The sequence below is a fragment of the Lysobacter sp. GQ73 genome, from assembly GCF_059758755.1.
The window spans coordinates 342,575-568,457 of record NZ_JCAXEE010000003.1; the positions used below are offsets into that span (position 1 = coordinate 342,575).

At 68.2% G+C, this 225,883-nt stretch carries 199 protein-coding genes, 2 pseudogenes and 1 riboswitch (2 of these 202 cut by a window edge); of the genes and pseudogenes, 117 read left to right on the plus strand and 84 right to left on the minus strand.

Translation table 11 applies throughout. The features are described from left to right. The 3 genes in view from AC6CH2_RS11405 to AC6CH2_RS11415 are tightly spaced (at most 46 nt apart) and all read right to left on the minus strand, a layout consistent with a single transcriptional unit that may run on beyond the window. Positions 1-747, minus strand: partial view of a zinc-binding alcohol dehydrogenase family protein gene (locus AC6CH2_RS11405; protein WP_498269316.1) — the 5' portion only. Its footprint begins 270 nt before the window's first position; only the first 747 of its 1,017 coding nucleotides appear in the window; its start codon is at positions 745-747; its stop codon lies beyond the left edge, outside the window. 46 nt (positions 748-793) lie between these two features. After that, positions 794-1,825 carry an aldo/keto reductase gene (locus tag AC6CH2_RS11410; RefSeq protein WP_435394731.1) on the minus strand — a complete coding sequence of 344 codons (1,032 nt, stop codon included), beginning with the start codon at positions 1,823-1,825 and terminating at the stop codon, positions 794-796. Positions 1,826-1,866: 41 nt separating this feature from the next. Further along, entirely contained in the window at positions 1,867-3,117 is a 1,251-nt protein-coding gene (locus tag AC6CH2_RS11415; RefSeq protein ID WP_498269317.1) for an SGNH/GDSL hydrolase family protein, read from the minus strand. 133 nt (positions 3,118-3,250) lie between these two features. Here AC6CH2_RS11415 and AC6CH2_RS11420 point away from each other — a divergent pair, with 133 nt between their 5' ends. After that, positions 3,251-4,156 (plus strand): LysR family transcriptional regulator, encoded by a 906-nt coding sequence (locus tag AC6CH2_RS11420; RefSeq protein WP_498269318.1) that lies wholly within the window; start codon positions 3,251-3,253, stop codon positions 4,154-4,156. Between the two features lie 107 nt (positions 4,157-4,263). Here the strand turns inward: AC6CH2_RS11420 and AC6CH2_RS11425 are convergent, their stop codons facing one another. Beyond that, positions 4,264-5,511 carry an MFS transporter gene (locus tag AC6CH2_RS11425; RefSeq protein WP_498269319.1) on the minus strand — a complete coding sequence of 416 codons (1,248 nt, stop codon included), beginning with the start codon at positions 5,509-5,511 and terminating at the stop codon, positions 4,264-4,266. 101 nt (positions 5,512-5,612) lie between these two features. Between AC6CH2_RS11425 and AC6CH2_RS11430 the strand changes: the two genes are divergently transcribed. After that, positions 5,613-6,527 (plus strand): LysR family transcriptional regulator, encoded by a 915-nt coding sequence (locus tag AC6CH2_RS11430; RefSeq protein WP_498269320.1) that lies wholly within the window; start codon positions 5,613-5,615, stop codon positions 6,525-6,527. 1,271 nt (positions 6,528-7,798) lie between these two features. Here AC6CH2_RS11430 and AC6CH2_RS11435 read toward each other — a convergent pair. Next, on the minus strand, positions 7,799-8,590 hold the full coding sequence (locus tag AC6CH2_RS11435; RefSeq protein ID WP_498269321.1) for a DODA-type extradiol aromatic ring-opening family dioxygenase: 792 nt from the start codon (positions 8,588-8,590) through the stop codon (positions 7,799-7,801). A 225-nt stretch (positions 8,591-8,815) separates the two neighbouring features. Here AC6CH2_RS11435 and AC6CH2_RS11440 point away from each other — a divergent pair, with 225 nt between their 5' ends. From AC6CH2_RS11440 to AC6CH2_RS11460, 5 genes are all read left to right on the plus strand, one after another. Beyond that, positions 8,816-10,273 (plus strand): bifunctional 2-methylcitrate dehydratase/aconitate hydratase, encoded by a 1,458-nt coding sequence (locus AC6CH2_RS11440; RefSeq protein WP_498269322.1) that lies wholly within the window; start codon positions 8,816-8,818, stop codon positions 10,271-10,273. A 243-nt stretch (positions 10,274-10,516) separates the two neighbouring features. Next, on the plus strand, positions 10,517-11,605 hold the full coding sequence (locus tag AC6CH2_RS11445) for an OmpA family protein (protein WP_498269323.1): 1,089 nt from the start codon (positions 10,517-10,519) through the stop codon (positions 11,603-11,605). 404 nt (positions 11,606-12,009) lie between these two features. Next, entirely contained in the window at positions 12,010-13,098 is a 1,089-nt protein-coding gene (locus AC6CH2_RS11450; RefSeq protein WP_498269324.1) for an OmpA family protein, read from the plus strand. A gap of 327 nt (positions 13,099-13,425) precedes the next feature. Beyond that, a complete protein-coding gene (locus AC6CH2_RS11455; RefSeq protein ID WP_498269325.1) occupies positions 13,426-13,947 on the plus strand; it encodes a hypothetical protein in 522 nt (173 codons plus the stop codon). Between the two features lie 71 nt (positions 13,948-14,018). Next, positions 14,019-14,855, plus strand: a complete 837-nt coding sequence (locus tag AC6CH2_RS11460) for a pseudouridine synthase (protein WP_498269326.1) — start codon at positions 14,019-14,021, stop codon at positions 14,853-14,855. On the opposite strand, the gene AC6CH2_RS11465 is transcribed toward AC6CH2_RS11460, so the two are convergent. From AC6CH2_RS11465 to tdh, 3 genes are all read right to left on the minus strand, one after another. Next, positions 14,852-15,256, minus strand: coding sequence for an HNH endonuclease (locus AC6CH2_RS11465; RefSeq protein WP_498269327.1), 405 nt, complete (start codon positions 15,254-15,256; stop codon positions 14,852-14,854). The two genes, AC6CH2_RS11460 and AC6CH2_RS11465, sit on opposite strands and share 4 nt — an antisense overlap. 13 nt (positions 15,257-15,269) lie before the next feature. Beyond that, positions 15,270-16,475, minus strand: a complete 1,206-nt coding sequence (gene kbl, locus AC6CH2_RS11470) for a glycine C-acetyltransferase (RefSeq protein ID WP_498269328.1) — start codon at positions 16,473-16,475, stop codon at positions 15,270-15,272. A gap of 1,326 nt (positions 16,476-17,801) precedes the next feature. Continuing rightward, positions 17,802-18,836 carry an L-threonine 3-dehydrogenase gene (tdh, locus tag AC6CH2_RS11475; protein ID WP_498269329.1) on the minus strand — a complete coding sequence of 345 codons (1,035 nt, stop codon included), beginning with the start codon at positions 18,834-18,836 and terminating at the stop codon, positions 17,802-17,804. Between the two features lie 147 nt (positions 18,837-18,983). On the opposite strand from tdh, the gene AC6CH2_RS11480 reads away from it, so the two are divergent. From AC6CH2_RS11480 to AC6CH2_RS11490, 3 genes are all read left to right on the plus strand, one after another. Continuing rightward, on the plus strand, positions 18,984-21,137 hold the full coding sequence (locus tag AC6CH2_RS11480; protein WP_498269330.1) for a S46 family peptidase: 2,154 nt from the start codon (positions 18,984-18,986) through the stop codon (positions 21,135-21,137). 187 nt (positions 21,138-21,324) lie between these two features. Next, the gene (locus tag AC6CH2_RS11485) at positions 21,325-23,499 is read left to right on the plus strand and encodes a S46 family peptidase (protein WP_498269331.1); all 2,175 of its coding nucleotides are present in this window, start codon (positions 21,325-21,327) and stop codon (positions 23,497-23,499) included. A gap of 347 nt (positions 23,500-23,846) precedes the next feature. Then, on the plus strand, positions 23,847-26,024 hold the full coding sequence (locus AC6CH2_RS11490) for a S46 family peptidase (RefSeq protein ID WP_498269332.1): 2,178 nt from the start codon (positions 23,847-23,849) through the stop codon (positions 26,022-26,024). A 976-nt stretch (positions 26,025-27,000) separates the two neighbouring features. Here AC6CH2_RS11490 and AC6CH2_RS11495 read toward each other — a convergent pair. After that, positions 27,001-27,228: a DUF6289 family protein gene (locus AC6CH2_RS11495; protein WP_435394723.1), complete on the minus strand. Its 228-nt coding sequence runs from the start codon at positions 27,226-27,228 to the stop codon at positions 27,001-27,003. 247 nt (positions 27,229-27,475) lie between these two features. Further along, complete coding sequence (locus tag AC6CH2_RS11500) at positions 27,476-27,703, minus strand: DUF6289 family protein (protein WP_435394724.1); 228 nt, start codon at positions 27,701-27,703, stop codon at positions 27,476-27,478. 413 nt (positions 27,704-28,116) lie between these two features. Here AC6CH2_RS11500 and serA point away from each other — a divergent pair, with 413 nt between their 5' ends. The 9 genes from serA to AC6CH2_RS11545 all read left to right on the plus strand — a co-directional run bounded on the left by serA (position 28,117) and on the right by AC6CH2_RS11545 (position 40,824). After that, positions 28,117-29,679 carry a phosphoglycerate dehydrogenase gene (serA, locus tag AC6CH2_RS11505; RefSeq protein WP_498269333.1) on the plus strand — a complete coding sequence of 521 codons (1,563 nt, stop codon included), beginning with the start codon at positions 28,117-28,119 and terminating at the stop codon, positions 29,677-29,679. 2 nt (positions 29,680-29,681) lie between these two features. Further along, on the plus strand, positions 29,682-30,326 hold the full coding sequence (locus AC6CH2_RS11510; RefSeq protein ID WP_498269334.1) for a histidine phosphatase family protein: 645 nt from the start codon (positions 29,682-29,684) through the stop codon (positions 30,324-30,326). A 378-nt stretch (positions 30,327-30,704) separates the two neighbouring features. Next, complete coding sequence (locus AC6CH2_RS11515; protein ID WP_498269335.1) at positions 30,705-30,899, plus strand: hypothetical protein; 195 nt, start codon at positions 30,705-30,707, stop codon at positions 30,897-30,899. 1,128 nt (positions 30,900-32,027) lie between these two features. Continuing rightward, on the plus strand, positions 32,028-33,332 hold the full coding sequence (gene folC / locus AC6CH2_RS11520) for a bifunctional tetrahydrofolate synthase/dihydrofolate synthase (RefSeq protein ID WP_498269336.1): 1,305 nt from the start codon (positions 32,028-32,030) through the stop codon (positions 33,330-33,332). Positions 33,333-33,532: 200 nt separating this feature from the next. After that, positions 33,533-34,600, plus strand: coding sequence for an SPOR domain-containing protein (locus AC6CH2_RS11525; protein WP_498269337.1), 1,068 nt, complete (start codon positions 33,533-33,535; stop codon positions 34,598-34,600). A 102-nt stretch (positions 34,601-34,702) separates the two neighbouring features. After that, a complete protein-coding gene (locus tag AC6CH2_RS11530; RefSeq protein ID WP_498269338.1) occupies positions 34,703-35,554 on the plus strand; it encodes a CvpA family protein in 852 nt (283 codons plus the stop codon). A gap of 33 nt (positions 35,555-35,587) precedes the next feature. Continuing rightward, positions 35,588-37,057, plus strand: a complete 1,470-nt coding sequence (gene purF / locus AC6CH2_RS11535; RefSeq protein WP_498269339.1) for an amidophosphoribosyltransferase — start codon at positions 35,588-35,590, stop codon at positions 37,055-37,057. Positions 37,058-37,064: 7 nt separating this feature from the next. Then, on the plus strand, positions 37,065-37,880 hold the full coding sequence (locus AC6CH2_RS11540; protein WP_498269340.1) for a ferritin-like domain-containing protein: 816 nt from the start codon (positions 37,065-37,067) through the stop codon (positions 37,878-37,880). A gap of 676 nt (positions 37,881-38,556) precedes the next feature. Beyond that, a complete protein-coding gene (locus AC6CH2_RS11545; protein ID WP_498269341.1) occupies positions 38,557-40,824 on the plus strand; it encodes a TonB-dependent receptor in 2,268 nt (755 codons plus the stop codon). Positions 40,825-40,986: 162 nt separating this feature from the next. Here the strand turns inward: AC6CH2_RS11545 and lpxH are convergent, their stop codons facing one another. After that, positions 40,987-41,721, minus strand: coding sequence for a UDP-2,3-diacylglucosamine diphosphatase (lpxH, locus tag AC6CH2_RS11550; RefSeq protein WP_498269342.1), 735 nt, complete (start codon positions 41,719-41,721; stop codon positions 40,987-40,989). A 230-nt stretch (positions 41,722-41,951) separates the two neighbouring features. Here lpxH and gltX point away from each other — a divergent pair, with 230 nt between their 5' ends. Together gltX and AC6CH2_RS11560 are read left to right on the plus strand one after the other, a co-directional pair. Next, positions 41,952-43,352 carry a glutamate--tRNA ligase gene (gene gltX, locus AC6CH2_RS11555; RefSeq protein WP_498269343.1) on the plus strand — a complete coding sequence of 467 codons (1,401 nt, stop codon included), beginning with the start codon at positions 41,952-41,954 and terminating at the stop codon, positions 43,350-43,352. Between the two features lie 31 nt (positions 43,353-43,383). Further along, positions 43,384-43,872: a transcriptional repressor gene (locus AC6CH2_RS11560; RefSeq protein WP_435396986.1), complete on the plus strand. Its 489-nt coding sequence runs from the start codon at positions 43,384-43,386 to the stop codon at positions 43,870-43,872. 301 nt (positions 43,873-44,173) lie between these two features. On the opposite strand, the gene AC6CH2_RS11565 is transcribed toward AC6CH2_RS11560, so the two are convergent. The 3 genes from AC6CH2_RS11565 to AC6CH2_RS11575 form a co-directional block, all read right to left on the minus strand. Next, a complete protein-coding gene (locus tag AC6CH2_RS11565; RefSeq protein ID WP_498269535.1) occupies positions 44,174-45,421 on the minus strand; it encodes an MFS transporter in 1,248 nt (415 codons plus the stop codon). A 409-nt stretch (positions 45,422-45,830) separates the two neighbouring features. Then, a complete protein-coding gene (locus tag AC6CH2_RS11570; RefSeq protein WP_498269344.1) occupies positions 45,831-46,292 on the minus strand; it encodes a MarR family winged helix-turn-helix transcriptional regulator in 462 nt (153 codons plus the stop codon). A gap of 145 nt (positions 46,293-46,437) precedes the next feature. Then, positions 46,438-48,465: a TonB-dependent receptor gene (locus AC6CH2_RS11575; protein WP_498269345.1), complete on the minus strand. Its 2,028-nt coding sequence runs from the start codon at positions 48,463-48,465 to the stop codon at positions 46,438-46,440. 91 nt (positions 48,466-48,556) lie between these two features. Between AC6CH2_RS11575 and AC6CH2_RS11580 the strand changes: the two genes are divergently transcribed. From AC6CH2_RS11580 to AC6CH2_RS11590, 3 genes are all read left to right on the plus strand, one after another. Continuing rightward, positions 48,557-48,964, plus strand: a complete 408-nt coding sequence (locus tag AC6CH2_RS11580) for a MerC domain-containing protein (protein ID WP_498269346.1) — start codon at positions 48,557-48,559, stop codon at positions 48,962-48,964. A 175-nt stretch (positions 48,965-49,139) separates the two neighbouring features. Further along, positions 49,140-49,328 (plus strand): 30S ribosomal protein THX, encoded by a 189-nt coding sequence (locus AC6CH2_RS11585; RefSeq protein ID WP_435394669.1) that lies wholly within the window; start codon positions 49,140-49,142, stop codon positions 49,326-49,328. Positions 49,329-49,576: 248 nt separating this feature from the next. Next, positions 49,577-50,209, plus strand: a complete 633-nt coding sequence (locus AC6CH2_RS11590; RefSeq protein ID WP_498269347.1) for an outer membrane beta-barrel protein — start codon at positions 49,577-49,579, stop codon at positions 50,207-50,209. Positions 50,210-50,317: 108 nt separating this feature from the next. Here the strand turns inward: AC6CH2_RS11590 and AC6CH2_RS11595 are convergent, their stop codons facing one another. Next, positions 50,318-51,520 (minus strand): dipeptidase, encoded by a 1,203-nt coding sequence (locus tag AC6CH2_RS11595; protein WP_498269348.1) that lies wholly within the window; start codon positions 51,518-51,520, stop codon positions 50,318-50,320. A gap of 230 nt (positions 51,521-51,750) precedes the next feature. Further along, positions 51,751-53,004, minus strand: coding sequence for an imidazolonepropionase (gene hutI, locus AC6CH2_RS11600; protein ID WP_498269349.1), 1,254 nt, complete (start codon positions 53,002-53,004; stop codon positions 51,751-51,753). A 187-nt stretch (positions 53,005-53,191) separates the two neighbouring features. On the opposite strand from hutI, the gene AC6CH2_RS11605 reads away from it, so the two are divergent. After that, positions 53,192-54,472, plus strand: coding sequence for a formimidoylglutamate deiminase (locus tag AC6CH2_RS11605; RefSeq protein ID WP_498269350.1), 1,281 nt, complete (start codon positions 53,192-53,194; stop codon positions 54,470-54,472). A 39-nt stretch (positions 54,473-54,511) separates the two neighbouring features. Here the strand turns inward: AC6CH2_RS11605 and AC6CH2_RS11610 are convergent, their stop codons facing one another. The 3 genes from AC6CH2_RS11610 to AC6CH2_RS11620 form a co-directional block, all read right to left on the minus strand. Beyond that, positions 54,512-55,024, minus strand: a complete 513-nt coding sequence (locus AC6CH2_RS11610) for a methylated-DNA--[protein]-cysteine S-methyltransferase (protein ID WP_498269536.1) — start codon at positions 55,022-55,024, stop codon at positions 54,512-54,514. Then, complete coding sequence (locus AC6CH2_RS11615) at positions 55,024-56,595, minus strand: DNA-3-methyladenine glycosylase 2 family protein (RefSeq protein ID WP_498269351.1); 1,572 nt, start codon at positions 56,593-56,595, stop codon at positions 55,024-55,026. The genes AC6CH2_RS11610 and AC6CH2_RS11615 overlap by 1 nt, the downstream gene beginning before the upstream one ends. A gap of 928 nt (positions 56,596-57,523) precedes the next feature. Beyond that, on the minus strand, positions 57,524-58,765 hold the full coding sequence (locus tag AC6CH2_RS11620) for an alkaline phosphatase family protein (protein WP_498269352.1): 1,242 nt from the start codon (positions 58,763-58,765) through the stop codon (positions 57,524-57,526). Positions 58,766-58,998: 233 nt separating this feature from the next. Between AC6CH2_RS11620 and AC6CH2_RS11625 the strand changes: the two genes are divergently transcribed. Beyond that, on the plus strand, positions 58,999-59,556 hold the full coding sequence (locus AC6CH2_RS11625) for a YybH family protein (RefSeq protein ID WP_498269353.1): 558 nt from the start codon (positions 58,999-59,001) through the stop codon (positions 59,554-59,556). A gap of 118 nt (positions 59,557-59,674) precedes the next feature. Beyond that, a complete protein-coding gene (locus AC6CH2_RS11630) occupies positions 59,675-60,046 on the plus strand; it encodes a hypothetical protein (protein ID WP_498269354.1) in 372 nt (123 codons plus the stop codon). Between the two features lie 111 nt (positions 60,047-60,157). On the opposite strand, the gene AC6CH2_RS11635 is transcribed toward AC6CH2_RS11630, so the two are convergent. Then, positions 60,158-60,739 (minus strand): TetR/AcrR family transcriptional regulator, encoded by a 582-nt coding sequence (locus tag AC6CH2_RS11635; protein WP_498269355.1) that lies wholly within the window; start codon positions 60,737-60,739, stop codon positions 60,158-60,160. 143 nt (positions 60,740-60,882) lie between these two features. Between AC6CH2_RS11635 and hutU the strand changes: the two genes are divergently transcribed. After that, positions 60,883-62,553 (plus strand): urocanate hydratase, encoded by a 1,671-nt coding sequence (hutU, locus tag AC6CH2_RS11640; protein WP_498269356.1) that lies wholly within the window; start codon positions 60,883-60,885, stop codon positions 62,551-62,553. A 68-nt stretch (positions 62,554-62,621) separates the two neighbouring features. Here hutU and AC6CH2_RS11645 read toward each other — a convergent pair whose 3' ends face one another. Next, positions 62,622-63,065: an SRPBCC family protein gene (locus tag AC6CH2_RS11645; protein ID WP_498269357.1), complete on the minus strand. Its 444-nt coding sequence runs from the start codon at positions 63,063-63,065 to the stop codon at positions 62,622-62,624. A gap of 228 nt (positions 63,066-63,293) precedes the next feature. Next, positions 63,294-63,428, minus strand: coding sequence for a twin-arginine translocation signal domain-containing protein (locus AC6CH2_RS11650; protein WP_498269358.1), 135 nt, complete (start codon positions 63,426-63,428; stop codon positions 63,294-63,296). A 67-nt stretch (positions 63,429-63,495) separates the two neighbouring features. Between AC6CH2_RS11650 and AC6CH2_RS11655 the strand changes: the two genes are divergently transcribed. After that, a complete protein-coding gene (locus AC6CH2_RS11655) occupies positions 63,496-64,779 on the plus strand; it encodes an MATE family efflux transporter (RefSeq protein ID WP_498269537.1) in 1,284 nt (427 codons plus the stop codon). A gap of 622 nt (positions 64,780-65,401) precedes the next feature. Here AC6CH2_RS11655 and AC6CH2_RS11660 read toward each other — a convergent pair. The 3 genes from AC6CH2_RS11660 to AC6CH2_RS11670 form a co-directional block, all read right to left on the minus strand. Beyond that, positions 65,402-65,752: a VOC family protein gene (locus AC6CH2_RS11660; RefSeq protein WP_498269359.1), complete on the minus strand. Its 351-nt coding sequence runs from the start codon at positions 65,750-65,752 to the stop codon at positions 65,402-65,404. A gap of 30 nt (positions 65,753-65,782) precedes the next feature. Continuing rightward, on the minus strand, positions 65,783-66,661 hold the full coding sequence (locus AC6CH2_RS11665; RefSeq protein ID WP_498269360.1) for an alpha/beta hydrolase: 879 nt from the start codon (positions 66,659-66,661) through the stop codon (positions 65,783-65,785). Between the two features lie 190 nt (positions 66,662-66,851). Then, positions 66,852-67,817: a CsgG/HfaB family protein gene (locus AC6CH2_RS11670; protein WP_498269361.1), complete on the minus strand. Its 966-nt coding sequence runs from the start codon at positions 67,815-67,817 to the stop codon at positions 66,852-66,854. Between the two features lie 340 nt (positions 67,818-68,157). Here AC6CH2_RS11670 and AC6CH2_RS11675 point away from each other — a divergent pair, with 340 nt between their 5' ends. Beyond that, positions 68,158-69,318, plus strand: coding sequence for an AAA family ATPase (locus tag AC6CH2_RS11675; RefSeq protein WP_498269362.1), 1,161 nt, complete (start codon positions 68,158-68,160; stop codon positions 69,316-69,318). A gap of 267 nt (positions 69,319-69,585) precedes the next feature. On the opposite strand, the gene AC6CH2_RS11680 is transcribed toward AC6CH2_RS11675, so the two are convergent. Next, positions 69,586-70,527 (minus strand): LysR substrate-binding domain-containing protein, encoded by a 942-nt coding sequence (locus AC6CH2_RS11680; RefSeq protein WP_498269363.1) that lies wholly within the window; start codon positions 70,525-70,527, stop codon positions 69,586-69,588. Positions 70,528-70,671: 144 nt separating this feature from the next. On the opposite strand from AC6CH2_RS11680, the gene AC6CH2_RS11685 reads away from it, so the two are divergent. The 3 genes from AC6CH2_RS11685 to AC6CH2_RS11695 all read left to right on the plus strand — a co-directional run bounded on the left by AC6CH2_RS11685 (position 70,672) and on the right by AC6CH2_RS11695 (position 72,965). Next, positions 70,672-71,688: a zinc-dependent alcohol dehydrogenase family protein gene (locus tag AC6CH2_RS11685; protein WP_498269364.1), complete on the plus strand. Its 1,017-nt coding sequence runs from the start codon at positions 70,672-70,674 to the stop codon at positions 71,686-71,688. Between the two features lie 151 nt (positions 71,689-71,839). After that, positions 71,840-72,403, plus strand: a complete 564-nt coding sequence (locus AC6CH2_RS11690) for a GNAT family N-acetyltransferase (protein ID WP_498269365.1) — start codon at positions 71,840-71,842, stop codon at positions 72,401-72,403. 16 nt (positions 72,404-72,419) lie between these two features. Next, positions 72,420-72,965, plus strand: coding sequence for a GNAT family N-acetyltransferase (locus AC6CH2_RS11695; protein ID WP_498269538.1), 546 nt, complete (start codon positions 72,420-72,422; stop codon positions 72,963-72,965). 41 nt (positions 72,966-73,006) lie between these two features. On the opposite strand, the gene AC6CH2_RS11700 is transcribed toward AC6CH2_RS11695, so the two are convergent. From AC6CH2_RS11700 to AC6CH2_RS11715, 4 genes are all read right to left on the minus strand, one after another. Then, positions 73,007-74,065, minus strand: coding sequence for a DNA methyltransferase (locus AC6CH2_RS11700; RefSeq protein ID WP_498269366.1), 1,059 nt, complete (start codon positions 74,063-74,065; stop codon positions 73,007-73,009). Beyond that, positions 74,052-75,185, minus strand: coding sequence for a hypothetical protein (locus tag AC6CH2_RS11705; protein WP_498269367.1), 1,134 nt, complete (start codon positions 75,183-75,185; stop codon positions 74,052-74,054). The genes AC6CH2_RS11700 and AC6CH2_RS11705 overlap by 14 nt, the downstream gene beginning before the upstream one ends. 263 nt (positions 75,186-75,448) lie before the next feature. Then, positions 75,449-76,873, minus strand: coding sequence for a nicotinate phosphoribosyltransferase (locus AC6CH2_RS11710; RefSeq protein WP_498269368.1), 1,425 nt, complete (start codon positions 76,871-76,873; stop codon positions 75,449-75,451). 72 nt (positions 76,874-76,945) lie between these two features. Beyond that, the gene (locus tag AC6CH2_RS11715; RefSeq protein WP_498269369.1) at positions 76,946-78,001 is read right to left on the minus strand and encodes a bifunctional nicotinamide-nucleotide adenylyltransferase/Nudix hydroxylase; all 1,056 of its coding nucleotides are present in this window, start codon (positions 77,999-78,001) and stop codon (positions 76,946-76,948) included. 140 nt (positions 78,002-78,141) lie between these two features. Here AC6CH2_RS11715 and AC6CH2_RS11720 point away from each other — a divergent pair, with 140 nt between their 5' ends. Continuing rightward, positions 78,142-79,134 (plus strand): hypothetical protein, encoded by a 993-nt coding sequence (locus AC6CH2_RS11720; protein WP_498269370.1) that lies wholly within the window; start codon positions 78,142-78,144, stop codon positions 79,132-79,134. 108 nt (positions 79,135-79,242) lie between these two features. On the opposite strand, the gene AC6CH2_RS11725 is transcribed toward AC6CH2_RS11720, so the two are convergent. Next, the gene (locus tag AC6CH2_RS11725; protein WP_435394646.1) at positions 79,243-79,470 is read right to left on the minus strand and encodes an RNA-binding S4 domain-containing protein; all 228 of its coding nucleotides are present in this window, start codon (positions 79,468-79,470) and stop codon (positions 79,243-79,245) included. A 169-nt stretch (positions 79,471-79,639) separates the two neighbouring features. Between AC6CH2_RS11725 and AC6CH2_RS11730 the strand changes: the two genes are divergently transcribed. Both AC6CH2_RS11730 and AC6CH2_RS11735 read left to right on the plus strand, forming a co-directional pair. Continuing rightward, the gene (locus AC6CH2_RS11730) at positions 79,640-80,632 is read left to right on the plus strand and encodes a zinc-dependent alcohol dehydrogenase family protein (protein WP_498269371.1); all 993 of its coding nucleotides are present in this window, start codon (positions 79,640-79,642) and stop codon (positions 80,630-80,632) included. Between the two features lie 10 nt (positions 80,633-80,642). After that, positions 80,643-81,032 (plus strand): MAPEG family protein, encoded by a 390-nt coding sequence (locus AC6CH2_RS11735; RefSeq protein WP_498269372.1) that lies wholly within the window; start codon positions 80,643-80,645, stop codon positions 81,030-81,032. On the opposite strand, the gene AC6CH2_RS11740 is transcribed toward AC6CH2_RS11735, so the two are convergent. After that, positions 81,033-81,317, minus strand: coding sequence for a GIY-YIG nuclease family protein (locus AC6CH2_RS11740; RefSeq protein ID WP_498269373.1), 285 nt, complete (start codon positions 81,315-81,317; stop codon positions 81,033-81,035). 150 nt (positions 81,318-81,467) lie between these two features. Between AC6CH2_RS11740 and AC6CH2_RS11745 the strand changes: the two genes are divergently transcribed. After that, positions 81,468-82,502 (plus strand): fatty acid desaturase, encoded by a 1,035-nt coding sequence (locus AC6CH2_RS11745; RefSeq protein ID WP_435394642.1) that lies wholly within the window; start codon positions 81,468-81,470, stop codon positions 82,500-82,502. A gap of 259 nt (positions 82,503-82,761) precedes the next feature. Then, the gene (locus AC6CH2_RS11750) at positions 82,762-83,094 is read left to right on the plus strand and encodes a metalloregulator ArsR/SmtB family transcription factor (RefSeq protein WP_498269374.1); all 333 of its coding nucleotides are present in this window, start codon (positions 82,762-82,764) and stop codon (positions 83,092-83,094) included. Positions 83,095-83,172: 78 nt separating this feature from the next. Here the strand turns inward: AC6CH2_RS11750 and AC6CH2_RS11755 are convergent, their stop codons facing one another. From AC6CH2_RS11755 to AC6CH2_RS11770, 4 genes are all read right to left on the minus strand, one after another. Continuing rightward, on the minus strand, positions 83,173-84,237 hold the full coding sequence (locus tag AC6CH2_RS11755; protein WP_498269375.1) for an SRPBCC family protein: 1,065 nt from the start codon (positions 84,235-84,237) through the stop codon (positions 83,173-83,175). After that, entirely contained in the window at positions 84,234-85,220 is a 987-nt protein-coding gene (locus tag AC6CH2_RS11760; RefSeq protein WP_498269376.1) for an acyl-CoA desaturase, read from the minus strand. The genes AC6CH2_RS11755 and AC6CH2_RS11760 overlap by 4 nt, the downstream gene beginning before the upstream one ends. 441 nt (positions 85,221-85,661) lie before the next feature. Beyond that, a complete protein-coding gene (locus tag AC6CH2_RS11765; RefSeq protein ID WP_498269377.1) occupies positions 85,662-86,168 on the minus strand; it encodes a GreA/GreB family elongation factor in 507 nt (168 codons plus the stop codon). A gap of 78 nt (positions 86,169-86,246) precedes the next feature. Further along, positions 86,247-86,816 (minus strand): hypothetical protein, encoded by a 570-nt coding sequence (locus tag AC6CH2_RS11770; RefSeq protein ID WP_435394637.1) that lies wholly within the window; start codon positions 86,814-86,816, stop codon positions 86,247-86,249. Between the two features lie 169 nt (positions 86,817-86,985). Between AC6CH2_RS11770 and dbpA the strand changes: the two genes are divergently transcribed. Further along, a complete protein-coding gene (dbpA, locus tag AC6CH2_RS11775) occupies positions 86,986-88,392 on the plus strand; it encodes an ATP-dependent RNA helicase DbpA (protein WP_498269539.1) in 1,407 nt (468 codons plus the stop codon). Between the two features lie 89 nt (positions 88,393-88,481). On the opposite strand, the gene AC6CH2_RS11780 is transcribed toward dbpA, so the two are convergent. Then, positions 88,482-88,877, minus strand: a complete 396-nt coding sequence (locus AC6CH2_RS11780) for a DoxX family protein (RefSeq protein WP_498269378.1) — start codon at positions 88,875-88,877, stop codon at positions 88,482-88,484. A 191-nt stretch (positions 88,878-89,068) separates the two neighbouring features. After that, on the minus strand, positions 89,069-90,268 hold the full coding sequence (locus AC6CH2_RS11785; RefSeq protein WP_498269379.1) for a glycoside hydrolase family 64 protein: 1,200 nt from the start codon (positions 90,266-90,268) through the stop codon (positions 89,069-89,071). A 342-nt stretch (positions 90,269-90,610) separates the two neighbouring features. Between AC6CH2_RS11785 and AC6CH2_RS11790 the strand changes: the two genes are divergently transcribed. The 3 genes from AC6CH2_RS11790 to AC6CH2_RS11800 all read left to right on the plus strand — a co-directional run bounded on the left by AC6CH2_RS11790 (position 90,611) and on the right by AC6CH2_RS11800 (position 95,476). After that, positions 90,611-92,035 carry a M1 family metallopeptidase gene (locus AC6CH2_RS11790; RefSeq protein ID WP_498269380.1) on the plus strand — a complete coding sequence of 475 codons (1,425 nt, stop codon included), beginning with the start codon at positions 90,611-90,613 and terminating at the stop codon, positions 92,033-92,035. Between the two features lie 515 nt (positions 92,036-92,550). After that, positions 92,551-94,995 carry a TonB-dependent receptor plug domain-containing protein gene (locus AC6CH2_RS11795; RefSeq protein WP_498269381.1) on the plus strand — a complete coding sequence of 815 codons (2,445 nt, stop codon included), beginning with the start codon at positions 92,551-92,553 and terminating at the stop codon, positions 94,993-94,995. A gap of 31 nt (positions 94,996-95,026) precedes the next feature. Further along, the gene (locus tag AC6CH2_RS11800) at positions 95,027-95,476 is read left to right on the plus strand and encodes a TfoX/Sxy family protein (protein ID WP_498269382.1); all 450 of its coding nucleotides are present in this window, start codon (positions 95,027-95,029) and stop codon (positions 95,474-95,476) included. A gap of 346 nt (positions 95,477-95,822) precedes the next feature. Here the strand turns inward: AC6CH2_RS11800 and AC6CH2_RS11805 are convergent, their stop codons facing one another. After that, the gene (locus AC6CH2_RS11805) at positions 95,823-96,707 is read right to left on the minus strand and encodes a LysR substrate-binding domain-containing protein (RefSeq protein WP_498269383.1); all 885 of its coding nucleotides are present in this window, start codon (positions 96,705-96,707) and stop codon (positions 95,823-95,825) included. A 137-nt stretch (positions 96,708-96,844) separates the two neighbouring features. Here AC6CH2_RS11805 and AC6CH2_RS11810 point away from each other — a divergent pair, with 137 nt between their 5' ends. From AC6CH2_RS11810 to AC6CH2_RS11820, 3 genes are all read left to right on the plus strand, one after another. Next, complete coding sequence (locus AC6CH2_RS11810; RefSeq protein ID WP_498269384.1) at positions 96,845-97,141, plus strand: cupin domain-containing protein; 297 nt, start codon at positions 96,845-96,847, stop codon at positions 97,139-97,141. A 255-nt stretch (positions 97,142-97,396) separates the two neighbouring features. Continuing rightward, positions 97,397-98,338 (plus strand): DMT family transporter, encoded by a 942-nt coding sequence (locus AC6CH2_RS11815; RefSeq protein WP_498269385.1) that lies wholly within the window; start codon positions 97,397-97,399, stop codon positions 98,336-98,338. Between the two features lie 195 nt (positions 98,339-98,533). Then, positions 98,534-99,430, plus strand: coding sequence for a cyclase family protein (locus AC6CH2_RS11820; RefSeq protein ID WP_498269386.1), 897 nt, complete (start codon positions 98,534-98,536; stop codon positions 99,428-99,430). A gap of 85 nt (positions 99,431-99,515) precedes the next feature. Here AC6CH2_RS11820 and AC6CH2_RS11825 read toward each other — a convergent pair whose 3' ends face one another. Continuing rightward, entirely contained in the window at positions 99,516-100,406 is an 891-nt protein-coding gene (locus AC6CH2_RS11825) for a LysR family transcriptional regulator (protein WP_498269387.1), read from the minus strand. A 102-nt stretch (positions 100,407-100,508) separates the two neighbouring features. On the opposite strand from AC6CH2_RS11825, the gene AC6CH2_RS11830 reads away from it, so the two are divergent. Next, complete coding sequence (locus tag AC6CH2_RS11830; protein WP_498269388.1) at positions 100,509-101,165, plus strand: NAD(P)-dependent oxidoreductase; 657 nt, start codon at positions 100,509-100,511, stop codon at positions 101,163-101,165. A gap of 155 nt (positions 101,166-101,320) precedes the next feature. On the opposite strand, the gene AC6CH2_RS11835 is transcribed toward AC6CH2_RS11830, so the two are convergent. The 3 genes from AC6CH2_RS11835 to AC6CH2_RS11845 all read right to left on the minus strand — a co-directional run bounded on the left by AC6CH2_RS11835 (position 101,321) and on the right by AC6CH2_RS11845 (position 103,839). After that, on the minus strand, positions 101,321-102,277 hold the full coding sequence (locus tag AC6CH2_RS11835; RefSeq protein ID WP_498269389.1) for an aldo/keto reductase: 957 nt from the start codon (positions 102,275-102,277) through the stop codon (positions 101,321-101,323). A gap of 252 nt (positions 102,278-102,529) precedes the next feature. After that, on the minus strand, positions 102,530-103,423 hold the full coding sequence (locus AC6CH2_RS11840; RefSeq protein ID WP_498269390.1) for a DUF72 domain-containing protein: 894 nt from the start codon (positions 103,421-103,423) through the stop codon (positions 102,530-102,532). Further along, positions 103,420-103,839, minus strand: coding sequence for a VOC family protein (locus tag AC6CH2_RS11845; protein WP_435394623.1), 420 nt, complete (start codon positions 103,837-103,839; stop codon positions 103,420-103,422). Before AC6CH2_RS11845 ends, AC6CH2_RS11840 begins: the two co-directional genes overlap by 4 nt. Positions 103,840-103,968: 129 nt before the next feature. Here AC6CH2_RS11845 and AC6CH2_RS11850 point away from each other — a divergent pair, with 129 nt between their 5' ends. Further along, positions 103,969-104,319 carry a GFA family protein gene (locus AC6CH2_RS11850; RefSeq protein WP_498269391.1) on the plus strand — a complete coding sequence of 117 codons (351 nt, stop codon included), beginning with the start codon at positions 103,969-103,971 and terminating at the stop codon, positions 104,317-104,319. Positions 104,320-104,429: 110 nt separating this feature from the next. On the opposite strand, the gene AC6CH2_RS11855 is transcribed toward AC6CH2_RS11850, so the two are convergent. From AC6CH2_RS11855 to AC6CH2_RS11870, 4 genes are all read right to left on the minus strand, one after another. Next, on the minus strand, positions 104,430-104,660 hold the full coding sequence (locus AC6CH2_RS11855; RefSeq protein ID WP_498269540.1) for a hypothetical protein: 231 nt from the start codon (positions 104,658-104,660) through the stop codon (positions 104,430-104,432). 13 nt (positions 104,661-104,673) lie between these two features. Next, positions 104,674-107,022: an FdhF/YdeP family oxidoreductase gene (locus AC6CH2_RS11860; RefSeq protein ID WP_498269392.1), complete on the minus strand. Its 2,349-nt coding sequence runs from the start codon at positions 107,020-107,022 to the stop codon at positions 104,674-104,676. Next, entirely contained in the window at positions 107,019-107,885 is an 867-nt protein-coding gene (gene fdhD / locus AC6CH2_RS11865) for a formate dehydrogenase accessory sulfurtransferase FdhD (protein WP_498269541.1), read from the minus strand. The genes AC6CH2_RS11860 and fdhD overlap by 4 nt, the downstream gene beginning before the upstream one ends. A 123-nt stretch (positions 107,886-108,008) precedes the next feature. Next, positions 108,009-109,718 carry an OFA family MFS transporter gene (locus AC6CH2_RS11870; RefSeq protein WP_498269393.1) on the minus strand — a complete coding sequence of 570 codons (1,710 nt, stop codon included), beginning with the start codon at positions 109,716-109,718 and terminating at the stop codon, positions 108,009-108,011. A 270-nt stretch (positions 109,719-109,988) separates the two neighbouring features. Between AC6CH2_RS11870 and AC6CH2_RS11875 the strand changes: the two genes are divergently transcribed. Then, the gene (locus tag AC6CH2_RS11875; protein ID WP_498269394.1) at positions 109,989-111,074 is read left to right on the plus strand and encodes a substrate-binding domain-containing protein; all 1,086 of its coding nucleotides are present in this window, start codon (positions 109,989-109,991) and stop codon (positions 111,072-111,074) included. A gap of 119 nt (positions 111,075-111,193) precedes the next feature. Here the strand turns inward: AC6CH2_RS11875 and AC6CH2_RS11880 are convergent, their stop codons facing one another. Then, entirely contained in the window at positions 111,194-113,035 is a 1,842-nt protein-coding gene (locus tag AC6CH2_RS11880) for a DUF885 domain-containing protein (protein ID WP_498269395.1), read from the minus strand. Positions 113,036-113,984: 949 nt separating this feature from the next. Here AC6CH2_RS11880 and AC6CH2_RS11885 point away from each other — a divergent pair. Beyond that, positions 113,985-116,633 carry a TonB-dependent receptor gene (locus tag AC6CH2_RS11885; RefSeq protein WP_498269396.1) on the plus strand — a complete coding sequence of 883 codons (2,649 nt, stop codon included), beginning with the start codon at positions 113,985-113,987 and terminating at the stop codon, positions 116,631-116,633. A gap of 284 nt (positions 116,634-116,917) precedes the next feature. Continuing rightward, entirely contained in the window at positions 116,918-117,772 is an 855-nt protein-coding gene (locus tag AC6CH2_RS11890) for a DUF4349 domain-containing protein (protein ID WP_498269397.1), read from the plus strand. A 21-nt stretch (positions 117,773-117,793) separates the two neighbouring features. Here the strand turns inward: AC6CH2_RS11890 and AC6CH2_RS11895 are convergent, their stop codons facing one another. Continuing rightward, entirely contained in the window at positions 117,794-118,090 is a 297-nt protein-coding gene (locus tag AC6CH2_RS11895; RefSeq protein ID WP_435394615.1) for a hypothetical protein, read from the minus strand. Between the two features lie 148 nt (positions 118,091-118,238). Between AC6CH2_RS11895 and speG the strand changes: the two genes are divergently transcribed. Next, positions 118,239-118,823, plus strand: a complete 585-nt coding sequence (gene speG, locus AC6CH2_RS11900; protein WP_498269398.1) for a spermidine N1-acetyltransferase — start codon at positions 118,239-118,241, stop codon at positions 118,821-118,823. A gap of 56 nt (positions 118,824-118,879) precedes the next feature. Here speG and AC6CH2_RS11905 read toward each other — a convergent pair whose 3' ends face one another. After that, positions 118,880-119,839, minus strand: coding sequence for a peptidylprolyl isomerase (locus AC6CH2_RS11905; protein WP_498269399.1), 960 nt, complete (start codon positions 119,837-119,839; stop codon positions 118,880-118,882). Positions 119,840-119,853: 14 nt separating this feature from the next. Continuing rightward, positions 119,854-120,309 carry a hypothetical protein gene (locus tag AC6CH2_RS11910; protein WP_498269400.1) on the minus strand — a complete coding sequence of 152 codons (456 nt, stop codon included), beginning with the start codon at positions 120,307-120,309 and terminating at the stop codon, positions 119,854-119,856. Between the two features lie 175 nt (positions 120,310-120,484). Here AC6CH2_RS11910 and AC6CH2_RS11915 point away from each other — a divergent pair, with 175 nt between their 5' ends. Continuing rightward, positions 120,485-120,850: a PadR family transcriptional regulator gene (locus AC6CH2_RS11915; RefSeq protein WP_435394611.1), complete on the plus strand. Its 366-nt coding sequence runs from the start codon at positions 120,485-120,487 to the stop codon at positions 120,848-120,850. Then, entirely contained in the window at positions 120,847-121,779 is a 933-nt protein-coding gene (locus AC6CH2_RS11920) for a sensor domain-containing protein (protein WP_498269401.1), read from the plus strand. Before AC6CH2_RS11915 ends, AC6CH2_RS11920 begins: the two co-directional genes overlap by 4 nt. Before the next feature lie 378 nt (positions 121,780-122,157). Here AC6CH2_RS11920 and AC6CH2_RS11925 read toward each other — a convergent pair whose 3' ends face one another. From AC6CH2_RS11925 to AC6CH2_RS11935, 3 genes are all read right to left on the minus strand, one after another. Beyond that, entirely contained in the window at positions 122,158-122,550 is a 393-nt protein-coding gene (locus AC6CH2_RS11925) for a hypothetical protein (RefSeq protein ID WP_498269402.1), read from the minus strand. Positions 122,551-123,068: 518 nt separating this feature from the next. Continuing rightward, positions 123,069-124,313, minus strand: coding sequence for a polyhydroxyalkanoate depolymerase (locus AC6CH2_RS11930; RefSeq protein ID WP_435394673.1), 1,245 nt, complete (start codon positions 124,311-124,313; stop codon positions 123,069-123,071). A 196-nt stretch (positions 124,314-124,509) separates the two neighbouring features. Beyond that, on the minus strand, positions 124,510-125,118 hold the full coding sequence (locus AC6CH2_RS11935) for a class I SAM-dependent DNA methyltransferase (protein ID WP_498269403.1): 609 nt from the start codon (positions 125,116-125,118) through the stop codon (positions 124,510-124,512). 140 nt (positions 125,119-125,258) lie between these two features. Between AC6CH2_RS11935 and AC6CH2_RS11940 the strand changes: the two genes are divergently transcribed. Next, positions 125,259-125,681, plus strand: a complete 423-nt coding sequence (locus AC6CH2_RS11940) for a CopD family protein (protein ID WP_498269404.1) — start codon at positions 125,259-125,261, stop codon at positions 125,679-125,681. Positions 125,682-125,869: 188 nt separating this feature from the next. On the opposite strand, the gene AC6CH2_RS11945 is transcribed toward AC6CH2_RS11940, so the two are convergent. Together AC6CH2_RS11945 and AC6CH2_RS11950 are read right to left on the minus strand one after the other, a co-directional pair. Continuing rightward, positions 125,870-127,579 carry an alkaline phosphatase gene (locus AC6CH2_RS11945; RefSeq protein ID WP_498269405.1) on the minus strand — a complete coding sequence of 570 codons (1,710 nt, stop codon included), beginning with the start codon at positions 127,577-127,579 and terminating at the stop codon, positions 125,870-125,872. Positions 127,580-127,805: 226 nt separating this feature from the next. After that, a complete protein-coding gene (locus AC6CH2_RS11950; protein WP_498269406.1) occupies positions 127,806-128,978 on the minus strand; it encodes an MFS transporter in 1,173 nt (390 codons plus the stop codon). Positions 128,979-129,188: 210 nt separating this feature from the next. On the opposite strand from AC6CH2_RS11950, the gene AC6CH2_RS11955 reads away from it, so the two are divergent. From AC6CH2_RS11955 to AC6CH2_RS11970, 4 genes are all read left to right on the plus strand, one after another. Next, positions 129,189-129,581, plus strand: a complete 393-nt coding sequence (locus AC6CH2_RS11955; protein ID WP_498269407.1) for an ArsR/SmtB family transcription factor — start codon at positions 129,189-129,191, stop codon at positions 129,579-129,581. A 176-nt stretch (positions 129,582-129,757) separates the two neighbouring features. Further along, a complete protein-coding gene (locus AC6CH2_RS11960; RefSeq protein WP_498269408.1) occupies positions 129,758-131,083 on the plus strand; it encodes a dicarboxylate/amino acid:cation symporter in 1,326 nt (441 codons plus the stop codon). A gap of 90 nt (positions 131,084-131,173) precedes the next feature. Continuing rightward, positions 131,174-131,719, plus strand: coding sequence for an energy transducer TonB (locus tag AC6CH2_RS11965; RefSeq protein ID WP_498269409.1), 546 nt, complete (start codon positions 131,174-131,176; stop codon positions 131,717-131,719). Between the two features lie 161 nt (positions 131,720-131,880). Next, entirely contained in the window at positions 131,881-132,582 is a 702-nt protein-coding gene (locus AC6CH2_RS11970; protein ID WP_498269410.1) for a hypothetical protein, read from the plus strand. A gap of 104 nt (positions 132,583-132,686) precedes the next feature. On the opposite strand, the gene AC6CH2_RS11975 is transcribed toward AC6CH2_RS11970, so the two are convergent. Then, on the minus strand, positions 132,687-133,175 hold the full coding sequence (locus AC6CH2_RS11975; protein WP_498269411.1) for an NUDIX hydrolase: 489 nt from the start codon (positions 133,173-133,175) through the stop codon (positions 132,687-132,689). Positions 133,176-133,381: 206 nt separating this feature from the next. On the opposite strand from AC6CH2_RS11975, the gene AC6CH2_RS11980 reads away from it, so the two are divergent. Both AC6CH2_RS11980 and AC6CH2_RS11985 read left to right on the plus strand, forming a co-directional pair. Continuing rightward, positions 133,382-134,794, plus strand: coding sequence for a M16 family metallopeptidase (locus AC6CH2_RS11980; RefSeq protein ID WP_498269412.1), 1,413 nt, complete (start codon positions 133,382-133,384; stop codon positions 134,792-134,794). Between the two features lie 12 nt (positions 134,795-134,806). Next, on the plus strand, positions 134,807-136,231 hold the full coding sequence (locus tag AC6CH2_RS11985; protein WP_498269413.1) for a M16 family metallopeptidase: 1,425 nt from the start codon (positions 134,807-134,809) through the stop codon (positions 136,229-136,231). A 97-nt stretch (positions 136,232-136,328) separates the two neighbouring features. Here AC6CH2_RS11985 and AC6CH2_RS11990 read toward each other — a convergent pair whose 3' ends face one another. Beyond that, positions 136,329-136,772, minus strand: coding sequence for a hypothetical protein (locus tag AC6CH2_RS11990; protein ID WP_498269414.1), 444 nt, complete (start codon positions 136,770-136,772; stop codon positions 136,329-136,331). A 213-nt stretch (positions 136,773-136,985) separates the two neighbouring features. Between AC6CH2_RS11990 and AC6CH2_RS11995 the strand changes: the two genes are divergently transcribed. Both AC6CH2_RS11995 and AC6CH2_RS12000 read left to right on the plus strand, forming a co-directional pair. Then, on the plus strand, positions 136,986-137,594 hold the full coding sequence (locus AC6CH2_RS11995) for an NADPH-dependent FMN reductase (RefSeq protein WP_498269415.1): 609 nt from the start codon (positions 136,986-136,988) through the stop codon (positions 137,592-137,594). After that, on the plus strand, positions 137,591-138,088 hold the full coding sequence (locus tag AC6CH2_RS12000; protein WP_435396770.1) for an acyl-CoA thioesterase: 498 nt from the start codon (positions 137,591-137,593) through the stop codon (positions 138,086-138,088). Before AC6CH2_RS11995 ends, AC6CH2_RS12000 begins: the two co-directional genes overlap by 4 nt. Positions 138,089-139,197: 1,109 nt before the next feature. Here AC6CH2_RS12000 and AC6CH2_RS12005 read toward each other — a convergent pair. Together AC6CH2_RS12005 and AC6CH2_RS12010 are read right to left on the minus strand one after the other, a co-directional pair. After that, positions 139,198-139,842, minus strand: a complete 645-nt coding sequence (locus tag AC6CH2_RS12005) for a C40 family peptidase (protein ID WP_498269542.1) — start codon at positions 139,840-139,842, stop codon at positions 139,198-139,200. 251 nt (positions 139,843-140,093) lie between these two features. Then, the gene (locus AC6CH2_RS12010; protein ID WP_498269416.1) at positions 140,094-140,669 is read right to left on the minus strand and encodes a C40 family peptidase; all 576 of its coding nucleotides are present in this window, start codon (positions 140,667-140,669) and stop codon (positions 140,094-140,096) included. 131 nt (positions 140,670-140,800) lie between these two features. On the opposite strand from AC6CH2_RS12010, the gene AC6CH2_RS12015 reads away from it, so the two are divergent. Together AC6CH2_RS12015 and AC6CH2_RS12020 are read left to right on the plus strand one after the other, a co-directional pair. Next, on the plus strand, positions 140,801-141,280 hold the full coding sequence (locus tag AC6CH2_RS12015) for an FKBP-type peptidyl-prolyl cis-trans isomerase (protein ID WP_031374224.1): 480 nt from the start codon (positions 140,801-140,803) through the stop codon (positions 141,278-141,280). 157 nt (positions 141,281-141,437) lie between these two features. Beyond that, complete coding sequence (locus AC6CH2_RS12020) at positions 141,438-142,670, plus strand: DUF418 domain-containing protein (protein ID WP_498269417.1); 1,233 nt, start codon at positions 141,438-141,440, stop codon at positions 142,668-142,670. Positions 142,671-143,653: 983 nt separating this feature from the next. On the opposite strand, the gene AC6CH2_RS12025 is transcribed toward AC6CH2_RS12020, so the two are convergent. Continuing rightward, on the minus strand, positions 143,654-145,444 hold the full coding sequence (locus AC6CH2_RS12025; RefSeq protein WP_498269418.1) for a M4 family metallopeptidase: 1,791 nt from the start codon (positions 145,442-145,444) through the stop codon (positions 143,654-143,656). Positions 145,445-146,087: 643 nt separating this feature from the next. Here AC6CH2_RS12025 and AC6CH2_RS12030 point away from each other — a divergent pair. The 5 genes from AC6CH2_RS12030 to AC6CH2_RS12050 are packed head-to-tail and all read left to right on the plus strand — an operon-like array spanning position 146,088 to position 153,044. Beyond that, positions 146,088-147,362 carry an NAD(P)/FAD-dependent oxidoreductase gene (locus tag AC6CH2_RS12030; protein WP_498269419.1) on the plus strand — a complete coding sequence of 425 codons (1,275 nt, stop codon included), beginning with the start codon at positions 146,088-146,090 and terminating at the stop codon, positions 147,360-147,362. Then, on the plus strand, positions 147,359-148,759 hold the full coding sequence (gene gorA, locus AC6CH2_RS12035; RefSeq protein WP_498269420.1) for a glutathione-disulfide reductase: 1,401 nt from the start codon (positions 147,359-147,361) through the stop codon (positions 148,757-148,759). The genes AC6CH2_RS12030 and gorA overlap by 4 nt, the downstream gene beginning before the upstream one ends. A gap of 60 nt (positions 148,760-148,819) precedes the next feature. Beyond that, a complete protein-coding gene (locus tag AC6CH2_RS12040; RefSeq protein WP_498269421.1) occupies positions 148,820-150,970 on the plus strand; it encodes a S9 family peptidase in 2,151 nt (716 codons plus the stop codon). Between the two features lie 8 nt (positions 150,971-150,978). Next, the gene (gene hutG, locus AC6CH2_RS12045; RefSeq protein WP_498269422.1) at positions 150,979-151,785 is read left to right on the plus strand and encodes an N-formylglutamate deformylase; all 807 of its coding nucleotides are present in this window, start codon (positions 150,979-150,981) and stop codon (positions 151,783-151,785) included. Beyond that, the gene (locus tag AC6CH2_RS12050; RefSeq protein ID WP_498269423.1) at positions 151,782-153,044 is read left to right on the plus strand and encodes a winged helix-turn-helix domain-containing protein; all 1,263 of its coding nucleotides are present in this window, start codon (positions 151,782-151,784) and stop codon (positions 153,042-153,044) included. The genes hutG and AC6CH2_RS12050 overlap by 4 nt, the downstream gene beginning before the upstream one ends. 57 nt (positions 153,045-153,101) lie before the next feature. Here AC6CH2_RS12050 and AC6CH2_RS12055 read toward each other — a convergent pair whose 3' ends face one another. Then, positions 153,102-153,494, minus strand: a complete 393-nt coding sequence (locus AC6CH2_RS12055; RefSeq protein WP_498269424.1) for a hypothetical protein — start codon at positions 153,492-153,494, stop codon at positions 153,102-153,104. Positions 153,495-153,942: 448 nt separating this feature from the next. Then, positions 153,943-155,862, minus strand: coding sequence for a DNA topoisomerase IV subunit B (parE, locus tag AC6CH2_RS12060; RefSeq protein ID WP_498269425.1), 1,920 nt, complete (start codon positions 155,860-155,862; stop codon positions 153,943-153,945). 323 nt (positions 155,863-156,185) lie between these two features. On the opposite strand from parE, the gene AC6CH2_RS12065 reads away from it, so the two are divergent. The 12 genes and pseudogenes from AC6CH2_RS12065 to AC6CH2_RS12120 all read left to right on the plus strand — a co-directional run bounded on the left by AC6CH2_RS12065 (position 156,186) and on the right by AC6CH2_RS12120 (position 165,728). Continuing rightward, positions 156,186-156,413: a hypothetical protein gene (locus tag AC6CH2_RS12065; protein WP_498269426.1), complete on the plus strand. Its 228-nt coding sequence runs from the start codon at positions 156,186-156,188 to the stop codon at positions 156,411-156,413. 267 nt (positions 156,414-156,680) lie between these two features. Beyond that, positions 156,681-157,091, plus strand: coding sequence for a hypothetical protein (locus AC6CH2_RS12070; protein ID WP_498269427.1), 411 nt, complete (start codon positions 156,681-156,683; stop codon positions 157,089-157,091). Positions 157,092-157,115: 24 nt separating this feature from the next. Then, entirely contained in the window at positions 157,116-157,502 is a 387-nt protein-coding gene (locus tag AC6CH2_RS12075) for a DUF488 domain-containing protein (protein WP_498269428.1), read from the plus strand. 325 nt (positions 157,503-157,827) lie between these two features. After that, positions 157,828-159,486, plus strand: coding sequence for a CTP synthase (pyrG, locus tag AC6CH2_RS12080; protein ID WP_498269429.1), 1,659 nt, complete (start codon positions 157,828-157,830; stop codon positions 159,484-159,486). After that, positions 159,483-159,767, plus strand: coding sequence for a hypothetical protein (locus AC6CH2_RS12085; protein WP_498269430.1), 285 nt, complete (start codon positions 159,483-159,485; stop codon positions 159,765-159,767). The genes pyrG and AC6CH2_RS12085 overlap by 4 nt, the downstream gene beginning before the upstream one ends. Next, positions 159,764-160,597 carry a 3-deoxy-8-phosphooctulonate synthase gene (kdsA, locus tag AC6CH2_RS12090; RefSeq protein ID WP_435396256.1) on the plus strand — a complete coding sequence of 278 codons (834 nt, stop codon included), beginning with the start codon at positions 159,764-159,766 and terminating at the stop codon, positions 160,595-160,597. The genes AC6CH2_RS12085 and kdsA overlap by 4 nt, the downstream gene beginning before the upstream one ends. Positions 160,598-160,886: 289 nt before the next feature. After that, the gene (gene eno, locus AC6CH2_RS12095) at positions 160,887-162,173 is read left to right on the plus strand and encodes a phosphopyruvate hydratase (RefSeq protein ID WP_435396257.1); all 1,287 of its coding nucleotides are present in this window, start codon (positions 160,887-160,889) and stop codon (positions 162,171-162,173) included. Positions 162,174-162,189: 16 nt separating this feature from the next. Beyond that, positions 162,190-162,540 (plus strand): annotated as a pseudogene (gene ftsB / locus AC6CH2_RS12100) (cell division protein FtsB); the annotation flags it as partial. A gap of 207 nt (positions 162,541-162,747) precedes the next feature. Next, on the plus strand, positions 162,748-163,449 hold the full coding sequence (ispD, locus tag AC6CH2_RS12105) for a 2-C-methyl-D-erythritol 4-phosphate cytidylyltransferase (protein ID WP_498269543.1): 702 nt from the start codon (positions 162,748-162,750) through the stop codon (positions 163,447-163,449). 202 nt (positions 163,450-163,651) lie between these two features. Beyond that, the gene (gene ispF, locus AC6CH2_RS12110; protein ID WP_498269431.1) at positions 163,652-164,131 is read left to right on the plus strand and encodes a 2-C-methyl-D-erythritol 2,4-cyclodiphosphate synthase; all 480 of its coding nucleotides are present in this window, start codon (positions 163,652-163,654) and stop codon (positions 164,129-164,131) included. Next, positions 164,128-165,234, plus strand: coding sequence for a tRNA pseudouridine(13) synthase TruD (gene truD / locus AC6CH2_RS12115; RefSeq protein WP_498269432.1), 1,107 nt, complete (start codon positions 164,128-164,130; stop codon positions 165,232-165,234). Before ispF ends, truD begins: the two co-directional genes overlap by 4 nt. A gap of 251 nt (positions 165,235-165,485) precedes the next feature. After that, positions 165,486-165,728: a hypothetical protein gene (locus tag AC6CH2_RS12120; RefSeq protein ID WP_498269433.1), complete on the plus strand. Its 243-nt coding sequence runs from the start codon at positions 165,486-165,488 to the stop codon at positions 165,726-165,728. 39 nt (positions 165,729-165,767) lie between these two features. On the opposite strand, the gene AC6CH2_RS12125 is transcribed toward AC6CH2_RS12120, so the two are convergent. Beyond that, positions 165,768-166,346, minus strand: coding sequence for a Smr/MutS family protein (locus AC6CH2_RS12125; RefSeq protein ID WP_498269434.1), 579 nt, complete (start codon positions 166,344-166,346; stop codon positions 165,768-165,770). Between the two features lie 307 nt (positions 166,347-166,653). After that, complete coding sequence (locus AC6CH2_RS12130) at positions 166,654-167,421, minus strand: helix-turn-helix transcriptional regulator (protein ID WP_498269435.1); 768 nt, start codon at positions 167,419-167,421, stop codon at positions 166,654-166,656. Between the two features lie 105 nt (positions 167,422-167,526). Between AC6CH2_RS12130 and surE the strand changes: the two genes are divergently transcribed. The 4 genes from surE (at position 167,527) to AC6CH2_RS12150 (ending at position 170,499) form a co-directional block, all read left to right on the plus strand. Then, positions 167,527-168,330: a 5'/3'-nucleotidase SurE gene (gene surE, locus AC6CH2_RS12135; protein ID WP_435396262.1), complete on the plus strand. Its 804-nt coding sequence runs from the start codon at positions 167,527-167,529 to the stop codon at positions 168,328-168,330. Then, positions 168,327-169,007, plus strand: a complete 681-nt coding sequence (locus AC6CH2_RS12140; protein ID WP_498269436.1) for a protein-L-isoaspartate(D-aspartate) O-methyltransferase — start codon at positions 168,327-168,329, stop codon at positions 169,005-169,007. Before surE ends, AC6CH2_RS12140 begins: the two co-directional genes overlap by 4 nt. 25 nt (positions 169,008-169,032) lie before the next feature. Then, positions 169,033-169,647 (plus strand): YqaA family protein, encoded by a 615-nt coding sequence (locus tag AC6CH2_RS12145; RefSeq protein WP_498269437.1) that lies wholly within the window; start codon positions 169,033-169,035, stop codon positions 169,645-169,647. A gap of 69 nt (positions 169,648-169,716) precedes the next feature. After that, a complete protein-coding gene (locus AC6CH2_RS12150) occupies positions 169,717-170,499 on the plus strand; it encodes a peptidoglycan DD-metalloendopeptidase family protein (RefSeq protein ID WP_498269438.1) in 783 nt (260 codons plus the stop codon). A 25-nt stretch (positions 170,500-170,524) separates the two neighbouring features. Here AC6CH2_RS12150 and AC6CH2_RS12155 read toward each other — a convergent pair whose 3' ends face one another. From AC6CH2_RS12155 to yhbY, 3 genes are all read right to left on the minus strand, one after another. Beyond that, complete coding sequence (locus AC6CH2_RS12155) at positions 170,525-171,160, minus strand: D-Ala-D-Ala carboxypeptidase family metallohydrolase (protein WP_498269439.1); 636 nt, start codon at positions 171,158-171,160, stop codon at positions 170,525-170,527. Then, positions 171,157-171,531 carry an Mth938-like domain-containing protein gene (locus AC6CH2_RS12160; protein ID WP_498269440.1) on the minus strand — a complete coding sequence of 125 codons (375 nt, stop codon included), beginning with the start codon at positions 171,529-171,531 and terminating at the stop codon, positions 171,157-171,159. The genes AC6CH2_RS12155 and AC6CH2_RS12160 overlap by 4 nt, the downstream gene beginning before the upstream one ends. A 110-nt stretch (positions 171,532-171,641) precedes the next feature. Next, positions 171,642-171,947, minus strand: a complete 306-nt coding sequence (gene yhbY / locus AC6CH2_RS12165; RefSeq protein WP_408950589.1) for a ribosome assembly RNA-binding protein YhbY — start codon at positions 171,945-171,947, stop codon at positions 171,642-171,644. A 78-nt stretch (positions 171,948-172,025) separates the two neighbouring features. Between yhbY and rlmE the strand changes: the two genes are divergently transcribed. The 9 genes from rlmE to AC6CH2_RS12210 all read left to right on the plus strand — a co-directional run bounded on the left by rlmE (position 172,026) and on the right by AC6CH2_RS12210 (position 182,628). Beyond that, positions 172,026-172,673 carry a 23S rRNA (uridine(2552)-2'-O)-methyltransferase RlmE gene (gene rlmE, locus AC6CH2_RS12170; protein WP_498269441.1) on the plus strand — a complete coding sequence of 216 codons (648 nt, stop codon included), beginning with the start codon at positions 172,026-172,028 and terminating at the stop codon, positions 172,671-172,673. 205 nt (positions 172,674-172,878) lie between these two features. Continuing rightward, positions 172,879-174,732 carry an ATP-dependent zinc metalloprotease FtsH gene (gene ftsH / locus AC6CH2_RS12175; protein ID WP_498269544.1) on the plus strand — a complete coding sequence of 618 codons (1,854 nt, stop codon included), beginning with the start codon at positions 172,879-172,881 and terminating at the stop codon, positions 174,730-174,732. 412 nt (positions 174,733-175,144) lie between these two features. Then, positions 175,145-176,047 (plus strand): dihydropteroate synthase, encoded by a 903-nt coding sequence (gene folP, locus AC6CH2_RS12180; RefSeq protein ID WP_498269442.1) that lies wholly within the window; start codon positions 175,145-175,147, stop codon positions 176,045-176,047. 1,490 nt (positions 176,048-177,537) lie between these two features. Next, positions 177,538-178,509 (plus strand): tRNA (adenosine(37)-N6)-dimethylallyltransferase MiaA, encoded by a 972-nt coding sequence (miaA, locus tag AC6CH2_RS12185; RefSeq protein WP_498269443.1) that lies wholly within the window; start codon positions 177,538-177,540, stop codon positions 178,507-178,509. Positions 178,510-178,690: 181 nt separating this feature from the next. Next, positions 178,691-178,972 carry an RNA chaperone Hfq gene (gene hfq / locus AC6CH2_RS12190; protein WP_498269444.1) on the plus strand — a complete coding sequence of 94 codons (282 nt, stop codon included), beginning with the start codon at positions 178,691-178,693 and terminating at the stop codon, positions 178,970-178,972. A gap of 41 nt (positions 178,973-179,013) precedes the next feature. Beyond that, a complete protein-coding gene (gene hflX / locus AC6CH2_RS12195; RefSeq protein WP_435395105.1) occupies positions 179,014-180,312 on the plus strand; it encodes a ribosome rescue GTPase HflX in 1,299 nt (432 codons plus the stop codon). 142 nt (positions 180,313-180,454) lie between these two features. After that, on the plus strand, positions 180,455-181,570 hold the full coding sequence (gene hflK, locus AC6CH2_RS12200; protein WP_498269445.1) for an FtsH protease activity modulator HflK: 1,116 nt from the start codon (positions 180,455-180,457) through the stop codon (positions 181,568-181,570). Beyond that, positions 181,567-182,430 carry a protease modulator HflC gene (hflC, locus tag AC6CH2_RS12205; RefSeq protein WP_498269446.1) on the plus strand — a complete coding sequence of 288 codons (864 nt, stop codon included), beginning with the start codon at positions 181,567-181,569 and terminating at the stop codon, positions 182,428-182,430. The genes hflK and hflC overlap by 4 nt, the downstream gene beginning before the upstream one ends. A 6-nt stretch (positions 182,431-182,436) precedes the next feature. Beyond that, the gene (locus tag AC6CH2_RS12210; RefSeq protein ID WP_498269447.1) at positions 182,437-182,628 is read left to right on the plus strand and encodes a DUF2065 domain-containing protein; all 192 of its coding nucleotides are present in this window, start codon (positions 182,437-182,439) and stop codon (positions 182,626-182,628) included. 213 nt (positions 182,629-182,841) lie between these two features. Here the strand turns inward: AC6CH2_RS12210 and AC6CH2_RS12215 are convergent, their stop codons facing one another. Both AC6CH2_RS12215 and AC6CH2_RS12220 read right to left on the minus strand, forming a co-directional pair. Next, on the minus strand, positions 182,842-183,768 hold the full coding sequence (locus tag AC6CH2_RS12215; protein WP_498269448.1) for a hypothetical protein: 927 nt from the start codon (positions 183,766-183,768) through the stop codon (positions 182,842-182,844). A gap of 39 nt (positions 183,769-183,807) precedes the next feature. Then, positions 183,808-184,377, minus strand: coding sequence for a hypothetical protein (locus AC6CH2_RS12220; RefSeq protein WP_498269449.1), 570 nt, complete (start codon positions 184,375-184,377; stop codon positions 183,808-183,810). A gap of 322 nt (positions 184,378-184,699) precedes the next feature. Here AC6CH2_RS12220 and AC6CH2_RS12225 point away from each other — a divergent pair, with 322 nt between their 5' ends. After that, on the plus strand, positions 184,700-185,047 hold the full coding sequence (locus tag AC6CH2_RS12225; protein WP_498269450.1) for a hypothetical protein: 348 nt from the start codon (positions 184,700-184,702) through the stop codon (positions 185,045-185,047). A 36-nt stretch (positions 185,048-185,083) separates the two neighbouring features. Here the strand turns inward: AC6CH2_RS12225 and AC6CH2_RS12230 are convergent, their stop codons facing one another. From AC6CH2_RS12230 to AC6CH2_RS12240, 3 genes are all read right to left on the minus strand, one after another. After that, on the minus strand, positions 185,084-185,554 hold the full coding sequence (locus tag AC6CH2_RS12230; RefSeq protein WP_498269451.1) for a group II truncated hemoglobin: 471 nt from the start codon (positions 185,552-185,554) through the stop codon (positions 185,084-185,086). Between the two features lie 181 nt (positions 185,555-185,735). Further along, positions 185,736-186,146 carry a DUF6228 family protein gene (locus tag AC6CH2_RS12235; protein WP_498269452.1) on the minus strand — a complete coding sequence of 137 codons (411 nt, stop codon included), beginning with the start codon at positions 186,144-186,146 and terminating at the stop codon, positions 185,736-185,738. A 107-nt stretch (positions 186,147-186,253) separates the two neighbouring features. Further along, positions 186,254-187,234, minus strand: coding sequence for an MBL fold metallo-hydrolase (locus AC6CH2_RS12240; protein WP_498269453.1), 981 nt, complete (start codon positions 187,232-187,234; stop codon positions 186,254-186,256). Between the two features lie 545 nt (positions 187,235-187,779). Here AC6CH2_RS12240 and AC6CH2_RS12245 point away from each other — a divergent pair. The 5 genes from AC6CH2_RS12245 to AC6CH2_RS12265 all read left to right on the plus strand — a co-directional run bounded on the left by AC6CH2_RS12245 (position 187,780) and on the right by AC6CH2_RS12265 (position 194,601). Continuing rightward, positions 187,780-189,522, plus strand: coding sequence for a hypothetical protein (locus AC6CH2_RS12245; protein ID WP_498269454.1), 1,743 nt, complete (start codon positions 187,780-187,782; stop codon positions 189,520-189,522). 377 nt (positions 189,523-189,899) lie between these two features. Next, complete coding sequence (locus tag AC6CH2_RS12250) at positions 189,900-191,192, plus strand: adenylosuccinate synthase (protein ID WP_031374330.1); 1,293 nt, start codon at positions 189,900-189,902, stop codon at positions 191,190-191,192. Between the two features lie 215 nt (positions 191,193-191,407). Next, positions 191,408-192,262, plus strand: coding sequence for an NAD(P)H-dependent oxidoreductase (locus tag AC6CH2_RS12255; RefSeq protein ID WP_498269455.1), 855 nt, complete (start codon positions 191,408-191,410; stop codon positions 192,260-192,262). A 360-nt stretch (positions 192,263-192,622) separates the two neighbouring features. Next, positions 192,623-193,285 carry an ankyrin repeat domain-containing protein gene (locus tag AC6CH2_RS12260; protein ID WP_498269456.1) on the plus strand — a complete coding sequence of 221 codons (663 nt, stop codon included), beginning with the start codon at positions 192,623-192,625 and terminating at the stop codon, positions 193,283-193,285. Between the two features lie 104 nt (positions 193,286-193,389). Next, a complete protein-coding gene (locus AC6CH2_RS12265) occupies positions 193,390-194,601 on the plus strand; it encodes a Tle-like phospholipase domain-containing protein (protein WP_498269457.1) in 1,212 nt (403 codons plus the stop codon). Positions 194,602-195,564: 963 nt separating this feature from the next. Here AC6CH2_RS12265 and AC6CH2_RS12270 read toward each other — a convergent pair. The 4 genes from AC6CH2_RS12270 to AC6CH2_RS12285 form a co-directional block, all read right to left on the minus strand. Beyond that, complete coding sequence (locus tag AC6CH2_RS12270) at positions 195,565-196,077, minus strand: hypothetical protein (RefSeq protein WP_498269458.1); 513 nt, start codon at positions 196,075-196,077, stop codon at positions 195,565-195,567. A gap of 158 nt (positions 196,078-196,235) precedes the next feature. After that, on the minus strand, positions 196,236-196,712 hold the full coding sequence (locus tag AC6CH2_RS12275; RefSeq protein WP_498269459.1) for a YciI family protein: 477 nt from the start codon (positions 196,710-196,712) through the stop codon (positions 196,236-196,238). Between the two features lie 50 nt (positions 196,713-196,762). Further along, positions 196,763-197,554, minus strand: a complete 792-nt coding sequence (locus AC6CH2_RS12280; RefSeq protein WP_498269460.1) for an AraC family transcriptional regulator — start codon at positions 197,552-197,554, stop codon at positions 196,763-196,765. A 141-nt stretch (positions 197,555-197,695) separates the two neighbouring features. Beyond that, on the minus strand, positions 197,696-198,295 hold the full coding sequence (locus AC6CH2_RS12285) for a hypothetical protein (RefSeq protein WP_498269461.1): 600 nt from the start codon (positions 198,293-198,295) through the stop codon (positions 197,696-197,698). Between the two features lie 237 nt (positions 198,296-198,532). Here AC6CH2_RS12285 and AC6CH2_RS12290 point away from each other — a divergent pair, with 237 nt between their 5' ends. The 4 genes from AC6CH2_RS12290 (at position 198,533) to AC6CH2_RS12305 (ending at position 202,158) form a co-directional block, all read left to right on the plus strand. Next, positions 198,533-199,210 carry a hypothetical protein gene (locus AC6CH2_RS12290; RefSeq protein ID WP_498269462.1) on the plus strand — a complete coding sequence of 226 codons (678 nt, stop codon included), beginning with the start codon at positions 198,533-198,535 and terminating at the stop codon, positions 199,208-199,210. 110 nt (positions 199,211-199,320) lie between these two features. Next, positions 199,321-199,950 (plus strand): hypothetical protein, encoded by a 630-nt coding sequence (locus AC6CH2_RS12295; protein ID WP_498269463.1) that lies wholly within the window; start codon positions 199,321-199,323, stop codon positions 199,948-199,950. A gap of 10 nt (positions 199,951-199,960) precedes the next feature. Further along, entirely contained in the window at positions 199,961-201,475 is a 1,515-nt protein-coding gene (gene pdxR / locus AC6CH2_RS12300) for a MocR-like pyridoxine biosynthesis transcription factor PdxR (RefSeq protein ID WP_498269464.1), read from the plus strand. Positions 201,476-201,708: 233 nt separating this feature from the next. Further along, positions 201,709-202,158, plus strand: a complete 450-nt coding sequence (locus tag AC6CH2_RS12305) for a hypothetical protein (protein ID WP_498269465.1) — start codon at positions 201,709-201,711, stop codon at positions 202,156-202,158. Between the two features lie 105 nt (positions 202,159-202,263). Here AC6CH2_RS12305 and AC6CH2_RS12310 read toward each other — a convergent pair whose 3' ends face one another. After that, complete coding sequence (locus AC6CH2_RS12310; RefSeq protein ID WP_498269466.1) at positions 202,264-203,973, minus strand: LysM peptidoglycan-binding domain-containing protein; 1,710 nt, start codon at positions 203,971-203,973, stop codon at positions 202,264-202,266. An 855-nt stretch (positions 203,974-204,828) separates the two neighbouring features. Between AC6CH2_RS12310 and AC6CH2_RS12315 the strand changes: the two genes are divergently transcribed. Continuing rightward, positions 204,829-205,260, plus strand: coding sequence for a GFA family protein (locus AC6CH2_RS12315; RefSeq protein WP_498269467.1), 432 nt, complete (start codon positions 204,829-204,831; stop codon positions 205,258-205,260). A gap of 83 nt (positions 205,261-205,343) precedes the next feature. Here the strand turns inward: AC6CH2_RS12315 and AC6CH2_RS12320 are convergent, their stop codons facing one another. The 3 genes from AC6CH2_RS12320 to AC6CH2_RS12330 are packed head-to-tail and all read right to left on the minus strand — an operon-like array spanning position 205,344 to position 207,801. Further along, positions 205,344-205,739 (minus strand): hypothetical protein, encoded by a 396-nt coding sequence (locus AC6CH2_RS12320; protein WP_498269468.1) that lies wholly within the window; start codon positions 205,737-205,739, stop codon positions 205,344-205,346. 27 nt (positions 205,740-205,766) lie between these two features. Continuing rightward, positions 205,767-206,549, minus strand: coding sequence for a LytR/AlgR family response regulator transcription factor (locus AC6CH2_RS12325; protein WP_498269469.1), 783 nt, complete (start codon positions 206,547-206,549; stop codon positions 205,767-205,769). Then, positions 206,542-207,801: a histidine kinase gene (locus AC6CH2_RS12330; RefSeq protein WP_498269470.1), complete on the minus strand. Its 1,260-nt coding sequence runs from the start codon at positions 207,799-207,801 to the stop codon at positions 206,542-206,544. The genes AC6CH2_RS12325 and AC6CH2_RS12330 overlap by 8 nt, the downstream gene beginning before the upstream one ends. 540 nt (positions 207,802-208,341) lie before the next feature. Between AC6CH2_RS12330 and AC6CH2_RS12335 the strand changes: the two genes are divergently transcribed. Both AC6CH2_RS12335 and AC6CH2_RS12340 read left to right on the plus strand, forming a co-directional pair. Further along, positions 208,342-209,064, plus strand: a complete 723-nt coding sequence (locus tag AC6CH2_RS12335; protein WP_498269471.1) for a hypothetical protein — start codon at positions 208,342-208,344, stop codon at positions 209,062-209,064. After that, on the plus strand, positions 209,061-209,663 hold the full coding sequence (locus AC6CH2_RS12340; RefSeq protein ID WP_498269472.1) for a DUF2846 domain-containing protein: 603 nt from the start codon (positions 209,061-209,063) through the stop codon (positions 209,661-209,663). The genes AC6CH2_RS12335 and AC6CH2_RS12340 overlap by 4 nt, the downstream gene beginning before the upstream one ends. A 146-nt stretch (positions 209,664-209,809) precedes the next feature. Here the strand turns inward: AC6CH2_RS12340 and gcvP are convergent, their stop codons facing one another. Further along, the gene (gene gcvP / locus AC6CH2_RS12345; RefSeq protein WP_498269473.1) at positions 209,810-212,683 is read right to left on the minus strand and encodes an aminomethyl-transferring glycine dehydrogenase; all 2,874 of its coding nucleotides are present in this window, start codon (positions 212,681-212,683) and stop codon (positions 209,810-209,812) included. Between the two features lie 39 nt (positions 212,684-212,722). Beyond that, a riboswitch (glycine riboswitch) is annotated at positions 212,723-212,894 on the minus strand. A 244-nt stretch (positions 212,895-213,138) separates the two neighbouring features. Between gcvP and AC6CH2_RS12350 the strand changes: the two genes are divergently transcribed. The 7 genes from AC6CH2_RS12350 (at position 213,139) to AC6CH2_RS12380 (ending at position 221,101) form a co-directional block, all read left to right on the plus strand. Next, entirely contained in the window at positions 213,139-213,594 is a 456-nt protein-coding gene (locus AC6CH2_RS12350; protein ID WP_498269474.1) for a VOC family protein, read from the plus strand. Between the two features lie 48 nt (positions 213,595-213,642). After that, a complete protein-coding gene (locus AC6CH2_RS12355) occupies positions 213,643-214,920 on the plus strand; it encodes a multidrug effflux MFS transporter (protein WP_498269545.1) in 1,278 nt (425 codons plus the stop codon). A gap of 678 nt (positions 214,921-215,598) precedes the next feature. Beyond that, positions 215,599-216,390, plus strand: coding sequence for an autotransporter domain-containing protein (locus AC6CH2_RS12360; RefSeq protein ID WP_498269546.1), 792 nt, complete (start codon positions 215,599-215,601; stop codon positions 216,388-216,390). Between the two features lie 7 nt (positions 216,391-216,397). Next, positions 216,398-216,775 (plus strand): hypothetical protein, encoded by a 378-nt coding sequence (locus AC6CH2_RS12365; RefSeq protein ID WP_498269475.1) that lies wholly within the window; start codon positions 216,398-216,400, stop codon positions 216,773-216,775. A 72-nt stretch (positions 216,776-216,847) separates the two neighbouring features. Further along, positions 216,848-218,875, plus strand: a complete 2,028-nt coding sequence (locus AC6CH2_RS12370; RefSeq protein WP_498269476.1) for an autotransporter domain-containing protein — start codon at positions 216,848-216,850, stop codon at positions 218,873-218,875. A gap of 223 nt (positions 218,876-219,098) precedes the next feature. After that, positions 219,099-219,521, plus strand: coding sequence for a hypothetical protein (locus AC6CH2_RS12375; RefSeq protein WP_498269477.1), 423 nt, complete (start codon positions 219,099-219,101; stop codon positions 219,519-219,521). A 20-nt stretch (positions 219,522-219,541) separates the two neighbouring features. Then, on the plus strand, positions 219,542-221,101 hold the full coding sequence (locus tag AC6CH2_RS12380) for an autotransporter domain-containing protein (RefSeq protein ID WP_498269478.1): 1,560 nt from the start codon (positions 219,542-219,544) through the stop codon (positions 221,099-221,101). 88 nt (positions 221,102-221,189) lie between these two features. Here AC6CH2_RS12380 and AC6CH2_RS12385 read toward each other — a convergent pair whose 3' ends face one another. Then, on the minus strand, positions 221,190-221,975 hold the full coding sequence (locus AC6CH2_RS12385) for a phospholipase domain-containing protein (protein ID WP_498269547.1): 786 nt from the start codon (positions 221,973-221,975) through the stop codon (positions 221,190-221,192). A 57-nt stretch (positions 221,976-222,032) separates the two neighbouring features. Continuing rightward, positions 222,033-223,269 (minus strand): annotated as a pseudogene (locus AC6CH2_RS12390) (phosphocholine-specific phospholipase C); the annotation flags it as partial. A gap of 307 nt (positions 223,270-223,576) precedes the next feature. Here AC6CH2_RS12390 and AC6CH2_RS12395 point away from each other — a divergent pair. The 3 genes in view from AC6CH2_RS12395 to AC6CH2_RS12405 are tightly spaced (at most 17 nt apart) and all read left to right on the plus strand, a layout consistent with a single transcriptional unit that may run on beyond the window. Continuing rightward, complete coding sequence (locus AC6CH2_RS12395; protein WP_435397227.1) at positions 223,577-224,260, plus strand: vWA domain-containing protein; 684 nt, start codon at positions 223,577-223,579, stop codon at positions 224,258-224,260. 17 nt (positions 224,261-224,277) lie between these two features. After that, entirely contained in the window at positions 224,278-225,039 is a 762-nt protein-coding gene (locus AC6CH2_RS12400; protein WP_498269479.1) for a PP2C family serine/threonine-protein phosphatase, read from the plus strand. Between the two features lie 10 nt (positions 225,040-225,049). Continuing rightward, positions 225,050-225,883, plus strand: the 5' portion of a protein-coding gene (locus tag AC6CH2_RS12405; RefSeq protein WP_498269480.1) for a protein kinase domain-containing protein. Its footprint extends 660 nt past the window's final position; only the first 834 of its 1,494 coding nucleotides appear in the window; the start codon lies at positions 225,050-225,052; its stop codon lies beyond the right edge, outside the window.

Here is a 225,883-nt window from a genome sequence, read left to right on the forward strand (position 1 = left end):
CGGTTCCACGATCAGGCCTACATGGCCTTGCGGGGCGAGCAGTTCGCCGAGCACCTCCCAGTAGCGGTCGGTGTCGGCCAGATTGAGCGCGGCATCGACCTGTTCGACGCCGAGCGCCCGCAACTGCGGCGCCAGCGGTTGACGATGGTCGACCACCTCGTCGGCGCCCATGCGCCGGCACCATTCGACGGTTTCCGCACGCGATGCGGTGGCGACGACGCGGAAGCCGGCGCGCTTGGCGATCTGGATCGCGATCGAGCCGACGCCGCCGGCACCGGCGATGATCAGCAAGGTCTTGCCGCGGCCGCCTTGTTCGCTGTCGTAGGGCATGCGCTGGAACAACAACTCCCAGGCGGTGATCGCGGTCAGCGGCAGCGCCGCGGCTTCGGCCGCGCTAAGCGACTTCGGCGCAGCGCCGACGATGCGTTCGTCGACCAGTTGCAGCTCGCTATTGCTGCCGGAGCGGGTGATGTCGCCGGCGTAGTAGACGCGGTCGCCGACCTTGAAGCGCGTGACCGCGTCGCCCACGGCCTCGACCACGCCGGCAGCGTCGTAGCCGAGCACGCGCGGCTGCGTCTCGACCTGCGGTTTCGGCGAGCGCACCTTGGTGTCGACCGGGTTGACCGAGACGGCTTCGACCCGCACCAGCAGGTCGTGGCCGCTCGCGCTCGGTGCGGGCAGCTCGACGTCGAGCAGCGACTGCGGATCGTCGATGGGCAGGTAACGGGTCAGGGCAACGGCTTTCATGAGGACTCCAGGACAGGACGAGGCGAGGGGATGAGGGATGAGGGGATCAGACCGGCGCCGGATTGCGTTCGGCGAACTGTCCGTTCCAGTACGGGTAATAAGGGTAGGGCGGCGTGACGGCGCTGGCTGCGTCGAGTTTCGCTATTTGCGCCGGGTCGAGGTTCCAGCCGATCGCGCCGAGGTTCTGCCGCAATTGCTCCTCGTTGCGCGCGCCGATCAGCACGGTCGATACGGTCGGCCGTTGCAGCAGCCAGTTCAGGGCGATCTGCGGCACGCTCTTGCCGGTCTCGGCGGCGACCTCGTCGAGCGCATCGATCACCCGGTACAGGCGCTCGGGGTCGACCGGCGGGGCGAAGCCGGCGGTGTCGTGCAGGCGGCTGCCTTCGGGCAGCGGCTGGCCGCGGCGGATCTTGCCGGTCAGGCGGCCCCAGCCGAGCGGGCTCCACACCACCGCGCCGACGCCCTGGTCCTGACCGAGCGGCATCAGCTCCCACTCGTAGTCGCGGCCGATCAACGAGTAGTAGGTCTGGTTGGCGACGAAGCGCGAATAGCCGTAACGGTCCGCGGCGGCCTGCGATTTCATCAGCTGCCAGCCTGAAAAATTCGACGCGCCGATGTAGCGCACCTTGCCGGCGCGGACCAGGTCGTCGAGCGTCGACATCACTTCCTCGACCGGCGTCATCGCATCGAAGTGATGCAGTTGCAGCAGGTCGATGTAATCGGTGTCGAGGCGCTTGAGCGCCTTGTCGGTGGCGCGCAGCAGATGGTGGCGCGAGGCGCCGACCTCGTTCGGGCCGTCGCCGGCGCGCAGGGTCAGCTTGGTCGACAACACGACCTCGTCGCGGCGGCCCTTGATCGCCGCGCCGAGAATCGTTTCGGACGCGCCGTCGGAGTAAACATCGGCGGTGTCGAAAAAGTTGACCCCGGCCTCCAGGCTGAGGTCGATCAGGCGGCGCGCCTGTTCGATGTCGGTATTGCCCCAGGCGCTGAACAGCGGGCCCTTGCCGCCGAAGGTGCCGGCGCCGAAGCCGAGTGCGGAAACCTTGAAGCCGGAGCGGCCGAGCGTGCGGTAATCCATGGTGGTGTCCTCGTAGGAAAGTGATATGAGCAAGCGTGGAATCAGCGACCGAACAGCAGGGCTTCGTCGACGGCCGCGGCCATCGCGCGGTAGCCGGCGTCGCCAGGGTGCAGGTGATCGCCGGAGTCGTAGGCCGGCAGGAAACGCGTCGGGTGTCGCGGGTCGCGCACGACCGCATCGAAATCGACCACCGCATCGAACTCGCCGCTGCTGCGGATCCATTCGTTGACCGCCTGGCGGACGCGGTCCTTGTCGCGGTGGTAATAACCGTGGATCGGCGAGCCTTCGAGCGCGCCCTCGAACGGGGTCAGGGTGGCGCCGACGATGCGCAGCGACTGGGTGCGGGCGCGGGCGATCAGTTGCCGGTAGCCGGCGATCAGGCGCTCGGCGCTCATCGCTTCGCGCCGGGGTTCGAAACTGCTGCCGGGCCAGGCGATGTCGTTGATGCCGAGCAGGACGATCGCGGCATCGGCCTTGCGGCCGAGCACGTCGCGCTCGAAGCGGGCGAGAGCGCTGACGCCCATGCCGTCGTTGAGCAACTGGCCGCCGGAGATGCCGGCGTTGAGCACGGCGACATCGCGCGGCGCCAGGCGCGCGGCGAGCAGGTCGGGCCAACGCTGGTTGCGGTTCGCAGTCGAGCCGGCGCCGTCGGTGATCGAATCGCCGAGCGCGATCACGCTGCGGGTCGGGCGCGGCGCGTCGACGATGATCCCGCTGAGGAAGGGGCGGGTCTGCAGCACTTGGCCCTGGGCCAGGTTCGCGTCGGCGACGCGGTTGCCCTCGACGAGATAGGCGTCCTGGCGGCCTTCCCAGTGGAAACTGTCGAGCGGCGTCGCCTGCGGCAGGTACAGGCTCACCGCGACTTCGCCCAGCGCGGCGACCTCGAGTTCGACCGGATCGCTGAGCGCCGGCGCGCCGGGCAGGATCGTCACCGAGGCTTGCCCCCCGAAGCTCAGGGCGCGGTCGCTGCCGCTCTCGATGCCGGCGCCGCCGGCGCTGCGGGCGATATGCGCCGCGCCGATGGTGATGGGGCGGTCGCCGTAGGCGTTCGACAATTCGATGCGGACCCGCGAGCCGCCGACGCTGACCCGGGCGACCTGGCGCAGGGTCTGTTCGCGCAGCTCGGCCGGGGCGCCGCTGGGCAGGATGAAACCCGGCGCCCAGGTCGGCTGCGGGCTGGCCGACCAAGTGCCGACCCAACGGCCGCGGTCGGCGGCGTGTGCGGCGGGGGCGATAAGCACGACGGCCAGCAGGGCGGCGGTCAGGGGTTTGCGCAGAAAGGAGAGCGTCATGGCGTGGGTTCGGAGAGCGTCGCGGATTCGACGGGGTTCAAATTAGGTTCTTCCGAATCAAGCTGGTAGAAGGCAAAATCGCATATAGCTCATTCCGTATTGGAATGAGTCTCGAGGACGAACCGGACCCGCCATGGACACCCTCCGCTCGATGCAAACCTTCGTGCGCGCGGTCGAGCTCGGCAGCCTGTCGGCGGTCGCGCGCGAGCAACACACCACCCAGCCGACGGTCAGCAAGATCGTCGCCGCGCTCGAACAGGACCTGGGCGTCCGCCTGCTGCAACGGAGCACCACCCACCTCGCGCCGACCGAACAGGGGCGCCGCTTTTACGAACGCGCGCGGCGGGTGCTGGAGGAATACGGCGAGGCCGTCGCCGACGCGCGCGGCTCCACCGAAACCCCGGCCGGCCTGTTGCGGGTCAGCGCGCCGGTCAGCGTCGGCGTGTTGCGCATGAATCGCCTGGTGCAGGAGTTCCTCGCGCTGTACCCGCAGATCGAGATCGAGTTGATCCTCAACGACCGTTTCGTCGATCTGGTCGAAGAGGGCATGGACGTCGCCCTGCGCCTCGGCGGGACCTTGCCGCCGAACGTGGTCGCGCGCCGCATCGCGCTGTCGCCGCGCGGCCTGGTCGCCTCGCACGGTTACCTTCGCAGTCACGCCGCGATCCAGCGGCCGCAGGACCTGCCGGCGCATAACTACCTGCGCTTCGCCTGGGCCAGCGAGCACTACGAACTGCACGGTCCCGATGGCGAGACGGTCAAGCTCAGCGCCAACGGCCGCTACCGCATCAACAACTCGCTGGGCATCCGCGAAAGTTTCCTGATGGGCGCCGGCCTGGGCCTGGCCCCGGCGTGGCTGGTGCAGGACTTGATCGATACGGGCGAGCTGGCCTGGGTGTTGCCGCAGTGGAAGGCGTCGGCGCACGAGGCTTGGCTGCTGTACCCGTCGCGGCGTTATCAGCCGTTGCGTACTCGGGTGTTCCTGCAGTTCCTCGGCGAGCGGCTGACCCAGTTGCCGGGGTTTCTAGCGGTGGAGTGAGGAGTCGGGATTCGTGCTCGTTTCACCGTCATCCCCGCCTGCTCGGGGAGGACCGCCACCGCAACAGCACGCATGCGTATGACTCCAACTCGCACGACGGGCAACACTCAACCCGCCGCGCAGGCAGCCACGGCTTCGTCGCTTTCCTGGGGCGCGGCCGCCTTCCCGGGCGCATCCAGGCGCGCCGCCCACACCGCCAGCGCCAGGCCCGACAACGTCACCAGGGCCGCGACCCAGGTCACCGCGCCGAGGCCGGGGCCGTATTCGATCACCGCGCCGCCGAGCCAGGCGCCGAGCGCATTGCCCAGGTTGAACGCGCCGATGTTGAGGCTGGACGCCAGGTTCTGCCCGGCCGGGTCGGTCTTCTGCAGCACCCACAGCTGCAGCGGCGACACCGTCGCGAACGCGGCCACGCCGAGCAGGCCGACGAAGGCGATCGCGGCGATCTGGCTGTGCAAGGCGAAGGTCATCAGCCCGAGCACCACCGCCAGCGCGATCAGGGTCGAGATCAGGGCCGGGGCGAGACGCTTGTCGGCCAGGCGTCCGCCGAGAATGTTGCCGAGGATCATGCCGACGCCGAACACCAACAGGATCGGCGACACCGCCGCTTCGCCGAAGCCGCTGATGCGGGTCAGGATCGGCTGGATGAAGGTGTAGACGGTGAACACGCCGGCGAAGCCGAGCACCGTCATCGCCAGGCCGAGCAGCACCTGCGGATGCACCACCGCTTTGACTTCCTTGCGCAGCGCGACCGGGGCCGGCGGGTTCCGGTCCTTCGGCACCAGGGTCGCGATGACGATGGTGGCGATCACGCCGATCACGGCCACCGCCCAGAAGGTCGAACGCCAGCCGTGGTGCAGGCCGAGCCAGGCGCCGGCCGGCACGCCGAGCAGGGTGGCGACGGTCAGGCCGGTGAACATGATCGAGATCGCCGAGGCCTTCTTGTCGGCCGGCACCAGGCCGGTCGCGACCACCGCGCCGACGCCGAAGAAGGTGCCGTGGGCGAGCGAGGTGATCACCCGCGCGATCATCAGCACGGTGTAGTTCGGCGCGATCGCGCAGACGATGTTGCCGATGGTGAAGATCACCATCAGCGCGACCAGCACCGCCTTGCGCGGCATGCGCCCGGTGGCGATGGTCAGCACCGGCGCGCCGACGAACACGCCGAGCGCATAGCCGGAGATCAGCAGCCCGGCCGCGGCGAGGCCGACCTGCAGGTCGGCGGCGACCTGCAGCAGCAGGCCCATGATCACGAATTCGGTGGTGCCGATGCCGAAGGCGCCGACGGTCAGCGCGTACAGCGCGACCGGCAGGCCGCGGCGGGTGGCGGGCGTGGCAGGGGAAGAAGCGTGCATGACGGCGTGTCCGCGGAAACGATGCGGCAGCCTAGGTCCTTGCATCTTGTGGAAAAACCGCCAGGATGGCGAATCAGTATCAACGATTCGTTGAGAATGCCATGGACCGTGTCGCCGACTTCAGCCTGTTCCTGCGCGTGCTCGACCTCGGCTCGATCAGCGCCGCCGCCCGCAGCCTCGACCTGTCGGTTGCGGTCGCCAGTCAACGCCTGAAGCGGCTCGAACGCGACCTGGGCGTGCGCCTGCTGCACCGGACCACCCGGCAATTGCACGCCACCGCCGAGGGCGCCGCCCTGGCCGAACGCGGCCGTGCGGTGATCGAAGAGCTCGAAGCGTTGACCGCCGACCTGCGCCAGGCCGGCAGCGAGCCGAGCGGCATCCTGCGCGTGACCACCTCGGCCTCGTTCGGGCGCATGTACATCTCGCCCCTGCTGCCGGAGTTCCAGCGCCGCTATCCGGCAGTGCGGCTCAGCGTCAACCTCAACGACGAGCGCCTGGACCTGATCGGTTCCGGCATGGACCTGGCGATCCGGATCGGCCCGCTCGACGACTCCAGCCTGGTCGCGCGCAAGCTCGCCGACAACCGCCGGGTGCTGGCCTGTTCGCCGGACTATCTGCGCCGCCGCGTCGCCCCGCGCACGCCGCAGGACCTGGCCGACCACGAATGCCTGCTGCTGGTCGGCGCGCAGGGGCGCATGGAGTACTGGAGCCTGCTCGACCGCGACGGCCATGCTTCCAGCGTGCGCGTCAACGGCCATCTCGAAAGCAACTTCGGCGAAGTCCTGCGCGATGCCGCGATCGCCGGCCTGGGCATCGCCCACTTCTCCGCCTGGCACGTGCACGAAGACCTGCGCAGCGGCCGCCTGGTGCGGGTATTGCCCGATTACGCCTTGCCCGACACTGCGATCAGCGCCGTGATGCCGCAACGGCGTTTCGTACCGACGCGAGTACGCGTATTCGTGGATTTTCTCGCCGAGTGGTTCGGCGAGGTGCCGCCGTGGGAGCGGGGTGGGTGAGGGGGATCGATCGACGGATTCGTCGTCGCGGTGCATCGATGGCTGCTGGACCCCTTCTCAAGTTCGTTTTTTCTATTGCGGTAAAGGCCTGAGCCTCCACCGATCTCGTCGCGAACCTGCAATGCGTGGTCGCGGCTTGCGCCGCTCCTACAGAGATGGCGGCGCCGCGCCTGGATTTCCTGCGCCGATTTAGGCTTGGGCCTTGGCTGTTGCTTTGCGTCGCCGAGCACTAGCGAAGGCCATAGCAGACCCGGAGGGCGGCCCGCAGGGATGCGGGCCGTTTTTCATCGGGACAGGGATGTCCCGTATGAAAAATCCCGGCGTCGGCATCGATCGTGCTGGCTGGTGATTCAAAGAAAAGCAACTTCTTTGGTTACCTTTCTTTTGTTGCTTTAGACAAAAGAAAGTAGCCCGCCGCTTTAGTGGCGGAAGCTTTGGGTTTGATCTTGATCCTGATCTTTGATCTTTGATCTTTGATCTTGATCCCCGATGAGAGGTACGCCGCAAGACCGCCGCAACGATGTCGCGGCTTGCGCCGCTCCTGCCCTGGCGAAAGCGCACCGCTTCGACGGATGACGACGGCCTCGTCATCTCTGCGTGTTCCGCGGTCGCGACTTACGTCGCTCCTACAAAGGCCCGGCCCTGCACGCAATGCTGCGTAGCGATCCCTGTAGGAGCGGCGTAAGCCGCGACCGCGAGGCCTCGATCTTGCACCGATGCCGACGGCAGCCCGTTAGGGTAGGAGCGACGCAAGTCGCGACCGCGCCGTCTCCGGTTGCGACGCTTCCTTACCGTAGTGCTTTGAGCCACATCAACAGCAAAGCTTCCGCCCCCTAAAGGGTGCGGGTAACTTTCTTTTGTCCAAAGCAACAAAAGAAAGTCACCAAAGAAAAGTGCTTCTTCTTGCAAGGGCACAAGCCCGCACGATCGATGCCGACGCAGGGATGCTCCAGACAGGTCATCCATGGCCTGCTTGCGCACGGCCCGCATCCCTGCGGGCCGCCCTCCGGGTCTTCATTTGACCGGCAAAGCGGTGAAGCAGCAAAGCAGCAAAGCAAATAAAAATCTCGGCAACGGCAACGGCAACGGCAACGGCAACGGCCGTCGCTGCTCCTGGGTAGGAGCGGCGCGAGCCGCGACCGCGACGCCTCAATCTTGCGCCGACGCTGACGGTAGCCTGTCAGGGTAGGAACGGCGCCCACAGGAATTTTCTACGGTCGCAAGCAGCGACCACGAAACCGCACGCGCCCAGCCAAACCGTCAACCGATCTTCAATCGAACGCGAACGCATCCAACGCCAGCGACCCCATCTCGTGCGAACGATGGATCGTGCGTGTCCTCGGTTCGTCGCCGGCGGCGCCCATCGCCACGAACAGCGGCATCAGGTGTTCGACGGTCGGGTGGGCGTGGCGTGCGTGCGGGGCGCGGTCGTGCCAGTCGAGCAGGGCGATATGGTCGCCGGCGGCGAGTCTGCCGTGCATCCAGGCGCTGAACTCGGCCGCCCACGGCGGCATCGGCGCGTCGCGCTGGCTCCAATCCAGGTCGCCGAGGTTGTGCACGAAGCCGCCCGAGCCGATCACCAGCACGCCTTCGTCGCGCAGTTGGGACAGGGCGCGGCCGACCGCGTAGTGCTCGGCGGCGGTGCCGTGCGGCATCACCGACAACGGCACCACCGGGATGTCGGCCTGCGGGTACATGCGCCGCAACGGCACCCATACGCCGTGGTCGAGGCCGTGGCGGTCGCGCAGCTTGGCCGGCAGGCCGGCGTCGACCAGGCGGTCGAACACCTCTTCGGCCAGGTCGGGCGAGCCGGCGGCGGGGTAGTCGATCCGGTACAGCGCTTCGGGGAAGCCGCCGAAGTCGTGCACGGTGTGCGGGCGGACGTGGCCGCCGACCATCGGCCGGTCGGTCATGAAGTGCGCCGAGGCGATCACGATCGCGCGCGGCCACGGCAACTGCTGGCCGAGATCGTCGAGAAAACGCCCGGCGGGCGTGTCCTCGACCGCCAGCATCGGCGAACCGTGGGAGAGAAACAGCGTCGGCAGGCGGGTCGGAATGTCCATGACCCAAGGGTGATCCCGGTCGCGGGGTTTTCCAAGTTGAGCCGACGTGCCGCATCGTTCTGTCGCTGTGCGCAATGCCGCTAATCAGGCCGCATTGTTGAGTGAGCTTCGCTGCGTAAGCGCCTCCGCCACAGAGCCGCGCGCGGGGCCGGCGGACGGCCGACCCCGCCGCGTCGTCCGGGTCTGGCAAAATAGCCGGCTCACTCACCCGCAGGCCCCTTGCACATGAGCCACTTCGATATCCGTTCCACCGTCCGTCCCGACCCCGACAAGCCGATGGTGGACATCGCCGACTACGTCGCCGATTACAAGATCGATTCGAAAGAGGCTTACGACACCGCCCGCTACATGCTGCTGGATTCGCTGGCCTGCGCGGCGCTGGCGATGGACCACAAGGAATGCCTCAAGCACCTCGGCCCGCTGGTGCCGGGCGCGGAAATGAAGGGCGGCGCGCGCGTCCCCTACACCGGTCATGAGCTCGACCCGGTCCAGGCCGCCTACAACATCGGCGTGCAGATCCGCTGGCTCGACTTCAACGACACCTGGCTCGCCGCCGAATGGGGCCATCCGTCCGACAACCTCGGCGCCATCCTCGGCGTCGCCGACTATCTGGGCCGCAAGGCCGAGGCCGAAGGCGGCCAGGCCATGACCGTGCGCGACGTGCTCGGCCACGCGATCAAGGCCCACGAGATCCAGGGCGGCTACGCGCTCAAGAATTCGTTCAACCGCGTCGGCCTGGACCACGTGATCCTGGTGCGCCTGGCTTCGACTGCGGTCGCCACCCAGATGCTCGGCGGCGACAAGGACGCGATCGTCACCGCGGTCTCGCACTCGTGGATCGACAACGGCGTGCTGCGCACCTACCGCCACGCTCCGAACACCGGCCCGCGCAAGAGCTGGGCCGCCGGCGATGCCTGCCGCCGCGCCGTGACCCACGCCCTCAACGCCGTCAAGGGCGTGGTCGGCTACCCGAGCGCGCTGTCGGTCAAGACCTGGGGCTTCTACGACATCGCCTTCAAGGGCAAGCAGTTCGAGTTCGAGCGTCCGTTCGGCAGCTACGTGATGGAGAACGTGCTGTTCAAGATCAGCTTCCCGGCCGAGTTCCACGCCCAGACCGCGGTCGAGTGCGCGATGAAGCTGCACGAGCAGGTCAAGGACAAGCTGGACCAGATCGAGCGCATCGAGCTGGAAACCCAGGAAGCCGGCGTGCGCATCATCGACAAGACCGGCCCGCTGGCTAACTACGCCGACCGCGACCACTGCCTGCAGTACATGGTCGCCGTGCCGCTGATCTTCGGCCGCCTGACCGCCGACGATTACGTCGACGCGATCGCCGCCGACCCGCGCATCGACGCGCTGCGCGACAAGATGACGGTCAAGGAGAACGAACAGTTCACCAAGGACTACTTCGACCCCGACAAGCGCTACATCGGCAACTCGGTGCAGGTGTTCTTCAAGGACGGCAGCTCGACCGACAAGGTCTCGATCGACTACCCGATCGGCCACCGCAAGCGCCGCGCCGAAGGCATCCCGGTGCTGATGGCCAAGTTCGAGGCCGCCGTCCGCGCCAAGCTGCCGGCGGCCCAGGCCGACCGCCTGCTGGCCCTGGCGAACACCCCGGCCGAGCTGGAGGCGTTGCCGATTACCGAGTTCATGGCGTTGTTCGCCCAGACGGCCCGCTGATCGACCCGGTCGTAATCACCACCCCGATGTGCACAACCGGCGTTCGGATTCGGCACGCCGAAACTGAATGGATTGCGACCCGGTTCCATAATTCATGGAACTTGGTCGAATGTTAGACGGTTGTTAACACCGCTTTCACGTTGGCAAACCTACTCTGCGCGGGATGGCGTCATCAGGCGGCCGTCCTGAACGGTAGAAACCTCGCAGACGCGGTTTCCATTTTTTGAACCAAGGAGCTACAAGATGAATAAGAAACTCCTCTGCGCCGCCCTGCTGGGTGGCCTGAGCCTTGCCCAGGTCGCTAGCGCGCAGGACTTCGACGACCGTTGGTACCTGACCGGCGCTGCCGGCATGAACATCCAGGACAACGATCGCGGCACCCGTAACGCTCCGTTCGGCGCGATCGGCCTCGGCAAGTTCCTCAACAAGAACTGGTCGCTCGACGGTGAGCTGAACTACCAGAACCCGAAGTTCGACGCTAACCAGGACGCCAACTGGAGCCAGTACGGCATCTCGCTGGACCTGCGCCGCCACTTCGTCACCGACGGCCGCAACTGGAACCCCTACCTGCTGATGGGCCTGGGCTACCAGCGTTCGGAAGAGGAATATTTCATCCCGTCGCCGCTGTCGCCGGCTGACCGCAAGGACGGCAACTTCGCCGCCAAGGTCGGCGTCGGTATCCAGGGCGACCTGGGCCGCGTCGGCATCCGCACCGAGCTGGCGTACCGCGCCGACTTCGACGACAGCAGCGTCAACGCTCCGTCGGAAGACTGGTTCGGCGACGTGCTGGCTTCGGTCGGCATCGTGGTGCCGCTGGGTCCGGAACCCGTCGCTCCGGTCGGTCCGGCTCCGGTGGTCGAGCCGGGCTGCGCCGACAAGGACGACGACGGCGACGGCGTGAACAACTGCGACGACAAGTGCCCGGGTTCGCAGGCTGGCCAGACCATCGGTCCGGACGGCTGCCCGGTGCCGGTGACGATCGACCTGAAGGGCGTCAACTTCGACTTCGACAAGGCCACGCTGCGTCCTGACGCGGTGTCGATCCTGAACGAAGCCGCTGAGATCCTGAAGCGTTACCCCGACCTGAAGGTCGAGGTCGCCGGTCACACCGACTCGAAGGGCACCGATGCGTACAACCAGAAGCTGTCGGAGCGTCGCGCGAAGGCTGCGTACGACTACCTGACCAGCAATGGCGTGGACGCGTCCCGTCTGATGGGTCCGGTGGGTTACGGCGAGAGCCGTCCGATCGCTCCGAACACCAACGAAGACGGTTCGGACAATCCGGAAGGCCGTGCGAAGAACCGTCGCACCGAGCTGAACGTGCAGAACTAAGCGACACCCGCGGGTTCTCCGGAACCCGCATTGCAGCATCCGAAGCCCGGCCTCGCGCCGGGCTTCGTTTTATTCGGCGGCCAGTCGCTTCCATGCCCGCGCTGAAAATCCGACCGACGGCTCAGTTCGTTTCTAAATACCGACCGTTCGTCGGGGCATTCGCTCGCAGGCGGGAAACCCGCGGCCGAAAACGTTAATTAACGAATCTGGTTTCACAGGGCTGAACTACGTTAAGTGGTATTAACAAACGCGTTGACAGTGTATGATCGCCCCCGCCAGTGACCGCGGCGCCGGCCTAGCCAGTGCTGAGCGTGTCTCTGTCACAGGAGTCAGCGCCGCATAAGACTGTCCCGATCAAACAGTCCCGATCACCCCCCGTTCCGATCGATCTGAAGGAGTTAGATATGAAGATCCGTATGTTGAGCACCGCACTACTGGCGGGCTTGGCCTTTTCGCAAGCGGCCAGTGCGCAAGATTTCGACGACCGTTGGTACCTGACCGGCGCCGCCGGCATGAACATCCAGGACAACGATCGCGGCACCCGCAACGCTCCGTTCGGCGCGATCGGCCTGGGCAAGTTCCTGAGCAAGAACTGGTCGCTCGACGGTGAGCTGAACTACCAGAACCCGAAGTTCGACGCCAACCAGGACGCCAACTGGAGCCAGTACGGCATCTCGCTGGACCTGCGCCGCCACTTCGTCACCGACGGCCGCAACTGGAACCCCTACCTGCTGATGGGCCTGGGCTACCAGCGTTCGGAAGAGGAATATTTCATCCCGTCGCCGCTGTCGCCGGCTGACCGCAAGGACGGCAACTTCGCCGCCAAGGTCGGCGTCGGTATCCAGGGCGACCTGGGCCGCGTCGGCATCCGCACCGAGCTGGCGTACCGCGCCGACTTCGACGACAGCAGCGTCAACGCTCCGTCGGAAGACTGGTTCGGCGACGTGCTGGCTTCGGTCGGCATCGTGGTGCCGCTGGGTCCGGAACCCGTCGCTCCGGTCGGTCCGGCTCCGGTGGTCGAGCCGGGCTGCGCCGACAAGGACGACGACGGCGACGGCGTGAACAACTGCGACGACAAGTGCCCGGGTTCGCAGGCTGGCCAGACCATCGGTCCGGACGGCTGCCCGGTGCCGGTGACGATCGACCTGAAGGGCGTCAACTTCGACTTCGACAAGGCCACGCTGCGTCCTGACGCGGTGTCGATCCTGAACGAAGCCGCTGAGATCCTGAAGCGTTACCCCGACCTGAAGGTCGAGGTCGCCGGTCACACCGACTCGAAGGGCACCGATGCGTACAACCAGAAGCTGTCGGAGCGTCGCGCGAAGGCTGCGTACGACTACCTGACCAGCAATGGCGTGGACGCGTCCCGTCTGATGGGTCCGGTGGGTTACGGCGAGAGCCGTCCGATCGCTCCGAACACCAACGAAGACGGTTCGGACAATCCGGAAGGCCGTGCGAAGAACCGTCGCACCGAGCTGAACGTGCAGAACTAAGCGACACCCGCGGGTTCTTCGGAACCCGCATTGCAGCATCCGAAGCCTGGCCTTGCGCCGGGCTTCGTTTTTTTGGGGCTCCGGCGGCCGGCCATCGCAAGCAGGCCAGACCGCTGCGACGACCTAGCCGGCAACCGCCGCGCCGGCGTCGAGGCAAACGGCGGGCGCCGCTCTACGGAACTCGTAGAGCATCGCGCCGACCGCACGACCGGTCCGCCGTGGACCGCATCCGCGCTGGTTGTTCGATCCGCTACCCGCGCCTACACTGGCGCATAGTCTTTGCACGCCGTCCGGGCATTCGAGCCCGGGCAGAATTTGGAGAGAGTCATGCGCCACGCCATCGCCGGATTGACCTTGTTCCTCATCGCTGGAGCGGCGCAGGCGCAAGGCGCCAGCAACTGCGCGGCGCTGACCGCCGCCCGCGTGCAGCCGGTGCAGCCGACCCTGATCGCGCCGATCTCGCCGGAACTGGTCGCGCCCTCGCATCAGCTCGGCGCGCCGACCGGCGTGCTCTCGCAGGCGCTCGACGAAGCGTTGTCGGTCGACCAGGTGCTGCTGCGCATCCGCCTCGACGGTTGCAACGTCGCCAAAGCCACGCCGGCTTCGACCGGCATGCCTTCGGCCAACGACCCGGCCGCCTACAAGCCCAAGACCCAGTTCGACAACACGCCGTGGCGCTTCGACATGAGCCAGGGCGGCAAGCGCATGACCGCCGACGAGTTCAGCGCCTGGATGAAGGCCAAGGGCGTGCGCGTGGCCAAGGGCAACGGCACCGCGGCGCCCGCCGCTCCGGCCGCGGCCCCGGTGGTCGAGCCGGCCCCGGTCGAAGAGACGAAGAAAAAGAAATAAGCCTCGCCGCCGCGACGCGCTGCTTACGGCCGCGGGCCTCGCTCGCGGCCGTTTCGCTTTTGCGGTCCGCGATGGCCGCGTGCGCTGCGGCGAGAGCCGATGGCGCGGCGGCCCGCACCCGCGTCGCGTTCGCTGCCCGCTTCCGCCTTCGATGCCGCCTTGATCACGACCTTGCCTTGAACAAGCTCCCGCCCCGACACGGTCTGGCCCGCGTGCTGTCCAAGCAAGGCCTGTGCTCGCGCAGCGAAGCGGCGAAGTGGATCGCCGCCGGCCGGGTCGCGGTCGACGGCCGCATCGTCCTCGATCCCGAGTTTCCGATCGTGCAGGGCCGCCATCGTATCGCCGTCGACGGCAACGCCATCGATGCCGCGCCGCGGCTATATCTGATGCTCAACAAGCCGCGCGGCCTGGTCACCACCGCCCAGGACGAGCGCGGCCGCGACACCGTCTACCGTTGCTTCGACGGCGCCGGCCTGCCGTGGCTGGCGCCGGTCGGACGCCTGGACAAGGCCAGCGAAGGCCTGCTGCTGTTCTGCAACGACCCGCAATGGGCGGCGCGCATCACCGATCCCGACTTCGGCCCGGACAAGACCTATCACGTCCAGATCGACACGCGTCCCGAGCCGGCCCTGCTGGCGGCGCTGCGCGAGGGCGTGGTCGAGGAGGGCGAACGCCTGCGCGCCAAGTCGGCGACCTTGCTGCGGGCCGGCGAGAAGAACGCCTGGCTCGAGATCGTGCTCGACGAGGGGCGCAACCGGCAGATCCGGCGCCTGCTCGCCGCCTTCGACATCGAAGTGTTGCGCCTGGTCCGCGTGGCGATCGGCCCGCTCGCGCTCGGCGAACTCGGCAAGCGCGAATGGCGCGTGCTCAGCGCGGCCGAGGCCGCGTCGCTGGTTTCGCCGGACTAAGAACCCGACTCATACGGCGCGCCCTCGTCCTCGCGCCAGCGCGCGAGGCGGGCGTCCAGCAAGTTCGCCACCACCTCGTAAGCGCGAGCGTCGCCGGGGCCGCGCGCGTCGTGGCTGGCGCCCTTGCCGTGGTTGCAGCGAGTGCAGGCGAGGGCGAGGTTGCGCGGGTCGTCGGCGTCCCCGCCGACTCTCGCGGTCAGGGCCGCCGCGGCGCGGCGGCCGAACCAGGCGCTCGGCACGACGTGCTCGAGCGAGGTCGAACCGATCGGCGCGCCGTCCTCTCCGAGGGCGAGCGCGCGCCGGCAATGCAGGCAACGCGTTCGCCACACGCCGTCGTCGAAGCGCGCCAGCGCGTCGGTGCGCACGGCCTGCAACAGGCGGCGACGCAGGACGACGCGCACGCGCCCGGACCGATCAGGCCTTGATCACGCCGAGCTCGCGGCCGATCTTGATGAAGGCGTCGATGGCGCGGTCGAGGTGCGCGCGGGTATGCGCGGCCGACATCTGGGTGCGGATGCGCGCCTGGCCCTGCGGCACCACCGGAAAGAAGAAGCCGATCGCATAGATGCCTTCCTCGAGCAGCCGGGCCGCGAACTTCTGCGCCAGCGGCGCGTCGTACAGCATCACCGGGCTGATCGGGTGCACGCCGGGCTTCACGTCGAAGCCGGCCGCGGTCATGCGCTCGCGGAAATAAGCGGTGTTCTGCGCGAGTTGTTCTCGCAGCTCGCCGGCGGCCGAGAGCATCTCGAACGCCTTGATGCCGGCGGCGACCACGTGCGGCGGCAGCGAGTTCGAGAACAGATAGGGGCGCGAGCGCTGGCGCAGCAGCTCGACCACTTCCTTCCTGGCGGTGGTGAAACCGCCGAGCGCGCCGCCCATGGCCTTGCCGAGGGTGCCGGTGAAGATGTCGATCTTGTCCATGACGCCCTTGACCTCGGCCGAGCCGCGGCCGCTGGCGCCGAGGAAGCCGGTCGCATGGCATTCGTCGATATGCACCAGCGCGCCGTACTTTTTCGCCAGCGCGGTGATTTCGTCGAGCGGGGCGATGAAGCCGTCCATCGAGAACACGCCGTCGCTGGTGATCAGCTTGGTCTTGCAACCGGCGGCATCGGCGGCCTGCAGCTGCTTTTCCAGGTCGGCCATGTCGCAGTTGGCGTAACGGAAGCGCTTGGCCTTGCACAGGCGCACGCCGTCGATGATCGAGGCGTGGTTGAGCGCGTCGGAGATGATCGCGTCGTTCTCGCCGAGCAACGGCTCGAACAGGCCGCCGTTGGCGTCGAAGCAGGCGGCGTAGAGGATCGTATCCTGCGTGCCGAAGAAGTCGGCGATGGTCTTCTCGAGCTGCTTGTGCAGGTCCTGAGTGCCGCAGATGAAGCGCACCGAGGCCATGCCGAAGCCGTGCGTGTCGAGCGCGTCCTTCGCCGCCTGGATCACCTCGGGGTGATCGGCCAGGCCGAGATAATTATTGGCGCAGAAGTTCAGTACCGTGCGGCCGTCTTCGAGAGTGATCTCGGCCGACTGCGGGCTGGTGATGATGCGTTCGGCCTTGAACAGACCCTGGGCGCGGATCTCGTCGAGGGTGTCGGCGTAGTGCTGCGTGAGGCTCGATGCGTCGGACACGGGCGGCTTCCGATGGGGAGGAAAGCCGCCATTCTATTCCAGACCCTTTGCCCAGGCCCGTCGGCTGCGTTCATGCCGTTGGCCTGGCCCTTGCGTGCCCAAGCGGCCCATTGCCTCTGCAGCGCCGGCGGGTGGACGGCCAATCCGTACTTGCCAGGATGTTGCGCCGGCCGGTTCTTGAAATCGCCGCCGGCGGCCAGGGATTACGCTAGCCAGTCGAACGCGTCGGGGGGGGGGCGGTGTCGCAGCTGGGCTGTAGCCGTGATCGTAGCTGTAGCTGCAGTTGCAGTTGCAGTTGTAGCTGTAGCTGTAGCTGTACCTGTTGCTATTGCTATTGCTATTGCTATTGCTGTTGCTGTTGCTGTTGCTGTTGTTGTTGTTGTGGGGATTTTGCTGTTGCTGTGCGCCGATTCGCACTTGCGAAGGCAGTGGAAGACCCGGAGGGCGGCCCGCATGGATGCGGGCCGTTTTTCATCGGGACAGGGATGTCCCGTATGAAAAAGCCCTGCGTCGGCAACGATCGTGCGGGCCTGTGATTCAAAACGAAAGCATTTTTCTTTGGTTACTTTCTTTTGTTGCTTTAGACAAAAGAAAGTGACCCGCCGCTTTAGTGGCGGAAGCTTTGGGTTTGATCTTGATCTTGATCTTTCTTAAAGCCTGCGCCGCAAGACCGTAATGACGTGGTCGCGGCTTGCGCCGCTCCTACCCCGGCGAGGGTGCGCCGCTTCGGCGAATGGCGACCGCCTCGTCATCTTTGCGCATCCCGCGGTCGCGATTCCCCGATCTCGCGCCGATGCCGACCGCAGCCCGTCAGGGCAGGAGCGAGGCAAGTCGCGACCGCGCTGTCTGCCGTTGCGGCGTCGCTGGCCGTAAGGCGAGAAGCCAAGGATCTAAAGCTTCCGTCCGCTGACGCGGCCGGGTTACTTTCTTTTGTCTAAAGCAACAAAAGAAAGGTAACCAAAGAAAAGTGCTTTGTTTTGAATCAAAGGCCCGCACGATCGAAGCCGACGCAGGGATGCTCCAGACAGGCCATCCATGGCCTGCTTGCGCACGGCCCGCATCCCTGCAGGCCGCCCTCCGGGTCTTCAATTGACCGGGAAAAGCGGCAAATCAAAATCACGGCAGCGGCAGCGGCAGCGGCAGCCCCAACCGCAACGGCCGCGACCGGACTTTCCCTCAGAAACACCGCGGCAATCACCTGCGCCGCCACGCCGCCAACAGACACGCCACGCCACGCCACCCACAAACGCAACGAAGGCGCCCTGAGGCGCCTTCGTCGTGACCGCTGTCGCGTGGCCTGTCGTGCCGCCAGGCGATACCTCGCGCTCAGTTCCAGCTCAATACGACCTTGCCGGCCTTGCCGGCTTCCATCAAATCGAACCCCTTCTGGAAGTCGTCGATCGGCAACTGGTGGGTGAGCACCTTGCCGAGCGGGAAACCCGACAGCACCAGCTGGGTCATCTTGTACCAGGTCTCGTACATCTTGCGGCCGTAGATGCCGTGCAGGGTCAGGCCCTTGAAGATGATCTTGTCCCAGTCGGCGCCGGCGCCCTTCGGCATGATGCCGAGCATGGCGATCTTGCCGCCGTGGTACATGCAGTCGAGCATGTCGTTGAAGGCGCGCGGGTTGCCGCTCATCTCCAGGCCGACGTCGAAGCCTTCCATGTGCAGGTCGGCCATCACGTCCTTGAGCGACTGGTTGGCGACGTTGACCACGCGGGTGGCGCCCATGTCGGCGGCGAGCTTGAGGCGGAAATCGTTGACGTCGGTGACGACCACGTTGCGCGCGCCGATGTGCTTGCAGATGCCCGCGGCGATGATGCCGATCGGGCCGGCGCCGGTGATCAGCACGTCCTCGCCGACCACGTCGAACTCGAGCGCGCAGTGCGCGGCGTTGCCGTAGGGGTCGAAGAACGCAGCCAGCTCGCTCGGGATCTGGTCGGGGATCGGCCACAGGTTGCTGGCCGGCATGACGATGTATTCGGCGAAGGCGCCGTTGCGGTTGACGCCGATGCCGGTGGTGTTCGGGCACAGGTGCTGGCGGCCGGCGCGGCAGTTGCGGCAATGGCCGCAGACGATGTGGCCTTCGGCCGAAACGCGCTGGCCCGGGCGATAGCCGGTGACGCCGGGGCCGAGGTCGACGATGCGGCCGACGAACTCGTGGCCGATCACCAGGCCGGGCTGGATCGTGCGCTGGCTCCACTCGTCCCACAGATAAATGTGCAGGTCGGTGCCGCAGATCGCGGTCTTTTCGAGCTTGATCAGCACCTCGTTCGGGCCGGGCACCGGCACCGGGACTTCCTCCATCCAGATGCCCTTGCCGGCTTCGCGCTTGACCAGAGCCTTCATCGTTTGCGTCATGGGAATCGATACCTGAGAGCTGCGGCCGTGCCGCGCGGGAGACAGGCGCGAATTATACGCCGGCGATGCGGCTCGGGCCGGACGGGGGTTTGCCCGTGCCGGCCGGTCTGGCCTATCGTCGCGGCTTCGTAATCGTCCGGAACGACCATGCGCCCCCGTGTGTTAGCCCTGTCCCTGGCGCTGTGCGCCACCGCCGCCCAGGCCGACGAAGGCATGTGGATGCCCTCGCAGCTGCCCGAGATCGCGCGCCAGCTGCGCGCCGCCGGTTTCAAGGGCGACCCGGCCGACCTGGCCGAGCTGACCCGCGCGCCGATGAACGCGGTGGTCAAGGTCGGCGGCGCCACCGGCGCCTTCGTCTCCGGCGAGGGCCTGGTGCTGACCAATCACCACGTGGCCTTCGGTGTGATCCAGTACAACTCCAAGCCAGAGCGCGACCTCATCGGCAACGGTTTCGTCGCCGCCGACCGGGCCGCCGAGCTGCCGGCCAACCCGGATTTCCGCGTCCTGGTCACCACCGGTTTCGACAAGATCACCGAACGCATCCTCGCCGATGCGCGCGGCAAGCACGGCCGCGCTTACTACGAAGCCGTCGATGCGGCGACCAAGGCGGTCGTCGCCGAATGCGAACGCGACGGCGGCCATCGCTGCAGCGTCGCCAACATGTACTACGGCACCGACTTCTATCTGATCCGCCAGCTGGAACTGCGCGACATCCGCCTGGTTTATGCGCCGCCGGACGCGATCGGCAACTACGGCGACGAGGTCGACAATTTCGTCTGGCCGCGCCACAGCGGCGATTTCACTCTGCTGCGCGCCTACGTCGGCAAGGACGGCAAGCCGGCCGATTATTCGCCCGACAACGTGCCCTACAGCCCGCCGGGACACCTGCAGATCGCGACCGATCCGGTGCGCGAAGGCGACTACGCGATGCTCGCCGGTTATCCCGGCGTGACCTTCCGCCACCGCATGGCCGCTGAGTTCGCCCAGCAGATCGAGTGGCAGTTGCCCTCGCGCGTGGCCTTGTACGCCGGCATGATCAAGACTGTCGAACAGGCCGCGGCCTCCGACGCCGAAGCCAAGGTGCGCTATGCGGCGCAGGTGGCCGGCTTCAAGAACACGCTCAAGCGCGCCCAGGGCGAACTCGACGGCCTGCGGCGCAGCGATGCGGTGCGCGTGCGCCGCGACGACGAAGCCGCGATGCTGGCCTGGCTGGCCAGGCAGCCCGATGCGAATACGATCCGCGCCGACATCGACGCGGCGCAGAAGGTGCTCGACGCCGCCGCCGCGACCCGCGACCGCGACCAGTTGCTGACCGCGATCCGCACCCAGACGCAGCTGTTGAATGCCGCGCTGACCCTGCAGCGCCTGGCGCTGGAACACGGCAAGCCCGATGCCGAGCGCGAAACCGGTTATCAGCAGCGCGACGAAACCCTGATCGCCGGCCGCCTGAAGCAAGTGCAGCGCCGCTATGCGCCGGAGGTCGAGAAGGCCCTGCTGCTGGACCTGCTGGGCCAGTACAAGGCGCTGCCGAAGACTTCGCGCGTGCCCGAGTTCGACCGGGTCTTCGCCGGCGAAGACGCCGCCGGCCTCAAGCGCAGCCTCGACGCGCTATACGCCGGCACCCGCCTCGGCGACGAAGCGGTGCGCCTGCAGGCGATGCAGGCCGACGCCAAGGCCCTGGCCGCCTCCGACGACAGCCTGTTGCGCGCCGCGGCGACCTTGCTGCCGGCGATCTTGGCGCTGGAGGAACAGAACAAGACCCGCGAAGGCGAGCTGCTGCGCCTGCGCCCGGCGTACATGCGCGCGCTGATCGGCTTTCGCAAGTCGCAGGGCCGTGCGGTATACCCGGACGCCAACTCGACCCTGCGCGTGAGTTACGGCGCGGTCAGCACCATGGACCCGCGCGACGGCGTGCGTTACCGGCCGCTGACCACGGTGCAGGGCATCGTCGAGAAACACACCGGCGTCAAACCCTTCGATGCGCCGCAGGCCTTGCGCGATGCGATCGCCAAAGGCGATTTCGGCAGCACCCTCGATCCCGAACTGAAGACCCAGACCGTCGATTTCCTGACCAACCTCGACACCACCGGCGGCAATTCCGGTTCGCCCGTGCTCGACGCCAACGGCCGCCTGATCGGCCTGAACTTCGACAGCAACTGGGAAGCGGTCAGCGCCAGCTGGATGTTCGACCCGCGCTACAAGCGCGCGATCCACGTCGACATGCGCTACATGCGCTGGCTGCTGGCCAAGGTCTATCCGGCCCCGCATTTGCTGCGCGAGATGCGCTTGCCGGGGGAATGAGGGGGTGCCAGGAACGAGCGAGAAGGAAACGAGGAACGAGTCGGAGACCGCCGCTGCGCTTCTAGTTCCTAGTTGCTCTTCACTCGTTACTCTCCTTCCTTTTTTCCCACTACGCCCGCCCATGGTCAGCCCGCCCGCCGCGGGCTAGACTCTTCATCGTTTTTCCATTCGAATCAGGGGTATACGCATGCGCTACACGCTATTGGCCGCGGCCGTCGCGGCAGGGACGCTGGGCTTGGGCCTGGCCACGACGGCCCGGGCCGTCGAAGGCATGTGGGTGCCGCAGCAGTTGCCCGAGATCTCCGCCCCGCTGAAGCAGGCCGGGCTCAAGCTCAACGCCAAGCAGCTCGCCGACCTTACCGGCGACCCGATGGGCGCGGTGGTCTCGCTCGGCGGCTGCACCGCGAGCTTCGTCTCGCCGCGCGGCCTGGTGGTGACCAACCACCATTGCGCTTACGGCGCGATCCAGCTCAATTCGACCGCGCAGAAAAACCTGATGCGCGACGGCTTCAACGCCGCAACTGCGGGCGATGAAGTCTCGGCCGGCCCGGCTTCGCGCATCTACGTGCTCGATTCGATCCAGGACGTGACCGCGCAGATAAAGGCTGCGATCGACGAGGCGGTCGAGCCGATCGACCGCACCCACGCGCTGGAGACGGTCGAGAAGCGGTTGATCGCCCAGTGCGAGGCCGAGCCCGGCTACGCCTGCGAGGTCTACAGCTTCTTCGGCGGCAGCACCTACCGCCTGTTCCGGCGCATCGAGATCAAGGACGTGCGCCTGGTCTATGCGCCGCCCGGCAGCGTCGGCAACTACGGCGGCGAAGTCGACAACTGGATGTGGCCGCGCCACACCGGCGACTTCTCGTTCTATCGCGCCTACGTCGGCAAGGACGGCAAGCCGGCCGCGTACGCGAAGGACAACGTGCCCTACCAGCCCAAGCATTACCTGAAGATCGCCGACAAGCCGCTCGGCGAGGGCGATTTCGTCATGGTCGCCGGCTACCCGGGCCGCACCAACCGTTACGCCCTGGCGGCCGAGTTCGACGCTACCGCGGACTGGACCTATCCGACTCTGTCGCAGCACTACAAGAACCTGGTCGCCCTGGTCGGGCAGACCGCGAAGCAGGACCCCGAGATCGGGGTGAAGTACGCCAGCACCGTGCGCGGCTGGCAGAACACGCTGAAGAACTACGACGGCCAGCTCGAAGGCTTCGAGCGCATCGGCGCGGCGAAGAAGAAGCACGCCGACGAGCAGGCGGTGCTGGCCTGGCTCGGCAAGCGCGGCAAGGCCGGCGCGCCGGCGCTGGCCGGCCACGCCAAGATGCTCGAGCAGATCGAAGCCGCCAACGCGCACCGCGAGCGCGACATGGTGTTCTCGCAGCTGCGCCGCTTCGGCGTGATCGCCGCGTCCGCCACCCTGTATCGCCTCTCGGTCGAGCGCGCCAAGCCCGACGCCGAGCGCGAGCCCGGCTACCAGCAGCGCGATCTGCCTTCGATCAAGGCCGCGCTGGAGCAGATGGAGCGCCGCTACGACCCGCGCATGGACCGCGAGCTGCAGGCGTATTGGCTGCGCGAGTACGTCAAGCTGCCGGCCGGCGAGCGCATCGCCGAGCTCGACCGCTGGCTCGGCGGCTCCGACGAGAAGGCGATCAAGCGCGCGCTCGACAAGCTGGCCAAGACCAAGCTCGGCAGCGTCAAGGAGCGCCTGGCGCTGATCGACGACGACCGCGCCGCGATGGACAAGAGCCGCGACCCGGCGATCCAGATGGCCAAGGCGCTGTTCCCGGCGGCGCTGCGCCTGGAGGACGAGGGCAAGGCCCGCGACGGCGAAACCCTGATCGCGCGCCCGGCCTATCTGCAGGGCGTGATCGACTATCGCAAGAGCAAGAAGCAGGCGGTCTATCCGGACGCCAACTCGACCCTGCGCATCACCTTCGGCAACGTCAAGGCCTACACCAAGCTCGACGGCAGCAAGCAGGCCTCGTTCACCAAACTCGAAGAGGTCGCCGCCAAGGCCACCGGCCAGGAGCCGTTCAACGCGCCGCAGAATCTGATCGACGCGATCTCGGCCAAGCGCTATGCCGGCCTCAGCGACAAGCGCCTGAAGACGGTGCCGGTGAACTTCCTGTCCGACCTGGACATCACCGGCGGCAACTCCGGTTCGCCGGTGCTCGACGGCGAGGGCAAGCTGGTCGGCCTGGCCTTCGACGGCAACTGGGAGTCGGTGAGCTCGAACTGGCTGTTCGACCCGGTGATGACCCGGATGATCTCGGTCGACCAGCGCTACATGCGCTGGATCATGCAGGAGGTCTACCCGGCGCCGCAGCTGCTGACCGAGCTCGGCGTTCCGGCGAAGAAGTAAGCCGTCGCGAACGCCTGTCGTCGCAAACGCCGGTCGGTTCCCCGACCGGCGTTTGCGTTTGTGCGAGGGCGGCGATGCAAAGGGGTAAGAGCGGTGCGAACGGCGACCGCACGACCGCCCGTGACCGCGCCATCTCCGGTCGGGGTGTGCTCGGCTAACTAACGAAATTTTTAGATTGCCGGCCGCATTCGTGCGCACCGACGCTGAAGCGCGGCGAACCGCGGCGTCGCCGGGCCCCGCTTCGGCGGATCCGGAATGGCCTTCGCAGAAACAGCCGGGCTAGACTCGACTCCCGCCTTCCAAGGGATGCTTTGATGCAATACACGGTGCTGGCCCGATCATTGGCCATGGCAGGGACGTTGTCGTGCACGCTGGCCTGGCATGGGGCCGCCCGGGCAGTCGAGGGCGTATGGACGCCTCAGCAATTCCCCGAACTCGCGGGCAAGCTCAAGCAGGCCGGCCTGCGGGCGACGCCCAAACAACTCGCGCAATTGAGCGATCCCAAGGGCGACCCGCTCGGCGCGCTGGTGCCGTTCGGCGGCTGCACCGCGAGCTTCGTCTCGCCCAAGGGCTTGCTGCTGACCAACCACCATTGCGCGCTCGCCGCGCTGCAGCTCAACTCGACCCCGCAGAAAAGCCTGCTGCGCGACGGATTCAAGACCGGCACCAACAACGAGGAAGTCTCGGCCGGCGCCAACGCCCGCATCTTCGTGCTGGACTCGGTCCAGGACGTCACCGCGCGGGTGCAAGCGGCGCTGACCGCCGCGCCCGATCCGCTCGCGCGCATCGCCGCGCTCGACGCGCTGGAGAAACAACTGGTCGCCGAGTGCGAGACCCAGGCCGAGTACGGCTGTCGTCTGTACAGCTTCTCCGGCGGCAACCGCTACCAGTTGCAGCGCAGCATCGAGATCAGCGACCTGCGCCTGGTCTATGCGCCGCCAGAAGGCATCGGCAACTTCGGCGGCGAGACCGACAACTGGTCCTGGCCGCGCCACACCGGCGATTTCGCTTTCTACCGCGCCTACGTCGGCAAGGACGGCAAGCCGGCGCCGTTCGCGATCGACAACGTGCCCTACCAGCCCAAGCGTTGGCTCAAGATCGCCGACAAGCCGCTCGGCGCCGGCGACTTCGTCATGCTCGCGGGCTTTCCGGGCATGACCAACCGCTACGCCATGGCCGACGACTTCGAGGCCAATGCCGATTGGACCTATCCGACCGTCGCCGCGCATTACCGCCGCCTCGCCGCGCTGATCGAAGCCGAAAGCCGCAAGAGTCCGGAGGTCGCGAGCAAGTACGCCGGCACCCTGCGCGGTTGGCTGGGCGCGGCCAAGAGTTACGAAAGCCAGATCGAGAGTTTCCGCCGCACCCACGCGGCCCAGGCCAAGCGCAGCGAAGAGACCGGCTTGCTCGAATGGCTGCGCAAGCAGGGCGCGGCCGGCGAGCCGGCCTTGGCCGCGCACGCGCGCCTGGTCGAACTCGGCCAACAGGCGCGCGCCGAGCGCGACCGCGACCTGGTGCTGGGCCAGTTGTACGCTACCGGCACGCTCAATGCCGCGACCCAGTTGTACCGGATGGCGATCGAGCGCGAGAAGCCCGACGCGCAACGCGAGAACGGCTACCGCCAGCGCGACCAGGGCGCGTTCGAGAACCGGCTCAAGCAGGCCGACCGCCGCTTCGATGTGCGCATGGATCGGCAGTTGCAGAATTATTGGCTGCACGAGTACGTGAAGCTGCCGAAACAGCAGCGTGTCGCCGCGCTCGACCAATGGCTCGAAGGCGACGACGAAAAGGCGATCAAGCGCGCCCTCGACCGCATCGCAAAATCGCGCCTGGGCAACCCCGAACAGCGCGCGGCCTGGCTCAAGGCCGACCGCGCCGCCTTCGAGAAAAGCAAGGACGCCGGCAAGGACGGCGCGATCCAGTTCGCGGTTGCGGTAATGCCGACGATGCTGGAGATGGAGCGCGAAATCCGCAGCCGCGCCGGCGAGACCCTGAGCGTGCGCCCGGTCTACCTGAAAGCCTTGGCCGACTATCGCAAGGGCCTCGGCACGCCGGTTTATCCCGACGCCAACGGTTCCCTGCGCATCAGCTACGGCACCGTGTCGCCCTACACCAAGGACAACGGCGCCAAGCAACTGCCGTTTACCCGGATCGAGGAAATCGCCGCGCGCAACAGCGGCAAGCCACCGTTCGACGCCCCGCCGGCCTTGCTCGACGCGATCGCGGCCAAGCGTTACAGCGCCAATCTCGTCGACAAGCGCCTGGGCTCGGTGCCGGTGAATTTTCTCGCCGACCTCGACATCATCGGCGGCAACTCCGGCTCGCCGGTGCTGGACGGGCAGGGCAAGCTGGCCGGTCTCGCCTTCGACAGCAACTGGGAATCGGTCAGCGCAAGCTGGCTGTTCGACCCCGCGATGACCCGCACCATCTCGGTCGACCAGCGCTACCTGCGCTGGGTGCTGCAGGACGTATTCCCGGCGCCGAGGTTGCTGGCGGAGATGGGGGTGCCGGCGAGCGGGAAGTAGTTGGGCCGCAACCCGGCGCTGGCCGTTGAGGCTGTCGCGCTTGCGAAAGCAATGGAAGACCCAAAGGACGGCCCGCAGGGATGCGGGCCGTTTTTCATCGGGACAGGGAGGTCCCGTATGTAGATCCCCGCGTCGGCATCGATCGTGCGGGCCCTTGATTCAAAACAAAGCAACTTCTTTGGTTACCTTTCTTTTGTTGCTTTAGACAAAAGAAAGTAACCCGCCGCTTTAGTGGCGGAAGCTTTGGGTTTGATCTTGATCTTGATCTTGATCTTGATCTTGATGTTGATGTTGATGTTGATGTTGATGTTGATCCAGATCTTTCTTGAAGCGTGCGCCGCAAGACCATAACGGCGCGGTCGCGGCTTGCGCCGCTCCTACCCTGGCGATGGATCGCTGCTTCGGCGAATGGCGACGGCCTCGTCATCTATGCGCGTCTCGCGGTCGCGACTCACGTCGCTCCTACAAAGGCCAGGCCCTGCACGCAATGCTGCGTAGCGATCCCTGTAGGAGCGGCGTAAGCCGCGACCGCGACGCCTCGATCTCGCGCCGATGCGGGCGGTAGCCCGTCAGGGTAGGAGCGACGCAAGTCGCGGCCGCGGCGTATCCCGTTGCGGCGTTTCTTACCGTAAAGCTTAGAAGTCAAATCAATAGCAAAGCTTCCGCCCCCTAAAGGGTGCGGGTAACTTTCTCGTCCAAAGCAACAAAAGAAAGTCACCAAAGAAAAGTGTTTCTTCTTGCAAGGGCACAAGCCCGCACGATCGAAGCCGACGCAGGGATGCTCCAGACAGGCCATCCATGGCCTGCTTGCGCACGGCCCGCATCCCTGCGGGCCGCCCTCCGGGTCTTCATTTGACCGGCAAAGCGACAAAGCAAGGCAAGTCAAAGCAAATCAAAGTCACGGCAACGGCAACGGACACACTCAAAAAAAGGGCCGGCATGCGCCGGCCCTTTCTCTACCCCAATACGCAACGCCTCAGCGCGGATTGCAGACCAGATGGCCGACGCTGTAGCTGGAGGTGCGCACGCCCGATTCGGTGTAGACGCCCTCGCAGCTCAGCTGCGCCTGGCCGACGATTTTGCCGCTGGCGTCGAAATACACGTAGAACTCGCCGATTTCGTCCGGGCCCGGCGGGCGGGCGAGGGCGGCGGTGGCGACGAGGGCGGCGACGAGGCCCAGACCGAGGGCGAAAGATTTACGCATGACGAACTCCCATCTTTGCAAAGCAGATTGGATACCCGGCGCGGCGAAGAACACGGGGCCGGGCGGTGGCGCGATCTTCGATGGTGCGGGCGCTGTGCGCCAAGCGTCGCTCACGCTCGACGGTGTCGTGCCGGTGCGCCGATCGCTCAGACCGGTGGTGCAGGACGTACGAGGCGGCCGCTACGTTGCCGATGCGCGACATGGACCGTGCCGCGGCGAAACGCAAACGCGGCGGCCGCCGGGCCGATCAGATTTCAGGATCGCAGATGAAATAACCGTCGCTGTAGTTCTTGGTGAACTTGCCCCAGGACTCGCGAGTGTTATCGCAGTGGATCGCCGAGTAGCCGACGACGGTGCCGTTGTCGTCGTAATAGGTGTAGAACTGGCCGGGGCCGGTGGGGCCGATTGCCGCGACCGCGGCGCCGACCGCGGCGAGCGCCGCCAGGCCGAGGGTCAGAGCGAGTTTCTTGCGCATGGTGTTCTCTCTTCGGATGCCGGCAGGACACCGGCGCCACGACGCTAGGACCCGGGTCGCGATTTCTCAATGTGCCATCGCGACTCGATTCGTATCTTTGTGACGCGGTTCCGAAGCGCAATCGCAAATTGCTAATTCCTGCACAAAACGTATTGCGCCCGCGCGGGGGCGGCGGCCGCAGTCATGAACGCGGCCGCGCTTGCAAGCGGCGGTCGGCTGACTTAGGCTGCCCGGGCAGTCGCGGATTCCCATGCCAGCCGGCCCCGTCTCCCGACCCGTGTCAGATGCCGCCTCATGCGGCGCCGCTGTCCAGCGGCATCGTGGCCCCAGCTTCAGCCTGTGGGCGCGAGATCCAACCGTAGTGCCGGCTCGCTCGTGCTCCGTGGTCTGTCCCCTACGACCTGGAGCTTGCGATGAAAGTACTGGCCTGCGATGGCATTCACGAAGACGGTCTGGCCCTGTTCCGCGATGCGGGCTGGGAAGTCGTCGTATCCGAACCGATCAAGGACACCGCGGTCCTGGCCCAGGCCCTGGCCGGCGTCGACGCGGTGCTGGTGCGTTCGGCGACCAAGGTGCCGGCCGAAGCGCTCGCCGATGCCACCCAACTGCGGGTGATCGGCCGTGCCGGCGCCGGCGTCGACACCATCGACGTCGAGGCCGCCACCGAACGCGGCATCGCGGTCATGAACGCGCCCGACGGCAACACCCTGGCCGCGGCCGAGCACGCGATCTCGCTGCTGTTCGCGCTCGCGCGCCACATCCCGCGCGCCGATGCCGGCATGAAGGCGGGCGAGTGGCCGAAGGCGGGCCTGACCGGTTTCGAACTCGAAGGCAAGAAACTCGGCGTGATCGGCCTGGGCCGCATCGGCGGCACGGTCGCGCGCAAGGCCCAGGGCATCGGCATGGAAGTCGCCGCGCACGACCCCTTCCTGCCGGCGTCCGCCGCCGGCAAGGGCAGCGTGCCGCTGAAGACGCTTGAGGACCTGCTGGCCTGGGCCGACGTCGTCACCCTGCACATCCCGCGCACCAAGGAAACCACCAACCTGCTCTCGGACACGAGCATGCGCCGGATGAAGAAGGGCGCCTACCTGATCAACGCCGCGCGCGGCGGGCTGGTCGACGAGGCCGCTTTGCTGCAGCTGATCGAAGAAGGCCACATCGCCGGCGCCGCCCTGGATACGTTCGTCACCGAACCGCTGCCGGCCGACTCGCCGCTGCGCGCCAACCCCAAGCTGATCCTGACCCCGCACCTGGGCGCCTCGACCAGCGAAGCGCAGCAGGCGGTGAGCACCATCCTGGCTCGCCAGATCATCGATTTCGTCGCCACCGGCGCGGTCGCCGGCTGCGTCAACCTGCCGCCGCTGACCGCCGAAGCCGCGCGCGAATCCGGCCCGTGGATGCCGCTGATGTCCTCGCTCGGCCGCCTCGCCGCACGCCTGGTGCCGGCGCCGACGCGCCTGGAAATCACCTACGCCGGCCGCACCGAAGCGCTCGACACACGTCCGCTGACGCGCCTGTTGGTCGCGGCCTTGCTCGGTACCGCCTCGGGTCGCGTCACCCCGGTCAACGCCTTGCAGGAAGCGGCCGCGCGCGGCCTGACCGTGGCCGAGACCCTCGGCGGCGACGGCGACGGTTTCGACCGTCTGCTCAAGCTGCGCGTGGTCGGCGAGAAGCGCACCCGCGAAATCGAAGCGACTCTGCACCGCGGCCCGCGCGTGGTGCGCCTGGACGGCGTCGAGATCGAATTCGACCCGCAGGCGCATGTGCTGTTGCTGCGCAATGAAGACCGTCCGGGCATGATCGGCGCGGTCGGTTCGCAACTCGGCGCGGCCGGCGTCAACATCGTCAACTTCGCCCTCGGCGCGGCCGGCGACGGCCAGGCGCGCGCGGCGATCACCGTCGACCGTCCGGTCAACGAACAGCAGCTCGCGCTGCTGCGCGCGACCCCCGGCATCCTCTCGCTGGCGCAGGTCTGATCATGCGGATCCTGCTTGCCCGTCATGGAGAAACCCCGTGGAACGCCGAAGGCCGCTATCAGGGCCAGGAGGACATCGCGCTGTCGCCGGTCGGCGAAGCCCAGGCCACGGCGCTCGGCGCGCGCCTGCGCGACGTGCCGATCACCCGTGCCGTCGCCTCGCCGCTGTCGCGCGCGCGCCGCACCGCCGAGCTCGCTCTCGGCAGCGAACGCGCGAGCCTGTTGCAGCTCGACCCCGGCCTGATGGAAATCGCTCACGGCACCTGGGAAGGCCTGCTCGCCAGCGAAATCCGCGAGCGCGACGGCGACCGCCTGCGCGCCTGGCGCGACACCCCGCATGAGGTGCTGATGCCCGGCGGCGAATCGATCGTGCACGTGCTCGACCGCGCGTGGCCGGCGTTCGCGCGCGCCTGCGACGGCCTGCGTGCCGACGACACCTTGCTGATCGTCGCCCACGACGCCGTCAACCGCGTCCTGCTGTGCCGCGTGCTCGGCATCCCCTTGTCGAAGCTGTGGACCTTCCGCCAGGCGCCGACCACCCTCAACCTGCTCGAAGGCGACAGCGTCGACACCCTCGACGTGGTGCGCTTGAACGACTGCAGCCACCACACCGCCTTGTTCGGCGAAGCGGTGCATCGGGCGTTGTGACGGGAATAGGTTGACCGGGACGGGCGCTTCTGCGGAGGCGCCCGTTTTTGTTTGAGGGTGTGAGTGTTGGCGATGCGATCCTCAGGGCGCCGTAAGCCATCCTTAAGTTGCGATTGCATCGGGTCGAAGCCCTGAAGCTGCATACGGCTAGGCGTAGTTCTTCGCCTCGGCCTTCCCCTTGGCCTCGCGATGCCATGCCATCGCCATTGCAGTGACCATTGCTATGGCTATGACTATGGCTATTGCTGTGCGTAGCCGAACACTCGCGAAGGCTAACGAAGACCCGGAGGGCGGCGCGCAGGGATGCGCGCCGTTTTTCATCGGGACAGGGATGTCCCGTATGAAAAAGCCCCGCGTCGGCATCGCTCGTGCGGGCCCTTGATTCAAAACAAAAGCATTTTTCTTTGGTTACCTTTCTTTTGTTGCTTTAGACAAAAGAAAGTAACCCGCCGCTTTAGTGGCGGAAGCTTTGGGTTTGATCTTGATCTTGATCTTGATCTTGATCCAGATCCAGATCCAGATCCAGATCCAGATCCAGATCCAGATCCAGATCTTGATCTTGATCTTTCTTGAACACTGCGCCACAAGACCGCTGCAACGATGTCGCGGCTTGCGCCGCTCCTACCCCGGCGATAGCGCGCCGCTTCGACGAGCGGCGACGGCCTCGTTGTTCTCTGCGCGCCCCCAGTCGCGACTCATGTCGCTCCTACAGGAAGCAGAGACAGCCTGGATTCGGGAGTGACGGCGCGAGATGGTCGCAACGGTGTCGCGGCTTGCGCCGCTCCTACCCCGGCGATAGCGCGCCGTTTCGACGAGCGGCGATGGCCTCGTTGTCTCTGCGCGCCCCCAGTCGCGACTCACGTCGCTCTACAGGAAGCAGAGACAGCCTGGATTCGGAAGTGACGGCGCGAGATGGTCGCAACGGTGTCGCGGCTTGCGCCGCTCCTACCCCGGCGATAGCGCGCCGTTTCGACGAGCGGCGACGGCCTCGTTGTCTCTGCGCGCCCCCAGTCGCGACTCACGTCGCTCTACAGGAAGCAGAGACAGCCTGGATTCGGGAGTGACGGCGCGAAATGGTCGCAACGGTGTCGCGGCTTGCGCCGCTCCTACCCTGGCGATAGCGCGCCGTTTCGACGAGCGGCGACGGCCTCGTTGTCTCTGCGCGCCCCCAGTCGCGACTCACGTCGCTCCTACAGGAAGCAGAGACAGCCTGGATTCGGGAGTGACGGCGCGAGATGATCGCAACGATGTCGCGGCTTGCGCCGCTCCTGCCCCGGCGAGAACAGGCCGCTTCGCCACAGGGCGAAGGCTTCGCTGCCTCTGCGCGTCCTTCGTCGCGACTCGCGTCGCTCCTACAGGGCTGGCTTCGCGGCGACACGCTCATGCGACGACTCCAGGGTAGGAGCGACGCAAGTCGCGACCGCGTTCTGGCGTAGCCGCGCCAGCACATGGGCCAACCGCTGCCGCAGCGACTGTCGGCGAGCCGCCGTTGCCGACGCGGCAAGTCCCCATCAGGCCGCCCAACCCGGCCGCCCAACCCGGCACCCGCCAGGCCCCGACGACCGGCTCCCGACGATCCCAGCGTGCCCACCCATCGCGACGCGCGACCGGCCCAGCGCCGCGGCCGAACCGCCGAACCGCCGGCACCGGCCGATCGACCCGGCAATCAACCCGGCCGGCGTATCTGCGAGAATTCGCGCCATGCAACGCACGCTCGCCGACTGGCTCTCCCACATCGAACGCATCCACCCCAAGTCCATCGACATGGGGCTGGACCGCATCCGCGCCGTCTCCCAGCGCCTGGGCCTCAAGCGCCCGGCCCGCAAGGTCGTCACCGTCGGCGGCACCAACGGCAAGGGCTCGACCGTCGCCTTCATCGAGGCGATCGCGCGCGCCGCCGGCTGGCGCGTCGGCGCCTACACCTCGCCGCATCTGCTGGCCTATAACGAGCGGGTGCGGATCGCCGGCGTCGACGCCGAGGACGCCGCCCTGGTCGAGGCCTTCGAAGCCATCGAGGCCGCGCGCGGCGAGGTCGTGCTGACCTACTTCGAGTACGGCACCCTGGCGGCGCTGTGGCTGTTCGAGCGCGCCAGGCTGGACCTGGCGATCCTCGAGGTCGGGCTCGGCGGCCGCCTCGACGCGACCAACCTGGTCGACCCGGACGTCGCGGTGATCACCACCGTCGATCTCGACCATCAGGACTACCTGGGCCACGATCGCGAGAGCATCGGCTTCGAGAAGGCCGGCATCGCCCGCGGCTGGAAGCCGCTGATCCTCGGCGACGACGATCCGCCGTCGAGCGTGCTGCGCCATGCCTATGCGATCGGCGCTTCGGCGGTGCGCGCGGGCTGCGACTTCTTCTTCGAGGCGCTGCCGGCGGACGCCGAACGGCCCGACGAGGACCCTCGCTGGCAGTGGCGCGAGGTCGGCTACCGCGTCGAACTGCCGATGCCGGCGCTGGCCGCCCCGGCGCAGATGCGCAACGCTGCGGTCGCGGTGGCGGCGCTGCGCGCGCTGGGCAAGTCGCCCACCCGCCAGCAGTTCGCCGAAGGCGTCGCGGCCGCGCACGTGCCCGGGCGCCTGCAGCGGTTCGACCGCGACGGAGTCGAGATCGTGGTCGATGTCGGCCACAACCCGCAGGCCGCGCGCGAACTGGCCGCCTGGCTGGCGGCCGAACCGGCCCGCGGCCCGACTCATGCGGTGTTCGCCGCGCTCGGCGACAAGGACGTAGCCGGCGTCGTCGCCGCCTTGCAGGAGGGCATCGACGCCTGGCATCTGGCCGGGCTGGCCGAGAGCGGTCCGCGCGGGGTCGAGGTCGATGCCTTCGCCGAGCGCCTGCGCGGCACCGCGGCCGGCGAGGGCAGTCGCCACGCCGACGTCGCCGCGGCGCTGGCGGCGGCGCGGGCGCAAGCCGGCGTCGGCGACCGCATCCTGGTGTTCGGCTCGTTCCATACCGCGGCGGCGGCATTGGCCTGGCTGGCGGCGAGTGAGTCGGCGCCGGGTTAGTCTGGCATGGCGGCCGGTTTGCGGCCGCGATCTTCGCCGGGCGTACCTGGCGGCGGCCCCGCGCCGGGCGTTCTCGCGCCGCGGCCTTGCGCCGCAAGGATTCTGAATACAACGCTCCGGGCCAGGCATGCACACCGGTGCCTGCCCGCCGCAGGGGTATAATTCGCGCCGGTAACCGGCCTGCGAGTGATCGAGTAGCGATGGAACCTGCCCTGAAACAGCGATTGATCGGTGCGATGGTCCTGGTCGCACTGGCGGTGATCTTCCTGCCCATGCTGATCAAAGGGCCCGCGCCCGAAAGCGGCGCCTCCGATGTTCCCTTGACCTTGCCGGACGCGCCTCCGGGCGAAACCGAGACCCGCGAACTGCCGCTGGTGACCCCGGGGAATGCGCCGCAGGGCGGCGTGGTGGGCATGGATCCGGCCGACGCCGCCCAGCCGGCCTCGAACGGCAGCGACACCTTGCCGACCGTGGACACCGCGGCCGGCGCCAAGACCATGCAGCCGGCGTCCACCGCCGGCGGCGACTACGCGGTCAGCTTCGGCAGCTATGCCAGCGCCAGCGACGCCGACCGGGTGATCGCCGCGCTGCGCGCCGCCCGCCTGCCGGGCTACCAGGAAACCGCTGCCGGTGCCGGCGGCCGCACCTTGTACCGGGTCCGGATCGGGCCGTTCGCGACCCAGGCCGACGCCGAGGCGGCGCGACTGGGTTCGACCAAGGTCCGCAAGGACGTCAACGCGAAGGTCGTGGTGCTTAACGCCGATGCGGCCGACTCGGCCGATGCGCCGGTCGCCACGACCGCGCCGGCGGCCTCGGTGCCGTCGGTGAGCGCGCCGACCCCGCTGGCCGAGAGCAAGCCGCTCAAGCCCGCGGAAGTCAAACCGGCCAAGCCGGCCGAGACCAAACCTGTAGTCCCGGCCAAGCCCGCCGAAACCAAGCCGGTGGCCACCACCAAGCCGGCCGAAACGAAGCCGTCCGCCGCGAAGCCTGCCGAAGCCGCCAAGCCGGCGCCGAAGCCGGCCGCCGCCGGCACCGGGTTCGCGGTCCAACTGGGCGCGTTCGGCAACCTCGAGGAAGCCAACAAGCTGCGCGATCGCGCGCGGGCCGCCGGCTTCAGCGCCTTCGTCGAGCAGGTCCGGACCGACAAGGGCACGCTCAACCGCGTGCGCCTGGGCCCGGTGGTCGATCGCGCCGACGCGGACAAGCTGAAGGCGCAGGTCGCCAGCAAGCTCGGCGTCGGCGACGCACTGGTCAAGCCGCATCCGTGACGGACCGCGGCGTGGCCTGCAGTTGAATACATCGGTGCAAGGCGCGCCGGTGCAGGGCGCGCCGCTCGAGCGTGCGCCAGCGACGAGAGGGAGCGTCACGCTATGACAGCACTGGATTGGGGTTTGTTGTTGATCGTCGGCTTGTCGGCGCTGCTCGGCATGCTGCGCGGCCTGATCGGCGTGGCGGTGTCGCTGGCGGCGTGGCTGCTGGCCGGCATCGCCGCGTATGTGTTCGGCGGCGAAGTGGGGCGCAGCCTCGGCGACGGGGAGATGGGCTGGCTGTCGTATCTCGGCGGCTATGCGCTGATCTTCGTGGCGGTGTGGATCGGCGTCGGCCTGTTCGGCATGGTGGTGCGGCGGATCGCGCACTCGGCCGGCTTGTCGGAGATGGATCGCCTGATGGGCCTGGGCCTGGGCGCGGTGCGCGGCGTGTTCTTCGCCTGCGCCTTGCTGGTGGTGCTGGGTATGACGACCCTGCCGCGCCAGCCGGCCTGGCAAGGCTCGATGGTCGCCGCGGTGCTGATGCCCGGCGCGGAATTGATGCGCGCGGCGTTGCCGGACGCGATGGCGCGCAAGGTCGACCTGGAGGGGCGCGGCACTTCGTTGCAGGCGACGGTCCAGGCCGAGGCCAAGAACCTGGAAGACAAGCTGCCGAAGTTGTCCGGTGGACTGCCGGGCGGATTGCCGGGCGGGCTGTCGGACATGATGCCGAGCGGCGGCGGGGCGGATTCGCTGCCGCAGGCGGTACCCGAGGGCATGTCCGGCGGCCTGTCCGGGGCCTTGCCTGATGGCCTCGCCAACGGCTTGCCCGACGTCCTGCCCGAAGCGGTGCGCGACATGCTGCCGCAGAAGGGCCAGCAAGGCGCGCAGCCGGGCGCGACGGGCACGCAGATCAAGGGCGATCCGGCCAAGGTCGGCGCCGACCGAGGCCAGGACGACAAACGCGTTCATTAGCAACAACAACGACTCTCAGCAGGATCAAGCGCTATGTGCGGCATTCTCGGTATCGTCGGCAACACGGATGTCGCCGCTCAGCTTTACGACGGACTTACGGTGCTCCAGCACCGCGGCCAGGATGCGGCCGGCATCGCCACCGCCGATGGCGCGCGCCTGCGCGTGCACAAGGGCAACGGCCTGGTCAGCGACGTGTTCAACGAGACGGCGATGCGCCTGCTCGAAGGTCGCGTCGGCATCGGCCATTGCCGCTACCCCACCGCCGGCAGCGAAGGCTCCGACGAGGCCCAGCCGTTCTACGTCAACTCGCCGTTCGGGATCGCGCTGGCCCACAACGGCAACCTGATCAACACCGACATGCTGCGACGCGAGGTGTTCGAGCAGGACCGCCGCAACGTCAACACCGAGTCCGACTCGGAAGTGCTGCTCAACGTGTTCGCCCATGAACTCGACCGCCATCGCGCGCTGACCGCCGACTCGGCGTTCGCCGCGATCGAAGGCGTGCATCGCCGTTGCGTCGGTGGCTACGCGGTGGTCGCAACCGTGCTCGGCCTGGGCCTGGTCGCGTTCCGCGACCCGCACGGCATCCGCCCGCTGGTGCTCGGCAAGCGCAATACCGGCGGCCAGGACGAATACGCGGTGGCTTCCGAATCGGTGGCCCTCGACCTGCTCGGCTTCGAGCGCGTGCGCGACGTGCGCCCGGGCGAAGGCATCGTCGTCACCCCGCGCGGCGAGTTGTTCACCCGCGCTTGCGCGGAGCCGCGCCAGCACTCGCCGTGCATCTTCGAATACGTGTACTTCGCCCGTCCCGACTCGATGATGGACGACGTCTCGGTGCACAAGGCGCGCATGCGCATGGGCCAGACCCTCGGCGAAAAGATCCTGCGCCTGCGTCCGGACCACGATATCGACGTGGTCATCCCGATTCCCGACACCTCGCGCGACTCGGCGCTGGAAATCGCCAACACCCTCGGGGTGAAGTACCGCGAAGGCTTCATCAAGAACCGCTACGTCGGCCGCACCTTCATCATGCCGGGGCAGGGCGAGCGGGCGAAGTCGGTGCGCCGCAAGCTCAACCCGATTCCGCTGGAGTTCCGCAACCGGGTCGTGCTGCTGGTCGACGATTCGATCGTGCGCGGCACCACCTCGCGGCAGATCGTGCAGATGGCGCGCGACGCCGGCGCGCGCAAGGTCTACCTGGCCTCGGCGGCGCCGCCGGTGCGGTTCCCGAACATCTACGGCATCGACATGCCCTCGACCGACGAGTTGGTCGCGCACGGCCGCACCGACGAGGAAGTGCAGACTCTGCTCGGTTGCGACTGGCTGATCTACCAGGACCTCGACGCCCTCGAACAGGCGGTGTCCGGGCCCAAGCACCGCATCGACCACTTCGATTCGTCTTGCTTCAACGGCGAATACGTCACCGGCGTGGAGCCGGGGTACTTCGAGCGCATCCAGCAACTGCGCTCGGACGAGGCCAAGAAGACGCGTCGCGCGTCCTGAGCCTGGAGTGCGCGCGGTGACTTCGCTGTTCGACGCCGCGCGCGCCTGCCTCGATGCGTCCACGCCCGAGGCCAAGGTCGAGCTGACCTTCGCCGCCGCGCAGGCCTTCGCGCGCGGCGAGCTGGCGCTGCCCGGCGATGCGCCGCCGCCCGAGCCGATCCGCATGCCGGGCCGGCCGGCCAAGCCGGCGCTGGTGCATCCGCGCGAACTGCCCAAGCGCGGTTTCGGCACGCCCGACGGCCGCGCCGCGTTCGTGCACGCGATCGCCCACATCGAATTCAACGCCATCGACCTGGGCTGGGACGCGGTCTATCGCTTCCGCGGCTTGCCGGCGCAGTTCTATGCCGACTGGGTCGGCGTCGCCAACGACGAGGCGCGGCATTTCAGCCTGTTACGCGCACGCCTGCGCGAACTGGGCTACGACTACGGCGACTTCGACGCCCACAACGGCCTGTGGGAAATGGCCGAGAAGACCGCCCACGACGGCCTGGCGCGCATGGCCCTGGTGCCGCGGGTGCTGGAAGCGCGCGGGCTCGACGTCACCCCGGGCATGATCGTGAAACTGCGCTCGCTCGGCGACGAGGCGACCGTGGCGATCCTCGAAACCATCCTGCGCGAGGAAGTGGCCCACGTCGCCGCCGGCTCGCACTGGTTCCGCTGGTATTGCGAACGCGCCGGCGTCGACCCGTTGCCGCGCTTTCGCGAACTGCTGGCCGAATACGCGCGCGCCGTACTCTACGGGCCGTTCAATTTCGATGCGCGCAGCGCCGCCGGCTTCGACGAGGAAGAGCTGCGCATGCTCGAGGCCTTCGCGGTCCGTTGAGCTGCTGCGGTCGCTGTCGCTCGTCGCGACGAAAGGGCATCTTCCTTTCTTTGTGCTTGCGGCGTGCGAATAAAGCCATGAGTCCATTCAAAATCCTAACGAATGGCTGGTGATATCGGATGTCGCATACCGGGAAAATAGACGCGGAGGAGCTGTATCGAGAAATGAGAAGCATGTTGGAGTGCCACACACTGTGGGCGGCTGTGGGCATTCTGGAACGGCTTTGGAAATCCGCCAAAAAGCTATGCTCCGGAGTGAATAGGAAGAGGCATTGTGTCGCTCGGCCGGTTCAATTCCGATTCGCAACAGGGTTGGCCGAAATCTGAAGCGGGACGGCGGGCGACTCGATTCGCGTCATCGATCCGCCTGATCGACTGGTTGAAACGTTGGAAAGCAAAGACGGGCAGCGAGGATGACGGTGGGTGCTGTTCGGCAGCGACAGTGGGCAGGCGCCTTCTAGCGCGCTTGGCTTCCGAAAGTTGAGAAGTGAGCCGTCGCGCGGCGCATTTCGGTGTGGGCCAGCGCCCAGCCTCTTTGCCCAATCCACCAACTGACGCGGCTCTGCAATATCCCGTTCACACCAAGTCGACAGACTTCCGGGCTTCGCTCTGACGCCGCCCAAGAGCGGACTGCGCATTACGCGCGGCGGCCACTCTGATTTGGAAGTTCCCCTGAAATGACGACGAAGACGACGCTCCTCGCCGCCTCGATTCTGTTCTGCCTGTACGCCGGCAACAGCCTCGCCGCCGAAACCGCCACCACCGCCGCTGTCGATCCGGCCACCGCCGCGGTCGGCGCGGGCGCGGTCGACGACGCCACCACTCTCGACGCGGTCTCCGTGGTCGGCACCGGCCAGACCCGCCAGGTGCAGTCGTTGGGCAAGCAGGACCTGCAGCGCGTGGCCGCCGGCACCAGCCCGCTCAAGGTCATGGCCAAGTTGCCGGGCGTGCACTTCCAGAGCTCCGATCCCTGGGGCAACTACGAGTGGTCGAGCAAGCTCAGCATCCGTGGCTTCTCGCAGCAGCAGCTCGGCTTCACCCTCGACGGCGTGCCGCTCGGCGACATGAGCTACGGCAACCACAACGGCCTGCACATCAGCCGCGCGATCGCCTCCGAAAACCTGTCCGGCGCCGAGCTTTCGCAGGGCAGCGGCGCGATCGACACCGCTTCCTCGGGCAACCTCGGCGGCACCTTGCGCTTCTTCAGCGCCGATCCGATGGCCGAGTACGGCCTGCGCCTGGCGCAGACCGTCGGTAGCGACGCCACCAGCCGCACCTATGCGCGCATCGACACCGGCGACCACAACGGCTTCAGCGCCTACCTCAGCGGCGTGTTCCATACCACCGACAAGTGGAAGGGCGAGGGCCCGCAGCGCAACGGCCAGTTCAACGGCAAGTTCGTCTACGCCAACGACGAAGTCAAAGTGACCGGTTATGCCGCGACTTCGCGCCGCCGCGAGACCGACTACGCCGATCTTTCGCTCGAATCCGCGCGCCGCCTCGGCATGGACTGGGACAACTACGCCAACGACTGGCAGCGCGCGATCGACGCCGCCAACGGCAAGTTCAGCGGCGGCGTGACCAGCCTCGACGACGCGTATTACATCGCCCGCGGCGTGCGCGACGACGATCTGGCCTACCTCAGCGCCGACTGGAACGTCAGCGACGACCTGGTGCTGTCGGCCACCGCCTACTACCACAACAACCAGGGCCAGGGTCATTGGGCGACGCCGTACGCGGTCTCGCCGACCGTGCCGCTGCGCATGCGCACCACCGAATACGACATCGAGCGCACCGGCATCATGCCGAGCCTGACCTGGCAGATCGGCGATCACCGCCTGCAGGCCGGCCTGTGGCTGGAGAAGAACGCCCACGGCGTGCAGCGCAACTTCTACGACCTGCAGCGCAACGAAGCGCCGGACGAGATCTTCTTCTATCGCAACCCGAGCGCGCGCGTGTTCCGCCAGCGTTTCGACACCGACACGCGCCAGTTCTACGTGCTCGACCACATGGAGTTCATCGGCGGCCGTCTGGCCATCGATGCCGGCTTCAAGGGCCTGCGCGTGGAAACCGACGGCAAGACCCTGATCGGCGGCGCCAGCCGCGCCAGCGGCAAGCTGGTGTCGGAAGACAACTTCCTGCCGCAGCTCGGCGCGCGCTGGCAGTTGAGCGAGCACGAGGAGATCTTCGGCTCCTACAGCGAAAACCTGTCGGCCTTCCGCACCGGCGTCAACGGCCCGCATTCGACCTCGCAGGCCGCGTTCAACGCCGCCGTCGCGTCGTTGGAGCCGGAAAGCTCCAAGACCCTGGAAGCGGGCCTGCGCACCAGCCGCGAGCAGATCGAGGCGTCGGTAGCGGTGTACCGGGTCAACTTCGAGAACCGCCTGCTCGCCATCGCGCGTTGCGCCGGCATCGTCGGCTGCGCCTCGAGTTTCGCCAACGTCGGCGACGTGGAAAGCCGCGGCGCCGAAGTGACCGTGGTGTGGAAGCCGTTCGCCGGTTTCAGCTGGTACCACTCGCTGGCCTTCAACGATTCGCAGTACGAATCGGATTATCTCGACGGCACTACCCTGGTCCGCACCAAGGGCAAGCAAGTGGTGGACGCGCCCAAGCGCCTGTACGCGACCGAAGTGCGTTGGGAACGCGACGGCCTGTCGCTGCAGCTCGGCGCCAAGTACACCGACAAGCGCTACCTGACCTACCTCAACGATTCGCAGGTCTCGGGTTTCTGGGTGGTCGACGCCTCGGCCTCGTACGAGTGGAAGGAACTGTCCTGGGCCGATGCGTTCAAGCTGCAGTTGAACCTGACCAACGCCTTCGACAAGCAGTACTTCGGCAGCCTCGGCACCAACGGTTTCGTCGCCTCCGATCCGCGCGGCCTGAACTACACCGTGCAGTCGGGCGCGCCGCGCCAGGCCTTCCTGACCGCGGAAGTGCGCTTCTAACAAATGCGCCTCTAAGCGGCAGGCGCTGTGCCGTCCGCTGCCGTGCCGCATCGGATGCCGGTGCGGCACAGCGACGGGGTCTTGCTCGATCCCATCGCCCCATGCGAACGCCTGGACTTCGCGTCCGGGCGCTTTCGTTTGCGCGGTCGGTAGCGGGTCCGCTCAGTCCAGCGTCTGCAGGCGCGCGCCGTCGCTGTCGACGCGCAACACCGAGCCTTGCTCGTACCAGTCGCCGAGCACGATGCGCTGGCAGGCGCGGCCGGCGACTTCCAGCTCGTGCACGGCCGGGCGATGGGTGTGGCCGTGGATCATGCGGTCGAGGCCGTAGCGCGCGAAGGTGTCGGCGACCGTGGCCGGCGACACGTCGGTGATGGTTTCCATGCGGCCCTCGTCGCGCAGGCCGGCCTGGTGCGCCTTGCTCGCGGCGCGCGCCTGTTGCGCGAAGGCCAGCCGGGCCGCGAGCGGCTGCGACAGGAACTGCGCCTGCCAGACCGGGTGCCGGGTCTGGGCGCGGAACTGCTGGTAGGCGAGGTCGTCGGTGCACAACAGGTCGCCGTGGCCGATCAGGGTCGGCTGGCCGTACAGCGGCACCACCGCGGGGTCGGGCAGCACGGTCATGCCGGCACGCCGCGCGTAGTCTTCGCCGAGCAGGAAATCGCGGTTGCCGCGGATGAAGTACACCGGCACGCCGCTGTCGGCCAGGGCCTTGAGCTCGCGCGCGACGAAGGCGCCGGTCTCGGACGGGTCGTCGTCGCCGACCCAGGCCTCGAACAGGTCGCCGAGGATGTACAAGGCCTGCGCGCCGCGGGCTTCGTCGCGGACGAAGCGGCCGAACAGCTCGGTGATCTGCGGACGCTCGGCGTCCAGATGGAGGTCGGAGATGAAGAGGGTCGTCATGGGCCTAGTTTAGCCACCGGCGTTCATGGGCGCGTGGTAGGCCGCGGACGAGCCTGAGCGAGGCCGGGGGCGCCGCCGGTATCCGCCGTAGTGCAAGGCAGGTGGGCCTGGGGCAGGCGCCTGATGGGCATCGATCGAGCCTCCTGCGCGGGCGCCGGTTCGCGGTTTCCCGACGCCTGCGCCCCGGCTCCGTTAAAATCCCCGGTCTCCCAGGATTCACCGAGCCCCGCATGACCTGCCGCACCCGTTTCGCCCCCAGTCCCACCGGTTACCTGCACATCGGCGGCGCGCGCACCGCGCTGTACTGCTGGCTGGAGGCGCGCCGCGCGGGCGGCCAGTTCATCCTGCGCATCGAGGACACCGACCAGGAGCGCAGCACCCAGGCCGCGATCGACGCGATCCTGGAGGCGATGCAGTGGCTAGGCCTGGACTACGACGAAGGCCCGATCTACCAGACCCACCGGCTGGAGCGCTATCGCGAGGTCGCCGAGCAGATGGTCGCGGCCGGCACGGCTTACTACGCCTACGAGACCAAGGAAGAACTGGCCGCGGCGCGCGATGCGGCGATGGCGGCGAAGGAGAAGCCGCGCTACAGCGGCGCCTACCGCGACCGCAACGAGCCCTTCCGCGACGACCCGAACCGGGTGATCCGCTTCAAGAACCCGCTCGACGGCAGTGTCGTATTCGAGGACAAGGTCAAGGGCCGCATCGAGATCGCCAACAACGAACTCGACGACCTGGTGATCTTCCGCGCCGACGGCTACCCGACCTACAACTTCGCCGTCGTCGTCGACGACCTCGACATGCGCATCAGCGATGTCGTGCGCGGCGACGACCATGTCAACAACACTCCGCGCCAGATCAACATCTACCGGGCGCTGGGCGCGCCGGTGCCGCATTTCTCGCACCTGCCGATGATCCTCGACGAAGAGGGCAACAAGCTGTCCAAGCGCACCGGCGCGGCCGACGTCATGCAGTACCGCGACGCCGGCTATCTGCCGCACGCGTTGCTGAACTACCTGGTCCGCCTGGGCTGGTCGCACGGCGATCAGGAGATCTTCTCGATCGAGGAGATGACCCGGTTGTTCGAGCTCAAGGACGTCAACTCCAAGGCCTCGCGCCTGGATTCGGCCAAGCTCGGTTGGCTCAACCAGCAATACCTCAAGAGCGACGACCCGGCCGCGGTCGGCCGCCACCTGGAATGGCATCTGCTCCATAACGGCTACGACCTGGCCAGCGGCCCGGCCCCGGCCGACGTGGTGATCGCCCTGCGCGACCGCGTCCAGACCCTCAAGGACATGGCCGAGCGCGCGTCTGTCTGGTACCGGCCGCTGACCGAGTACGACGATGCCGCGGTCGCCAAGCACCTGACCGCGAACGCGCGCGCGCCGCTGGCCGAGGCCCGTGCCCGCCTGGGCGGCTTGAGCGCCTGGACCGCCGAAACCGTCTCGGCGGCCCTGCACGAGACCGCCGAAGCGCTGGCGATCGGCATGGGCAAGGTCGCCCAGCCATTGCGGGTGGCCATCACCGGCACCCAGGTCAGCCCGGACATCTCGCATACGGTGTACCTGGCCGGCCAGGCCCAGGCCTTGCAACGCATCGACGCCGCCCTCACTAAACTCCCTGCGTAGGAAGCATCGCGCCGCGACTATGGAGTCCGCCATGAGCACCAGCCACGCCTGTACCGATCCCCAGCACCACGTCCACGACGGCGACGCCTTCGTGCAGGAGGTGGAGCGGGCCTGCGACCAGCGCGGCTTGCGGTTGACTCCGATCCGCGCCCACGCGCTGCGCCTGATCGCCGCGGCCGGCAAGCCGATGAAGGCCTACGATCTGCTCGACCAGATGAAGGCCACCCACGACGCCGCCGCGCCACCGACGATCTACCGCGCCCTGGATTTCCTGCTCGAGCACGGTTTCATCCACAAGCTCGCCTCGATCAACGCCTACGTCGGCTGCCACCACCCCGGCGGCGCCCAGCACGCGGTGCCGTTCCTGATCTGCGACAGTTGCCAGTCGGCGACCGAACTGGAAGACGAACGCATCGTCGACCTGCTCGAAGGCCGCGCCCGCGCGCTCGGCTTCGTGCCGCAGGCGCAGACCCTGGAAGTGCACGGGATGTGCGCCGATTGCGTGGCTGCCAGGGTTTAAGGTGGTTGGGGACTCGGGACTCGGGACTCGGGACTCGGGACTCGGGATTCGGGACTCGGGATTCGGGATTCGGGATTCGATTCGCGACTGCATAGCCGCGCGAGTCCGCCCTGTGAGCGACACCGTGGCGAGAGCGCCTCGTTGAACCAGTCCCTTTGGATCGGGGCCTGCTCATGCTGTATGGCTGCGCTGTGCGTCGAGCTCAAAAGCAAATCCCCCAACCCCCTTTTTGAAGCGGGGGAAGCCGCGCAACTCGATGCTGCACAACCTTCCGCTGATTCGCATCTGCGGGTAGGGCCCTTCAAGCCTTCGCCGGCACCAAGCCCGCCGCGACCGGTTGCGCTTCGCGGATCGGCAAGTTCGCGACCGCGGCCATCAGGGCCAGGGCGATGTCGGCATACCACATCCAAGTGTAGTCGCCGAACTTCGCCATCGCGATGCCGCCGAACCAGGCGCCGAAGAAGCCGCCGATCTGGTGCGAGAACAGGGTCAGGCCGAACAGGGTGCCCAGATAGCGCGGCCCGAACAGTTTGCCGACCAGGCCGGCGGTCGGCGGCACCGTCGCCAGCCAGGTCAGACCCAGGCCGGCGGCGAACAGATAGAACGTCAGCGGGGTCGGCGGCGACAGCAGGTAGATCGCGATCATCGCCGCGCGGCTGGCGTACATCAGCGCGAGCAGGTGCTTCATGCGATAGCGCTGGCCGAGCCAGCCGGCGGCGAGGCTGCCGGCGATGTTGAACAAGCCGATCAGGGCCAGCGACACCGCCGAAACATTGTCCGACAGGCCGCACAGGGCGATCTCGCCGGGCAGGTGGGTGACGAGGAAGGCGATGTGGAAGCCGCAGGTGAAGAAGCCCAGGTGCAGCATCCAGTAGCTCGGGTCGCGCAGGGCGATGCGCAGTTGCGCGCGCAGGCCGATTTCGGCCGCCGGCGCGGCGACGACGCTGCCGGGCGCAGCGGCGGGCGCGACGCGGCGCCGCAACGGCCAGGCCAGCGGCAGGGTCGCGATCGCGGCGACGGCGAGTGTCCACATCGCCATCATCCAGCCCGAGGCGGCGATCACCGCCTGCACCAGCGGCGCGAACACGAACTGGCCGAGCGAGCCGCCGGCATTGATGAAGCCGGCCGCCATCGAACGCTTTTCCGCCGGCAGACGCTGCGCGGTGGCGCCGATCAGGATCGAGAAGCTGCCGGCGCCGGCGCCGGCCGCGCCGAGCAGGCCCAGGGTCACCATCAGGCCCCATTGCGAAGACACGAACGGGGTCAGCCCCATGCCGGCGATCAACAGCACGCCGCCGAACACCAGCACGCGGCCCGGCCCGCGTTGATCGGCCAGTGCGCCGAACACCGGCTGCACCGCGCCCCAGACGAATTGGCCGATCGCCAGGGCGAAACTGATCTCGGCGATGCCGAGCCCCGTGCTCAGGCCGATCGGTTTGACGAACAGGCCCTGCGACTGGCGGATGCCCATGGTGATCATCAGCATCGCGGTGGCCGCGAGCAGCAGCGGCCAATACGAAGCGGGCTTGATCGTGGGCGATGGGGACATCGTGCTCATGGGTTTCTCGGCGGCAGAGAGAACTGCGGGGAGGGATGGGACGAGCGTGGCGGTCGTGAGCATGGAGTGCGGGGCGTTGCGGACGGACAGCCGCGCGACGGTTCAAGACTGTGCTGCAGGGCGGCTTCGTCCAAGCGAACAGTCCGCTCTCGCACGGTGGCGAGCGGTAAGTAAGTCGAAGTATTTGCCCGATCCCGGCGTCGATGCGGCGAGGTCGATGCGCGTTCTTGCGGTTCGCTGCCTGCCTGGGCTGTCGTCATTCCGGCGAAAGCGGGAACCCACGGAGCTCGAGCGCCCTTGCGTGCAAGCCATCGAGCGCTGGCTCGTCTGGAAACAGGATGCGATGCGCCCTGGCCGGAACGGTTCAGGAACCCGGAACGAATGGCTCGCCTCGGCCCGCTCACGGGCCGTCGTCCTGCAACTGCGCGATCGCGCGATCCAGTTGCGCGTGCAGAGCGGCGACGCCCTCGGCGCCGAGCCCTTGGTCGATCGCGTCCTGCGCGCGGCGCCACAAGGGTTGCGCGTGTTCGATCACGCGCCGGCCTTCGGCGGTGATGCGCAGGCGGCGTTGGCGCGCATCCACGCCGGGGACGGTCTCGATCCAGTTCGCCTGCACCAGCGGCTTGAGGTCGCGGCTCAGGGTAGTGCGGTCCATGCCGAGTTCGCGAGCGATCTCGCCGAGCGGCCGGCCCTGGCCGCCGGTGCGGCGCAGGATCGAGTACTGGTTCAGGTTGATCCCGGCCGGCGCCAGGGCCTGGTCGTAGCGCTGGCTCATCAGTCGCGCGAGCTTGCGCATGCGGAAACAGGTGCAGACGCTCTGGGTCGGCGTCGGGGCGGGGGCGGTTTCGATACCGGGACTCATTATGTGTATATACACCTAATGGCGCCGCGACCGCAAACGCCGACACGAGGTCGGCGTCTGGGCCACGGGGCAGCGTCAGGTCACGACTTGGAGAGAGATCGTTGCGAGCCCCGAAGTCAGTTGGCGCCCGGCGAAAGGCGCGCCGTCAGAAGAACACCCGCACGCCGAAATCGACGCCGCGGCCGGGCAGCACCACGCTGTCCTTGAGGAAGGAGGTGTGCACGCGCGCCTCTTCGTCGGTCAGGTTGCTGCCGTTGAGGAACACCTCGTAACCCAGGTTGCCGGCGTCCCAGTGATAGGCCAGATGGGCGTCGACCAGGGTGTAGCCGTCGGTCGGGGTTTCGTTGGCCGCGACTTTGTCCTGCTTCATGTAACGGGTCGCGCCGAGCGACGCGCGCCAGGAATCGGCGTCCCAGCGCAGCTCGCCGCCGACCCGGCCCGGCGCGATGCGCGGCAGGTTGCCGCCGTTGTCGAGCTTGGCGCGCACGCTGTCGCCGAACACGCGCACGTCGAACTTGCCGGCGTCGCCGTCGAACAGGTGGGCGATCGCCTCGCCTTCGAACCCGGTGAACTTGGCGTCGGCCTGGCTCCACTGGCGCACCGGCAGGTCGTCCTCGATCTCGCCGGTGTCGACCAGATAGATGAAACCGTCGAAGCGGGTCTGGTAGGCGGCGAGCTTGGCCTCGAATTTCGCGCCGTGGTAATGCAGGCCGAGTTCGACCTGGTTCGCGCGCTCCTTGCGCAGCTCGGCATCGCCGATTTCGAACGAGGCGGTCGCCGCGTGCGGGCCGTCGGCGAACAATTCCTCCTCGGCCGGCGCGCGTTCGGCGCGGTCGAGGTTGAGGCTCAGGCGCCAGGCGTCGCTGAACTTCCACAGCGCGCCGGCCGACAGGCTGACCGGGGTGAAATCGCGCTTGGCCGCGCCGAACGGCGAGCTTTCGATCTTGTCCACGCGCGCGCCGAGCTCGAGCTGCAGCGGATCCCAGTTGCGCTGCTCGGTGACGAACAGGCCGGCGGCGCGGGTCTTGGTCTTCGGCACGAAGGCTTCTTCGCCGATCGCCTGGAACTTGCGTTGGTAGCCCTGCACGCCGACCGCGCCGACCCAGCCGGCGAAGGGTTTGTGGGTCAGTTCCAGGCGGCCTTCGGTGGCGTCGCTGAGGAAACGCGTGCCGACCTCGTCGCCTTCGAACTCGATGTGTTCGTATTCGGTGTCGGCCACGCTCGCGCGCAGGCCGCTGAAGATGCCGAAGGCCTGGTTGATCCCGCCCTTCACTTCGAAGCGGTTCTGCTTCATGTCGATGTGCACCGGCGCTTCGCCTTCGAGCGCATCGCCCGGCTCGCCGGGGTTGCCGTAGCGGTCTTCGTAGCGCGCGGCGGAGAAGCCCAGGAAGCCCAGGTCGCCGACCAGCGAGGCGCCGAGCGCGCCGGTCTTGGTGTCGACGAAGCTGTTGCGCTGGCGGCCGAGCGGGGTCTGGTAATCCTTGTTGTTGCGGTACACGCCGTCGGCATGCAGGACCAGGGCGCCGTCGGCGCCCATCGCATCGACGCGGGCCATGCCGGTGACGCCGTCGTTGACGGTGTCGTGGCGGATTTCGGCGCGGCCGGACACGGTCTCGTCGAGCGGGCGCTCGGCGATGCGGCCGTCGACCACGTTGACCACGCCGCCGATCGCGCCGCTGCCGTAGAGCAGGGTGGCCGGGCCCTTGAGCACTTCGATCTGGTCGGCGAGGAAAGGCTCGACGGTGACGTTGTGGTCCTGGCTGACGGTGGACACGTCCTGGCTGGCCAGGCCGCCGGTCAGCACGCCGACGCGCGGGCCTTCCAGGCCGCGGATGATCGGGCGGCCGACGCCGGCGCCGAAGTTGGAACTCTGCACGCCGGGCAGCTTGCCGATGGTTTCGCCGAGGGTGGTGCCGCGCGCTTCGTCGAGCTTTTCGCCGGCCAGCACTTCGACCGGCTGGGCCAGTTCCTCGGCGCTGGACTGCAGTGGGGTCGCCGTGACGACAACGGCGTCGAGGCTGGTAGCCTTGTCGTGGCGGGTGTCGCTGGCGGTGGAGCCCGTGGACGGCTCCTGTGCCTGGGCGGTGGCCACTACGGCCGGCAGGGCCAGGGTCAGGGCGAGAGTGAGCGCGCTGCGACGTGCGCCGAGGAATGAACGGATGGGCTTGGGCATGATGAACCGGCTGACGATGAACTGGCGGGGGATGGTGAAATGTTATAAAGTAACGTTTGCCAATTGACAACCATCCCAGAAGTCATCCCCCATGTCTTCATTGCTACGCGGCTTACTCGATCGAATCGGCGCCTTCGGCTCGCTGGCCTGCGCGATCCATTGCGCGGCGTTGCCGTTGCTGATCGCGGTGCTGCCCTCGCTGGGCCTGGCCGGTTGGTTCGACGACGGCTTCGAACTGGCCTTCGTGATCTTCGCCACCCTGCTCGGCACCGCCAGCCTGATTTCCGGCTATCGCCGCCACCATGCGGTGCGCGCGCTGTCGCTGCTGGTTCCGGGCCTGGGCGCACTGTGGATCGGCGTGCTGTACCCGCCGCTGCACGGCTCGACCCTGCCGCACGCCGTCGCCATGACCTTCGGCGGCACCCTGGTCGGCCTGGCCCACCTGGCCAACCTGCGCCTGAACCACAGCCACGTCCACGACGCCAGCTGCGCTCACTGAGCGCCTGCCGGCGCGGGCCCGAGCGCCCCGGATCGACGCTTGTGCTAGGCTTCGCAGCCTCGCGCGCGGCCGCGCAGCGCCGGAACCCGGGCCTCGGCCCCCGGCTATCTCGCCTGCAGCTTGCGCGGACCACCTTTCGATTCAACTGTAGAACGTCTTAATTAGGAGCACGACCATGGGTAAAGGCGACCGCAAGACCGCCAAGGGCAAGCGCTACAACTCCAGCTACGGCAACGCCCGCAAGGCCGTGAGCAAGGCGACCGGCACCGCCGCCGCGCCGGTGGCGAAGAAGGCCGCCGTCAAGAGCGCGACCAAGGCACCGGCCAAGAAGGTCGTGGCCAAGAAGACCGCCGCCAAGGAATAAACCGGCCTCGAGGCTGGTCGAGAAAGCCCCGCATCGCGGGGCTTTTTTTTGCCTGTCTTCGGGCCTGTCTTTCGGCCCTTCCCGGCCTGCACCGCGCTCGACGCGGCGACGGCAACCGACCGGAACGGTGTTTCCGGCCGGCGCTTAGGCCATCGGGCACACACAGACAAGATGTAATTTTTTCATTAAGATGCGCGCGTTCCCGAGGAAGGGAACGGCCATCACATTTCGAAGGATCAAGGGGATTTATGAAGACGCAACTCGCGCTGGCGCTCGCGCTGGCCATGGCCTCGTCTGCGGCCGCTGCCGCCGACGGCCTGAGCTACAACTACGTCGAAGGCGGTTACTCGGTGCAGAAGTTCGAACTGCCGAGCATCGATGAAGACATCAGCATCCAGGATCCGAAGGCCGCCGGCGGTTACATCGCCGGTTCGTTCGCCGTGAACGATGCGATGCACCTGTTCGGCGGCTACCGCCAGGGCAGCGACGACATCGACGTCAGCTACCTCGGCACCCGCCTGGGCGAAGCCGACATCGACTCCAAGCAGTACCACGTCGGCCTGGGCTACCACCACACCCTGTCCGACCGCGTCGACTGGACCGGCGAACTGAGCTACCTGCGCACCGAAATCGACGTCGAGGGCGAAGAAGCCGGCGAAGGCGACGACTACCGCGCCTCGCTCGGCCTGCGCGGCGATCTGGCGGCGAACTTCGAAGGCTGGGTCAAGGCCAACTACACCGACGGCGACGTCTACGACGGCGAATTCAGCGGCACGATCGGCGCTCTGGTCAAGTTCAACGAGACCTGGGGCATCGTCGGCGAAGCCGAATTCGGCGACAAGGTCAGCCAGTTCAATCTGGGTGTCCGCGCCAGCTTCTGAGCGGCTGCGTCTGTGCGATAGCGGAAGCCCGGCGCAAGCCGGGCTTCTTCTTTATGGTTCACGCAGCCAGCAGCGGCGGCGATGCCGCGGACGTGCAGCCGGCCCGGCTTAGGACTTCTGCGCCAGCTTCTCGACCGCGCTCCACACCCGCAGCAGATTGCCGCCGAGCACCTTGCGGATGGTCTCGTCGGAATGGCCGCGCGCCTTCAGCCCTTCGATCAGGTTCGGATAGTCGGCGACCGACTTCAGGCCTTCCGGCAGCGCGCCGCTGACGCCGTCGAAGTCCGAACCGATGCCGACATGATCGGCGCCGAGCAGCTTGATGCCGTAGTCGATCTGGTCGAGCACCGCATCGATCTTGACCGCGCGCGGCGGATGCGCTTTTTCCCAGGCCTGGTCGAAGGCTTCCTGGCTCTGCACGGTTTCGCCGCGTGCGCGTGCGGCGGCCTGTTCCTTCTCGAACTTGGCGTTGGCGTCGAAATAGCCCTGGGTGTCGGCGGCCGAGGCCGGGTCGACGAAGGCGTTGCCGAACACGATCTGGACCACGCCGCCCTTCGCCGCGACCGCCTTGGCGAGTTCGTCGCTAAGGTTGCGTTCGAAGCCCGGGGTGAAATGGCGCAGGCCGGAATGGCTGGCGATCACCGGCGCCTTGCTGCGCGCGAGCACGTCTCGCACCGCGTCGTCGGACAGGTGCGAAACGTCGACCATGATGCCGAGCCGGTTCATTTCGTCGACGACCTGCTCGCCGAACGGGCTCAGGCCCTTCCACTTATGGCGCGGGTCGTAGGACGAATCGCTGATGCGGTTGTCCTGGCCATGGGCGAGGGTGATGTAGCGCACGCCGCGGGCGTGGAAGCGCGCGAGCTGGGCGAGGTCGTCGCCGATCGGCGCGCCGTTCTCCATGCCGAGGGCGAGCAGCACGCGCTGGCCGCGTTCGTGCAGGCGGTCCAGGTCGGCCGGCGAACGCAGCAGGGCGAACTTGTCGGGGTGGCGGCCGATCATCGCCTCGACCGCGTCGATCTGGGTGTGCGCGGTCTGCTGAGCGGTGCCGGCCGCGTCTTCGCCGGGCGAGGTGTAGATCGACATGAAGGCGACATCGAGCCCGCCCTGGCGCGCGCGCGGGTAGTCGAATTCGACCTTGGGCGTGTCCACGCCGAGGTCGTTCCAGCGACGCAGCAGTCCGCTCGGCGCGTCGATATGAGTGTCGACGATGATCGCGTCCTGGGCGAAGCGCTGGCCCGCGCTGAGGGGCTGGTCGGCGAGCGCGAACGGCGACGACAGCAGCAGGGCAAGAGCGAGAACGGTCCGCACGGTACCTCCAGGGGGCAGCGAAGGCGGCGCGATGCCGCATCGGACGGCCAGCGTACAACAGCGCGCCGCGACTGCCTTGCGGCGGCGCAGCGTATGCGCAGGTCGTCGGCGCGGGCTCGTCCGGAGCGGCGCTTCAAAGGGCAGGAGCGGCGCAAGCCGCGACCGTCCGCGGTCCGATCGTTGCGTCGAAGGATTCGGGCTAAAAAAGCCGGCGCCGATCGGTACCGAACCTAGCCGGCCGTATCGACCAACATCCGCCCGCCGGCGCACACCCGCTGGGCCAGGCCGCCGCCGAGCCAATAACACAGCTCCGACGGATGGCCGATGCGCCACTGCACGAAGTCGGCGCGTGCGCCGACCCGCAGCACGCCGCGATCGTCCAGGCCCAAGGCGCGCGCCGCATGCACGGTCGCGCCGCGCAGGGCCTCTTCCGGAGTCAGGCGGAAGTGCGTGCACGACAGCTGCATGGCCTGGCGCATCGACAGCAAGGGCGAGGTGCCCGGATTGCAGTCGGTCGCCACCGCCATCGCCACGCCGTGTTCGCGAAAGGCGTCGAGCGGCGGCAGCTTGGTTTCGCGCAGCACGTGAAACGCACCCGGCAGCAACACCGCGACCGTGCCGTGCGCGGCCATCGCGCGCACGCCGTCGAGCGAGGTGTGTTCGACGTGGTCGGCCGACAGGCCCTCGAAGCTTGCGGCCAGGGCGGCGCCGCCGAGGTCGCTGAGCTGGTCGGCGTGCAGCTTGACCGGCAGGCCGAGCGCGCGCGCGGCCTCGAACACGCGGCGGGTCTGCGCCGCGCTGAAACCGATGCCTTCGCAGAACGCGTCGACCGCGTCGACCAGGCGTTCGCCGTGCAGGCGCGGCATCCATTCGCAGACCGCGTCGATGTAATCGTCGGCGCGCCCGGCGTACTCGGGCGGCAGCGCATGCGCGGCCAGATACGTCGTGCGCACCTCGACGCCGAGCGACTCGCCGAGCGCGCGCGCCACCCGCAGCATCTTGCGTTCGTTGTCGAAGTCCAGGCCGTAGCCGGACTTGATCTCCAACGTGGTGGCGCCGTCGGCGAGCAGGGCGCGGGCGCGCGGCAGCGATTGGCGCAGCAGCTCGGCTTCGTCGGCGGCGCGGGTCGCGCGCACGCTCGACACGATGCCGCCGCCGGCGCGGGCGATCTCTTCGTAGCTCGCGCCCTGCAGGCGCTGCTCGAACTCGCGCGCGCGATCGCCGGCGAAGACCAGGTGGGTGTGGCAGTCGACCAGCCCCGGGGTGATCCAGCCGTCGGCCTCGATCACCGTATCGGCGAGGCTCCCCGGGTCGGCGCCGAGCGCGCTGCGCGGCCCGGCATAGGCGATGCGGCCGTCGCGCCAGGCCAGGACGGCGTCGGCGATCTCGCCGTAGCCTTGCGCGGCGTCGAGGGTGGCCAACGAGGCGCCGACGATGAGGCCGTCGTAGCGGCCGCCGGCCGCGGGGTAGGGTGCGGTGCTCATGGGGCCGATTCTACATGGGGCGATTACGGCCGATTCAGCGAGCCGGTTCAGCGAGCCGGTTCTGCGAGGCAGATTCTGCGAGGCGGATTCTGCGAGGCAGATTCGTTTGGGGCCATCCTTTTGGGGCGATCTCAGCCAACGCGCCGCGCCGGTCGCATCGCGCGCCCGCGCAGGCGAGAATGCGCGCATGACGACCTCAGACCAAGCCGCTCTCTGGACGCCCGCCGGCTGGCGCCGCGACGACACCATCATCGAACGCATCGTGCCGGGCATCGCCAACCTGCATTCGCATGCCTTCCAGCGCGCGATGGCCGGCATGGCCGAGCGCCAGAGCGACCCGAAAGACAGCTTCTGGACCTGGCGCGAGACCATGTACCGCTTCGCCGGACGCTTCACCCCGGAGTCGCTGCACGCGGTCGCCAGCCAGTTGTATGTGGAGATGCTCGAAGCCGGCTACACCACGGTCTGCGAATTCCACTATCTGCATCACGCCCCGGATGGCCGGCCCTATGCCGACCCGGCGGCGATGTCGCGCGCCCTGATCGAGGCCGCGCGCGAAACCGGCATCCGCATGACCCTGCTGCCGGTGCTGTACATGACCGGCGGGTTCGACGAACGCCCGCTCGGCGAGCGCCAGCGCCGTTTCGGTCACGATGTCGATGCCTATCTGCGCCTGCTCGACAGCCTGCGCGTCGAGTCCGACGAACTGTTGAAAGTCGGTTGCTGCCTGCACAGCCTGCGCGCGGTGCCGCCGGCGCCGATGCGCGAAGTGCTCGCGGCTTTGCCGGACGACAGCCGCGTGCACGTGCACATCGCCGAGCAGATCGCCGAGGTCGAAGACTGCCTGGCGATCCGCAAGGCGCGGCCGGTGCGTTGGCTGCTCGATCATGCGCAGGTCGACGAACGCTGGACCCTGGTGCACGCGACCCATCTCGATGCCGGCGAAGTGCAGGGCATCGCCGACAGCGGCGCGACCGTGGCGATCTGCACCACCACCGAGGCCAACCTCGGCGACGGCCTGTTTCCGCTGCGCGATTACCTCGATGCCGGCGGCGCCTGGGGCGTGGGCTCGGACTCGCATATCTCGGTGTCGCCGGTCGAGGAGCTGCGCTGGCTCGAATACGGCCAGCGCCTGATTACGCGACGCCGCAACATCGCGGTCGGTTCGCATTCGACCAGCGTCGGCGAGACCTTGCTGCGCGGCGTGGTCGCCAGTGCCGAGCGCTCGACCGGCTTCGATGCGATCGGCCTGGCCGGCGATTTCCTGACCTTGGACCGGGACGCCCCGGTCTTCGCTGGCGCGACCGACGAGGACTACATCGATCGCTGGTTGTTCAGCGGCAACCGCAATACAGTGCGCGAAGTGCATGTCGGCGGCCGCCGGCTGGTCGCCGAAGGCCGTCATCGCGACCGCGACGCCATCGCCGCGCGTTACGGCCGCACCTTGCGGGCCCTGCTCGCGGATTGACGCGCCGCGCGTGAGTGATCGCGCGGTCGCGGCTCGCGCTCAGGCCGGCGCGAACAGATCGTCGATCGGCACCCGCCGCGGCAGCACGCCTTCGAGGGTGAGCAGGAATTCCTTGGTCGGCAGGCCGCCGCCGAAACCGGTCAGGCTGCCGTCGGAGCCGATCACGCGATGGCAGGGCAGCACGATCGGCAGCGGATTGCGGCCGTTGGCCGCGCCGACCGCGCGGGTCGCGGTGGGTTGGCCGATATGCCGGGCCATCTGCGCATAGCTCCAGGTCTCGCCCCACGGGATCTGCATCAGCGTGCGCCACACCTGCAACTGGAATGGCGTGCCGTGCGGCGCCAGCGGCAGGTCGAACGCCTGGCGCGTGCCGGCGAAGTATTCGCCGAGTTGCCTGCGCGTTTCGAGCAGCACGCCGTTGTCGCCCTCGTGCCAGTCCGCGCCGCGCTTGACCGGATGCCAGGGCGCTTCGAACTCGATCACCCGCAGGCCGTCGTCGGCGCTGGCGAGCAGCAACCGGCCGACCGGGCTGTCGATATGCTGGAACGTGATCATGCGGCCTTCCGGGGTTTCTTCGTCGCAGCGGGTTTCGCGGCGGTTGCAGCGGCATCGCCGGCGGCCTTGCCGATGGGCACCGGCATGCTGTCGCGCCAGACGTGGATCACCGCATAGGCCCGCCACGGGCGCCAGGCTTCGGCGCGCGCGTTGAGCGCCTTCGCGGTCATGCGCACGCCGTCTTCGGGCACCGCTTTCTGCAGCACCAGGTCGTCGGCCGGGAATGCGTCGGGGTGGCCGAGCGCGCGCATCGCGACGTAGTGCGCGGTCCATGGGCCGATGCCGGGCAGGGCGACCCAGCGCGCGACGAAATCGTCGAGGGTGCGTTCGGCGCGGAAATCGACCCGGCCGTCGAGCAGCGCGCGCGCGACCGTACGCACCGTATCGGCGCGGGCCCGGGTCAGGCCGATCTGGGTGAGGTCGGCGTCGGCCAGGGCTTCCGGCGTCGGGAACAGATGTTCGAGGCCGGCGGCGAAAGGCTTGGGCAAGGCTTCGCCGAAGCGCTGCGCGAGCCGCGTCGCCAGGGTGCGCGCGGCGGCGACGCTGACTTGCTGGCCGAGGATCGCGCGCACCGATATCTCGAAACCGTCCCAGCCGCTCGGCAGGCGCAGCCCCGGGCGCTTCGCCAGCAAAGTCTTTAGTCGCGGATCGACCGACAGCGCCGCGGCGATCGCGTTCGGATCGGCGTCGAGATCGAACATGCGGCGCAGGCGGTTGGTGATCTCGAGCAGGCGCGCCGGCTTCGGCCCGTGCAGTTCCAGCTTCAGCGCATGCTCGCCGCCGGGCCAGGCGCTGACGCGCAACCAGCCGGGCGTATCGATCGGGCCGATCACCCGGCTGTAGCTATGCGCATCGACCGCTTCGACGCCGGGCAGGGCGCGGCCGCGCAGGAAGTCGAGCATCGCCGCGAAGTCGTAGGGCGGGCGATAGCCCAGGCGCAGGATCAGGCTGTCGCCGTTGCCTTCGGGGCTTTCGTTCGGGCGCCGGCGCAGATCGCGCGGCGCCATCCGGTAGGCCTCGCGAAAAGTAGTGTTGAAACGGCGCAGGCTGCCGAAGCCGGCGGCCATCGCGACCTCGGTGATCGGCAGGCGGGTTTCGGTCAACAACTGCTTGGCGAACAGCAACCGCCGCGTGCCGTGCACGCCGATCGGCGGCGCGCCGAGGCGCTCGACGAACAGGCGCCGCAACTGGCGTTCGCCGACGCCGACGCGTTCGGCCAGCGTCGCCAGCGGTTGATCGGCGAGCAGGCCTTCGTCGATCAGCTTGAGCGCGCGCGCCACCGCGGCGTCGCCGCGCCGCCACGCGCCTTCGCCCGGCGACAGCTCCGGACGGCAGCGCAGGCAGGGCCGGAAACCGGCGGCTTCCGCGGCCGCGGCGTGGCCGTAATAGACGACGTTCTCGCGCTTGGCCGCGGGCGCCGGGCAGACCGGCCGGCAATAGATGCCGGTGCTGGTGACCGCGGTGAAGAACAGCCCGTCGAAGCGCGGGTCCCGGCTGAAACGGGCCTGCTCGCAGACCCGCCAGTGCGGCAGCGAAGCGGTTGGGGCGGGGGTGATGGGGGCGTCCATGGAACAAGGCTAGCACCGGCGAGGGGGTGGGACTCGCCGGATTCGGACATGAATACCGGAGGGTATGCTCGTCTTGTGGGGTCGTTGTGCGGGGTTCGTCGGTAGGTTGATGCGGCTTGAGGATAGGAGCGGTGCCAGCCGCGACCGCGGGGCTTCGGGCTGATGCGGTTCGTGCTTGACGCCGCCGTGATGGCCCTGGGCTTGGTTCGAGTTCTAGTTTTGGCTCTGGCTCTGGCTCTGGCTCCGGCTGCTCCTGTGCGTAGTTTCGCTCGGGCGAATGCAATAGAAGACCGGGAGGGCGGCCCGCAGGGATGCAGGCCGTTTTTCATCGGGACAGGGATGTCCCGTATGTAGATCCCTGCGGATGCACCGATCGTGCGGGCTCTTGATTCAAAGAAAAGCCACTTCTTTGGTTACCTTTCTTTTCTTGCTTTAGACAAAAGAAAGTAACCCGCTGCTAGTGGCGGAAGCTTTGGGTTTGATCTTGATCTGTAGTTGCGGATTGAGACGCCGCAAGACCGCTGCAGCGATGTCGCGGCTCGCGCCGCTCCTACCCTGCGAGAGCACGCCCTTCGGCGAACGGCGACCGCTTCGTTATCGCTGCGTGTTCCGCAGTCGCGACTCACGTCGCTCCTACAGGGGAGACTCGCAACGACGCGGTCGGCTTCTGGGTAGGAGCGGCGCAAGCCGCGACCGCACCACCTCCGGTCGCAGCGTCACCAGCCGTAAGGCGGTGAGCCGCAGCAAGAGCCGAGCGACGGCAATTGCAATCGCAGCTGCGAGGGCTCGGCTCTTAGGGGCAGGAGCGTCGCGAGTCGCGACCGCGAGGCTTCAATCGCGCGACGCTACGCGCCGCGGCGCATCTTCCCATCTGGCGACGAAGCGGCAGCAACGGTTTTCTTCTCTGCCGCGCCGCGCGCCGCCGCGCTCAGGGCTCGCGCAATGCCGGCAGCAGCGGGGCGATGTCGCCGTCGTTGTGCGCGGCGGGAATGCCGATGAGGCGGGCGAGCAGGGGGTAGACGTCGACGTTGTCGATCGCCGGGATCGTCGCGCCGTGTTTGAACGCGGGGCCGCGGGCGACGAAGATCGCGCGCATCGAGGGCAGGGCAGGGTCGTAACCGTGCGAGCCGCGGGTCTGGCCGAGGCCGGCCTTGGGCAGTTTGTCGCGTTCGATCGCGTCCCAGCCCTCGTGCATCTGGCAGACGATCGGCGGTACCCGCGGATGAGTGCCGTAGTGCCAGCGCTCGGGCAGTTCGGCCTTGCGCCAGCAGTCGTAGTTCGCATGCGCGCCGAGCACGCGTTGCTCGACTTCGGCTTCGTGGCCGCGGTTCGGAATGATGCCGATCGATTGGCCGATCGAGGTCACCACCGCTTGTTCGGGCGTGACCATGTCCTCGACCGCGATGCGATGGCCCGGGGCGACTTCGGCCATGCCGTGGTCGGACACCAGCACGATGTTGACCTGATCGAGCTGCCGGCGTGCGGCCAGGCCGTCGAGCAGGCGGCCGACGGCGGCGTCGATGCGCGTCAGGGCCTCGCGTACTTGCGGGGAATCCGGACCGTGCTCGTGGCCTTGCTTGTCGAGGGCGTCGAAGTACAAGGTCGCCACGTGCGGGCGGGTGGACGCGGGTTCGCCGAGCCAGGCCAGCACTTCGTCGACGCGGGCGTTCTCGTCGACGGCGGCGTCGAACGGGCGCCAGCGGTTCGGGCGCAGGCCGTGGATCGGCGCTTCGCTGCCGGGCCAGAACAGGGTCGCGCTGCGCAGGCCGGCTTTTTGGGCGCCGATCCAGATCGGCTCGCCGCCGTTCCACCAGCGGGTTTCGCCGACCGCGCCGCGGTCGGAGATCTTGAACCGGCCCAATCGTTCGTCGCTCATGCTGTTGTGGACCACGCCGTGGTGGTCGGGGCGCAGGCCGGTGACCAGGGTGTAGTGGTTCGGGAAGGTCAGCGAGGGGTACGACGGAGTCATCCACTGCGCGCGTACGCCTTCGCCGGCGAAGCGTTCGATGCGCGGGGTCAGGCCGAGCTCGAAATAGCTCTCGCGGAAACCGTCGATCGAGATCAGCAGCAGCGGGGTGTCGGCCGGCGGCGCCACCCGGGTCGGCGGAGCGCAGGCGGCGAGGACGAGGACGAGCAGGGCGGACGCAGCCGCGTAAAGAATCGAACGCATCGCGACATGATAACGGCAGCCGGTTGCCGGCCGATGTCAGGCCGGCGACGCTCGCGATCGCGCGGCGATCGGCCAGAGTCGGCATGTTCTGCGCATGTTTCGGACACGGGCCGGCAGGGTCCTGACCTGACCCTGGTTAGCGTCCCGGGGTGGTTGGCCGGCATGACTTCCGTCGCTGGCGTGCTGGCCGCATTGGATCGATAGTGAGCCCAGCCCGCCATCGAGTCGCCGCCATGCGCCCTGCCGTCCGTGCCGCCCGCTTGTCTTTATGCCTGGTCGTGGCGTCGATCGCGGCGGTGGCCACGGCGCAGACGCCGAAGCCGCTGCCGGTGGCGCCGTTGAGCGACGACGAGTGCGCGGTGTGGGCGCGCGAGCTCAGCTTCGCCGCGTCGGTCGCCGAGCACGACGCCAAGGCCTTCGCCGCGCACCTGCACGAGCAGGCCGCGTTCGGTTCCGGCAGCCCGCAACCCACCCGCGGCCGCGACGAGATCGCCAAGCGCTGGGCCGGCCTGATCGAGGGCAAGAGCCTGCGCCTGCGTTGGTACCCGGCCCGGGTCACCATCGGCGGCGCGCGCGACATCGCCTGGTCGACCGGGCCGGCGCTCTACCAGAAGCTCGAGCCCGGCGCCGAGCCGCGCTATTCGATCGGCGCCTACCAGTCGGTCTGGCACCGCGGCCCGGACGGGGTGTGGCGGGTACTGTTCGACGACGGCCTGGTTCCGCGCCCGGCCACCGAGGCCGAGGCGATGGCCTTCCAGAACGGCCGGCGCGAGGTCTGCCCGCGAGCCTGACACGCGCCTAAACGGCCGGCGCGCCGGCAGGTTCGGCCGCCGCGGCGCAGGCGTATCGTGGCTTGGCACATCGATCGGAACGGTATCGAAGTCCGTGCCCGTCCACAGGAGCCGCCCCATGAAACGTCTGATGTTCGCTGCGCTGTCGAGCGCTTTCGCGTTCGCAGCGGCCGCGCAAACCCCCGCCGCGCAAGTCGATGCCCAGGCCGATGCGAAGGCCGCCATTCCCGCCGTCGCCGAAGCCGATGTCCGCGCTGGGGTGCGGGCCGATGTCCAGGCCGATGCGAGGCTCGCCGCCCAAACCGACAAGACCGGCAAGCACAGGCACGACCCGAATTGCCTGCGCCATACCGGCTCGCGCCTGCAGCCGCGCGGCAAGGACGGTTGCATCGGCGGCGCCGGCCGCAGCTACAGCCGCGACGACCTCGACCGCACCGGCGAAGTCGACGTGGGCGAGGCACTGCGCAAGCTCGACCCGCGCCTGTATTGAGCGCGGATCGCGCCACGGTTCCGGTCCGGACGCGAGTCCGGGCCGTCCTGAAGCCCGGCCTCGTGCCGGGCTTTTTTATGGCCAGGCCGCCAGGAGCCGCGTGCGCGGCGCTCAGGCGCCGATGCCGTCGAGCAGCCGCTGCAGCGAGGCCTCGTAGAAGCGACGGAACTCGCGCTCGTCGTAACTGAAGCGGCCGGCGCGGTACAGCGCGATCAGGCCGTGGGTGTGCGCCCACAGGGTCATCGCGATGTCCCAGGCATCGCCGGCGCGCAGGCGCCCGGCCTGTTGCGCTTCGAGCACCACGTCGGCGACCACGTTCAGGGTCGGCGAACGGCGCGCGCGGAAATCTTCCGGGTAGCGCCGCGCTTGTTTGCGCCGCATCGAGAAGGCGTGGTCGAACAGATGCGGATGAGCCAGGGCGTAGTCGAGATAGATGCGTTGCACCGCGAGCAGGCGCGCGATCACGTCGCTGCCGTCGTTGCGCGCGTTCCAGTGGCGGGCGATCTCCTGGAAGCTGTCGTCGCTGATGCGCTGGAGCAGGGCTTCGCGGTTCGGGAAGTGACGATAGATCGCCATCGGCGTGATGCCGACCGCCTGGGCGATGGCGCGCATGCTCACCGACTCGGCGCCGCCGCGCTCGAACAGGACACGGGCGGCGCGCAGGATGCGGTCGGCGGTGGCGGGCGCGCTCATGTGTACAGCGTATACATTTTGCCGCCGATACGACACATCGGCCCGGATTAGGCGCTTGCCGACGCGTCGCGACGGTCGCGGCGCTGGCTGGGACCGAGAGCGCGGCGCGATAATTCCGCTCTCCCCAGCCGATCGGAATCGCCATGTCCGCAGCCACCCGCAACGATCCCAGCCGCGTCGTCCGCGCCCCGCGCGGCAGCGAAAAAAGCTGCAAGTCCTGGCTCAGCGAAGCGGCGTTCCGGATGATCCAGAACAACCTGGACCCGGACGTGGCCGAGAATCCGGCCGAACTGGTGGTCTACGGCGGCATCGGCCGCGCCGCGCGCGACTGGCCGTCCTTCGACGCGATCCTCAAGTCGCTGCGCGAACTCGAAGACACCGAAACCCTGCTGATCCAGTCGGGCAAACCGGTCGGCATCTTCCGCACCCATGCCGACGCGCCGCGCGTGCTGCTGGCCAACTCCAACCTGGTGCCGCATTGGGCGACCTGGGAGCACTTCAACCAGCTCGATAAGCAGGGCCTGATGATGTACGGCCAGATGACCGCCGGCAGCTGGATCTACATCGGCTCGCAGGGCATCGTCCAGGGCACTTACGAAACCTTCGTCGAGATGGGCCGCCAGCACTACGGCGGCGACCTCAGCGGCAAGTGGATCCTGACCGCGGGGCTTGGCGGCATGGGCGGCGCGCAACCGCTGGCGGCCTCGCTGGCCGGCGCCTGCTCGCTCAACATCGAGTGCAAGCAGAGCAGCATCGACATGCGCCTGCGCACGCGCTACGTCGACGAGCAGGCCGGCGACCTCGACGACGCGCTCGCCCGCATCGCCAAATACACGGCCGCCGGCGAAGCCAAGTCGATCGCCCTGCTCGGCAATGCCGCCGAGGTGCTGCCCGAGCTGGTGCGCCGCGGCGTGCGCCCGGACGCGGTCACGGACCAGACCAGCGCCCACGACCCGGTCCACGGCTACCTGCCGATCGGCTGGAGCGTCGATCGCTGGCTGGCCGAACAGAAGAGCGACCCCGACGGCGTGCGCGACGCGGCCAAGAAGTCGATGCGGGTGCACGTCGAGGCGATGCTCGCGTTCCAGCGCCAGGGCATTCCGACCTTCGACTACGGCAACAACATCCGCCAGATGGCGAAGGACGAAGGCTGCAGCAATGCCTTCGATTTCCCCGGCTTCGTGCCGGCCTACGTGCGGCCGCTGTTCTGCCGCGGCGTCGGCCCGTTCCGCTGGGTCGCGCTGAGCGGCGACCCCGAGGACATCTACAAGACCGACGCCAAGGTCAAGGAACTGATCCCCGACGACGCGCACCTGCACCGCTGGCTCGACATGGCGCGCGAACGGATCAGCTTCCAGGGCCTGCCGGCGCGGATCTGCTGGGTCGGCCTGGGCCTGCGCGACAAGCTCGGTCTGGCCTTCAACGAGATGGTGCGCAACGGCGAGCTGAAGGCGCCGGTGGTGATCGGCCGCGATCATCTCGACAGCGGCTCGGTGGCCTCGCCGAACCGCGAGACCGAGGCGATGCGCGACGGCAGCGACGCGGTCAGCGACTGGCCTTTGCTCAACGCGATGCTCAACGTCGCCGGCGGCGCGACCTGGGTCTCGCTGCACCACGGCGGCGGCGTCGGCATGGGCTATTCGCAGCACTCCGGCGTGGTCATCGTTTGCGACGGCAGCCAGGAGGCCGGCCAGCGCATCGCCCGCGTGCTGTGGAACGACCCCGGCACCGGCGTCATGCGCCACGCCGATGCCGGTTACGAGATCGCTCAACAATGCGCGAAAGAGCGCGGGCTGAAGCTGCCGATGCTCTGATCGGTCAATCGGTCAGACGCCGAGAAAACGGCCCGGCTTGCGGGCCGTTTTCTTTGGTGGCACGACGGTCAACCCGGAATGGCCGGCTCGACCAGCCGCTCGAGCAGGGTCAGCGACTCCTGCCAGCCGAGGTAGCACTGCTCGGCGGGGATCGCATCGGGGATGCCTTCCTGCACCACTTGGACTTCGGTGCCGCAGGACACCGCGCGCAGCGTGATCGTGGTCACCATGGTGCCGGGCAGGCCGGGGTCGTCGAAGCGGTCGTCGTGGACGATGCGTTCGTTCGGCACCAGTTCCAGATAGGTGCCGCCGAAGGCATGACTGCCGCCGTTGGAGAAATTGGTGAAGGCCATGCGGTACTTGCCGCCGACCCGAGCATCCAGCTCGTGCACGGTGCAGGTGAAGCCGTCCGGCGGCAGCCATTTGGCCAGGGCGGCGCCATCGAGGAACGCGCGGTAGATGCGCTCGGGCGGGGCGGTGAAAACGCGGTGCAAACGTACGGTGCCGGTCATGGGTAGTCTCCGTAAGAGGTGAAGCCCTCACTGTGTCCGACGAACGCGAGAGGCGCGAATCGACATGCCGAGGCATGGATCCGCTTCAGCCCGGATCGATCCGGGTGGGACCCGGTGCGAAGGCGGCCGCGAGGCGGCGGCACGCGGGTTCAGGTTGTAGCTCAGCGCGCGCGGTCAGGCCACTCCGCCCGATGTCGATTCGGATTCCCGCCGTTCGTCGTACTGTTGTCACTGGCGAATCGGGCATGTCGCCCTATCATCCGTCGGTGCGACCCAACAGGAGCACGCGATGACCCAAGAACCGACCGCCGCCGTGGCCGCGCCGGCGCCGCATTCGCTGTGGAGCGATCTGCGCGACGCCATCCGCGGCACCGATGCGGACTACACCAAGATCCCCATGCGGCGCGCAGTCTTCCTGCTCGCGGTGCCGATGGTGCTGGAACTGGTGCTGGAATCGACCTTCGCCGTGGTCGACATTTTCTTCGTCGCCAAGCTGGGGCCGTCGGCGGTGGCGACGGTGGGCCTGACCGAGAGTTATCTGTTCCTGCTGTATGCGCTGGCGATGGGCCTGGCGATGGCGGTGACCGCGGTGGTGGCGCGGCGGGTCGGCGAGGGCAAGCCCGAGGACGCGGCGATCACCGCGGTGCAGGCGATCTTCATCGCCGTGCTGGTGTCGCTGCTGCCGGCGCTGGCCGGCATCTTCTACGCCCAGGACCTGTTGCGGCTGATGGGCGCCGACGCCTGGAGCATCGAACACGGCTATCGCTACACGCAATGGATGCTCGGCGGCAACGCGGTGATCATGCTGCTGTTCGTGATCAACGCGATCTTCCGCGGCGCCGGCGACGCGGCCATCGCGATGCGGGTGCTGTGGTTGTCGAACGGCCTCAACATCCTGCTGTGCCCTTTGCTGATCTTCGGCCTCGGGCCGGTGCCGGCGCTCGGCATCGAAGGCGCGGCGATCGCCACCAACATCGGCCGCGGCGTCGGCGTGCTGTTCCAGCTGTGGGTGCTGTTCCGCGGCGGCAAGCACATCCGGGTGACGGCGGCGCAGTTCGTCTGGCGCGGCAAGATGCTGTGGAACATCGTGCGCACCTCGCTCGGCGGGGTCGGCCAGATGATCGTGGCGATGACCTCGTGGATCTTCCTGATGCGCATCCTGGCCAGCGTCGGCAGCGAGGCGGTGGCCGGCGCGACCATCGCCATCCGCATCATGATGTTCACGATGATGCCGGCCTGGGGCATGTCCAACGCCGCCGCGACCCTGGTCGGGCAGAATCTCGGCGCCGGCCAACCGGAGCGCGCCGAGGCCTCGGTCTGGCATATCGGCTGGTACAACATGGCCTATCTGGTCGTGGTGTCGGTGCTGTTCTTCCTGTTCCCGACCCAGTTGGTCGCGTTCTTCACCGACGACCCGCAGGTGGTGACGATCGGGGCCGAATGGCTGCGCATCCTGTCGTATTCGTTCTTCATCTACGGCTGGTGGATGGTGACGGTGCAGGCCTTCAACGGCGCCGGCGACACGATGACGCCGACCAAGATCAACGTCGTATTCTTCTGGCTGATCCAGATCCCGCTGTCCTACCTGCTGGCGATCACCCTGGGCTGGCAGCATTCGGGCGTGTTCTGGGGCGTGTTCGTTTCCGAGACTTCAGTCGGCGTGTTCACCCTGTGGCTGTTCACCCGCGGGCGTTGGAAGTCGGCGCAGGTGTAGCGCTGCGGAAGAGGCGTCGCCGCGATGCCGTTAGCACGGCTCGCGGCGACCCCGATCGGTTGCCGGTCGCGCTGCTTATCCGGGACTAGCGCGGTCAATAGGCGCGCTTGGCAATTCCGCGCCCGCCCAGGCCGGCTCGTTACGTTTGAGCTTGCGATAGACGTAGCGCAACGCATACCCCGAGTAGAGGTCTTGAGTACGCTGTTGCTCAAGACGCGTGCCGGCGGAACAGCGACCTCTAACGTATGAGCATCCAACCAGCGCAATCCGATCCCCGAGCGCAGGCAGTGGAAGGCGACGATATTGCCGCCGCCGCGGGACCGGTGACATTGCAGTCGGTCAACGCCTGGGTGACCGCACCGTTGCCATGATCGGCTTGGTAGTAGTACGCACGGCAAGGGGCCTGCGGATATCCGACCGACTCACTCTGACAGCTCAGCGGTTCGGCGCAAGCCGTCGTCAATAACAACGGCACGGTGTATACACACCGCGCGAACACGCGATGCGACCTCAGCTTTGTAAAGTCTCGCTCAAGTTCGAAATTCATGTTTCGGCCTCGACCGAAATCGGAGCGCCCGTCGCTGCAGACCATGATTTGTCGGCAGTGATAGGCCGCCCGGGCTCAGCGGTCCGACCACACCGCCAGTTCGTAGCCGTCCGGGTCGATGAAGTGGAAGCGGCGCCCGCCGGGGAACTCGTGGCTGGCGACGATCTTCGCGCCTGCGGCTTCGACCCGGGCCTGCGCCTGCGCGAGGTCGTCGGCGTAGAGCACGATCAGGGCGCCGCCCGGACGCGGCGCGCCGTGGGTGTTGAAGCCGCCCTTCATGCGGCCGTCGTCGAATTCGCAGTAATCGGGGCCGTAGTCGGTGAAGGTCCAGCCGAACGCCGCGCCGTAGAAGGCCTTGGATGCGGCGATGTCGGCGACGGCGAATTCGATGTAGTCCAGGCGCAGGTTGCGGTCGGATGCGGTCATGGTGGGTCCTGTCGGGAGGGCGGTGAAGAGTCAGCCGGCCGGGGGCGGACGGACTTGCTCGGTAAGGAATCCGCCCAGCGCGCGGCGGAACTCCGGCGAATCGGCGGCGTTCGTATGATCGCGCGCGGGTACGATCAGCAACCGTTTGCGCTGTTCGGGCTGCGGCGTCGCCCGGTACAAGGCTTCGGCGAAGCGCGGCGGGGTGGCGGTGTCGTTGGCGCCGGCGACGAACAGCACCGGCTCGTCCAGGGCGGCGACGATGGACTGATTGCCCTGGCCGGCCAGGGCGCCCGCCGGCGCGACACGCCGCACCAGCATCCGCGCCCACAGTTTCTGCCGCGAGCGCATGTAGGCGCCCCAGTCCTCGAACGTGGTCACCGAGCTTTCCAGGATCAAGCCGTCGAGCCGCTGGCTGGCGGCGACACGGCCGGCCATGAAGCTGCCTAGCGAATGGCCGTGTACGATCAGCGGCATCGTGCTCAGCCCGGGATCGGCGCGCAGGCGGTCGTAGACCGTGGTCGCGTCGGCCAGCAGGGCCTCGAGCGAGGCCGTGCCGGTACTGGCGCCGTAACCGCGGTGATCGACCAGGACGAAATTGACCGGCGTCTCGGCATAGGCCTTGGCGCTGGTCGCGGCGCGTTTGGCCACGGTGTAGCCGTTGCCGCCGAAATACAGCACCGTGGCGACCGCGTCGCTGCGCAGGAAACGCAGCGAGTACAGCTGCGCTCCGTCGGCGGCGTCGATGCGGGCTTCCTCGATGCGGTAGGACGGAAACTGGGCGCGCAATGCCGCCAGGTCGGCCGAGGGCGCCGCGCGCGGGATCACGATGTTGTCTTCGCGCACGTGCCAAGTGCAGGCCGACAGGCAGGCGAAGAGCCCTAACGAACACAGACGACGGGCGAGTTGCATGGTTCCTCCTTGAGACGACGATGCCTGGCCGGCGAGGCCGTGGCGCACCGGCCCGCATGTATCGCCGATTGCCCGGCCGAAAGAATGCGGACGGGCCGACGGGCCGACGGGCCGATGCCGCGGCGAACCGCGGCAACGAAAAAGGCCGCCGGTTTTCCGGCGGCCTTCGTCCACGCGAACGTATCGCGGCTTACTTCGACAGTTCCAGCGCGAGCGAGGACACCCAGCCCTTGTTGCCGAGTTCGTCTTCGACTTCCCACATCGCGCCCTGTTTGGTGCCGGTGGGGTAGAGCATCATGCCCGGGTCGAGCGGACGCACGACCTTGCCGCTGCCGGAGGCATTGGCGAACAGGCGCGCGGCCTTGACCACGGTGACGGCCTGCTGCGAGTTCGATGCCGACGGGTTGTCCGACAGACCGCCGAGTTCGGCCACCAGGCTGGTATAGGCCTGCAGGTAGGCCATGGTGATGACCTGGCCGACTTCGGTGTTGGCATAGCCGGACACGCCGGCGCCGCCGAGGCCGCTGCTGCCGAACAGCGCGCCGCTGGCGCCGAAGCCGATGTCGGTCTTCTTGGCGCTGCCTTCGGCCATCGCGACCTGCTCGGACGAGCGCACGTCGGTCACGGTCAGGACCACGTCGGCGGTCTTCTTGCTGAAGTTGAGGTTGCTCGCCACCGCGCCGGCCTTGCCGCCGATCAGGCCGCCGAGCAGGCCGCCGATGGCGTTGCCGCCGGCGTTGCTGTTCTTGGAGATCAGGTCGGGCACCAGCACGTAGTCGGCGGCGCGCACCTGGCCCTTGCCGATGTTGGACTTGTTGCGCAGCTGGCCGCTGGAGGCGAGGTCGCGTTCGCGCATGGCCATGTCCATGCCCGCGCCGCGGTCGACCAGGGTGAAGCAACGCGACTTCTGCACGAACACCTTGATCAGCTTGCTCGGCGCCGGCAACTGCTGGCCGCTCCACCAGTTGACCGTGTCTTCCGGCTCGATCACCGAGATCGCGCCCAGGTTCTTCGAGCAGGTCGGAATCTGGTTCATTTTTTCCGCGCGCAGGTCCTGCGCGCTCTTTCTCTGCGCCCAGGTCGGTGCGGCGCTCAGCGCCACGCCCAATCCGATCACGCACGCCACCGCTTGAATTCCCCTGCTAGCCGTCTTCATCGTTTCTTCCTTAATGCTGCTTTCCTGTTTGCCGCGACACGATGATCGCGACGCCTGACGGAGTCCGTTCGTCACCCGGCTTGCGCTGCGCGGGCAGCGGGAGGTCGCCGGGGCCCCAGACGAAGCCGGACGCGACGGATCGCGCCCGAGTGGAGACTCGCCCGGCAATGATAACGTGATCGCCGTCCGCTTCAGGTCACCCACCCGTCGACTTTGACAGGCGGTCGCGGCCGGCGAGACGGGGCCGTTCTAAAAGGGCTGGCTTGCAAGGGCTGGCCAACAAGTGCTGGCCTGCAAGGCGGGCGCCTTGCGCCGCATGTTCCCCATCGAGCCACGCATCATGTTGAGCACGCTTGCCGTCGCCAATTACCGGTCCCTGCGGCAGCTGGTCCTGCCGATGGGGCGCCTGAACCTGGTCACCGGCGCCAACGGCAGCGGCAAGTCCAACCTCTATCGCGCCTTGCGTCTGCTGGCCGAAACCGCCCAGGGTGGGGTGGTGCCGGCGCTGGCGCGCGAGGGCGGGCTCGGCTCGACCCTGTGGGCCGGCCCGGAGACGATCTCTCCGCGGATGAAACGGGGCGAGGTGCCGGTGCAGGGCTCGGCACGCACCGAACCGGTGGCGCTGCGGCTGGGTTTCGCCGGCGACGAGTACGGCTACGCGATCGACCTCGGCCTGCCGACGCCGAGCCTGTCCTTGTTCGCCCACGACCCCGAGATCAAGCGCGAAGTGATCTGGGGCGGGCCGTTCCTGCGCACGGCGGGCGTGCTGGTCGACCGGCGAGGGGCGATGGCGCGGGTGCGCGACGGCCGCGCCTGGCGCATCGCCGCCGAGCACCTGAGCCCGTTCGAGAGCCTGTTCGGCCAGATCGCCGACCCGCAGACCGCGCCCGAGGTGTTGAGCCTGCGCGAGACCATCCGCGGCTGGCGCTTCTACGATCATTTCCGCAGCGACGCGCAGGCGCCGGCGCGGCAGCCGCAACTGGGCACGCGCACGCCGGTGCTGAGCCACGACGGCCGCGACCTCGCTGCGGCCTGGCAGACCATAGTCGAGATCGGCGACCCGCAGGCGCTGAACGAAGCGGTGAGCGACGCGTTTCCGGGCGCGCGCGTCGGCGTGGCCGGCGACGGCGCGCGTTTCCTGCTGGAGTTCTCCCAGCACGGTCTGCTGCGGCCGTTGTCGGCGGCGGAACTGTCCGACGGCACCTTGCGCTATCTGCTGTGGATCGCCGCCCTGCACACGCCGCGGCCGCCGCCGCTGATGGTGCTCAACGAGCCCGAGACCAGCCTGCATCCGGACCTGTTGCCGGCCCTGGCGCGGCTGATCGCGCGCGCGGCCAAGCGCACCCAGGTGTGGGTGGTCTCGCACGCCTCGCGCTTGATCGCGGCGCTGGAGGCCGAGGCGAGCTGCAACACCATCCAGCTGGAAAAGCAGTTCAGCCAGACCGGAGTAGTCGGGCAGAGCATGCTGGACGCGCCGGCCTGGTATTGGCCGGAGCGGTAGGGTTTCGGTGGCGGCAGTAACAACAGCAACAACAACGGCAGATCCTCCTTGGCCCCATTTTCGATGGAGGTAAGCGCCTGGGTTTGATTAAGGGGGCTGCGTTCGAGGGCGATAGGAAGTGCTTTCGTGGGGACGCAGAGACAAACCGTCCTCTGACCGACGCTGCGGCTGTTCCCCCCGTTGAAAAAGGGGCAAGGGGCTGCTCTTGCCGCTCCATCCGCAGCGAGCATCGCCGTCGTCGGCCTTGCTCTGATTCCGCGTATGCCCCTACCCGCACACCACTGCCGGGTTGGCCGGATCCCACGCGACCAACTGCGGGATACGCTCCACCAGCAAGTCGATCGCCGCGCGCGTGCGCAGCGGCAGGTAGTGGGTGTGCGGCCAGACCGCGTTGATGCGGCTGCCGATCACCCGGTCGGCGTACATCACCATCTGCAGTTCGCCGTTGCGTATATAACGCGACAGCATCCAGCACGGCAGCTGAGCCAGGCCGGCGCCGGCGACCGCGGCGTCGGCGATCGCCTCCAGGTCGTCGAAACGCAGGCGCGCCTCGACCCTCGGTTCGCGCACTTCGCCATCGTCGTCGCGCAGGCGCCAGGGTACGTTGTGGCCGTTGCGGCCATAGACCACGGCCTGATGCCCTTCGAATTCGTCGATGTTGCGCGGCCGCCCGCGCCGCGCCAGGTACTCGGGCGAGGCGCAAATGCCGAGCCGCTCTTCGGTGAGCTGGCGCGCGGCCAAGGTCGAGCTGTCGGGCAGGCGGCCGACGCGGATCGCCAGGTCGTAGCCGTCCTCGACCAGATCGACGACCCGGTCGCTAAAGGACAGGTCGATGTCCACGCGCGGATGAAGGCGCGCCAGCTCCAGCATCACCGGCGCCACGCAGCGGCGGCCGAACTGCACCGGCGCGCTGACGCGCAGGCGCCCGCTCGGTTCGCGCCGGCCGCTGTCGAGCGCGGCCTCGGCGGCGTCGAGTTCGGCCAGGGCTTTGACGCAGCGTTCGTAATACGCCTGGCCATCGTCGGTGAGGCTCTGGCGGCGGGTGCTGCGGTTGAACAGGCGAACGCCGAGCTGCTGTTCGAGCCGGGCGATGCGCTTGCCGATCGCCGAGCGGGTCACTCCCAGGCGCTCGGCCGAGACCGCGAAACTGCCGGCCTCGGCTGCTTGGACGAAGGCGACGATGCCGAGCAGTCGGTCGTTGACGGCCATATTGGTTCCTGTTGCGCTACAGAATGTGGATGGAGAAGAGGCACTGCGGATGTATCGGAAGCGATATCGTAGCGCCACTCGATCGTTCCGGCCGCGCTTTCCCGACCGCCGGCGGTCGCCTCCCTCCCCAGACAAGAGACAGACATGAAGGCTTATCGCATCGACAGTGGCGCCGGCATCGCCGCACTGGAACAGTTCGAGCGCGCGTCCGCGCCCCTCGGCGCCGGCCAGGTGCGGGTAAGGGTCCGCGCGGTGTCGCTGAACTTCCGCGACCTGATGATCGCCAAGGGCGGCTACCTGAGCGGGCCGGCGGCGCCGTTCGTGCCGGCCTCCGATGCGGTCGGCGAAATCGTCGAAGTCGGCGCCGGAGCCTCGCTGTGGAAGGTGGGCGACCGTGTCGCGACCAGTTTCTTCCCGCATTGGCTGCAGGGCGCGCCGACCCCGCACGCCACCCGCGAGGCCTTCGGCGCGGTGCTCGACGGCGTGCTGGCCGAAGAGATCGTGGTCTGCGAGCAGTCCGTGTTCGCGGTGCCCGAGCATCTCGACGACGCCCAGGCCGCGACCCTGACCTGCGCCGGCGTCACCGCATGGAACGCGATGTTCGTGGAGGCGAAATTGCAGCCCGGCGCCAGCGTGTTGCTGCTCGGCACCGGCGGGGTGTCGATCTGGGGCCTGCAACTGGCCAAGGCCGCCGGCCTGAGGGCGATCGTCACCTCGTCGAGCGACGAGAAACTCGTCCGCGCCAAGGCGCTCGGCGCCGATGCCACGGTCAATTACCGCAGCACCCCGGAATGGCAGCACGAAGTGCGCGCGCTGACCGGCGGCCGCGGCGTCGACGCGGTGCTCGAGGTCGGCGGCAAGGGCACCTTGCAGCGCTCGATCGACTCCGCGGCGATGGGCGGCACCATCGCCATCATCGGCGGCGTCAGCGGCTTCGCCGGCGAGTTCGATCCGTTCGCCTTGATCACCGGCGCCAAGCGCCTGTCGGGCATCTATGTCGGCAGCCGCGGCATGGCCGAGGACTTGTCGCGCTTCGTCGGCGTCAACCGCATCGCCCCGGTGGTCGATCGCGTGTTCGGTTTCGAGCAGGCACGCGAGGCTTACGACTATCTCGACGCCGGTGCCCACTTCGGCAAGGTCGTGATCCAGGTCGCCGGCTAAGCGCCGCCCGAGCCGGGGAATGCCGACGGCGGCCGCGGAACGTCCGCGGCCGCCATGGCCGCTTGCGGCGTGGCGCGGTTGCGACTTTCCGCCGATGTGCGCGGCGTGGCCGGTGTGCGATCTTGAGCGCAACCCCCTCGATCGAACCCGCATGAACACCGCCTCCACCGCTCCCTCGAATACCGACGGCGAGGCCGCGCGCATCCGCCGCGCCGGCGCCGACGACGCCGGGGCGCTCGCCCTGGTCGGCGCGGCGACCTTTCTGGAAACCTTCGCCGGCATCCTGCACGGCCGCGACATCGTCGAGCATTGCCGCCGGCAGCACGCCCACGCGGTGTATGCCGATTGGCTCGGCGACGCGAGCGCGGCGCTGTGGCTGGCCGAAACCGAGCAAGGCGCGGCGCCGGTCGGCTACGCGGTGCTGACGCCGCCGAAGCTGCCCTTGCCCGACCTGGGCGAGCAGGACCTCGAGCTCAAGCGCATCTACCTGCTCTCGCGCTTCCACGGCGGCGGCGTCGGCCGCGAGCTGATGCGGCAGGCGGTCGCCGAAGCGCGCACGCGCGGCGCCCGCCGCCTGCTGCTCGGCGTGTACGCCGGCAATGCGCGGGCCTTGGCCTTCTATGCCCGCAACGGCTTCGAGCAGGTCGGCGAACGCCGCTTCCAGGTCGGCGGCAATACCTACGGCGACGCCATCCTGGCGCTGGGCCTGGGTTGAGCGTGCGGCCTTGAGCGTGCGCATCGAACCGCTGAGCGCCGGACGCATCGAGGCCGCGCTGGGTCTCGACGGCAGTTTCCTGGTCGACTCGCGCCTGAGCCTGCGCGCGCGCGACGGCGTCATCGACTACGACATCGTGCCGCTGCCGCCGTACCGCAAGCGTTACCGCGACCAGGCCGACGATGACGACCTGCGCGAGTATCTCGACGCCGGGGACCGCATCGCCTTCGTCGCGATCGAGCAGAACGAGACGATCGGCCGCGTGCTGGTGTCGACGAACTGGAACGGATACGCGTTGATCGACGACATCGCGGTCGACGCGGGCCGCCGGCGCAGCGGCGCGGGCGCGGCGTTGCTGCAGCGCGCGATCGGCTGGGCGCGGGAGCGCGGTCATCCGCGCCTGATGTTGGAAACCCAGGACCACAATGTTGCCGCCTGCCGTTTCTACGCACGCCACGGCTTCGTCCTCGGCGGTTTCGACCGCTTCCATTACGGCCACGATGCCGCGGTGAGGCACGAGACCGCCTTGTTCTGGTATCTGGATGTCGCCGCGGCCGGCTGAGCGAACGCGTCCGCGGCGATTCGCGTCGCGGCGGCGGGGCCTCAATCGACGGCGTGCTGACTCGCCAGGCCGAGGTCCAGCCGCACCAGACGGCCGAGACGGTCGCGACGCTGCGCACGCAGATACCAATGCTCGGCCAGTCGTTCGATCCGCAGCGGCGGACGCACCGGTTCGCCCCACAGCGCGAGTTCGTAGTGGCGCTCGTGCAGCCAGTACAGCAGGCGGTTGAGCTCGGCCTCGTCGTCGGGCAGGCGCAGGTCGGCGTCGGCGGGCGGGCGCGGCAAGGCTTGCGGCCCTTGTTCGAGCCAACGCGCGAAGCTGCCGTACAGGGTGTACTCGAAACCGGCCGCGCGGATCGCCTCGAGTTCGGCGCGGGTGCTGTCGAGGCAGACCGTCTCGGGCATCTTCTGGAACACCAGCGCGTATTCGTGGCTGCGGTCGCTGCGGGCGGCGCCCGGCGCCAGCGGTTCGGCTTCGCGCGGATAGCACAGCAGCCGCTCTTCGCGGGCCACGAACAACTCGCCGAGCAGGCGGCCCAGGTCCCAGGCCAGCGGCAGCATGCGACCGTCGATGACCAGGTTCTCGGCCGTCGCGATGCAGAAGCCGCCTTCCGGCAAGGCCTTGCGTACGGCATGGAAGATGTCGCGCAGACGCCGCAGGTAAGCGGCGTAATCGTGTTCGTCGTAAAGCTGGCCGGGGTTCGCGCCGGCCAGCGGCCAGCGGCAACCGAAGTAGGGCACGTTGGTCAGGCACAGGTCGATCGGGCGCGGGATCTCGACCTGCGGCAGGCCGCCGACCGCGATCGGCGCATCGACCCCGTGACGCGCCAGGCGTTCGCGCGCGAGTGCGGCGCGGCCGGAGTCGATCTCGGTGCCGCAGCCGCCGCGGCCTTCGAGCGCGGCGGCGAGCAGGGTGGTGCCGAAGCCGCAGAAGGGGTCGAACACGCATTGCCCGGGCCGGGTGAAATGGCGCACGAACGGCCGCATCTGGCCGACCCAACCGCAGTCGCGTCCGCCCAAGGGATCGCGCTCGCGCAGGTCCTCGGGCAGGCGATGCTCGGGCGGGTCCGGCATCGGTACCCACCAACTACGGCTGTCCATGCGCGGGCTCCCACAGGATGTCGCGGTCGGGCTGCCACCCCGCGCACAGGCGGCCGTTGGCATGGAACACCAGCTTGTAGAGATCGCCGCTGGCATGGCGGCGATGCATCGCGCCGTAGTCGGAGGACTCGAACACCACGTCCAGGCCACGAGGCTCGTCGCGCAGGCGCAGGTTCCAGAAGTAATAGCCTTCGGTGATCCGTTGCGGCGTCAACCGCGGCCACCACGGCGCGGCCATGCAGTCGGCGAGCACCGCTTCGATGGCGACGCGCTCGCGCTCGATGTAGCGGCGGCTGCCGGTGTCGCGGTAGTCCGGCCCGAGCCGCGAGAACTCGCGGAAGATCACCGTGCCGGCGCCGCACTGCAGGGCCCAGTCCAAGTAGGCGTCGATGCCGGCGGCATCGTCGATGCCGCCGTGCTGAAGAATGCAGACCTGGCGCAGCGTCAGCGCCTCGGCGATGCGGCGCGCGACGCCTTCGAACACGGCGGCATCGGCGATGGCCTCGCGTTCGCGAAAGCGCATGATGGCCTGGTTGCGCAGCGGCTCGGGATGATGGCGCGACAGCTCGACCCAGGACAGGCCGAAGCCTTGCAGTGCGGCGATCAGTTCGTCGCCGCGTCCGCGCGCGAAGCCGGCGCCGTTGCTGTAGAGCACGCGCTCTTCGACCGCGACACCGTCGCGTTCGGCCGCGGCGAGCGTGCCTAGCAATTGCAGGAACCAGGTTTCGTCGTCGCTGGCCTCCAGCCCCGACAGCGACCAGGACAGCGGTACGCCGCGCAACTGCGCCAGTGCCTGCGACAGGCTCGCGAAATAGTCGGCGCCGGGCCGCAGGGTCTGCGCGAGCGGGCCGCCTTCGCGGGGGCGCAGGGTTTCCGAGCAGAACCGGCAGCGCGCCGAGCAGGCGCGCGCGGACGCGTAGGGCGTGAAGGTGATGGGTTGGGCGAAGCGGTAGTCGCGGCCGTTCAAGCGGTGCGAGTACCAGCGCGCGGCGTCGTCGCCGGGAGCGCGCCGGGCGAGGTGCGGGGTAGCCGCGCGCAGGCGTTCGAACAAGGGCGAAGCAGCGCTGAGGGGCAGGCTGGCCGGGTCGGCGGCGGCAAGCCCTTCGAGAGGGGCTGGCATGGGCAGGCTCCTGAGGGAGGCGTGCGTGGTCGGGTGGTTATGGATGAGGGGCTGCGTTCGTTTGGCGTCCGTAGTAGCGCCGCCCTCGCCCCGACCCTCTCCCGCAAGCGGGAGAGGAAAACCGTTGCGTCGCGCTTGGCGACTGTTTCGTTGCGGGAGGGGGACCGTCGCGTTGCGCTTGGCCCCTCTCCCGCTTGCGGGAGAGGGGCTGGGGGAGGGCCGCTTGCCAAGCCTCACCGCCAAGGCCTCAATCAACCCTTGTCTCAAAGCCGCGCCGCGTCGGCCAGCGCGCGCACCTGGGCGAAGGTCCAGTCGTTGACGATGCGGCCGTCTTCCCACACCGTCACCATCGCGTCGTCGAAGCCCATCGGCTTGACCGCTTCCTCCAGCGAGGCCGCTTCCGGCGGCACCGGCACGGTCTTGAAGTGGCCGTATTCGCGATGGCGCACCAGAGTCATGCGGCCGCGCTTGCTCGACTTGCCCTTGTCGGTGACCGGGTCCTTGTAGACGTCGATCCATTCGCCGTCGATGCGCGCGGCCGAGCACTTGAGGGCGAACTTCTGGGTGTCGCGGTCGAGCCGCTGCAGCAGGGCGCCGCCCATGCCGAAGGCGAGGTTGTCGGTGGCGTAGCCGTAGCTGGTGATGCGTTCGAGGATGGCGCGGATGCTGGTCGGGTTGATGCCGTCGCCCTGGATCACCCGCACGTGGTTGAGCACCTTGTAGCCCTTGCCGTTGACGGTGTGGCCGAAGGCTTCGTCGAGCATGCTGACGCACTGGTGGACGACGTCGACCGGGTCGCCGGAGTCCGGCCGCACCACCAGGGTCGCGCCGGAGGCGATGACTTCCTCGCGCAGGGTCTTGCCCCAGTGCTCGCGGATCGCATGGAAGATGTCGTAGCTGTCGGAGACCACCGCGACGATCGCGCCGGGCTTGCCGAACTGGGTCAGCATGTTGCGGTAAGCGTCGACCTCGTGCTCGCGGCCCCAACTGGTGATGGTGCTGTGCTCGGCCGCCGGGATCGAATAACCCGCCATCGGCTCGTGGTAGTAGCGGCGCGCCAGCAACAGGCCGGAGACGGTGTCGGTGCCGAGGAAGTTGACCAGGTGCGCGGCGCCGCCGAACGCCGCCGATTCGGTGCTCGACACGCCGCGCGCGCCGAAGTCGTGCAGCTTGAACGGCAACTGGCCTTCCGGGTCGTCGCTGGTGCGTTCGAGGAACTGGCGGATGGTCTGCTTGGCGTGCCAGCTGATCGTCGCCACCGTCACCGGGTACCACAGGCGCAGCAACAAGGTTTCCAGGTACGAGGGCACCCAGTAGGCCTGCGGGTCGGTCGATTCGATCGTCACCAGCGCCTGATGGGTCGGCACCACGGTGCCCTCGGGCACGGCGCGGATGCGGATCGGCAACAGGCCGCCGTGGGTGTCGACGATATAGCGCCAGCCGGCTTCGTTGAACGGCTCGCCGTGGGCGGCGAACAGGTCGCGCGCTTCGTCGATGTCGGCGTGGGTGACCGGCTTGGCCAGGTATTCCTTGAGGATCGCCTGCAGGCCGAAGAACACCGTGCGGTCGTGCACGCCGCCGCGCGATTCCACGTAGAAGAAAGTGGCGTCGGTGCCGGGCGGGTACTGCAGCCAGTGGCTGGCCTTGTAGCTGTCGGTGTTGAGCAGCAGGTTGTCGAGGCATTGCATGACGGGAAGCTCCTTCGCGTCGAGTGTGGCCGGCGGTCTTTCCACCGGCGGAAGCCGGGCGATCCGGACGGATCAGCCGCGGCCGAGAAAGTATTCGAGGATGTGCAGGTGGTCTTCGTACAGTTGCGGGCCCATCTCCAGCGCTTCGGCCACCGCGATCCAGCGCGCCTTGTCGGCGTCGTCGCCGCCGCGCACCGGCGGCAGCTCGCCGCTCGGGAAATCGAAGTGGTAGGCGTGGGTGATGGTGCGGCCGCGCGAGCTGCGCTCGGGATGGTCGAACACGCGCTCGCCCTTCAGCGAGCCCTTCAACACCGGCAGCGGCAGCTTGAGCCGGGTTTCCTCGCGCAGTTCGCGCAGGCAGGCGTCGAGCAGGCTCTCGCCCTGGCCGACGAAGCCGCCCGGCAGGGCCCACAGGCCCTTGCCCGGTTCGGCGCGGCGGCGCACCAGCAGCACGTGGCCGGAATGCACGACGACCGCGTCGGTGGTGACGAAGGTCGGCGGATACGGCGCGTCGGCCCAGGCCGCGCGGTAGCGCTCGATGAACTGGTACTCGGCGACCAGTTGGGTGAAGGCCGGCGAACTCTTGCGGAAGGCTTCGAGCATGTCGAACACCGGGCCGGGCACGTTGGCGCGGATCAGCATCAGGCCGCCGTGGCTGTCGATCTGGTTGGCCTCGAACAGATAGCGGCGCAGCTCGGTCGCCGACAAGGTGGCGGTGTGGCTGACGTCGACCAGCGGCCACTGCGGAAACTCGCGCAGGTAATAGCTGGAGGCGTCCTTGTCCATGCCGACCAGGCCGACCCGCGATTCGCTGCCGCCGCCGTCGTGGCGGACCGCCTCGGCGACGGTGCGCTGCACGCTGGCGATCCACTGGCTCTCGTTGTAGAGATGGTCGCGCAGCGGCTGCACGATCAGGCGATCGCCGGCATCGGACAGGGTGGCCTGGATCATCACCGCGCGCTCGGCGACGGTGAAGGGGTTCTTGATGGTGCGGGGGGTGTCGGCGGAACCGACCAGGAAGATGACCTTGCGGGCCTTGCCCAGCGCGTGGCGGGCGACGGCGGCGTGGCCGTTATGGAAGGGCTCGAAGCGCCCGATGAAAACGAGGTAATCGAATTCGATTGCCATGAGAATCCCTCACGGAGTTGAGCCGCCGCCGGTCTGTCCGAGGGCGTGGAGAAAATGCTACGCCGATGGCGTGCGCCGTCAAGTGCCGGTGTTGCCCGCAAGCTGCGCATACAATCGGCCGACTTTGCATGGAGGCGGCGATGGCGATGATCGTTCCGGAGTTCTGGGCCGAGGCCCGGGTTCACCAGGCCTTCGACAAGGGCCATGTCTCCGGCCGCCGCTCGCTGACGGTGCGTCGCTTCGGCTGGTCGGACGCGAGTCTCGCCGAGGCGCAGGCGATGGCCGACGCCCGGGCGCGCGAGGCGTTCGACCGCATCCTCGCCGGCGAATCCCTGCTCAAGCGCGAACCGCGCGTGCCTTACGACGCCGAAGGCCTGCCGATCCGCGAGCAGATCGTCGAGCGCGACGGCGACCTCGTCGTCACCCGCAACAGTTATGGCGCGCGATGCCTCAACACGCCCGGGGTGTTGTTCGCCGACGTCGATTTCGACGAGCCGGTCTCGGCATGGCGCAAGGGGTATTTCTGGACCTCGCTCGCGCTCGCCATCGCGGTCGGCGCGGCGACGCACTGGGGCCTGGGCGTGCTGACGATGGTCGCGGTGCTGTGGCTGTTCGCGATCGCCGCCGGCTTGCAGTCGCGGCGCAGGCACCGCGCCGACGGCGGCCCGGAAGGCCGCGCGACCGCGCGCATCCGGGCCTTCGTCGCCGCGCATCCGGACTGGCATCTGCGTTTGTATCGCACGCCGATGGGGCTGCGCCTGCTCGCCATGCACCGGGTGTTCGACCCGAACGAGGCGGCGGCGATCGAGTTCTTCGAGGCGATCGGCGCCGATGCGCATTACGCGCTGCTGTGCCGGCGCCAGCATTGCTTTCGCGCCCGGGTCAGCCCGAAACCGTGGCGCATCGGCATGCACAGCTATCTGCGGCCGCGTCCCGGGGTATGGCCGATCGCGGCCGAGCGCATGCCCGAACGCGAACGCTGGGTCGCCGAGTACGAACGCAAGGCCGAGAGCTATGCGTCCTGCCGCTTCGTCGAAGCCCTGGGCAGCAGCGACTATGTCTCGGCCACGCGCAGCGTGCAGCGCGCCCACGACGACTGGTGCAGGGCGACGACGACCTTGCCCCTGGCCTGAAGAAACGGCGGCCGCGCCCGAGCGCGCGGTACACCTGCGCGCCTGGACAATGGCCTGGACCGTCGCGTGAGCCAGCGCGTGACCAGCGCGGGCTCCGGCGAGCCGCGCTCAGGCGCCGGCGACGACCTCGATCCTGACGCCCTCGCAGGCCACCGTCTGGCCCGCGCGGATCTTGCAGGTCTTGCGCAGCTCGACCTGGCCGTCGACCCGGACCGCGCCGCTGGCGACCATCGCCTTGCCGGCGCCGCCGCTGTCGCACAGGCCGACCAGCTTGAGCAATTGGTTGAGTTCGACGTGTTCGTGCTGGGCGTCGAGTTCGAATCGGATCGGTTGCATGCGGGCCGGGCGTGAGCGGGTGGGGCAGGGTCGCAGTGCTGAGACCTGGGCGCAAGACGTTTGCACCGCCGCGGGCGTACTCTCGCGTATGCAGTCGGCCCCCCGCAGCTCGCGCGATCGGGCTCCGGCCGGGCCGCAACGCCTCTCCACCGCCTCGAGGACGCATTCCATGAAGAAAGCCCAGTACGCGCAGCGCGGCCCGGTGCCGCAGGACGTCATCGAGGCGGTCGAGTTCGAAGCGCCGCCGCTCGGCGCCGGGCAGGTGCTGATCGAGGTGCTGGCATCGCCGATCAATCCGTCCGACGTACTCACATTGACCGGCGAGTACGGTCTGCTGCCCCCGCTGCCCGCGGTCGGCGGCAACGAGGGGGTGGGGCGGATCGCCGCGGTCGGGCCCGAGGTCGCCCATCCGCAGGTCGGGCAGACGGTGTTGCTGCCGATCCAGGGCGGCACCTGGGCCACTCACCTGGTCGCCTCGGCCAAGGGCCTGGTGCCTTTGCCGGGCGATGCCGACCCCAAGCAACTGGCGATGATCACCATCAATCCGCCGACCGCCTTGCTCATGCTCAGCGAGTTCGTCGACCTGCAGCCGGGCGACTGGGTGATCCAGAACGCCGCTAATTCCGCGGTCGGCAGCTATCTGGTCCAGTTGGCGAAACTGCGCGGCCTGCGCACGGTCAACGTGGTGCGGCGCGAGTCGGCGGTCGAGGCGGTGCGCGCGGCCGGCGCCGAGGTGGTGCTGGTCGACGGCGACGATCTGGCCAAGCGGGTGCGCGAGATCACCGCGAAGGCGCCGATCAAGCTCGGCATCGACGCGGTCGGCGGAGTGGCGACCCAACACATCGCCCAGGCGCTCGGCGAGGGCGGCATCCTGGTCAACTACGGCGCGATGAGCGGCGAGGCCTGTTCGATCTCGCCGGCATCGTTCGTGTTCCGCGACGTGACCCTGCGCGGGTTCTGGCTGTCGCGCTGGTTCCAGATGGCGACGCCGCAGCGTCGAGCCGAGGTGTTCGGCGAGATCGGTCGCCTGGTCGCGACCGGGCAACTGACCGCGCGGGTGCAGGCGACCTACGGCCTGGACCAGATCAAGCAGGCGGTCGCCGCGGCCGCCGCCGGCGAGCGCGACGGCAAGATCCTGATCCTGCCGAACGGCCCGGTCTGAGGCGGCGGGCATGAGCGTCGAACTGCAGATGCTGGCCTGGTCGATCGTGCTCGCGATCGTGCACTTGCTGGTCGCGGCGGGCTTCATGACCGCGCAGCGCGGCCTGCGCTGGAACGCCAGCGCCCGCGACGGCACCCCCGAGCCCCTGACCGGGGTGGCCGCGCGGGTCGACCGCGCCTGGCGCAACTTCCTCGAAACCTTCCCCTTGTTCGCCGCCGCGGCGCTCGCGGCCGGGCTGGCCGGGCGCGGCAACGACGACACCGCGCTCGGCGCGCAACTCTACTTCTGGGCGCGGCTGGTCTACGTGCCGGTGTACGCGGCCGGCATTCCCTACCTGCGTTCGGCGGTGTGGGTGGTGTCGCTGTGGGGCCTGATCAAGCTGGTCTGGGCGCTGTTGTGATCAGGCCGGGACGGCGGCCGACATGGCGGCCGACCCGGCGGCGTTTGCGCAAAGCGCGCGTTTCGCGCTCGCGCTGAGCTGCTTGATCGCGTACTCCGCGCGCTGCGCCGATGAACGGTCGGGGTGCGGGAACCGCGCCAGCAGTCGCAGCGGCGGGTGCGAACGGGTGTAGCGCGCGCCCTTGCCGGCGACGTGCTCGGCGTAGCGGCGCTCCACATCGACGGCCACGCCGGTGTACAGGCTGCCGTCGCGGCATTCGATCAGATAGACGTACCAGGCGGACATGCCGCATAGCCTAGCGGGGGTCGGGGCCGCCGGAGCAAACGGGCGCTAAAAGTCCGAAGCCGGATAGCGATCACGTCCATACGCCTGCGAACGTCATTGCCAGGTCAGGATGCGCTGACCACAATGGACCCTCCTCTATGGAGTTGCCGCTTGAACGCCGACGCCGAACCGCAATCCACCGTCACCAACCTGCGTCAGCTTTGCGCGCGTTTCGCCAAGCCCCAACTCGGACGGGCCGTCTGGCAATTGATCAACACCCTGGTGCCGTTCGCGATCCTGTGGACGCTGATGGCCTGGAGCGTGGTCGGCGACTGGGGCTACGGCTGGACCCTGCTGATGGCGATCCCGGCGGCCGGCCTGTACGTGCGCACCTTCATCATCCAGCACGACTGCGGCCACGGTTCGTTCTTCGCCAGCAGCCGCGCCAACGATCTGGTCGGGCGCTGCCTCGGCGTGGTCACCCTGTTCCCGTACGGTTACTGGAAGAAGACCCACGCCGTCCACCACGGCACCTCGGGCAACCTCGACCGCCGCGAAATGGGCGACATCGAAACCCTGACCGTGGCCGAGTACCGCTCGCGCTCGTGGTTCGGGCGCCTGTGCTACCGCCTGTACCGCAGCACCCCGGTGCTGCTCGGCGTCGGTCCGCTGTACCAGTTCGTCATCAAGCATCGCTTCCCCTTCGATCTGCCTTTCACCTGGAAGCGCGAGTGGGCGAGCGTGCTGTTCAACAACCTGGCGCTCGGCCTGATCCTGCTGTCGATGGGCTTCGCGATCGGCTGGCACACGGTGCTGATGGTGCACCTGCCGGTGGTGCTGATCGCCGGCGCGGTCGGCGTGTGGCTGTTCTACGTCCAGCACACCTTCGAAGACGCCTACTGGACCCGCAAGGACGACTGGAACTCGCACGAGGCGGCGATCGCCGGCAGCTCGTTCTACGACCTGCCGCAGATCGTGCATTGGTTCACCGGCAACATCGGCTACCACCACATCCATCACCTTTCCAGCCGCATCCCGAACTACCGCCTGCGCGAGGCCTACGAGTCGAGCCCGCTGCTGCAGGCCGCACCGCGCCTGACCATCTGGTCGAGCCTGAAGTGCGCGCGCCTGAAGCTGTGGGACGAAGAACTAAAGCGCATGGTCGGTTTCCCGAAGCGCGCGCGCGTCGAAGCCGTCGGCGCCTGAGCCGGGCTTGAGAGTGCCACCGTGCAGCGCAAGGCTGCACGGTCCGGGGCGGGGCGCCCCTGATCGATGATCCCATCAGTCTCGCGGCGATACTTCGCCGCCGGGGCTTGGCAAAGCGAACGCCTGGCGCGGCCGCGCCACTGCTCCCGAACCTGAAGCTCGCGCCGGGCCGGCCCGACCGGCGGCGCTTGACTTCGGGTAAGGCGGAATTAGTATTTTAGTTAATTAAGCAAATATCCGGGGCCGCGGTTTCCGCCTGATGCAGGACAAGATCTTCGAAGCCCTGGCCTCGTCGCCGCGACGGCAGATCCTGGCGTTCCTGTCCGAGCGCGAACTCAGTGCCGGCGACATCGCCGCGCGCTTCGAGATGAGCGCGCCGGCGATCTCGCGGCATCTGTCGGTGTTGGTCAACGCCGGGCTGATCAGCAGCGAGCGCCGAGGCCAGTTCGTGGTCTACAGGCTGGTGCCCGACAACCTGGTCAACACCCTGACCCAGTTCGCCTTCGAGATCTGCCCGGTCGGCGGCCCGCTCAAGCGCGAAAGCCGGCGCGCCAAAGAGCCACCGGCTAAGCCCCCCGCTCGCCAGCTCTAGTTCCTGGTTTCTAGCTCCTAGTTTCTGGTTCCTGATCCCCGGTTCCTGATTCCCAGTCCCTGGTTACTAGCCCCGGGCTCAAGCCGCCTGCGCGCGCTGCCGATAAAACTCCAGGATGACCTCGCTGAAATCGCCGATCAGCCAGTCGGCCAGCGGCACCGCATACCAGTTGAAGCCGGTGCTGACCCGGTAATCCATGCGGATCGTCAGCTCGGTCGCGTCGCCGCGCGGGGTCAGGGTGTAGGTGGTGTCGCGCAGGTCGAAGTAGTCGCCGCCGATGCGCACATGGTCGTCGAGCGCGCCGGCCGGCACCGAGTCTTCCTCGAACAGGTACTGCCAGCGCACATGGCGCTGCGCCTGCCAGTCGCTCGACATCTGGCGGAAGTGGATGCCCTTGCCCATGCGCACCTCGCGCACCAGGCCGGTGTCGGTGCGATGAGTCACGCCGGCGAGCGGGGTCGGCACGCCGATCCGGTACATCCAGGCACGATCGACCTCGGCGGCCTGGATATGGTCGGCGTCGAGCAGATGCTTCCAGACTTCGGCCGGCGCCGCCTGGATGAGGACGCTGCGTTCGACATGCTCGAAGCGCTGCGGGGTTTCGTTGCCGACGCCGAGTGCGGCCAACACCACCGGCAGGGCGACGAAGCTGTAGACGGTCGGGGTGGCGGAGCGTTGGTTGAGGCGGCAGATCGCTCCCATCACCACGCCGCCCAGCCCGCCCATGGCCGCGAACAAGGGCAAGGCCATCAGCACGCAGATCAGCCCCTCGAGCATCATGAACATGCTGCCGAGCACGCACAGCGACACGCTGAGGACCGGCATGAAGAAGTGATACCCGATGCCGCGCGGCTTGATCTTCTCGGCCAGGTACACGGTGACCGCGCCGATGGCGAACGGCGCAAGCACGATGAACACCCACAGCATGGTCGCGAAGGCGGTGCCGGGCTGGCCATTGAAGGCCAGGCGCAGCAGCAGCCCGATCAGGGCGCCGCCCAAAACCGGCGCGATGCCGGCCAGGACGGCGAGGCCGGGACTCAGGCGCCGCGCCGGCGGTGCAGTCGCAGGTTGCGCCAACGGCGCAGAGGCGGGCAGCGGCGGCGGGACAGGCGACGGCGGCAGTTCGGGCGGTTCGGTGCTCATGGGACGGTCCGGGTGAGTCGGGTGGACGCGGCATCGGCGAATGACGCCGCGCGGGTCGGTTCCAGGCGATGCAGTTCCTCGCGCGGCGGCAGGTCTTCGGGCAGGCGCAGGCGCCAGACCAGGCCGATCCGTTCGCAGGCGCGCAGCAACCACCAGCCCGGGTCCCATTCGCCGGCATACAGGCCGAGCCGCGCCGAGCCCGGGAAGGCGTGATGGTTGTTGTGCCAACACTCGCCCATGGTCAGCAGCGACATCCAGCGCACGTTGCGGCCCTGCACGGCGGCGCCGCGGACCTCGTGATGCATGCCGCCGTGATTGTGGGCGAAATAGCCGACCAGCCAGTGACCGAACACGCCGGCGGTGACGCGGGCGCAGACGCCCCAGAACACCCAGCCCCAGCCACCGATCGCGAAGCAGGCCAACGCCCAGGGCAGGTGCTGCCACATCCAGGTGCGTTGCAGGAAACGGTAGTAGCGATCCTCGGCGATGCGCGCTTCGATCTCGATGCGCGGCGGCGCGCTCAGCCGCAGTTCGCAATGCAGCTGCCACCAGGCGTCGACGGCGAAGGCCCTGCGATGGGCGAGGTAGTCGTGGCAGTCGGGCAGGCGCTGGGCGTAATCGCGCAGGTCGTGGGTACGCACCAGCCCGATCGGGCCGGCCAGGCCGACCTGCACGCCGCAATACACCAGCAGGTACTCGAGCCACTTCGGGCAGGCGAAACTGTCGTGGATCAGCTTGCGGTGCATGCCGAGCGAATGGCCCAGCAACAGCACGGTCGCGGTCGACACGACGAACAAGGCGAACGCCGGCCAGCTGAAGGTTGCGATGCCGCCGACCACCGCGCCCAGCGCCATGCCGGTGAACCACAGCGAGCGCACCGGTTCCCAGACCACGCGGCCGTCGCTGACGCTGCGGACCGAGGCGAGCCGATCGGCCTGCGACCGGACGCGGTGCAATCGCAGGCTCTCGGGCAATGCGTTCATGACCTCTCCCTGGTGGAACGTGTCGAGCGTGGTGTCCGGGCAATGGTTCGACCGGTGGTGCCGCGCGGAGGCCTGCCGCCGGCGAGACCCGGTACGCGGTGCGGCCGGCACTGTTGCAGGTATTCAGCAATTAACTAATTTGCTAAATGATTCTTCGGCCTTCCGACAGCGTCAAGCGCTTGCCGACGAGCGGTCGGGGAAGGGCGCAAGGGGGCAGGAGCGAGCGACACGCCGCGCAGCGCCGCCGGCAGAAGGGGGAAGGCGGCAACGAAAGACTATCGATGCGGTCGCGAGAGTGCGCCCCCTGAGGGGTTGCGCTTACGCTGTCCGAGTGTCGGCGAACTATGCTGGCGCGAAGATTGGCTTGCAGATCGCGAGATGCCCCCGCCGCCGACCGCCTGCATCGGAACGGCGTTGCCCGACGGGACAGCGCGCCGCAGCTCAACCGTAATCGATCGCCAGCACTTCCACCGCCAGATCGCCGGCCGGCCGCTTCCACACCACGCTGTCGCCGACGCGCGCGCCGTGCAGCGCGCGCGCGAGCGGCGATACCCAGCTGATCAGGCCGAGCTCCGGGTCGGCTTCGTCTTCGCCGACGATGCGGTAGCGGTACTCGCGGCCGTCGTCGTCGATCATTTCGACCCGGGCGCCGAAGGCGACCCGGTCGGCGGGCTGGCGCTCGGGCGCGATGGTGATCGCGCCGAGGATGCGCGCCTGTAGCCAACGCATTTCGCGCTCGACGTGGGCGCGTTCGAGCCTGGCGCCGACCGCCTCGGCGTCGACCGCGGCCAGGCGCCGGACCGCGTCGTCCAGGCGCGCGCGCAGCAAGCCCATGCCGCGCGGGGTGACGTAGTTGGGATGCTCGCTGATCGGCAGTTCGGGCAGATCGCCGGCGCTTTCGTCGCCGTCGCCTTCTTTGACGAACGCGCGGCTCATGGATGCAGGCAAGACGGAATCATGCCGTCACGATAGGCGGCGCGGCGTTGTCGCCGGGTGAGCGCGCGGCAGCGGGCGCGGCGTTCGCGCCTATTCGACGAAGTCGAACAGGCGATAGATCCACGACAGCTGATAGACCAGGCTGGCGGCGACGAAGGCGCGGTGGAAGGTTTCCGAGCGGGTGCGGATCGCGACCAGGCACAGCAGCACGTAGCTGAGGTTGCGCAGCGGGTACTCGATGCCGAAGCTGTCGAAATAGGCGCGGCCCTTGATCAGGGTGTCGCCGAAATCGATCAGGTAGGACATCGCCATGATCCCGAAGAACCACTTGCGCCGCGACTGGAAATAGTCGCGCCAACTGCCGTAGTCGCCGATGTCGTCGGGAAACAGCAGGGTGCACAACAGGTACAGCACCACCACGTACAGGATCAGGAAAGCGTAGGCGACGAAGCTCCACTGCACGTGATGGACCAGGCGGAACTCCCACCACCAGAAGTGCGCGAGCAGGGTGAACATCGAGATCGCCCAGGCGATGTGCACGCCGTAGACGCGGTCGCGGCCGGGGTGCTGGACGAACCGGGCCAGGCCCTTGAGCAGAGTGGTGATGGCCAGGCCCAGGACGATGCCGAGCAGGACGCGGATATGCAGGAACTGCTCCATGACGGGTCTCCAGGCCGGATCGGCAAGGGGGCGGGGCAGGCAGGACCGCAGGGCGGACGATGCCCGCAGCATAGGCCGGACCGCGCTCGCCGGGGAGGCTGAGAGCGTCATGACGACCGCGAATCGCGACACCGAGCCCATGCTCGGCCCGAAGCTGCGATCATGGCGCATGAACGACCCGACCTCTTCCAGCGCGGCCCCGGCCGCCGCCTTCGAAACTCTGTCTCTCTCGCCGGCCCTGCTGCAGGGCGTGGCCGCGCTCGGCTATACCGCGATGACGCCGATCCAGGCGCGCGCGCTGCCGGCGATCCTCGACGGCCGCGACCTGATCGCGCAGGCGCCGACCGGCAGCGGCAAGACCGCCGCCTTCGGCCTGGGCCTGCTGCAGCGGCTCGACCCCGCCGCGATCAAGACCCAGGCGCTGGTGCTGTGCCCGACCCGCGAGCTCGCCGACCAGGTCGGCCAGCAACTGCGCAAACTCGCCTTCGCGATTGCGAACCTGAAAGTGTCGGTGCTGTGCGGCGGCATGGCGCTGGGGCCGCAGTTGGCCTCGCTCGAACACGCGCCGCACGTCGTGGTCGGCACGCCCGGTCGCCTGCAGGAACTGCTGCGCAAGAAGGCGCTCAAGCTCGACGGCGTGCGTACCCTGGTGTTCGACGAGGCCGACCGCATGCTCGACATGGGCTTCGAGGAGCCGATGCGCGAGATCGTCGCCAAGACCCCGAAGACGCGTCAGAGCCTGCTGTTCTCGGCGACTTTCCCGGACGCCATCAGGGACCTCGCCCGCGGCGCGATGCACGAGCCGGTCGAAGTCACGGTCGAGGGCGAAGCCGCGGCGCTGCAGATCGAACAGTATTTCTACGAAGTCGAAGCGGCCAAGAAGACCCCGCTGCTGGCCGCACTGCTGCTGGAATACCGCCCGGACTCCTGCGTAGTGTTCTGCAATATGCGCAAGGACACCGAGGAGGTCGTCGGCTCGCTGAGCCATTACGGTTTCACCGCGCTGGCTCTGCACGGCGAGATGGAACAGCGCGACCGCGACGAAGTGCTGGTGCGGTTCGCCAACCGCAGCTGCAACGTGCTGGTCGCCAGCGACGTGGCCGCACGCGGGCTCGACGTCGAGGAACTCGCCGCGGTGGTGAACTACGACCTGCCGACCGATCCGGACGTGTACGTGCACCGCATCGGCCGCACCGGCCGCGCAGGCCGCGGCGGCATCGCCCTGAGCCTGTGCGGGCCGCGCGAGAGCGGCCGCGCCGAACAGATCCAGGAGCGCCAGGGCGCGCCGCTGGCCTGGCGCCGCGCCGTGCCGCTCGCCGGCAAGGCCAAGAACGCGCCGGTCGCGCCGATGGAAACCCTGCGCATCGACGCCGGCAAGACCGACAAGCTGCGGCCCGGGGACATCCTCGGCGCGCTGACCGGCGACGCCGGCCTCAAGGCCGACGCGATCGGCAAGATCAACGTGTATGCGACGCGCTCCTACGTCGCGGTGGCGCGCGCGCAGGCCGGCGCCGCGCTGACGCGCCTGCGCGAGGGCAAGATCAAGGGCCGCAAGTTCCGGGTCAACCGGATCTGAAGCACGCCCCGCCGGAGGGCCGGGCCGGGAGACCCGGCCCGACGCGAGCGGCGCCAGAAGCGGCAGCGCCTGCGCGCTGCCGCTGAATCCTATTGGCCGTTGACGCTGTACCGGCCTGGGCCGACCAAGGCCAGCGCGACCGCGCTGGCGAGGAACATCGCCTGCAGCTCCACCGCCCAGCCGCCTTGCTCATTGAGCTGGCCGAGCTGGCCCAGGTGCACCAAGCCCAGCGCGACCAACATGTTCGCGGCGATCAGGGCCGCGCCGATCCGCGCGTGGTAGCCGAAGATCACCAGCGCCGGCGCGAGCACCTCGCCGATCAACACGCCGTAGCCGAGGAAACCCGGCAGGCCCTGCGCTTCGACCAGGCCGACGATGCCGGCGGTGCCGCCGCGCAGCTTGGCGATGCCGTGCAACAAAATCAGCACGCCGAGCGCGACACGAAGAATCAGCTTGCCCAGGTCCTGTTGCTTGTCGGCGTTCATGGCGTCTCCGATGCGGGCCGCCGCGAGGGCGGGTCGTCCGCATCATAGGCCAGGCGCCGCGACGCCTGCTGCGCTGCGGTACGCAGCGGCCGGCCGCGCGTTGCGAGCGCGAGGCCGGCCGCGCCGCCAGGACGAAGATCCGTGCCGGCGGCGGTTGGGCGGGGTCCACGCCGCCGTTCTTCTGGATGAAGTCAGCGCAGGGCGCGCAAGGTCACCGTCAAAGTGTCCGGGTCGCCCGAACGCGCCGCGCCGCTGAAATCCTGGCCGCCGCTCGGCGAGACGTCGTCGTAGGGGAAGGCATAGCCGCGGTTATCGGGCAGGCGCTCGTGGACCAGCCGCGCGTAGTGGTTGGTCTGGGCGTTGCGATAGAAACGGCTGGCGACTTCGCCGTTGGGCTGGTCGGCGTTGTCGAGCAGGGTGGTGCGGTTCAAGGCCGCGGCCAGTCGGGGAATGATCGCCTTGCGCACCTCGCTGGCGCCGGCGAGGCTGAAAGGTCCGCTGTCGCAGCTCAACACGTCGGCGGTGCTGGGCCGGGCGAAGGTCTCGCCGTTGTTGAAGCGCAACAGGCCGTCGCCGCCGACGCGCGCGGTCAGGCGGCCGAAGCCGGACTGGGTGTCGACGGTCAGGGGGGTCGAGGCGTACTTGGTCCAGACCGCGTTGATGTAGCCGCTCAGATAATTCTGGAAGCGGCCTGCCTGGTAGTGCGCGCTCATCGCGCGCAGGTTGAGGCCGTTGCTGCCGCGCTGGATCAGCGAATCCCAGGCCGAGCCCTCGCGGGCGGCCTGTTGCCGCAGCGCGTAGCAGATCGGATCGAGCGAGCCGGCGGGCAGGCCGGGGACGGTTTCGACCCGGCCCGACAGCGATCGCAGCGACAAGCCCAGCGGCGCGGCGACGAAATCGACGTAGCTGATGTTGGAGAACAGCTCGTACTCGTTGAAGGTGAACTCGGCGAAGGTCCAGTTCTTGTCGAAGTTCGGATCGCCGGTGTTGAGGAAGCTGGGGTGGACGATGGCCGGGCCCGGATTGACGAAGAAATCGAGCTTGGCTCCTGTGACCACGTAGATGCGCGCCCCGTACATGCGCGGGATCGAGACCCGCGTCGACGAGCCGTTGCCGCCGAGCGCGATCGCGCAATCCTGGCCCAGCGGGGTCACCGGCGACGACGGCGAGGGCGGGTAATAGCTGCCGCCGTCGGCGCGCACGAACAGGGGACGTCCGCCCGACAGGCCGACCACATAGGCGTAGGCGGTGTTCTGGCCGGAGGCGTTGACCAGGTTGAGGGTGAAGCGCTGCGGCGCGGCCGCGGCCGCCTCGCGGGAGGCGAATGGCGAGACGACGCCGGCCGCGATCGCGGCGGCGGAGGCGCTGAGGAAAGTACGGCGGGTGACCATGGGAGGACTCCTGAGCAGGGGCAAGCCTTCGGCTTCCCGTGCCCGATGGGCCCAGGCGGCGCAATGCCGCGGGAAACGCGAGCTTGGCGTGGGTGGTCGTGACCGCCCGCGACGCGATCGCCCGCGCGCCTGCGCTCACGCCACGCACCTTGGCCTCGATTGACAGCGCTGTCAGTGATCGCGGGCGCAAATCGCGCGCAATCCCTAACCGCAGACAAACCATGAAGTTCAGGCGGGTTCAGCGCGGCGCCCGCATCGGCGATGATCGGCGCCGGTCCTAAGGATCGCCCCGATCGAGACGAATCGCAGGACCGCGATCGGCAGGGGAGGGATGGAGCGACGATGCGCGATGCACTGAAACAGCCCCGCCGATTACGGGCGCACAGCCGCCTGCTGCGGCGCACGATCGCGGCCGGCGTCCTCGCCTGCGCCGCCTATGCCGGCCTCGCCGCCGCGAACCCGGGCAAGACCCCGAACGAAACCGCGCGCGCCGGCGCCGACATCGACGTGCTGCACTACACCGCGCGCATCGAGCCGGACTTGGCCGCCAAGAGCTTGCGCGGCCAGGTCGCGATTCGCTTCATCGTCCGCCGCCAGGGCGCGCAGCGGCTGGATTTCGACGCCGGCGACCTCGACATCGTCTCGGTCGGCGAAGACGGGCAGGCGCTGAGTTTCCAGAAGCTCGACAAGCGCGTGAGCGTGCGCCTGGCCGCGCCGGCCGCGGCCGGCTCGCGCCACGAGATCGACATCGTCTATCGCGGCGCGCCGCGTTTCGGCCTGGAGTTCCATCCCGAGCGCAGCGAGCTGTACACGGTGTTCTCGACCAGCCAATGGCTGGTCTGCATCGATGCGCCGCAGGAACGGGCCACCCTCGACCTCACCGTGACCCTGCCGGAGGGTCTGAAAGCGGTCGGCAACGGCCGCCTGATCTCGAAGTCGGCGCTCGGCGGCCGCCGCGAGGCTTATCGCTGGCGCCAGGACGCGGCCATGCCGAGCTATGTCTACGGCTTCGCCGCCGGCCGCTACAACGAAGCCGGCGGCACCAGCGAGAATGCCGCGCTGCGTTACCTGTCGAGCGACCTGCAAGCGCCGCAACTGCGGCGCGTGTTCGCCGACACGCCCGACATGCTGCGGTTCTTCGGCCGTCGCGCCGGCATCCGTTACAACGGCAGCTACAGCCAGGTGCTGGTCGCGAAGACCATCGGCCAGGAGCTCGCCGGTTTTTCGCTGATGTCGGAAGCCTATGGCCGCGAAGTGCTCGACGACCCGAGCGCGCAGGCTTTGATCGCCCACGAAGCTGCGCACCAGTGGTGGGGCAACTACGTCACCTGCCGCGATTGGGGCCATTTCTGGCTCAACGAAGGCTTCGCCAATTTCATGGCCGCGGCCTATCTGCAGCACCGTTTCGGCGACGAGGCCTACCGCAAACAGGTCGAGGGCTGGAAGCGGCGCCTGGACAAGCTGCGCGAGACCGGCAAGGACCATGCGCTGATCTACGAGCACTGGACCAGGCCGAGCGCCGACGACCGCGCGGTGGTGTACCAGAAGGGTGCTTACGTGCTGCACCTGCTGCGCGAAGAACTCGGCGAACGCGCGTTCTGGGGCGGCGTCCGCGCCTACACCCGCGCGCACTACGGCCATTCGGTGGTCACCGCGGATTTCCGCAGGGCGATGGAGCGTGCGAGCGGCCGCGACCTCGGCGAGTTCTTCGCGCGCTGGGTGGAGTCGGCGGAGGTGGCGGCGAGGCCGGCGGCGCCTGCGAAGTGAGCGCGGCCCTCGCCGCCCGTCGAAGGTTCGCGGTCGCGGCTCGCACCGCTGCTATCCAGGAGCCGCCCAGCCCAGGGGTAGGAGCGGCGCAAGCCGCGACCGCGCGATTGCAAATGTCGGCGTTGCGCACCAGCTGATCGCGTCGTTTACGTGCGAACCGACGCATCCCATCGGTCTGCCGCCCGACGCAGTTGTCGCCGCTTACCGAGGTTTCGCGGTCGCGGCTCGCGCCGCTGCTATCCAGGGGCCGCGCAGCCCAGGGGTAGGAGCGGCGCAAGCCGCGATCGCGCAGCCACCCGATCGCGGCGGCGCACCGACTCAACCGAACCGTCATTCAGAGCCGACAGTCCGGCATTCTCAGCCCTCGGCAACACTCCAGCCCCCTGGGCCGCGCTGTCCATGGCGCGGCGCCCGGCACGGTTTGTTTGCATTTTCGCGTCGGCGGCTGTGCACGAACTGGCGTCTTGGCTTTAGGCTAAGGGGATGCCCCGCCCGCCTAGCCAAGGATCCCCGCTATGACGCAAGCCAGCCACCGCGCTTTCCGTCCCCTCTGTCGTGCCCGCCTGTTCAGTGCCGTCCACTGCGCGCTGTGGGTCGCCGGCGGTCTCTTCGCCGGCTCCGCTGCCGCCCAGGAGACCGAGGCCGCGCCGGCTCAGGACAGCGAGGCCCGGACGTTGGAGACGGTGTCGGTGCTCGGTTCGCGCCGCAGCCAGCGCTCCTCCGACACCACCTCGATCTCGCCGGTCGACGTGCTGCCGATGGCCAAGAACACCGAGGAGGGCGCCCAGTTCGACCTCGCCCAGTCGCTGCAGTACGCCGCACCCTCGTTCAACTCGACCCGCCAGAGCGGCGCCGACGGCGCCGACCTGGTCGATTCGGCCGCGCTGCGCGGCCTGGGCTCGGACCAGACCCTGGTCCTGGTCAACGGCAAGCGCCACCACACCACCGCCTTGCTCAACCTGTTCGGCGCGCGCAACCGCGGCAATACCGGCACCGACCTCAACACCATCCCGCTGATGGCGATCGACAGCGTCGAGATCCTGCGCGACGGCGCCGCCGCCCAGTACGGTTCCGACGCCATCGCCGGGGTCATGAACATCTCGCTGAAGAAGCGCAAGGGCTGCGAAGCGGTCGCCGGCTACGGCCAGTATTCCAAGGGCGACGGCGAGAACTGGCTGGCGACGGCCTACTGCGGTTTCGGCCTCGGCAGCGACGGCACCATCGGCATCACCGGCGAATACCAGGACCGCGGCCGCTCCGACCGTTCCGAGCCCGCCGGCAGCCCGCGCATCATCGGCGACTCGAAGATCCGCAACCAGACCCTCTTCGTCAACGGCGAAAAGCCCCTCGGCGAAAACCTGAGCCTGTACTTCACCGGCGGCGTGCAGAACCGCGATGCGTCCTCGGCGGCGTTCGCGCGCGACGGCCTGGGCTCGGAGGACATCCCCTCGCGCAACTCCGCGGCGATGTACCCGGACGGCTTCGTGCCCTTCATCGACGGCGAACTCAAGGACCGCTACGGCATTCTCGGCCTGCGCTGGGCGATGGGCGAGTGGAACGCCGACCTGTCCTACACCTACGGCTTCAACGAGCTGCGCTACGACATCAACAACACCCTAAACGCCTCGATCGCCAACCTCGACCTGCTCAACGGCGGCCGCGGCGTCAGCGCCGACAGCTTCGACGCCGGCGGCTTCTCGTTCCAGCAGAAGACCGTCAATTTCGACGTCAGCCGCTTCTACGACCAGGTCTTCAACGGCCTCAACGTCGCCTTCGGCCTGGAGCGCCGCGACGAGCGCTACAAGATCTTCGCCGGCGAGCCGGGCTCCTACATCGACGCCGACGGCGTCGGCGAAGGCGGCAACGCCGGCAGCCAGGGCTTCCCGGGCTTCCAGCCGGCCGATGCCGGCTCGCACAGCCGCGACAACTGGGCCGCCTACCTCGACCTCGAAGCCGACTTCACCGACCGCTTCACCGCCGGCGTGGCGGTGCGTTACGAGGACTACAGCGACTTCGGCAAGACCACCACCGGCAAGCTCGCCGCCGGCTTCCGCGCCACCGACACCCTGATGCTGCGCGCCTCGGCCAGCACCGGCTTCCGCGCGCCGTCGCTGCAGCAGAAGTTCTTCTCCTCGACCATCACCGACTTCGTCAACGGCGAGCCGGTCGACGTGGTGATCGCGCCTAACGGCGGCACCATCGCCAACGCCGCCGGACTGCCGCTGCTGACCAAGGAAGAGTCGCGCAACTACACCCTCGGCCTGACCTGGTCGCCGAACGCCGACACCTCGGTGACCCTGGACGCTTACCGCATCGACATCGACGATCGCATCGTGCTCAGCGGCCGCTTCGACACCACCGATCCGACCATCGGCGGCATCCTCGACGCCCTCGGCGTCGGCCAGGCGCAGTTCTTCGTCAACTCGGTCGACACTCGCACCGAGGGCCTGGACTTCACCTTCAACAACGAGCGCCAGCTCGGCGAGGACGTCAAGCTCGGCACCTTCTTCGCCCTCAACCTCAACCGCACCAAGGTCAACGCCATCCACGCGCCGCCGGCGCTGGTCGGCCGCGAAGACGTGCTGTTGTCGGAGCGCGAACGCTTGTTCATCGAGCAGGGCGCACCGAAGTCGAAGGCCGTGCTCGGCTTCGACCTGTCGCGCGGCCCCTGGGCCGGCAACCTCAAGGTGATCCACTTCGGGCCGCAGACCCTGGGCACGTTCTCGGGCACCGCCGGCGGCGTACCGAATGCGCGCTACAAGGCCAAGACCTCGGCCGACCTCAGCGCAACCTATTCGTTCTCCGAGAATACGAAGCTGACGGTCGGCGGCGCGAATATCTTCAACGTCAAGCCGACCCGCCAGAACCCGGACGAAACCGACAACGGCCACATCTTCGACAGCGTCCAGTTCGGTCTCAACGGCGCGGCGTACTACGTGCGTCTGTGGCACCGCTTCTGATCGAGGCGCGGGCCGCGATGGAGGCGCTCGCGTGAGCGAGGCCTTCATCGCCCACCTGCGCGATCTGGCCTCCGGCTTCGGCGCCTTGTCGGCGCGCAGCATGTTCGGCGGCCATGGCGTCTACCACCACGGGGTGATGATCGCCCTGGTCATCGACGAGGCGGTCTACCTCAAGGTCGACCCGCAGACCGAGCCGCGTTTCCGCGCGGCCGGCTGCGAACCCTTCGTCTACACCCGCCAGCGCAAACCGATCGAACTCAGCTTCTGGTCGGTGCCGGAGTCGGCGATGGATTCGCCGCAAGACATGAAACCGTGGCTGGCCCTGGCCTACCAAGCCGCGTTGCGCAAGGCCAATACCGCACCGCCGAAGAAGGCGAAGGCCCGGAAAGCGGCAGCGAAACACGCCGCGGCGAAGAAAGTCGTGGCCAAGAAGATCACGGCGAAGAAAGCATCCCGGCGTAAACCTGCCGCGCGCGATTGAGCGCGATCGTGTCCCCTGTAGGAGCGACGTAAGTCGCGACCTCGGAACGGGTCGGACACCTAGACCGATGCAATCGATCGTAGCGACAAGCCCTTCGGCGCTGCGCGCTTTCGCAGCGCCCGCCATTCGCGGTCGCGGCTCGCGCCGCTCCTGCCCAGGAGCCGCCGCACTGCAGGGGTAGGAGCGACGCGAGTCGCGACAGGGATGGGTGGAGAACCCATCCCGGTGTGGTCGGTCGGGGCGGCAACCTTATCGGTGCATCGTGCATTCACAGCCCATCGTTTTCGCGGTCGCGGCTCACGTCGCTCCTGCAAAGGGGGATAGTCGCGTCGTTGCCGTCTGCGCCTCAATCCTTCTTCATCGCCAATAGCCAATCGAGAAAGGTCTGGGCCGCGGGGCGCAGGCGGCGATGGGCGGGGTAGATCGCGTAATAGCCCCAGCGCGCCGGCATCGCCGGGCCGGGCAGGCGCACCAACTGGCCGGAGCGCAGATAGGGCACGGCGATCTGCGCGCGCGCCAGGGCCACGCCGATGCCGTGGGCGGCGGCCATCATCGCGTCGGTGGTGTCGCTGAAGGTGTAGCGCTCTTCGAGCTTGCGGCCGTGCACGTCGGCGGCGCGGAACCAGTCGTGCCAGCCCTGACGGGCGTGGTCGGCGATCAGCGGCAGGTCGGCGATCTGCGCCGGTTCGGTGATCCGCTCGATGCCGGGCATGTTCGGCGAGGCGACCGGGAACAGCGCGTCGTCCATCAGATGATGCGCGGTCAGCCCGGGCCAATGGCCGGCGCCGTGGCGGATGCCGAGGTCGGGCCCGCCTTCGTCGAAGCGCGCCAGCGCGATCTCTGTGTCGAGGCTCAGCAGGATCTTCGGATTCGCGTGGGTGAACTCGCTCAGCCGCGGCAGCAGCCAGGTATAGGCCAGCGAGTGCAGGGTGGTGACGCGGACCCGGTCGGTCTCCTGCCGGCTGACGCGCAGGCTGCGCAGTACGCCGTCCATGTCGGCCAGGGCGGTGCCGGCGGAGTCGGCGAGCTGGCGCCCCTGCGGGGTCAGGGCGACGCCGCGTGCATGACGCTGGAACAGGCTGACGCCGAGCCGGCTTTCGAGCTTGCGCACGTGGTGGCTGACCGCGCTGGCGGTCAAATGCAGCTCTTCGGCGGCATGGGCGAAATTCTGATGCCGCGCGGCCGCCTCGAACGCCGCCAGGGCCGGTAGCCAGTCTGCCCGCAGTGCCATGATCAGCCTCAAATCATATTTGTGCCTGAGCGCCAAAGTATGCGCTTGTCTAGGCTGGCGGGCCAGTCAAAATAGGCGCCAGGGAAGAGCCAGATTGTTGTCCCGACCCGCCGCGACCCACCAGCCAGTGCCTGCGCATGAGCCTCATCGACCTGCTTGCGACCTCCGCCGAACTGCCCGCCGCCTGGCGCTCGACCGTGGTCGGACGTTTCGGCAGCGCCAACTTCAAGCTGTTGCGGATGGACGCCGGCGCGTATGAGCAAGAGACGCACGATTTCGCCGAGGGCCTGCTGGTGCTCGATGGAGCCCTGCGCCTGAGCATCGGCGGCGAGATCGTCGAAGTCGGGGCCGGGCAGCTGTACGTGGTGCCGGCGGGCGTGGCCCATGCGGTCGAGCCGGGCAGCCGCGGCACGCTGGCGATTCTGGACGTCTGAGCGATTGCCGGCGGAGCCGGCGCGGCACTCGATCCACCTGGGATCCGCTAGCGACCGGATCCGGATATCCGCCCCCGGGCCGCGTACCGATACTGCGATCGGCCCCGCGTCGACCGTCGTGGCCATGGCCGGCATCGGTTCCCGTATCGCGCAACGGCGTCGCCGCTGCGCTCATCGCGCCGCCGCGAGGCCGGCGCGGCCGTTATCCCCCGCAGGCGCCCGCATCGCGTGGACGCCGTTTCGAGGACTTAGCGCATGCGTTCCCCCGAACTCGCCGTCAGCCTGACTCCCAACTGCTCCGCCTCCCAGAAGGCCGGCTCCAACGCCGGCGCCGAGACCGAGCGCGCCGCCTGGCGGACCCCGCTCGAGTTGACCGTGCTCGGTGCGATCTGGGGTTCCTCGTTCCTGTTCATGCGCGTGGCGGCGAAGGACTTCGGCGCGATCCCGCTGGTCGAAATGCGGCTCGGCCTCGGCGCGCTGATCCTGTTGCCGTTCCTGTGGAAGGCGCGCGCATCGTTCAAGGGCGCCATCTGGGCCAAGCTCGCCCTGGTCGGCGTGATCAATTCGGCGGTGCCGTTCGTGCTGTTCGCCTGGGCCGCGCAACGCGCGCCGGCCGGCGTCGGCGCGATCACCAATTCGATGGCGGTGCTGTTCACCGCCTTGGTCGGCTTCCTGTTTTTCGGCGAGAAGATCGGCATGCAGCGCGCGGTCGCGTTGTTCGCGGGGTTCGCCGGCGTGGTCGTGCTGGCCAGCGGCAAGACCGCGGGCGCGAGCATCGGCTGGGCGGTCGCGGCCGGCTGCAGCGCAGCCTTCCTGTACGGTATCGGCGCCAACCTGGTGCGCCGCCAACTCACCGGCCTGCCGGCGGCCGCGGTGGCCGCGGCGACCCTGGGCACCTCGGCCCTGCTGACTCTGCCGTTCGCGATCGCCTACTGGCCCGACCACGCGATCCCGATGAAGTCGTGGTTCTCGGCCTCGATGCTCGGCGTGCTCTGCACCGGCATCGCCTTCGTCATGTACTACCGCCTGATCCAGCGCATCGGCGCCGGCCGCGCGGTCGCGGTGACCTACTTGGTGCCGCTGTTCGGCGTGGCCTGGGGCTGGATGCTGCTCGGCGAACCGCTGACCGGCAGCATGCTGGTCGCCGCGCTGTTGATCCTCGGCAGCGTTGCCTTGAGCCAACGCGCGGCGAAGTAAGCCTAAGCCGCACGGCGCTCAGTCGCCGACTGCATCGGCTGTCTCGGGCCTCGTTTCTGCGACACTCCGCGCTTGGCTTCATGCGCGGCCCTATGCAGTTGCGACGGCGGCTTTCTCTCGAAATTCAGACCGGCATCCCCGCGCAGGCGGGGATCCACCGCACCCCCACCGCCTCACCCGTCCCCGGAGACTTGCTTGAATTCCATCCAGCATCGCGTGCAGTTCGACTTCGAGATCGAGTTCAGCAACGGCGGCGGCCTGCAGGGCCAAGGGTTCCGCCTCGACATCGACGGCGACGACATCGGCGACGACGAACTGGTCGCCTACATCGTGCGCGATCTGCGCCTGCTGATGGTCGGGCCGGCGCGCATCCTCAACAAGCGAATTCTGGTCGAGGCGCACAAGCGCAAGGCCGGCGCGCTGGAGCAGGGGACGACGCGCTACGTCGACCTCAGCCACACCATCGAGGACGGCCAGGTCACCTATCCGGGCATGCCGGCCGCCTACATCTGCGATTACCTCAGCCGCGAATCTTCGCGCGAGATCTACGCCGAAGGCACCGAGTTCCATATCGCCCGCATCGACATGGTCGCCAACACCGGCACCTATATCGACTGCCCCTCGCACCGTTACGCGGACGGCGCCGATCTGTCGCAGATCCAGCCGCAGGACTGCGCCGACCTCGATGCGATCGTGGTGCGCATCGACCCGTCGGTGAAAGCCATCGACGTCGGCCATTTCCGCGACCTGGAACTGCGCGGCCGCGCGGTGCTGGTCCACACCGGCTGGGACATGCACTTCGCCACGCGCGCCTATGCCGACGGCCATCCCTTCCTGACCGAAGAGGCCGCGGTGTGGCTGCGCGATTGCGGGGTCAAGCTGGTCGGCATCGATTCGATGAACATCGACGACACCCGCGGCAACACCCGCCCGGTGCATTCGATCCTGCTCGGTGCCGGCATCCTGATCGTCGAACATCTGCGCAACCTCGCCGCATTGCCCGACGACGGCTTCAGCTTCAGCGCGGTGCCGCCGAAGGTGAAGGGCATGGGCACCTTTCCGGTGCGGGCCTTGGCGAAGATCGTCGGCTGAGTTCCCTCTAAGATCCTTCGGCTTTCGCTGTCCTTCTCCCGCCTGCGGGAAAGCGGCCCGCGGGGCGGATGAAGGCGGGCGCCGGCTACCGCGCCACTGCCAGATAGTCCTGCAAGGCCGCGATCGCCATGCGCACCTTCGCCGGCTGCGCATCGCGCTGCGCGGTCACCGCGTAGACGCCGAGCGGCGCCATCGTCCACTCCGGCAGCACCCGTACCGCGCGGCCGTCGGCCAATACCGGCGCCGCGTCCGGCTCGGGCAGGCGGACGATGCCGAGCCCCTGCAGCATCATCTGCTTGAGGGTCTCGGCGTTGTTGCCGACGATGCGCCCGCCGATCCGCACCCGCCGCGAGGGCTCGCCGTCGCGATGCATCTCGACGTACTCGGGCTGGTTCATCACGCTGAGGATCAGCATCGAGTGGCCGGCGAGTTCCTCCGGCGTGCGCGGCAGGCCGTGCGCCTGCGCATACGCGGGCGAGGCCAGCAGCAGATGCCGCCACTCGGCCATGCGCCGCGCGACCAGGCTGGAGTCGGCGAGCCGGCCGACCCGGATCGCCAGGTCGATGCGTTCGGCGATCAGGTCGATCTGGCGGTCGTCGGCGAAGATCCGCAGCGACAGCTCCGGGCAGGCGCGCATCAGCGGCGCGAGCGCGGGCGCCAGGTGCGCGGCGAAGCCGATCGGCGCGGCGATGCGCAGTTCGCCGCGCGGTTCGTCGCGCAGGTCGCCGAGGCGGCCGTCGGCGTTGCGCGCGGCGTGCAGCATCGCCGCGCAGTCCTCGTAATACGCCTGGCCGATTTCGGTCATGGTCAGCTTGCGGGTCGACCGGTGCAGCAACACCACACCGGTCTCGGCCTCGAGCTGGCGCAATTGCTGGCTGACCGCCGACGGGGTCATGTCGAGTTCGCGCGCAGCCGCGCTCATCGAGCCCAGCTCGACCACCCGGGCGAACAAGGCCATGCGCTTGAGCCGGTCCATCGTGAAGTCCAGCTTAATGGTGATAGCGCTCCGGGCCTGATTATCGCGGCTTCTGTAAGTCCGCAGACTATATCCCGTCCAATCCACCCCGGGAGTCCCCCCATGAACATCGTCCTGATCGGCGCCACCGGCTACGTCGGCCGCGCCCTGCTTCAAGAAGCCCTGCAGCGCGGCCACCGCGTCACCGCGGTCGCCCGCGACACCTCGTCGCTGCCTGCCCACGACGGCCTGACCGCGAAGCCGGCGACCATCGGCGGGGACGCCTCCGCGGCGGCGACCGTGGCCGCGCTGGCCCGCGGCCACGACGCGGTGATCGCCTCGTACAACGCCGGCGGCTGGAAGAACCCCAACGTCGGCCGCGACACCGTCGCCGGCTATGCCCGGATCGTCGAGGGCCTGAAGCAGGCCGGCGTGCCGCGTCTGTTGGTGGTCGGCGGCGCCGGCAGCCTGGAGATCGCGCCGGGCCGGCAGGTGCTCGATCAGCCCGGCTTTCCGGCCGAGTACCGCGACGGCGCCGAAGCCATGCGCACGGTGCTCAACAGCTTGCGCGAAGAGAACGGCCTGGACTGGAGCTTTTTGTCGCCGGCCGCGCACCTGGTGCCGGGCGAGCGCAGCGGCCGTTACCGTGTCGGCAGCGATCAGCTGCTGGTCGACGAGCAGGGCGAGAGCAACATTTCGGTGCAGGACTATGCGGTCGCGCTGATCGACGAACTGGAGCAGCCGGCGCATTCGCGCAAGCGCTTCACCGTTGCTTATTGATCCCGCGCAAGAGGAGAGCGAAGAGCGCGGCAGCGGGGCTGTCGCGCTCTTCGTGTGTGCGGATCGTTACGGTGTGGCTTCGGTGCGAGTAGCCGATTCTGCGATCGCGGCTTACGCCGCTCCTGCAGGGGGGCGATTGCGATGCGCGCGAGGGCTCAGCCGATCGCCGCGACCAGGGCCTCGCGCTGTTTCGCATCGAGCAGCGGGCCGACGCCGGCCTTGAGGTTGTCGGTCTGGTTCTTCGGCTTCGACGTCGCCGGAATCACCACCGTCACCGCGGTTTCGCTGAGTACGAATTTCAGGAACAACTGCGCCCAGGAGTCGGCGCCGACCTCGGCCGCCCACGGCGGCAGCGGTTTGCCCTTGACCTGCGAAAACAATCGGCCGTCCTCGAAAGCGCGGTTGACCATCACCGCGATGCCGAGCTCGCGCGCGAGCGGGAACACGGTGCGCTCGGCGGCGCGCGAGACCGGCGAATAATTGATCTGGACGAAGTCGGGCTTCAGCGTGCGCATGTCCTGCGCGAGCTGCGCCTGCGCCGGTTCGCGGTAGTGGGTCAGGCCGACCAGGCGCACCTTGCCTTGCTGCTTGAGTTCGCGCGCCAGCGCGAGTTGGGTGCGGGTGTCGCCCAGGTTGTGCACCTGCAGCAGGTCGATGCGCTCGGTGCGCAGGCGCCGCAGCGAGGCCTCGAACTGGGCCAGGCCCTCGTCGCGGCCGACCACGCCGGACAGCTTGGTGGCGAGGAACAGGCGCTCGCGCAGCTTCGCCTCGGCGATCAGATCGCCGAGCACGTCCTCGGCGCTGGAATAGCTCGGCGCGGTGTCGATGACGCGGGCGCCGGCGTCGACGAAACGCTTCAGCACCTCGCGCAGGGGCGCGCGCGAGGCCTCGTCGGCGCCGACCTCAAAGCTGCCCGAGGTGCCCATGCCGATCGCCGGGATCGACTCGCCGGTCGCCGGAATGGTGCGCTGGAGCAGGGTGCCCGAGAACGGCGTTTCCGGCGCGGCCGCCGCGGTGGGCGGCGATTCGCCGCTGCATGCGGCCAACGGCGCGAGGGCGAGACCGGTGGCGGCGAGGGAGACGGTACCGAGGAAATCGCGACGACTGGCCATGGCGGAGGCTCGCTGTGGGATCGGTGCGGAGGCCGTCGGCATGGCGGGCGGCCGTGCGTCGATTGTGCACCGAATCGGGGGACGGTGAAGCGGACGGGCGCCGGACCGCGCGGCGCGACCGGACACGGCGCGGTCGCGACTCGCGTCGCTCCTACCCTTGAAGCCGTGCTGCGGGCAGGAGCGGCGTAAGCCGCGACCGTGATGTCTCGTTTGCCGGCGCTGCTTCGGCACGCTGGCGTCACCGCTTGCCGCTCAGCGCGCGCCGAGCTTCTCCAGCAGGCGCATCGCCGCGGCGGGGTTGCGTTCTTTCGCGGCGCTGATGAAATACACGTACACCTCGCGCGGCTTGCCGTTGTCGGCGGGCGCTGCGACATGCGGCAGTTCGGGGCAGTCCCGGCCTTGCGCCCAGGCTTGGGCGCGCTCGGCCCAGGCCTGGAGCTCGGCGTCCGGATACCCGGTGGCGATGTCGCTGCGCGAACGCATCAGCCGGGCGTAGACGAAATCGCCGGTGAGGTCGGCCAGCGAGGGATATTCGTCGGAGTCGGTGAACACCGTGGCGATGCGGTGCTCGCGCGCCAGCCTCACGTAGGCCTCGTCGAGGAAACTCGGATGGCGGACTTCCAGCACGTGCTTGAGCGCCTGCCCGTCGAGGCGGCGCGGCAGCGCGTCCAGGAACGCGGCGAGGTCGTCGCGATCGAACGCCCGGTTCGGCGTCAGCTGCCACAGGATCGGCCCGAGCCGGGGGCCGAATTCGCTCAGGCCGCCGTCGATGAAGGCCTTCGCGCCGTTGCCGGCCTTGGCCAGCGCGCCGCCCTGGGTGATCCGGCCCGGCGCCTTCAGCGAGAACACGAAATGCTCCGGCGTCTCGGCCGCCCACTTGGCGTAGGTGGCCGGCTTCTGCGCGCTGTAATAGGTGCCGTTGATCTCGATGCTGCTGAGCTGGCGGCTGGCGAATTCGAGCTCGCGCCGCTGCACCAGTTTTTCGGGATAGAAGTTGTTGCGCCACGGCACGAAGGTCCAGCCGCCGATGCCGGCGCGGATGCCGTCGACCGGGCCCGGACCGGCACCGAAATCGCCGGCCGCGGCCGAAGCCGGTGTGGCGAACAGGTCGCCGGGTGCGGAGTCGCTGCTGCGTTTGCGGTTCATAGGTTCCAGGGATTGTAGGTGCCGAACCACCATAGCCGGCCTTCGAGGTCGCGGCAGGTGTAGGCGCGTCCGCCGTAGTCCTGGTCGGCGAGCTCGACCACGATCTCGGCGCCGGCCGCGCGCGCCTGCGCATAGTGCTCGTCGGCGTCGCTGACGACCACCGAGCAGGCCTGAGTCTCGCGCCCGCCGATCTCATCGGGTTGGACGATGCGCTGGCCCCATTCGCTGCGGTCGTCGACCGACCCGAGCATGATCATGCCCGGCCCGTAGGTCAGTTGCGCATGGTGCACGGTATCGCCGTCGGCGTAGACGGCATGCTTCTCGAAACCGAACGCGCGGCACAGCCATTCGATCGCGGCGGGCGCGTTGCGGTAACGCAGCGACGGGATGATGGTACTGCCGGTGTTGCGGTCCATGAGGCGCTCCGGGGCTGGGCGGCGCGGGCCGGGCTGGCGGCGAGGGGTGCCGGGAGTTGGGCGACGAGCATAGCGCGGCGGCGTTATCCTCGCGTCTTCACGGGTGCCGCGCGGCGGCGGGAGCATGCGATGACCAAGTATTCCGGCGGCTGCCATTGCGGCAAGGTCGCCTACGAAGTGGAAGGCGAGATCGACCAGGCGATCGACTGCAATTGTTCGATGTGCCAGCGGCGCGGCGGTTTGCTGTGGTTCGTGCCGCGCGCGGCGTTTTCGTTGAAGACCGATCCGGCCGACCTGGGCCTGTATCACTTCAACAAGAACAGCATCGACCACCATTTCTGCAAGCACTGCGGCATTTCGTCCTTCAGCCAGGGCAGCATGCCCGACGGCACCCTGATGACGGCGGTCAACGTGCGCTGCCTGGAAGGCGTCGACCTGGCTTCGATCCAGGTGGTGCCGGTGGACGGGCGCAGTTTCTGAGTTCGAACACGGCGCTGCGCGAGCGGCGCCGCGATCGAAGGTTTGCGGCCGCGGCAAAACAATAACGAGGTGACGAGCGTTCCGGCGCTATCTCGAAACGCCGGCGCGCTCTAATCGCGCTGCTCGCCGCCGCTCGCCCGCAGCCGCTCCCTCCCGCGCTCGGTCAACACCGCCACCTGGGTGTCGCCGCGCGTCTCCACCCGCACCCAGCCCGGGCCGGCGTGGCCGCCGATGGCGTCCTCGCCGATCCAGGCCAGCTCGCGCAGCAGCACGCTCATGCGCAGGCCCAGGCGTTTGCACAGGCGCGGCAGCGACACGCCGTCGGCCTCGCCGGCCAGCATCGCCAGCAGCGCCTCAGTCGATTCGGACAAGGCCGATGTCCTTGGCCTGCAGGCCTTGCGCCGCGTGCGGCCGGTGCGGATGCACGAGTACCGGGATCGATTTCGAGGTCGGCGTGCGCGCCTCGTCGGCGAAACTCGACAGCGGCACCAGCGCATTGGTCTCGGGATAATAGGCGGCCAGGCAACCGCGCGGAATGTTGTAGTCGACCAGCAGGAAGCGCCGGGCGACGCGCTCGACCCCGTCCTCGCACAGGCTCTCCAGGTCGACCCAGTCGCCGGCGTTCATGCCCAGCGCGGCGATGTCGTCGCGATGGATGAACAACACCCGGCGCTCGCCGAACACTCCCCGGTAGCGGTCGTTCATGCCGTAGATGGTGGTGTTGTACTGGTCGTGCGAGCGGGTCGTCGCCAGGGTGAACACCGGCTGCTGCCGGCCGGCGCGGGCGCGGTGCACCGGCAGGTCGGTCGGCACCGCATGCGCTTTGAACAAGGCCTTGCCCTCGGGGTTGAGCCAGCGCCGCTCGGCCGCGGCATTGGGCAGGTGGAACCCGCCGGGCACGCGCACGCGCCGGTTGAAATCGTGGAAGTCCTCGAACACCTCGGCGATCTTGTCGCGGATGCGGTCGTAGTCGCCGACCAGCCACAGCCACGGCACTTTGCTGCGCGCGCCGAGGGTGGCCGCGGCCAGGCGCGCGACGATCGCCGGTTCCGACAGCAGAGTCGGCGCGGCCGGCGCGTTGATGCCGGCGGACAGGTGGACCATGCTCATCGAATCCTCGACCGTCACGCCTTGCGCGCCGCCGTCCTGGATGTCGATCTCGGTGCGGCCGAGGCAGGGCAGGATATAGGCGTCGCGGCCGTGCACCAGGTGGCTGCGATTGAGCTTGGTGGTCACGTGCACGGTGAGCTCGCAGCGGCGCAGCGCGCGATGGGTGGCCTCGGTGTCGGGCGTGGCGGTGGCGAAGTTGCCGCCGAGGCCGAAGAAGGTCTTGCAGCGGCCCTCGAGCATGGCCTCGATCGCGCCGACCGTGTCGTGGCCGTGCTCGCGCGGCGGTTCGAAACCGAACACCTCGCGCAGGCGGTCGAGAAAAGCCGGCGAGGGCTTTTCGTAGATGCCCATGGTGCGGTCGCCCTGCACGTTGCTGTGGCCGCGCACCGGGCAGGGGCCGGCGCCGGGGCGGCCGATATTGCCGCGCAACAGCAGCAGGTTGCACAGCATGTGGATGGTCGCGACCGAGTGCTTGTGCTGGGTGATGCCCATGCCCCAGCAGCAGATCACGCTGCCGGCCCGGATATAGATGTCGCCGGCGCGTTCGAGTTCGGCGCGGCTGAGGCCGGACTCGGCCTCGATGGTGTCCCAGGACTCGGCGGCGACGTCGGCGGCGAAACGCTCGAAGCCGCGGGTGTGTTCGGCGATGAAGGCCACATCGACGACCCGCTCGCGGCCCTCGCGCTGCGCCTGCGCATCGGCTTCGAGGGTGCGCTTGATGACGCCCTTGACCGCGGCCAGGTCGCCGCCGATGCGCAACTGGAAATAATCCGAGGAGATCCGGGTCGAGCCGTTGTGCAGCATCTCCAGCTTGTCCTGCGGGTCGGCGAACTTCTCCAGACCGCGTTCGCGCAGGGGGTTGAAGGAAACGATCGCGGCGCCGCGCTTGGCCGCCTTGCGCAGCTCGCCGAGCATGCGCGGATGGTTGGTGCCGGGGTTCTGGCCGAAGATGAAGATCGCTTCGGCGATCTCGAAATCGTCGAGCAGCACCGTGCCCTTGCCGACGCCGAGCTGGGCCTTCATCGCGGTGCCGGAAGGTTCATGGCACATGTTCGAGCAGTCGGGGAAGTTGTTGGTGCCGAACTCGCGCACGAACAACTGGTACAGGAAGGCGGCTTCGTTGCTGCAGCGCCCCGAAGTGTAGAACAAGGCCTGGTCGGGCGAGTCCAGCCCATTGAGATGCGCGCCGATGCGGGCGAAGGCTTCGTCCCAGGCGATCGGCAGGTAGCGGTCGCTGGCCGCGTCCCAGCGCATCGGGTGGGTCAGCCGGCCCTGGTTTTCCAGCCAGTGGTCGCTGTAGCGCGCAAGCTCGGCGACGGTGTATTGGGCGAACAGTTCCGGTGTGGCGCGGTGCTTGGTCGCTTCGGCGGCCACTGCCTTGGCGCCGTTCTCGCAAAACTCGAAGGTCGAGGTGTGATCGCGGTCGGGCCAGGCGCAACCGGGGCAGTCGAAGCCGTCGGGCTGGTTGGCCGATAGCAGGGTGCGCGCGCCGTGCACCGGCACGTCCTGTTCGAGCAGGTGTCGGGCGACGCTGCGCAAGGCGCCCCAGCCGCCGGCCGGGCCGTCGTAGGGGCGGATGGTCTTCTTGCTCATGAGTTCGCTTCCGTTGCGTCGCCATCGCCACGATCGTCGCCGGCGCGCGGTGCGCGCGCCGGGGGATCGATCAGGCGCTGCGGGTGGGTGTAGACGGCGTGCCCGTCGTCGCGGGCGAAGCCGATCAGGGTCAGGCCGGCCGAATCGGCCAGCGCGATCGCCAGCGCGGTCGGCGCCGAGATCGCGGCCAACAGCGGGATGCCGGCCTGCGCGGCCTTCATCGCCATCTCATAGCTAGCGCGGCTGGTGACGACGGCGAAACCGTGCAGCGGGTCGAGGCCGGCGGCGACCAGGGCGCCGATCAGTTTGTCGAGCGCGTTGTGGCGGCCGACGTCTTCGCGCACGAACAGCACGCGGCCGTCGCGGCCGGCCCAGCCGGCGGCATGGGTGGCGCCGGTCAGCGCGTTCAAGGGTTGGCGCTCGCGCAGTTCGCGCAAGGCGCGATGCAGGGCCTCGACGCGGATCGGCTGGCTGTCGCGCAGGCGCGGCGGCGGCCGCAGCACCGCCTCGATGCTCTCGGTGCCGCACACGCCGCAGCCGCTGCGGCCTTGCAGGTTGCGCCGGCGCTGCTCGAGCGCGGCGGCGCGGGCCTCGGGAATCGCGAGTTGCACGGCGATGCCTTCGAGCGAAGTCGCGATCTCGCCGACCCGCAGTTCGCCGGCGCGGGCGACGAGGCCTTCGCTGAGCGAAAAACCCAGGGCGAAATCGGCCAGGTCATCGGGCGTGGCCATCATCACCGCGAACGGCGTGCCGTTGTAGACCAGCGCGACCGGCACTTCGGCGGCGATCGCATCGACGGTGTCGTCGACGCGCGCGCCGCGGCGGCGGCGCACCGGGCGCGACACCGCGCCGGCAGGCTGCATGTCGTTGTGCGGCGCGTCGGCCTCTTGCGCGTCTGCCGGCGCGTCGTTCGGGTATTTCGGTTCGATGGCGGTGTTGCTCATGGTTTGGGATGCCGGACGGCGCGTGGCCGTCCGGCCAGGGCCTCAATGGAACAGCACGAAAGCCTTCTGCAAGGTGACCCACATGCCCCAGGCCAGCGGCAGGCCGACCGCGGCCCAGGCCGCGAGTACCAGGGCCGGATGACCGCCATGGCCGATCAGCGCCATCTGCGCGGCGTCGACCGACGCGGGCAGGGCGCCGTCTTGGCCGGTTTTCTCGTGGGCGAGGCGCTTCTCGCGCGCCAGTTCCTCGGCGCTCATGAAGTGCTTCTGCGCGATCGGGCGCACCATCAGATTGCACAACAGGCCCAGCACCAGCATCCCGGCCAGGATATACATCGTGGTGTTGTAGACCTGCGAAGGCGGCATGCCCAGCCCGAGCTGGTAGTCGCGCATGTAGGTCACCACCACCGGGCCGAGGATGCCGGCGGTGGCCCAGGCGGTCAGCAGGCGGCCGTGGATCGCGCCGACCATCTGGGTGCCGAACAGGTCGGCCAGGTAAGCCGGAATGGTGGCGAAGCCGCCGCCGTACATCGACAGGATCACGCAGAAGATCGCCACGAACGCGGCGATGCTGCCGGCGCCGGAACCGGCCCAGGGCGCGCTCGCGTACAGGGCGATGCCGAGTACGAAGAACACCACGTACGTCATCTTGCGGCCGATGTAGTCCGAGGTGGAGGCCCAGAAGAACCGCCCGCCGATGTTGAACAGGCTCAGCAAGCCGGTGAAGCCGGCGGCGATCGCCGCGATCAGGCCCAGTTGCGCTTCGTCGAGCGACTTGATGTCGCCGTCGACGCCGATGAGTTCGCCGCCGAACACTTCCTGCAGCATCGGCGAGGCCATGCCGATCACGCCGATGCCGGCCGAGACGTTGAGGCAGAGCACGCCCCACAACAGCCAGAACTGCGGTATGCCCCAGACCTTGCTCACGTGCACGTGCTGCCGGGTGATCATGGTGTTCGCGCTGGCCGGCGGCGGCGTCCAGCCCGCGGGCGTCCAGCCGCTCGGCGGAATGCGGTAGCCGAACGCGCCGGCCATCATGAAGACGAAGTAGATCGCCGCCATGGTCAGGAAAGTTTCGAACACGCCGACCGACGTCGCGGTGGCGTAGTGCTTCATCAGCAGATCGGCGAGCGGGCTGCCGATCATCGCGCCGCCGCCGAAGCCCATGATCGCCATGCCGGTGGCCATGCCGCGGCGGTCGGGAAACCACTTGATCAGGGTCGACACCGGCGAGATGTAGCCCAGGCCGAGGCCGATGCCGCCGATCACGCCCGAGCCCAGCCACAGCATCCAGATCTGGTGGGTCTTGACCCCGATCGCCGAGATCACCAGACCGCCGCACCAGCACAGCGCCGAGACCACGCCGGCCTTGCGCGGGCCGGCGCGTTCGAGCCAGCCGCCCCAGATCGCCGCCGAACAGCCCAGCAGGACGAAGAACAAGGTGTACATCCAGGTCAGCGCGCTGACCTTCCAGTCGCAGTCGGTCGCGACCATGCGCGCGAAGAAGCCCAGCTCGGCCGGGCACTCGATCGGCGCGCCGATGCCGACCGCCTGCGACAGCGGCAGCCAGAACACGCTGAAACCGTAGGCCATGCCGATGCACAGATGGATCGCCAACGCCGCCGGCGGCACCAGCCAGCGGTTGAAGCCGGGGCCGGCGACGATGCGTTCTTTCGCCAACCAACTTTCCGATCGCCGGCCTTCCGTGGCGGATTGCGGGGTTGCTGAAACCACCGCGCTGTCACTGGACATAAGGACCCCTCCGATTACTGCTGCGACTGCCTAGGATCTGCCTCAATATGTACTTCAGGACATATTTGGGGGTCAGTCCGGAAGCGTGAGCGAGGCTATCCCGAGCAGAAGGTGACGTATATCGCCGAGTAGTCTAATAATCGGCTGTGCAAAGCCGATTGGATCGGCTGCAGGGGGCTCGTCCGAGCGGGCCCGACCACGTTCGACCATGTTCGGTTTCGGCCCCATTCGGCCCGGCTCACGGCCACGAAAGCTTTCACAGGCGCAGGCATGTTCAAGGTCCAGATCCAACCCAAGTGGACGCTGCACGCCGCCGACGGGCGGCCGCTGCCGCCGAAGCTGATCGACCTGTTGCTCGGCGTGCATGCGACCGGCTCGCTCGCTGCGGCCTGCCGGGATCTGGATCTGTCCTATCGCTATGCCTGGGGGCTGCTGCAGTCTTCGCGGGCGCTGTTCGGCACGCCGCTGTTGCGGATGACCCGCGGCCGCGGTGCGCGCCTGACCGCGCTCGGCGAACGCCTGGTCTGGGCCGAGCAGCGCATCGCCGCGCGCCTGGCGCCGACCCTCGACAGCCTGGCTTCGGAGGTCGAGGTCGAACTGCAGCGCACCTTGACCGCGCAGGCGGCGCCGCAGCGCCTGCACGCCGCGCACGGGTTCGCGGTCGAGACCCTGCGCCGTTTCCTCGACGAGGCCGGCACCCCGGTAGACCTGAAATACCGCAGCCCCGGCGAAGCGCTGAGCGCGTTGCGCGCCGGCGACTGCGACCTGGCCGGCGTGCACCTGCCGATCGGCGAGTTCGAGCGCGAGATCCTGTCGCTGTACGCCGACCGTATCGACCCGGTCAACGACCGCGTCCTGCACCTGGCGACGCGGCGCATCGGCCTGATCGTCGCAGCCGGCAATCCCAAGCGCATCCGCGCGCTCGCCGACCTGTTGCGCGAAGACGTACGCTTCATCCATCGCCAGCCCGGTTCCGGCGCCCGTCTGTTGCTGGAGCGCATGCTGGCGCGGCAAGGGCATTCGATCCGCGAGGTGCGCGGTTGCGGCATCGACGAGCTGACCCATGCCGCGGTCGCGGCCTATGTCGCCAGCGGGATGGCCGACGCCGGTTTCGGGCTGGAGACGCCTGCGCGGCGTTACGGCCTGGACTTCGTCCCGGTCGCCTCCGAGCATTATTTCTTCCTGGTGCGCGCCGACAGCCTCGCCTCGCCGGGCCTGGCCGAGATGCTGGCGATCCTGCGCAGCGAGCGTTTTCGCTACGAGCTGGGCCAGTTGCCGGGTTACGACGCCGACCGCTGCGGCACGGTGCAGGACATGGTCGAAGCGTTTCCGGCCGCGCGGGCGGTGTTCGGCTGAGTCGCAGCGGGGTTGCGTGTCCATCCGTATTTCGCGCGACCCGCGTCAGCGACGATGTCGTAGGCACTGCAATACGAAAAACCCGCCATGCGGCGGGCTTCCCGTCCTGCGAACCGATTTCAGAGAATCGGTTCGTCCAGCATCAGCTCGCGCACGAACCTCACCGGCGGGGCGCCGTAGGACAGCACCTGGTCGTGGTAGGTCTTGGCGTCGAACTTCGGCCCGAGCTTGGCTTCCACCGCCTTGCGCATGTCGAAATGTTCCTGCGCGCCGACGAAATAGGTCGGCAGCTGCGCCGAGGTCAGCTGCGCGCGCACCCACTTGCCGGCGGCTTCGCGTTCCTGCTGGAAGGTCTGCCGGGTCATGAACTGCATCGCCTGCTCGCGGCTCCAGTCTTCGACCTGCACCCCCTGGTCGAGGATCGCGTTGCCGATGCTGCGCAGGTAGAACTTGAGCTGGACCAGGCGGAACAGCGGGTCGTTGTCGAGATAACCGGCGTCGGCCATCACGTCCTCGGTATAAACCGCCCAGCCTTCGGCGAACACGCCCGAACGCAGCACCGCGCGCAGGGTCGACGGCGCCTTGGCCGAATGCGCGCCTTCCAGGTAGTGCCCCGGCATCGCTTCGTGGATCGACAGCAGATGCACCATGCGCGTGTTGTACTCGCGCAGGAAGGAATCGACCTGGGCCTCGCTCCAGTCGTCGGGAATCGGCGAGATCGCGTAATAAGTGTCCAGGCCTTTGTCGAGCGGGCCCGGCGAATCGCAATAGGCCAGGGCCACGCCGCGCTGGAACTCCGGCATCAGGATGATCTTGACCGGCGCGTCGGGCACGGTCACCAGGTTCTTGGCGCGGGTGAAGGCGGTGGCTTCCTCGAGCGTCTGCTTGGCGAAGTCGACGACCTTGTCGCGCGCCGGCTTGTCGGCATAGGCCAGTTCGAGCGCGGCCTCGATCGCCTTCTGCTGCTGTTGCGGCGTCGGCTTGTCCGGCAGTTCCGGCGCGCCGGGCCTGCCCTTGAGTTCCTTCTGCGCGATCGCGTACATCTCGGCGCGCACGCGGGCGAGTTCGGATTGCGCGCGCTGCATGATCTCGGCGCGCGACAAGGACGAATTGAGCGAGAACTTCAGCTTCTCGTCGTACAGGGTCTGGCCGATGCGGAAATTGCCCTTGGCGTTTGGCACCAGGGTCTTGTCCAGCCACTCCTGCTGTTCGGCGACGGCCTTGCGCAGGCCGGCGACGGCGGCGTCCAGGCGCTTGCGATCGGCGCCCTTGAGCTGGCCGGCGTTGGGCGCGATGAAGGTGTCGATCAGGCTGAGCACGCCGGCGTTCTGCTTGGCGACGGTCTCGGCGTGGATCTTCGGCACCCGCGCCGGGTCGAGGTTGGCGCGGGCCTGGGCGAAGATCGCCGGGATCTTCTCCATGCGCGCGGTCGCCGACTTCAGCCGCTGCGGCATCGGCGCGAATTCGCGCGCCATCAGGTTGTAGATCGCATCGCCGGCCAGGCCGCTGTAGACCATCGGATCCCAGGCCCAGTTCTGCAGGGTTTCGATCGACCAGATTTCCGAGCGCAGGCGGTTGCGCAGGATCGCCGCGTCGACCTGGTTCTCGCGCGACAAGCGGGCGGCGTCGACGGCATCGAGCTCGGCCAGCAGCTTGCGGTTGAAGTCGAGCTGGCGCTGGCGGCCGGCGGCGCTGAGGTCGTCGATCTCGCCATCGAAGCGGTGGTCGCCGATCTGGGTGGCGCTGACCGGGTTGATCTGCATGACCCCGTCGAGCCAGCGCTTGGACAGCGCGGCGAAGGCGGCGTCGACGGCCGGGTCCGAACTCGCCGCGGGCGCGGCGGCGGTCCGGGCCGCGGCGGTGGGCGCGGCGGTTTCGTGCGGTCCGCAGGCCGACAAGGCGACGGCCAGCAAGGCCGGAGTGAGGACGAAAGAGAGCTGCGAGGGACGCAACAGGCGCATATCCGATCTCGGTCGAGGGGGCGGCCGGGCCGCAATGCGCGGAGGATATGCGAAGGCGATGGGGTGCGCATGGGTCATAGGTCCGGGCGGGGAGCAGGCCTCGGGCCGGCGGGGAAGGTGTCGCGGCGTTCCGCCGCGCCGCACGCTCGCGACGGCCCCGACTTGCCGATCCGGTCTTTCGCGCAATCGCCGTGCCCGGCGTCGGATTTCGCGGTGCCGACGGGCGCCGGCGTCATAACCATCGGCCATGCGCTCATGCGGCGCGCGGCATGAGCGGGCCGGAATAATGAACAACGGATCGCACCATTGCGATCGCGCGCGAGCCTTGTGTTGCGGGGCTTGCGTGCGAATCGTGCGGTTCGCGCGCGCATGGCCCGATTCAGGATCGCTGCGAGCGGCTACGGCTAAAACCGGGAACGCTGGCCGAACCTCGATTGACGTCGCTTTATCGCGATGCAACATATCGCTCGTCGCCGGTTTCGGCGGCCTTCCTCCGCTGCCGACGAACTCGCCGTGAACCCTGCAGGACCGACCCGAACTCATGCCGCACCGCGCCGCTCCCTGTGCGCGTGCCGCTGTCGTAAGTGTTGCCGCTGATCCCGCATCGCTTCGTCCGCGTCCGTCCGCCAGCTCTGCACGTGCCATGTCCGCTTCGATCCTGAAATCTCCGCTCGCGACCATGTTCGCGTCGCTGCAGCCCCGGCTTATCGCGCGAATGCCGATGCGTTGTCGCTGTAGCCGGCAGGTGATGCCCGCGACGGGTTGATCCTGCCAGCACCGTTTTTCGCCCGACCCGGATCGGTGCGCGGCTGCACGGCAACGCCGTCCCGCGATTCCCTCTCCCTCGCGACTGCACTGCGCTTGCGCGGCGCCGGCGGCTGCGTGCCGTTCCGGGCGGGCGTTCTTGTTCGCTTTCGTCTTTCCCTTCGACTCGTCCCCAGGAAGCCCCATGTCCCCCGCGCTTGTTTCGTCCCGCCCCAGCGTGCGCTACCGACGCCTCGCTCTAGCGCTTTCGATCGCGCTGGCCGCACCGCTGGCGCAAGCCGACGACACCCAGGCCGCCGACGCCGCGCCCGGCATCACCCTCGACGCGGTCCAGGTGACCGGCACCCACCTCAAGCGCAGCGACGAGGCCGGGGTCAACCCGGTGCTGGTGATCGATCGCGCGCAGATCGAAAAAAGCGGCAAGGTCACCGTGTCCGACCTGCTGCGAAGCCTCAGCGTCAACAGCGGCAACAGCTTCAACGAGCAGTACACCGGCAGCTTCGCCAACGGCTCGGCCGGGGTGTCGCTGCGCGGCCTCAGCCAGAAGAACACCCTGGTGCTGGTCAACGGCTATCGCGTGGCTTCGTACGGCTTCGCCCAGAACACCCAGGACAACTTCGTCGACCTCAACGCGCTGCCGCTGGGCGCGATCGAGCGGGTGGAAATCCTCAAGGACGGCGCCTCGGCGCTGTACGGTTCCGATGCGATCGCCGGCGTGGTCAACCTGATCCTGCGCCGCAAGATCGAAGGCCTGGAAGTCGACGCCGCCCATGGCGCGGCCACCGAGGGCGGCATCGACCAGAGCAGCCTCGGCCTGCGCGGCGGCCATGGCGACTCGGCCCGGGACGGCTACAGCCTGCGTTTCAGCCTCGACGTGTTCAAGCGCGGCCGGCTCGACGCGGACGAGCGCGAGTTGACCCGCGACGGCGACTATCGCGACCAGCCCGGCGGACGCCTGACCGGCTGGTCGACCCAGGGCGGGGCCTATCTATCGAACCCGCGCGCGCCGGCGGCGTTCCCGTGCCAGCCCGGCACCCAGTCGCGGCCGTACGCCGATTTCGGCAGCCCGCTGCCGGGCAACGCCTGCGCATTCGACACCCAGCCGTTCCGCACCCTGGTGCCGGACGTGGAGCGCTACCAGGCGCTGGTCGCCGGCGAGGTGTGGTTCGACGAATCGTTGCAGGGCTTCGCCGAGATCCTCTACAGCACCAGCCACAACGGCACCTATTTCAGCGCGCCGATGTCGGTCGGCGCCGGCCTGCGCGCCTACGACCGCGGCACCGGCCGCCTGGTCGACATCCCGGCGGTGCTGCCGGTCGGCCATCCGAACAATCCGAACGCGGTCCCGACCCCGTTCGAGTATTCCTTCCTCGACCTCGGCGCGCGCTACAAGATCAACAAGTCGCAGTTCCAGCGCACCCTGGCCGGTTTGCGCGGCCACGGCGAAACCTGGGACTGGGAAGTCGCCGCCAGCCATTCGGAAAGCCGCCAGCGCGAGTACGTGCGCAATTTCCTCGATCGTTACGCGTTCGAGCGGACCCTCGCCACCGGCAACTACGACTTTTTAAACCCCGCGCGCACGCCCGGGGCGCTCGAGGCCCTGCGTCTGTCGACCCGGCGCCCGGGCACGTACCGGCTGAGCACGGTCGGCGGCAAGATCTCCGGCTTCCCCTGGCAGTGGCGCGCCGGCGACGTCGGCGTGGCCGCGGGCGTGGAGTTCCGCGACGAGGCCCAGGACGCGCGCACCAGCCCGCAAGTGTTGTCGGGCACCGAGCTGCGTCCGGCGATCAATCTGATCGACGGCAGCCGTCGCGTCTCGGCGGCATTCTTCGAACTCAGCCTCAAGCCCTGGCAGCAGGTCGAAGTGCAGTTGGCCGGCCGCGGCGATCATTACGACGACTTCGGCAGCGCGTTCTCGCCCAAGCTCGGCATCCGTTGGCAGGCCAGCGACGATTGGTTGCTGCGCTTGAACGCATCGCGCGGGTTCCGCGCGCCGTCGCTGCCGGAGATCGCCCAGAGCACCACGATCAGCTACGGCAGCGTCATCGACCCGCTCGACCCGGTGCAGCCGGGCGCCTCGCGCGGCGTGACGATCCTGCGCGCCGGCAACCCCGAGCTCAAGGCCGAGCGTTCCAGCAACATCAACCTCGGCGTGTTGTGGGCGCCCGATGCCGACACCAGCCTCGGCGTCGACCTGTACCGCATCCGCCAGAACGACCTGATCGCGCCGGACAACGTCCAGTTCGTGGTCTCCAACCCGCAAACCAATCCGGGGCGGATCACCCGCGATGCGCAGGGCCGGTTGCAACTGGTCGAAAACCGCTACGCCAACCAGGGCACCCTGACCACGACCGGCTTCGACATCGAAGGCCGCAAGGTCTGGCACGCCGGCGAGGCCGACTGGACGCTCGACGGCACCTGGACCCGCCTGCTGAGCTACGAGCAACCGCAGGTCGCCGGCCGGAACGCACTCGAAGGCGCCGGCGGCAACCGCTTCGGCGCGCTGCCTAAGTGGCGCGGTATCACCTCGCTGGCGTACGGCCGCGGCGACTGGAACGCACAGCTGTCGTGGCGCTACATCGGCGGTTACCGGCAGCAGGTCGTCGACGCGCGCAGCAACCCGGGCCTGGACGCCCAGGTCGACGACCACCACCAGTTCGACCTGTACCTGGGCTACGAGGGCCTGCGCGACACCACCTTGTATCTGTCGGTGCAGAACCTCGCCGACAAAGACCCGCCGTTCGACCCGGCCGGCGGCGCCTTGCCCTACGACATCAGCCAGTACGATGCCCTGGGCCGCTTCGTCACGGTGGGGTTCAAGCATAAGTTCTGATCGCCTGGCCCATGTAGGACTGGAGCCCGGCGCCTGGCGGGCGCGGCGCACGCTCTGCCGTCGTTGCCGCGACGGCGGGCTCCGCTTCGGCGGAGCCGAACATCCCGGGCTGCAGGGGGCATGGCCCCAGAGGATTGGCCCACACCCCCCGAAACCGTTCGACCCCGATCGACCCGGCGCGACGTTAGCCATGAGCACCGGCGCCCAGCAAACCCGCTGGGCGCCCGGCCGCGATGGCATAGTGCGCGGGCCGGACGGATCACAACGGGCCAAGGAGATAGATCATGGGGTATGGATTCGCGAAGCGGCTGTTGGCCGCGACGCTGGCGCTGGGCGTGCTCGGCGGGTGCGGCAAGCACAACGCGGCGACGATGGAAGAGCCGGTCGCGGTGCCGACGGCGGCCCTGGCCAAGCGCGAGGCCGGTGGTTCGGCGCCGTCGCCGGACAAGGCCGATCTCGGCGTGTTGCTGGCCTACGAGCATCGGGTGCAGATCCGTCTGCCCGGCGAACGCATCGCCGCCCAGGCCGCGGCGGTGCAGGCGGCCTGCAACGCCGCCAAGTTCGGGGCCTGCGCGGTGCTGGGCATGAACCAGAGCGGCGGCGACGAGCCCTCGGCGATGGTGCAGGTGCGGATCGTGCCCGACGGTGTGGAACCTCTGATCGGCCTGGCCGGCAAGGGCGAGGAAATCAGCGAGCGCAGCATCCAGGCCGACGACCTGGCCACCGCGGTGCGCAACAACGCGATGCTGCAGGACCGTCTGCAGAAAGAACACGCGCGCCTGCTCGAGTTCCAGGACCGCAAGGACCTCAAGGTCGCCGACGTGCTGACCCTGTCGAACCGCATCGCCGAGATCGAGTCGCAGCTGCAGGGCGCGCAACAGGAAGCCGCGCAGCAGCAACGACGCATCTCGACCCAGTTGGTCACCTTGAATTTCCAGACCACCCGCGGGCAGGAAAGCCGCAGCGAGATCGGCGATGCGTTCCGCGATTTCGGCGGCATCGTCGCGACCGTGATTGCGTTTCTGATCCGCGCCATCGCGGTGTTGCTGCCGGTGTCGGTGGCGCTGGCCGGCTTGGGGTGGGTGCTGCTCCGGCTGCGCCGCGCGCGCCGGGCCAGGGGCGCCGCCCGGGGCGCCTGACCGGCCAGGGCCCTAAGTGCGCTAGCGGGTCTCGTCGGTTTCGAACTCGACCAGTACGTCCAGGTCGAAGGCCAGCGCTTCCACCGCCTCGCGGACCTTGTTCGCGGTGGACGCGTTGGGCGCGTCGACTTCGAGTTCGTGCACCCCGGGGCCGGCGTCGTCGGGCAGGCCGGCGGAGCTGGAGTCGGAGTCGTCCATGTGCGGCATCAGGTCGGCGACTTCCTCGACGTGTTCGATGCCTTCCAGGCTCGACAGCAGGTTGCCGATGGCGCGCGCGTCGTTCTCGTTGCCGGTGATGCGCAGTCTGAGCAGGGGCATGTCGTGGCCTTCGGGCAAGGGGGTTAGGGGCAGGCTAGGCAGGCGTCGGCTAAGGCCACGTGAAGCGCGGCCGTGCCGGTGCGTCGGCGCGGCGCGACGCGGCGAAAACGTCACACCGGCTGCATGCCGGTGGAGTAGGGTAGCGGCCATGACTACGACCTCCGCCGACGAGCATCCCGTGCCGAGCGTCACCCTGCGTCCGCTGGAGCGCGGCGACCTGCATTTCGTCCACGTGCTCAACAACAACCGCAGCGTGATGGGTTATTGGTTCGAGGAACCCTACGAGTCCTTCGTCGAACTCGAAGAGCTGTACCGCAAGCACATCCACGATCAGTCCGAGCGCCGCTTCATCGTCCAGGACAGCGGCCAGGAAAGGGTCGGGCTGGTCGAACTGGTCGAGATCGACCACCTGCACCGGCGCGCCGAATTCCTGATCATGATCTCGCCGGAACAGCAGCGCCGCGGCTATGCGCGCGCGGCCACCGAGATGGCGATCAACTACGCGTTTCGCGTGCTGAATCTGTACAAGCTCTATCTGCTGGTCGACGTCGACAACTCGCGCGCGATCTCGATCTACGAGCAGGCCGGGTTCCAGCGCGAAGGCGTGCTGATCGACGAGTTCTTCAGCGACGGCCGCTACCACGACGTGGTGCGGATGTGCCTGTTCCAGCCGCAGGCGCTGGAACGCGGCGCCAGCGCCAAGCCGCTGTCGCGCGGGCCCGAGCGCGACTGAGACCGGCGCCGAACGGCGCCGGGGCAGCGCAAACCCCCGGCGCGGCCGGGGCCGGCTTACTTCTTCTTGCCCTTGGTCTTCGCCTTGGACGGCGCCGCGGCCTGCGCGGTCTGCTCGCGCACCGGTAACGGCACGTTGCAGATGTTGATGTGGCCGGCCGGCTGCTTGTACCACTCGTCGCGACGGTTGCGGCGCGATTCGACCAGTTCGGCGAACAGCGGCGTATCGGTGCGCAGCACTTCCAGGTTGGCGCGTTCGGCCTTCGGCACGTCGGCCGCCAGGCGGATCGCGCGGATCGGGGTGCGCTCGGCCGGAGTTTCGTAGAAGCCGAGGTTGCCGGTGCCGCGCGGCAGCGACGACAGCAGCTCGATGCCCTTGACCACGCGCCCGACCGTGGTGATGTTGCGGTCGAGGTGGCGCGGCGACTGCCCGGTCACCACGTACAGCTCGGTGCCGTTGCTGGAATCGGCGGCCATGTCGCGGCCGGCGCCGACGGTGCCGTAGCAGTGGGCGAGCCAGCTCGAACCGGTGGCCGAATCGCGCGCGGCCGGGAAGCCGGCGATGAAGCCGGCCTCGGCCGCCCAACCGTCGGCGTCGGGCAGCACGGTCATCGCCAGACCCTGGCTCTTGCGGGCGAATTCGGCCGGCAGCTTGGCCTTGACGCCGCGGCCGTACGGCTTGCGCTGGGCCGCATCCTCGGCATTCGCATCGCCCCATTGCACGACGTAGTTGTCCTGCGAACGGTTGATGCTGAGACCGTTCCAGTACTGGTTGGTGGCCAGGGCGCGGATGTTGGCGACGTGCGCCGGCGCGAACTGCGGCGCCAGCTCGATCACCACGCGGCCGCGCGGCAGTTCGACGTACAAGGTGTTCTTCGGGTCCAGCGCGCGCCAGTCGGCGGGCTGGCTGGCGTCGAGGATCTCCTGCATCGGGCGCGCCGGCGTCTGCGCCGAGGCGGTCTGCAGCACGGCGGCGGTCAACAGGCTCAGCAGGGCGGTTTGCGGCATCGAACGCATCGGGCGATCTCCTGTCAGGGCTGGCGAGTGTAGTCGCCGTGCATGAATTCGGCGAAGTCGGTTTCGCCCGGGTAGCGGTTCTCGATGATGAAGCGGTGGCGCTCGCCGTCGAGTTCGTAGCGATAGCGCGATTCGCCGAGTGGGGTGACCAAGTCGAAGCGCAGGCTACCGCCATGCCAGCGACCGCGCGCCGGCGCGGCCGGATGGCTGCCGAGCGAGTCGAACCACCACCACAGCACCTGGTCGCTGCCGGGCTCGACCAGGAACACGCCGTGGCCGCGGAACACGGTCTCGCCATCGCGCTCCTGGCGGTAGTCCTGGATCAACACGCCGCCGTCGAGGGCGATCCGGTAGTGGCCGTGGCCGACCGAGGCGGCCGCGGTGCCGGCGTTGCGTTCGGGCCCGGACCAGGCGCCGGCGAGGCGGTGCAGCAGGGCGAGCGGGGCGGGGTCGGGTCGGGGCGATTCCATGGCGTCGGCGGGACCTGTGCGCGGATGTCGTGGGTCGGGCGCTGCGGCCGGGTCGCCGCAGCCTACCCCAGGCTTGCGAGCGGAACAGCGCCCTGCGACTCGTCCCGGTGACTATCGGCACATTCGCTATACCGAACTTCGCAATAGTCTGAGCTCAACGATAGCGGAGAGCGACATGACCGACTTCGACAGCCAGTTGCGGAAGTTCCAGAAAGAGCTCAGCGCCGGTACCGTCTCGCTGGCCCTGTTGGCGGTCCTGGCCTCGGCCGCCGAGCCGATGTATGGCTACCAGATCGCCAAGCGCCTGGAGCGCGAAGGCGAGGGCGTGCTGAGCGGCAAGCAGAGCGCGCTGTACCCAGTGCTGCGCAATCTCGGCGCCGGCGGCCTGCTCGACAGCCACGTCGAGCCCTCGGTGACCGGCCCGCCGCGCCGCTACTACCGCATCACCGAAACCGGACTGTCCGTGCTGCGCGAATGGGTCCAGGCCTGGCGCGCCACCCGCGATTCCGTCGATTCCGTTCTTCAGGGGCTAGCACTATGAACACCACCGCCGCCACCGGTTCCTTCGCCCGCCCCGACAGCGCGCTGCCGCAGTCGATACCGGACTACCTCGACCGCCTGCGCGCGGCCCTGGCCGGCGCCGACAAGGCGCTGATCCAGGACGCGCTGTACGACGCCGAGGAATACCTGCGTTCGGAGATGGCCGAGAACCCGGGCCAGAGCGAGGCCGAGGTGATCGCCGCGGTCGCCGGCAGTTACGGCGCGCCCGACGAGGTCGCCGAGATCTACCGCGACACCGAAGTCAAGGTGCAGACCGCGCTGCGACCGCCGGCGCCCAGGCCGCGCCAGTCGCTGCTCGGGCGTTTCTTCGGCGTCGCCGCCGAACCGCGCACCTACGCCGCGCTGTTCTACATGCTGTTCTCGCTGGCGACCGGCATCTTCTACTTCACCTGGGTCAACGTCGGCCTGTCGGTGTCGTTGGGCATGCTGATCCTGATCATCGGCGTGCCGCTGCTGATCCTGTTCCTGGGCTCGGTGCGGATCCTGTCCTTGGTCGAAGGCCGCCTGGTCGAGGTCATGCTCGGCGAACGCATGCCGCGCCGGCCGCTGTATCAAAATCGCGAACGGCCGATCCTGGAACGCATCAAGGACATGTTCGCCGATCCGCGTACCTGGAGCACCTTGATCTACATGCTGCTGATGCTGCCGCTCGGCATCGTTTACTTCACCGTCGCGGTGACCGGCCTGAGCGTCTCGCTGTCGCTGATCTTCTTCCCGCTGCTGCGGCTGGTGGGCCTCGGCACGGTGCAGTTCGACGGCTACGACGTGTTCATGGCCTGGGAGCCGTGGTCGTGGCCGGTGGCGATGCTGATCGGCGTGATGCTGCTGTTCGCGACCCTGCACATCGCACGTTTCGTCGGCAAGTTCCACGGCCAGATCGCCAAGCACCTGCTGGTGCGTCTGGGCTGAGGCGAGGCGACGCGGCGGTCGACGCCGCGATCGCCGATCTTCGATCGCGGCGAGTCGGATCGAACGAAGCCGGCCCCTGGGCCGGCTTCGCCGTTGTGATGTGTGCCCACAACCGAACGCGCTGAGCCGCCGGCCTTCGTCGCTGCTGTCGCTGTTCCCCCTTTGGAAAAAGAGGGAAGGGGGATTCGCTCTTGCTTGCCCCACGCATCGCGCCGAACAGCAAATCCCCCGCGCCGAAACCCGCATTGGACTTCATGCCGTGTCGGGCGCTCGCCCCCTATTCAAAGGGGGCGATGTGAGAGGCGTGTCCGGAGAGCGCTGCTCAAGCGTCGTTGTTGCAATTCGTTTGTCGTTGCGGCGCGCGAAGCGGGCGATGCATCACTGCAGGAAGCAGCTGACTTTGACCTGCAGGAAGCTGGCTTGTTCTTGCTGCATCGCGGCCTGGCAGACCGGGTCGGTCGAGGAGCCGGCTTGCTGGCACTTCATCGCGCGTTGCTGCGAAACGATGTCGTAGATCTGCCGGTTGACCGAGCACTGCGGCGTCGGTGCCGGGCATTGCGCATCCATCATCTGCCAATAGACGTTCTCGACCTGCTGGCGCTGCTGGCAGATCGGGCTGTTCGGGCCTTGCGCGGTGCAGGCTTGGACGCGCTGGATATGGCTGACTTCGACCTGCATCCGCGCAGCCTGGCAGGCCGGCGTGGCGGCGGAGGCGACGCTCGAGCACAGCAGCAGCGCGGACAGGGCAACGGAAACGGTGGCGAGTTTCATGCGGTTCTCCTTGAGCCGGGGGGGATGGAACGCGGGGTGAAGCACGACCCGCGACAAGGGCGTGGGCAGGGCCCCTCCTTGCGGTGGGCGTGGGGATGCGCGATCGCGGTTAGCGATCGCGGCTGCGATGACAACGAACGACGGCGCTGCGCCGCGTGCAGGCGTCGGCGCTGCAGCGGGCGATGGCGAGGGAACGATGCGATGCGGCATGGGCCTTCCTGGCGTGTCGCGAACGGCGCGGCCGGTTCGCGTGGTCCTGGTTCGCCGGGCTGATTCGATGCGGCCTCGAAGCGAGGGCGACTGCACAGACGGCGTTCGCTGGGGGCGCGGCGATCCTTCGGCGGGCCTCAGCGCGGACTGTAGCGGCAAAATTCGCCGGGTCCGCGCGACGGCGGCCGCGTTTGCGATCCAGTCGACAGTTTTTGCGTGCGGATCGGCTGGGTTCATGGATAAAAAAAGCCCGATGCATGGCATCGGGCCCGGGGTGCGGCGGCGCTGCGCGCGAGCGCGCGGGAAACTCAGGCCGCGTACTTGGCGATGAACTTGCGCACTTGCGGATAGACCTGCTCGCGCCAGCGGCGGCCGCTGAAGATGCCGTAATGGCCGGCGCCGAGGACGGTCAGGTGCTCGCGGTCGGCTTCGGCCACGCCGGTGCACAGGGTATGCGCGGCGCGGGTCTGGCCCTGGCCGGAAATATCGTCGAGCTCGCCTTCGATGGTCAGCAGCGCGGTGTTGTTGATCGCGCCCGGATTCACCCGTTCGCCGGCGACGTCCCACAGGCCGCGCGGCAGCAGGTGCTCCTGGAACACCACGCGAATGGTGTCGAGGTAGTATTCGGCCGGCATGTCGAGCACGGCGTTGTATTCGTCGTAGAAACGCCGATGCGAGTCGGCGTCTTCGAGGTCGCCCTTGACCAGGTCCTGGTAGAAATCCCAGTGCGACTGGAAATGCCGTTCCGGGTTCATCGCGACGAAACCGCCGTGCTGCAGGAAGCCCGGATAGACGCGACGGCCGCGGCCGGGGAAGTTGGCCGGCACCTGATGGATCAGGTTGCCTTCGAACCACCACAGCGGCTTGTGCACGGCGAGGTCGTTGACCTGGGTCGGGCTTTCGCGGGTATCGATCGGGCCGCCCATCATCACCAGCGAACGCGGCGTGGCTTCGCCGCGCGCGGCCATCAGCGACACCGCGGCGAGCACCGGCACGGTCGGCTGGCAGACGCTGATCACGTGCAGGGTGTCGGCGCCGATCAGGCGGATGAAGTCCTGGATGTAGGCGACGTAGTCGTCGAGGGTGAAGGCGCCGTCCTCGGCCGGCACCATGCGCGCGTCGACCCAGTCGGTGATGTAGACCTTGTGGTCGCGCAGCAGCGTCTTGACCGTGTCGCGCAGCAGGGTGCTGTGGTGGCCCGACAAGGGCGCGACCACCAGCACCGGCGGATCGTCCTTGAGCTCGGCGATGTTGTCGGCGTCGTCCGCATAACGCTTGAAGCGCAGCAGCCGGCAGAACGGCTTGCGCTGCATCTCGCGCTCGATCACCGGATAGGCGTTGCCGTCGATCTGGACCGAGTGGATGCCGAACTCGGGCTTTTCGTAATCCTTGCCGACTCGGTACAACAGTTCGTAACCGGCGGCCAGGCGCGAGGCGCCGGGTACGGCCGAGAGCCAGCTGCCGGGCGCGGCGAACATCTTCGCGCCGGCTTCGGCCCAGTAGGTCATCGGCGCCATCCAGGCACGGCCGAGTTCATGCATCTGATAAAGCAGCATCGGATGGGACTCTCTGTGGCGTTACGGCGGTGGCGGTGCCGCCCGGGCCGGTGAGTTCGGCCGGGCGGTTTGCTGCGGCGCAGCATAGCGGATCGGGACGGCGGTCGCGTGAATGGCCCATGCGCCTGCGACCGGCGTTCCGGGACGTGCCGGCACCCAGTAACGGCGCCGCTCCTCCCCGGGGCCGAACGGCTTAGCCGGTGGTTTCCAAAGCCGCGCTGTCGCCGCGCAGCGCCGGGGCCAGCCACAAGTGCGAGCCCAGGCCGGCGAAGCCCTGGGCGGCGAAGCGTTCTCGATAGAACCTGGCGGGGCGGCGTTTGAAGCCGTCGGTGTCGCCCTCGATGCCGTCCTCGCGGCTGAAGGTTTCCAGGAAGGCGACGCCGCCGCACAGTTCGGCCACGCCGGACAGGCCGCGGTCGAGTTCGCGGGTATCCAGGTAGTGCAGCACGTCGCTGCAGATCAGCAGGTCGACCGGCGCGCAGGGGCGCAGGAACTCGAAGTCGCCGAAGCGCGCCAGGTGCAGGTTGCGGCTGCGGCCGTAGCGGGCGACCGCGTACTCGCTGCTGTCGAAGCCCAGATAACTCGCGCGCGGCCGCAGCTTGAGCAGCGGCGCCCGCCACGGTCCTTCGCCGCAGCCGATGTCGAGCACGCTGCGCAGCGGGCGTTCTAGGTGGTACTCGGCGGTGGCCACGGCCAATGCGACCTTGCGCGCCAGGCGGGCGCTGCCGCCGATGGCCTGGTCCTTGAGAGCCGGGTCGCGGTACCAGCGCTGGAAGTAATCGCGGTCGTACTGTTTGCTCATGGGTTCATCGGCGTGGCGTGGAGCGTGGCATCCTATCGCGCCGGGCCGGCGAACCGGCGCGTTGCGCGTGCCCTTCGCTCGAGCACCGCTTCATCGGTCCCGCCCGCCGACAACGCCAGCCGACTCCAGGACGCCCGCGCATGAATGCCTATCTGTGGACCAAGACCTTCCATCTCGTGTTCGTGATCGCCTGGATGGGCTCGGTGTTCTACCTGCCGCGGATCCTGGTCAACCTGGCCGAAGCCGGCGACGAGCCGGCGGTGCGCGCGCGCCTGGTACTGATGGGCCGGCGCCTGTACCGCTTCGGCCACATCATGTTCGGCATCGCCGCGATCCTCGGCGGCGTGCTCTGGTTCGTGTTCCACATGAGCGGCGGCTGGCTGCACGCCAAGCTGGCCTTGGTCGCGGCGATGCTGGCCTTCTACATCGTCGCCGGCCGCTGGCTCAAGGGCGTCGACCAGGGCCGCCCGCTGCCGTCCTCGCGCGGCCTGCGCATCTTCAACGAAATCCCGGTGTTCGCCCTGGTCGCGATCGTGTGGCTGGTGTTGGCTAAGCCGTTCTGATTCGGGGTTCGGGGTTCGGGAATCGGGAGTCGAGGTTCGGGACTCGGGACTCGTAAAAGCGGGCCGGCGCGGACGACCGAGTAACGAAAAACGGCGACCCTTCCAGGTCGCCGTTTTCTTACTGCCCGCCCGTGCTGTTCCCCCCTTTGAAAAAGGGGAGCAGGGGGATTTGCTCTAAGCGAAACCCCTCAACGGCTCTTGAAATCGTCCGGCTTCGGCAGCGTCAGCGGGATGGCGTTCGCGTCGCAGTCGCCCTTCGCGCACAGTGCGGCGCGCAGTTTCGGCATGCTCTGCAGCATGAAGTGATAGATCGCGTTCTGCTCGACGCTGCCGCGTACCGCGTCGCTGCCGGGGCCGCGCGCCCAGATGCCGACGTCGTCGCCGCCGTGGGTCTCGGCATTGGTCGGCACCAGCGCTTCCTGCATGTAGTCCGGATGCTCGGTGTCGACCCGGCTCAGGTCCGGGCGCCCCTTCTCGGCCGCCTGGGTGCCGCTGACGGTGTGGGGGTAACGGTGCGGGCCTTCCGGCTGCTGCGCGCTGGCGCCGACGTAACCCGGGCCGTTGCTGTAGCTCAGGGTGGTGTAGGGCATGCCGAGCGAGTCGCGGGCGTAGTCGCCCGGGTCGCCTTCTTCGCCGCTGCTGCCGCGCACCTTGCCGAGCATCGGGTTGCCGCGCACCGGGTAGCCGACGAAGCTCAGGGTGTGCGAGTGATCGGCGGTGACCAGGATCAGGGTGGCGTCGGCCGAGGTCGCCCGGGTCGCCGCTTCGACCGCTTCGCTCAGGGCGATCGTGTCGGTCAGCGCGCGGTAAGCGTTGCCGAGGTGGTGGGCGTGGTCGATGCGCCCGCCCTCGACCAGCAGCACGTAGCCGTTGTCGCCCTTGATGCGCTTGAGGCGTTCGATCGCCGCGGTGGTCATCTCGGCCAACGAGGGTTCGCCGGCGCCGTCCTGCGGGCGGTCGTGCGAGAACTGCATGTGATCGGGCTCGAACAGGCCGAACAGCGGCTGGTCCTTCGGCGCGGCGGCGAACTGTTTGGCGTTCCAGACATAGGCGCCGCCGGGGTGGCGCTGCTTCCAGGTCGCGACCAGGTCGCGGCCGTCGAGGCGCTGGCCGACCTTGTCGTCGTACTCGGGGTCGCGCTGTTCGACGGTCATGAAGTTGCCGCGGCCGCCGCCGAGCAGCACGTCCGGGCCGGTGCCGTAAGGCGATTCGATCATCTGCCGGGCGATGTCGATGCAGCCCTGGGCCTTGGCCTTCTCCGGCAGGTCCATGTCGTTTTCCCAGTTGCGGTCGGCCGAATGGCTGAAGGTCGCGCCGGGGGTGGCATGGGTGACTCGGGTGGTGGTGACCACGCCGGTCGCCAGACCGCTGCTCGCGGCCAGTTCCCACAGGGTCAGCACCGGCGCGGCCAGAGCGCCGGCGCAATCGCCGCGCGCGGCCTGTTGGCCGATGCTGAGCACGCCGGCGCGGGTCTTCACCCCGGTCGCCATCGCGCTCATGGTGCCGGCCGAGTCGGGCGTCTGCGAGTCGGTGTTGTAGGTCTTGCTGAGCGCGGTGGCGGGGAAGCGCTCCCAGCTCAGGCGGTTCTCTTCGCCCGGCGCGCCCTTGAGCTGGCCGGCGAGAATGCGCGCGGCCGCGACCGTGGTCAGGCTCATGCCGTCGCCGACGAACAGGATGACGTTCTTGGCTTTGCCGCCGATGGCGCCGCGCTGGGCGGCCTGGGCGGCGCCGTCGCGATACCACCAGGCCGGCGTCTCGCCCTGCGGGTGCTGGATCGCGGGGACGTCGATGGCGACGGCGTGCGCCGTGGGCGCATCGCCGCGGGTCGGCGCCGTGGCGGCGCAGGCGCCGAGCAAAGCGGGAACGAGAAGGACGGAAGCGGAACGCAGCTTGGACATGGACGGCCGGCTTGGGTGACTAGCCGGCGATTATGCCCCGGGTCTATGACGGCGCGGCGCTGGCGCCCGGGCGCCGTTTTGCGGGATCGGGCGGGAGCGCGGGGAGCAGGAGTGAGTGGGTAGGAGCGAGGAGTGAGGAGCGAGCAAGAACCGGACCACGCCGTCGCCTTCGCTCGCTCCTCACTCCTACCCACCCACTTCTAGCTCCTACCCACTCGCTTCTGCTTCAAATGGCCTGTCCCAGCCGCAGGTCCGAGCGGTGCTCAAGGAAATTCACCACCAGCCCCAGCCCGATCACGAACGCGGCGACCACCAGGATCTGGTTGAGCCCGACTTGGCGCAGCACCACGCCGCCGATCAGCGAACCCAGGGCGATGCCGATGTTGTAGCCCGACACGGTCAGGCTCGAGGCGATCTCGGCCGAGCCCGGAATCAGCCGGCGCGACACTTCGATGCCGTAGTGGCCCAGCGACGGCGTCGCGCTCATCGCGAACAGGCCGAGCACCAGGATCCCGGCGTAGGCCGCCGAGGGCAGGCCGATCAGGAAATAAATCGCCAGGAACAAGGCCGCGATCAGCGCGTAGTTGAAGCCGATCGTGCGCGACACCCCGAAGCGCGCCGCGGCGATGCCGCCGACATGGTTGCCCAGCACCACGCCGATGCCGAACAGCAACAGCAGCAGGTTGGCGGTGTCCTGGCTGTAGCCGAGCGAATCGATGATGAGCTTGGGCAGGTAGGTGTAGGCGATGAAATAGCCGCCGAACAGCAGCACGATCTTCATCAGCGCCGACAACACCCGCGGGTTGGAGATGACCGTGACGAAACCGACCGGATGGGCGTCGATTTCGCGGCGGCCCGCGCTCGCCGGAATCCAGCGCCACATCGCCGCCGCGGCGACGAAATAGCTGGCGCCGAGCAGCCAGAAGGTCGCCTGCCAATGGTAGTGATCGCTGACGAATCCCATGATCGGAATGCTCAGCACGATCGCGATGGTCAGGCCCGACACCACCTGGGACATGCCCTCGATGGTCGAGCGCGGGCTGAGTTTGCCGGCCAGCGGCATCGCCAACGAAAAAAACAGGCCGTGGTTGGCGCCGAGCAACAGCCGCGCGAGCAGCAGCAGGCCGAAGTGCTCGCTGGCCGAGGCCAGCACGGTCAGCACGCCGGCCAGCGCCATCGACACCGCCAGGGTCAGGCGGGCGTCGTAGCGCTGCAGCAGGCGGGTCAGCACAGGCGCGCCGATGGTCACGCCGATGGCGTAGATCGCCACCAGCCAGCCGAGCTCGTCGCTGCTGCGGTGCAATTGATGGCTCAGCGACGGAATCAGCCCGACCGTGCCGAATTCGGCCGAACCGAGCGCGAAGGCGCCGAGGAGGAGAGAAAACAGGGCTTTGTTCATCGGCCGGGAATCAGGAAACGGGAAACGGGAATCGGGAATCGGGAATCGGGAATCGGGAATGGCAAGAACGGCGGCGATGAAGGCGGGGCGAAAATACGGGTCGCCGCGGAAACGCTCTGCCACGCGTGTTATTCTATTGTTCCGATATTTGGAACTATGGAAACCATAGCAGCAGGCCTTCGCTTGTTGCAAGCTGTCGCCATGAGACCCTTGCATCACCCCGCCGTCGACGACATCGAGATGACCAGCGTGCTGTATGCGCTGGCCGACCCGGTGCGCCTGGGCATCGTTCGCTCGCTGAGCCGCGACCATCCGGTGTCCTGCGTCGGCGCCTGCCTCGACGAAGAGCTGCCGCGCGCGACTCTGTCGCGGCACTTCGACGTGTTGCGTTCGGCCGGCCTGGTCAACACGGTCAAATCCGGAACGCAGTATCTCAACACCCTGCGCTGCGACGATCTCGAACGGCGCTTCCCGGGCCTGTTGCGGGCGATCCTGGCCGGCGCCGGCGGCGCCCAGCCGGGCAAGAAAACCCCGGCCAAGGCGCCGGCGCGCCGCCGCCGCGCCGAGGCCGCGCGGACGCCGCCAGCGAAGGCACGCGCATGAAAGCGCGGACTGCGTCGCGGTGTTTTGCCGAAGCGGTCGCGCTTCATGAAATTTCGTTGCCGGCTTATGCGCTAGGGTTTGCCGGCGGCGTGTCGAACCTGTTTATGGTGTGCCGCTCGCTCCGCGCCGGGCCGCTCCGGCCGGAGTCTTCCGACGAATCTTCTGGATAGTCCGTCATGACCGCCTTGCTCTCCGCGTGGTTCCGCATTCCGTTCTGGCAGCGCGTGGTCGGCGGCTTCGTGCTCGGCGCGCTCGCCGGCTGGGCGTTCGGCCCGGCCGCCGAAACCTGGTTCGGCCCGCTCGGCGATCTCTACGTCACCCTGATCAAGATGATCGCGGTGCCGCTGGTGTTCTTCGCGGTGATCAACGCGGTGGCCTCGCTGCACGGGCAGAAATCGATCGCCGCGCTGGGCGGACGCACCTTCCTGTGGTTCGCGGTCACCGCGGTCCTCGCCGTCGGCATCGGCCTGGCGGTCGGCACCGTGCTGCAGCCCGGCAGCGGCGTGATGGGGCTGGCGATCGACAGCGGCTACAAGCCGCGCGACGTGCCCAGCGTGACCAAGGTGCTGCTCGACGTGGTGCCGAGCAATCCGTTCTATGCCCTGACCGGCATCGGCGCGACCAAGAACGCCGCCGGCGAGACCGTGCTCGCGGCCGGCAAGGGCTCGATCCTGCCGGTGATCTTCTTCGCCGGCCTGCTCGGCTTCGCCATGGTCAAGCTCGGCGAAAAAGTCGCCGGGGTGCGCAAGCTGGTCGGCGAAACCAGCGACCTGATGATCCAGGTGACCCGCTTCGTGCTCGAAGTCACCCCCATCGGCACCTTCGGCCTGATCGCCGCCCTGGTCGGCGCCTACGGCTTCGAGAAGCTGCTGCCGCTCGGCAATTTCGTGCTCGCCCTGTACCTGGCCTGCGCCCTGCACATCGTCGTGGTCTACAGCGGCCTGCTGCTCGCGCACGGGCTGAACCCGCTGAAGTTCTTCCGCGGCGCCGCGCCCGGCATGCAGGTGGCGTTCGTCAGCTCGTCGAGCTTCGCCGCGATGCCGGTGGCGATGCGTTCGATCACCCACAACCTGGGCGTCAATAAAGACTATGCGGCGTTCGCCTCGCCGCTCGGCGCCAGCATCAAGATGGACGGCTGCGGCGCGATCTATCCGGCGCTGTGCGCGGTGTTCATCGCCCAGTACACCGGCACGCCGCTGACCGCCGACCAATATTTCATCGTCATGATCGCCTCGGTGCTCGGCAGCTTCGGCACCGCCGGCGTGCCCGGCACGGCGGTGATCATGGCCACCGTGGTGCTCAGCGCGGCCGGCCTGCCGCTGGAGACCATCGGTTACCTGTATGCGATCGACCGCGTGCTCGACATGATGCGGACCATGACCAACGTGACCGGGCAGATGCTGGTGCCGGTGCTGGTAGCCAAGGAGACCGGCCTGCTCGACAAGGCGGTCTACGACGCGGCGCCGACCAATGTCGGGATCGAGGAAGAAAGCAAAGTCTGAGCGAGGACGAAGGCCATGCAGGGGCGTCGATACGAGCGAGTAGCCGGAACGGGGCCTTCCCCGCGTTGCGCGAGCGGCCTGCGGTGGGCCTTGCTGTTGTTGGCGTCCAGCCTGTTGAGCGCGTGCGCGACGCGTCCTGACCCGCCCAGGGTCGAGGCCGAGGACACCGCGCGCAGCGGCCAGGTCGGGGTGCGTTCGATCGACAAGCTGATGCCGGCCAGCGAGCGCATGCAACTGGCCGCCAACGAAACCTTCCAGATGCCGTTGGCCGAACACGGCAATCCCAGCCCGCTGTATCCGCCGGTATTGCTGGCCCAGCGCTTGCCGCCGCAGACGATCTGCCTGCGCGTGGCGATCGGCGAGGACGGCAAGGTCATGGACAGCCAACCGATCGACGATGCCGCCAGCGGTTGCCCGCGCCCGGCCCAGACCGATCCGCGCTTCGTCGAGGCCGCGCGCAACGCGGTGGCGCAGTGGCGTTTCGATCCGGCGTTCCGCTGCGTCTATCCTGGCGCCCGCCCGGTCGACGAGCAGGGCTGCGTCAGCGGCCGCGAAGAAGCGGTCGCGGTGAGCCTGGCTTTCAGCTTCGTGTTCGAGCAGCAGGACGGCAAGGGCTCGGTGCGGGTCGGCGGCTGAGGCGGCGCAAGTTCGGCATGATCCGGCACGATCGGCACGATCGGCACGATCGGCACGATCCGGCGCATTCCGGTGCAATTGGACGGATCGGAGATACTGGCGCCTTCGCCTTCGTGACGCAGAGTCTTGTCCGATCGCGCGCGGCCCACAGGGATCCGAGGATGTCGTTGGAAATCGTCTCGCGCCCGATGACCGCGCGCGAGCAGCAAGTCCTGGCCGGGTTCGGCCGGCGCGTGCCTGGCCCGGGTTGGGCATCGCGCCTTCGCTCGCCCGGAACGATCGTCGTGCTCGTCGCCGCCGCCTTCCTGGCGCTCGTCGGCTCATGGCGAGGGCCGGCTTGGTGGCAGCGGGCGCTGGACGCCGGTTCCGGCTGGCGCTCGCAGGCGTGGTCGCTCGGTCTGGCGGTGCTGGCCTGCATCGCGGTTCGCCAATCCTGGCGCAAACGCAAGGCCGCGCTCGGCAACCGCGAACGCCTGTTCGGTGCGTACTGGGCCGACCTGGCCTCGGGGACGGTCGACGAGGAGCATTACGAGTTCGAGGACGCGCGCTGCCTGCTCGAACCCGAAGGCGGCGGCCGGATCCATCTGTTGAAGATCGACGCCGCGCGTTGCCTGGTGGTGTTCGATGGAGAACCGGACGCCTGGCGCGACGACGCCTCGAGCGGCGCGATGCGGCCGGCGCGTAGCGCGGTGCTGCGCCGCGCGCCGCGTTCGGGCCTGATGTTGTCGATCGAGTTCGCCGGCCCGGCCTTCGACACAGCGCCGACCGCTGCGCCCGGCCGCGAGCTGCCGCCGTGGAGCTTGAGCGGCCGCGTCTGGCAGACGCCCTGGGACGGGTTGACGCGTCGGATCGGCGGGGCCTGAGCGTCTGCGTTCCTATCGATCCGGTTTAAATCCGTCCCGTTTAAATCCGTCCCGCTCTAAATCCGTTCCGCCCTAAATCCGTCCCGCTCTAAATCCGCCCCGCCCTAAATCCGCGAGTACTTCCACGACTGCATGCGTCCGTCGCGGTACGGCATCACGCCATGGAACGGACGCGGGTCGGCGTCGAACACCAGCGGCAGGAATTCGCGGTCGCCTTCCCACATCGGCAATTCGTGCAGGCGCTCGATCGGCACCCAGTCCAGCGCGCCTTCGGGATTGCTCGCGTACGGTGTGCCCTCGAAGGCGGTGATGGTGAACACGAAGCCCAGCCAGTCCTCGCCGTGCTTGCCGAAGCCGGGCCAGCTGATGGTGCCGCGCAGGCTCATCGCGGTGCAGACGATGCCGGCTTCCTCGAAGATCTCGCGGCGCATGCCGGCGACCACGTCCTCGTCGGCTTCGAGCTTGCCGCCCAGGCCGTTGTACTTGCCCAACTGGTGGTCGTCGGGGCGCGCGTTGCGGTGGACCATCAGGACTTGGCGGCCATCGGGCGAAATCACGTAGCCCAGGGTGGCCACGATAGGCGTGTACGGCATCGGCGGGGGTTCTGCACAACAGGAGCGGGGCCGCACAGTGTCGGCGATCCGCCCCGCAACGACCAGCGCCGCCGATCCCCCTACGTGACTTTCGACCCGTATCGGCGAGGCCGTCCCGGGTTAGGGTGCCGGAGCCTCCGGCACGTCGCAGCCCGCAACGGTCCGCGACGGCCGACGGACTCATTCGACAGGACAGGGAGAATCCCATGCGCAAGCGCCACCTCTGCGTGCTGCTGGCCGGTCTGACCACGATCACGACCGCCGCGTTCGCCACTGCGCGCGCGGCCGAGAGCGATCGCTGGCAGCTGCCGGTCGCAGTCAAGAAACTCGACAACGGACTGACCGTGGTCGTCTCGCAGGACCACAGCTCGCCGACCGTCGGCGTCAGCGTGGTCTACCACGTCGGCATGCGGCTGGAGCCGAAGAACCGCACCGGTTTCGCTCACCTGTTCGAGCACCTGATGTTCCAGGGCACGCCGGTCGCGCCCAAGGGCGTGTTCGACCAGGTCATCAGCGGCGGCGGCGGGCGCAACAACGGCTCCACCCGCGCCGACTTCACCAACTACATCGAAGTCGCGCCGGTCTCGGCCCTCGACCGCATCCTGTGGCTCGAAGCCGACCGCATGAAGACCCTCGACTTCAATCCGACCACGCTCAAGAACCAGCAGGACGTGGTCAAGGAAGAGATCCGGGTCAACGTGAAGAACCAGCCCTACGGCGGTTTCATGTGGATCGACATCGGCCAGCACGCGTTCCAGAAGTGGGAGAACAATCACGACGGCTACGGCAGCTTCCAGGATCTGGAAAACGCCAGCCTCGAGGACGTGCGCTCGTTCCACCGCGACTACTACGGCCCCAACAACGCGGTGCTCGGCATCGCCGGCGACATCACCCCGGACGAGGCCTTCAAGCTGGCCGACAAGTATTTCGGCGCGATCCCGGGGCGTCCGACCCCGCCGCCGCCGGACTTCGCCGAAGGCCTCAACACGAAGGAAAAGCGCATCGAACAGACCGATGCGCTGGCGCAGGTGCCGGCGATCGCCGCGGCCTGGAAGATGCCTGTCCGCGGCAGCCGCGACCACGCGCCGATGGCGGTGCTCGGCAGCCTGCTCGCCGGCGACGAGGCCTCGCGCCTTTACCAGGGCCTGGTCAAGCAGCGCCAGATCGCGCTCAACATCGACGCGCTGTACGGCCTGACCGACCCCTGGACCTACAACGGCCCGACCCTGTTCACCCTGTTCGCACTGTACAAGCCCGACACCAATGCCGATGCGGTGCTCGCCGCGATCGACGAGGAAGTGGCGAAGATCGCCCGCGACGGCGTCGATGCGGCCACCCTGAAGCGAGTCAAGACCCACATGCTCGCCGACTGGTACAACGGCCTGGAAAGCTTCATCGAACGCGCCGACACGGTCGCGCGCATGCAGACCCTGTGGGGCGACGCGAACGTGGTCAACAAGATCCCCGGCTGGATCGAAGGGGTGACCTCGGCCGACCTGCAGCGCGTCGCCAAGACTTATCTGACCCGCGCGAACCGCACCGTCATCGACCGCAAGCCGGTCGCGATGGCGGGCCCGGCCGCGAAGCCCGCCGCGGCCGCGCCGTCGGCGACGAACTGAGGAGGAGACGACATGAGAATCCGCAATAATCGGCTCGTACTGTCGATCTCGTTGGCCCTGGTCTGCACGGTCGGCGCCGCCGTCGCCGGCCCCGCCGCCAAGCTGCCCAAGCAACTGCCGCCGCTGGCCGCCGACAAGGCGCTGCCGGTGCCTCAAATCGCCCAGAAGACCCTCGCCAACGGCCTGCAGGTCTGGGTGGTGCCGCGCCAGGGCCTGCCGCGCGTCGACTACGCACTCGCCGTGCGCAGCGCGGGCTATGCCAGCGACGGCCCCGACGCTTCGGGCTTTGCTTCGCTGTATGCCGGGCTGCTGACCCAGGGCACGGCCAAGCGCGACGCCAAGGCGATCGCCGAAGCCGCGCAAGGCTACGGCGGCGCGATCGGCGCCAGCGCGCTCAACGACGGCGTGCTGCTCAGCGCCAACGCCTTGCCTTCGCAGGCCGAGCCGATGATCCGGTTGCTGTCGGAAGTGGCCCAGCAGGCGACCTTCCCCGATGCCGAGGTCAAGCTCGCCCAGGCCAATGCGTTGCAGGGGCTGAAGGTGTCGCAGGCGCAGCCGAGCTTCAAGGCCACCCGCGCCTTGCTGAAGGCGACCTACGGCGATCATCCCTATGCGCGCAGCCAGCCGACCGAGGCCTCGCTGAATGCGGTCACCGCCGAGAAGGTGCGCGCCGAACACGTCCGCCGGTTCCGCCCGGACCGCGCCTTGTTGATCGTCACCGGCCGGATCGGCGCGGAGCAGGGCTTCAAGCTCGCCGAAGCCGCCTTCGGCCAGTGGAAGGCCAGCGGCGAGGCGATCGCCGACACCGCGCCGGCGCGCACCAGCGCCGCGCCGCAGCGCATCTTCGTGCAGCGCGACGGCAGCGTGCAGTCGGCGGTGCGCCTGGGGCGTCCGGCGATCGCCGCGACCGATGCCGACTACCTGCCCGCGCAGTTGGCCGGCATCGTGCTCGGCGGCGGCTTCAGCAGCCGTCTGATGCAGAACCTGCGCGAGGACAAGGGCTATACCTACGGTGCGCGCGGCGGCCTCAACGCCCTGCGCGACGGCGGCAGCATCCAGGCCTCGGCTGATGTCCGCAACGAAGTGACCGGCAAGGCGATCGGCGAATTCATCTACGAATTCGGCCGCCTCAACGACTACCCGGTGCCGGCGCAGGAGCTCGAAGACACCAAGCGCTACGTCGCCGGCGGCTATCTGATCGGCAACCAACTGCAGAGCTCGGTCGCGGCCTCGCTGGCGAGCAACTGGCTGTACGGCCTGCCGCCGGAATTCCTCGGCGAGTACGTGCCGAAGATCCGCGCGATCAGCGCCGAGCAAGTCCAGGCCATGGCGAAGAAGTACTACGCCTCCAAGGACCAGTCGATCGTGGTGGTCGGCGACTACAAGGCGGTCGAAGGGCAGCTCAAGGAATACGGCGAGTTCACCTTGGAGAAGTAGGCCCGGACGCGTATCGCGCATAACAAGCCCCGGCCGTCGATGGCCGGGGCTTGCTTGGTTTTGGCAGATGACCGTTCGGAAGCGACGCCAGCGACGGCTAGCTTTCGCCGAACCACTTCAACACCACGCCGACCGCGAGCCCGGCAAAGACCAGCCCGACCACGCCGTACAGCAATGCGGTGAGGAACAGACCGTAGCCGCCGGGAAACGCGCCGACGACGGCGCCGGTGAGCAGCGAATACGCACCGTACAGAGGAATGAAGATCAGCCGCGCCAGCCACGCTCCGCGATCGCGGCGCTGGTCGCGCTCGACCGGGCTGCCGGTCGCAGCCCAGCGCACCGCCATGCGCGCCAGCACGACCGGCGCGAACAGCAACGCCACCGCTTCCAGGGCCTTGTAGCCGAGCACCAGGCCGACCGCGAGCATGCCGCCGCCGATCAGCATGGCGGTGCCGTCGCCGGGCGCACCGTAGCGGGCGAGGCCGGCGCCGATCAGGAAGGCGACGACGAAGACGCCGAAACCGTAGAACACTTGTTTCATGCTGGGCCTGTCCTGCTGGGTGTGGGCCAAGGGCGCCGGCGATGCTCCGGCAGGGGATAGCGACACAACGGCGATCGTCGCCGTCGTCGCGCGTAACGCAGTCCGTCCCTCCCCGGAGCGGATGCGCGGAGCATCGCCTTGCCGGCGCCGGGTTTCAAGCTCCCGCCGCCGCCGCGCCTCGCGCATAATCGGCGCCTCGCCACGGAGCCCCTCATGCCCCCCGCCAACCCCGCCGTTTCGCCGGTGCGCCTGCTCGCCTTCGCTGGCAGCCTGCGCTCGGGCTCCTACAACCGCCGTCTGATCCCGGTGCTGGCCGAAGGCGCGCGCGCCGCCGGCGCCGAGGTCACCCTGATCGAGCTGCGCGACTACCCCCTGCCGATCTACGACGGCGACATCGAGGCCGAGGCCATGCCGGAACAGGCGCGGCGCCTGCAGGCCTTGCTGGCCGAGCACGACGGCCTGCTGATCAGCACGCCCGAGTACAACGGCTCGATGCCGGCCCTGCTCAAGAACACCCTCGACTGGATCTCGCGGCCGCTCGCCGACGGCCGTTCCGGCACCGTCCTGTTCGCCGACAAGGTCGCCGGCATCGTCTCGGCCTCGCCGGGCCCGCTCGGCGGGCTGCGTTCGCTGCTGGTGCTGCGCGACGCCCTGGCCAAGCTGGGCCTGATCGTGGTGCCGCAGCAGGTCGCGGTGGGCCAGGCCGCCGACAAACTCGCCGATTTCGGCCAGTTGAACGACGAGCGCCAGCGCGACGCGGTGCATCGCGTCGGCGCCGCGGTGGTGCGGCATCTCAAGGCCTACCAGGGAGCTCCGGCATGAAAGGCGAGCAACGCGAGTTGAACCTGCGCTTCCTGGCCCAGCCGACCGACGTCAACTACGGCGGCAAAGTCCACGGCGGCATGGTCATGAAATGGATCGACCAGGCCGGCTACGCCGCCGCGGTGGGCTGGAGCGGCAAGTACAGCGTGACCGTCGCGGTCGGCGGCATCCGCTTCGTCGCCCCGATCCGGATCAGCGACCTGGTCACCGTGCACACCAAGCTGATCCACACCGGCACCAGCAGCATGCATTTCGCGGTCGACGTGAAAGCCCGCGACCCGGGCCTGGACGACGGCGAGCCCGAAGAACGCCTGTGCACTCACTGCGTGATCGTATTCGTCGCGATGGACCAGGTCGAAGGCAAACCGACCCCGGTCCCGTCGTGGACGCCGGTGACCGAGGACGACAAGCGCCTGGCCGAATACGCGCTCAAGGTGATGGAGTTGAGCAAGGGCATCGAGGCGACGGTGGAGCGGTACGTGCACGAGGGGTGAGGTTCGCCCGCTGCGGTCGGGTCCGGGCTTGTGCAGGAGCTCTGGGCTTGTGCAGGAGCGGCGTGAGTCGCGACCAAGGGACGCGCAGAATCTCCATCGCCGTCGTTGCCGTCGTTGCCGATCGAAGCCGCAAACTGTCGCAGGGCAGGAGCGGCGCAAGCCGCGACCGAGCAAACACGATTACGCGCGCCGGCGGCCGCAGATTCGCGGTCGCGGCTTGCGCCGCTCCTCCCCAAGAGCAGCCCCTAAACAGCAGCCGTTGCCGTTGCCGTTGCTGTGTGTCGCCGAGCACTCGCGAAGGCCATAGAAGACCCGGAGGGCGGCGCGCAGGGATGCGCGCCGTTTTTCATCGGGACAGGGAGGTCCCGTATGTAGAGCCCCGCGGATGCACCGATCGTGCGGGCTGGTGATTCAAAACAAAGCAACTTCTTTGGTTAGCTTTCTTTTGTTGCTTCAGACAAAAGAAAGTAACCCGCCGCTTTAGTGGCGGAAGCTTTGGGTTTGATCTTGATCTTTGATCTTGATGCAAATGTTGATTGAAAGCAGCGCCGCGAGACCATCGCAACGATGTCGCGGCTTGCGCCGCTCCTACCCCTTGAACCGTCGTAGCTGCAGGATTGCTGTTGCTGTTGCTGTGCGCAGCTTCGCACTAGCGAAGGCCATAGAAGACCCGGAGGGCGGCCCGCAGGGACGCGGGCCGTTTTTCATCGGGACAGGGATGTCCCGTATGAAAAATCCCCGCGGATGCATCGATCGTGCGGGCTGGTGATTCAAAACAAAGCATTTTTCTTTGGTTAGCTTTCTTTTGTTGCTTTAGACAAAAGAAAGTAACCCGCCGCTTTAGTGGCGGAAGCTTTGGGTTTGATCTTGATGCAAATCTTGATTGAAAGCAGCGCCGCGAGACCATCGCAACGATGTCGCGGCTTGCGCCGCTCCTACCCTGCGAGATCACGCCGCTTTGACGACTAGCGACGGCTTTGTTGTCTATGCGCGTCCCGCGGTCGCGACTCACGTCGCTCCTACAGGAAAGGATTCGCCGCACTCCATCCCCGTAAACGCAACAGGCCGCCCGAAGGCGGCCTGTCCGATATCGATCGGGAAGCGAGAACTCAGATGCCGTCGACGCGACGGGCTTCCATGAACTTGCCGCTCCAGTAACCGGTGTCCAGGCTGGACACGGTCACGTCCTTGCCGGTGCGCGGGGCGTGCACGAAGCGGCCCTCGCCGAGGTAGATGCCGACGTGGTCGACGCGGCCGCGGCGGCCGAAGAACACCAGGTCGCCTTCGGTCATCGCGTCGCGGTCGATCACCGCGCCGGTTTTGGCCATCTCGCGCGAGACGCGCGGCAGTTCGATGCCCAGGGCGTTGCGGAACACGTAGCCGACCAGGCCGCTGCAGTCGAAGCCCTGGTCCGGGGAGCTGCCGCCCCAGCGGTAGGGGGTGCCCAGCAGCCCCAGGGCGCGCTGCAGCATGCTCTTGATGCGGCTCTGCTCGGCGGCCGGAATATCGGCCTTGCCGAGGTTCACGTTCGGGCCCAACAGGCGGTTGAGGTCGGTCGCCAGCAGCAGGGCACGATCGGACAGAGTCATGGCCTCCGGGAGCATGTTGCTGGCGGTCGGCTCCGGCGCGTCGGCCGAGTCGTTGCGCAGCGAGGTGCCGCCCGGGAGGGAACTGCCGAGGCTCGAACCCAGCGCGGAAGACTGCTGGGCGAAGGCGGGCAGGGCGCAGACCGCAAGTGCGGCGGTCAGCAGGATTTGTTGGCTGGCCCGGACGACCGAAGTCGTGCGGGGGGTGGCGCAAGGTGCTTGGGGGGTGGCAGCCAGGCGGCCGTGGCGAGTCAATTGGGTCGTCACGTATTAATCACGAAGTCGTCACCGATGGGGGATGATGCCCGTCAAGTGCGAGACATAGGTTCAAATTTCGTTAGCAGGTCGTTAACAAGGCTGTGATTTAATTCACATTTTTCATCGGCGCTATGTCAGATAGCGCATTCATGAAAGTCTCGCTACTTCCTGAGAACCCGTTTCGCGCCGCTGTAGTGGTCGACCCAGTAGGGGCCGTCGAGGTGGTCCAGGCGGACCGTGCCGCCGCTGCTGGGGGCATGCACGAAGCGCCCCTCGCCGACATAAATGCCGACATGGGAGACGTTGCCGCGGCTGCCGAAGAACACCAGATCGCCGGCGGCCAGCCGCATCGGCTCGATCTTCGGGCCCTGGTAGGCGGCCAGGTCGCGCGAGGTCCGCGGCAGGCTCAGCGACAGCATGTCGCGATAGACGTAGTTGACCAGGCCGCTGCAATCGAAGCCGCTGTCGGGGGTGTTGCCGCCGTAGCGGTAAGGGGTGCCGACCAGGCTGATCGCGCGCATCAGCACCGCATTGGCGGCACCGGGGTTGTCGGGCTCGGTCCGCGGCCATTCCCGCACCGGTTTGGCCGGGGGCGGTCGGCGCACGACTTCGCGACCGCCGCCGCAGGCCGCCAGCAGGCCGCACAGGACCGCGGCCACGGCGAGCGCCGGCCACGGCTTGCGCGCCCGCGCTGGCGCGGGAGCGGTGTTGCCGGGATAATGCGCGGCCTTCGTCACGGCCGATAGCTTGGCGGCTAAGCGCCGGGACGACAAGACAGTCCACGTGTCGTTTTGTGGCGGCCCGCTCAAAGACGGGCCGCCGTTTCCTTTCCTGATCGCCCGATGGCGGTCTCCAGTCGGGTCCTGCAATGAAAATCGAGAAAGATCGCGTCGTCCGTTTCCACTACACCGTGTCCGAGCAGGGCAGCGAGCCGCTCGAGACCTCGGAAGGCCGCGACGCGCTGGCGATCCTGATCGGCCACAACAACATCATCCCGGGCCTGGAAAAGGCGATGGACGGCCGCGAAGCCGGCGACAAGTTCGAAGTCGACGTGGTCGCCGCCGAAGCCTACGGCGCCCACCAGGAAGGCCTGACCCAGCGCGTGCCGAAGAAGTACTTCAAGGACGCCAAGCTGTTCCCGGGCATGCAGGCGGTGCTGCCGACCAGCTTCGGTCCGCGCGCGGTGACGATCCTCAAGGTCGGCATGAGCGTGGTCGACGTCGACCTGAACCACCCGATGGCCGGCAAGGACCTGCACTTCGCCATCGAGATCGTCGAAGTGCGCGAAGCCAGCAAGGAAGAGATCGAGCACGGCCACGTGCACGGCGACGGCGGCCACGCGCACTAAGCCACAGGCCCCTTCGACCGGAAACGGCCCGCCTGCGCGGGCCGTTTCTGTTTGCGAGGCCGGCGAGGCCGTCGCGACCCCCAGGCGGTCGTAGAATCGACGCAGCGGCCATAAGCGGCCGCGGCAGCGCCATGCCACCCCCGACGACAGCGAGATCATGAGCGCAACCGCCGCCTCCGGCCTGGCCCCCATCCCCGCCCACGAACGCCTGCTCGCACTCGATGCGCTGCGCGGCCTGGCTTTGCTCGGGATCTTCCTCAGCAACGCCGAGCTGTTCACCCGGCCGCTGGCGGAGGTTTCCGACGGCATCGATGCGCAGTTGCGCGGGCTCGATCGGGCCGCCTCGGCCTTCGTCTACGTGTTGATCCGCAGCAAGTTCTGGACGTTGTTCTCGCTGCTGTTCGGCATGAGCTTCGCGGTCATGTTCGAGCGTGCGCGCCAGGCCGGGCGCGACTTCCGCCCGCTGTACCTGCGCCGCAGCGTCGGCTTGCTGGTCATCGGCCTGGTCCATGCGGTACTGATCTGGGCCGGCGACATCCTGGTCACCTATGCGCTGGCCGCGTTCGCGCTGTACGCGATGCGATCGCTGTCGCCGGGCGCCCTGTGGCGGGTCGGCCTGAGCCTGTACCTGAGCGTGCTGGGCTTCTACCTGATGATCGCGGCACTGCTGATGGTGCCCGGCGTGGCGCAAGCGACCGATGCCGACAGCGCCGCCGATCGCGCCGAGCGCGCCGCCGAAATCGCCGCCTACGCGCATGGCGACTATGCGCAGGCGACAGCGCACCGGCTGAGTTTCCTGGTCGAAGACGCGGGAGCGGGTTGGCTCGGCATGGTGCCGATGGTGCTGGGCTTGTTCCTGATCGGCGCCTGGTTCGTGCGCAGCGGCGCGCTCGCCGACCCGGCCGCGCATCGCCGCCGGCTGCGGTCGATGGTCGTCTATGGCGTGCCGGCCGGCGCGGCCGTCACCGGTTTGAGCCTGCTGATCGACAGCTCGCCCGCACTGACGCCGGTCAGCGCCGCGGCGGTCGCCGCGAGCACCCTGCACATGCTCGGCGCCCTGCCGCTGGCCCTGGCCCTGATCGCCTGGATCGTACTGGTCGTGCACGGCGGCGCACGCTGGCCGTTGCGCTTCGCTCCGGCCGGCCGCATGGCCTTGAGCAACTACCTCGCCCAATCCCTGACCGGCACCCTGATCTTCTACGGCTACGGCCTCGGCCTGTGGGGCCGGGTGTCGCCCGCGCCCCTGATCGCCGCGGCGGTCGCGGTATTCGCCCTGCAGATGATGCTCAGCGCCGCCTGGCTGCGGCGCCACCGCTTCGGCCCGGTCGAATGGTTGTGGCGCGCGTTTACCTATTGGCGATGGCCGCCGATGCGGGTTCGGGGGACGTAACTAACGTCTGCGAGGCTGCGCTGCGAAGAAACGGTTGGCGCACGTAGACCACGCTGTCGCACAAGCGATATCCATGGTCGGAACAGGGCCGAAACTATCTGCCGTGGCCCGTGGCCCGTGGCCCGTGGCCCGTGGCCGTGCTTTGGCTTTGGCTGTGCGTCGCCGCGCACTAGCGAAGGCCAAAGAAGACCCGGAGGGCGGCGCGCAGGGACGCGCGCCGTTTTTCATCGGGACAGGGATGTCCCGTATGAAAAATCACTGCGTCGGCATCGATCATGCGGGCCCTTGATTCAAAACAAAGCACTTTTCTTTGGTTAGCTTTCTTTTGTTGCTTTAGACAAAAGAAAGTAACCCGCCGCTTTAGTGGCGGAAGCTTTGGGTTTGGTCTTGATGGTGATCTTGATCTATTAGATGAGAGAGGCGCCGCAAAACCGTCACAGCGATGTCGCGGCTTGCGCCGCTCCTACCCTGGCGAAAGTCTGTCGCTTCGACGAATGGCGGGGCCTTGGTATCTCTGCCCGTCCGCGGTCGCGACTCACGTCGCTCCTACAGGGGAGAGACGCCGGCTAAGCGGGACCGAAGCATGGCGGTCGCGGCTTGCGCCGCTCCTACCCTGGCGAAAGTCTGTCGCTTCGACGAATGGCGGGGTCTTGGTATCTCTGCCCGTCCGCGGTCGCGACTCACGTCGCTCCTACAGGGGAGAGACGCCGGCTAAGCGAGACCGAAGCATGGCGGTCGCGGCTTGCGCCGCTCCTACCCTGGCGAAAGCACGCCGCTTCGACGAAGGACGACGGCCCTGTCGTCACTGCGCGTTCAGCGGTCGCGGCTCACGCCGCTGCTTCAGCGGGAGCATTCGCCGCCAGAAGGATCGCCGCGCTAAGCATTCGCCGCCCAGAAAAACAGGCCGCCCGCAGACGGCCTGTCGATACGCCCATACCAATTCGAATATCAATTCGAATATCAATTCATTAAAAACCGCGGGCTCAGTTCACCGACACCGCGCTCCAGGCGCGGGCGACGGCTTTGTATTCGTTCGAGGTGCTGCCGTACAGGTCGGTCGCGGCCTGCAGGGTAGCGGTGCGGGCCTGCGGGTAGGTGGTGCTGGAGACGAAGTAACGGGTCAGGGCGCGGTACCAGATTGCGCCGGCCTTGGCGCGGCCGATGCCGGCGATGGCGGTGTCGCCGTTGCAGACCAGTTGCGAGGGGGTGTAGTTGAAGCCGGCCGGCTTCACCGCGCCTTCGGCGAGCAGGTAGAAGAAGCGGTTGCCCACGCCCGAGCTCAGGTGCGGGTCGTACTTGCCGTTCTGGCCGGTCTGCGAGGCGGTGAAGCCGCCGACCGGGTAGCACGAGAACGAGCGGCCGTCGGCGTCCTGTTTGAACATCAGGCGCAGGGCCTTGGTGTCGCCGGGGTTGTTGATGAAAACCTCTTCGCCCAACAGATAGTCGCCCGGGTCGTTGGCGTTGCCGACGCTGAATTCGACCAGGGTGCCGAAGATGTCGGAGGTGGCTTCGTTGAGGCCGCCGCTGTCCTTGATGTTGTAGTAGCCCAGGCGCGCGGTTGCGCCGGTCACGCCATGGGCCATTTCATGGCCGGCCACGTCGAGCGCGACCAGCGGGCGATAGGTCACGCCGTCGCCGTCGCCGTAGACCATCGCGCTGCCGGTCCAGTAAGCGTTGACCAGGTTGGTCGGGCCGTAGTGGACATAGCTCTTCACGCCTTGGCCGTTATTGAAGATGCCGGCGCGGCCGTGCACGTTCTTGAAGTAGTCGAAGGTGGCGGCGACGCCGTAGTGGGCGTCGGCCGCGGCCGAGGCGCGGTCGGAGGTGGTGTTGTTGCCCCAGATGTTGTCGCTGTCGTTGAAGGCGAGCGCGGTCGAGGTGTCGGTGCGGTTGCGCGCGTCGAGGGTCTGGCCGTTGCCGCGGGTCGGGTCGGTCAGGGTGTAGCCGCCGCTGACCGAGTTGCTGACCAGGCTGACGTTGCCGAGGGTCAGAGTCTTGCCGGTGCCGGTGGCGGCGGCCGAATGGACGCGGTCGTCTTCCTGCAGCAGCTTGCCGGTGGCGGCATCGAGGTAATAGCTGATCAGGCCCGGCGCCGGGTCGTTGCGGCGTTCGCCGGTGACGTCGACCTGGTAGGCGAGGGTGGGCTCGGTGCCGCGGGCGAAGATCACCAGCGCGGCCGGCGTCATCGCCGTGACCGTGCCGTCGAATGCGGCGCCGGCTTCGATCTTGGCCTGCTCGGCGCTGATCCTGGGCTCGATCGCCGGGCGGCCGAAGCTGCGCATGTTGTCGCCCTGGCTGATCGAGGTCAGTTCGCCGTTACGCGAGTGCACGACCAGATCGCCGCCGACCACGGGCAGGCCGCGATAGGTGCGCTCCATGCGCACGTGCTCGGTGCCGTCGCGATCGATCATGACGTCGCGGGCGACGAAGCCGTCGGCCTCGACGCGATGCACTTCATCGGCGGCGACGGTTTCCAGCAGGCCGCGCGCGCGCTGCGCCGCCGGCGAGGCCGCGGCCTGCTCGGGCGAGGTCGAGGCGGCGACGAGGTCGCTGCCCGGCCGCGCGCCGACCGCGAACTGGCTCGGCGCCTGCGCCGCATGCGCCGTGGCGGCGCGGGTGAGGGCAGCGGCAGCCGTGGTCGTGGCGGTGGAGACAGGCGCGTTGGCAGGCGCGGCGGCGAGCGTGGTCGAGCCCGAGCCCGACACGGACGCGGCCGCCAGCACGGCGATGGCGCCGACGATGGCGGTGCTCAGTACAGCGGTCTTCAGTTGCATGGTGGATCCCCTAAAAAGTATCGGTCGTGTTTGTGAGGTGCCGTGCTTGTTTTTTGCAGCCTCCGGCGGCGCTCGCCGTCGGAGGCGACGGCGGCGTTGGGCTTGGAGGGGCGGCCCTGTCGGATGTGCAGCGGTGGCGTCTGCGTGAGTCGGACGGTGGGCCTGCAGTGACGTTAGGCTGCCGGCCCACTGCGCTTGAACGAAAAATCGGTGCGAGCGGTCACGTAACGGCGCGCCGCATTTCGCGCTCGGTCACAGAACCGGTGCGGTAAGCGAAAACGCAACTTAAGCGCCAGAGGATTTGCGCTTCTATGCGCGGCGACGGCAGCGCGTCGGCGCGCTCTTGCGTGCACCGCCATGTCGACAGGCGCCCGGGCAAAGCGGTCGGCGACGCGGCCGGCATCGATGGATCGCTGCGTTCCGTCCGGCGTGCGGCTGCCTCGTTTCGACCCGGACCGAGGCGCCGCCCGCCCCAAGCCGCAAACCCGGCGGCGCTCGCCGCGGCCCAGTCTTAGTACTATGCGGAACGTGCCGAGCGGTTCCCGGCGGCACCCGGGGCCGCGGCGGCAGCGCTGCGGCCCGGCCACGCGACAACGAACCGGACTGGCTGACAGGGCAAATGCGCGAAGCACAGGTGGGTGGGGTGGAACAGCGAACGGCCGCCGCGGGCGGCGAAGACGTGATCGTGATCGGCGCGGGCGTGATCGGCCTGACCTGCGCACTGGCCTTGCTCGAAAGCGGGCGCTCGGTGCGGGTCATCGACGCCGGCCGCATCGGCGGCGGCAGCTCGCACGGCAATTGCGGCACCATCACCCCGAGCCATGCCACGCCGCTGGCGGCGCCGGGCGTGATCGCCCAGGCCTTGCGTTGGATGCTGACCCCGGACGCGCCCCTGTACGTGCATCCCAAGCTCGACCCGCAGTTGTGGAGCTGGTTGCTGCGCTTCGCCACGCGTTGCAACGACCGCGATTGGCGAGCGAGCGCGCAGGCCAAGTCGGCCCTGCTCAACGATTCGCGCGAACGCCTGGAAGACTGGGTCGGGCGCTACGGCCTGGTCTGCGAATTCGATACCGCCGGCGTCGATTACGTGTTCCGCGACGCCAGGGCTTTCGCCGGCGGCCAACTCGAACTCGACCTGCTGCGCGAATTCGGCATCGGCGTGAGCCTGCTCGACGGCGCCGCCTACGAAGCTCAGGACCCGGCGTTCAAGCCCGGCGTCGCCGGTGCGATCCGCTTCGACCACGACGCAGTGCTGCGCCCCGACCGTTATGTCGCCGAACTCGCGCGCACCGTGGCCGAGCACGGCGGCCGTTTCACCGAGCAATGCGCGCTGCGCGACCTGCGCCGCGACGGCGACGGCATCGAGCTCGATACCGCCCTGGGCCGGCTGCGCGCGCGCGAGGTGGTGGTCGCGGTCGGCGCGTGGACGCCGAAACTGTCCGATGCGATCGGCCTGCCGTCGCTGCAGCGCGCGATGCAGCCCGGCAAGGGCTATTCGATCACCTACGACCGGCCGCCGCTGATGCCGCGCCGGCCGGTGGTGCTGCGCGAACGCAAGGTCTGCGTGACCATGTGGGACAGCGGTTTCCGCCTCGGCAGCACGATGGAATTCTCGGGCTACGACGAGAGCCTCAACCCGCGCCGGCTGGCCGCGCTGGAGCGCGGCGCCGCCGAGTACCTGCACCACCCGGTCGGCCCGGTCGAACGCGAACGCTGGTACGGCTGGCGGCCGATGAGCGTCGACGACGTGCCGCTGATCGGCCGCGTGCCCGGCTGCGAAGGGCTGTGGCTGGCGACCGGCCACGGCATGATGGGCGTGAGCATGAGCGCCGGCACCGGCCAGCTCGTCGCCGACCTGATCGCCGGGCGCGAGACCGCGATCGATCCGCATCCCTACCGACCGGAGCGCTTCGCATGAGCCCCAATCCCGAAGCCGCCCATGGCCATGACGACGGCAGCACCCAGTTCGACCTGATCGTGGTCGGCGGCGGTTCCGGCGGTCTCGCCGGCGCCTTCCGCGCCGCCGAGCACGGCGCGCGGGTGGCCTTGCTCGAGCCCTCGCTGCTCGGCGGCACCTGCGTCAACGTCGGCTGCGTGCCGAAGAAGGCGATGTGGTTGGCCGCCGACATCGCCGGCAAGCTGCGGATGGCGCAGTCGCTGGGTTTCTCGATCGAGGCCGACCCGAAACAGCCGTGCGCGCTCGACTGGCCGACCTTCATCGTCCACCGCCAGCGCTACATCGCCAACATCCACGACAGCTACCGGCGCCGTCTCGACGCCTCCGGCATCGCGGTGCTGCCGATGCGCGCGCAACTGCTCGACGCCACCACGGTCGAATGCGAGAACGGCGCGCGCCTGAGCGCGCCGCGGATCCTGATCGCGACCGGCGGCCACGCGGTCAAGCCGCAGATCCCGGGCGCCGAACTCGGCGCGACGTCCGACGATTTCTTCCAGTGGTGCGCCGCGCCCGGGCGGGTCGCGATCATCGGCGCGGGTTACATCGCGGTCGAGATCGCCGGCGTACTGCAGGCGCTCGGCAGCCAGGTCGAGGTGTTCGTGCGCGGCCAGCGCCTGCTCGAAGCATTCGACGCCGAACTGACCGCGCAACTGGCCGAGGATTACCGCCAGAACGGCGTGCGCCTGCATTTCGGCCACGCGGTCGCGGCGCTCGAAGCCGACGGCCAGCGCGTGCGCCTGCGCGGCGCCGACGGCTCGCTCAGCGAGCCCTTCGACCAGGTGCTGTTCGCCACCGGGCGCCGGCCCAGCACCCAGGGCCTGGGGCTGGAGCGTGCCGGCGTGGCGCTGGACGCGCGCGGCCATGTCCTGGTCGACGAGCTGCATGCGACCAACGTCGCCGGTATTCATGCGGTCGGCGACGTCACCCCCGACGCCCAGCTGACGCCGGTGGCGATCGCCGCCGCGCGCCGGCTCATGGACCGCGTCTACGGCGGCCGCGAAGGCCGGCTCGACCAGAACGACATCCCGACCGTGGTGTTCGCGCATCCGCCGATCGGCCGGGTCGGCCTGACCGAGGAAGAGGCGCGGGCGCAACATGGTGACAACCTGCACATCTATCGCGCCGGGTTTCGGCCGATGCTGTACGCCCTGGCCGAGTCGCCGCAGCGCAGCCTGTTCAAGCTGGTCTGCGTCGGCCGGGAACGCCGCGTGGTCGGCATCCATCTGCTCGGCGAGGCCGCCGACGAGATGCTGCAAGGCTTCGCGGTCGCGCTCAAGCGCGGCATCACCCTCGACGACCTGCGCGACACGGTCGCCATCCATCCGACCAGCGCCGAGGAAGTGGTGCTGATGCGCTAGCGTCCGGCGACGACCGCCGCGCGGCGCGCGCCAGGCAAGGCGCTCCGAGTAGGGGTAACGATGAATCAGCAGGGACGTCATTGGATCCGCGGCGGCGCGATCGGCGCCGCGATGTTGTTCGGCACGGCGTGGTTGGGCACGGCTTTGTTGGCTTGGCCGAACGCGGCCGTCGCCGCGCCGCCGGCGATCGACATCGCCGACCTGCTCAGCGTGCCGCGGCCCGACCAGATGATCGGCGCGGCCGATGCGCCGGTGCTGGCCTGGGTGTCGAACGAACAAGGCGTGCGCAATGTCTGGGCGGCGCGCGCGCCGGGCTTCGCGCCGCGGCAACTCACCGCCTACGACGAGGACGACGGCCAGGCGATCGGCCCGTTGCAACTCAGCCGCGACGGCCGCTGGCTGGCTTATGTGCGCGGCAGCGGGCCCGACGCCGCCGGCAACAACAGCAATCCGACCAGCGACCCGGACGGCCAGGAGCAGGCAGTGTGGGTCGTCGCCAGCGACGGTTCCGGCAAGCCGCAACGCATCGCCGCCGGCCGCGGCATGCAGTTCGCGCCGCACGGCGATGCCTTGCTGGTGCAGGGCCGCGCGCTGGCCTGCCATGCGCTGCCCGGGATCAAGGCGCCGGACTGGTGCAAGGAAGCCCTGATCAAGACCCGCGGCAGCAACAGCGCGTGGGCGTTTTCGCCCGACGGCAAGCGACTCGGCTTCACCAGCGACCGCGGCGACCACAGCTTCATCGGCGTGCTCGACCTGGCTGCGCGCACCGTGCGCTGGATCGGGGCCGACTTCAATCGCGACAGCCATCCGGCCTGGTCGCCGGACGGCCGCCGCATCGCCTTCCTGCGCAGGGCCGCGGCGCGCATCGGCGAGCAGTTCGACCTGACCGGCGCCAATCCGTTCGAGATCTGGGTCGCCGATGCCGCCGGCGGCCGGGCCCAGCGAGTGTTCCGCTCCAACGACCGCGCCGGCGGCTACGCCCAGTTCGCCGAGCCCAAGCCACTGCAATGGAGCCGCGATAATCGCCTGGTGTTCAGTTCCGAGCAGAGCGGCTGGCTGCACTGGTACGCGCTGTCGCCCGAGGGCGGCGAGCCGGTCGCGCTGAGCCGGGGCGAATGCGAGGCCGAAACCAGCGAACTGGCCGAGGACGGCCGCTTCTTCTTCAGCGGCAATTGCGCCGATCTCGATTACCGGCAGTTGTTCGTCGTCGACGCCAAGGGCGCCGCGCAGAAGCTGCTGACCGGCAAGCACGAGATCGCCACCGAGCCGGTCGCGGTCGCCGGCGGCCAATGGCTCGCGTTCCGCCACGCCGACGCACGCCGGCCGAGTGCGATCGCGGTGATGCCGCGCGGCGGCGGCGAGCTGCGGCGGATCTTCCCGGCGCAGTTGCCCGCGCGTTTTCCGATCGACCGTCTGGTCCAGCCCGAGACGATCCGCCTGCGCGCCAGCGACGGCGTGGTTTCGCACGCGACCGTGTTCGAGCCGCCGGCCTCGTTCAAGGGCAAGCGCCCGGCGCTGGTCTACGTGCACGGCGGCCCGGTCCGGCAGATGCTGCCGGGCTGGCACTACGGCAGCTATTACTACGCCGACTACGCCAGCAACCAATGGCTGGCGAGCCAGGGCTTCGTGGTGCTGGCGCTGAACTTCCGCGCCGGCACCCAGTACGGCCAGGCCTTCCGCCGCGCCGAGAAACAGGGCCCGCGCGGTATCAGCGAATACCAGGACGTGCTGGCCGCGCAGGCCTACCTGGCCAAGCGCGACGACGTCGACGTGCGTCGGATCGGCATCTACGGCGGCTCCTACGGCGGCTTCCTGACCGCCTCGGCTCTCGCGCGCAATTCCGACCTGTTCGCGGCCGGGGTCGATCGCCACGGCGTCCACGATTGGCGCGAGAGCGCCAAGGGCGGCGACAACAGCGGCCTGTGGGGGCTCGGCCCGGACGAACTGGAACTGGCCTGGCGGTCCTCGCCGGCCGCTCACGTCGACAGCTGGCGTTCGCCGGTGCTGTTCGTGCACGGGGACGACGACCGCGCGGTGAAATTCTCCCAGAGCGTGGATCTGGTCGAGCGCCTGCGCGCGCGCGACGTGCCGGTCGAGACCCTGGTCCTGCCCGACGAAGACCATTTCTTCCTGCGTCATGCGACCTGGCTGCAGGTCCATCGCAGTACCATGGAGTTCTTCCGCCGGCAGCTGAAGCCCGGCGCCGATTGAGCGAACGCATGACGCCGCACCCGAGCGAACCCGTCTACCGCCTGCACCGCGGCAACGCGCCCTTGCTGATCAGCCTGCCGCACGACGGTTCGCTGATCCCCGACGCGCTGGCCGCGCGCATGGTCGACTCGGCGCGGCGCGCGCCGGACACCGACTGGCACGTGTCGCGCCTGTACGCGCTGGCGCGCGCGTTCGGCGCCTCGATCCTCGTGCCGAGCTATTCGCGCTACGTGGTCGACCTGAACCGCCCGCCCGACGACACTTCGCTGTATCCCGGGCAGAACACCACCGGCCTGTGTCCGGCGGTGCAGTTCAGCGGCGAGGCGGTGTATCTCGACGGGCAGGCACCGACGCCGGACGAGGTCGCCGAGCGCGTCGAATTGTATTGGCGCCCGTATCACGACACCCTCGTCGCCGAGCTCGACCGCATCCGCGGCGAGCACGGCCGCGCGGTGTTATGGGAAGGCCATTCGATCCGCGGCGAGGTGCCGTTCCTGTTCGAGGGCCGCTTGCCCGACCTCAACCTCGGCACCGCCGCCGGCAAGAGCTGCCTGCCGGAACTGCAGGTCCGCCTCGAACGCATCCTGGCGGCGCAGAGCGACTACGAATGGGTGGCCAACGGCCGCTTCAAGGGCGGCTACATCACCCGGCACTACGGCGATCCCGAGATCGGCGTGCAGGCGGTGCAGCTGGAGATCAGCCAGCGCAACTACATGGACGAGAGCTCCTTCGCCTACGACGAAAGCAAGGCGGTGCGCCTGCAGGTCGTGATCGAGGCCTTGCTGCGCGCGACCCTGGACACCGGCGAGGCATGACCCGGGCGCCGACGGCGCCGTTGCTGAGCCCCGGCCAGGCACGCGCGCTGCACCTGTCCGCGCAAGGCCTGCTGGCCCGCCCGCGCCGGCGCGCGCGCCGGCCGGATTTGCTCGCGGCGATCGCGCGCATGCAGTTGCTGCAGATCGACACCATCCACGTGGTCGCGCGCAGCCCGTACCTGGTGCTGTTTTCGCGGGTCGGCGCTTACCGCGCGCGCTGGCTGGAAGAACTGCTGGCCGAACGCGAGATCTTCGAGGTCTGGGCGCACGAGGCCTGTTTCGCGCCGATGAGCGACTACCTGCTGCATCGCAACGCCTTGCCGCAACGCGCGCACCATTGGGCGATCCGCAACGCCCAGCGGCATCGCCAGAGCAGCGGCGCCAAGATCGACCGCCTGCTCGGTCATATCCGCGAGTTCGGCGCGGTGAAGTCCTCGGACTTCGAACGCGGGCCCGCATCCGCCGGCGGCGGCTGGTGGGGCTGGAAGGACGAGAAGCGCTGGCTCGAAGCCGGCTTCGCCCTGGGCGAGCTGATGGTCGCGCGGCGCGACAATTTCCACCGCGTCTACGATCTGGCCGAACGAGTCGCCGGCGTGGCGGTGCCCGGCTGGGACAGCACGCCGATCGACGCCGCAACGGTGCGGCGCGAGACCTTGCTCAAGTCGGTGCGCGCGCTGGGCATCGCCCAGGCGCGCTGGGTCGCCGATTATTTCCGCCTGCGGCCGCGCTTGCGCGATGCGGACCTGGCCGAACCGGTCGAGGCCGGGGAGCTGTTGCGGGTCGAGGTCAAGGGCTGGGCCGCGCCGGGCTATGTCCATCGCGATCATGCCGAGGCCCTCGCCCTGGCCGCGGCCGGTCGCCTGCGCGCGACCCACTCGACCCTGCTGTCGCCGTTCGATCCGGTGGTCTGGGACCGCGAACGCGCCAGCGAATTCTTCGGTTTCGACTACACCCTGGAGTGCTACACCCCGGAGCCGAAGCGCCGCTACGGCTATTTCGTCCTGCCGATCCTGGTGCGCGGGCGACTGGTCGGCCGCCTGGATGCGAAGGCGCACCGCGCCGAGGGCGTGTTCGAGGTCAAGGCCTTGTACCTGGAGGAGGGCGTCGCCGCCGACGAGGCCCTGGCCGCCGAAATCGCGCGGGCGATCGACGATTGCGCGCGCTGGCACGAGGCGCCGGCGGTGCGCTTGAACCGTTGCCGGCCGGCGGCGTTCGCACCCCTGCTGAGGCGTGCGCTCGGCGCCGCAGCGGCGGCTTGAACGGCGGCGGCCTAGCCTCGCGGGTTCAGCCGCGGGTTCAGCCGCCGGTTCAGTCGATCAGTTGAACTTCGAAATCAGCACGCTCGCGCCGATCAGCCCCGCCAGCGCAATCAGGTTCAGCACCAGCGCCGGCACCGCGATGCTGCGGCGTTCGCGGCACAGCAGTGCGGTGCCCGCGAGCAAGCTGCCGAACAACCAGCTCGCCGCGGTGAACAGGATCGCGCGGCCGGTGCATTGCAGGCTCCAGGAGCCGCATTGCTCGTCCGAGGTCAGGCCGAAGACGAACAGCCAGGCCAGGACCGGACCGAGCAGCAGGGCGAACCAGGCCAGCACGCCGAACAAACGCCCGCGCGGATTTTCGAAGCCGGCGGGAAAGGCATCGGCCAGCGCCTCGGCGTAGGCATCGGCATCGCGCTCGCTCAAGGCACCTTCGAACCGTTCAACGGCCATGGCGCGGTCCCTCCGTAAGGCGCCCACCCGGGGCGGGCAGTGGGTGGCCGGGACAGGACGGCATATCGATCTCCTGGTCCGGCGATGCGCTCAAGCTGCCGCAAGTCGCGGCATGACGGCGTGATGCCGGAGACAACGCCGCAAGGCGGGCGTTGCGAAAAAGAAACGCGTCGCGCCAGGAGCCCGTACTCCTCGGATAAACGCCGTTTCCGGCGAAGATCGTCCAGGAGCCACGGCTGCCGCGAACGGCGCGGAGGTCATGTAAAACGCTGGCGGCGCCAGGCCGGCAGGGGGCACGCGGCGGCCTCGGCGGCCCGCTATGGGCCAAGGCGCAGTCGCCGAGCCACGCCGGCCGGGCCCTGGCTGGATTACGCGCCGCGCCTGGACGGCAAAAAACAAACGCCGCACGAGGCGGCGTTCGTCCGTGGCCATCGGGGCAGGGCGGGGTTCAGACTTCGAGCGTCGCCAGGTCGCCCTTGGTTTCGAGCCAGGACTTGCGGTCGCTGGCGCGCTTCTTGGCCAGCAGCATGTCCATCAGCGAATGGGTCTGGGCGTTGTCGTCGATGGTCAGCTGGACCAGGCGGCGGGTGTCGGGGTGGATGGTCGACTCGCGCAGCTGCGAGGCGTTCATCTCGCCCAGGCCCTTGAAGCGGGTGACGTTGACCGCGCCGCTGAGGCCCTTCTTGCGGTCGCCTTTCTCGCGCTCGATCTTTTCCAGGAGGATGCGTTTTTCCTCCTCGTCGAGCGCGTAGAACACGGTCTTGCCCACGTCGACGCGGAACAGCGGCGGCATCGCCACGAAGATGTGGCCGCTGGCGACCAGCGCCGGGAAGTGGCGCAGGAACAGGGCGCTGAGCAGGGTCGCGATGTGCAGGCCGTCGGAGTCGGCGTCGGCGAGGATCACCACCTTGCCGTAGCGCAGGCCGCTGATGTCTTCCTTGCCCGGGTCGCAGCCGATCGCGACCGCCAGGTCGTGCACTTCCTGCGAGCCCAGCACGCTGCCGGAGGCGACTTCCCAGGTGTTGAGGATCTTGCCGCGCAGCGGCAGGATCGCCTGGAAATCCTTGTCGCGGGCCTGGCGCGCGCTGCCGCCGGCCGAATCGCCCTCGACCAGGAACAGCTCGGTGCGCGAGAGGTCCTGCGAGCTGCAGTCGGCGAGCTTGCCGGGCAGGGCCGGGCCCTGGGTGATCTTCTTGCGGGTGATCTGCTTTTCGGTCTTCAGGCGCGCGGCGGCGCGCTCGATCGCCAGCTGGGCGATGCGCTCGCCGAGCTCGGTATGTTGGTTCAGCCACAGCGAGAACGCATCGTGGGCGGCGCCCTCGACGAAGCCGGCGGCCTGGCGCGAGGACAGGCGTTCCTTGGTCTGGCCGCTGAACTGCGGGTCGGTCATCTTGATGCTGAGCACGAAGGCGACCCGGTCCCAGACGTCTTCCGGGGCCAGCTTGACGCCGCGCGGCAGCAGGTTGCGGAAGTCGCAGAACTCGCGCAGCGCATCGGTGAAGCCGGTGCGCAGGCCGTTGACGTGGGTGCCGTGCTGAGCGGTCGGGATCAGGTTGACGTAGCTTTCCTGGACCAGCTCGCCGTCGGGTACCCAGGCCACCGCCCAGTCGACCACTTCGGTGTCCTTCTTGAGCTGGCCGACGAACAGCTCCGGCGGCAGCAGTTCGCGCTGCGGCTGGCCGTCGCGCAGCTCGCCCGACAGATAGTCGCGCAGGCCGTCTTCGAAATACCACTCGATGCGCTCGCCGCTGGCCTCGTCGAACAGCTTGACGTTGAGGCCGGGGCACAGCACCGCCTTGGCGCGCAGCACGTGCTTGATCGAGCGCAGGTTGAACTTGGGCGTGTCGAAATACTTCGCGTCGGGCCAGAAGCGCACGCGCGTGCCGGTGTTCTTCTTGCCGACCGTGTTCACCACTTCCAGCGGGGTGGCGCGGTCGCCGTTCTGGAAGGTCATGCGGTATTCGTTGCCGTCGCGCTTGATGTGCACTTCGACCAGCTTAGACAGCGCGTTGACCACGCTCACGCCGACGCCGTGCAGGCCGCCGGAGAAGGTGTAGTTCTTGTTGCTGAACTTGCCGCCCGCATGCAGGCGGGTGAGGATCAGCTCGACGCCGGGGATGCCTTCCTCGGGGTGGATGTCGACCGGCATGCCGCGGCCGTCGTCGGAGACCTCGCAGCTGCCGTCGGCGTGCAGGACGACCTCGATGCTGCGGGCGTGGCCGGCCAGCGCCTCGTCGACCGCGTTGTCGATGACCTCCTGCGCCAGATGGTTCGGGCGGGTGGTGTCGGTGTACATGCCCGGGCGTCGTTTGACGGGGTCCAGCCCGGAGAGGACTTCGATGTCGGCGGCGTTATAGCGACTGCTCATTAACTGAAGGGCGTGGCCGTGGTGTTCGGAGCGGCGAGGATGGCGACGGCGGGCTAGGTGGTCAAGCCGGGCGGCGTGAAGAATCGGCGCCAAGCTTGCCGCGCCTGCGTCTCGGCCGCTGAGACCGGACCGCACCGGTGCGCTGGCGTAGCCGCGGCGGTCGCGCCGGCGCGGCTTGATATCGGTCGATTCAGCCACCAGCATGGGGGTAGGGGTTAGGGTCCGCCCCGTCGCTCAGGGAAGCGGTGCGCCGAATGGCGCTCTGCCCACGACACGCGGCGCGGTCGATCGCGCCGGTCCCCATTCCGTCAGGAGGCCACACCATGAACATCCGCAAGCTCGTGCTCCCCGCCGCCATCGCCGCCGCCCTGGCCATGCTGGTCGCGCCTGCCGCATTCGCGCAGCAGGACCCGCAGGCCGAGGCCAAGAAAGCCGAAGAGGCCAAAAAAGCCGAGGATGCGAAGAAGGCCGAGGCCCAGAAGAAGGCCAAGGCCGACAAGAAGCAGTCCGGCGACCGCGGCGTCGAGCCGGAAGAGGAAGGCGACAAGTAATCCGGTCGCGTCATCCGCCAGGTTTCCCCGAACGCCCCGGCTCGCCGGGGCGTTTTCGTTGCTGCCGACGGCGTCCGGCGCACTGCGGCGCTCTTGGCCGGCTGGCAGGGGGATTTCGCCTGTCCGGGGTAGTTCATCGCAAGGCCGCCGGTAGCGTTATCCGCTACTTCGCGCGCGACCCGGCTAGCCGGCGCCTGAACGGACCGCCGCCCTCTAGCATCGGCCTACGTCGCAGCAGCGGCCGGTGACGAAGCTGGGGAGTCGCAAATGAAACGATGGCTGTTCGACCTGGCGCGAGTGGCGCTCGCCCTGTGCCTGGAAGTGCTCGGGTTGTGGGCTGCCCTGGCATTCATGCCGCTCAGCGACGAGTTCGAGACGTTCGGACTGACCTCGCTGCTGGCGGTGGTCGCTATCCTTGCGGCGACCGGTGGACTCGCCGGATGGGTGGCGCGCCGTTACTTCCTGGCGCCGGCCTTGTTGCCGTTATGGCTATCGTGGGCGGCGTTCATCAGCCTGGACCAATGGTCCGATGTCAAACTCGGCGAAGGGACTTACTTCGACGGGGTCGTCAGGCACGCGGCGATGGTGGCGGCCACCAGTGTCGCCTTGGCCGCCGGCGTCCTGTCGGGCTACCGTGGCGCACGGCGGTCATGTCCGGCCACGGCCGTACCCGGCTAAGCACGAACCGAGGAGAATGCAGTATTGGCGATTCGTATCGTCAGACTCGGCAGCCCGCGCCTGGACGGCGAGGGCACCCGCATCGGCACGGTGCGGCGGCCGCCGCGCGGGGTGCCGAAGCGCGAATTCGCGACCCGGGACTGGTACGACGTCTGGTTCCCGAACCTGGCGCCGAGCGCGGAGGCGGTCAGGCTCGGCCAGGAAGCGCAGACTCCGGCTCAGTGGAATGCGTTCGTGCGCAGGTACCGGGCCGAGATGGCCACACCCGACAACGGCCACGCCCTGCAATTGCTCGCGACCCTGTCGCAGCACACCGATTTCTCGGTCGGCTGTTATTGCGAGGACGAGGCGCGCTGCCATCGCTCGGTGCTGCGCGAACTGCTGGCCGGCAAGGGCGCCAAGCTGGCCTGAGGTGCTGCGAGCCCCTGGGGGCGGCGTTCCATGGTGCCGCGATCGGCCGCCCCTGCGCCTGCGGTCGAAGCGGCGCGGCCGCGGCTTGCGCCGTTCCCACCCTTGGAGCCTGGCCGCGACCTGAGCGCTCGCGGGAAGGGGCCGCCCGCAATCCTCGAGGCCGCAGGCCGACAGCTCGCCGACATCGGCCGATAATCGGCCGATTCCGCGGTCGCCTTGCCGCATCGGGCTTCTCGGGTCCTCCAGGCGACCGCCGGCGCTGTCAAGCAGTCGCGGCTTCACCTTCAAGCCTGTAAACTGCGGCTTTCCAGCGGCAGCAAAATCCATGACTCCCCTGATTTTCGTCACCGGCGGCGTGGTGTCCTCCTTGGGTAAGGGCATCGCGGCAGCCTCGTTGGCGGCCATCCTCGAAGCGCGCGGGCTGCGCGTGACGATGATGAAGCTCGACCCCTACATCAACGTCGATCCGGGCACGATGAGCCCGTTTCAGCACGGCGAGGTCTACGTCACCGACGACGGTGCCGAGACCGACCTCGACCTCGGCCACTACGAGCGCTACCTGCGCACCCGCCTGAGCCGCAAGAATTCGATCACGACCGGACGGATCTACGAGAACGTGATCCGCAAGGAACGCCGCGGCGACTACCTCGGCGGCACCGTCCAGGTCATCCCGCACATCACCGACGAGATCAAGCGCTGCATCGTCGAGGCCACCGAAGGCTTCGACGTCGCCCTGGTCGAGGTCGGCGGCACGGTCGGCGACATCGAGTCGCTGCCGTTCCTCGAAGCGATCCGCCAGCTGCGCACCGAGCGCGGCCCCGAGCACGCCTTGTTCATGCACCTGACCCTGGTGCCGTTCATCGCTGCTGCGGGCGAGTTGAAGACCAAGCCGACCCAGCACTCGGTCAAGGAACTGCGTTCGATCGGCATCCAGCCCGACGTCCTGCTGTGCCGCAGCGAACAGCCGCTGCCCGACAGCGACCGCCGCAAGATCGCCCTGTTCACCAACGTGCCCGAAAAAGCGGTCATCTCGGCGGTCGATCTCGACAACATCTACAAGCTGCCGCAGTGGTTCCACGAGCAGGGCCTGGACGCGATCGTCCTCGACCGCCTGCGTATCCAGGCCGGCCCGGCCGACCTGCGCGAATGGAACGAAGTGGTCGACGCCACCGAGCATCCGGTCGACGAGGTCACCATCGCCGTGGTCGGCAAGTACATCGACCACCAGGACGCCTACAAGTCGTTGTCGGAAGCGCTCAAGCACGGCGGCCTGCGCCAGCGCACCAAGGTCAAGCTGAAGTGGCTGGAATCCAGCGAGATCGAGCGCGACGGCGTGGAATCGCTGAAGGGCGTCGACGGTATCCTGGTGCCGGGCGGCTTCGGCGATCGCGGCTTCGAAGGCAAGGTCGCGACCGCGAACTACGCGCGCGAACACAAGATTCCGTACTTCGGCATCTGCTACGGCATGCAGGCCGCGGTAGTCGATTACGCGCGCCACGTCGCCGGCCTCGACAACGCCAACAGCACCGAGAACGACAAGAACAGCCCGCATCCGGTCATCGGCCTGATCACCGAGTGGCGCACCGCCACCGGCGAAGTCGAACGCCGCAGCGAAACCAGCGACCTCGGCGGCACCATGCGCCTGGGCCTGCAGGACCAGCGGATCAAGCCGGGCACCCTGGCGCGCGAGTTGTACGGCAAGGACGTGGTCGGCGAGCGCCACCGCCACCGCTACGAGTTCAACAACCGCTATCGCAGCCAGCTCGAGGACGCCGGCCTGGTGATCTCGGCCAAGTCGATGGACGACCTGCTGGTCGAGATGGTCGAACTGCCGCGCAGCGAGCATCCCTGGTACCTGGCCTGCCAGGCGCACCCGGAATTCCTGTCGACGCCGCGCGACGGCCACCCGCTGTTCATCGGTTTCGTGCGCGCCGCGCGCGAGGCCAAGGCCGGCGGCAAGCTGTTGAAGGAAGTGCGGGGATGAACCCCGCCGCGCCCGCCGCTTCCATTGCGTCCGCGCCGCTGAAAACCGCGGCGATCCTGGGCGTGGCCGGGGCGGCGGTGCTGGTGTCCGGTCTGGCCGTATCGCGCGTCGCCGGGCTGCTCGCCGGCTTTTATGTACTCGGCGCGGCGTCGATCGCCGTGCCTTTGCTGCTGCTCGCCGTCATCGCGCTGGCGATCGGCGCGGTGAGTCATCTGCGTCATCGTCGCAACGCGGGATCGGCGTCCGATTCCGCGTCGGCCTCTCTTGGGAACACACAATGAAACTCTGCGGTTTCGACGTAGGCCTCGATCAACCGTTCTTCCTGATCGCCGGCCCGTGCGTGATCGAGTCGATGCAGCTGCAGCTCGACGTCGCCGGACAGCTCAAGGAAATCACCTCCGCGCTCGGCATTCCCTTCATCTTCAAGTCCAGCTTCGACAAGGCCAACCGCACCTCGGCGACGAGCTTCCGCGGCCCGGGCATGGAAGAGGGGCTCAAGGTCCTGGCCGAGGTCAAGCGCCAGATCGGCGTGCCGGTGCTGACCGACGTGCACGAATACACGCCGATGGACGAGGTTGCCTCGGTCGTCGACGTGCTGCAGACCCCGGCCTTCCTGTGCCGCCAGACCGACTTCATCCAGAAGGTCGCGCGCGCCGGCAAGCCGGTCAACATCAAGAAGGGCCAGTTCCTGTCGCCGTGGGAGATGAAGCACGTCACCGCGAAGGCCCAGGCCACCGGCAACCAGCAGATCATGGCCTGCGAACGCGGCGCGAGCTTCGGCTACAACAACCTGGTCAGCGACATGCGCTCGCTGTCGGTGATGCGCGACACCGGTTGCCCGGTGGTGTTCGACGCGACCCACTCGGTGCAGTTGCCCGGGGGCATGGACGGCAAGTCCGGCGGCCAGCGCGAGTTCGTGCCGGTGCTGGCGCGCGCGGCGATCGCGGTCGGCGTGTCGGGGGTGTTCATGGAAACCCATCCGCGCCCCGAGGAAGCCTTGTCCGACGGCCCCAACGCGGTGCCGCTGCCGAAGATGCGCGCGCTGCTCGAGACCATGGTCGAGCTGGACCGCATCACCAAGAAGAACGGTTTTTTGGAACAAGATTTCTGATGCCGCCGGCGTTGCGGTGCGAGCCCGGCCGCCAAGCGGCCGCCGTCGGGCCGGGGCGTCCGTCGTCCCGCCCGCGCTCCCGTCCGCATTCCGGTCCGCATCCCGCCCGGCGCCCCCCGGGCCGGCTTGAGCTCTCGCGCGGTTCCGCCCGCGCGGTGTCCTCGCCGCTGCGGACCGAGTCGATCCGCCACCGAATGTCGCCAATTTCGACGGCGCCCACCCGGGCCGGCCGCGAACTCGGCTATCGTTCGTCCCGACCCCTTTCCCACTGAACTCCAACGCCTCCGACATGAGCACGATCACCCAGATCCACGCCCGCGAAATCCTCGACAGCCGAGGCAACCCGACCCTGGAAGCCGAGGTCACCCTGGCCGACGGCAGCTTCGGCCGCGCCCTGGTCCCCTCCGGCGCCTCGACCGGCAGCAAGGAAGCGGTCGAACTGCGCGACGGCGACAAGACCCGTTACCTCGGCAAGGGCGTGCGCAAGGCCGTCGAGAACGTCAACACCACCATCGCCCAGGCGCTCAAGGGTCTGGACGCGACCGACCAGGCCGGCCTCGACCGCCGCATGATCGATCTCGACGGCACCGAGAACAAAGGCCGCCTGGGCGCCAACGCGCTGCTCGGCGTTTCCATGGCCAACGCGCATGCGGTCGCCGCTTCGCGCAAGCTGCCGTTGTGGAAGCACATCGCCGGCGACCGCGCCGCGGTGCTGCCGGTGCCGATGATGAACATCATCAACGGCGGCGCCCATGCCGACAACAACGTCGACCTGCAGGAATTCATGATCCTGCCGGTGGGCGTGCCGACCTTCGCCGAGGCGCTGCGCGCCGGCGCCGAGGTGTTCCATGCGTTGAAGTCGGTGCTCAAGGGCCGCGGCCTCAGCACCGCGGTCGGCGACGAGGGCGGTTTCGCCCCCGACCTGCGCAGCAACGAAGAAGCGCTGGAAACCATTCTCGAAGCGATCGGCAAGGCCGGCTACAAGGCCGGCGAAGACATCCTGCTGGGCCTGGACGTCGCCTCCACCGAGTTCTACGACAACGGCAAGTACCACCTCGTCGGCGAAGGCAAGCGCCTGACCAGCGAGCAGTTCGTCGACTTCCTGGCCGGCTGGGCCGCGCAATACCCGATCGTGACCATCGAAGACGGCATGGCCGAGGACGACTGGGCCGGCTGGAAGCTGCTGACCGACAAGCTCGGCAACAAGGTGCAGCTGGTCGGCGACGACCTGTTCGTGACCAACCCGAAGATCTTCAAGGAAGGCATCGACAAGGGCGTGGCCAACTCGATCCTGATCAAGGTCAACCAGATCGGCACCCTGACCGAGACCCTGGAAGCGATCGCGATGGCCGACGCGGCCAAGTACGCGGCCGTGGTCTCGCACCGTTCGGGTGAAACCGAGGACACCACCATCGCCGACATCTCGGTGGCGACCACCGCCACCCAGATCAAGACCGGCTCGCTGTGCCGCAGCGACCGCGTCGCCAAGTACAACCAGTTGCTGCGCATCGAAGAGCAGCTCGGCGCCGCGGCGAAGTACGCCGGCCGCGATGCGTTCGTGTCGCTGCGTCGCTGAGCGCGGCTGAGTCGCGATGGTCGAGAAGACGGGCAAGCCCTGGCTGAGCGTGCTGGTACTGGCGCTGCTGGCGCTGCTCGCTTTTCTGCAGTATCGGCTGTGGTGGGCCGGCGGCGGCAGCGGCGGCAGCGTCGCCGCGCTGCAGGCCCAGGTCGACGGCCAGATCCGCGAGAACGAAGGGCTGGAGCAACGCAACGGCGCGCTCGCGGCCGAAGTCGAGGACCTCAAGTCCGGCGAGGCCGCGGTCGAGGAACGCGCGCGCAGCGAGCTGGGCATGATCAAGCCCGGCGAGACCTTCTACCGCGTGGTCGAGGCCAGGCCGCAGGCGCCGGGGGCGAATGCGGCCGCGGCGGTCAGCGCGGTGCAGAACGGCGCCGTGCCGGGCGAGCAGGCCGCGCCGGACGAATCGACCCTGGAAGAACAGGTCGACGAACCGCCGAGCGAATTGCCGCCGCCGGCGCCCGACACGTTGCCGTCCCCGGCGCAGTCCGAACCGCCGGCCCCGGTGCGCGAGCGGCCGGCGCATTGAGGCGATGAACGCGGCGACGCCTTCGCGCCTGGGTTTTTTCGAGGAATACGACGCATGATCTGGGCCGTGATTCCCGCCGCCGGCCGCGGCCAGCGCTTCGGCGGGCCGACGCCGAAACAGTATCAGCAGGCGGCCGGCAAGCCGCTGATCGAGCACGCCCTGCACGCTCTGCTCGCGCATCCACGCGTGGTCGGGGCGATGGTCGCGTTGTCGCCCGGCGACAGCTTGTGGCCGGGCTGGAGCGAGTTCCACGGCAAGCCGGTGCTGCGCTGCATCGGCGGCGGCGAGCGCGCCGACTCGGTGCTGGCCGCCTTGCGCGCGCTGCCCGACGAGGTTGGCGAGGCCGCCCTGGTGCTGGTCCACGACGCGGCCCGGCCGAACCTGCGCGGCGACGATCTCGACCGGCTGGTCGCGGCGGCCGAAGCCAGCGCCGACGGCGCGATCCTCGGCGCGCCCCTGCGCGACACCCTGAAGCGCGCCGCCGACGGCCGCATCGCCGCGACCGAGCCGCGCGACGGTCTGTGGCGCGCGTTCACTCCGCAGGCGTTCCGACGCGGCGCGCTGACCGCGGCGCTGGAGGCGGCGGCGCAGGCCGGGGTGATCGTCACCGACGAAGCCTCGGCGATGGAGCGCATGGGCGCGAAACCGCGCCTGGTCGAGGGCCGCGAAGACAATCTGAAGGTGACCACGCCGGCGGATCTGGCGTTGGCGGACTACCTGTTGACAACATTTGGGAGATCGAAGTGAGGAGTGAAAAGTGAGGAGTGAGCTAAGGCGCCGCATGCCGGCGCAACGCTCGGCTCCTGCTTCCGCTCACTCCCGAGTCCTCTTCGCTCACTCCTTCTGTGAGGGGTGAGGAGCGAGCGAAGGCGCGGCATGCCGGCGCCAACGCTCCGGCTCCCGCTTCAACTCACTCCTCTTCGCTCGCTTCTTTACCGCAGGTCCACTCATGAACATTCGCATCGGCCAAGGCTACGACGTCCACGCATTCGGCGACGGCGACCACATCATGCTCGGCGGGGTGCGGGTGCCGCACGACCGCGGCGTGGTCGCGCATTCCGATGGCGACGTGGTCATCCATGCGCTGTGCGATGCGCTGCTCGGCGCGCTCGCGCTCGGCGACATCGGCCAGCATTTCCCGCCCAGCGACGAGCGCTGGCGCGATGCCGACAGCCGCCAGTTCCTGCGCCATTGCCAGGTGCTGATCGCCGAACGCGGCTACAAACTCGGCAACGCCGACGTCACCGTGGTCTGCGAGCGTCCGAAGGTCGGCCCGCATGCGCAGGCGATGCGCGAGGCGCTGGCCGCCGATCTCGGCGTCGAGCTCGACGCGATCAGCGTCAAGGCCACCACCAGCGAACAACTCGGTTTCACCGGTCGCCGCGAAGGCATCGCGGCGATGGCGGTCTGCCTGCTGGTGTCGGCATGAGCGAGGATTCGGGGGACGGCATCGCGCAGGCGCCTGCCGAACGGGCCGCCGACGCGCAGGAGCCCGCGCTCGCGCGCGCCCACGGCGCGGCCGTGCTCGGCGCGCGCATCCGCACCTCGTCGGAGGACTTCCGGGTCGAGGAACTGCCCGGCTTCGCCGCCAGCGGCAGCGGCGAGCATCTGCTGCTGACGGTGGAGAAGCGCGGCATGAACACCGCCTTCGCGGCCAAGCGCATCGCCGCCTGGGCCGGGATCGGCGAGGTCGGCATCGGCTACGCCGGGCTCAAGGACCGGTATGCGGTGACCGTGCAGCGCTTCAGCGTGCACCTGCCCAAGCGCATCGCGCCGGACTTGGCCGGCTTGCAGGACGACGAGTTGCGTGTGCTCGACAGCCAGTGGCACGCGAAGAAGCTGCCGCGCGGCGCCTTGGCAGGCAATCGTTTCGTGCTGACCCTGCGCGAGATCGAGGGCGAGCGCGAAGCGATCGACGCGCGCCTGGCGCAGATCGCCGCGCGCGGCGTGCCCAACTACTTCGGCGAACAACGCTTCGGCCGCGACGGCGACAACGTCGCCAACGCGCTGGCGATGTTCGCCGGGCGCCGGGTGCGTCGCGAACAGCGCAGCCTGTTGCTGTCGGCGGCGCGCTCGGAACTGTTCAACCGCGCCCTCGCGGTGCGCGTGGCCGATGGCAGTTGGGACGGCCTGCGCGACGGCGCGCCGCTGACCGGGGAGGTCTGGGCGCTGGCCGGCAGCCGCAGCGTGTTCGGCCCCGAAGCCTGGAGCGAGACGCTCGCGCAACGCCTGGCGGCTTTCGACATCCACCCCAGCGGTCCCTTGTGGGGGCGCGGCGAGCTGCGCAGCACCGACCAGGTGCGGGCGCTGGAGCTGGCCGCGCTCGAAGGCGAGCAGGCCACGGCCTTGCGCGCGGGCCTGGAAGCGGCCGGGCTCGATCAGGAACGCCGCGCGCTGCGCCTGCGCCCGGACGGGCTGGCCTGGCGCTGGCTCGACGACGGCGCGCTGGAAGTGTCCTTCGCCCTGCCAGCCGGCGCTTACGCCACCGTGGTCCTGGCCGAACTCGGCGAGATCCGTTCCGGCCCGGGCTGAGCCCGGCTACACGCGACGCGGCGCTCGCGCAATCCTCGCGGGCGCCGCTGGCGACTGACCGGGAACCGCGAATTCGCCGGCGTTTTCGCCGCTTTCGGCCGTCCAGAGCGACCGTTCGTCGGATGCGGTGCGGCGGCACTGGTTCACGGTTCCGGCCGGCGTATAAGCCGAAGGTGACAGCCGGCAGGTGCCGGTTGCCGTTCGGCAGCGCCAAGCCGCCGCCGGACTCCACCGCGTCAGGGAGCCGGGTCATGAACGCTATTTCGCGTATTGCCGTCCTGTCGTTGTCGGTGCTGGGCCTGGCGGCGTGCGCCGGGACCCACACCAAGACCAGTTACGCCGAGCCGTCGTTGTCCAAACACGCCGTCGCCGGCATGTCGCGCGACGATCATTACGTCACCGCGGTCGAACGCCTGGCCAAGCGGCGCGGCATCGAAGTGGTCTGGGTCAATCCGCCGGATCGCCGCACCATGGGCGGGCACCAGCAAGAGTGACGCCGCCGGCGGGTCCGGCCGCCGAGCCCGGCTCGCGGCTCAGCGCCGTTTGCGCGGCGCCAGCAGCACCAGCACCGCTCCGGTGCCGCCCTGCGCGGGCGGCGCCGAGTGGAAGGCCAGGGTGTCGGCGCGCTGGCGCAGCATCCGGTCGACCAGGTTCTTGAGCACCGGCAGGCCGCGGCTGTCGATGTAGTCGTTGCCGCCGCCGCGGCCCTTGCCGTGGATCACCCGCACACAGCCCACGCCGTGTTCGCGGGCGTCGTTGAGAAACGCTCGCAGCAGCGCCTCGGCCTCGCGCACCGGGCTGCCGTGCAGGTCCAGCTCTTCCTGGGCCGAGATCTCGCCGCGCTTGAGCTTCGCGAATACCCGCGGCGGCAGCTCGTCGCGGCGATAACTCAGGGCATCGCCGGCTTCGAGCAGGTTTTCTTCCAGCGCGTGACGGAACTCGTCGCGGGCCTCGGCCTCGTCGCGTTCGGCCATGCGCGCGCGGGGCCGCGGCTTCGGCGAGGTCGGCGGCAGCGGCGCGTCGGGCAGGCGGCGGATCTCGCCGATCGCAGCGCGAAACAGGGCCGCGTCGTCGCTGTCGTCGTCTTCGGGACGGTCGGGTGGGGGCGTCATGGCCACAGCATAAAAGCCCCGGCCCGTCCTTGGGACCTGCGGCCCGTCGGTATCGGGCCGTCACCGGGGAAAAACCAAGCAGCGGTGCGCGCCGCGAAGTCCCCTCGCGCCGTGCGGCGCGCATGCGTCGGCGAACACCGCGTGCGCCCAGTTCAGCATGGGCGCAGGCGCGGCTGCGGGACGGCCTGTAAGAACAGACAGGTGAGGGCCGAGCGGGACCGGCGCGTCGCCGCCGGCATGATCCGGGAGGGAATCGCCGCCGGATCGAGCGGCGCCACGGCCGCCGCAGCGGCGACGGCGAGGCGGACTACAGAAAGATCAGGCCCAGCGCCACCGCACGCGCGCAGGCGGCGCGGCGGCCCTTGACGCCGAGCTTGCGCGCGGTCTGCTGCAGGTGGAAGTTCACCGTGCGCTCGCTGATCCGCAGGATCACCGAGATCTCCCATGAGGTCTTGCCGATCGCCGACCAGCGCAGCACTTCGCGCTCGCGTTCGCTGATCGTCGGCAGGGTCTGTCGCAGCCGCATCAGCCGGTCGAGGCTGGCCTGCATGCAGCTGACGAAATACACCGCCGATGCCACGGTCGGGACCATCTCGCGCGGGTCGACCACCGCGGTGTGGGTGAAAGTCATGAACGCCCAGCGCATGCCCTGCGACCAGCTCGGCACGGTGATGCCGCCGCGCAGTCCGTGCTCGCCGGCGATCTCGAGCGTGCGCCGCGCGCGCTGCCGCAGGTAGACCCGCGCGCCGAGCTCGTAACTGGTCTGGCCTCGGCAGTTCCACGACGCCGCCGGCAGGCCTTCGCGGGCCTGGATGATGCGCGGGTCGGAGCGCTCGGCCTGGGCCGAGGCGAGGCCGGGATAGGTCTTGGACCAGTCGCTGGCGAAATCCTCGAAGAAAAAGAAGTCGTCCGACGGCCCGCTGCCGAGGCCGGGCTGCAGCGTCGGCTCCTGCAGTTTCATCGCATAGCCATGATGCTGAAATCCCAGCGCCCTGGTATAGGCGGACGTGGCCGATTTCACCTCGTCGAGCGACGCGGCGCGCAACACGCGATCGATATGCTCCCAATACTGCATGCCTTGCCTGCATTCAGTCGGTACGGAGCCCATCTTAACGCCCGCCGCCGCTCCGAACGCCCCGGCCAGATCGGGTATCATCCTGCCTTTGATTGCGGAATCCTCATGCGCGTATTGGTCAGCAACGACGACGGCGTCGACGCACCCGGCATTCGCATCCTCGCCCAGGGGCTGCGCGAAGCAGGTCACGAGGTGCTCGTGGTTGCTCCCGATCGCGACCGTTCGGGCGCCAGCAATTCGCTGACTCTGGACATGCCGGTGCGCGTGCACAAGCTCGACGAATCGACCTGGCGCGTGTACGGCACGCCGACCGATTGCGTGCACGTGGCGATTACCGGCATGCTCGAGGTCGAGCCCGACATCGTCGTGTCCGGCATCAACAACACCGCCAACCTCGGCGACGACGTGATCTATTCCGGCACCGTCGCCGCGGCGATGGAAGGCCGTTTCCTCGGCCTGCCCGCGGTGGCGATGTCGCTGGCGACCGCCGACCACGTCGGCCGCCACTACGAGACCGCGGCGCGCGCGGCGGTGGAGATCATCGCCCGCCTGCGCACCGACCCGCTGCCGGCCGACACCATCCTCAACGTCAACGTGCCCGACCTGCCCTGGGGCGAGATCGCCGGCTTCGAAGTCACCCGCCTGGGCAACCGCCATCGCGCCGAGGCCTGTACTCCGCAACAGGACCCGCGCGGCCGCCAGTGGTGGTGGATCGGCGCGGCCGGCGCCGAGCAGGACGCCGGCCCGGGCACCGACTTCAACGCAGTGCGTACCGGCAACATTTCGATCACCCCGATCCATGTCGACCTGACCCGCTACCAGGCGCTCGACCAGGTCGCCAGCTGGGTCGGCGGCCTGGCCGATGCGCTCGCGCAGCCGGAGCCGCGTGCGCCGGAGTCGGTCGCATGATCCAGCGCATGCGCCTGCAGCCCGAGGCGATCGGCAGCGGCCTGACCTCGCAGCGCGTGCGCGACCGCCTGGTCGAGCGCCTGCGCGAGGCCGGCATCCGCGACGAGCGCGTGCTCAACGCGGTGCGCACCGTGCCGCGCCACTTGTTCGTCGACGAAGCGCTGGCGATGCGCGCCTACGAAGACACCGCCTTGCCGATCGGCCACGGCCAGACCATTTCCCAGCCCTGGGTGGTGGCCAAGATGACCGAGGCCCTGCTCGAAGACGGCATCCCCGGCAAGGTGCTCGAGATCGGCACCGGCTCGGGCTACCAGGCCGCGATCCTGGCCGCGCTCGGCCTGGAAGTGCATACCGTCGAACGCATCGGCGAGTTGTTGCGCACCGCGCGCAAGCGTTTCCGCCAACTCGGTCTCAACGTGCGCAGCAAGCACGATGACGGCCGCATCGGTTGGCCCGAGAATGGTCCTTTCGACGCGATCATCGTCACCGCGGCCGCGCCGGCGCTGGTCGACGCGCTGACCGACCAACTCGCGGTCGGCGGCACCCTGATCGCGCCGGTCGGCGCGTCCTCGTCGCAGTCGTTGTTGAAGCTGCGCAAGGACGCCGACGGCAACATCAGCCAACACACGCTCGCGCCGGTGGTCTTCGTGCCATTGCTGTCGGGCATGATCGACTGACACCACACCCGACAGGGGTTCGCTTTTGAAGATCTTCGGACCGCTCTACGAGCGCGCGTTGACCTGGGCCCGGCATCGCCACGCGCCGGCCTATCTCACCGGCTTGAGTTTCGTGGAAGCCATCATTTTCCCGATCATGCCCGAGGTGATGCTGGCGCCGATGTGCGTGGGCGCGCCGCGGCGCGCGTTCTGGTTCGCCACCTTGAGCCTGATCGGCTCGATGGCCGGCGCCCTGGTCGGCTACGCCTTGGGCCATTACGCCTTCGAGGCGCTCAAGCCGGTGTTCGCGGCGATGGGCATGCTGACCAGCATCGAGTCCGGCATCGCCACGGTCCAGGCCAAGATGGCCGAGTCGCCGTGGGCGGTGTTCACCTTCCTGGTGCTCGGCGGTTTCATGCCGATCCCGATGAAGGTGTTCACCTGGGCGTCGGGTATCGTCGGCGTGCCTATGCTGCAATACGTGCTGAGCATGTTGATCGGCCGCGGCAAGCGCGTGTTCCTGCTGGCGCTGGCGATCCGCATCGGCGGCGAACGCGCCGAGGCGACCTTGCGACGCTACATCGAGCCGATCGGCTGGATTGCCACGGCCATCATCGCGATCGCCGTAGTCTGGCTGATATGGCACTCGCAGCAGGGCTGAGGCCGCTGAGGACCACTGCGAACCCGCGATGACGAAACACCGGAACACGAACGCTGCACGAGGATGCGCATGATCGAGACGACCCGGACCCCGACCCTGGCGATGGCCGCCTGCGTTCTGGCCGCGCTTGCCCTGATCGGCTGTTCGAGCACCGTGGTCCGCGAACCCTCGCGCGGTCATTCCAGCCGCGGCCCCTCGCGTCCGGCGCCACCGCGTCCTTCCAGGCCCAAGCCCGGCGCGACAGTGGTCGTGCAGCGCGGCGAAGGCCTGTACCGGATCGCCACCAACAACGGCATCCAGTTGGCCGATCTCGCCGCCTGGAACGGCCTGTCGCCGCCTTACACCCTGTATCCCGGCCAGCGTCTGCGCCTGTATCCGTCCAGCGGCGGCGCCGGTCGCCCGTCCGCGGGCGCGCCAGTCAACAGCGGCAGCGCGCCGCGGCCCGCCGCGCCGGCGCCGGTCGCCGCTCCGATCAACAGCGGCATCCGCTGGCGCTGGCCGGCGGACGGCCCCTTGCTGAGCCGCTACGTCGCCAACGAGCCGACCAAGCAGGGCGTCGACATCGGCGGCTCCAGCGGCGCCGCGGTGCGCGCCGCGGCCGACGGCGTGGTGGTGTATTCCGGCACCGGCCTGGTCGGCTATGGCGAGCTGATCATCGTCAAGCACAACGAACAATGGCTGTCGGCCTACGGCCACAACCGCAAGCGCTTGGTCAACGAAGGCCAGGTGGTCAAGTCCGGCGAGCAGATCGCCGAGATGGGCCGCAGCGGCGCGGCGCGCGACATGCTGCACTTCGAGGTGCGCTACAACGCCAAGCCGGTCGACCCGCTGCTGTATTTGCCGGCGAGGTAAGCCGGCGAAACAAGCCGGCGCGGGCTCAGCCCGGCCGGGCCGGCGCGGAACCCCGGCACAGCGAACTCGTGCGCGAGTAATCGCTGCCCCAGGTGCGGAAACCGGCGCTGTCGATATGCAGATGGCGGCGATCGTAGAAGCCGAGGCCGAAGCCGGTCGCCTCGCCGCGGCGGCGCCAGAACCCGCACAGCTCGCGGGCCGGCGCATCGGCGGCCAGGTCGAAATCATAGGCGCCGCCGCTCATGTGGCGGCTGCGCGAGCTGCCGCCTTCGCAGCGGTTGAGGGCCGGGTCGCGATAGCCGGAGGTGATTTCGGCGCCATCGAGCAGCCTGGCCCGGCGCAGTTCGCCGATCAGCCGCAGCGTGCGCAAGGTATCCGGCCAGGCCGGTTTCGGCGGCAGCGCGAACTCGGGCGCGCCGCATATCCGCCAGCGGCGCCCGCTGCGCAACAACTGGCTCAGCGGCACGACGTCGGCGGCGCCGTGGGCGCGCAGGTAGTCGCGGTACTCCTCGACTGCAGCCCGTCGGCCGTCGTCGAGCCAGCGCTGGTAACGCTCGGCCGGCGAGGGCAGGGCGCAGGCGCCGAGCAGGATCCCCACGATTGCCAGGGTCGGGGCGAACAGGAAGGCCGGCCGCCGCGAATGCGGCGCGGCCGGCTTCATGCGCCGAGCACGAACCCCATGACCACGCGCCGGCCTTCGCCGGCCAGCACGTTGAAGGTGCGCGCGGCGGCGGGGTTGGTCATGGTTTCCAGGCCGACGCCGCGGCCGAGGCAGGCGGCCAGGGTCGCTGCCGGGGGAAAAGCCTGGGTCGCGCCGCAGCCGAGCACGATCAATTCGGGCTCCAGCGCGAACAGCGGCGCCAGGTCCTCGATGCCCAGGGTTTTCACGTCGCGCACCGACCAGTCTTCGATCAATCGGTTCGGCGCGAGGATGAAGCTGCGTTCCAGGCGGCGATCGTTGACCAGGGCGACCTGGCCGTCGGCGCCGCGCAGGAAGAACTCGTGATCGGGGCGTTCCAGGGTCAGCAGCATGGGGCGGGAATCGAAATCGGGAGGCCGGAATCGGGAAGCGGGATGACTGGAAGCCTGAGTGGAACAGGGCCGGGGCGTTCGGATTTCCTATGCCCCCAGTCCGGGCCTCATCAAGTCCGCGGCAGGACGATCTGGCGCTTTTCCTTGCTCGGGCGGTACAGCACGGCGGTGTGGCCGATGCGTTGGACCAGGGCGGCATCGGTACGCTCGGCGATCTCAGCGATGGCTGCGTCGCGAGTGTCGCGGTCTTCGGCGCCGACCTTGATCTTGATCAGTTCGTGGTGCTCGAGGGCGCTATCGACCTCGGCGACCAGCGCATCGGTGATGCCCTTGCCGCCGACCTGGAGCATGGCCTTGAGGTCGTGGGCCTGTCCGCGCAGGAAACGGGTCTGGGCGGAGGTCAACAGGGTGGGCATTGGGTCACACGAACGGAGCGGGAGGGGCGCTCAGGGTATCATGGCGTCCCCAACCCCCACCGGGACGGCCGCCCGCCCATGGCGACCCGCAGCAAAAGCAGCCAGCGCTGGCTCAAGGAACACTTCTCCGACCCCTTCGTGAAGAAGGCCAAGGCCGAAGGCCTGCGTTCGCGCGCCGCCTACAAACTCGAAGAGCTGGTCGAGCGCGACCGCCTGCTCAAGCCGGGCATGGTCGTGGTCGACCTGGGCGCCGCCCCGGGCGGCTGGTCGCAGTGGCTGCGCCAGGAGCTCGATCGCCTGAACGCGGCCAAGCCGGGCCGGATCATCGCCCTGGACATCCTGGAGATGCCGGGCCTGGCCGGGGTCGAGTTCATCCTCGGCGATTTCCGCGAGGACGAGGTCCTGGCCCAGCTCGAACAGGCCCTGGCCGGGCAGACCGTGGACCTTGTGCTGTCGGACATGGCCCCCAATATGAGCGGTGTGGACGCGGTGGACCTGCCGCGGGCGATGCACCTTTCCGAGCTGGCGATGGATTTCGCCGACCGGCATTTAAGGGTCGACGGCACCTTCCTGATCAAGCTGTTCCAGGGCGTGGGCTTCGACGATTACGTGCGGGAACTGCGCCGTCGCTACGCCAAGGTCTCGATCCGCAAGCCGGCGGCCTCGCGCAAGCGATCCCCGGAGGTGTATGCGCTGGCGCAGGGCAAGCGGGCCGTCCCGACCTGAACGCCAGGGCGTCGGGCCGACGGACGGCCGGCCGACCCACCTGCTTTGGGCAGGTGTCCGGCCGCGGGTGGTGTGACAATCTGAGCGGTACCGCCGGCGCAAGAGGCGTCGGAGGACACGAGGCCCCACAGGGCCGCAGGCTAGGAAATACATGAACGATTTGGCCAAGAATTTGCTGCTTTGGGTAATCGTCGCCGTCGTGCTGATGGTGGTGTTCCAGGCGTTCGGCCCGCGTACGCCCAGCACCGAAGCGATCCCCTACGATCAGTTCATCGCTCAAGTCCAGAGCGACCGGATCAAGGAGATCAAGTTCTCCGACGACCGCACGACGATCACCGGCACGCGCAAGGACGACACCAAGTTCACGACCTACGCTGCGCAGGACCCGTACCTGATCAACGACCTGCTCAACCACAAGGTCGAGACGGTGCAGACGCCGCAGTCGAGCAGCCCGTCGCTGGTGGTGATCCTGATCAACGTCCTGCCCTGGCTGCTGTTCATCGGCATCTGGGTGTATTTCATGCGCCAGATGCAGCAGGGCGGCAGCAAGGGGGCGATGAGCTTCGGCCGTTCGCGCGCCAAGCTGCAGGGCGAGGACCAGGTCAAGGTGACCCTGGCCGACGTCGCCGGCTGCGACGAGGCCAAGGAAGAAGTCGGCGAGTTGGTCGAGTTCCTGCGCGACCCCTCCAAGTTCCAGAAGCTCGGCGGCAAGATCCCGCGCGGCGTGCTGATGGTCGGCCCGCCGGGCACCGGCAAGACTCTACTCGCGCGCGCCATCGCCGGCGAGGCCAAGGTGCCGTTCTTCAGCATTTCCGGTTCCGACTTCGTCGAGATGTTCGTCGGCGTCGGCGCCAGCCGCGTGCGCGACATGTTCGAGCAGGCCAAGAAGCATGCCCCGTGCATCATCTTCATCGACGAAATCGACGCGGTCGGCCGCCATCGCGGCGCCGGTCTCGGCGGCGGTCACGACGAGCGCGAGCAGACCCTCAACCAGTTGCTGGTCGAGATGGACGGTTTCGAAGGCGGCGAAGGCGTGATCGTGATCGCCGCGACCAACCGCCCCGACGTGCTCGACCCGGCGCTGCTGCGTCCGGGCCGTTTCGACCGCCAGGTCGTGGTCGGCCTGCCGGACGTGAAGGGCCGCGAGCAGATCCTGCGCGTGCACATGCGCAAGCTGCCGCTGCACGACGACGTCGAGCCGATGACCATCGCCCGCGGCACCCCGGGCTTCAGCGGCGCCGACCTGGCCAATCTGTGCAACGAGGCGGCCCTGTTCGCCGCGCGCGAGAACGGCAAGGACGTGCGCATGGAGCACTTCGACAAGGCGCGCGACAAGATCCTGATGGGCGCCGAGCGCCGCTCGATGGCGATGAGCGAGGACGAGAAGAAGCTCACCGCCTACCACGAGGCCGGCCACGCCATCGTCGGCCGCGTCGTGCCCGAGCACGACCCGGTCTACAAGGTCACCATCATTCCGCGCGGCCGCGCCCTCGGCGTGACCATGTACCTGCCGGAAGGCGACAAGTACTCGATGAACCGCGTCGCGATCGAGTCGATGCTGTGCTCGCTGTACGGCGGCCGCGTCGCCGAGGAGTTGATCTTCGGCGTCGACAAGGTCACCACCGGCGCGTCCAACGACATCGAGCGCGCCACCAAGATGGCCCGCAACATGGTCACCAAGTGGGGCCTCAGCGACGAGATGGGCCCGATCGCCTACGGCGAAGAAGAAGACGAAGTCTTCCTCGGCCGTTCGGTCACCCAGCACAAGAACGTGTCCAACGAGACCGCGCGCCGGATCGACGAAGTCGTGCGCGGCATCCTCGACAAGGCCTATGGCCGTACCTCGCAGATCCTCAAGGACAACCTCGACAAGCTGCACATGATGGCCGAGGCTTTGCTGCAGTACGAAACCATCGATGCCGCGCAGATCGACGAGATTATGGCCGGCCGCGAGCCGGGTCCGCCGGCCGACTGGGCCAAGTCGGGCCGCATCTCCAAGGACGACCCGGGTCCTGGCCGCCCCGGCAGCCAGATCGGCGGGCCTGCGGCTCAGACGTAATTCGGGACTCGGGGTTCGGGACTCGGTAGAGCACCGGGACTCGGGACTCGGTGAAGCGTCGGGACTCGGGTTCGGGACTCGGTAGAGCACAAAGCGAACGGCGCCTGAGAAATCGGGCGCCGTTTTGTTTGGGCCGGGTTTGGATTGGCAACGGCCGGAGCCTGGAAGATATCCAGGTTAGGCGGATGTCTTTGCTTCCGAGCGAAAATTAAGCAGCAGAATGCTTGCGTAAGCTCGAGGCAGCGCGAAAACTCTTTCCCGAGTCCCGAGTCCCGAGTCCCGAGTCCCGAGTCCCGAGTCCCGAGTCCCGAGTCCCGAGTCCCGAGTCCCGAGTCCCGAGTCCCGAGTCCCGAGTCCCGAGTCCCGAGTCCCGAGTCCCGAGTCCAACTCTCGAATCCCAGACGGCGCACCCATGTTCGATCTCGCCCCCACCCTCGATTGCAACGGCCGCCGCTTGGTTCTCGACCGCCCGCGCATCATGGGCATCGTCAACGTGACGCCCGATTCCTTTTCCGACGGCGGCGCCCACAACAGCCTGGAGGCCGCGGTCGCGCATGGCCTGAAGCTGGCGGAAGAGGGCGCGGACCTGCTCGATATCGGCGGCGAATCGACTCGGCCCGGCGCCGCCGAGGTGCCGCTGGAAGAAGAGCTGCGCCGCACGATTCCGGTGATCGAACGCCTGGCCGGCGCGACCGGGCTGCCGATCAGCATCGATACCTCCAAACCGGAGGTGATGCGCGCCGCGGTCGCCGCCGGTGCCGGGCTGATCAACGATGTCTACGCGCTGCGCCGCGAGGGCGCGCTCGACGCCGCGGCCGAACTCGGCGTACCGGTGGTATTGATGCACATGCAGGGCGAGCCGCGCTCGATGCAGGCCGACCCGGTCTACGACAATGTCGTCGCCGAGGTGCACCGTTTCCTGGTCGAGCGCCTGTTCGCCGCCGAGATGGCCGGCATCGCCAAGAAACGCATCGTCGTCGACCCCGGCTTCGGCTTCGGCAAGACCCTGGCCCACAACCTGGCCCTGCTCGCGCAACTGGAGCGCTTCGGCGAACTCGGCGTGCCGGTGCTCGCGGGACTGTCGCGCAAGCGCAGCATCGGCGAGCTTACCGGCCGCGACGAGGCGCGGCAGCGCGTCCACGGCTCGGTCGCCGCACACCTGATCGCCGCCCAGCGCGGTGCGAAGCTGCTGCGCGTGCACGACGTCGCCGCCACCGTCGACGCGATCAAGGTCTGGGAAGCGGTCGCGGCGCAGCCGATGCCGCGGCGCGCGGCCGCCTCGGCGCCGAGCCTGAAGTGGCCCGACGACGACTGAGCCGGTTCGGCGCTTCGGTGCCGAGCGCTCGGTCATCGAGGGGACGGTTCGCTCGCCACGCGCCTCGGAAAATCGCCGTCGCCGCGCTCGCTCTGCGGCATGGTGCATCGCGTGGGACAGGCTGGCGAAAGATGCGTCTGCCCGAATCGCAGTATCTCGTCCTCAACAATCGCCGCGATTGCGAAAGCCTTGCCGCACAAGGCGTGAAACATGCTGCACGAAGATTGTCCGCAGCCTTGTCCACAGGCGTGGTGGGCAGCGCGATGCGGCCGCTGCGATGCGCTCGCATGCACCGGATCGGCGATTCCGGATTCCGAACACCACGGCCTCGCGCCCCATCGACGCTGCAATCCGTCGGCGTTCGCGACTGCGCGAAGTCAAGCATTCGACGAAGCGAGTGACCCATGTCCTTCGATGCGGAGCGCATGGTCAAAATTTCGCCATGATTCGGACGCCTTTGCGACACAAGGCGTGGAACCCGATTCCACCGCGTGTGTCCGCAGCCTTGTCCACAGCGTTTGTGGACATCGCCGCGGCGGTTTCGCGCAAACGATGGCCGGCATGCGTGCAGTCGCTGCGAGTTCTGCGCGATTCGCGACGGGGATCGGATGCCGCGAGCCGTGCTCGAACGCCGACAGCCGGCGCGATGCCGAGCTCAGCGATGCGATTCGACCTCGTTCCAGGGGCGGTCAAAGTTTCGCCATAGTTGCCGCGCCCTTGCGGCGTAAGGCGTGAAACCCGATTCCATCGCCGCTGTCCGCAGGTTTGTCCACAGGCCTTGTGGACATCGCCATGCATGGGCGCGGACGACTCGGTCGCCTGTTTGTTGCGAGGCGACGCGACACCATGCCGATCGTGTCGGCAGCGGCGAGCGGCGCTCGTCGCGATTCGCCTCGGCTTCGATGTCAAGCCTTCGACGCCGATTTCCCGCGAATTTTTCCCGCCGAGTTGGGTGGCGAAAATTTGATCAAACCTGTCGCGCCCTTGTCACACAAGGCGTGAAACACGGTTGCGCGGTGTCTGTCCGCAGGTTTGTCCACAGCGATTGTGGACAGCGCTCGCTCTGGCTTGCGCGCGGCCTCGTCGTGCCTGCGGTCGGTCTCGCTCCGGGATGCCGACAATGCGATGCAAGTCAAGAAAAATCAGTGATCAATAAATGATCAAACTTATCGCGAGCGTTACGCCGCAACGCATTGCGTCGGCTTCGCGAAGACTGTCCGCAGGCTTGTCCACAGGCTGTGTGGACAAACGTCATCGCCTGGTCAAAAAAGCGACAAACAAGCGCCATGCCTTGCCGGGCCTGGGCGCGACGGGCTTGTCCACAGGCTTGCCCCAGTGCTTCTCCACAGCTTCTGTGGAGCGCGCTCGCCGCGCCTCGCCCGCGCCCCATCCGGGCCGCGCGCGGGCAAGGCGCGGCGGGTGTGCGCTTCCTCGAGGCCCGCGCCTGTGCGAGGCTGCCGGCTCGCTCTACCGCCGTGCCGCCGTCCCGCATGAACGCTTCTGCCGATCCCCGCCCGCTCGCCATCGCCCTGATGGGCCCGACCGCGTCGGGCAAGACCGCGCTCGCCCTGGATTGGGCGCAGCGCCTGGGCGGCGAGATCGTCAGCGTCGATTCGGCCCTGGTCTATCGCGGCCTCGACATCGGCGCGGCCAAACCGAGCGCCGCCGAGCAGGCCTGCGTGCCGCACCACCTGATCGACCTGCGCGAGCCCTGGCAGCCGTACTCGGCCGCCGAGTTCGCGCTCGACGCCCGCCGCGCCCTCGACGACATCGCCGGCCGCGGGCGCCTGCCGATCCTCGCCGGCGGCACCGGGCTGTACTTCCACGCCTTGCTGCATGGTCTGTCGGCCATGCCCGAGGCCGACCCGGCCACCCGCGCGCAACTTGCCGCTGAAGCCGAAACGCTCGGCTGGGACGCCCTGCACGCGCAACTGGCGCAGATCGACCCCGAGGCGGCCGCGCGCATCCACGTCACCGACGCCCAGCGGATCCAGCGCGCGCTGGAAGTGTTCCGGTTGTCCGGACGCAGCATCAGCGACTGGCGCCGCGACTCGCTCGCCGCGCCGCGGCTGCCGTACCGGGTGCTCAAGCTGGTGCTGGCCCCGGCCGATCGCGCGGTCCTGCACGGCCGCATCGAGCGCCGCTTCGAGCAGATGCTCGCCCAGGGCTTCCTCGACGAAGTCCGCGACCTGCGCGCGCTGCCCGCGCTGCAGGCGCATCCTCGGCCGCGGGACTTGCCGGCGCTCCGCGCGGTCGGCTACCGCCAGGCCTGGGAGCATCTCGACGGCGACTACGATGTCCGCGAGTTCCGCGATCGCGGCGTTTATGCGACCCGCCAGCTCGCCAAGCGCCAGTTGACCTGGCTGCGCGGCGAGCTTGACGCCCGTTGGTTCGATCCTTTGCGCGATGCGGCCGGACTGGAGCGCGCCCTGGCCCTGTTTATGGGCGCGGGCCGGCCCTAGCCGCATCCGGCGCCCGGAATGTGCGCGCAAACCCGGAACCGGGTCGCAATGTTTGCTTTCACTTGCGTTAACATCGGCCGGTCGCCCCTGTGGGGACAACAGCCGGCGATACGGCCGTGCTCCGCACCACCGGTGCCGGGCGTGCCGTCCTAATAACTAGAACATGCTGGGGAATTAGAAGATGTCTAAGGGGCAATCCCTGCAGGATCCTTTCCTGAATGCGCTGCGTCGCGAACGCGTGCCGGTCTCGGTCTACCTGGTCAACGGCATCAAGCTGCAGGGCACGATCGAATCCTTCGACCAATTCGTGGTGCTGTTGCGCAATACCGTGAGTCAGATGGTCTACAAGCACGCCATTTCCACCGTCGTTCCCGCGCGCAACGTCCGCGTCGGTCCGGGCGGCGGCTATGTGCAGTCCGCCGATGGCAGCGACAATAGCGACGGCGGCGACGAAACTGAGTAATTCGACGACCATGGCGGCGCGCGCGCCGACGGTGCGAACCCGTGTTTGAACGTTCGCGCAAGGGCGAGCATGCGCTGCTGATCCAGCCTCATGCCGGCGGCCCGCCGGACGAGGACCTGCTGGAAGAGTTCGCCGACCTGGCCAGGTCGGCGGGCGCGAGCGTGGCCGCGGTCCTGACCGCGCGCATCGACCGCCCGAACGCGGCGACCCTGATCGGCAGCGGCAAGCTCGACGAGGTCAAGGCCGCCGCCGAGGCCAGCGGCGCCGACCTGATCCTGGTCAACCACCCCTTGTCGCCGGGCCAGGAGCGCAATCTCGAGCGCTTCCTCGAACGGCGCGTGGTCGACCGCACCGGCCTGATCCTCGACATATTCTCGCAGCGCGCGAAGAGCTCGGAAGGCAAGCTGCAGGTCGAACTGGCCCAGCTCAAGCACATGGCGACCCGTCTGGTGCGCGGCTGGACCCACCTGGAGCGCCAGCGCGGCGGTTCGATCGGCCTGCGCGGCCCCGGCGAGACCCAGCTCGAGACCGACCGGCGCCTGCTGCAGAAACGCCTGGAGCAGTTGCAGCGCCGGCTCGACAAGGTCGAAGTGCAGCGCACCCAGATGCGTCGCGCGCGCCTGCGCAGCGAGCTGCCGCGCGTGGCCCTGGTCGGCTACACCAATGCCGGCAAATCCACCCTGTTCAATGCGATGACCGGCGCCGAGGCCTACGCCGCCGACCAGTTGTTCGCGACCCTCGACCCGACCGTGCGCCGGATCGAGCTGTCCGGCGGCGCCGCGGTGCTGGCCGACACGGTCGGCTTCGTCCGCGACCTGCCGCACGAACTGGTCGCCGCGTTCCGCTCGACCCTGTCGGAGGCGCGCGAGGCCGACCTGCTGCTGCACGTGATCGACGCCGCCGACCCGCTGCGCGACGAGCGCATCGCCCAGGTCGACGCGGTCCTGAACGAAATCGGCGCCGGCGACCTGCCGCAGGTGCTGGTGTTCAACAAGATCGACCGCCTCGACGGGGTCGAGCCGCGCATCGACCGGCCCGGCGAAGACAACAGCCGGGTCTGGGTCTCGGCCCGCGACGGCCAGGGCCTGGACCTGCTGCGCAGCGCCCTGGGCGAGGCCCTGCAGCTGCGCCATGTCGCCGGCAGCGTGCGGATCGCGCCGCAGGACGCCCGCCTGCGCGCGCGCCTGCACGAGCTCGGCGCGGTGCGTTCGGAGCAGGCCGACGAGCATGGCTGGCTGGTCGAGGTCGACCTGGCCGTGGCCGACGCCCAGCGCCTGTTCGCCCAGCCCAACGGCGAGGCATTGCGCCCCTTGCTTGAGGCCGTTCAGGCCCCCACCTAGAATCGACGGGTTCGTGCGCGGGTGACGCGTGCGGACTCCCGCGGCGCCACCGGCGCCGTGGACCGGTCGCGGCGCAGGCCGTGGCCGGTGCCGTGGGCTGGACAGGACGTTCCGCCCGGCGCCCACATCTTTAGGAGCAGGCATGGCCTGGAACACCCCTGGCAGTGACAATTCCGGCGACAACCCGCGTCCGCCGCGACAACGCAAACCGCAAGGTCGCGGTCTCGATGCTGTGATCGAGCCCTTGCGCGGCTTGTTCGGCAACGGAGGCGGCGGGATCCTGCGCTGGGTCGCGCTGCTGCTCGGCTTGTGGCTGGTGTTCAACTGCTTCGTGCTCGTCACCGAGCAGGAACGCGGCGTGGTCCTGCGCTTCGGCGTGTTCTCGCGCGTCCTCCAGCCCGGCCCGCACTTCAAGGCGCCGTGGCCGATCGAACGCGTGACCAAGCTCAACGCGACCCAGAGCCAGGCCTACACCGAGACCATCCCGGTGCTGACCCGCGACGGCAACATGGTCAACGTCGAGATCAACGCCCAGTACCGGATCGAATCGCCGCGCCTGTACCTGTTCGGTTCGCGCAAGCCCGACGACGTGCTCAAGCAGGCCGCGCAGAGCGCGGTGCGCGAGCAGATCGGCCGCTCCGACCTCGACACCGTGCTCGGCGCGCGCAGCCTGCTGACCGCGCAGGTGCGCCAGCGCCTGCAGGCCTCGCTCAAGGACTACGAGACCGGCCTGATCCTGACCGAGCTCAACCTGCCCAACGCCCGCCCGCCGGACGAGGTCAAGGACGCGTTCGACGAGGCCCAGCGCGCCAACGCCGACAAGACCACCTCGATCAACCAGGCCCAGGCCTACGCTAAGCAGATCGTCCCGGAAGCGCGAGGCGAGGCCCAGCGCGTGCGCACCACGGCCGAGGGCTACAAGACCTCGACCATCGCCCGCGCCCAGGGCGACGCGACCCGCTTCTCGCTGCTGGTCGAACAGTACAAGGGCGCGCCCGACGTCACCCGCAAGCGGCTGTGGCTCGACACCGTGCAGGAAGTGCTGAGCCAGAACCGCAAGATCGTCGGCGGCGATTCGCGCCAGGTGCTGTACGTGCCGATGGACCGCAACGTGCCGACCACGCCGGGCCCGGTCAGCGTGCCGCTGGTGACCCAGCCGGAAATGCTGAGCCCGGTCACCGCGACCGAATCGCAGGCGACCGTGCCCTATGTCGGCCGGCCTGCGCGCCCCAAGTCCCGCGATGAGGTGATCCGATGAGAGTTCCCGCCCTGATTGCCGCGGGCATCGCGCTGCTGCTCGCGTTGCTGGGTTCGGTGTTCGTGGTCAGCGAAGGCCACAGCGCGATCGTGTTCCGCCTCGGCACCGTGGTGCGCGAGGACATCGGCCCCGGCCTGCGCTTCAAGTGGCCGCTGATCGAGACCGCGCGCGTGTTCGACCGCCGCCTGCAGATCCTCGAATCGCCGCCGGAGCGTTACCTGACCGCCGATAAGCTCGATGTCAGCGTCGACTTCTTCGCCCTCGGCCAGATCGACGACATGCGCCGCTTCTTCCAGGCCACCGGCGGCGACGAGACGGTCGCGGTCGAGCGCCTGGCGCCGATCATCCGCGACTCGCTGCGCAACGAGATCAACTCGCTGAAGCTGCTCGACGTAGTCAAGGGCGATCGCGAAGCGGTGATCGGCAAGCAGCTCCAAACGATCAACAAGGGCGCCGCGACCTTGGGCATCCGCATCAAGGACATCCGCATCAAGCGCATCGACCTGCCGCAGGACAGCAACGTGCTGGCCTCGGTCTACAACCAGATGCGCTCGCAGCGCCTGCAGGTCGCCAGCCAGTTGCGCGCCGAGGGCGTCGAGCAGGCGCAGGCGATCCGCGCCACCGCCGATCGCGATAAGACCGTGATCCTGGCCGAAGCCGAGCGCGACGCCCAGCGCCTGCGCGGCGAAGGCGACGCCGAAGCCACCCGCGTGTACGGCGAGGCCGCCAGCAAGGACCCGGCGTTCTTCACCTTCCAGCGCAGCCTGGAGAGCTATCGCAAGTCCTTCGCCGATGGCCAGAGCGTGATCGTGCTCGACCGCGACGATCCGTTCCTGCAATACCTCAAGTCCGACCGCTGATCGCGCATGGTCGGTGAGTTGATCCGGGCGCTGTGCCTCGTCGCAGTGCTCGAAGGCCTGTTCCTGTTCGTCGCCCCGAACGGCTGGAAACGCGCAGCCGAACAACTGCAGGCCTTGCCCGACCGCCACCTGCGCATCGTAGGCGGCGTGGTGGTCGCGATCGGCGTGGTGTCGCTGTGGGTGCTGCGGGGCGAGTGAGGGCTAGGCCGCTCACCGGCGCGACCGCGACGCCTCGATCTCGCGCCGATGTCGACGGCAGCTCATCAGGGCAGGAGCGGCGCAAGCCGCGACCGCGCAACCGGCGGCTGTTTCGTCTCTGGCCGCAGAGCGGAGAAGCAACATCAAGACTGAGGTTCCGTCGCTGACGCGGCAGGATTACTTTCTCTTGCAAAGCCAAAAGATAAGCGGTGATCAGCGTGATTCTGAAATACCGATTGCGCCTGCCGCTTCGGTCACTTCCCGGACCCGTTCCGGGCCGGGCCAGCCGACGATCTTGCGGACCACCCGGCCGTCCTTGATGAAGTAAAAGGTCGGCGTGTTCCAGGTGTCGAGTTCGCGCCAGTCTTTTTCCTTGTAGACGACCGACATCGCCGCATCGGGGTGCTGCCGGTTCCAATCTCGAAGCGTATCGATCCCGAACCGGCGATCCTGCGGCGTCAGCCAGTGGGCGCCGGCAAAGAACCCTGCCGATCCGCCCGGCGCCGCTTTCAGGTCCGCCACCGCGCGGCGGGTGAAAGCGCAGGAAGGATGGGCGACCACGATGATCTGCGTCGCCTTGGCCCGGCGGAGCTGCAACGACAGAGCGCCGCGCTCGGTGATTGTCCATTCGCGCGGGCCATGGTCGGCCGCGGTTGCCTGTTCTCGCGGCGGAAGCGGTTCCATCCCGGGATTGCCATGGCGTGCGTACAGCGCCGCCGCGTCGTCCAGGCGCCGGGTTTGGACGAAGGCGCCATACATCGTCGTGTAGTGCGCTGGCGTGGCTTGCTGCTTGGCCTCCAACAAGGCCAGGTACTGCGACATATCGTCGAGATAGCGCTCGTCGAGCGTGTAGAAAGCGGCCTGCGAGGCCGCACGAAACCCCAGCGACAGATCCTTGGCCGATCGATTCGCCTCGGTTCGCGCGACCTCGTTTGCGAACAGTCTCCGATAACCGCGTGCGATGGCGGCAGCCCTTTCCGCATCGGGTTTATCCAGCACCGAAATCACGACCCGGTCGAATTGCTGGAACCTTTCTTCGACGACGCTCAGCTTCGCGGACTCCGTCGACCTCGCCGACGTCATGGCGAAGATCGAGCAAAGCAGCGAACCGGCAAGGGCCAGAATGAGGGAGTTCTTCATCGATAGCTCGTCGGTTCGTCACGCAGGGCGGTGCTGCTATTACTTAGCGCAGTTACCGCCTATGCAGATGTAGTCGGTAGCACGTCCGCAGGTGGCCGGTGTTACGCATCTGTAGTCATTGTAGTCGCTTGTCGGCCGAACGGTGCTGGCATTTTCATCCAGACGCATGATGGCTCTATCGGTATCGTTTCCAAGCCGAACGCCATGTATCAGGGCTGTTGTGTGCTGGACTCCAAATAAACTCAGGATCCGATAAACCTGGCTGGCTGTCAGCTGTTCTTTCAGGTCTGCGTAGTTGTAACTTGTCAGGCCTTTCTTGTTGAATGATAAGCCGTGGATAAATCTTGCCCTGGCTCCCTCGGAAAGCGCCGTCAGAGGCGATAGAGACTCCGGTGTGGATCGGATGTACGTGGCTAGGTCCTGCGAGTTCTTGATCGGTGCAAGCCGGAGCGCAATGTCGCGACGGGCTAGTTCATCCTCTCCGAGTGCGGTCAATGCCTGAGTGATTTCGGTGTCTTTCGCGGCAGGCATCGTATCGTTGACGGCTCGAGCGTTGAAGGAAGAGATCACCAAAAGTGCAACGATCGTCGTTAACAGAGTTCTGTTCATGCAATTCTCCTTGTGCATTTGTTCCCCTGTTTCGCGATTAAATCATTTGCTGCGCGAGTGAGAACATCGCAGTGCCGGTACTGTGGAAGCGACCATGAGTAAGCACATTCGAATTCTTGAAATTGTGAGATCGGTTAGTGTTCAGGTGCTCAGCGCCGCCATGGATTACCTTTGGAATCTATCGATTGGTCGCAGTCGACGTAGATGCAAAAGTCGTTGAGCATATTCAGCAGTCTGTCTACGAATTCTTTAAATAGCCTGGCGCTCAATCGCCGGCGAATCCGAAGCAGCGCACTGGCTGCATCCGAATCGGGAGGCGATGATGAACGACGAAGCGGCGTGGGGCATGGAAGAGCGGTTCTGGCTCGGCAGCGCCGACGACAACGAGGGTGTGATGAGCCCGGAATGCGTCATGGCCTTCGCCGAGCCGGTCGGCATTCTGCGCGGCGGCGCGATCGTCGAAAGCCTGCGTTCGGCGCCACGTTGGGCTTCGGTCGACATGACCGAACGCGTCATCGGCCGGCCCGATCAAGCGACCCTGGTGCTGGCCTACCGCGCGGAAGGCACTCGCGAGGAGGCCGATCCGTATCGGGCGTACTGCACCTCGACCTATCGCCGGACGGGAGCCGAATGGCTGCTGGTCCAGCATCAGCAGACGCCGATCCAGTAGCGCGGCGGCTGCCGACGGCGGCAGCAACCGCCGGGCTCAGCCCGTGTACGGGCCCTTGACCTCGCCCCAGCCCCAGCGCGGCATCGGCGCCTGCGGATCGACCGTGACGCCCGGCTGCGAATTGATCACCGCCAGGCGCGAGCCCCACTCCAGATAGCCCACCAGCGCCGAGCGGAACTCCGGGTCGTCGGGCATGCCGAGCTCGTCCGCCGTTTCCAGCAGCAGACCGACCCAGCGCCGCCGCATCTCCGGGCTCAGATGACGGTTGAGATGCTGCCGGACCATATGCGGATGGCCGCCGTGTCGCTGGCTGTAGTCGTCCGGCCCACCAAGCACCTCGGCGAGAAAGGTAGCGACATGGCCCGGATGGCCCGCGGCCATGTGTTCGAACACCGGCCCCAACAGCGCATCGGCCTTGACGTGCAGGTAGAAACGATCGGTCAGCCGGTTCAGCGCATCGATGCCGCCGAGCCAGTCGTACAGGGAGGGGATGCGTTGTTCGGACATGACGTCGTATGGATTCGGTGGGGCGACTGGGTCACGGGGGACTACAGCCTCGATGAGAAGGCTGCATGGAGCTTATCGTCATCGCGAGATGCGACCGGTAACCAGTTCAACGAAATACCGAATGAAACATTCGGGTAACCCGGTGTTTTTTGGTAGCCAAAAGCTTAGTCGCGCACGGCACTCAGGTGTCTGCCATGGCACGAAAAAAGCGATTCGCGGCCGTCGCGATTGCTGGCAGTTGCCCAAGCTCCAGCTCAAGCCCGCTTCGTACTTCCCATTCCTCGGGTGCTCCAAAGGCGCCGTGGATGACGATCGTCAACGTTACCTGTCCCAGCGATGAGCAGGCGGCGGCGAGCGAGAAGTCGCCTTCCACCGAGGTATATCGTTCGCTCCCGGACCAGGGGCGCATATAGGCGCCCAGGAGCGAGAAGAACTGGATCAACTCGGATGGGCCGAGAGGGCAATGGACTTCCTGGGCGCCATGGATCGACGCGCCGCGAAGTTCCACCCGGAACGAATAGCCATCTGCATCAAAGAATCGAAGCTGTTTGTCAGTGCGCACCGACCTGATGATGAAATCGGTTGTTTCCATCGAACCGCCAGCTGTTGGTGTAAGCGACGCTTGCCTGTGCGAATCCGAGTTCGCCAACGGCGCACGCGCAGTGCGAACGACTGCGACGCGCGCCGCCTTCATACGAATCAGCGAGCGGCGTCCTGCTCGGCTTCCCAGACGAAGCTGTGGCCCTGGGCCTTGACCTGCCCCAGCCCCGGGAAGGGGAAATGCACGGCGTAGACGCGCAGCTTGCCGTCGGCGGCGCGCTGCAGCAGTGCGCGCCGGCTGGTCTGGGCCAGCGGTGCGTTCATGTCGTACTGCACCGTCCATTCGGGGCGTTGCACCGAGATCACGTGGTGATGCGCGGTGTCGCCGAGGTACAGCAGGCGCTCGTCGCCCGATGCGATTTCGTAAGCGCTGTGGCCCGGGGTGTGGCCGTCGACGGCCACGGCGGTGACTACGCCGGGAACGATCGTCGCGCCGGGCTGAAAGGTCGCGACTTTCGGTGCGATCGCGGCGACCAGCGCGGCGGCGTCGCGGTCGCTCTTCAGGGCTTCCCATTCCGGCGCCGAGAGGTGGATGGCCGCGTTGGGGAAAGCCAGCGCGCCGTCGCGGGTCAACAGGCCGCCTACGTGATCCTGGTGCTGGTGCGAGATGAAGACATCGGTGACCTGGGACGGCTCGACGCCGGCAGCGCGCAAAGAAGCGGGCAAGCGCCCGGCGCGCGCGAACGAGGCGTCCGCTGCGCCGGTGTCGAACAGCAGGGTGCGACCGCCACTGCGGACCAGCAGAGGCTGGATGCTGAGGTGCAGTGTGTCGGTGGGCGCAGCCGCGGCCGCAAGCAATGCGTTCACCTGATCGGCGGGCTGGCCGATGGCGAAGGTCTTGCCGTCGTTGGCGACCTCGATGTCGCCGTCCTTCAGCGCCGCAGCGTCGAGCGCGCCGATGCGAAAGCGCATTACGTCGGGGTTGGCCGGCTGCTGCGTCGCCGAAGTCGGGGCCGGAGCCGGGGTGGGCGTGTCGGCCGCGGCCGGCTCGGGTTCCGAACAGCCGGCCAGGATCAAGCTGGTCAGGGTCAGGCAGGCCAGCAAGCGGGCGGCCAGGACGGAGCGGCAGCTGCAAGTCATGATGAGCTCTCGATAGGGCGGTGGAATACGGACGGGCGACAACGCGGCCCGGGGGATGCATGAGCGGTGACGTCGTCGGCAGGCGATGCTCATTATCGCGAGACTCATCATCGGCCAGAAGCGCGAGTCGATGGGCTTGAGGGATGAAACAGTGTGAGCCGCGCGGCAGGCTCGCTCGGACGAATTCGGGCCGCGGCGGTCGCCTCGAGCCGGCCGGCAACGGGCGATTCGCGACTCACGCAATCTCTCCTGTGCACGACGCGCATCAAGCACGCCCGGAGACCTCCATCACTGTTGACCGAAGGTCGCCGGCCGCGTTGCGAATTCTTCCCGCGCCGTCCCGGTTTCGACCCGGTTTCGTCCTGTCGCGGCGAGGACGATGCGACTAGAACCGGGGGCGGCGAACAGCGCGGCCTGCGGCGGACATGCCGGCAGGCCCGCACTGCGCCGCTTCCGTCGATGCAGGCGGCGCCGGGCCGTCGGAATCCGGCAGGCCGGCGCCGCGCAGCGACGCACATCCATGCATCTGCTTATGGAGTAGCGTCATGAAGGAATCGTCCCAACTGCGGCGTACCGCGCTCGCGCTCGCGCTGTTGTCGCTGAGCGGATCGGCGCTGGCCGCCACCTGTCCGGCCTATAACCCGTCCAACAAAGCCAACAAGCTGTATCTGGTGTACCCGACCGCGCCGCTGGCGTTTCCGTCGTTCGGTTTCTCCGCGGCTTCGGCCACCAACCCGGCGGCGCCGTTCACCGCGGTCGACCTGCCGAGCTACACCGGCACCACGGTCGCGCTGCGCGATGCGGTCAGCCATGTGGTCGAGCTCGATTACTGCGAGTTCAACGTGCAGGTGATTCCTAGCTCGACGCTGCCGCCGGCGACGTTCGCCCGCCGCAACGTCGTCGCGGTGACGACCAAGGCCAACATGACCGACGGCCTGTTCGGTCTCGCCCAGGCCGTCGACACCAACGACCCGATCGCGATCGACTATTCCTACGTCTGGGGCGGCACCTATCAAGGCTGGACCGGCGGCCCCGGCGGCGCCTTGAACGGCGCCAATTCCACGCTCGACCGCTGGGCCAACTCGATCGGCGGCACCGCCGCGCACGAGGCCGGGCATAACTACGGCCTGGCCCACAACACCATCGTCGGCCCGGGCGAAGACACCTACAAGCATCATGTGATGCCGGCCGGCGGCAGCCTGACCGCCGAGGACCGCGCCGGTTATCGCCGGCATTTCAGCGACCACGAATTCTCGGTGCTGGCGGCCAACGTCGGCCTGTCGCTGCAGACGATGTGGAACTGGGACCTGGTCAACCCGAACGCGGCGCCGGCGCACAGCCTGGATCTGCGGGTGCTGTATCCCTCGGCCACGCCGCCGGTGATCGACTGGGCCTACGCGGGCTGCAACAGCCCGTGGATCAACCCGACCGTGATCGGCCCGATCGGGCCCTCGGAGGTATTCCAGGGCGGCACCTATTACCCCTACACGGTCAAGTGGAGCACGCCGAACCCGGGCTGGGGCACCGGCGGCTGCGCCGGCCTGCCGGGACCGCCGGGGCAGGCGCCGGGCGGGGTCAAGTTCCACATCGGGGCATCGTTCGCCGGCGTGAACTTCGGCCTGTCCACGCTCAATCCGATCGTGATCAAGGACATCGCCCTGCGCGATGTGGCGAGCAACCCGATGGCCTTGAACCCGCGCCTGCATGCCTTCGATGCCGGCACGCTCGACAGCGTCGGCAACCTCAACCTCGGGGTGTTCAACCTTGCCGCCGCTCCGCTGGTGGTACGCGACCTGCAGATGATGGAACTGCCGCGCGTGCTGGCGCTGGACCAGATGGTCGTCAACGGCCGCATCGCCGACTTCCTCGGCGTGCCGTTCCAGCCCTGGCCGAACACCACCCGCACCCTGCTGCGCGAAGCCAGTCTGTCGCAGGGCAAGGGCTTGAGCGTGCCGATCGCCAAGGTCGACCAGCCCCGCCACGTCTATGAGGTCGTCACCGCCGACGATTGCAAGAAGAGCCAGGCCGACCGCTTCACCGCCGGTCCCGATACGGCCGACTGCCGTCCGGGCACCAACATCGACCTGTTCCCGTCGACCACGGTGTATTTCACCGCCAACAGCGTCGACCCCAGCGCGACCTACTGGGACCCGGAGAAGCGCGCTTATGTCCGAGGCGCGTTGAGCACGCGGACCTACTACCAGCTCAGCGGCCGCCGCCTGGACAAGGACCGCAACGGCATCGACGACTACGTCGACGCGCGCCGGGGCGAGGCGCAAGGCAAGTGAGGGCATGAGCGGTTGAAGCCGCCGGGCGCGTCGGACCGCCCGGCGGCCTGCGGGCCCGGCGCAAGGCCGGGCCCGCGTTTTGTCCGGGTTTGTCCGGCGCGCGGCCGCTGTCCAACAGGCCGGCGCCGCTCGGCGGGGTCGGGGCAGGAGCGGTGCATGAACGAATCCGGCCGATTTCTCCCAATCGGCCGATCCGGACCGATTTGGGGTGGCCTTGGCCTATCGAAACCCGGATAATGCACAAAAGCCGGCCGGGGACATCCCCGCCGGCTTTTTTCCGTTCATGGCCCTGTGGCGCGGCATCGGCTGCGACTGGGCCGGAACGGTCGCCTCGCGGCCAATGCCGCCTTCACAGCAAGCGCAGGAGTTACCAGGTCATGGGTCAGTCAGTCGTCGTTCTCGGTGCCCAATGGGGCGATGAAGGCAAGGGCAAAATCGTCGACCTGCTGACCGAGCAGATCGGCGCCGTCGTGCGGTTCCAGGGCGGCCACAACGCCGGCCACACCCTCGTCATCGGCGGCAAGAAGACCGTCCTCCATCTGATCCCGTCGGGCATCCTGCGCGACGACGCGCTCTGCCTGATCGGCAACGGCGTGGTGCTGAGCCCGGCCGCGCTGCGCAAGGAAATCGGCGAGCTCGAGGAGACCGGCGTGGAAGTGCGTTCGCGCCTCAAGATCAGCCCGGCCACGCCGCTGATCATGCCGTACCACATCGCCCTGGATCAGGCCCGCGAGAAGGCCGCCGGCGGCAAGGCCATCGGCACCACCGGCCGCGGCATCGGCCCGGCCTACGAAGACAAGGTGGCGCGCCGCGGCATCCGCGTGGCCGACCTGCATTACCCGACCCAGCTCGCCGAGCAGCTGCGCACCGCGCTGGACTATCACAACTTCGTCCTGACCAAGTACCTGGGCGTCGACGCGGTCGACTACCAGCAGACCCTGGACGAGGCGCTGGCCTTCGGCGAGTACGTCGAGCCGATGAAGTCCGACGTCGCCGGCATCCTTCACGACCTGCGCAAGCAGGGCAAGCGCGTGCTGTTCGAAGGCGCGCAGGGCTCGCTGCTCGACATCGACCACGGCACCTATCCCTACGTCACCTCGTCCAACACCACCGTCGGCGGCGCGCTTGCCGGCACCGGCGTCGGCGCGGACTCGATCGACTACGTGCTCGGCATCGCCAAGGCCTACGCGACCCGCGTCGGCGGCGGCCCGTTCCCGACCGAGCTCGACGACGAAGTCGGCCAGGGCATCCGCGACCGCGGCCAGGAATACGGCGCTACCACCGGCCGTCCGCGCCGCTGCGGCTGGATCGACATCGTCGCGCTGAAGCGTGCGGTGGCGATCAACGGCATCACCGGCCTGTGCATCACCAAGCTCGACGTGCTCGACGGCATGAAGACCTTGAAGATCTGCATCGCCTACGAATACCGCGGCAAGCGCACCGAGTACGCGCCGCTCGACGCCGCCGGCTGGGACGAGTGCACGCCGGTGTACCTGGAGTTCCCGGGTTGGGAAGAGAACACCCACGGCATCACCGAGTGGGACAAGCTGCCGGCTGCGGCCCGCGCCTACCTGCGCGCGCTGGAAGAACTGGCCGGTTGCCAGTTGGCGATCGTCTCGACCGGCCCGGACCGCGCTCACACCATGGTGTTGCGCGATCCCTGGGCCTGATCCCGGGCGTACGCCCTCGCCGATCCGCCCGCCATGGGATGAACGACGAAGCCCCGCGAAAGCGGGGCTTTTTCGTGGACGGCCCGCCGGTGCGAGCCTGGTTCGGTCCCGTTCGATTGGTGCCTGATGCGACGCGCAGCGTCGATGAAAATGCCTCACTGCGGAACGATGGGATTGGCTAAGTTAAGCCATCTCCCATACAGAGGCCGCAGCCCATGTCCACGCACCCGCCGCAAGCACCATCGACTCTCACGCCCGAATCGCAGCGCCCCAAGCGGGTGCTGATCGTCTACGCCCATCCCGAACCGGCCTCGTTGAGCGGATCGCTCAAGGACACGATGCGAGAGCATCTGCTCGCGAACGGGCACGAGGTGCAGGTCACCGACCTGTATGCGCAAGGCTGGAAGGCGACCGTCGACGCCGGCGATTTTCCCGGACACGACCCGCGCGAACGCCTCGTCGTAGCGCTCAGTTCCAAGCGCGCGTTCGCATCGAATGCGTTGACCGAGGACGTGCTGCGCGAGCAGGAGAAACTGCGCTGGGCCGATGCGCTGATCCTGCAGTTTCCGCTGTGGTGGTTCGCCATGCCGGCGATCCTCAAGGGCTGGATCGACCGCGTCTATGCCTATGGTTTCGCCTACGGCGTCGGCGAGCATTCCGACACGCGCTGGGGCGACCGTTACGGCGAAGGCCAGTTCGCCGGCAAGCGCGCGATGCTGTCGGTCACCGCCGGGGGTTGGGCCGATCACTACGGCCCGCGCGGCATCAACGGCGACATCGACGACCTGCTGTTTCCGATCAACCACGGCGTGCTGTATTACCCGGGCTTCGACGTGCTGCCGCCGTTCGTGGTCTACCGCAGCGACAGCCTCGATGCCGAACGATTCGCCGTCGCCCAGGCGCAGCTGCGCGAGCGCATGGATGGCCTGTGGACCCAAGCGCCGATTCCGTATCGCAAGCAGAACGCCGGCGACTACGAAGTGCCCGCGATGACCTTGAAACCCGGGCTGGAACCGGTGGGTACCCGCGGCTTCGCGCTGCACCTCGATCGCCGCCGCGCCGCAGTCTGAGCCGCGGGGCGCATCCGGACAGGCCGGCGCCGGGGCCTGTTCGCGCCGATCGGGCCTTGCGCCGAGCCGCGGACGTTTCGGCCGGCCGTATTGGCCACGACGGCCGCGACCGCCGCCGGGCTTTGTCATGCCGGCGGCATACCGGAATGCCAGGATCGTCCTGCGCGTGCGGCCGGCCGGGTTTTGTGACCGCGGTCCGCCCCGGCTGCGGGCTCCGGCGGTTCTTGCTAGGCTGGGCCCGCCACGGTACGACACCGTATGTCGCTAGACGCTACGGTAGGGGATACGTTCCGCGCGCGTCGTTCGACGTCCCGCCACGCCGCGGGCCTTGGGGTAAGCAGTGCTCAGGAGGAGTGCAAGATGGCAGTAGTCGATATTCACGAGGTGTTCGCCGATCCGGCCGTGGTCGAACTGGCCGAGGCGGTCGCCGCCGGCGACAGCGCCGACATCCGGCGCTTGGCCGCGGGCGTGGACCTGCGCTCGCACGGCGACAAGAACGTCACCCTGCTCGAATGGGCGGTGCTCAACCAAAGTCTCGACGGCCTGAAGGCGTTGCTCGAAGCCGGCGCCGATCCGGCCGAACCCGGCATCGACGGCGGCACCGTCGTGCACATGGCCGCGATGGCCAACGATCCGGCTTATCTGGAAGTACTGCTCGCGCACGGCGCGGCGCCGGACACGCCGCATGGCGAAAACGGCTCGGCTCCGCTCAGCGCGGCCTTGATGGGCGAACGCTCGGCGCAGTTCCGTCTTCTGCTCGAAGCCGGCGCCGACCCAAACCACGCCGACCGCCTGGGCAATACCGCCCTGCACGTCGCCGGCAAGATCAACCAGCCCAATCGCGCGCTGGAATTGCTCCAGGCCGGCGCCGACGCCGACGCGCGCAATCGCCAGAACGTGACCTTCCAGCGCTATCTCTTCATGACCCCGCCGGGCTTGTTGAACGCGCAGACCCGCCAGGATCGCGAAGCGCTGGTGGCTTGGTTGCGCGAGCATGGCGTCGCGGTCGAAAGCGGCGGCTGAGCGTTGCCGCAGTGCGAGCGCGCCGGCCGGGGAGTGATCGCCGCCGCGCCGCAATCGGAACTTAGGGATTTCAAGGATTCCAGGGATTTCAGGGAGATCGAATCATGAGCGAGCAGTCCACGCGTCCCGCCAGCGGCGGTGAACCGTCGTTTGCCGAGCAAGTCCGAGGCCAGGCCGCCAAGCCGATCGACAAGACCTTGGCGCGGTTGATGGCCGACCTGTACGACGAAGGTCCCGGCACCGACGGCTTCAGGCCGTTGAACGCCGAACAGCTGCGCGACGCCGGCATCGACCCGTCGACGCTGAAGAACGACGACAGCGGCTTCCTGGCGCGCATCTACGGCGACGACGAGGGGCATTACGTCATCGCCTATTCCGGCACCGACGAGGGCAAAGACTGGCTGACCAATCTGCGCCAGGGCGTGGGGCTCGAAGACGCTCAGTACAACCAGGCCATCGCGCTGGCGCGCGAAGCGCGCGTCGCGTTCGGCGACCAGGTCGTCATCACCGGCCATTCGCTCGGCGGCGGTCTCGCCGGCGCGGCGTCGATCAGCAGCGGTATCCCGGCGGTGACCTTCAACTCCTCCGGCGTGCACGACAAGACCCTCGAACGCATCGGCATCGATGCCGACCGCGCCAAGGACGAGGTCGCCAGCACTGGCCAGGTCCGCCGCTACGCGGTCGAGAACGAAATCCTGACCGATCTGCAGGAGCACAGCATTCCCTTGAAGTGGGCGATGCCGGACGCGGTCGGCCACAAGATCGAACTGCCCGATCCCGACCCGCAATCGTTCTGGCGGCGGATGATCCCGGGCAACGGCATCAAGCACGGCATCGACGTGCATTACATCGATGCGGTGATCAAGGCGCAGGAGATGGCCTCGCCGAGCCTGTATCCGCAGGGCACCGCTGCGGTTACGCCGCTGCGTTCGGGGCGCGATGCCCAGCCGGCCACGTCGCCGGCGCATCCGGAGCACCCGAACCACGCCTTGTACGGCCAGGCCTTGCGCGGGCTGCAGGGCCTCGACAGCCGCACCCTGGATTTCCAGGGCGAGCAGGGGTATCGCAACGCCGCGACCCATGCCGCATCGGATGCGCGCGCGCACGGCATGGACCGGATCGATCACGTGGTGGCGAGCAACAACGGCACAGGCTTCTTCGTGGTCCAGGGCGGGCTCGACGACCCGAGCAACCGCCGCGTATTCCTCGACCAATCGCGCGCCTTGTCGCAGCCGGCCGAACAGCCTGTCGTGGCCCAGGTCGCGCAGACCGAAGCGCCCGTGCAGACCGAGGCGCGCCGCGCCGTGATGAGCTGAGCTCAGTCCTGATCGGTTTTCGGCGAACGGCGGCCTCGGGCCGCCTGTCGTCTGTCTGCGGTAGGTGTTTCTTGGGGTCTTCGGGTACCGGCCAGTTCGGGACCGCGTGGCTCTTGCGGCGCCTGTGGCCGCAGGTTCCGTGAAGGAGCAGCGTAAGCCGCGACCAAGGGACGGGTAGAGATAACGAGCCGTCATCATTCGCCGAAGCGGTGTGCTCTCGCCAGGGTAGGACCGGCGCAAGCCGCGACCGCATTTGACCGGTAAAGCAGCAAGTCAAAATCAAGGCAACGGCAACGTTTGACGGATTGGGGGGGCTCTTGGGTAGGAGCGGCGCAAGCCGCGACCACGCAATCCCGATCGTCCGCGCCGGCAGCCGCAGATTCGCGGTCGCGGCTTGCGCCGCTCCTACCCCGCGAAAGCAGGCTGCGTCGATGGGCGACGTCGGCCTTGCTGATACTGCGCGTCCGCGGTCGCGGCTCACGCCGCTCCTACAGGGGATGGCGACGTCGCAATCCGATCTCTTTTGATTTTGATTTTGGCTGTGGCCGTGCGCCGCTTCGCACTAGCGAAGGCCATCGAAGACCCGGAGGGCGGCGCGCAGGGATGCGCGCCGTTTTTCATCGGGACAGGGAGGTCCCGTATGAAAAATCCCCGCGGATGCGTCGAACGCGCGGGTCTGTGGCCCAAAGAGAAGCAACTTCTTTGGTTACCTTTCTTTTGTTGCTTTAGACAAAAGAAAGTAACCCGCCGCTTTAGTGGCGGAAGCTTTGGTTTGATCTTGATCTTGATCCGGATCTTTTTTGCAGCGTGCGCCGCAAGACCGCCACATCGATGTCGCGGCTTGCGCCGCTCCTACCCTGACGGGCTGCGGCGGGCATCGGCGCGAGATCGAGAGGTCGCGGTCGCGACTTACCTCGCTCCTACAGGAGAGGGCGCGCGGCGCGACCGAAACGGCGTAGGCCGTCAGTCGATCCGATACACCCGCGCCTTCGGCATATCCTCGTCGACCTGCAGAAACCACCGGCCGGCGACGCCGGGGACGACCAGAATCTCGGGCGCGAACAGCGGCTTGCGCAGCTTCATGCTGCCCTTGAGCACTTTCCATTGCTGGCCGTTGTCGAGCTCGAACACGGTGCCGGGCTCCCAACCCGCCACTTCGCCCTTGAGGCGGCTCTTGATCGGCTGGTCGTCCAGGCCGATGTACTGCACGGCGCTGCGCTTGCCGGTGTCCGAAGCCTCCGAGGCCGTGGGCGCGGCGGAGGCCGCGGCGACGGCCGGAGCGGGGTCCCGCTCGGCGGCTTCGCGCAGCATCCGGTTGAGCAGTTGCAACTGCGCGGGCGACAGGCCGACCTCGCTGATCTGCTGCGCGCTGAGGCGTTGCTCGATGTCGATATAGCCCGACTGCGCCAGGACGCTCGACGGGGCGAGCAGCAGGGCCATGGTCAGGCACAGGCCGCGGATCAAGGGTCTCGCCATCGTTCTGGTCTCGGTCGTTGCGGGCCGTCGATCGGCCGCTTCAATGCCCGGGCCCGCTTTCGCGAAACCGGACCTGCGGCAGTGTGTGGCAGTCGTGTTGCAGAATTAAGACGATCCGCGTCAGGCCGCCCGCGACTGCAGACCTAGCTGCGTCGCGCTTACGGCGTCGCGTCGGCCGGCACCGGCGCGGGACTCGGCACCGACCAGGCGCGCACCTCGACGCTGAAGCCGTAGCGCCTGCCAGGATGAGACTCGGCCACGCGGGCCGCTTCGTCCAGGTCGCGCGCTTCCAGGAACAGCAGTGCAGTGATCGGCAGCGGCGCGGCGAGGACGGCTTCGCATTGCGGCCCGGCATGGCGGCTTTCGGGGGCGAGGATGCGCGGGGCGAGTCGGTGCCCGGCTTCGTCGTGCCGGCGCGCCCAGGCGCCGATATCCCGGCCGAGGCTGGCTTGTTCGGCTTCGGACAAAGGCCCGCGCTCCCGACGGAACAGGACGACGAAATGATTCATGGCGGTCATGGAGGAGTCGCTGGAGGGTGGGGTGGTCGCCGATGCCGACAGGGCGAGCGCGAGCCACAGCGCGGCGAGCGCCAGTGCGGTGCGTGTGGGCGATGCGGGCAGTGCGTGCGATGCCATGCGCGCATCCTGCCGCAAGGCCGCTGCGCCGGCTTGTAAAAAATCGGCGCTCAGGCCGCTGGGCGCGCGGCGAAGAACGCGGCCGGCGCGCTGCCGGTCGCGCGGCGAAAATCGTGGTTGAAATGGGCCTGGTCGTAATATCCGGACGCCAGCGCCACTTCGGTCAGGTCCAGGCCGCTCGCCTGCAGACGCAGCGCATGCCGCAACCTCAGCAGCGAGGCGAACTTCTTCGGCGTTACCCCGATCACTCGGCGGAAACGCCGCTCGAGCGCGCTCTGGCTCAGGCCGATATGCCGCACGAGGGCATCGATGCGGCGTGCGCCAGGATCGTGTTCGAGCCAGTCCACTGCAGCCGTCACCACGCCGTCGGGTGCGCTGTAGCGCAAGCGGGCCAACAAAAAGCTTTCCAACTGTGCGACGCGCTGCCGGTGATCGGGCGCACCGGCGAGCCGCTGCTGCAGGCGTTCGAGTTCGTCGGCGCGATCCAGCACTTCGCTCAGGTCGGTCGTGGCCCCGCTGAACTCCTCCTGCGAGGGCCGCAGAAACGCGGCCGCGCCGACCGGGGTGAAGGCGGCGAGCAGCACCGAATGCCCGGCGCGATGCTCGTGCGCGCGCAAGGTGTCGCGAAAACCGGTGAACGCCGCTTGCGGCACCCAGCGCTCTGCGTCGATACGGCAACGACCGCGAAAGCTGAACGCGGCGACGCTGCCGGTGTCCGGCAGATGCGTATCGGCGTGGTCGACGGCGAATTCCACCACCATGAAACGACCGACGAATGGCCGCAGAGCCGGGCACGGCGCTTGCTGGAACCAGTGCATGGGGCGGTGCGGGGTACGGGTCATGCGTTGTGCCGTCGGCAATCCCAGCCGGCGGCGCGTCCGCGGCTTCGGTACCGCCATGCTACTGCAGGGGGCACGTTACTGCAGGGGCCCGCTACTGCAGCGGGCGAACGCCGACAACGGCCCTGCAACGGATCCCCGGGTTCAGTCGGACGCCGGACCGGCGATGCGGGTATCGGTGGCGATCCAGTTCAGTTCCCAGCTCTTGCCGTCGTCGGCGGAGAAGGCCTGCTCGAAGCGGCAGACATCGCGCGTCGCGCACTCGATGACGAAGCGGACCCGGATCGGCCGCCCGTCGAAGCTGTCGTGCCCGAAAAATTCGCCGCGTCCGTTCTTGAACGCGCCGGCGATCGGCGCGGTCAGCGTGCCCGAGCGCAGGTTGGCGTAGTTGATGCTCCACTGCCGCGTCTGCGGCTCGTACAGACGCAAGGAGAGGCCCTGGATGCGCCCCGAGGGGCCGGCGATGTCGAGTTCGGCGAGATTGGCGCGGCCGTCGAACACAGGGCGCACCACGGTTGTGCCTTCGAGCTCGGTCCAGTCGTCGCTGCCGCTGAGCGGACGCAGGCGTCTCGATACGTGGCTTTTCCAGGCGCCGATCTCCCAGTCGAAGTCGTGCTGTCCGTCCGGCGCCGCAGCGCCGGCAACCGGATTCGCCGCCGCGGGCTCGGCGGCGCTGACACCGTACATGGACAGGACGCCGAAGCTGGTGGCCAACAGGGCGATGCGAAAGAAGGCGGCGGTCATGGTGGGCTCGGCGGCGGGACGGCTCGGACTGCGAGCGATGACCGCACAATGCGATGGCCCCGGCGGGCCAGCAAGAGCCATTCTGGCGCCCGGCGCGAGGCCACCGCGCGCGCCGTTGCCGCCGGCCGGCCTGACCGGCGCGGGCGCGCCTGTCATACGTTCGGCGCTAAGGTCGGCGCGCCCGCGACCGTCCAGGCGCCTCGAGCGCGCCGCGTCCGCCCGGAGGAATCCCGCCGCTTGGCCACTCTGTCCGCCGTACTGTATTTCCTGAGCCAGCATCCGTACTGGTCGTTCCCGCTGATCCTCGGCCTGTGCAACCTTCCGGCGGTGGCCTTGTACAAATGGACCGGCAGCGACCGCTGGCTGTGGTGGTGCTTCGTCGGCTGGCTGGCGGCGTTCGCCAATATTTTCGTCGGCCGCCTGGCCAACACGAGTTTTCTCGAAGCCTACGGCAGCGAGGGCTCCGCGGTGATCGTGGGCAGCGCGCCGGCCCATGCCAGTTTCAACGAGCAGCCGATCTTGAACTACACCGCGGTGTTGAAGACCGCCGACGGCCGCGACCTCAAGATCGGCTTCGACACCCTGACCGCGAGCCTGTATCCGCTCGGCGAGAGCTTCGCCGTGCCTCCGCAAGGCGAGCGCTTCGTCGTGCGTTATGTCCCGGGTTTCGAACGCAACATCGCGATCGTGGCCGAGCGTTCCGCGTTCGGAAAACGCCAGCGTCTGGCCGAAGCCCGGGCCGCGCTCGACCAAGCCGCCGCGCAATGGGCGCTGAGCCCGCGCAACCCGCAATTCGTCGGCGAATACCGCGAGGCCTTGCGCCGCTTTCTGCACAGCTATCGCGGCGATATCGACCCGGCTCTGGCCGAAACCCTGGAGCGCCGGCGCGCCGCGCTCGACGCCGCGACCCGCTGAGATACCGCCGCCCGCGGCGATGGCCCAGGCGCCGGCGGCAAAATGGCGCTTCCGGTGCGGACGGGGCGCGCGCGACGCTGGACAGGCCTTCCGTCCACGAGCAGGTTCGCATGCACAGACCGACTTCGACCTCGCGCCGGCGCCTCCTCATCGATGCCATCGCCGGCGCCACCGCGCTGGGCCTGGCGCCGAGCGCGACCGCCGGCGATGCGCCGCCCTCCGCGAATGCCGTGCCCACTACGAGCGGCATGAGCGATCGCGGCATCGTCATTCCCTCCGGCGACATTCACGATTTCGATTTCTTCGTCGGCCGTTGGCGCTTCGCCAACCGGCGGCTGAAACAGCGTTGGGTCGGCAGCGACGAATGGGACGAGTTTCCGGCCACGCTTCACTGCGAAAGCCGGCTCGGCGGGGTGGTGAACATCGACGACGGCGTGTTCCCGACCAAGGGTTGGTCCGGCATGACCGTGCGCGTGTTCAATCTCGCCGAACGGCGCTGGTACCTGTACTGGATCAACAGCAGCAGCGGCCGTTTGTTCCCGCCGGTGGTCGGCGGTTTCATCGGCGACGACGGCGAATTCTTCGGCGACGACAGCGATGAGGGGCGCCCGGTCAAGGTCCGCTTCCGCTGGAAGCGCCTGGGCCCGGATGCCGCGCATTGGGAGCAGGCGTTCTCGCAGGACGGCGGCCGCCAGTGGGAAACCAACTGGACGATGGAGCACACGCGCATCAAGGGCTAGTATTCGCGGCATGGCCAAGCATGCCGGTTCGGTGTTCTCCGTCGACGTCACCGGTCTCGAAACGGGACAGGGCCAGCCCGCGTACGCGCGGATCTGCGAGCGCATCCGCAGCGCCATCGTCAGCGGCGCGCTGGCGCCGAATGCGCGCCTGCCGTCGAGCCGCGTGCTCGCCCACGACCTCGGGGTCGCCCGCAACACCGTCGACTGGGCCTTGGGGCAGTTGGTCGCGGACGGCTATATCGTGCGCCGTCGCGGCGCCGGCAGTTTCGTCGCCCCAAGCCTGCCCGAACGCGATACCCGCCCGCTTGCGCCCAAGCGCACCGCGCTGGCCGCGGCCGGCGAGGGCGAGCGTCGATTGTCTAGCCGGGCGAATGCATTGCGGAGTTACCCCGGCCATTACCAGCCGGCGTCGGCGATTGCGTTCACGCCGTCCTTGCCCCCGATCGACCTGTTTCCGCGCGCGGTGTGGAACCGCCTGTTGCAACGCGAAGCGAGCCGGGCCGGCACCGCCTACTGGGCGTACGGCGCCAGCAACGGCTTGCCGGCCCTGCGCGAAGCCATCGCCGCGCATGCCTCGGCGATGCGCGCGACGCGTTGTTCGCCCGAACAGGTGATCGTGGTCACCAGCACCCAGCAGGCGGTGGAACTCGCCGGAAAAGTGCTGGCCGATCCGGGCGACCGCGCCTGGGTGGAGACGCCGGGCTACCAGCCGGTGCAGCACTGCCTGCGTGCGGCCGGCCTGCAAGTGGTGCCGGTGCCGGTCGACGCGCAGGGCCTCGACGTCGCCGAGGGCCGCAGGTCGGCGCCGGATGCGCGCCTGGCCTATGTCACGCCTGCGCATCAATACCCGATGGGTTGCGAGATGTCGATGGAGCGACGCCAGGCCTTGCTCGATTGGACCCGGCAACACGACGCCTACGTCGTCGAGGACGATTACGACGGCGACTACCGCTATGAAGGGCGGCCGATCGCCTCGCTGCAGGGCATGGACGAGGGCGAGCGCGTCATCTACGTCGGCAGCTTCAACAAGATCCTGTTTCCGGCGCTGCGCATCGCCTACGCCATCGTGCCGGAACCCTTGGTGGCGCCCTTCGTCGACGCCAAACACGTCGCCGACGGCCACACCGCCTTGTTGCTTCAGGGGGTCCTGGCGGCGTTCATCCACGAGGGCCATCTGGCCCGCCACCTGCGCAAGACCCGCGCGATCTACGACGAGCGCCGCCTGGATTTCCTCGAACAGGCCCGTGCATTGGCCGAGGTACTCGATTTCGGCCCGGCCACCGCCGGCATGCACGTCGCCGCCGTGTTCAAGCCGGGCCTGACGATCGACGATCGCGCGGTCGCGGCCGAATGCGCGCGCGCCGGCGTGGTCGTGCATCCCCTGTCGAAGTACGGTGCGAGCGACCGCGGCGGCCTGGTGTTCGGGTTTGCCGGCGCCTCGCGCGCGGCGACCCGCTCCGGCCTGGAGATCGTACGCAAAGCCATTGCCGGCCTTGCCGTCAGGGATGCTGGTTTGCGCACTTGATCGCCGTGCCGGCCGACCGCAACAGGCGCGCGCGACGGCCTCGCGGAAAGTCCCATCCGGCAGGCCCGCGATGGGGGATCGTACCGCCTCGTTCGTGGTCATCGCCGATCACGAATGCGAACCCGAACCGGTCACGATTGGCACCTGCATGCACCCGATTCGTGGCTCGCGCGCTTGATCGTGCGCGCCGGCTTCGCTGAAGTCGAGCCTCCCCAATGGAGTGGAGCGTATCGATGAAGAAGTTGGCCGCAGGTTTCGTGCATATGCTGGCCTTGTGCCTGCTGTTGGCGGTGTCGCAATCGGCAGCGGCCCAGTCCGCGTACAAGCAGATCCCCGAGGGTACGACCCTGTGGATCGGGGAGTCGATCTATTCCAACAACCTGAAGTACCGGCTGACCATGCAGCGCGACGGCAATCTGGTGTTCTACCGCGTCGCCGATTCGCGCCCCTTGTGGAACAGCCAGACCTCCGGCAGCGGCGGCTACAAGACCGTCTTCGAGCCCTTCGCCGTATTCAATGTCCTGCGCATCTCCGACGACGCGATCCTGTGGACCAGCCGCGGCGGCTATATCGGCACATCGTATCCGGGCATGGCCTGGTACATCACCGATCAGGGCGACTTCATGGCGCTATACCACGGCAGCATGATCATCAGCTGGCTCGCGAACGACCCGGATAATTGATCGGCCGCTCTGACCAGCCCGCTCTGGCCGGTCGATCGCAGAAGTAGACGAAGAAAGGCCCCGCATCGGCGGGGCCTTTCGCTGTCGAGCGCCGAGCGACGCGGCTTACTCGATGGTCATGTCGATCCGGGCGCGGTCGGTGTTGGCGATGCTGCCGTCGGCGCCGTCGGAAACGAAGAACAGGTCCATCGTCAACCGATGCGGGTCGGAATCGAGGATGCGGCCCAGGGTCATGCCGAACTGGAACGGGTCCTTGTACTCGCCGAGTCGCTCGGCGCTGTTGCCGGGCAGGGTGCCCTCGGCGCGCGCGGTGGCGTCGGTCTGCTTCATCAAGGCTTGCATCTGCGCTTCGGTGAAGGTCACCTTGGCCTCCTTGCCGACCTGCACCGGGCCGTTGCCCTTGATGTCGCCGGTCAGCATGTAGTTCCAGGTTTTGGCGTCGGCGTCGGTAGGCACCTTGAGGTTGTATTCGTAGGTGCGCTCGGAGGTGATTTCGTTGCCCTGGGCGTCGTAATGGCACACCACCTGCAACGGCGGGTTGCCGTTGCCGGCCATCGGCGGGGTGATGGTGTAGCTGTAGGAGCCGTCGGGGTAGCTGGTCTTGACGTAGCCGTAGGTGGTTTGCGGGCCGCCGAACGAGGCGTAGGCGCGCGCCATGGTGTCGCCCTGCTCGAAGGCGGCTTCGCCATTCAAGCGCAGCTGGTTGGAGAAGTTGTAACGCTCCAGCGTGGCGACGTTGCCGACGCCGTCGTTCTGGGCGGCGACTTCGCCGGTGGCGGTGAAATGGGCATAGGCGGCCTGGCCGTCGGGCTTGGACAGGTCGAATTCGGCCGTGCGCAACACCGAATGGCCCTTGTTGGCCTGAATGCCGGGGCCGAGGTCGAAGCTGAGCGGGCCGACATTGATCGAGGGCAGCACGCTGCTCTTCTGTTCGATCGCCTGCAGCGCACCGATGTCGACGCGCACGCCGGTCTCGCTGGTGCGGGTGACGCTGTAGGCCGAACCGGTGGCGACCTTGTTCTCGCCGTCGACGGTTATGCCCAGGCGCGGGCCTTTCGGGAAGGCGTCGTCGAACAGTTTCTGGAACGCGCCCGCGAACTGGGTCTGGGTGAAGTTCTGCGAATCCAGCGTCACCGTGGCGCCGACCGGGATCGTGGTCGGGTCGAAGGGATTGATCTTCGCGGCGGTCTGCGGGTTCTGATTCTCGCCCGGCAGCACGACCTTGTAGCGCAGGCGATGACCGGCGCCCGCGCTGCCCTCTACGTCGGCGTTCGTGTTGCCGCCGCCGGCTGCGCCGGACACCGAAAACACCGCGGTGACCTCGAATTCGGTCTTGCCGTCCTTGTTCTGCTGCTTGACCTCGATCTCCGAGTCCTGGCGCATCTCGATGCCGCCGGGGGCGGGCACGGTGCTGCCCTGGGTCAGCTTGACGCTGCCGTTGCCGGGGCTCCAGGAAATGCCGCCGCGCTGGCTGCCGTCGCTGACCTCCACGCCGTACTCGCTGGACGCGGTCGGATGGGTCGGGTCGAAATCGGTGACGATGGTTTCCTCGGTGACGCTCATCGTCGCCGCGGGGATCTTGAGCTCGTCGCCGTGGAAGATCGGGTCGCTCTTGCCGGTCATGCTGGCCTCCATCCGCCGTTCCTTGTCCTGGAACAGCTCCGGATTGGCCTGGCGCAGCGCCTGTGGGGTGATGCCGTAGAGCGCGGCGATCTCGATCACGCTCTGGTCGTTGACGACGGTGTGAGTCTGGGGATGGTTCTGCGGTTGGGGCAGGGTGGGCGAGGGGCCCTGGGTGGCGTAGACACCGGTCATGAATGGCTTGGACGCAACTGTGAGGATGGTCGCGACTTTACCGTCGCGCCGGCCCGGGGGCGACTAGGGACGACCCCAGTTTGGGACGAAATTTGTGCACGAGTGGACCAATTCGCGGTTTGAGGGGATGGATGGCCCGTCAAGGCCTGCCTGGGCGTTGATGTTGACGCCGTTCCCGACTCGCCGTTGGCTTCCTTGGTTTTGCAGTTGCAGTGACGATAGGCTCTGGCGTGGTCGCGCACCCAGATCGCCGGGTTTGAATTCGGGTCGACATAGAAGCCGCTGCGTCTCTTGGTCGCGGCTTACGTCGCTCCTACAGGGATGGATTTTCGGCATTGCGTTGGCGAGGGTCTCGCCTTTGTAGGAGCGACGTCAGTCGCGACCGCGGGACGCGCAGGGTGTCGTGGCCGATATTGTCCAACGAAGCGGCGGGCTTTCGCCGGGGTAGGAGCGGCGCAAGCCGCGACATCGCTGCGACGTTCTTGCGGCGTATGGATCGAGAAAGATCAAGATCCGGATCAAGATCAAGCCCAAAGCCTCCGCCACTGAAGCGGCGGGTTACTTTCTTTCGTCTAAAGCAACAAAAGAAAAGCGACCAAAGAAGTTGCTTTGTTTTGAATCAAGGGCCCGCACGATCGGTGCCGACGCAGTGATCTACATACGGGACCTCCCTGTCCCGATGAAAAACGGCCCGCATCCCTGCAGGCCGCCGTCCGGGTCTACTATGGCCTTCGCCAATGCGAACCCGCGCACAGCAACAGCAACAACACAAGCACAAAGTCGCAACCGCAACCGCTTCGACGACAGCAAGATCAAGATTACGTCCTGCCCGTTACCCTGCCCACCGAGACCGCCATGCTGATTCACGGAGCCTGCCACTGCGGCAATATCGCTTTCGATCTCGACTGGCAGCCGGAGCCAAGCGAGATTCCGGCGCGCGCCTGTACTTGCACGTTCTGCAGCAAGCACGGGGGCGTGTGGACTTCGTGTCCGACGGGTGCGCTGCGGGTGCGGGTCGCCGAGCCCGCACGGGTGTCGCGCTACGACTTCGGTACGCAAACCGCGGATTTCCATGTCTGCACGCGATGCGGGGTGGTGCCGGTGGTGACCAGCCGCATCGACGGGAGGCTGTATGCGGTGGTCAACGTCAACACTTTCGAGGAAGTCGGCGGGGCCTTGCTGCGGCGGTCGCCGTCGACGCTCGACGACGAAACCGAAGCGGTGCGCCTGGCGCGGCGGCAGCGCAACTGGATCGCCGAGGTCGAGTTCGTCGAGGGCGGCGATTGAGCCTGCGCTCGGGGCCGGCTTCGGCGTCATCTTCCCGACGACGACGAGGCCCGGATGACCGGACGGCGTTCGTGTCGCGGGGCTTACCGAGAGTTGACGCGCTTGCAGTCGGCCGTCATCGCCTGATCCTCGGCGCTGACGCACAGCTTGAATCCCGGTTCCAGGCCGATCACTTCCTTGTCGGTGCCGGCGGCCATCGCGAAGCGTTCGAAAGCCCGGCTGGCGCAGGGCTCGGCGTTCGTGTCCGGCGGCTGGCCCGCGCCCGCCGCCGCGAGGCAGTCGTCGTGGAACAGGGCGTAGTGGCATTGCCCGCTCCGGCTGGCCAGGCATTCGAACCTCGCGATGCGGTCGGTGACGCGTACCTCGCTATCGATGATGTCGACGCCGTCGGCGCTGGCGCGGTGGACGATGGTGGTCGCACCGATATCGCAGCCGAGCAAGGCGAACAGGTAGTACAGCAAAGCGGTGAAGTTGCGCATAGGTCACCTGAATAGTGGGTTGCCGCGTTACATCGTGCGGAACAAGGTCATGAAGGGCTGGCTGACGGTCAGGGTTTCCGGGCGGTTGCGCAGGCGCACGCTGCCCTTGCCGCTGTCGTCGCGGACGATCGATGCGATCGCCTTGAGATTGACGATGGTCGAACGGTGGATCTGCTTGAACATGTTCGCGTCGAGCACGTCGAGAAGCTCGCGAATAGGTTTGCGCAACAGGGCTTCGCCCTCTGCGGTCACGACCGTGGTGTATTTGTTGTCGGCGCGGAAGTAGGCGATGTCGTCGACCAGGATCAGGCGGGTTTCGCGGCCGGTGCTCGCGGTGATCCAGGTCAGCGGCGGCGCGCCGCGCCTGGGCGCGTTGCTCGCCAACTGCCGGGCAAGTTCGGACAGCGCATCGGCGCCGGTCCGGGTGGCGGCGCTGCGTCGCTGCAGCCGCTGCACGGTGACGGCGAGACGTTCGGGCGTGACCGGCTTGAGCAGGTAGTCGATCGCGCCCTGTTCGAAGGCATCGATCGCGTACTGGTCGTAGGCGGTGACGAACACGATCTGGGTTCGCGGGCTGACCTCGGCGGCGGCGGTGGCGACATCGATGCCGGTCAGCCCGGGCATGCGGATGTCGAGGAAGGCGATGTCGGGCCGATGCTCGGCCAGGGCTTCGAGCGCCTCGGCGCCGTCTTCGCATTCGGCGACGATCCGCAACTGCGGCCAGGCGCCGCGCAGGGAGTCGATCAGCGCCTGGCGCAGCAGAGCCTCGTCTTCGGCGACCAGGGCGGTGGAAGGGGGAAGCTCATGCATACGAGGATTCCTCACGCGCGATCAGCGGCACGCTGATCGTCGCGGCGACGCCATTGGGGAAGTTGGCGACGACCGCGAGTTGCGCCTCGCCTCCGTACACCAGTTGCAGGCGTTCGCGCACGTTGCGCAGGCCGATGCCGGTACCGGCGTTGGTGGAATTGAAGCCTTCGCCGTCGTCGGCGACGGTGATGGCGACGCGCTGATCGTTGCGGCGCGCGAGGATCCACACGGTGCCGCCGCCGGGCTTGGGTTCCAGGCCGTGCTTGATGGCGTTCTCGACCAGGGTCTGCAGCATCATCGGCGGCAGCGGAATCGCGCGCAGTTCCTCGGGTACGTCGATTTGCAGCGCCAGCCGCGCGCCCATCCGCAGTTTGAGGATTTCCAGATAGGCGCGGGAGCGGTCGAGTTCGTCGCCGAGGGTGGACTGCCCGTCCTCGGTGCGCGGCAACGAACGGCGCAGGAAATCGATCAGGTGGCCGAGCATGAGGTCGGCGCGCGGCGGGTCGTTGCGGGTCAGGTACTGGGCGCTGGCGAGGGTGTTGTAGAGGAAATGCGGCTCGACCTGGGCATGCAGCAAGCTCAGCTTGGCCACGGCGAGTTCTTTTTCGGTGACCGTGCGGGTGGTGCTGACGCGTTCGGTGCGGCGGCGTTCGGCGATGCGGCGGGTGATCGCGCGCACGATCGCTTCGGCGTTCTCCAGATTGGTGCCGCCGTCGACCCGGAACCAGTCGCTCCAGGCTCCGGTCTCGGGTTCGCAGATCAGGGTGATGCTGCCGCTGTCTTCGCCCGGCGTGACCGTGGCCAGGATCTGGTTGCGGGTCCAGCGGCCGTGGTTGCGCACCACGCCATGGCGGTCGGTGCGGCTGCGGCCGTAGAGGTTGGGGCGCTGCACCTTGGCGCTGACCTGCAGGCTGTCGCGCGCGCTTTCGATGTCCTCGACCCGCGGGAGCTCGCGGATCGCGGCATCGAGCAGGTCGAACACCTCGCCCGCCTCGAACGGCACCTCGATCTGGCGGCGGTGGCGGTTGGCGAGGGTGTCGCGGCCGACCTGTCCGGCGATCAGGCGCACCCGGCGCAGGTGCGAGAAGGCGTTGGTGACGACATAGGCCACGACCAGCGCGCCGATGATGAATAGCGGCGCCACATCCTGGTGCTCCAGTCCTGGCGTGGCCGAGGACAGCAGCGCGATCAGCAGGAACACGCCGAACCAGGCGACGGCGAGGCGGAGGATGAAAAAGAAGCTCCTGATCACTGCGAGTCCGAAAGGTTCTAGGTTGCGATGCAGCATAGTCGTCCGCCGGCCGGGCGGAAGAGGGGGCGCGACGAAGCCGGGGAAGGCGGCGACGAAACCGGTCGGGAAGGGAACGAAGCGCCGGCGCGCTGATCGGTCCCGGGTCGTCCACGGTCTGCGAGGCGACGAGCCCTCTCCGCCTGCGGGAAGAAGAAGGGAGGGCGGCGTCGCTCGCCTTGTCCTCATCCGGCCTGCGATCACTTTCCGCCGGTGGGATCGCTCGCGGGCGTCGCCTTCCCCCAACCTCTCCCGCAAGCGGAAAAGGGATTGGAGTGATGGCAGGAGCGGGGCGCGGAACCGCGCGACAAAGATCACTCGCGTCCTTAGCTTCTCCGGCGGCCCGATCGATGGACGATGTGCCTCCGCTCTCGCCTCAATGTGACTTGCGGTGAATCGGCGCTCCGGACGAGAAATCTGCTTGGCAAAGCTTCGGTGTTCCGATAGCGTGACGCTCGACAAGGACGGTTGGGGGCCGCCTTCATGTTTTCGATGTCTACCGCGTTGATCGCCGTGCTGGCGATGCATCAGGCGCAGCCGTTGCCGGCCGCCGCCGAAGCGCCGAGTACGCTGTCCGCACCAATTCCAACGCCAACAACACCAGCACCTGCGGCCGCAACGGCACCTGCGGCGACGCTGGTGTCCGAGCCTGCTCCCGCATCCGCATCCGCATCCGCACCGGCATCGGCGCTGCCGTCCGTGGCCAGCGGCGGCCCCGATGCGCGCCGCCTCCTCGCCGGCACCGAGCTGCTGCTCGAAACCCTGCAACCGCTGAGCTCGGCCACATTGAAACGCGGCGACAAGTTCGGGCTGCGACTCGCGCAGGCGTTGAGCGTCGACGGCGCACTCGTACTGCCCGCCGGCACCACCGGCGTCGGCGAAGTGGTCCATGCCGAGCGCTCGCGCAGCGGCGGCAAGCCGGGCGAGTTGTTGCTCGCCGCGCGCTACCTCGATGCCGATGGCCGGCAGATCCCCTTGCGCAGCTTTCGCGTCGGCGCCGCCGGCGTCGACAAGTCGGGCCAGGTGATCGGCTTGTCGATCGCGGTCGGGGTGTTCGCGATGTTCATGCGCGGCGGCGAGATCCAGATCCCTCCCCATACCCAGGCGCAGGCGCGCATCGCACAGGACGTCGACCTCCCGTCTTCTGCGGCGCCTGCCCAAGGCCCGGCACCCGTTGCCGCTACCGAACCACCCGTCACCACCCAAGCTGGGGAAGCTGTCCAATGAAGTCGATGTCGTCGCGTGTGTTGTTGATCGCTCTGTCGCTGCCGGTGTCGGCCTTCGCCGCCGGCGGTTCCCTGGCCTGGAACGGCAAGACGCCTTCCGACCCGGCCAAGCAGGTCCCGAGTGCCGAGGCGAGCGTTTCGGCGGAGGCCAAGAACGACGCCGGTACCGCACCCGCGGTAGAAGCCGGCGCGGCGGCGACCGCAGCTCCGGCAACCGCGACCGCGACGGCCAGCGCGAAGCCGGCTGCCGCCGGCAGCGGCCTGATCGCGGCACCGCCGGCCGGCAAGGGTCAGATCGTGTTCTTCCGCCCGCCCAAGTTCGTCGGCGGTGCGGTGGGCTACAAGGTGCGCGAAGGCGCGGTCGAGCTGGGCAAGCTGCGCAGCGGCAAGTACTTCGTGGTCGCGGTCGAACCGGGCGCGCACGAGTACACCGTGCACTCGGAAGCCAAGGACATCCTCAACATGGAAGTCGAAGCCGGCGAAACCTATTACGTGAAGGGCACGATCACGATCGGCATCCTGGCCGGGCGTCCGAACCTGTCGCCTTCGACGGTCGCCGAATTCGACGAAGTCGCCGGCAAGCTCAAGTTGGCGAAGTAAGCGCAAGGCGCGGCGAACGCATCGCGCCGCCGCAGCCCGGCCTCGATATCAGCCGAAACAAGCCGAAACACCAGCCACAACAGCTCTGAAAAAAGGCCCCGCATTCGCGGGGCCTTTCTTGTCGCTTAGATGCAACCAGCCGGGGCTCAGGCCTCGACTTCTTCCTTGTAGGCGTCGATCGGGATGCAGGCGCACATGACGTTCTTGTCGCCGTAGACGTTGTCGACGCGCGACACCGGCGGCCAGTACTTCTGCAGGCGCAGGCTCGGCAGCGGGAACGCGGCCAGTTCGCGCGGATAGGCACGGGTCCATTCGCTCGCGGTGACCTGCGAGGCGGTGTGCGGGGCGTGCTTGAGCGGGTTGTCCTCGCGGTCCAGGCGGCCGTCCTCGACCGCGCGGATTTCGTCGCGGATCTGGATCATCGCGTCGATGAAGCGGTCCAGCTCGTGCTGCGATTCGCTCTCGGTCGGCTCGACCATCAGCGTGCCGGCGACCGGGAAGCTCAGGGTCGGGGCGTGGAAGCCGAAGTCGATCAGGCGCTTGGCGACGTCCTCGGCGCTGATGCCGGTGGCGTCCTTGATCGGGCGCAGGTCGAGGATGCATTCGTGCGCGACCAGGCCGTTGCGGCCGGTGTACAGCGTTTCGTAGTGCGGGGCGAGGCGCTTGGCGATGTAGTTGGCGTTGAGCAGCGCGACCTGGGTGGCCTTGCGCAGGCCGGCGGTGCCCATCAGGGTGACGTACATCCACGAGATCGGCAGGATGCTCGCCGAGCCGAAGCTCGCCGCGCTGACCATGCCCACCACGCCTTCGCCGTCGACGGTCTTCGGCAGGAACGGCGCGAGGTGCGACTTGACCGCGCAGGGGCCGACGCCGGGGCCGCCGCCGCCGTGCGGGATGCAGAAGGTCTTGTGCAGGTTGAGATGGGAGACGTCCGAGCCCCACTTGCCGGGCTTGGCGACGCCGACCAGGGCGTTCATGTTGGCGCCGTCGGTGTACACCTGGCCGCCGTGCTTATGGATGATCTCGCAGATCTCGACCACTTCCTCCTCGAACACGCCGTGCGTGGACGGGTAGGTCATCATGATCGCGGCCAGGCGGTCGCTGTACTTCTCGGCGGCGCGGCGGATGTCGTCGACGTCGACGTTGCCGTTGCTGTCGGTCTTGGTCACCACCACGGTCATGCCGCACATCTGCGCCGAGGCCGGGTTGGTGCCGTGGGCGGAGTCGGGGATCAGGCAGATGTCGCGATGGCCTTCGCCGCGCGAGCGGTGATAGGCGCGGATCGCCAGCAGGCCGGCATATTCGCCCTGGGCGCCGGAGTTCGGCTGCAGGCTGACCGCGTCGTAGCCGGTGCACTCGACCAGCATCGCTTCGAGTTCTTCGATCAGCTGGGTGTAGCCGGTGGTCTGGTCGGACGGGGCGAGCGGGTGGATGTTGCCGAACTCGGGCCAGGTCACCGGGATCATCTCGGCGGTGGCGTTGAGCTTCATCGTGCACGAACCCAGCGGGATCATGGTGCGATCCATCGCCAGGTCCTTGTCGGCCAGCGAGCGCATGTAGCGCAGCAGTTCGTGTTCGCTGTGGTGGGTGTTGAATACCGGGTGCTGCAGGAACGAGGAGGTGCGGGCCAGCGCGGCCGGGATCGCGTCGACGGCTTCGCGGTCGAGCGCGTCGATGTCCAGTTGCACGCCGAACGCGCCGGCGATGGCGGCCAGCTCGTCGCGGGTCACGGTTTCGTCGAGGCTGATGCTGAGGCTGCCGGCATCGATCTCGCGCAGGTTGATGTTGGCCGCGCGCGCCTTGGCGTGGATCGCGTTCGCGTCGACGCCGGTGACGTGCAGGGTATCGAAGAAGCCGCTGCCGACGGCGATGCCGGCCTTGCCGAGCGCGGTGGCGAGGATCGCGGCCTGGCGGTGGACGCGGCGAGCGATGCGGGTCAGGCCGTCGGGGCCGTGGTAGACGGCGTACATGCTCGCCATCACCGCCAGCAGCACCTGCGCGGTGCAGATGTTGCTGGTCGCCTTCTCGCGGCGGATGTGCTGCTCGCGGGTCTGCAGGGTCAGGCGGTAGGCGGGCTTGCCGCCGGTGTCGACCGACACGCCGATCAGGCGGCCCGGCATCGAGCGCTTGTAGGCGTCGCGGCAGGCCATGAAGCCGGCGTGCGGACCGCCGAAGCCGAACGGCACGCCGAAGCGCTGGGTGTTGCCGACGACGATGTCGGCGCCCCATTCGCCCGGCGCCTTGAGCAGGGTCAGCGCGAGCAGGTCGCTGGCGACCGCGACGATGCCGCCGCGCGCGTGCACGGCGTCGGCTACGCCCTGGTAGTCCTTGATCGCGCCGAAGGTATCGGGGTATTGCAGCAGCACGCCGAAGGCGTCGACCGTGGCCGCCTCGGCGTCGTCGCCGACATGCAGCTCGATCGCCAGCGGTTCGGCGCGGGTGCGCAGCACTTCCAGGGTCTGCGGGTGGATGTTCCTGGAGACGAAGAAGGTGTCCGACTTGGACTTGGCCGAACGCTTGGCCAGGGTCATCGCTTCGGCGGCGGCGGTGCCTTCGTCGAGCAGCGAGGCATTGGCGATCTCCATTCCGGTCAGGTCGGCGACCATGGTCTGGAAGTTGATCAGCGCCTCCATGCGGCCCTGCGAGATTTCCGCCTGGTACGGCGTATAGGCCGTGTACCAGGCCGGGTTCTCGAGGATGTTGCGCAGGATCACGTTCGGGGTGTGGGTGCCGTAATAGCCGCGGCCGATGAAGCTGCGGAACACCTGGTTCTTGGTGGCGATAGCGCGGATCTTGGCCAGCGCCTCGACCTCGCTGATCGCGGCCGGCAGGGCCAGCGGCTGGGTCGACTTGATCGAGCCGGGGACGATGGCGTCGGTCAGGGCTTCGAGCGAGTCGTAGCCGACCTGCTCCAACATGTGGCCGATCTCGGCGTCGTTGGGGCCGATGTGGCGCTCGATGAAGGCGTCGTGGTGCTCGAGATCGCGCAAGGAAGTTGCGCTGTTGGCGGCTGGGCTCATGGCAGGGGCGTCCGAAGGCAGCGTGCGGTGCCGCACGCGAGGCGCCCCTCTGTCCTTTTGCCTGAGAGTTTAAAAGCGTGCTGCGGTCAGGCAGCTAGGGGAGGGGAGGGCCCGGGGGCCGCTTCCTGTCCGCGCTCGCTTCGTGCCCCTTCGGCGCCGGTTCTGCCTCGCTGTCTCAGCGCACGCAGGCGGTCTCTCCAGAGTTTTGTACACGCGGCGGTATGGGGCCTGAGCGATTACGGGCGTTGCGCCTTCGGCAGCGCGCCTGGCCGAGGGGCCGGGCGGCTTCTCCCACCGCGTGTTTCAAGCCGCGATTATAGCCGCAGCGGCGGCCGCTCGGGGCGAGATTGCCGGGGTTGGCGGCAGCCGGCTTCATCCCCGGTTTCGCCCCGCGACCCGGTTCAGGATGGCCGATTCGCCGTAACATGGTCGCGGTCCCTTCCGGAGCTTCCTGCATGGACCGACCGCCGTTCCAACTGCTGCAAATCGACCACGTGGTGCTGCGCGTGCGCGACACCGAGGCGATGGTCGCCTTCTACTGCGATGTGCTGGGCTGCCGGCTGGAACGGCGCCAGGACGCGATCGGCCTGGTGCAGTTGCGCGCCGGGCTGTCCCTGATCGACCTGGTCGACGTCGACGGCAAGCTCGGCCGCCTCGGCGGCGCGCCGGCCGGCGCCGAGGCCCGCAACATGGACCATCTGTGCCTGCGCGCCGAGCCCTTCGACCGCGAGGCGATCGTCGCCCACCTGGAGGCGCACGGCGTGCGCCTGGGCGACTTCGGCTCGCGCTACGGCGCCGAAGGCGAGGGGCCGTCGCAATACCTGTTCGATCCCGAAGACAACCTGGTCGAACTCAAGGGCCCGCCCGACGAAGTGCCGATCGACACCCACGCCTCCCACGCTCCCAGCTGAGGCCCCGAGCCGACGCTCCCCGACTGGCCTGCCAGACTGGTGAACCCGATCAATACCTCCGCTCCCGATTCAGCGCCGGCCACGAAGGCCTTGTCGATCCGCCGCCTGGCCTTGTTGCTCGGCGGCCTGGCGATGTTCGGGCCGTTCTCGATCGACACGATCTTCCCGGCGTTCCCGGTCATGGGCGCCGAACTGGGCGCCGACAAGCTGGCGATGCAGCAGACCATCAGCCTGTATCTGATCGCCTATGCGCTGATGAGCATCGTCCACGGCCCGTTGTCGGACACGATCGGGCGCCGGCGGGTGATCATCGGCGGGCTGAGCGTGTTCACGCTGGCCTCGGTCGGCTGCGCTTTGTCGACCGATCTGTCGATGCTGCTGTTCTTCCGCGTGGTGCAGGGTTTGTCGGCGGGCGTGGGACTGATCGTCGGCCGCGCGGTGATCCGCGACGTGCTGCACGGCGACGACGCCCAGCGCCTGATGAGCCAGGTGACGATGATCTTCGGCGTGGCGCCGGCGATCGCGCCGATCATCGGCGGCTGGATCCTCGGCTGGGCGCATTGGCCGGCGATCTTCTGGTTCCTGGTCGGCTTCTCGCTGCTGCTGCTGGCGGCGACCGTGTTCCTGTTGCCGGAAACCCATCCGCCGCAGGCGCGCCTGCCGCTGAAGCCCAAGCGCCTGCTGCGCGATTACTTCGCGATCTTCCTCAACCCGCGCTTCCAGCGCCTGACCGCGACCGGCGCGTTCAACTTCGCCGCGCTGTTCCTGTACATCGCCTCGGCGCCGGCGTTCGTGCTCGACATTCTCAAGCTCAACGAGCGCCAGTTCGGCTGGTTCTTCGTGCCGACCATCGGCGGCATGGTGCTCGGCTCGTTCGTGTCGGGCCGCTCGGCCGGCAGGATCAGCGGCGACCGCCTGGTGCGCTGGGGCTTCGTGTTCTCCTTCGCCGGCGTGGCGATGAACCTCGGCTACAACCTGTGGACCGACGCCCCGCAGATCCCATGGGCGGTGCTGCCGATGTGCGTATCGGCGTTCGGCATCGCCCTGGTGTTTCCGATCGTGACCTTGTCGATCCTCGACATGTACCCGCGCCAGCGCGGATCCGCCTCGTCGCTGCAGGCGTTCTCCGGGCTGGTGATCAACGCGATCATGGCCGGCGTGCTGTCGCCGTTGATCAGCGGCAGTGCGGTAGCGCTGGCGGTGGCGGCCTCGGCGTTGACCGCGATCGCCTGGCTGTTCTGGCAGTGGGAAGCGCGCGTGTCGAAGACCCGGTGCCCGAGCCAGGGCGACGAAGCCGCCGCGGTGGAGCCGCAAGAGTCGCTTTGAAAGCGGCGGGCTGTCAGGCGTGGCTTCTGCAGGAATGTTTGTCCTCAAGAGAAGGAGTTCGAGATGCGATTGACCTTATTGGCGCCGGTGGCCTCGTGCCTGTGTGGAACTGTCCAGGCGGCGGATTTTCAATCGATCCCCATCACCTATACCCTGGTTTCGGCGGACGGCAAGAGCGTGGTCGGCATGCAGGCGAGACCGCCTTCCACTGGACACAGGGCGGGGCCCTGACCTCGATCCAGTCGTTTCGCCTCCGGCTTTCTACCCCAACGGCTTCGAGTTGACGGCGATCTCAGGCGACGGTTCAGTCGCGTTGTTGAATTTGCCGGACGAGGTGACGGGAAGACCGCAGCAGTTCTGGATGCCGGCCTTGTGGACGAAGGAGCGCGGGGTGCAGATCGTCGAAGTTCCCGGGGTGTATGCGATCGCGGAGGACATTTCCGCCGACGGACGCACAATCGCAGGGCGCCGCGCGTCACCAGCTCCGGAGGTGAAGTCTCAGACGTTTCGGTGGAGCGCGGATCAAGGTCTGCAAATCCTTCAGGCCGTGGCAAACGACGGTGAGTATTTGTGGTCTGTCGACGATGTGGCTATTTCCGGGGATGGACAAGTCGTGGTCGGCGTTCTGACCGGTAGATCCAACCTGACCGGTAGGTCCACACCCACCCAGATGGTGTTCTGGCACGAAGGGCGGCCAATGCCGAAGCGGCCGATTACGGCGAGAGCAGTACCCGCACCGAACAGTTAGAGGTCGGCGTCTGCACCGACCTGGGCCCGGCGCGTCTGGGGTTGGGCCTGGGCAAGTCCAAGGCGCGTCAGGAGTGGAGCCTCGGCAGCCAGAGCAAGTCCGAAGGCGAATACCTGCTTGGCGAGGCCGCGTTCAAGCTCGGCGAACAATGGCTGGGCAGCCTGTTGGGCTATTCCGGCCGCTTCGATGTCGATTCGCGGCGGCGTTACCACAACGGCACCGCGATGCACACCTCCTCGGCGCGCCCGGATGCGAAGGTGGCGGCGCTGCGCGCGCGCTTGGACTGGAAGGACGCGACGCGGATCGGTGGCATTGGCGTATCGCCGTATGCGGCCTACACCTGGACACGGACGAAACTGGCCGGCTACACGGAGAGCGGCGGCGGTTTCCCGTCGCGCTTCGACCGCACGGACTGGAGCACGCGCGATCTGCGCATCGGCGCGGCGTTCGAGCGCAGCCTCGGCGAGCGCAACGATTTGAGCGTGTCGCTGGAAGCGGTGCGTCGCATGGACAAGACGGTCAGCGGCACGCGCGGCGAGATCATCGACCTGTTCGGTTTCGACCTGCCCGGCGGCGAGCTGGACCGTAACTGGGGCCAGATGCTGGTGGATTTCGACCACCGTTTCGCGAACGGTTCGGTGCTCGGCGTCGGTGCGCGCGCGGCCTCGTCGGGCGGCGATGCGGATTGGGGCGTATCGCTCGGGTATCGAATGTCGTTCTGAGCGGGCGATGGCGGCAGTCGTCCGGCGAGTCGGGCGGCTGTCGTTCCGGCCGATCGATGGGCCGCAGCATCGTGGGAAGCCGCAACCGGAACCCTTTGGTGTTGCGGGCTTGATCTCGCGCAGCGGACGCTGCGTGCGGATACCGGAAGATGCGCCGTCAATCGATCCGCAGGATTCGCTTCAGCCGTGGCGGTCCTGGGAGGACAACGCAATCGTTTCCGGTTTTGATTCGTGCCTGGGTTTCGTGCAGGCGGTCGAAGCAGCGAATAGTGTGCTGTTTGTCGCGAGCGTATTGCTCGGGGATAATGTCGGGGACGGCGGAAAATCGGCCGTAAACGTGCCTTCTTTGCAGCGTCGCTGCGGATACTTCTCGGCCGCGGCATAGCCCAGAGACCGTTCAGTCGGCCATTCAATACTCGAACAATTCCATGAGGCTTCTATGATGCGACGCGCGCTCTTGGTCATTTCCCTGTTGGCGGCGATTCCTGCCTATGCCGAAGGCAACTTCTTCATCGCGCCTCCGGCGTCGAGTACGCCCTCTTCTCTTCCTTATCGCGGTACTGCAGCGGTTTCGGCGGACGGCCGCGTCGTTGCGGTGGTGAACCAATCGGGAGTCGATCTGCGCGATAACCAAGGGCGCATGATTGAGAAGCTGCTTCCTTATCCTGGCTTCAGTTGGGGGTTGGCCGAACGCACGGCAATCTCGAGCGACGGCTCTATCGTTGCGATGACTGTTCGTGGCCCATTCGGGCACGGCGAAACCGCGACCGGAACAAGTTATTTGTGGACGAAGGCGGGCGGCGCCAGGGAGTTCACGATCGCCGGCACGTTCGGGGTGGCGATCAGCGGGCTATCCGGCAACGGCGATGTCGTGATCGGCGATCTAGTCGAGACCAACGGCCTGTTCCAGGCTTTTCGTTGGACCCAGCATGGCGGCGCTCAACGCCTGTTGGGCACGGAGCCATCGCAAACCTTGGCCAAGGCGGTGTCGGACGACGGCGCAACCGTAGTCGGCAATCAGATGGCCTTCGTTGCCAACAAGAATCGTGCATTTCGTTGGACGCAGGCGGGGGGAATGGCATTGGTGCCGTTGCTGCCCGGGCATTATCTCAATTCGGCAAACGACGTGTCCGGCCGGGGCGACCGCGTGGTGGGGCTGACCAGCACTGCGGTCTTCCCGGGCAGTAACGGCGGCGATACGTTCGGCTATCTGTGGAGCGCCTCCGGCGGGACCGTGTTGTTGCGGCCGCTGGCGGGCTACAGCTTCAGTAATGCATTGACGATTTCGCGCGACGGCTTGGTCGTCTACGGTGATTCGTATAACGCAGGGCCCTACGATTCCGGCTGGGCATCTCAGGAGGCTTACCGGTGGTCCGAGCAGACCGGGACGATCTCGGTCAGCTATTGGTTGAAAGCTTCCGGTGTGAGTTTGCCTGCCGGGACTTATCTGTCCAGCCCGACCGATACCAACGCCGACGGATCGGTGGTCGTCGGCGTGACACCGCAACGCAAGGTTTGGATCGCCAGAGTGACGCCGCATGGCGGCGGAGTTCTGCTGGACATCAATGCCTTCCAGCGCAGCCTGATCGACGCCAACCAGCGCCTGACATTGGGCTTGAGCGGACTAGCCAACGCGACGTTCTCGGGCGCGCACCATCGTTCGCTGCTCGATAACGGTCTGGCGAGCGAGTCCGATGGCTCCTGCGCCTGGGCCAATGCCGAGGCGGCCGACTACGACGAGAGCAAGACCCGCATCGAGCAGGCCGAAGTCGGTGTCTGCACCGACCTGGGTCCGGCGCGTCTGGGCCTGGGCCTGGGCAAGGCCAAGGCGCGCCAGGAATGGAATCTCGGCAGCCAGAGCAAGTCCGAAGGCGAGTACCTGCTCGGCGAGGTGGCGTTCAACCTCGGCGAACAATGGCAGGGCAGCCTGCTGGGTTATTCCGGCCGGTTCGATGTCGATTCGCGGCGGCGTTACTACAACGGCACCGCGGTGCACACCTCTTCGGCGCGGCCGGATGCGAAGGTAGCGGCGCTGCGCGCGCGTTTGGACTGGAAGGACGCGGCGCAATGGGGCGGGGTGACCGTTTCGCCGTACCTGTCCTATACCTGGAACAAGACCGAGTTGGATGCTTACAGCGAAGACGGTGGCGGTTTTCCGTCGCGCTTCGAGCGCAGCGACTGGACCACGCGCTACGCGCGCCTGGGTACGGCGTTCTCGGGCCGGATCGGCGGCAACGAACTGACGGTGTCGCTGGAAGCGGTGCGCCGCCTGGACAAGACGGTCAGCGGCACGCGCGGCGAGATCATCGACCTGTTCGGCTTCGACCTGCCGGGCGGCGAGGTCGACCGCAACTGGGGCCAGGCCTTGGTGGACTTCGACCACCGTTTCGGCAACGGCTCGGTGATGAGCGTCGGCGCGCGCGCGGCGTCGTCGGGCGGCGATGCCGATTGGGGCGTGTCGGTCGGGTATCGAATCGCGTTCTAAGTTGCGGCCAGCGGCCGCCCGGGTTGTTTCCTGGCGGTCGTGCGGTCGGTGGTGCCGGCCGAAACGTATCGAAGTCGAATGATCCGTGCCGGGGAAGGCGCAATAGCGTGACGGGCGGCGCGGTCGGTGCAGTTTCAGCCGGCGCGACGGCCGCCTAGGATCATTGGTGCACGAGAGCCCGGGCTTGTCCCGGATGGCTTCTTCGACCACCAAGGATTGGACTATGCGCGCAGCGATTTTGACGTTGGCCGTTCTGGCCGCTTGCGGTTCCGCCCGCGCGGCGGTGGAGGTGGACGTGATCGGCCCGGAGTTTTCCATGAACTGGTCGCTGTTGTCCGACGACGGCCGCGCCGTGGCCGGCCTTTTCCACGCCACCGCGTTCCATTGGACCCGATCGCAAGGGCGCACCGACATCCTGATCTTCCCCGGGCTTTCCAGCCAAGATTTAGAGTTGCGTGCCATATCCGGGGACGGCTCCGTGGTCCTGTTGAACCTGCCCGATTCGGTGTCGGGACGACCGGACCGGCGTTGGGCGCCGGCGCTGTGGACGCGCGAAGGCGGGATACGGGTGATGGATGTCCCCGGCTACTCCGCCATTGCCCGGATATGTCCGCGGACGGGCGGACCATCGCCGGCCAACGCTTGAACGGCAGTTTCCGCTACGAGGTGTTCCGCTGGCGCTCCGATCGGGGCGTGGAGACGATGCCGGTAGCCGGCGACTGGCAGGGCTACTCGATGTTCGATCCCGGTGCGCTTTCCGGCGACGGGCGTACGGTCATCGGCCGGGCCAGCGGAAACGGGGTGAACCCGCGGGTGTTCGTGTGGCAGGACGGCCGCGCGCCGTACTTCATCGATGCGGCGCTCGGCAGCTCGCTGCAGGCCGCGGTAGACATCTCGCACGACGGCAGCCGCATTACCGGGGTCATCGTCACGAACTCGGGCGAGCGGATTCACCAGGCCTATGTCTGGGACCAGGCGGCCGGCGTGCGCTTGCTGGGCCTGTTGCCGTCGATGAAGGGCAGCTGGCCGACCAAAATATCCGCCGACGGGCAGGTGATCGTCGGCGAAACCTATGGCGGTCCTGGAGGACAGAGGAATATCTTCCGCTGGTCCGAGCAGACCGGAACGCTGTCGATCCAGCAATGGCTGGCCGGCTACGGCGTCGAATTCCCGATCGACCCCACATGGGCGAAGGTGGAAGGGGTCAATGCCGACGGATCGGTGATCGCGGGCCTAGGCTTCCGCGATCAGATCTGGGTCGCGCGGGTCAAGGGGCCGAGCGGCGGATTTCTGCTGGACGTGGAAGCCTACCGAGGCAGCCTGATCGACGCCAACCAGCGCCTGACTCTGGGCCTAAGTGGCTTGGCCAACGCAACCTTATCGGGCGCGCACCATCGTTCGCGCCTCGATAACGGCCTGAGGGGCGAGTTCGATGGCTCCTGCGCCTGGGCCAATGCCGAAGCGGCCGATTACGGCGAGAGCAGTACCCGCACCGAACAGTTAGAGGTCGGCGTCTGCACCGACCTGGGCCCGGCGCGTCTGGGGTTGGGCCTGGGCAAGTCCAAGGCGCGTCAGGAGTGGAGCCTCGGCAGCCAGAGCAAGTCCGAAGGCGAATACCTGCTTGGCGAGGCCGCGTTCAAGCTCGGCGAACAATGGCTGGGCAGCCTGTTGGGCTATTCCGGCCGCTTCGATGTCGATTCGCGGCGGCGTTACCACAACGGCACCGCGATGCACACCTCCTCGGCGCGCCCGGATGCGAAGGTGGCGGCGCTGCGCGCGCGCTTGGACTGGAAGGACGCGACGCGGATCGGTGGCATTGGCGTATCGCCGTATGCGGCCTACACCTGGACACGGACGAAACTGGCCGGCTACACGGAGAGCGGCGGCGGTTTCCCGTCGCGCTTCGACCGCACGGACTGGAGCACGCGCGATCTGCGCATCGGCGCGGCGTTCGAGCGCAGCCTCGGCGAGCGCAACGATTTGAGCGTGTCGCTGGAAGCGGTGCGTCGCATGGACAAGACGGTCAGCGGCACGCGCGGCGAGATCATCGACCTGTTCGGTTTCGACCTGCCCGGCGGCGAGCTGGACCGTAACTGGGGCCAGATGCTGGTGGATTTCGACCACCGTTTCGCGAACGGTTCGGTGCTCGGTGTGGGCGCGCGTGCAGCCTCGTCGGGCGGCGATGCGGATTGGAGCGTGTCGGCGAGCTATCGAATGGCGTTTTGACGGTTGCATCGTAAGCCTTTGGACGTGACAGCCGCCCCGCAATTCGCGCAGGGCAACTGTTTCGTTTTGATGGCTGCGATCCCGCCGATCAGATCAAACCCGGATCGGTGATGCCGTGCGCGCCGGTTTCGATGCGGCCGGCGAGGCGGCGGTAGTACTCCGGATCGTTGGCGTCGGTGAGCACGAAGTCGTACCACTGATGGCTTGCGTCGAGACGGATCGGGCGCTGGCGGGTGGTGCCCGGGCCCAGCCGCTCCAGGCGCGCTTCGTACAGGCCGTATTGGTCGGCGATGCTCAGCCGCACCGGTTTGTGGGTGGAGTTGCGCAAGGCCAGGATCAGTTTGCGACGACGCAGGCGCAGGTCGGGCACGGTGGTCGCCGAGGGGTTGGCGCCGTGCAGGGAACCGCGGAACTCGCGGAAGAAGCCGTTCGGCGCGAACACCTGCAGGGCATAGGCGCGGGCGCCGTCGCTCTTGAGCGCCCATTCGCCGTGCAAGGACTTGCCGGGCTCGACGGTGTAGCGGCGCGGGATCGCATTCGGGTCGAGCAGGTCGTAGACATGGAACACCGCGCTGGCACGGCCGGTGTTGCCGAAGTGCAGGCGCACGCGTCGCGCGCCGGCATCGATGCGTTCGCCGACCTGCAGGTCGTAGGGCAGGGCGCGCGAGGGCTTGATGCCGCGTTCCTGCTGCGCCGCGCTCGACGATGCGGGCGGTTTCGGCGCCGGCAGGCGGCTTTGTTCGGCGACGATGCGGTCGGCGTCGCCGGTGTCGGGCAAGCTCGGGATCGGTTCGCGGTTGGGGTCGACGAAATTGAAGGCGCTGGTGAGGTCGCCGCAGACCGCGCGCCGCCACGGGCTGATGTTGGGCTCCATCACGCCGAAACGGCGCTCCAGGAAGCGGATCACCGAGGTGTGGTCGAACACCTGCGAATTGATCCAGCCGCCGCGGCTCCACGGCGAGATCACGTAGGTCGGCACGCGCGGGCCGAGGCCGTAGGGGCGGTCGTAGTAGATCGGCGGGTCGTTGGAGGTGCCGTGCGAAGGGCCCGAACGCGCGCGGTGATGTTCGCCGCGCAGGTCGACGGTGGAGCCGCCGAGGTAGGCGCCCTGGCCGTCGAGCGAAGGCGGCGCCGGCGGCGGGATGTGGTCGAAGAAACCGTCGTTCTCGTCGAAGTTGACGATCAGCACGGTGCGCGCCCAGACCTCGGGGTCGGCGGTCAGGGCGTCGAGCACGCGCGGTGTAGTCCGCGCCCCAGATCGGCGCCGAAGGCCCGGGATGCTCGGAGTATTTCGCCGGCGCGACCAGCCACGACACCTGCGGCAGGCGGCCGCTGCGCACGTCGGCGGCGAGGTCGTCGAGGGTCCAGGTCTTGAGCGCTTTCTCGGCCAGCGCCGAACCCGGCGGGGCCGCGCGGAATTGACGGAAGCCTTCGAGCGGGTTGTCGGTGAAGTTGTCGTCCATGTCCTGGTATAGCTTCCAGCTCACCCCGGCCTGCTCCAGGCGCTCGGGATAGGTCGTCCACCAATAGCCCTCGTTGGCCGGGCCGTAGTCGTCGAAGGTGTTGACGATCGCCGGGCCGCCGCGGTCGGCGGCCGGGTTGTTGGTGCCGGTCCAATGGAACAGGCGGTTCGGGTTGGTGCCGGTCTGCTGCGAGCAGTGGTAGGCGTCGCAGAGGGTGAAGGCGTTGGCCAGCGCGTACTGGAACGGAATGTCGGCTTGGCGGTAATAGCCGAGCGAGCGCTCGGTCTTGGCCGGCAGCCAGCGGTCCATCAGGCCGTTGTTCCAGGCCGCCTGCGAATCCGGCCAGGTGTGCGGGGTGCCGCCGATGCGCTGCGCGCTGGTGGTCGTGGTGTCGAGGTGATAGGGCTGGATCTCGCGGCCCTGCGCGGTCTGCTGGTGCCACACCGGCTTGCCGCTCGGCAGCGGAATCGGGAACCGGTCGCCGAAGCCGCGCACGCCGCGCATCGCCCCGAAGTAGTGGTCGAAGGAGCGGTTTTCCTGCATCAGGATCACCACGTGCTTGACGTCGTGGATGGTGCCGGTGACGCGCGCGGCGGGGATCGCGAGCGCTTTGCCGATGCTCGGCGGGAACAGGTTGAGGGCGAGTCCGGCGGCGGTGGCGCCGGCGGCGCTGCGCAGGAAATCGCGGCGTTGATGGTCGGTCATGGTAATCCGTGCGTTCGTTCGGGGGAGCGGTGGGCAGCCGCCCGGGCAGCCTGCTCGCCGAACGTGGCATCGCGGTTACCGCGTGCGGATCGCCGCGCGGTCCTGTGCGCGGGTGCCCGGTGCGCGCACGCAGGCGCCGCGCCGAGCGGCTTCGCAGCGGCCCGATCGCCGCAGCCCGATCGCCGCGGCGCGGGCGTGCCCGGCGTTGCCGCTGCGGGCCGGTGGCGCGCCCGGCCGGCCGGACCCGCGCCGACCGCCCGGCTCGTGGCTATACTCGGTCCCTATCTCCATGCAGCAAAGGAATGCCATGAATCAGCCCGTCATCCCCGATGTAGCCCTGGTCGACAACACCGAGCAGCGCACCCCGCTGGTGCTGGTGCTCGACTGCTCCGGCAGCATGCTCGGCGAGCCGGTGCGGCAATTGAACGAAGGCTTGAAGCTGCTCGAGCAGGAGCTCAAGTCCGACGTGATCGCGGCCAAGCGCGTGCGCGTGCTGGTGGTGCGCTACGGCGGTTTCGACACCGCCGAGGTGGTCGGCGACTGGTGCGACGCGATGGATTTCACCGCGCCGATCCTGGAAGCCGAAGGCACCACCCCGACCGGCCGCGCGATCGAACTGGCCCTGGCCGAGGTCGAGAACGAGAAGCAGCGCTTCAAGCAGGCGGGCATCGCCTACACCCGTCCGTGGCTGTTCCTGATGTCCGACGGTTCGCCGACCGATGCCTGGGAAACCGCGGCCAAGCATGCGCGCGACGCCGAGCAGGCCAACAAGGTCGCGATCTTCCCCATCGCGGTCGGCGAGGGCTCGCAGGACAAGGTCATGGCCCAGTTCAGCAGCAAGGGCCCGGCCGGAGTGAAGCGCCTGCAGGGCCTGCAGTTCCGCGAGCTGTTCCTGTGGCTCAGCGCGAGCATGCAGGTGGTGTCGCAGTCGCGGCCGGGCGGTCAGGCGCAGTTGCCCTCGACCGACACCTGGTCGTCGGTGCCGACCTGAGCGGCGGGTCCCGGGCCATGGGCTGGCGGATCTATGCGGCATCGGCCACCGGAAAATCGCATCTCGACAAAGGCATCCCGTGCCAGGACGCGTTCGCCTTCCACGCCGACGGCGAGCTGCTGGTGGCGGCGGTCTGCGACGGAGCGGGTTCGGCGGCCTCGAGCGACGTCGGTTCGCGCCTGACCGCCGACACCGTGGTGCGCAGCCTGGCCGCGGCCTGGGCGCAGCGCGGCGATGCCTCGGCGGTCGACGAGCAAACGATGTCGGAACTGGCCGCGGCCGCGGTGCTCGATGCGCGCGCGGCGTTGAGCGAGGCGGCCGGCGCGGCGCTGGCGCCGTTGTCGAACTATGCCGCGACCCTGGTCGGGTTCCTCGGCGATGCGCGGCGCGGTTGGTTCTTCCACATCGGCGACGGCCTCGGCGTGGCCGAAGCGGCCGATGCGCAGGCCCATGCCGCGTGCGTGTCGGCGCCGGAAAACGGCGAGTACGCCAACGAAACCTATTTCGTCACCGGCGAAGCCTGGCGCGAGCATCTGCGCGTGTCGGCGGTGGCGTATCCGGCCGCTCGCCTGTGCCTGATGTCCGACGGCGCGATGCCGTTCGCGATGGAAAAGGGCAATGCCGGGCTGTACCGGCCCTTCATCGATCCGGTCGCCGCATACCTGGCCTCGGTCGACGCAGCGGCGGGCAGCCGCGCCTTGTTCGGCACCCTCGACGATCCGCGCACGCACGGCATCACGTCCGACGACAAGACCCTGCTGATCGCCTTGCGGGCCTGATGCGGGCGCCATGACTCTGGGCAGCGGCAGCAGCATCCGGATTGGGCCTCGGCGCTCGGTGCTGGGCGCGCTGATCAAGAGCGGCGGCGCGGGCAGCGTCTACCTGCTGCCCGACGACGCCCATAGCGTCGCCAAGATCTATCACGAGCGGGTCGACCCGCCGAGCTACACCGACCGCATCGAGGCGATGCTGGAACTGCGCCCACATCTGCCCGACCAGGTCGAAGGCGGCAAGCGCTACGTCCAGATCGCCTGGCCGCATGCGGTGGTGCGCGACGAGCGCGGCCGCTTCGTCGGTTTCACCATGCCGGCGCTCGACGTGAAGTCGACCTCCGAACTGGAACAGGTGCTGCAGGAGCGGCAGGCGCGCGCGGCCGGGCTGCCGGTCGGGCTCGGCGCCAAGGTCACCCTCGCCGCCAACCTCAGCGCGGTGCTCGCCGCGCTGCACGCGCAACATCACTACGTGGTCGACCTCAAGCCGGTCAACCTGCGCTTCTATCGCGCATCGCTGTACATCGCCTTGCTCGACTGCGACGGCTTCAGCATCCAGGGCCAAGGCAAGCGCTTCTCCGCACCGCAGGTCACCCCGGATTATCTCGCCCCGGAATTCCAGGTAAGCAAGCTCGGCCCGGCCGGCGAGGAAACCCAGGACCGTTTCGCCCTGGCCGTGGTGGTGTTCCAGTTGTTGAATTTCGGCATCCATCCCTACAGCGGCCGGCCGGCTTCGGATCGCGTGCCGACCGACATCCCGGCGCGCATTCGCGAGCGCTACTACGCTTACGGCCTGCGCGGCCACCGGATGATGACGCCGAGCCCGGTCAGCGCGCATGCGGCGATCCCGCCG

Bases quoted from the DNA above. Each gene is read 5' to 3' on its own strand.
- hflK (WP_498269445.1), top strand. From the start codon at position 180,455: ATGGCCTGGAACACCCCTGGCAGTGACAATTCCGGCGACAACCCGCGT.
- AC6CH2_RS11735 (WP_498269372.1), top strand. From the start codon at position 80,643: ATGAGCGTCGAACTGCAGATGCTGGCCTGGTCGATCGTGCTCGCGATC.
- rlmE (WP_498269441.1), top strand. From the start codon at position 172,026: ATGGCGACCCGCAGCAAAAGCAGCCAGCGCTGGCTCAAGGAACACTTC.
- AC6CH2_RS11415 (WP_498269317.1), bottom strand. From the start codon at position 3,117: ATGACGCTCTCCTTTCTGCGCAAACCCCTGACCGCCGCCCTGCTGGCC.
- AC6CH2_RS12220 (WP_498269449.1), bottom strand. From the start codon at position 184,377: ATGAACAGAACTCTGTTAACGACGATCGTTGCACTTTTGGTGATCTCT.
- pyrG (WP_498269429.1), top strand. From the start codon at position 157,828: ATGACTCCCCTGATTTTCGTCACCGGCGGCGTGGTGTCCTCCTTGGGT.
- AC6CH2_RS11675 (WP_498269362.1), top strand. From the start codon at position 68,158: ATGTTGAGCACGCTTGCCGTCGCCAATTACCGGTCCCTGCGGCAGCTG.
- AC6CH2_RS11750 (WP_498269374.1), top strand. From the start codon at position 82,762: ATGCAGGACAAGATCTTCGAAGCCCTGGCCTCGTCGCCGCGACGGCAG.
- AC6CH2_RS12040 (WP_498269421.1), top strand. From the start codon at position 148,820: ATGAATCAGCAGGGACGTCATTGGATCCGCGGCGGCGCGATCGGCGCC.
- AC6CH2_RS11650 (WP_498269358.1), bottom strand. From the start codon at position 63,428: ATGGCGTCGCGCAGATCGCTCCACAGCGAATGCGGCGCCGGCGCGGCC.
- AC6CH2_RS11635 (WP_498269355.1), bottom strand. From the start codon at position 60,739: ATGAGCGCGCCCGCCACCGCCGACCGCATCCTGCGCGCCGCCCGTGTC.
- AC6CH2_RS11980 (WP_498269412.1), top strand. From the start codon at position 133,382: ATGCGCAAGCGCCACCTCTGCGTGCTGCTGGCCGGTCTGACCACGATC.
- AC6CH2_RS11560 (WP_435396986.1), top strand. From the start codon at position 43,384: ATGAGCACCAGCCACGCCTGTACCGATCCCCAGCACCACGTCCACGAC.
- AC6CH2_RS11915 (WP_435394611.1), top strand. From the start codon at position 120,485: ATGACCGACTTCGACAGCCAGTTGCGGAAGTTCCAGAAAGAGCTCAGC.
- AC6CH2_RS12155 (WP_498269439.1), bottom strand. From the start codon at position 171,160: ATGAAGCCGGCCGCGCCGCATTCGCGGCGGCCGGCCTTCCTGTTCGCC.
- dbpA (WP_498269539.1), top strand. From the start codon at position 86,986: ATGAACGACCCGACCTCTTCCAGCGCGGCCCCGGCCGCCGCCTTCGAA.
- AC6CH2_RS11420 (WP_498269318.1), top strand. From the start codon at position 3,251: ATGGACACCCTCCGCTCGATGCAAACCTTCGTGCGCGCGGTCGAGCTC.
- AC6CH2_RS11790 (WP_498269380.1), top strand. From the start codon at position 90,611: ATGCGCGATGCACTGAAACAGCCCCGCCGATTACGGGCGCACAGCCGC.
- gltX (WP_498269343.1), top strand. From the start codon at position 41,952: ATGACCTGCCGCACCCGTTTCGCCCCCAGTCCCACCGGTTACCTGCAC.
- AC6CH2_RS12065 (WP_498269426.1), top strand. From the start codon at position 156,186: ATGAACATCCGCAAGCTCGTGCTCCCCGCCGCCATCGCCGCCGCCCTG.
- hflC (WP_498269446.1), top strand. From the start codon at position 181,567: ATGAGAGTTCCCGCCCTGATTGCCGCGGGCATCGCGCTGCTGCTCGCG.
- AC6CH2_RS11855 (WP_498269540.1), bottom strand. From the start codon at position 104,660: ATGCTGGCCGGCGAGGCCGACGGCGTGTCGCTGCCGCGCCTGTGCAAA.
- folC (WP_498269336.1), top strand. From the start codon at position 32,028: ATGCAACGCACGCTCGCCGACTGGCTCTCCCACATCGAACGCATCCAC.
- lpxH (WP_498269342.1), bottom strand. From the start codon at position 41,721: ATGACGACCCTCTTCATCTCCGACCTCCATCTGGACGCCGAGCGTCCG.
- AC6CH2_RS12250 (WP_031374330.1), top strand. From the start codon at position 189,900: ATGGGTCAGTCAGTCGTCGTTCTCGGTGCCCAATGGGGCGATGAAGGC.
- AC6CH2_RS11645 (WP_498269357.1), bottom strand. From the start codon at position 63,065: ATGACCGGCACCGTACGTTTGCACCGCGTTTTCACCGCCCCGCCCGAG.
- hutG (WP_498269422.1), top strand. From the start codon at position 150,979: ATGACGCCGCACCCGAGCGAACCCGTCTACCGCCTGCACCGCGGCAAC.
- folP (WP_498269442.1), top strand. From the start codon at position 175,145: ATGTTCGATCTCGCCCCCACCCTCGATTGCAACGGCCGCCGCTTGGTT.
- AC6CH2_RS11890 (WP_498269397.1), top strand. From the start codon at position 116,918: ATGGGGTATGGATTCGCGAAGCGGCTGTTGGCCGCGACGCTGGCGCTG.
- AC6CH2_RS11875 (WP_498269394.1), top strand. From the start codon at position 109,989: ATGTTCAAGGTCCAGATCCAACCCAAGTGGACGCTGCACGCCGCCGAC.
- AC6CH2_RS11935 (WP_498269403.1), bottom strand. From the start codon at position 125,118: ATGAGCAAACAGTACGACCGCGATTACTTCCAGCGCTGGTACCGCGAC.
- AC6CH2_RS12375 (WP_498269477.1), top strand. From the start codon at position 219,099: ATGCGCGCAGCGATTTTGACGTTGGCCGTTCTGGCCGCTTGCGGTTCC.
- eno (WP_435396257.1), top strand. From the start codon at position 160,887: ATGAGCACGATCACCCAGATCCACGCCCGCGAAATCCTCGACAGCCGA.
- AC6CH2_RS12120 (WP_498269433.1), top strand. From the start codon at position 165,486: ATGAACGCTATTTCGCGTATTGCCGTCCTGTCGTTGTCGGTGCTGGGC.
- AC6CH2_RS11880 (WP_498269395.1), bottom strand. From the start codon at position 113,035: ATGCGCCTGTTGCGTCCCTCGCAGCTCTCTTTCGTCCTCACTCCGGCC.
- AC6CH2_RS11435 (WP_498269321.1), bottom strand. From the start codon at position 8,590: ATGGACATTCCGACCCGCCTGCCGACGCTGTTTCTCTCCCACGGTTCG.
- AC6CH2_RS12070 (WP_498269427.1), top strand. From the start codon at position 156,681: ATGAAACGATGGCTGTTCGACCTGGCGCGAGTGGCGCTCGCCCTGTGC.
- AC6CH2_RS12015 (WP_031374224.1), top strand. From the start codon at position 140,801: ATGAAAATCGAGAAAGATCGCGTCGTCCGTTTCCACTACACCGTGTCC.
- AC6CH2_RS11545 (WP_498269341.1), top strand. From the start codon at position 38,557: ATGACGACGAAGACGACGCTCCTCGCCGCCTCGATTCTGTTCTGCCTG.
- AC6CH2_RS12320 (WP_498269468.1), bottom strand. From the start codon at position 205,739: ATGCGCAACTTCACCGCTTTGCTGTACTACCTGTTCGCCTTGCTCGGC.
- AC6CH2_RS11945 (WP_498269405.1), bottom strand. From the start codon at position 127,579: ATGTCCAAGCTGCGTTCCGCTTCCGTCCTTCTCGTTCCCGCTTTGCTC.
- AC6CH2_RS11670 (WP_498269361.1), bottom strand. From the start codon at position 67,817: ATGAAGACGGCTAGCAGGGGAATTCAAGCGGTGGCGTGCGTGATCGGA.
- AC6CH2_RS11815 (WP_498269385.1), top strand. From the start codon at position 97,397: ATGCGTTCCCCCGAACTCGCCGTCAGCCTGACTCCCAACTGCTCCGCC.
- AC6CH2_RS11485 (WP_498269331.1), top strand. From the start codon at position 21,325: ATGCGCTACACGCTATTGGCCGCGGCCGTCGCGGCAGGGACGCTGGGC.
- hutI (WP_498269349.1), bottom strand. From the start codon at position 53,004: ATGAGCACCGCACCCTACCCCGCGGCCGGCGGCCGCTACGACGGCCTC.
- AC6CH2_RS11705 (WP_498269367.1), bottom strand. From the start codon at position 75,185: ATGCCAGCCCCTCTCGAAGGGCTTGCCGCCGCCGACCCGGCCAGCCTG.
- AC6CH2_RS11690 (WP_498269365.1), top strand. From the start codon at position 71,840: ATGAACACCGCCTCCACCGCTCCCTCGAATACCGACGGCGAGGCCGCG.
- AC6CH2_RS11995 (WP_498269415.1), top strand. From the start codon at position 136,986: ATGCCCCCCGCCAACCCCGCCGTTTCGCCGGTGCGCCTGCTCGCCTTC.
- AC6CH2_RS11845 (WP_435394623.1), bottom strand. From the start codon at position 103,839: ATGGACCGCAACACCGGCAGTACCATCATCCCGTCGCTGCGTTACCGC.
- AC6CH2_RS11740 (WP_498269373.1), bottom strand. From the start codon at position 81,317: ATGTCCGCCTGGTACGTCTATCTGATCGAATGCCGCGACGGCAGCCTG.
- AC6CH2_RS11460 (WP_498269326.1), top strand. From the start codon at position 14,019: ATGGCCGCGTGCGCTGCGGCGAGAGCCGATGGCGCGGCGGCCCGCACC.
- AC6CH2_RS11830 (WP_498269388.1), top strand. From the start codon at position 100,509: ATGAACATCGTCCTGATCGGCGCCACCGGCTACGTCGGCCGCGCCCTG.
- AC6CH2_RS12385 (WP_498269547.1), bottom strand. From the start codon at position 221,975: ATGGAGCCCAACATCAGCCCGTGGCGGCGCGCGGTCTGCGGCGACCTC.
- AC6CH2_RS11410 (WP_435394731.1), bottom strand. From the start codon at position 1,825: ATGGATTACCGCACGCTCGGCCGCTCCGGCTTCAAGGTTTCCGCACTC.
- AC6CH2_RS12310 (WP_498269466.1), bottom strand. From the start codon at position 203,973: ATGACCGGTGTCTACGCCACCCAGGGCCCCTCGCCCACCCTGCCCCAA.
- AC6CH2_RS11525 (WP_498269337.1), top strand. From the start codon at position 33,533: ATGGAACCTGCCCTGAAACAGCGATTGATCGGTGCGATGGTCCTGGTC.
- AC6CH2_RS11840 (WP_498269390.1), bottom strand. From the start codon at position 103,423: ATGAACCGCAAACGCAGCAGCGACTCCGCACCCGGCGACCTGTTCGCC.
- AC6CH2_RS11925 (WP_498269402.1), bottom strand. From the start codon at position 122,550: ATGAAACTCGCCACCGTTTCCGTTGCCCTGTCCGCGCTGCTGCTGTGC.
- AC6CH2_RS11950 (WP_498269406.1), bottom strand. From the start codon at position 128,978: ATGAACAAAGCCCTGTTTTCTCTCCTCCTCGGCGCCTTCGCGCTCGGT.
- AC6CH2_RS11655 (WP_498269537.1), top strand. From the start codon at position 63,496: ATGGTGCTGGAACTGGTGCTGGAATCGACCTTCGCCGTGGTCGACATT.
- AC6CH2_RS11770 (WP_435394637.1), bottom strand. From the start codon at position 86,816: ATGGAGCAGTTCCTGCATATCCGCGTCCTGCTCGGCATCGTCCTGGGC.
- purF (WP_498269339.1), top strand. From the start codon at position 35,588: ATGTGCGGCATTCTCGGTATCGTCGGCAACACGGATGTCGCCGCTCAG.
- AC6CH2_RS12025 (WP_498269418.1), bottom strand. From the start codon at position 145,444: ATGCAACTGAAGACCGCTGTACTGAGCACCGCCATCGTCGGCGCCATC.
- AC6CH2_RS11445 (WP_498269323.1), top strand. From the start codon at position 10,517: ATGAATAAGAAACTCCTCTGCGCCGCCCTGCTGGGTGGCCTGAGCCTT.
- AC6CH2_RS11630 (WP_498269354.1), top strand. From the start codon at position 59,675: ATGAAACGTCTGATGTTCGCTGCGCTGTCGAGCGCTTTCGCGTTCGCA.
- AC6CH2_RS12215 (WP_498269448.1), bottom strand. From the start codon at position 183,768: ATGAAGAACTCCCTCATTCTGGCCCTTGCCGGTTCGCTGCTTTGCTCG.
- kdsA (WP_435396256.1), top strand. From the start codon at position 159,764: ATGAAACTCTGCGGTTTCGACGTAGGCCTCGATCAACCGTTCTTCCTG.
- AC6CH2_RS11940 (WP_498269404.1), top strand. From the start codon at position 125,259: ATGAATGCCTATCTGTGGACCAAGACCTTCCATCTCGTGTTCGTGATC.
- AC6CH2_RS12210 (WP_498269447.1), top strand. From the start codon at position 182,437: ATGGTCGGTGAGTTGATCCGGGCGCTGTGCCTCGTCGCAGTGCTCGAA.
- AC6CH2_RS11730 (WP_498269371.1), top strand. From the start codon at position 79,640: ATGAAGAAAGCCCAGTACGCGCAGCGCGGCCCGGTGCCGCAGGACGTC.
- AC6CH2_RS11990 (WP_498269414.1), bottom strand. From the start codon at position 136,772: ATGAAACAAGTGTTCTACGGTTTCGGCGTCTTCGTCGTCGCCTTCCTG.
- AC6CH2_RS11960 (WP_498269408.1), top strand. From the start codon at position 129,758: ATGACCGCCTTGCTCTCCGCGTGGTTCCGCATTCCGTTCTGGCAGCGC.
- AC6CH2_RS11530 (WP_498269338.1), top strand. From the start codon at position 34,703: ATGACAGCACTGGATTGGGGTTTGTTGTTGATCGTCGGCTTGTCGGCG.
- AC6CH2_RS12230 (WP_498269451.1), bottom strand. From the start codon at position 185,554: ATGTCCGAACAACGCATCCCCTCCCTGTACGACTGGCTCGGCGGCATC.
- AC6CH2_RS11440 (WP_498269322.1), top strand. From the start codon at position 8,816: ATGAGCCACTTCGATATCCGTTCCACCGTCCGTCCCGACCCCGACAAG.
- gorA (WP_498269420.1), top strand. From the start codon at position 147,359: ATGAGCCCCAATCCCGAAGCCGCCCATGGCCATGACGACGGCAGCACC.
- AC6CH2_RS11810 (WP_498269384.1), top strand. From the start codon at position 96,845: ATGAGCCTCATCGACCTGCTTGCGACCTCCGCCGAACTGCCCGCCGCC.
- AC6CH2_RS11910 (WP_498269400.1), bottom strand. From the start codon at position 120,309: ATGGAATCGCCCCGACCCGACCCCGCCCCGCTCGCCCTGCTGCACCGC.
- AC6CH2_RS11430 (WP_498269320.1), top strand. From the start codon at position 5,613: ATGGACCGTGTCGCCGACTTCAGCCTGTTCCTGCGCGTGCTCGACCTC.
- AC6CH2_RS12140 (WP_498269436.1), top strand. From the start codon at position 168,327: ATGATCCAGCGCATGCGCCTGCAGCCCGAGGCGATCGGCAGCGGCCTG.
- AC6CH2_RS12295 (WP_498269463.1), top strand. From the start codon at position 199,321: ATGCACAGACCGACTTCGACCTCGCGCCGGCGCCTCCTCATCGATGCC.
- ispF (WP_498269431.1), top strand. From the start codon at position 163,652: ATGAACATTCGCATCGGCCAAGGCTACGACGTCCACGCATTCGGCGAC.
- AC6CH2_RS12235 (WP_498269452.1), bottom strand. From the start codon at position 186,146: ATGGAAACAACCGATTTCATCATCAGGTCGGTGCGCACTGACAAACAG.
- hutU (WP_498269356.1), top strand. From the start codon at position 60,883: ATGTCCGCAGCCACCCGCAACGATCCCAGCCGCGTCGTCCGCGCCCCG.
- AC6CH2_RS11570 (WP_498269344.1), bottom strand. From the start codon at position 46,292: ATGAGTCCCGGTATCGAAACCGCCCCCGCCCCGACGCCGACCCAGAGC.
- AC6CH2_RS11885 (WP_498269396.1), top strand. From the start codon at position 113,985: ATGTCCCCCGCGCTTGTTTCGTCCCGCCCCAGCGTGCGCTACCGACGC.
- AC6CH2_RS12125 (WP_498269434.1), bottom strand. From the start codon at position 166,346: ATGACGCCCCCACCCGACCGTCCCGAAGACGACGACAGCGACGACGCG.
- AC6CH2_RS12000 (WP_435396770.1), top strand. From the start codon at position 137,591: ATGAAAGGCGAGCAACGCGAGTTGAACCTGCGCTTCCTGGCCCAGCCG.
- AC6CH2_RS11585 (WP_435394669.1), top strand. From the start codon at position 49,140: ATGGGTAAAGGCGACCGCAAGACCGCCAAGGGCAAGCGCTACAACTCC.
- AC6CH2_RS11785 (WP_498269379.1), bottom strand. From the start codon at position 90,268: ATGGTCACCCGCCGTACTTTCCTCAGCGCCTCCGCCGCCGCGATCGCG.
- AC6CH2_RS11805 (WP_498269383.1), bottom strand. From the start codon at position 96,707: ATGGCACTGCGGGCAGACTGGCTACCGGCCCTGGCGGCGTTCGAGGCG.
- fdhD (WP_498269541.1), bottom strand. From the start codon at position 107,885: ATGCAGCCTGCCGGCGCGGTGTCGCGCCCGGTGCGCCGCCGCCGCGGC.
- AC6CH2_RS11895 (WP_435394615.1), bottom strand. From the start codon at position 118,090: ATGCCCCTGCTCAGACTGCGCATCACCGGCAACGAGAACGACGCGCGC.
- AC6CH2_RS11495 (WP_435394723.1), bottom strand. From the start codon at position 27,228: ATGCGTAAATCTTTCGCCCTCGGTCTGGGCCTCGTCGCCGCCCTCGTC.
- surE (WP_435396262.1), top strand. From the start codon at position 167,527: ATGCGCGTATTGGTCAGCAACGACGACGGCGTCGACGCACCCGGCATT.
- AC6CH2_RS11920 (WP_498269401.1), top strand. From the start codon at position 120,847: ATGAACACCACCGCCGCCACCGGTTCCTTCGCCCGCCCCGACAGCGCG.
- AC6CH2_RS12305 (WP_498269465.1), top strand. From the start codon at position 201,709: ATGAAGAAGTTGGCCGCAGGTTTCGTGCATATGCTGGCCTTGTGCCTG.
- serA (WP_498269333.1), top strand. From the start codon at position 28,117: ATGAAAGTACTGGCCTGCGATGGCATTCACGAAGACGGTCTGGCCCTG.
- AC6CH2_RS12340 (WP_498269472.1), top strand. From the start codon at position 209,061: ATGAAGTCGATGTCGTCGCGTGTGTTGTTGATCGCTCTGTCGCTGCCG.
- AC6CH2_RS12225 (WP_498269450.1), top strand. From the start codon at position 184,700: ATGAACGACGAAGCGGCGTGGGGCATGGAAGAGCGGTTCTGGCTCGGC.
- AC6CH2_RS11780 (WP_498269378.1), bottom strand. From the start codon at position 88,877: ATGAACGCCGACAAGCAACAGGACCTGGGCAAGCTGATTCTTCGTGTC.
- tdh (WP_498269329.1), bottom strand. From the start codon at position 18,836: ATGACGCAAACGATGAAGGCTCTGGTCAAGCGCGAAGCCGGCAAGGGC.
- AC6CH2_RS12050 (WP_498269423.1), top strand. From the start codon at position 151,782: ATGACCCGGGCGCCGACGGCGCCGTTGCTGAGCCCCGGCCAGGCACGC.
- AC6CH2_RS11660 (WP_498269359.1), bottom strand. From the start codon at position 65,752: ATGACCGCATCCGACCGCAACCTGCGCCTGGACTACATCGAATTCGCC.
- AC6CH2_RS12280 (WP_498269460.1), bottom strand. From the start codon at position 197,554: ATGACCCGTACCCCGCACCGCCCCATGCACTGGTTCCAGCAAGCGCCG.
- AC6CH2_RS12020 (WP_498269417.1), top strand. From the start codon at position 141,438: ATGAGCGCAACCGCCGCCTCCGGCCTGGCCCCCATCCCCGCCCACGAA.
- AC6CH2_RS12260 (WP_498269456.1), top strand. From the start codon at position 192,623: ATGGCAGTAGTCGATATTCACGAGGTGTTCGCCGATCCGGCCGTGGTC.
- miaA (WP_498269443.1), top strand. From the start codon at position 177,538: ATGAACGCTTCTGCCGATCCCCGCCCGCTCGCCATCGCCCTGATGGGC.
- AC6CH2_RS12395 (WP_435397227.1), top strand. From the start codon at position 223,577: ATGAATCAGCCCGTCATCCCCGATGTAGCCCTGGTCGACAACACCGAG.
- AC6CH2_RS11985 (WP_498269413.1), top strand. From the start codon at position 134,807: ATGAGAATCCGCAATAATCGGCTCGTACTGTCGATCTCGTTGGCCCTG.
- AC6CH2_RS11760 (WP_498269376.1), bottom strand. From the start codon at position 85,220: ATGAACGCATTGCCCGAGAGCCTGCGATTGCACCGCGTCCGGTCGCAG.
- AC6CH2_RS12255 (WP_498269455.1), top strand. From the start codon at position 191,408: ATGTCCACGCACCCGCCGCAAGCACCATCGACTCTCACGCCCGAATCG.
- AC6CH2_RS11720 (WP_498269370.1), top strand. From the start codon at position 78,142: ATGGCGATGATCGTTCCGGAGTTCTGGGCCGAGGCCCGGGTTCACCAG.
- AC6CH2_RS12265 (WP_498269457.1), top strand. From the start codon at position 193,390: ATGAGCGAGCAGTCCACGCGTCCCGCCAGCGGCGGTGAACCGTCGTTT.
- ftsH (WP_498269544.1), top strand. From the start codon at position 172,879: ATGGTGGTGTTCCAGGCGTTCGGCCCGCGTACGCCCAGCACCGAAGCG.
- AC6CH2_RS11615 (WP_498269351.1), bottom strand. From the start codon at position 56,595: ATGGACGCCCCCATCACCCCCGCCCCAACCGCTTCGCTGCCGCACTGG.
- AC6CH2_RS11975 (WP_498269411.1), bottom strand. From the start codon at position 133,175: ATGCCGTACACGCCTATCGTGGCCACCCTGGGCTACGTGATTTCGCCC.
- AC6CH2_RS12150 (WP_498269438.1), top strand. From the start codon at position 169,717: ATGATCGAGACGACCCGGACCCCGACCCTGGCGATGGCCGCCTGCGTT.
- AC6CH2_RS11605 (WP_498269350.1), top strand. From the start codon at position 53,192: ATGACGACCTCAGACCAAGCCGCTCTCTGGACGCCCGCCGGCTGGCGC.
- AC6CH2_RS11565 (WP_498269535.1), bottom strand. From the start codon at position 45,421: ATGTCCCCATCGCCCACGATCAAGCCCGCTTCGTATTGGCCGCTGCTG.
- AC6CH2_RS11450 (WP_498269324.1), top strand. From the start codon at position 12,010: ATGAAGATCCGTATGTTGAGCACCGCACTACTGGCGGGCTTGGCCTTT.
- AC6CH2_RS11580 (WP_498269346.1), top strand. From the start codon at position 48,557: ATGTCTTCATTGCTACGCGGCTTACTCGATCGAATCGGCGCCTTCGGC.
- AC6CH2_RS12275 (WP_498269459.1), bottom strand. From the start codon at position 196,712: ATGGCATCGCACGCACTGCCCGCATCGCCCACACGCACCGCACTGGCG.
- AC6CH2_RS11425 (WP_498269319.1), bottom strand. From the start codon at position 5,511: ATGCACGCTTCTTCCCCTGCCACGCCCGCCACCCGCCGCGGCCTGCCG.
- AC6CH2_RS11480 (WP_498269330.1), top strand. From the start codon at position 18,984: ATGCGCCCCCGTGTGTTAGCCCTGTCCCTGGCGCTGTGCGCCACCGCC.
- AC6CH2_RS11870 (WP_498269393.1), bottom strand. From the start codon at position 109,718: ATGTCCAGTGACAGCGCGGTGGTTTCAGCAACCCCGCAATCCGCCACG.
- AC6CH2_RS11700 (WP_498269366.1), bottom strand. From the start codon at position 74,065: ATGGACAGCCGTAGTTGGTGGGTACCGATGCCGGACCCGCCCGAGCAT.
- truD (WP_498269432.1), top strand. From the start codon at position 164,128: ATGAGCGAGGATTCGGGGGACGGCATCGCGCAGGCGCCTGCCGAACGG.
- AC6CH2_RS11970 (WP_498269410.1), top strand. From the start codon at position 131,881: ATGTCGTTGGAAATCGTCTCGCGCCCGATGACCGCGCGCGAGCAGCAA.
- AC6CH2_RS12315 (WP_498269467.1), top strand. From the start codon at position 204,829: ATGCTGATTCACGGAGCCTGCCACTGCGGCAATATCGCTTTCGATCTC.
- AC6CH2_RS11680 (WP_498269363.1), bottom strand. From the start codon at position 70,527: ATGGCCGTCAACGACCGACTGCTCGGCATCGTCGCCTTCGTCCAAGCA.
- AC6CH2_RS12285 (WP_498269461.1), bottom strand. From the start codon at position 198,295: ATGACCGCCGCCTTCTTTCGCATCGCCCTGTTGGCCACCAGCTTCGGC.
- gcvP (WP_498269473.1), bottom strand. From the start codon at position 212,683: ATGAGCCCAGCCGCCAACAGCGCAACTTCCTTGCGCGATCTCGAGCAC.
- AC6CH2_RS12245 (WP_498269454.1), top strand. From the start codon at position 187,780: ATGAAGGAATCGTCCCAACTGCGGCGTACCGCGCTCGCGCTCGCGCTG.
- AC6CH2_RS11590 (WP_498269347.1), top strand. From the start codon at position 49,577: ATGAAGACGCAACTCGCGCTGGCGCTCGCGCTGGCCATGGCCTCGTCT.
- AC6CH2_RS12130 (WP_498269435.1), bottom strand. From the start codon at position 167,421: ATGCAGTATTGGGAGCATATCGATCGCGTGTTGCGCGCCGCGTCGCTC.
- AC6CH2_RS11575 (WP_498269345.1), bottom strand. From the start codon at position 48,465: ATGCCCAAGCCCATCCGTTCATTCCTCGGCGCACGTCGCAGCGCGCTC.
- AC6CH2_RS12085 (WP_498269430.1), top strand. From the start codon at position 159,483: ATGAACCCCGCCGCGCCCGCCGCTTCCATTGCGTCCGCGCCGCTGAAA.
- AC6CH2_RS12365 (WP_498269475.1), top strand. From the start codon at position 216,398: ATGGCGGCAGTCGTCCGGCGAGTCGGGCGGCTGTCGTTCCGGCCGATC.
- AC6CH2_RS12350 (WP_498269474.1), top strand. From the start codon at position 213,139: ATGGACCGACCGCCGTTCCAACTGCTGCAAATCGACCACGTGGTGCTG.
- AC6CH2_RS11500 (WP_435394724.1), bottom strand. From the start codon at position 27,703: ATGCGCAAGAAACTCGCTCTGACCCTCGGCCTGGCGGCGCTCGCCGCG.
- AC6CH2_RS12400 (WP_498269479.1), top strand. From the start codon at position 224,278: ATGGGCTGGCGGATCTATGCGGCATCGGCCACCGGAAAATCGCATCTC.
- AC6CH2_RS11490 (WP_498269332.1), top strand. From the start codon at position 23,847: ATGGCAGGGACGTTGTCGTGCACGCTGGCCTGGCATGGGGCCGCCCGG.
- speG (WP_498269398.1), top strand. From the start codon at position 118,239: ATGACTACGACCTCCGCCGACGAGCATCCCGTGCCGAGCGTCACCCTG.
- AC6CH2_RS12240 (WP_498269453.1), bottom strand. From the start codon at position 187,234: ATGACTTGCAGCTGCCGCTCCGTCCTGGCCGCCCGCTTGCTGGCCTGC.
- AC6CH2_RS11455 (WP_498269325.1), top strand. From the start codon at position 13,426: ATGCGCCACGCCATCGCCGGATTGACCTTGTTCCTCATCGCTGGAGCG.
- hfq (WP_498269444.1), top strand. From the start codon at position 178,691: ATGTCTAAGGGGCAATCCCTGCAGGATCCTTTCCTGAATGCGCTGCGT.
- AC6CH2_RS11710 (WP_498269368.1), bottom strand. From the start codon at position 76,873: ATGCAATGCCTCGACAACCTGCTGCTCAACACCGACAGCTACAAGGCC.
- AC6CH2_RS11825 (WP_498269387.1), bottom strand. From the start codon at position 100,406: ATGGACCGGCTCAAGCGCATGGCCTTGTTCGCCCGGGTGGTCGAGCTG.
- AC6CH2_RS11625 (WP_498269353.1), top strand. From the start codon at position 58,999: ATGCGCCCTGCCGTCCGTGCCGCCCGCTTGTCTTTATGCCTGGTCGTG.
- AC6CH2_RS11835 (WP_498269389.1), bottom strand. From the start codon at position 102,277: ATGGCCAGTCGTCGCGATTTCCTCGGTACCGTCTCCCTCGCCGCCACC.
- AC6CH2_RS12055 (WP_498269424.1), bottom strand. From the start codon at position 153,494: ATGGCCGTTGAACGGTTCGAAGGTGCCTTGAGCGAGCGCGATGCCGAT.
- AC6CH2_RS11685 (WP_498269364.1), top strand. From the start codon at position 70,672: ATGAAGGCTTATCGCATCGACAGTGGCGCCGGCATCGCCGCACTGGAA.
- AC6CH2_RS11795 (WP_498269381.1), top strand. From the start codon at position 92,551: ATGACGCAAGCCAGCCACCGCGCTTTCCGTCCCCTCTGTCGTGCCCGC.
- AC6CH2_RS12325 (WP_498269469.1), bottom strand. From the start codon at position 206,549: ATGCATGAGCTTCCCCCTTCCACCGCCCTGGTCGCCGAAGACGAGGCT.
- AC6CH2_RS11665 (WP_498269360.1), bottom strand. From the start codon at position 66,661: ATGCAACTCGCCCGTCGTCTGTGTTCGTTAGGGCTCTTCGCCTGCCTG.
- AC6CH2_RS12160 (WP_498269440.1), bottom strand. From the start codon at position 171,531: ATGCTGCTGACCCTGGAACGCCCCGATCACGAGTTCTTCCTGCGCGGC.
- AC6CH2_RS11620 (WP_498269352.1), bottom strand. From the start codon at position 58,765: ATGCGTTCGATTCTTTACGCGGCTGCGTCCGCCCTGCTCGTCCTCGTC.
- parE (WP_498269425.1), bottom strand. From the start codon at position 155,862: ATGAGCAGTCGCTATAACGCCGCCGACATCGAAGTCCTCTCCGGGCTG.
- AC6CH2_RS11715 (WP_498269369.1), bottom strand. From the start codon at position 78,001: ATGGCAATCGAATTCGATTACCTCGTTTTCATCGGGCGCTTCGAGCCC.
- AC6CH2_RS11725 (WP_435394646.1), bottom strand. From the start codon at position 79,470: ATGCAACCGATCCGATTCGAACTCGACGCCCAGCACGAACACGTCGAA.
- AC6CH2_RS11850 (WP_498269391.1), top strand. From the start codon at position 103,969: ATGACCAAGTATTCCGGCGGCTGCCATTGCGGCAAGGTCGCCTACGAA.
- AC6CH2_RS12270 (WP_498269458.1), bottom strand. From the start codon at position 196,077: ATGGCGAGACCCTTGATCCGCGGCCTGTGCCTGACCATGGCCCTGCTG.
- yhbY (WP_408950589.1), bottom strand. From the start codon at position 171,947: ATGCCCACCCTGTTGACCTCCGCCCAGACCCGTTTCCTGCGCGGACAG.
- pdxR (WP_498269464.1), top strand. From the start codon at position 199,961: ATGGCCAAGCATGCCGGTTCGGTGTTCTCCGTCGACGTCACCGGTCTC.
- AC6CH2_RS11860 (WP_498269392.1), bottom strand. From the start codon at position 107,022: ATGAGCAAGAAGACCATCCGCCCCTACGACGGCCCGGCCGGCGGCTGG.
- AC6CH2_RS11755 (WP_498269375.1), bottom strand. From the start codon at position 84,237: ATGAGCACCGAACCGCCCGAACTGCCGCCGTCGCCTGTCCCGCCGCCG.
- AC6CH2_RS11905 (WP_498269399.1), bottom strand. From the start codon at position 119,839: ATGCGTTCGATGCCGCAAACCGCCCTGCTGAGCCTGTTGACCGCCGCC.
- AC6CH2_RS11510 (WP_498269334.1), top strand. From the start codon at position 29,682: ATGCGGATCCTGCTTGCCCGTCATGGAGAAACCCCGTGGAACGCCGAA.